General features: G+C 65.6%; 224 protein-coding genes, 3 tRNA genes and 1 pseudogene (1 of these 228 running past the window's edge). 111 read left to right on the top strand and 117 right to left on the bottom strand.

Annotation, left to right across the window (positions count from 1 at the left end):
* The first annotated feature begins 4 nt into the window (after nt 1-4).
* Genes A6F65_RS06325 through A6F65_RS12695 form a run of 3 tightly spaced genes read left to right on the top strand, consistent with a single transcriptional unit; the run spans nt 5 to nt 2,596 of the window.
* Nucleotides 5-1,327 carry a tripartite tricarboxylate transporter TctB family protein gene (locus tag A6F65_RS06325; protein ID WP_067786937.1) on the top strand — a complete coding sequence of 441 codons (1,323 nt, stop codon included), beginning with the start codon at nt 5-7 and terminating at the stop codon, nt 1,325-1,327.
* A complete protein-coding gene (locus tag A6F65_RS06320; protein WP_067786936.1) occupies nt 1,324-2,226 on the top strand; it encodes a hypothetical protein in 903 nt (300 codons plus the stop codon). The genes A6F65_RS06325 and A6F65_RS06320 overlap by 4 nt, the downstream gene beginning before the upstream one ends.
* Nucleotides 2,227-2,281: 55 nt before the next feature.
* Nucleotides 2,282-2,596: an excalibur calcium-binding domain-containing protein gene (locus tag A6F65_RS12695; protein ID WP_205631863.1), complete on the top strand. Its 315-nt coding sequence runs from the start codon at nt 2,282-2,284 to the stop codon at nt 2,594-2,596.
* Between the two features lie 3 nt (nt 2,597-2,599).
* Here the strand turns inward: A6F65_RS12695 and A6F65_RS06315 are convergent, their stop codons facing one another.
* A complete protein-coding gene (locus A6F65_RS06315) occupies nt 2,600-3,820 on the bottom strand; it encodes a trans-sulfuration enzyme family protein (RefSeq protein ID WP_067786934.1) in 1,221 nt (406 codons plus the stop codon).
* 107 nt (nt 3,821-3,927) lie between these two features.
* Between A6F65_RS06315 and A6F65_RS06310 the strand changes: the two genes are divergently transcribed.
* Entirely contained in the window at nt 3,928-5,202 is a 1,275-nt protein-coding gene (locus A6F65_RS06310; RefSeq protein WP_067786932.1) for a glycosyltransferase family 39 protein, read from the top strand.
* Between the two features lie 22 nt (nt 5,203-5,224).
* Here A6F65_RS06310 and A6F65_RS06305 read toward each other — a convergent pair whose 3' ends face one another.
* The 6 genes from A6F65_RS06305 to A6F65_RS06280 form a co-directional block, all read right to left on the bottom strand.
* On the bottom strand, nt 5,225-6,367 hold the full coding sequence (locus tag A6F65_RS06305; protein WP_067786930.1) for a glycosyltransferase family 2 protein: 1,143 nt from the start codon (nt 6,365-6,367) through the stop codon (nt 5,225-5,227).
* 65 nt (nt 6,368-6,432) lie between these two features.
* Nucleotides 6,433-7,491, bottom strand: coding sequence for a 3-isopropylmalate dehydrogenase (leuB, locus tag A6F65_RS06300; protein WP_067786928.1), 1,059 nt, complete (start codon nt 7,489-7,491; stop codon nt 6,433-6,435).
* A gap of 125 nt (nt 7,492-7,616) precedes the next feature.
* Complete coding sequence (recO, locus tag A6F65_RS06295; RefSeq protein ID WP_067786926.1) at nt 7,617-8,213, bottom strand: DNA repair protein RecO; 597 nt, start codon at nt 8,211-8,213, stop codon at nt 7,617-7,619.
* Nucleotides 8,214-8,252: 39 nt separating this feature from the next.
* The gene (locus tag A6F65_RS06290) at nt 8,253-8,504 is read right to left on the bottom strand and encodes an accessory factor UbiK family protein (RefSeq protein WP_067786924.1); all 252 of its coding nucleotides are present in this window, start codon (nt 8,502-8,504) and stop codon (nt 8,253-8,255) included.
* Nucleotides 8,505-8,533: 29 nt separating this feature from the next.
* On the bottom strand, nt 8,534-9,085 hold the full coding sequence (locus A6F65_RS06285) for a TspO/MBR family protein (protein ID WP_067786922.1): 552 nt from the start codon (nt 9,083-9,085) through the stop codon (nt 8,534-8,536).
* 85 nt (nt 9,086-9,170) lie between these two features.
* Nucleotides 9,171-9,917, bottom strand: a complete 747-nt coding sequence (locus A6F65_RS06280) for a TlyA family RNA methyltransferase (protein WP_067786918.1) — start codon at nt 9,915-9,917, stop codon at nt 9,171-9,173.
* Nucleotides 9,918-10,006: 89 nt separating this feature from the next.
* On the opposite strand from A6F65_RS06280, the gene A6F65_RS06275 reads away from it, so the two are divergent.
* Both A6F65_RS06275 and A6F65_RS06270 read left to right on the top strand, forming a co-directional pair.
* Nucleotides 10,007-10,561 (top strand): hypothetical protein, encoded by a 555-nt coding sequence (locus A6F65_RS06275; RefSeq protein WP_083989274.1) that lies wholly within the window; start codon nt 10,007-10,009, stop codon nt 10,559-10,561.
* Between the two features lie 748 nt (nt 10,562-11,309).
* On the top strand, nt 11,310-12,386 hold the full coding sequence (locus A6F65_RS06270) for a branched-chain amino acid aminotransferase (protein ID WP_067786913.1): 1,077 nt from the start codon (nt 11,310-11,312) through the stop codon (nt 12,384-12,386).
* On the opposite strand, the gene A6F65_RS06265 is transcribed toward A6F65_RS06270, so the two are convergent.
* The 5 genes from A6F65_RS06265 to A6F65_RS06245 all read right to left on the bottom strand — a co-directional run bounded on the left by A6F65_RS06265 (nt 12,383) and on the right by A6F65_RS06245 (nt 18,612).
* On the bottom strand, nt 12,383-13,021 hold the full coding sequence (locus A6F65_RS06265; RefSeq protein ID WP_067786912.1) for a glutathione S-transferase: 639 nt from the start codon (nt 13,019-13,021) through the stop codon (nt 12,383-12,385). The two genes, A6F65_RS06270 and A6F65_RS06265, sit on opposite strands and share 4 nt — an antisense overlap.
* Nucleotides 13,014-13,964, bottom strand: a complete 951-nt coding sequence (gene trhO, locus A6F65_RS06260; protein WP_067786911.1) for an oxygen-dependent tRNA uridine(34) hydroxylase TrhO — start codon at nt 13,962-13,964, stop codon at nt 13,014-13,016. The genes A6F65_RS06265 and trhO overlap by 8 nt, the downstream gene beginning before the upstream one ends.
* Before the next feature lies 1 nt (nt 13,965).
* On the bottom strand, nt 13,966-15,660 hold the full coding sequence (locus tag A6F65_RS06255; protein ID WP_205631908.1) for a dipeptidyl-peptidase 3 family protein: 1,695 nt from the start codon (nt 15,658-15,660) through the stop codon (nt 13,966-13,968).
* A gap of 83 nt (nt 15,661-15,743) precedes the next feature.
* Nucleotides 15,744-17,516: a transferrin-binding protein-like solute binding protein gene (locus A6F65_RS06250; RefSeq protein ID WP_157093075.1), complete on the bottom strand. Its 1,773-nt coding sequence runs from the start codon at nt 17,514-17,516 to the stop codon at nt 15,744-15,746.
* 82 nt (nt 17,517-17,598) lie between these two features.
* Nucleotides 17,599-18,612, bottom strand: a complete 1,014-nt coding sequence (locus tag A6F65_RS06245; RefSeq protein ID WP_067790213.1) for a DNA topoisomerase IB — start codon at nt 18,610-18,612, stop codon at nt 17,599-17,601.
* Between the two features lie 72 nt (nt 18,613-18,684).
* On the opposite strand from A6F65_RS06245, the gene yghU reads away from it, so the two are divergent.
* On the top strand, nt 18,685-19,554 hold the full coding sequence (yghU, locus tag A6F65_RS06240) for a glutathione-dependent disulfide-bond oxidoreductase (protein ID WP_067786907.1): 870 nt from the start codon (nt 18,685-18,687) through the stop codon (nt 19,552-19,554).
* 58 nt (nt 19,555-19,612) lie between these two features.
* Here yghU and acs read toward each other — a convergent pair whose 3' ends face one another.
* From acs to A6F65_RS06205, 7 genes are all read right to left on the bottom strand, one after another.
* Nucleotides 19,613-21,544: an acetate--CoA ligase gene (gene acs / locus A6F65_RS06235; RefSeq protein WP_067786905.1), complete on the bottom strand. Its 1,932-nt coding sequence runs from the start codon at nt 21,542-21,544 to the stop codon at nt 19,613-19,615.
* A gap of 133 nt (nt 21,545-21,677) precedes the next feature.
* Nucleotides 21,678-21,752, bottom strand: a tRNA-Gln gene (locus tag A6F65_RS06230).
* 52 nt (nt 21,753-21,804) lie between these two features.
* Nucleotides 21,805-22,491: a retropepsin-like aspartic protease family protein gene (locus A6F65_RS06225; protein WP_067786904.1), complete on the bottom strand. Its 687-nt coding sequence runs from the start codon at nt 22,489-22,491 to the stop codon at nt 21,805-21,807.
* Between the two features lie 68 nt (nt 22,492-22,559).
* Complete coding sequence (gene egtD, locus A6F65_RS06220) at nt 22,560-23,546, bottom strand: L-histidine N(alpha)-methyltransferase (RefSeq protein WP_067786902.1); 987 nt, start codon at nt 23,544-23,546, stop codon at nt 22,560-22,562.
* 9 nt (nt 23,547-23,555) lie between these two features.
* A complete protein-coding gene (egtB, locus tag A6F65_RS06215; RefSeq protein WP_067786900.1) occupies nt 23,556-24,893 on the bottom strand; it encodes an ergothioneine biosynthesis protein EgtB in 1,338 nt (445 codons plus the stop codon).
* A 91-nt stretch (nt 24,894-24,984) separates the two neighbouring features.
* A complete protein-coding gene (locus tag A6F65_RS06210) occupies nt 24,985-26,358 on the bottom strand; it encodes a class II 3-deoxy-7-phosphoheptulonate synthase (protein ID WP_067790210.1) in 1,374 nt (457 codons plus the stop codon).
* 135 nt (nt 26,359-26,493) lie between these two features.
* Complete coding sequence (locus A6F65_RS06205; protein WP_067786899.1) at nt 26,494-29,484, bottom strand: M16 family metallopeptidase; 2,991 nt, start codon at nt 29,482-29,484, stop codon at nt 26,494-26,496.
* A gap of 123 nt (nt 29,485-29,607) precedes the next feature.
* Here A6F65_RS06205 and A6F65_RS06200 point away from each other — a divergent pair, with 123 nt between their 5' ends.
* The 7 genes from A6F65_RS06200 to A6F65_RS06170 all read left to right on the top strand — a co-directional run bounded on the left by A6F65_RS06200 (nt 29,608) and on the right by A6F65_RS06170 (nt 33,792).
* Nucleotides 29,608-30,189 carry a NifU family protein gene (locus A6F65_RS06200; protein WP_067790207.1) on the top strand — a complete coding sequence of 194 codons (582 nt, stop codon included), beginning with the start codon at nt 29,608-29,610 and terminating at the stop codon, nt 30,187-30,189.
* Between the two features lie 43 nt (nt 30,190-30,232).
* A complete protein-coding gene (locus tag A6F65_RS06195) occupies nt 30,233-30,826 on the top strand; it encodes a malonic semialdehyde reductase (RefSeq protein WP_067786897.1) in 594 nt (197 codons plus the stop codon).
* A gap of 21 nt (nt 30,827-30,847) precedes the next feature.
* Complete coding sequence (tsaB, locus tag A6F65_RS06190; RefSeq protein WP_067786895.1) at nt 30,848-31,474, top strand: tRNA (adenosine(37)-N6)-threonylcarbamoyltransferase complex dimerization subunit type 1 TsaB; 627 nt, start codon at nt 30,848-30,850, stop codon at nt 31,472-31,474.
* Nucleotides 31,474-31,929 (top strand): GNAT family N-acetyltransferase, encoded by a 456-nt coding sequence (locus tag A6F65_RS06185; protein ID WP_067790204.1) that lies wholly within the window; start codon nt 31,474-31,476, stop codon nt 31,927-31,929. The genes tsaB and A6F65_RS06185 overlap by 1 nt, the downstream gene beginning before the upstream one ends.
* Nucleotides 31,930-32,031: 102 nt before the next feature.
* Nucleotides 32,032-32,469: a Ros/MucR family transcriptional regulator gene (locus A6F65_RS06180; protein ID WP_067786892.1), complete on the top strand. Its 438-nt coding sequence runs from the start codon at nt 32,032-32,034 to the stop codon at nt 32,467-32,469.
* Between the two features lie 130 nt (nt 32,470-32,599).
* Nucleotides 32,600-33,022, top strand: a complete 423-nt coding sequence (locus A6F65_RS06175; RefSeq protein ID WP_067790201.1) for a Fur family transcriptional regulator — start codon at nt 32,600-32,602, stop codon at nt 33,020-33,022.
* The gene (locus tag A6F65_RS06170) at nt 33,022-33,792 is read left to right on the top strand and encodes a lysophospholipid acyltransferase family protein (RefSeq protein WP_067786889.1); all 771 of its coding nucleotides are present in this window, start codon (nt 33,022-33,024) and stop codon (nt 33,790-33,792) included. The genes A6F65_RS06175 and A6F65_RS06170 overlap by 1 nt, the downstream gene beginning before the upstream one ends.
* A 21-nt stretch (nt 33,793-33,813) precedes the next feature.
* Here A6F65_RS06170 and A6F65_RS06165 read toward each other — a convergent pair whose 3' ends face one another.
* The gene (locus A6F65_RS06165; protein WP_067786887.1) at nt 33,814-34,308 is read right to left on the bottom strand and encodes a hypothetical protein; all 495 of its coding nucleotides are present in this window, start codon (nt 34,306-34,308) and stop codon (nt 33,814-33,816) included.
* An 85-nt stretch (nt 34,309-34,393) separates the two neighbouring features.
* On the opposite strand from A6F65_RS06165, the gene miaB reads away from it, so the two are divergent.
* The 7 genes from miaB to A6F65_RS06130 all read left to right on the top strand — a co-directional run bounded on the left by miaB (nt 34,394) and on the right by A6F65_RS06130 (nt 40,858).
* Nucleotides 34,394-35,749, top strand: coding sequence for a tRNA (N6-isopentenyl adenosine(37)-C2)-methylthiotransferase MiaB (gene miaB, locus A6F65_RS06160; protein ID WP_067786885.1), 1,356 nt, complete (start codon nt 34,394-34,396; stop codon nt 35,747-35,749).
* A gap of 86 nt (nt 35,750-35,835) precedes the next feature.
* Nucleotides 35,836-36,873 carry a PhoH family protein gene (locus A6F65_RS06155; protein ID WP_067786882.1) on the top strand — a complete coding sequence of 346 codons (1,038 nt, stop codon included), beginning with the start codon at nt 35,836-35,838 and terminating at the stop codon, nt 36,871-36,873.
* Nucleotides 36,870-37,391, top strand: coding sequence for a hypothetical protein (locus tag A6F65_RS06150; protein ID WP_067786880.1), 522 nt, complete (start codon nt 36,870-36,872; stop codon nt 37,389-37,391). Before A6F65_RS06155 ends, A6F65_RS06150 begins: the two co-directional genes overlap by 4 nt.
* A gap of 22 nt (nt 37,392-37,413) precedes the next feature.
* Nucleotides 37,414-37,902: an rRNA maturation RNase YbeY gene (gene ybeY / locus A6F65_RS06145; protein WP_067786878.1), complete on the top strand. Its 489-nt coding sequence runs from the start codon at nt 37,414-37,416 to the stop codon at nt 37,900-37,902.
* A gap of 21 nt (nt 37,903-37,923) precedes the next feature.
* Entirely contained in the window at nt 37,924-38,874 is a 951-nt protein-coding gene (locus A6F65_RS06140) for a hemolysin family protein (protein ID WP_067786876.1), read from the top strand.
* Nucleotides 38,875-38,983: 109 nt separating this feature from the next.
* The gene (locus A6F65_RS06135; RefSeq protein WP_067786874.1) at nt 38,984-39,871 is read left to right on the top strand and encodes a LysR substrate-binding domain-containing protein; all 888 of its coding nucleotides are present in this window, start codon (nt 38,984-38,986) and stop codon (nt 39,869-39,871) included.
* A gap of 165 nt (nt 39,872-40,036) precedes the next feature.
* On the top strand, nt 40,037-40,858 hold the full coding sequence (locus A6F65_RS06130) for an energy transducer TonB (protein ID WP_169817011.1): 822 nt from the start codon (nt 40,037-40,039) through the stop codon (nt 40,856-40,858).
* Between the two features lie 258 nt (nt 40,859-41,116).
* On the opposite strand, the gene A6F65_RS06125 is transcribed toward A6F65_RS06130, so the two are convergent.
* Nucleotides 41,117-41,578, bottom strand: a complete 462-nt coding sequence (locus tag A6F65_RS06125) for a peptidylprolyl isomerase (protein ID WP_067786869.1) — start codon at nt 41,576-41,578, stop codon at nt 41,117-41,119.
* Between the two features lie 98 nt (nt 41,579-41,676).
* On the opposite strand from A6F65_RS06125, the gene mgtE reads away from it, so the two are divergent.
* Nucleotides 41,677-43,089 carry a magnesium transporter gene (gene mgtE / locus A6F65_RS06120; RefSeq protein WP_067786867.1) on the top strand — a complete coding sequence of 471 codons (1,413 nt, stop codon included), beginning with the start codon at nt 41,677-41,679 and terminating at the stop codon, nt 43,087-43,089.
* 35 nt (nt 43,090-43,124) lie between these two features.
* Nucleotides 43,125-43,514, top strand: coding sequence for a DUF1489 family protein (locus A6F65_RS06115; protein WP_067786865.1), 390 nt, complete (start codon nt 43,125-43,127; stop codon nt 43,512-43,514).
* Nucleotide 43,515: 1 nt separating this feature from the next.
* On the opposite strand, the gene A6F65_RS06110 is transcribed toward A6F65_RS06115, so the two are convergent.
* On the bottom strand, nt 43,516-45,408 hold the full coding sequence (locus A6F65_RS06110; protein ID WP_067786863.1) for a diguanylate cyclase domain-containing protein: 1,893 nt from the start codon (nt 45,406-45,408) through the stop codon (nt 43,516-43,518).
* A gap of 92 nt (nt 45,409-45,500) precedes the next feature.
* Nucleotides 45,501-45,692, bottom strand: a pseudogene (locus tag A6F65_RS13040) (Flp family type IVb pilin); the annotation flags it as partial.
* A 196-nt stretch (nt 45,693-45,888) separates the two neighbouring features.
* Here A6F65_RS13040 and A6F65_RS06100 point away from each other — a divergent pair.
* Nucleotides 45,889-46,128, top strand: a complete 240-nt coding sequence (locus A6F65_RS06100; RefSeq protein ID WP_067786859.1) for a hypothetical protein — start codon at nt 45,889-45,891, stop codon at nt 46,126-46,128.
* A 13-nt stretch (nt 46,129-46,141) separates the two neighbouring features.
* Here A6F65_RS06100 and A6F65_RS06095 read toward each other — a convergent pair whose 3' ends face one another.
* Nucleotides 46,142-47,455, bottom strand: a complete 1,314-nt coding sequence (locus tag A6F65_RS06095; RefSeq protein WP_067786857.1) for a serine hydrolase domain-containing protein — start codon at nt 47,453-47,455, stop codon at nt 46,142-46,144.
* A gap of 99 nt (nt 47,456-47,554) precedes the next feature.
* Between A6F65_RS06095 and A6F65_RS06090 the strand changes: the two genes are divergently transcribed.
* A complete protein-coding gene (locus tag A6F65_RS06090) occupies nt 47,555-47,776 on the top strand; it encodes a hypothetical protein (protein WP_067786855.1) in 222 nt (73 codons plus the stop codon).
* Here the strand turns inward: A6F65_RS06090 and A6F65_RS06085 are convergent.
* Nucleotides 47,773-48,801 carry an A/G-specific adenine glycosylase gene (locus A6F65_RS06085; RefSeq protein ID WP_067786853.1) on the bottom strand — a complete coding sequence of 343 codons (1,029 nt, stop codon included), beginning with the start codon at nt 48,799-48,801 and terminating at the stop codon, nt 47,773-47,775. The two genes, A6F65_RS06090 and A6F65_RS06085, sit on opposite strands and share 4 nt — an antisense overlap.
* A 29-nt stretch (nt 48,802-48,830) precedes the next feature.
* Between A6F65_RS06085 and A6F65_RS06080 the strand changes: the two genes are divergently transcribed.
* From A6F65_RS06080 to smc, 4 genes are all read left to right on the top strand, one after another.
* Nucleotides 48,831-49,388, top strand: a complete 558-nt coding sequence (locus A6F65_RS06080) for a DUF721 domain-containing protein (protein WP_067790199.1) — start codon at nt 48,831-48,833, stop codon at nt 49,386-49,388.
* On the top strand, nt 49,385-50,068 hold the full coding sequence (locus A6F65_RS06075; protein WP_067786851.1) for a DsbA family protein: 684 nt from the start codon (nt 49,385-49,387) through the stop codon (nt 50,066-50,068). The genes A6F65_RS06080 and A6F65_RS06075 overlap by 4 nt, the downstream gene beginning before the upstream one ends.
* A gap of 127 nt (nt 50,069-50,195) precedes the next feature.
* The gene (locus tag A6F65_RS06070) at nt 50,196-50,990 is read left to right on the top strand and encodes a thioredoxin domain-containing protein (RefSeq protein WP_067786848.1); all 795 of its coding nucleotides are present in this window, start codon (nt 50,196-50,198) and stop codon (nt 50,988-50,990) included.
* Nucleotides 50,991-51,010: 20 nt separating this feature from the next.
* Nucleotides 51,011-54,433 (top strand): chromosome segregation protein SMC, encoded by a 3,423-nt coding sequence (gene smc, locus A6F65_RS06065; RefSeq protein WP_067786846.1) that lies wholly within the window; start codon nt 51,011-51,013, stop codon nt 54,431-54,433.
* Nucleotides 54,434-54,526: 93 nt separating this feature from the next.
* Here the strand turns inward: smc and A6F65_RS06060 are convergent, their stop codons facing one another.
* Both A6F65_RS06060 and A6F65_RS06055 read right to left on the bottom strand, forming a co-directional pair.
* A complete protein-coding gene (locus A6F65_RS06060) occupies nt 54,527-55,483 on the bottom strand; it encodes a P44/Msp2 family outer membrane protein (protein WP_067786844.1) in 957 nt (318 codons plus the stop codon).
* 177 nt (nt 55,484-55,660) lie between these two features.
* On the bottom strand, nt 55,661-56,692 hold the full coding sequence (locus A6F65_RS06055) for a bifunctional transcriptional activator/DNA repair enzyme AdaA (RefSeq protein WP_067786842.1): 1,032 nt from the start codon (nt 56,690-56,692) through the stop codon (nt 55,661-55,663).
* 135 nt (nt 56,693-56,827) lie between these two features.
* Between A6F65_RS06055 and A6F65_RS06050 the strand changes: the two genes are divergently transcribed.
* From A6F65_RS06050 to atpA, 6 genes are all read left to right on the top strand, one after another.
* Nucleotides 56,828-58,411 (top strand): S1 family peptidase, encoded by a 1,584-nt coding sequence (locus A6F65_RS06050; protein ID WP_237164901.1) that lies wholly within the window; start codon nt 56,828-56,830, stop codon nt 58,409-58,411.
* 22 nt (nt 58,412-58,433) lie between these two features.
* Nucleotides 58,434-58,985, top strand: coding sequence for a hypothetical protein (locus A6F65_RS06045; RefSeq protein WP_067786838.1), 552 nt, complete (start codon nt 58,434-58,436; stop codon nt 58,983-58,985).
* 37 nt (nt 58,986-59,022) lie between these two features.
* Nucleotides 59,023-59,607, top strand: a complete 585-nt coding sequence (locus tag A6F65_RS06040) for a hypothetical protein (RefSeq protein ID WP_157093074.1) — start codon at nt 59,023-59,025, stop codon at nt 59,605-59,607.
* Between the two features lie 5 nt (nt 59,608-59,612).
* Complete coding sequence (locus tag A6F65_RS06035; protein WP_067786834.1) at nt 59,613-60,164, top strand: hypothetical protein; 552 nt, start codon at nt 59,613-59,615, stop codon at nt 60,162-60,164.
* 159 nt (nt 60,165-60,323) lie between these two features.
* A complete protein-coding gene (locus tag A6F65_RS06030) occupies nt 60,324-60,887 on the top strand; it encodes a F0F1 ATP synthase subunit delta (RefSeq protein WP_067786832.1) in 564 nt (187 codons plus the stop codon).
* A 23-nt stretch (nt 60,888-60,910) separates the two neighbouring features.
* Nucleotides 60,911-62,440, top strand: a complete 1,530-nt coding sequence (gene atpA, locus A6F65_RS06025) for a F0F1 ATP synthase subunit alpha (protein WP_067786830.1) — start codon at nt 60,911-60,913, stop codon at nt 62,438-62,440.
* Nucleotides 62,441-62,469: 29 nt separating this feature from the next.
* Here the strand turns inward: atpA and A6F65_RS13110 are convergent, their stop codons facing one another.
* Nucleotides 62,470-62,661: a hypothetical protein gene (locus A6F65_RS13110; RefSeq protein ID WP_205631907.1), complete on the bottom strand. Its 192-nt coding sequence runs from the start codon at nt 62,659-62,661 to the stop codon at nt 62,470-62,472.
* Between the two features lies 1 nt (nt 62,662).
* Between A6F65_RS13110 and A6F65_RS06020 the strand changes: the two genes are divergently transcribed.
* Genes A6F65_RS06020 through A6F65_RS06005 form a run of 4 tightly spaced genes read left to right on the top strand, consistent with a single transcriptional unit; the run spans nt 62,663 to nt 65,457 of the window.
* Nucleotides 62,663-63,532 carry a F0F1 ATP synthase subunit gamma gene (locus A6F65_RS06020; protein WP_067790195.1) on the top strand — a complete coding sequence of 290 codons (870 nt, stop codon included), beginning with the start codon at nt 62,663-62,665 and terminating at the stop codon, nt 63,530-63,532.
* Nucleotides 63,533-63,552: 20 nt separating this feature from the next.
* Complete coding sequence (gene atpD, locus A6F65_RS06015) at nt 63,553-65,010, top strand: F0F1 ATP synthase subunit beta (protein WP_067786828.1); 1,458 nt, start codon at nt 63,553-63,555, stop codon at nt 65,008-65,010.
* A 5-nt stretch (nt 65,011-65,015) separates the two neighbouring features.
* A complete protein-coding gene (locus A6F65_RS06010) occupies nt 65,016-65,198 on the top strand; it encodes a glutathione S-transferase (RefSeq protein WP_067786827.1) in 183 nt (60 codons plus the stop codon).
* A gap of 1 nt (nt 65,199) precedes the next feature.
* Entirely contained in the window at nt 65,200-65,457 is a 258-nt protein-coding gene (locus A6F65_RS06005) for an ATP synthase F1 subunit epsilon (RefSeq protein ID WP_067786825.1), read from the top strand.
* Nucleotides 65,458-65,508: 51 nt separating this feature from the next.
* Here A6F65_RS06005 and A6F65_RS06000 read toward each other — a convergent pair whose 3' ends face one another.
* From A6F65_RS06000 to A6F65_RS05990, 3 genes are read right to left on the bottom strand one after another with little or no spacing between them, the layout of a single operon-like run.
* Nucleotides 65,509-66,642 (bottom strand): acyltransferase family protein, encoded by a 1,134-nt coding sequence (locus A6F65_RS06000; protein ID WP_067786823.1) that lies wholly within the window; start codon nt 66,640-66,642, stop codon nt 65,509-65,511.
* A 4-nt stretch (nt 66,643-66,646) separates the two neighbouring features.
* Nucleotides 66,647-67,285, bottom strand: a complete 639-nt coding sequence (locus A6F65_RS05995; RefSeq protein WP_067786821.1) for an SGNH/GDSL hydrolase family protein — start codon at nt 67,283-67,285, stop codon at nt 66,647-66,649.
* A 41-nt stretch (nt 67,286-67,326) separates the two neighbouring features.
* Nucleotides 67,327-67,650, bottom strand: coding sequence for an HNH endonuclease (locus A6F65_RS05990; RefSeq protein WP_157093072.1), 324 nt, complete (start codon nt 67,648-67,650; stop codon nt 67,327-67,329).
* 43 nt (nt 67,651-67,693) lie between these two features.
* Here A6F65_RS05990 and A6F65_RS05985 point away from each other — a divergent pair, with 43 nt between their 5' ends.
* The gene (locus A6F65_RS05985; protein WP_067786820.1) at nt 67,694-69,184 is read left to right on the top strand and encodes an ArnT family glycosyltransferase; all 1,491 of its coding nucleotides are present in this window, start codon (nt 67,694-67,696) and stop codon (nt 69,182-69,184) included.
* Here the strand turns inward: A6F65_RS05985 and A6F65_RS05980 are convergent.
* Nucleotides 69,175-70,104, bottom strand: coding sequence for a DMT family transporter (locus A6F65_RS05980; protein WP_237164900.1), 930 nt, complete (start codon nt 70,102-70,104; stop codon nt 69,175-69,177). The two genes, A6F65_RS05985 and A6F65_RS05980, sit on opposite strands and share 10 nt — an antisense overlap.
* 225 nt (nt 70,105-70,329) lie before the next feature.
* Here A6F65_RS05980 and A6F65_RS05975 point away from each other — a divergent pair, with 225 nt between their 5' ends.
* On the top strand, nt 70,330-71,868 hold the full coding sequence (locus A6F65_RS05975) for a CpaF family protein (RefSeq protein WP_205631906.1): 1,539 nt from the start codon (nt 70,330-70,332) through the stop codon (nt 71,866-71,868).
* 54 nt (nt 71,869-71,922) lie between these two features.
* Here the strand turns inward: A6F65_RS05975 and A6F65_RS05970 are convergent, their stop codons facing one another.
* Nucleotides 71,923-72,153 carry a hypothetical protein gene (locus A6F65_RS05970; protein ID WP_067786816.1) on the bottom strand — a complete coding sequence of 77 codons (231 nt, stop codon included), beginning with the start codon at nt 72,151-72,153 and terminating at the stop codon, nt 71,923-71,925.
* Nucleotides 72,154-72,273: 120 nt separating this feature from the next.
* Between A6F65_RS05970 and A6F65_RS05965 the strand changes: the two genes are divergently transcribed.
* Nucleotides 72,274-72,405, top strand: a complete 132-nt coding sequence (locus A6F65_RS05965) for an entericidin A/B family lipoprotein (RefSeq protein ID WP_067786814.1) — start codon at nt 72,274-72,276, stop codon at nt 72,403-72,405.
* 56 nt (nt 72,406-72,461) lie between these two features.
* On the opposite strand, the gene A6F65_RS05960 is transcribed toward A6F65_RS05965, so the two are convergent.
* From A6F65_RS05960 to A6F65_RS05925, 8 genes are all read right to left on the bottom strand, one after another.
* On the bottom strand, nt 72,462-73,160 hold the full coding sequence (locus A6F65_RS05960; protein ID WP_067786812.1) for an NAD(P)H-binding protein: 699 nt from the start codon (nt 73,158-73,160) through the stop codon (nt 72,462-72,464).
* A complete protein-coding gene (locus A6F65_RS05955; RefSeq protein WP_067786810.1) occupies nt 73,153-74,328 on the bottom strand; it encodes a deoxyguanosinetriphosphate triphosphohydrolase in 1,176 nt (391 codons plus the stop codon). Before A6F65_RS05955 ends, A6F65_RS05960 begins: the two co-directional genes overlap by 8 nt.
* Nucleotides 74,329-74,391: 63 nt before the next feature.
* A complete protein-coding gene (locus A6F65_RS05950; RefSeq protein WP_067786808.1) occupies nt 74,392-75,117 on the bottom strand; it encodes an aspartate/glutamate racemase family protein in 726 nt (241 codons plus the stop codon).
* A gap of 93 nt (nt 75,118-75,210) precedes the next feature.
* Nucleotides 75,211-75,552: a hypothetical protein gene (locus A6F65_RS05945; protein ID WP_067786806.1), complete on the bottom strand. Its 342-nt coding sequence runs from the start codon at nt 75,550-75,552 to the stop codon at nt 75,211-75,213.
* Between the two features lie 18 nt (nt 75,553-75,570).
* Entirely contained in the window at nt 75,571-77,085 is a 1,515-nt protein-coding gene (locus tag A6F65_RS05940; protein ID WP_083989266.1) for an NAD(P)(+) transhydrogenase (Re/Si-specific) subunit beta, read from the bottom strand.
* Nucleotides 77,085-77,369 carry an NAD(P) transhydrogenase subunit alpha part 2 gene (locus A6F65_RS05935; protein WP_067786804.1) on the bottom strand — a complete coding sequence of 95 codons (285 nt, stop codon included), beginning with the start codon at nt 77,367-77,369 and terminating at the stop codon, nt 77,085-77,087. The genes A6F65_RS05940 and A6F65_RS05935 overlap by 1 nt, the downstream gene beginning before the upstream one ends.
* A 60-nt stretch (nt 77,370-77,429) precedes the next feature.
* A complete protein-coding gene (locus A6F65_RS05930) occupies nt 77,430-77,843 on the bottom strand; it encodes a hypothetical protein (RefSeq protein WP_157093071.1) in 414 nt (137 codons plus the stop codon).
* Nucleotides 77,840-78,961, bottom strand: coding sequence for an NAD(P) transhydrogenase subunit alpha (locus A6F65_RS05925; protein ID WP_067786800.1), 1,122 nt, complete (start codon nt 78,959-78,961; stop codon nt 77,840-77,842). Before A6F65_RS05925 ends, A6F65_RS05930 begins: the two co-directional genes overlap by 4 nt.
* A 291-nt stretch (nt 78,962-79,252) precedes the next feature.
* Here A6F65_RS05925 and A6F65_RS05920 point away from each other — a divergent pair, with 291 nt between their 5' ends.
* Both A6F65_RS05920 and A6F65_RS05915 read left to right on the top strand, forming a co-directional pair.
* Nucleotides 79,253-80,674, top strand: a complete 1,422-nt coding sequence (locus A6F65_RS05920) for a sigma-54-dependent transcriptional regulator (protein WP_067786798.1) — start codon at nt 79,253-79,255, stop codon at nt 80,672-80,674.
* Nucleotides 80,675-80,693: 19 nt separating this feature from the next.
* On the top strand, nt 80,694-81,446 hold the full coding sequence (locus A6F65_RS05915; protein WP_067786796.1) for an SDR family NAD(P)-dependent oxidoreductase: 753 nt from the start codon (nt 80,694-80,696) through the stop codon (nt 81,444-81,446).
* Nucleotides 81,447-81,461: 15 nt separating this feature from the next.
* Here the strand turns inward: A6F65_RS05915 and folP are convergent, their stop codons facing one another.
* The 5 genes from folP to A6F65_RS05890 all read right to left on the bottom strand — a co-directional run bounded on the left by folP (nt 81,462) and on the right by A6F65_RS05890 (nt 86,911).
* On the bottom strand, nt 81,462-82,589 hold the full coding sequence (gene folP, locus A6F65_RS05910) for a dihydropteroate synthase (protein WP_067786794.1): 1,128 nt from the start codon (nt 82,587-82,589) through the stop codon (nt 81,462-81,464).
* A gap of 175 nt (nt 82,590-82,764) precedes the next feature.
* Nucleotides 82,765-83,907: a site-specific DNA-methyltransferase gene (locus tag A6F65_RS05905; protein WP_067790180.1), complete on the bottom strand. Its 1,143-nt coding sequence runs from the start codon at nt 83,905-83,907 to the stop codon at nt 82,765-82,767.
* A 232-nt stretch (nt 83,908-84,139) separates the two neighbouring features.
* Complete coding sequence (locus tag A6F65_RS05900) at nt 84,140-85,054, bottom strand: calcium/sodium antiporter (protein WP_067786792.1); 915 nt, start codon at nt 85,052-85,054, stop codon at nt 84,140-84,142.
* Entirely contained in the window at nt 85,051-86,229 is a 1,179-nt protein-coding gene (nhaA, locus tag A6F65_RS05895) for a Na+/H+ antiporter NhaA (RefSeq protein ID WP_067786789.1), read from the bottom strand. Before nhaA ends, A6F65_RS05900 begins: the two co-directional genes overlap by 4 nt.
* 46 nt (nt 86,230-86,275) lie before the next feature.
* Nucleotides 86,276-86,911: a ribonuclease HII gene (locus tag A6F65_RS05890; RefSeq protein ID WP_067786787.1), complete on the bottom strand. Its 636-nt coding sequence runs from the start codon at nt 86,909-86,911 to the stop codon at nt 86,276-86,278.
* Between A6F65_RS05890 and A6F65_RS05885 the strand changes: the two genes are divergently transcribed.
* From A6F65_RS05885 to A6F65_RS05865, 5 genes are all read left to right on the top strand, one after another.
* Nucleotides 86,910-88,130, top strand: coding sequence for a PQQ-dependent sugar dehydrogenase (locus tag A6F65_RS05885; RefSeq protein WP_067786785.1), 1,221 nt, complete (start codon nt 86,910-86,912; stop codon nt 88,128-88,130). The two genes, A6F65_RS05890 and A6F65_RS05885, sit on opposite strands and share 2 nt — an antisense overlap.
* 85 nt (nt 88,131-88,215) lie before the next feature.
* Complete coding sequence (locus tag A6F65_RS05880; protein WP_067786783.1) at nt 88,216-88,731, top strand: GNAT family N-acetyltransferase; 516 nt, start codon at nt 88,216-88,218, stop codon at nt 88,729-88,731.
* Nucleotides 88,732-88,792: 61 nt separating this feature from the next.
* Nucleotides 88,793-89,344 (top strand): DUF1285 domain-containing protein, encoded by a 552-nt coding sequence (locus tag A6F65_RS05875; protein WP_067786781.1) that lies wholly within the window; start codon nt 88,793-88,795, stop codon nt 89,342-89,344.
* Nucleotides 89,341-89,949 carry an NUDIX hydrolase gene (locus A6F65_RS05870; RefSeq protein WP_067786779.1) on the top strand — a complete coding sequence of 203 codons (609 nt, stop codon included), beginning with the start codon at nt 89,341-89,343 and terminating at the stop codon, nt 89,947-89,949. Before A6F65_RS05875 ends, A6F65_RS05870 begins: the two co-directional genes overlap by 4 nt.
* A gap of 10 nt (nt 89,950-89,959) precedes the next feature.
* Nucleotides 89,960-91,147 (top strand): CCA tRNA nucleotidyltransferase, encoded by a 1,188-nt coding sequence (locus tag A6F65_RS05865; RefSeq protein ID WP_067786777.1) that lies wholly within the window; start codon nt 89,960-89,962, stop codon nt 91,145-91,147.
* On the opposite strand, the gene A6F65_RS05860 is transcribed toward A6F65_RS05865, so the two are convergent.
* Together A6F65_RS05860 and parC are read right to left on the bottom strand one after the other, a co-directional pair.
* On the bottom strand, nt 91,148-92,950 hold the full coding sequence (locus A6F65_RS05860; protein ID WP_067786775.1) for a PAS domain-containing hybrid sensor histidine kinase/response regulator: 1,803 nt from the start codon (nt 92,948-92,950) through the stop codon (nt 91,148-91,150).
* 59 nt (nt 92,951-93,009) lie between these two features.
* A complete protein-coding gene (gene parC, locus A6F65_RS05855; RefSeq protein WP_067786773.1) occupies nt 93,010-95,313 on the bottom strand; it encodes a DNA topoisomerase IV subunit A in 2,304 nt (767 codons plus the stop codon).
* A 96-nt stretch (nt 95,314-95,409) separates the two neighbouring features.
* Between parC and A6F65_RS05850 the strand changes: the two genes are divergently transcribed.
* Complete coding sequence (locus tag A6F65_RS05850; RefSeq protein ID WP_067786771.1) at nt 95,410-95,955, top strand: type 1 glutamine amidotransferase domain-containing protein; 546 nt, start codon at nt 95,410-95,412, stop codon at nt 95,953-95,955.
* Nucleotides 95,956-96,045: 90 nt separating this feature from the next.
* On the opposite strand, the gene A6F65_RS05845 is transcribed toward A6F65_RS05850, so the two are convergent.
* Nucleotides 96,046-96,642 carry an outer membrane protein gene (locus A6F65_RS05845; RefSeq protein WP_067786769.1) on the bottom strand — a complete coding sequence of 199 codons (597 nt, stop codon included), beginning with the start codon at nt 96,640-96,642 and terminating at the stop codon, nt 96,046-96,048.
* A 321-nt stretch (nt 96,643-96,963) separates the two neighbouring features.
* Here A6F65_RS05845 and A6F65_RS05840 point away from each other — a divergent pair, with 321 nt between their 5' ends.
* Nucleotides 96,964-98,736 carry an autotransporter outer membrane beta-barrel domain-containing protein gene (locus tag A6F65_RS05840; protein WP_169817010.1) on the top strand — a complete coding sequence of 591 codons (1,773 nt, stop codon included), beginning with the start codon at nt 96,964-96,966 and terminating at the stop codon, nt 98,734-98,736.
* A gap of 16 nt (nt 98,737-98,752) precedes the next feature.
* Here A6F65_RS05840 and A6F65_RS05835 read toward each other — a convergent pair whose 3' ends face one another.
* From A6F65_RS05835 to A6F65_RS05825, 3 genes are read right to left on the bottom strand one after another with little or no spacing between them, the layout of a single operon-like run.
* Nucleotides 98,753-99,088 (bottom strand): 2Fe-2S iron-sulfur cluster-binding protein, encoded by a 336-nt coding sequence (locus tag A6F65_RS05835; protein ID WP_067786766.1) that lies wholly within the window; start codon nt 99,086-99,088, stop codon nt 98,753-98,755.
* On the bottom strand, nt 99,085-100,173 hold the full coding sequence (locus A6F65_RS05830) for a cysteine desulfurase family protein (protein ID WP_067786764.1): 1,089 nt from the start codon (nt 100,171-100,173) through the stop codon (nt 99,085-99,087). The genes A6F65_RS05835 and A6F65_RS05830 overlap by 4 nt, the downstream gene beginning before the upstream one ends.
* Nucleotides 100,170-101,240 (bottom strand): cysteine desulfurase family protein, encoded by a 1,071-nt coding sequence (locus A6F65_RS05825; RefSeq protein WP_067786762.1) that lies wholly within the window; start codon nt 101,238-101,240, stop codon nt 100,170-100,172. The genes A6F65_RS05830 and A6F65_RS05825 overlap by 4 nt, the downstream gene beginning before the upstream one ends.
* A gap of 123 nt (nt 101,241-101,363) precedes the next feature.
* On the opposite strand from A6F65_RS05825, the gene A6F65_RS05820 reads away from it, so the two are divergent.
* Nucleotides 101,364-102,020: an alpha/beta hydrolase gene (locus tag A6F65_RS05820; RefSeq protein ID WP_067786760.1), complete on the top strand. Its 657-nt coding sequence runs from the start codon at nt 101,364-101,366 to the stop codon at nt 102,018-102,020.
* A gap of 148 nt (nt 102,021-102,168) precedes the next feature.
* The gene (locus A6F65_RS05815; RefSeq protein WP_067786758.1) at nt 102,169-102,867 is read left to right on the top strand and encodes an energy transducer TonB; all 699 of its coding nucleotides are present in this window, start codon (nt 102,169-102,171) and stop codon (nt 102,865-102,867) included.
* 10 nt (nt 102,868-102,877) lie between these two features.
* Here the strand turns inward: A6F65_RS05815 and A6F65_RS05810 are convergent, their stop codons facing one another.
* Complete coding sequence (locus A6F65_RS05810) at nt 102,878-103,096, bottom strand: hypothetical protein (RefSeq protein WP_067786756.1); 219 nt, start codon at nt 103,094-103,096, stop codon at nt 102,878-102,880.
* Between the two features lie 82 nt (nt 103,097-103,178).
* On the opposite strand from A6F65_RS05810, the gene A6F65_RS05805 reads away from it, so the two are divergent.
* Entirely contained in the window at nt 103,179-103,574 is a 396-nt protein-coding gene (locus A6F65_RS05805) for a DUF3597 domain-containing protein (RefSeq protein WP_067786754.1), read from the top strand.
* Between the two features lie 58 nt (nt 103,575-103,632).
* Nucleotides 103,633-105,519, top strand: coding sequence for a DUF885 domain-containing protein (locus A6F65_RS05800; protein WP_067786752.1), 1,887 nt, complete (start codon nt 103,633-103,635; stop codon nt 105,517-105,519).
* A gap of 9 nt (nt 105,520-105,528) precedes the next feature.
* Here A6F65_RS05800 and A6F65_RS05795 read toward each other — a convergent pair whose 3' ends face one another.
* Nucleotides 105,529-106,467, bottom strand: coding sequence for a glycoside hydrolase family 16 protein (locus tag A6F65_RS05795; protein WP_237164899.1), 939 nt, complete (start codon nt 106,465-106,467; stop codon nt 105,529-105,531).
* Nucleotides 106,468-106,624: 157 nt separating this feature from the next.
* On the opposite strand from A6F65_RS05795, the gene A6F65_RS05790 reads away from it, so the two are divergent.
* A complete protein-coding gene (locus tag A6F65_RS05790; RefSeq protein WP_067786750.1) occupies nt 106,625-108,265 on the top strand; it encodes an FAD-dependent oxidoreductase in 1,641 nt (546 codons plus the stop codon).
* 59 nt (nt 108,266-108,324) lie between these two features.
* A complete protein-coding gene (locus tag A6F65_RS05785) occupies nt 108,325-109,266 on the top strand; it encodes a hypothetical protein (RefSeq protein ID WP_067786748.1) in 942 nt (313 codons plus the stop codon).
* Nucleotides 109,267-109,282: 16 nt separating this feature from the next.
* On the opposite strand, the gene A6F65_RS05780 is transcribed toward A6F65_RS05785, so the two are convergent.
* Both A6F65_RS05780 and A6F65_RS05775 read right to left on the bottom strand, forming a co-directional pair.
* Complete coding sequence (locus tag A6F65_RS05780; protein ID WP_067786746.1) at nt 109,283-109,849, bottom strand: DUF937 domain-containing protein; 567 nt, start codon at nt 109,847-109,849, stop codon at nt 109,283-109,285.
* Between the two features lies 1 nt (nt 109,850).
* Nucleotides 109,851-110,171, bottom strand: a complete 321-nt coding sequence (locus A6F65_RS05775; protein ID WP_067786744.1) for a hypothetical protein — start codon at nt 110,169-110,171, stop codon at nt 109,851-109,853.
* Between the two features lie 139 nt (nt 110,172-110,310).
* Between A6F65_RS05775 and A6F65_RS05770 the strand changes: the two genes are divergently transcribed.
* On the top strand, nt 110,311-111,279 hold the full coding sequence (locus tag A6F65_RS05770; RefSeq protein WP_067790173.1) for a polysaccharide deacetylase family protein: 969 nt from the start codon (nt 110,311-110,313) through the stop codon (nt 111,277-111,279).
* A 30-nt stretch (nt 111,280-111,309) separates the two neighbouring features.
* Here A6F65_RS05770 and A6F65_RS05765 read toward each other — a convergent pair whose 3' ends face one another.
* The gene (locus A6F65_RS05765) at nt 111,310-112,917 is read right to left on the bottom strand and encodes a phosphoenolpyruvate carboxykinase (protein ID WP_067786742.1); all 1,608 of its coding nucleotides are present in this window, start codon (nt 112,915-112,917) and stop codon (nt 111,310-111,312) included.
* A 154-nt stretch (nt 112,918-113,071) separates the two neighbouring features.
* Between A6F65_RS05765 and A6F65_RS05760 the strand changes: the two genes are divergently transcribed.
* The 7 genes from A6F65_RS05760 to A6F65_RS05730 all read left to right on the top strand — a co-directional run bounded on the left by A6F65_RS05760 (nt 113,072) and on the right by A6F65_RS05730 (nt 118,409).
* Nucleotides 113,072-113,836: a response regulator transcription factor gene (locus A6F65_RS05760; RefSeq protein ID WP_067786740.1), complete on the top strand. Its 765-nt coding sequence runs from the start codon at nt 113,072-113,074 to the stop codon at nt 113,834-113,836.
* Nucleotides 113,829-115,409: a sensor histidine kinase gene (locus tag A6F65_RS05755; RefSeq protein WP_067786738.1), complete on the top strand. Its 1,581-nt coding sequence runs from the start codon at nt 113,829-113,831 to the stop codon at nt 115,407-115,409. Before A6F65_RS05760 ends, A6F65_RS05755 begins: the two co-directional genes overlap by 8 nt.
* Nucleotides 115,406-115,825, top strand: coding sequence for an HPr kinase/phosphorylase (locus A6F65_RS05750; RefSeq protein ID WP_067786736.1), 420 nt, complete (start codon nt 115,406-115,408; stop codon nt 115,823-115,825). The genes A6F65_RS05755 and A6F65_RS05750 overlap by 4 nt, the downstream gene beginning before the upstream one ends.
* Nucleotides 115,826-115,879: 54 nt before the next feature.
* Entirely contained in the window at nt 115,880-116,821 is a 942-nt protein-coding gene (rapZ, locus tag A6F65_RS05745) for an RNase adapter RapZ (RefSeq protein WP_067786734.1), read from the top strand.
* Between the two features lie 72 nt (nt 116,822-116,893).
* Nucleotides 116,894-117,298, top strand: a complete 405-nt coding sequence (locus A6F65_RS05740) for a PTS sugar transporter subunit IIA (RefSeq protein WP_067786732.1) — start codon at nt 116,894-116,896, stop codon at nt 117,296-117,298.
* Nucleotides 117,298-117,573, top strand: a complete 276-nt coding sequence (locus A6F65_RS05735) for an HPr family phosphocarrier protein (protein ID WP_067786730.1) — start codon at nt 117,298-117,300, stop codon at nt 117,571-117,573. The genes A6F65_RS05740 and A6F65_RS05735 overlap by 1 nt, the downstream gene beginning before the upstream one ends.
* A gap of 35 nt (nt 117,574-117,608) precedes the next feature.
* Entirely contained in the window at nt 117,609-118,409 is an 801-nt protein-coding gene (locus A6F65_RS05730) for a TrmH family RNA methyltransferase (RefSeq protein ID WP_205631905.1), read from the top strand.
* Between the two features lie 4 nt (nt 118,410-118,413).
* On the opposite strand, the gene A6F65_RS05725 is transcribed toward A6F65_RS05730, so the two are convergent.
* Together A6F65_RS05725 and A6F65_RS05720 are read right to left on the bottom strand one after the other, a co-directional pair.
* Nucleotides 118,414-119,130 carry a hypothetical protein gene (locus A6F65_RS05725; RefSeq protein ID WP_067786727.1) on the bottom strand — a complete coding sequence of 239 codons (717 nt, stop codon included), beginning with the start codon at nt 119,128-119,130 and terminating at the stop codon, nt 118,414-118,416.
* Entirely contained in the window at nt 119,127-120,542 is a 1,416-nt protein-coding gene (locus tag A6F65_RS05720; protein WP_067786725.1) for a DNA recombination protein RmuC, read from the bottom strand. The genes A6F65_RS05725 and A6F65_RS05720 overlap by 4 nt, the downstream gene beginning before the upstream one ends.
* Before the next feature lie 91 nt (nt 120,543-120,633).
* Here A6F65_RS05720 and A6F65_RS05715 point away from each other — a divergent pair, with 91 nt between their 5' ends.
* Both A6F65_RS05715 and A6F65_RS05710 read left to right on the top strand, forming a co-directional pair.
* A complete protein-coding gene (locus tag A6F65_RS05715) occupies nt 120,634-121,032 on the top strand; it encodes a four-helix bundle copper-binding protein (RefSeq protein WP_067786723.1) in 399 nt (132 codons plus the stop codon).
* 88 nt (nt 121,033-121,120) lie between these two features.
* Nucleotides 121,121-123,196 carry a spermine/spermidine synthase domain-containing protein gene (locus A6F65_RS05710; protein WP_237164898.1) on the top strand — a complete coding sequence of 692 codons (2,076 nt, stop codon included), beginning with the start codon at nt 121,121-121,123 and terminating at the stop codon, nt 123,194-123,196.
* Between the two features lie 76 nt (nt 123,197-123,272).
* On the opposite strand, the gene def is transcribed toward A6F65_RS05710, so the two are convergent.
* Nucleotides 123,273-123,839, bottom strand: a complete 567-nt coding sequence (gene def / locus A6F65_RS05705; RefSeq protein WP_067786721.1) for a peptide deformylase — start codon at nt 123,837-123,839, stop codon at nt 123,273-123,275.
* 174 nt (nt 123,840-124,013) lie between these two features.
* Nucleotides 124,014-124,610 (bottom strand): recombination mediator RecR, encoded by a 597-nt coding sequence (gene recR / locus A6F65_RS05700; RefSeq protein WP_067786719.1) that lies wholly within the window; start codon nt 124,608-124,610, stop codon nt 124,014-124,016.
* 47 nt (nt 124,611-124,657) lie between these two features.
* On the opposite strand from recR, the gene fmt reads away from it, so the two are divergent.
* Nucleotides 124,658-125,563, top strand: coding sequence for a methionyl-tRNA formyltransferase (gene fmt, locus A6F65_RS05695; protein WP_067786717.1), 906 nt, complete (start codon nt 124,658-124,660; stop codon nt 125,561-125,563).
* A 135-nt stretch (nt 125,564-125,698) separates the two neighbouring features.
* On the top strand, nt 125,699-126,442 hold the full coding sequence (truA, locus tag A6F65_RS05690) for a tRNA pseudouridine(38-40) synthase TruA (protein ID WP_067786714.1): 744 nt from the start codon (nt 125,699-125,701) through the stop codon (nt 126,440-126,442).
* Here truA and A6F65_RS05685 read toward each other — a convergent pair.
* Nucleotides 126,439-128,574 (bottom strand): transglycosylase domain-containing protein, encoded by a 2,136-nt coding sequence (locus A6F65_RS05685; RefSeq protein WP_067786712.1) that lies wholly within the window; start codon nt 128,572-128,574, stop codon nt 126,439-126,441. The genes truA and A6F65_RS05685 overlap by 4 nt on opposite strands.
* 140 nt (nt 128,575-128,714) lie before the next feature.
* On the opposite strand from A6F65_RS05685, the gene A6F65_RS05680 reads away from it, so the two are divergent.
* Nucleotides 128,715-131,105: a putative bifunctional diguanylate cyclase/phosphodiesterase gene (locus A6F65_RS05680; protein WP_067786710.1), complete on the top strand. Its 2,391-nt coding sequence runs from the start codon at nt 128,715-128,717 to the stop codon at nt 131,103-131,105.
* Between the two features lie 6 nt (nt 131,106-131,111).
* Here A6F65_RS05680 and cobS read toward each other — a convergent pair whose 3' ends face one another.
* Nucleotides 131,112-132,101 (bottom strand): cobaltochelatase subunit CobS, encoded by a 990-nt coding sequence (cobS, locus tag A6F65_RS05675; protein ID WP_067786708.1) that lies wholly within the window; start codon nt 132,099-132,101, stop codon nt 131,112-131,114.
* Between the two features lie 140 nt (nt 132,102-132,241).
* Here cobS and A6F65_RS05670 point away from each other — a divergent pair, with 140 nt between their 5' ends.
* The gene (locus A6F65_RS05670) at nt 132,242-132,610 is read left to right on the top strand and encodes a DUF1428 domain-containing protein (protein WP_067786706.1); all 369 of its coding nucleotides are present in this window, start codon (nt 132,242-132,244) and stop codon (nt 132,608-132,610) included.
* Nucleotides 132,611-132,616: 6 nt separating this feature from the next.
* On the opposite strand, the gene A6F65_RS05665 is transcribed toward A6F65_RS05670, so the two are convergent.
* Nucleotides 132,617-133,204, bottom strand: coding sequence for a J domain-containing protein (locus A6F65_RS05665; RefSeq protein WP_067786704.1), 588 nt, complete (start codon nt 133,202-133,204; stop codon nt 132,617-132,619).
* Between the two features lie 41 nt (nt 133,205-133,245).
* Here A6F65_RS05665 and A6F65_RS05660 point away from each other — a divergent pair, with 41 nt between their 5' ends.
* From A6F65_RS05660 to A6F65_RS05640, 5 genes are all read left to right on the top strand, one after another.
* Nucleotides 133,246-133,524, top strand: coding sequence for a BolA family protein (locus A6F65_RS05660; RefSeq protein WP_067786702.1), 279 nt, complete (start codon nt 133,246-133,248; stop codon nt 133,522-133,524).
* Complete coding sequence (locus tag A6F65_RS05655) at nt 133,521-134,228, top strand: glutathione S-transferase (protein WP_067786700.1); 708 nt, start codon at nt 133,521-133,523, stop codon at nt 134,226-134,228. Before A6F65_RS05660 ends, A6F65_RS05655 begins: the two co-directional genes overlap by 4 nt.
* A gap of 13 nt (nt 134,229-134,241) precedes the next feature.
* Nucleotides 134,242-135,159, top strand: a complete 918-nt coding sequence (locus A6F65_RS05650; protein WP_067786697.1) for a pirin family protein — start codon at nt 134,242-134,244, stop codon at nt 135,157-135,159.
* A gap of 100 nt (nt 135,160-135,259) precedes the next feature.
* A complete protein-coding gene (locus A6F65_RS05645; protein ID WP_067786695.1) occupies nt 135,260-135,736 on the top strand; it encodes an FKBP-type peptidyl-prolyl cis-trans isomerase in 477 nt (158 codons plus the stop codon).
* Complete coding sequence (locus A6F65_RS05640) at nt 135,736-136,647, top strand: alpha/beta fold hydrolase (protein ID WP_067786693.1); 912 nt, start codon at nt 135,736-135,738, stop codon at nt 136,645-136,647. Before A6F65_RS05645 ends, A6F65_RS05640 begins: the two co-directional genes overlap by 1 nt.
* On the opposite strand, the gene A6F65_RS05635 is transcribed toward A6F65_RS05640, so the two are convergent.
* Nucleotides 136,644-137,732, bottom strand: coding sequence for a DUF2332 domain-containing protein (locus A6F65_RS05635; RefSeq protein ID WP_237164897.1), 1,089 nt, complete (start codon nt 137,730-137,732; stop codon nt 136,644-136,646). The genes A6F65_RS05640 and A6F65_RS05635 overlap by 4 nt on opposite strands.
* A gap of 43 nt (nt 137,733-137,775) precedes the next feature.
* On the opposite strand from A6F65_RS05635, the gene hisG reads away from it, so the two are divergent.
* From hisG to nusB, 3 genes are read left to right on the top strand one after another with little or no spacing between them, the layout of a single operon-like run.
* Nucleotides 137,776-138,444, top strand: a complete 669-nt coding sequence (gene hisG, locus A6F65_RS05630) for an ATP phosphoribosyltransferase (RefSeq protein WP_067786691.1) — start codon at nt 137,776-137,778, stop codon at nt 138,442-138,444.
* Complete coding sequence (gene hisD / locus A6F65_RS05625; RefSeq protein ID WP_067786689.1) at nt 138,444-139,733, top strand: histidinol dehydrogenase; 1,290 nt, start codon at nt 138,444-138,446, stop codon at nt 139,731-139,733. The genes hisG and hisD overlap by 1 nt, the downstream gene beginning before the upstream one ends.
* A complete protein-coding gene (gene nusB / locus A6F65_RS05620) occupies nt 139,730-140,188 on the top strand; it encodes a transcription antitermination factor NusB (protein ID WP_067786687.1) in 459 nt (152 codons plus the stop codon). The genes hisD and nusB overlap by 4 nt, the downstream gene beginning before the upstream one ends.
* Before the next feature lie 3 nt (nt 140,189-140,191).
* On the opposite strand, the gene A6F65_RS05615 is transcribed toward nusB, so the two are convergent.
* On the bottom strand, nt 140,192-141,028 hold the full coding sequence (locus A6F65_RS05615) for a S1/P1 nuclease (RefSeq protein WP_067790164.1): 837 nt from the start codon (nt 141,026-141,028) through the stop codon (nt 140,192-140,194).
* 69 nt (nt 141,029-141,097) lie between these two features.
* Here A6F65_RS05615 and thiL point away from each other — a divergent pair, with 69 nt between their 5' ends.
* Entirely contained in the window at nt 141,098-141,988 is an 891-nt protein-coding gene (gene thiL, locus A6F65_RS05610; protein WP_067790160.1) for a thiamine-phosphate kinase, read from the top strand.
* Here thiL and A6F65_RS05605 read toward each other — a convergent pair.
* Entirely contained in the window at nt 141,985-142,227 is a 243-nt protein-coding gene (locus A6F65_RS05605) for a hypothetical protein (RefSeq protein WP_067786685.1), read from the bottom strand. The two genes, thiL and A6F65_RS05605, sit on opposite strands and share 4 nt — an antisense overlap.
* Complete coding sequence (locus A6F65_RS05600; protein ID WP_237164896.1) at nt 142,224-143,201, bottom strand: fatty acid desaturase; 978 nt, start codon at nt 143,199-143,201, stop codon at nt 142,224-142,226. The genes A6F65_RS05605 and A6F65_RS05600 overlap by 4 nt, the downstream gene beginning before the upstream one ends.
* A 266-nt stretch (nt 143,202-143,467) precedes the next feature.
* Here A6F65_RS05600 and A6F65_RS05595 point away from each other — a divergent pair, with 266 nt between their 5' ends.
* The 4 genes from A6F65_RS05595 (at nt 143,468) to A6F65_RS05580 (ending at nt 148,866) form a co-directional block, all read left to right on the top strand.
* A complete protein-coding gene (locus A6F65_RS05595) occupies nt 143,468-145,627 on the top strand; it encodes a sodium-translocating pyrophosphatase (protein ID WP_067786683.1) in 2,160 nt (719 codons plus the stop codon).
* 324 nt (nt 145,628-145,951) lie between these two features.
* The gene (locus tag A6F65_RS05590) at nt 145,952-147,052 is read left to right on the top strand and encodes a GNAT family N-acetyltransferase (protein ID WP_067786681.1); all 1,101 of its coding nucleotides are present in this window, start codon (nt 145,952-145,954) and stop codon (nt 147,050-147,052) included.
* A complete protein-coding gene (locus A6F65_RS05585; protein WP_205631904.1) occupies nt 147,049-147,927 on the top strand; it encodes a cupin-like domain-containing protein in 879 nt (292 codons plus the stop codon). The genes A6F65_RS05590 and A6F65_RS05585 overlap by 4 nt, the downstream gene beginning before the upstream one ends.
* Before the next feature lie 27 nt (nt 147,928-147,954).
* A complete protein-coding gene (locus A6F65_RS05580; RefSeq protein ID WP_067786679.1) occupies nt 147,955-148,866 on the top strand; it encodes an acyl-CoA thioesterase in 912 nt (303 codons plus the stop codon).
* A gap of 21 nt (nt 148,867-148,887) precedes the next feature.
* On the opposite strand, the gene A6F65_RS05575 is transcribed toward A6F65_RS05580, so the two are convergent.
* Entirely contained in the window at nt 148,888-149,679 is a 792-nt protein-coding gene (locus A6F65_RS05575) for an energy transducer TonB (RefSeq protein ID WP_067786677.1), read from the bottom strand.
* Nucleotides 149,680-149,774: 95 nt separating this feature from the next.
* Here A6F65_RS05575 and A6F65_RS05570 point away from each other — a divergent pair, with 95 nt between their 5' ends.
* A complete protein-coding gene (locus A6F65_RS05570; protein WP_205631903.1) occupies nt 149,775-150,497 on the top strand; it encodes a CDGSH iron-sulfur domain-containing protein in 723 nt (240 codons plus the stop codon).
* Here A6F65_RS05570 and uvrC read toward each other — a convergent pair whose 3' ends face one another.
* Nucleotides 150,498-152,471, bottom strand: coding sequence for an excinuclease ABC subunit UvrC (uvrC, locus tag A6F65_RS05565; RefSeq protein ID WP_067786675.1), 1,974 nt, complete (start codon nt 152,469-152,471; stop codon nt 150,498-150,500). It abuts the gene before it with no gap.
* A 46-nt stretch (nt 152,472-152,517) separates the two neighbouring features.
* Here uvrC and A6F65_RS05560 point away from each other — a divergent pair, with 46 nt between their 5' ends.
* Nucleotides 152,518-153,708 (top strand): BaiN/RdsA family NAD(P)/FAD-dependent oxidoreductase, encoded by a 1,191-nt coding sequence (locus tag A6F65_RS05560; RefSeq protein WP_067786673.1) that lies wholly within the window; start codon nt 152,518-152,520, stop codon nt 153,706-153,708.
* Between the two features lie 120 nt (nt 153,709-153,828).
* Here the strand turns inward: A6F65_RS05560 and A6F65_RS05555 are convergent, their stop codons facing one another.
* Nucleotides 153,829-156,729 carry a porin family protein gene (locus A6F65_RS05555; RefSeq protein WP_157093069.1) on the bottom strand — a complete coding sequence of 967 codons (2,901 nt, stop codon included), beginning with the start codon at nt 156,727-156,729 and terminating at the stop codon, nt 153,829-153,831.
* A 211-nt stretch (nt 156,730-156,940) separates the two neighbouring features.
* Here A6F65_RS05555 and infA point away from each other — a divergent pair, with 211 nt between their 5' ends.
* The 5 genes from infA to A6F65_RS05530 all read left to right on the top strand — a co-directional run bounded on the left by infA (nt 156,941) and on the right by A6F65_RS05530 (nt 159,146).
* Complete coding sequence (gene infA / locus A6F65_RS05550; RefSeq protein ID WP_067786670.1) at nt 156,941-157,198, top strand: translation initiation factor IF-1; 258 nt, start codon at nt 156,941-156,943, stop codon at nt 157,196-157,198.
* Nucleotides 157,199-157,209: 11 nt separating this feature from the next.
* The gene (locus tag A6F65_RS05545; protein WP_067786668.1) at nt 157,210-157,791 is read left to right on the top strand and encodes a Maf family protein; all 582 of its coding nucleotides are present in this window, start codon (nt 157,210-157,212) and stop codon (nt 157,789-157,791) included.
* On the top strand, nt 157,784-158,758 hold the full coding sequence (locus tag A6F65_RS05540) for an Rne/Rng family ribonuclease (RefSeq protein ID WP_067786666.1): 975 nt from the start codon (nt 157,784-157,786) through the stop codon (nt 158,756-158,758). The genes A6F65_RS05545 and A6F65_RS05540 overlap by 8 nt, the downstream gene beginning before the upstream one ends.
* The gene (gene yacG / locus A6F65_RS05535) at nt 158,755-158,940 is read left to right on the top strand and encodes a DNA gyrase inhibitor YacG (protein ID WP_067786664.1); all 186 of its coding nucleotides are present in this window, start codon (nt 158,755-158,757) and stop codon (nt 158,938-158,940) included. Before A6F65_RS05540 ends, yacG begins: the two co-directional genes overlap by 4 nt.
* A 131-nt stretch (nt 158,941-159,071) precedes the next feature.
* Nucleotides 159,072-159,146 (top strand) — tRNA-Phe (locus tag A6F65_RS05530).
* A gap of 60 nt (nt 159,147-159,206) precedes the next feature.
* Here A6F65_RS05530 and A6F65_RS05525 read toward each other — a convergent pair.
* On the bottom strand, nt 159,207-160,970 hold the full coding sequence (locus A6F65_RS05525) for an autotransporter outer membrane beta-barrel domain-containing protein (protein WP_083989262.1): 1,764 nt from the start codon (nt 160,968-160,970) through the stop codon (nt 159,207-159,209).
* Nucleotides 160,971-160,999: 29 nt separating this feature from the next.
* On the bottom strand, nt 161,000-166,651 hold the full coding sequence (locus tag A6F65_RS05520) for a DUF5979 domain-containing protein (RefSeq protein WP_067786659.1): 5,652 nt from the start codon (nt 166,649-166,651) through the stop codon (nt 161,000-161,002).
* A 190-nt stretch (nt 166,652-166,841) separates the two neighbouring features.
* Here A6F65_RS05520 and A6F65_RS05515 point away from each other — a divergent pair, with 190 nt between their 5' ends.
* Complete coding sequence (locus A6F65_RS05515) at nt 166,842-168,542, top strand: sensor histidine kinase (RefSeq protein ID WP_067786657.1); 1,701 nt, start codon at nt 166,842-166,844, stop codon at nt 168,540-168,542.
* A 6-nt stretch (nt 168,543-168,548) separates the two neighbouring features.
* On the opposite strand, the gene A6F65_RS05510 is transcribed toward A6F65_RS05515, so the two are convergent.
* The 5 genes from A6F65_RS05510 to rplU all read right to left on the bottom strand — a co-directional run bounded on the left by A6F65_RS05510 (nt 168,549) and on the right by rplU (nt 172,120).
* Complete coding sequence (locus tag A6F65_RS05510; protein ID WP_083989260.1) at nt 168,549-169,220, bottom strand: response regulator; 672 nt, start codon at nt 169,218-169,220, stop codon at nt 168,549-168,551.
* Nucleotides 169,210-170,445: a hypothetical protein gene (locus A6F65_RS05505; protein WP_067786655.1), complete on the bottom strand. Its 1,236-nt coding sequence runs from the start codon at nt 170,443-170,445 to the stop codon at nt 169,210-169,212. The genes A6F65_RS05510 and A6F65_RS05505 overlap by 11 nt, the downstream gene beginning before the upstream one ends.
* Before the next feature lie 67 nt (nt 170,446-170,512).
* Complete coding sequence (locus A6F65_RS05500) at nt 170,513-171,073, bottom strand: GNAT family N-acetyltransferase (protein ID WP_083989258.1); 561 nt, start codon at nt 171,071-171,073, stop codon at nt 170,513-170,515.
* Nucleotides 171,074-171,254: 181 nt separating this feature from the next.
* The gene (rpmA, locus tag A6F65_RS05495) at nt 171,255-171,524 is read right to left on the bottom strand and encodes a 50S ribosomal protein L27 (RefSeq protein ID WP_067786651.1); all 270 of its coding nucleotides are present in this window, start codon (nt 171,522-171,524) and stop codon (nt 171,255-171,257) included.
* 26 nt (nt 171,525-171,550) lie between these two features.
* Nucleotides 171,551-172,120 (bottom strand): 50S ribosomal protein L21, encoded by a 570-nt coding sequence (rplU, locus tag A6F65_RS05490; RefSeq protein WP_067790142.1) that lies wholly within the window; start codon nt 172,118-172,120, stop codon nt 171,551-171,553.
* A gap of 211 nt (nt 172,121-172,331) precedes the next feature.
* Between rplU and A6F65_RS05485 the strand changes: the two genes are divergently transcribed.
* Nucleotides 172,332-172,808: a hypothetical protein gene (locus tag A6F65_RS05485; protein WP_067786650.1), complete on the top strand. Its 477-nt coding sequence runs from the start codon at nt 172,332-172,334 to the stop codon at nt 172,806-172,808.
* Nucleotides 172,808-173,494, top strand: a complete 687-nt coding sequence (locus A6F65_RS05480; RefSeq protein WP_067786648.1) for a Crp/Fnr family transcriptional regulator — start codon at nt 172,808-172,810, stop codon at nt 173,492-173,494. Before A6F65_RS05485 ends, A6F65_RS05480 begins: the two co-directional genes overlap by 1 nt.
* Nucleotides 173,495-173,500: 6 nt before the next feature.
* Here the strand turns inward: A6F65_RS05480 and A6F65_RS05475 are convergent, their stop codons facing one another.
* The 15 genes from A6F65_RS05475 to coxB all read right to left on the bottom strand — a co-directional run bounded on the left by A6F65_RS05475 (nt 173,501) and on the right by coxB (nt 185,157).
* On the bottom strand, nt 173,501-173,947 hold the full coding sequence (locus tag A6F65_RS05475) for a hypothetical protein (RefSeq protein ID WP_067786646.1): 447 nt from the start codon (nt 173,945-173,947) through the stop codon (nt 173,501-173,503).
* 77 nt (nt 173,948-174,024) lie between these two features.
* Nucleotides 174,025-174,483: a molybdenum cofactor biosynthesis protein MoaE gene (locus tag A6F65_RS05470; protein WP_067786644.1), complete on the bottom strand. Its 459-nt coding sequence runs from the start codon at nt 174,481-174,483 to the stop codon at nt 174,025-174,027.
* A gap of 1 nt (nt 174,484) precedes the next feature.
* Nucleotides 174,485-174,727: a MoaD/ThiS family protein gene (locus A6F65_RS05465; protein WP_067786642.1), complete on the bottom strand. Its 243-nt coding sequence runs from the start codon at nt 174,725-174,727 to the stop codon at nt 174,485-174,487.
* Between the two features lies 1 nt (nt 174,728).
* Complete coding sequence (moaA, locus tag A6F65_RS05460; RefSeq protein ID WP_067790139.1) at nt 174,729-175,727, bottom strand: GTP 3',8-cyclase MoaA; 999 nt, start codon at nt 175,725-175,727, stop codon at nt 174,729-174,731.
* Between the two features lie 14 nt (nt 175,728-175,741).
* Nucleotides 175,742-176,104 (bottom strand): Rossmann fold domain-containing protein, encoded by a 363-nt coding sequence (locus tag A6F65_RS05455; RefSeq protein WP_067786640.1) that lies wholly within the window; start codon nt 176,102-176,104, stop codon nt 175,742-175,744.
* A complete protein-coding gene (locus A6F65_RS05450) occupies nt 176,104-176,475 on the bottom strand; it encodes a dihydroneopterin aldolase (RefSeq protein ID WP_067786638.1) in 372 nt (123 codons plus the stop codon). The genes A6F65_RS05455 and A6F65_RS05450 overlap by 1 nt, the downstream gene beginning before the upstream one ends.
* Before the next feature lie 10 nt (nt 176,476-176,485).
* Nucleotides 176,486-177,376, bottom strand: a complete 891-nt coding sequence (locus A6F65_RS05445) for a class I SAM-dependent methyltransferase (protein ID WP_067786636.1) — start codon at nt 177,374-177,376, stop codon at nt 176,486-176,488.
* Nucleotides 177,376-178,776 carry a threonine synthase gene (thrC, locus tag A6F65_RS05440; RefSeq protein WP_067786634.1) on the bottom strand — a complete coding sequence of 467 codons (1,401 nt, stop codon included), beginning with the start codon at nt 178,774-178,776 and terminating at the stop codon, nt 177,376-177,378. The genes A6F65_RS05445 and thrC overlap by 1 nt, the downstream gene beginning before the upstream one ends.
* Nucleotides 178,777-178,827: 51 nt before the next feature.
* Entirely contained in the window at nt 178,828-179,436 is a 609-nt protein-coding gene (locus tag A6F65_RS05435; RefSeq protein ID WP_067786632.1) for an SURF1 family protein, read from the bottom strand.
* Between the two features lie 145 nt (nt 179,437-179,581).
* Nucleotides 179,582-180,433: a cytochrome c oxidase subunit 3 gene (locus A6F65_RS05430; RefSeq protein ID WP_067786630.1), complete on the bottom strand. Its 852-nt coding sequence runs from the start codon at nt 180,431-180,433 to the stop codon at nt 179,582-179,584.
* A 78-nt stretch (nt 180,434-180,511) separates the two neighbouring features.
* Entirely contained in the window at nt 180,512-181,081 is a 570-nt protein-coding gene (locus A6F65_RS05425; RefSeq protein ID WP_067786628.1) for a cytochrome c oxidase assembly protein, read from the bottom strand.
* 4 nt (nt 181,082-181,085) lie between these two features.
* Complete coding sequence (locus tag A6F65_RS13215; RefSeq protein WP_257784266.1) at nt 181,086-181,208, bottom strand: hypothetical protein; 123 nt, start codon at nt 181,206-181,208, stop codon at nt 181,086-181,088.
* Complete coding sequence (locus A6F65_RS05420) at nt 181,205-182,134, bottom strand: heme o synthase (protein ID WP_067790136.1); 930 nt, start codon at nt 182,132-182,134, stop codon at nt 181,205-181,207. Before A6F65_RS05420 ends, A6F65_RS13215 begins: the two co-directional genes overlap by 4 nt.
* A 130-nt stretch (nt 182,135-182,264) precedes the next feature.
* Nucleotides 182,265-183,983, bottom strand: coding sequence for a cytochrome c oxidase subunit I (ctaD, locus tag A6F65_RS05415; protein ID WP_067786626.1), 1,719 nt, complete (start codon nt 183,981-183,983; stop codon nt 182,265-182,267).
* A gap of 40 nt (nt 183,984-184,023) precedes the next feature.
* A complete protein-coding gene (gene coxB / locus A6F65_RS05410) occupies nt 184,024-185,157 on the bottom strand; it encodes a cytochrome c oxidase subunit II (RefSeq protein ID WP_083989256.1) in 1,134 nt (377 codons plus the stop codon).
* A gap of 175 nt (nt 185,158-185,332) precedes the next feature.
* Here coxB and pyrE point away from each other — a divergent pair, with 175 nt between their 5' ends.
* The 7 genes from pyrE (at nt 185,333) to ruvX (ending at nt 190,928) form a co-directional block, all read left to right on the top strand.
* On the top strand, nt 185,333-185,911 hold the full coding sequence (gene pyrE / locus A6F65_RS05405) for an orotate phosphoribosyltransferase (RefSeq protein ID WP_067786624.1): 579 nt from the start codon (nt 185,333-185,335) through the stop codon (nt 185,909-185,911).
* Nucleotides 185,908-186,663: a pyridoxine 5'-phosphate synthase gene (locus A6F65_RS05400; RefSeq protein WP_067786622.1), complete on the top strand. Its 756-nt coding sequence runs from the start codon at nt 185,908-185,910 to the stop codon at nt 186,661-186,663. The genes pyrE and A6F65_RS05400 overlap by 4 nt, the downstream gene beginning before the upstream one ends.
* 118 nt (nt 186,664-186,781) lie before the next feature.
* The gene (gene acpS, locus A6F65_RS05395) at nt 186,782-187,186 is read left to right on the top strand and encodes a holo-ACP synthase (RefSeq protein WP_067786620.1); all 405 of its coding nucleotides are present in this window, start codon (nt 186,782-186,784) and stop codon (nt 187,184-187,186) included.
* A gap of 11 nt (nt 187,187-187,197) precedes the next feature.
* A complete protein-coding gene (gene lepB, locus A6F65_RS05390) occupies nt 187,198-188,145 on the top strand; it encodes a signal peptidase I (RefSeq protein WP_083989595.1) in 948 nt (315 codons plus the stop codon).
* Nucleotides 188,142-189,257, top strand: a complete 1,116-nt coding sequence (locus tag A6F65_RS05385; protein ID WP_067786618.1) for an AI-2E family transporter — start codon at nt 188,142-188,144, stop codon at nt 189,255-189,257. The genes lepB and A6F65_RS05385 overlap by 4 nt, the downstream gene beginning before the upstream one ends.
* Nucleotides 189,247-190,464 carry a DUF3089 domain-containing protein gene (locus A6F65_RS05380; protein WP_067786616.1) on the top strand — a complete coding sequence of 406 codons (1,218 nt, stop codon included), beginning with the start codon at nt 189,247-189,249 and terminating at the stop codon, nt 190,462-190,464. Before A6F65_RS05385 ends, A6F65_RS05380 begins: the two co-directional genes overlap by 11 nt.
* On the top strand, nt 190,461-190,928 hold the full coding sequence (ruvX, locus tag A6F65_RS05375; protein ID WP_067786614.1) for a Holliday junction resolvase RuvX: 468 nt from the start codon (nt 190,461-190,463) through the stop codon (nt 190,926-190,928). The genes A6F65_RS05380 and ruvX overlap by 4 nt, the downstream gene beginning before the upstream one ends.
* On the opposite strand, the gene A6F65_RS05370 is transcribed toward ruvX, so the two are convergent.
* The 7 genes from A6F65_RS05370 to argH all read right to left on the bottom strand — a co-directional run bounded on the left by A6F65_RS05370 (nt 190,925) and on the right by argH (nt 196,704).
* A complete protein-coding gene (locus A6F65_RS05370) occupies nt 190,925-191,821 on the bottom strand; it encodes a hypothetical protein (RefSeq protein ID WP_067786612.1) in 897 nt (298 codons plus the stop codon). The two genes, ruvX and A6F65_RS05370, sit on opposite strands and share 4 nt — an antisense overlap.
* The gene (locus A6F65_RS05365; RefSeq protein ID WP_067786610.1) at nt 191,809-192,762 is read right to left on the bottom strand and encodes a hypothetical protein; all 954 of its coding nucleotides are present in this window, start codon (nt 192,760-192,762) and stop codon (nt 191,809-191,811) included. Before A6F65_RS05365 ends, A6F65_RS05370 begins: the two co-directional genes overlap by 13 nt.
* Nucleotides 192,763-192,780: 18 nt before the next feature.
* Complete coding sequence (locus A6F65_RS12865) at nt 192,781-192,930, bottom strand: hypothetical protein (protein WP_157093068.1); 150 nt, start codon at nt 192,928-192,930, stop codon at nt 192,781-192,783.
* A gap of 113 nt (nt 192,931-193,043) precedes the next feature.
* Nucleotides 193,044-193,838, bottom strand: a complete 795-nt coding sequence (locus A6F65_RS05360) for a precorrin-2 dehydrogenase/sirohydrochlorin ferrochelatase family protein (RefSeq protein WP_067786608.1) — start codon at nt 193,836-193,838, stop codon at nt 193,044-193,046.
* Entirely contained in the window at nt 193,826-195,088 is a 1,263-nt protein-coding gene (gene lysA, locus A6F65_RS05355; protein WP_067786606.1) for a diaminopimelate decarboxylase, read from the bottom strand. The genes A6F65_RS05360 and lysA overlap by 13 nt, the downstream gene beginning before the upstream one ends.
* Nucleotides 195,089-195,091: 3 nt before the next feature.
* The gene (locus A6F65_RS05350) at nt 195,092-195,331 is read right to left on the bottom strand and encodes a hypothetical protein (protein ID WP_067786604.1); all 240 of its coding nucleotides are present in this window, start codon (nt 195,329-195,331) and stop codon (nt 195,092-195,094) included.
* On the bottom strand, nt 195,331-196,704 hold the full coding sequence (gene argH, locus A6F65_RS05345) for an argininosuccinate lyase (protein WP_067790126.1): 1,374 nt from the start codon (nt 196,702-196,704) through the stop codon (nt 195,331-195,333). Before argH ends, A6F65_RS05350 begins: the two co-directional genes overlap by 1 nt.
* Nucleotides 196,705-196,720: 16 nt before the next feature.
* On the opposite strand from argH, the gene A6F65_RS05340 reads away from it, so the two are divergent.
* Nucleotides 196,721-197,311: a TlpA family protein disulfide reductase gene (locus tag A6F65_RS05340; protein ID WP_067786602.1), complete on the top strand. Its 591-nt coding sequence runs from the start codon at nt 196,721-196,723 to the stop codon at nt 197,309-197,311.
* Here the strand turns inward: A6F65_RS05340 and A6F65_RS05335 are convergent.
* Nucleotides 197,254-198,537, bottom strand: a complete 1,284-nt coding sequence (locus tag A6F65_RS05335) for an FAD-dependent oxidoreductase (protein ID WP_067786600.1) — start codon at nt 198,535-198,537, stop codon at nt 197,254-197,256. The two genes, A6F65_RS05340 and A6F65_RS05335, sit on opposite strands and share 58 nt — an antisense overlap.
* Nucleotides 198,538-198,661: 124 nt before the next feature.
* Nucleotides 198,662-198,737: transfer RNA gene (locus A6F65_RS05330), tRNA-Val, on the bottom strand.
* Between the two features lie 61 nt (nt 198,738-198,798).
* Between A6F65_RS05330 and A6F65_RS05325 the strand changes: the two genes are divergently transcribed.
* Entirely contained in the window at nt 198,799-199,788 is a 990-nt protein-coding gene (locus tag A6F65_RS05325; protein WP_067786598.1) for an asparaginase, read from the top strand.
* 12 nt (nt 199,789-199,800) lie between these two features.
* Here A6F65_RS05325 and A6F65_RS05320 read toward each other — a convergent pair whose 3' ends face one another.
* On the bottom strand, nt 199,801-200,745 hold the full coding sequence (locus A6F65_RS05320) for a winged helix DNA-binding protein (RefSeq protein WP_237164893.1): 945 nt from the start codon (nt 200,743-200,745) through the stop codon (nt 199,801-199,803).
* A 204-nt stretch (nt 200,746-200,949) separates the two neighbouring features.
* On the opposite strand from A6F65_RS05320, the gene A6F65_RS05315 reads away from it, so the two are divergent.
* Together A6F65_RS05315 and A6F65_RS05310 are read left to right on the top strand one after the other, a co-directional pair.
* Nucleotides 200,950-201,534: an RNA polymerase sigma factor gene (locus A6F65_RS05315; RefSeq protein WP_067786594.1), complete on the top strand. Its 585-nt coding sequence runs from the start codon at nt 200,950-200,952 to the stop codon at nt 201,532-201,534.
* Complete coding sequence (locus A6F65_RS05310; protein ID WP_067786591.1) at nt 201,518-201,892, top strand: DUF6768 family protein; 375 nt, start codon at nt 201,518-201,520, stop codon at nt 201,890-201,892. The genes A6F65_RS05315 and A6F65_RS05310 overlap by 17 nt, the downstream gene beginning before the upstream one ends.
* Here A6F65_RS05310 and A6F65_RS05305 read toward each other — a convergent pair.
* Nucleotides 201,889-203,178 (bottom strand): adenylosuccinate synthase, encoded by a 1,290-nt coding sequence (locus tag A6F65_RS05305; RefSeq protein ID WP_067786589.1) that lies wholly within the window; start codon nt 203,176-203,178, stop codon nt 201,889-201,891. The two genes, A6F65_RS05310 and A6F65_RS05305, sit on opposite strands and share 4 nt — an antisense overlap.
* A 131-nt stretch (nt 203,179-203,309) precedes the next feature.
* Between A6F65_RS05305 and A6F65_RS05300 the strand changes: the two genes are divergently transcribed.
* Nucleotides 203,310-204,137: an aldo/keto reductase gene (locus tag A6F65_RS05300; protein ID WP_067786587.1), complete on the top strand. Its 828-nt coding sequence runs from the start codon at nt 203,310-203,312 to the stop codon at nt 204,135-204,137.
* Between the two features lie 81 nt (nt 204,138-204,218).
* Nucleotides 204,219-205,091 carry an alpha/beta hydrolase gene (locus tag A6F65_RS05295; protein WP_067786585.1) on the top strand — a complete coding sequence of 291 codons (873 nt, stop codon included), beginning with the start codon at nt 204,219-204,221 and terminating at the stop codon, nt 205,089-205,091.
* Between the two features lie 16 nt (nt 205,092-205,107).
* Here the strand turns inward: A6F65_RS05295 and A6F65_RS05290 are convergent, their stop codons facing one another.
* From A6F65_RS05290 to A6F65_RS05275, 4 genes are all read right to left on the bottom strand, one after another.
* Nucleotides 205,108-205,485, bottom strand: coding sequence for a response regulator (locus A6F65_RS05290; RefSeq protein WP_067786583.1), 378 nt, complete (start codon nt 205,483-205,485; stop codon nt 205,108-205,110).
* Nucleotides 205,486-205,563: 78 nt separating this feature from the next.
* Nucleotides 205,564-206,676 (bottom strand): ATP phosphoribosyltransferase regulatory subunit, encoded by a 1,113-nt coding sequence (locus tag A6F65_RS05285; RefSeq protein ID WP_067786581.1) that lies wholly within the window; start codon nt 206,674-206,676, stop codon nt 205,564-205,566.
* A 40-nt stretch (nt 206,677-206,716) separates the two neighbouring features.
* Nucleotides 206,717-208,300 (bottom strand): phosphoglycerate dehydrogenase, encoded by a 1,584-nt coding sequence (serA, locus tag A6F65_RS05280; protein ID WP_067786579.1) that lies wholly within the window; start codon nt 208,298-208,300, stop codon nt 206,717-206,719.
* Between the two features lie 98 nt (nt 208,301-208,398).
* Nucleotides 208,399-209,529, bottom strand: a complete 1,131-nt coding sequence (locus tag A6F65_RS05275) for a phosphoserine transaminase (RefSeq protein ID WP_067786577.1) — start codon at nt 209,527-209,529, stop codon at nt 208,399-208,401.
* Nucleotides 209,530-209,723: 194 nt separating this feature from the next.
* On the opposite strand from A6F65_RS05275, the gene A6F65_RS05270 reads away from it, so the two are divergent.
* A complete protein-coding gene (locus A6F65_RS05270) occupies nt 209,724-210,392 on the top strand; it encodes an extensin family protein (protein WP_067786575.1) in 669 nt (222 codons plus the stop codon).
* Here the strand turns inward: A6F65_RS05270 and A6F65_RS05265 are convergent.
* The 8 genes from A6F65_RS05265 to A6F65_RS05230 all read right to left on the bottom strand — a co-directional run bounded on the left by A6F65_RS05265 (nt 210,389) and on the right by A6F65_RS05230 (nt 217,275).
* Complete coding sequence (locus tag A6F65_RS05265; protein WP_083989254.1) at nt 210,389-211,126, bottom strand: response regulator transcription factor; 738 nt, start codon at nt 211,124-211,126, stop codon at nt 210,389-210,391. The genes A6F65_RS05270 and A6F65_RS05265 overlap by 4 nt on opposite strands.
* Nucleotides 211,127-211,318: 192 nt before the next feature.
* Complete coding sequence (locus tag A6F65_RS05260) at nt 211,319-212,086, bottom strand: proteasome-type protease (RefSeq protein ID WP_067786571.1); 768 nt, start codon at nt 212,084-212,086, stop codon at nt 211,319-211,321.
* A 38-nt stretch (nt 212,087-212,124) separates the two neighbouring features.
* Nucleotides 212,125-212,943 carry a transglutaminase family protein gene (locus tag A6F65_RS05255; RefSeq protein ID WP_067786569.1) on the bottom strand — a complete coding sequence of 273 codons (819 nt, stop codon included), beginning with the start codon at nt 212,941-212,943 and terminating at the stop codon, nt 212,125-212,127.
* 14 nt (nt 212,944-212,957) lie between these two features.
* Nucleotides 212,958-213,902: an alpha-E domain-containing protein gene (locus tag A6F65_RS05250; protein WP_067786567.1), complete on the bottom strand. Its 945-nt coding sequence runs from the start codon at nt 213,900-213,902 to the stop codon at nt 212,958-212,960.
* Between the two features lie 16 nt (nt 213,903-213,918).
* Nucleotides 213,919-215,349: a circularly permuted type 2 ATP-grasp protein gene (locus A6F65_RS05245; protein ID WP_067786565.1), complete on the bottom strand. Its 1,431-nt coding sequence runs from the start codon at nt 215,347-215,349 to the stop codon at nt 213,919-213,921.
* 49 nt (nt 215,350-215,398) lie between these two features.
* Nucleotides 215,399-216,094: an esterase/lipase family protein gene (locus A6F65_RS05240; protein ID WP_083989593.1), complete on the bottom strand. Its 696-nt coding sequence runs from the start codon at nt 216,092-216,094 to the stop codon at nt 215,399-215,401.
* Nucleotides 216,095-216,205: 111 nt separating this feature from the next.
* Nucleotides 216,206-216,745 (bottom strand): DUF3617 domain-containing protein, encoded by a 540-nt coding sequence (locus A6F65_RS05235; protein WP_067786563.1) that lies wholly within the window; start codon nt 216,743-216,745, stop codon nt 216,206-216,208.
* On the bottom strand, nt 216,736-217,275 hold the full coding sequence (locus A6F65_RS05230; RefSeq protein WP_067786561.1) for a DUF3617 domain-containing protein: 540 nt from the start codon (nt 217,273-217,275) through the stop codon (nt 216,736-216,738). The genes A6F65_RS05235 and A6F65_RS05230 overlap by 10 nt, the downstream gene beginning before the upstream one ends.
* 113 nt (nt 217,276-217,388) lie before the next feature.
* Here A6F65_RS05230 and uvrB point away from each other — a divergent pair, with 113 nt between their 5' ends.
* A complete protein-coding gene (gene uvrB, locus A6F65_RS05225; protein ID WP_067786560.1) occupies nt 217,389-219,584 on the top strand; it encodes an excinuclease ABC subunit UvrB in 2,196 nt (731 codons plus the stop codon).
* A gap of 26 nt (nt 219,585-219,610) precedes the next feature.
* Nucleotides 219,611-220,168 carry a hypothetical protein gene (locus A6F65_RS05220; RefSeq protein WP_067786558.1) on the top strand — a complete coding sequence of 186 codons (558 nt, stop codon included), beginning with the start codon at nt 219,611-219,613 and terminating at the stop codon, nt 220,166-220,168.
* Here A6F65_RS05220 and A6F65_RS05215 read toward each other — a convergent pair.
* Entirely contained in the window at nt 220,141-222,222 is a 2,082-nt protein-coding gene (locus tag A6F65_RS05215; RefSeq protein WP_067790119.1) for a protein-disulfide reductase DsbD family protein, read from the bottom strand. The genes A6F65_RS05220 and A6F65_RS05215 overlap by 28 nt on opposite strands.
* A gap of 28 nt (nt 222,223-222,250) precedes the next feature.
* On the opposite strand from A6F65_RS05215, the gene A6F65_RS05210 reads away from it, so the two are divergent.
* Nucleotides 222,251-222,598: the start of an FAD-dependent monooxygenase gene (locus A6F65_RS05210; protein ID WP_083989591.1), read on the top strand. The gene runs 867 nt beyond the window's last position; the window shows 348 of its 1,215 coding nt (coding positions 1-348); its start codon is at nt 222,251-222,253; the stop codon falls past the right edge of the window.

Below are 222,598 nucleotides of genomic sequence, written 5' to 3'. Positions count from 1 at the left end.
GTATATGTTCAGTGATTTCCTGCAATTCCTGTCGTCGGCTACGGGAACCTTGATCGTGGCGGCCGTGCTGGGCGTGCTTTTCGTGATGTGGCTGTTCCGCCAGCCCACCTTTGCGCGAACGGACTTTTCGTACCGCGTGCCATTCATCGGCAAGCTGTCACGCTATTCCCGCGATTATTCGGAAACCGAGCATGGCAAATGGCTCAATTCCGAAACGCGCCTGTGTCACGATTATGCCCGCCACCTGACCGGCCTGTCGCCCGACGAATTCGAGAACCACGCAGAGTACATGCGCAAGTGTTATGACAATGGCCGCAAGCCCCTGCCCGGGCTGATGATCGCGCTGCTGATTTTCCTCGTCGTGCTTGAAGGGCTGGGCTTTTCTTACCTGCTCAGTACATGGATGGCGCTGGAAGGTAGCGAGAACACCCGCCAGCTACTGACCTTTGCGATCGTCACCGTGCTTTCGGCCGTGCTGGTGTGGACGATGCATGCGGCCGGCCACCAGCTGTATCGCACTCGCCTGTTGCGGAGTTGCTTCCAGCAATTTCAAGCATTCGGCCTCAATGAACGTGGCAAGCGCAACCAAGACCGCCGCTTCACCACGCAGATCATTTCCTTGAATCAGGACCAATCGGAAGACGACGACCAGCCGGGCCACGTCCAATGCGCCAATCGGGTGGCCAGCAATCCCGGCGACACCGGCAGCTATTCATGGCTGGTAATTGCCACGGTCTTCATCCTCGCCATCGCCGTACTTTCGACAATACTTCGTATCGAGACCCTACATTCAGAGCCGCTGGCTTTGGCCGGTACGGAAACAGAAAATCAGGCCTTGGCGCGCGAATACGCGGCCCTCTCCAGCTTCTGGATCCTGGCCACGATCTTCGTTGTCACGCAGTTCGTGGGCATGGGCCTGGGGTACAAGTATGGATTTGCAGGGCGGGAAAGCGATACCGCCTACCGCATGACCGGCGGTATGCCGGATTACGAAAGCTATTACCGCCCGATCGCGAAGCGCATGTCGATCGCGGACAGTCGGTTGGCTAACCTTCATGCAATGATGGAGCGGCGATATCCCGGGTCAATCAATTGGGACCGAGACTTCTATGAATTCGTAAAAGAAGAACGCGACCGCGGAGTGTGCGATTTGCACCACCCCGAAGAAGTTTTGGAGGCCAAGGTCAGGCGGTCGGAAAAACGCGCCGAGATCCGCAAATCCCGTCACATCATGAATGGAAGCGGGCACACGCCCCCGGAAGCGGACAGTGACCTGCCACCGCGCAGGAAAGATGACGGTCAGGACAACGAAGGAGTGCTGCAATGATCCGTCAGCACATTGCAATCGTGACCCTGGCAGCCTTCGCGCTTGTCGCTTGTGGCACCGGCCCGGGCAGCGGTGACGCGTCGGACGGCAGTGCCGCAAGCACGCAGGATATCGCAATTGCAGGAAGCGGACCGTTCGAGGACTGTTACCAACAGGCCGCATTCGGCACAGACCTCCCCGTTCCCGGTGTGGAACGCGAACTATTCGTGATTATCGACCAGACGACACCGATGCCGTCCGCTCTGGTAGAATCGCTCAGCCGCAAGGTTGCCGAATATCTCGCGGGCGGCTCGGCGAAAATCACCGTCGCCTCCTTTTCTGCCAATACGGCCAGCAATTTTGCCACTGTCAACTTTACCGGCGAAGCGCAGGGGCCGGTGGACGAAAGCAAACGCAACGACCTTAACGCGCGGAAACTGGCCCAGTTGGAAACCTGCCTGGCGCAGATGCCCGGCAAGCTGGCGGCCCGGACGGATGCGGAAATGCGCGCGCTTGTCAGTACCGATGGCGGCAGTTTCGCCAGCTCGGAGATCCTTGGCAGCCTGACAGCGCTCTCCGAAGCGGTCCTAGTGTCGCAAGCTAGGGATAAAACTGTCCTTGTAGTGTCCGACATGCTGGAACATTCCTCCACCACCAGTTTCTATGCCGACAAGTCCATCCGCGATTTTGATGTCGGTGCGGAGTTGCAGAAGGCGGTCGATCGGCGGCAGCTGGGCGACTTTGGCGGTGCGAAAGTCTATGTGATGGGTGCGGGCCTGTTGCCACCGGATTCCGACGCGGCGGCCACGCGCGATGCAGCCCAGCTCTATACGCTCAAGAATTTCTGGCAGAACTGGTTCGAGAATTCGAATGCCTCGCTCGCCGGGTTCGGCCAGCCGGAACTGATCAGTTCGCTGTAATGGACTGGGCAGCGACGCAGGCGGGCAGTTGAAAATAGGGGGTCTTTCTTTCTGTGTGGCCGGCAGCCTGCTGGCCATCGTCGCCTCTGCCCAGCCCGTCGATGCCCATCCCGGTGGCGTTAACAAGGAGGGCTGCCACAAGAACCGCAAGACGGGCGAATATCACTGCCACGGATCGCGCCGCAGCAGGCAGATCCTGGCGGCACCTGCCCGCAGATCGGACGGCAGTGTCTATTACCGCAATTGCGATGCTGTTCGGGTGGCGGGAAAAGCCCCTCTCCGCCGAGGTGATCCAGGTTATCGCGCAGGTCTCGACCGGGACAATGACGGGCTGGCCTGCGAACCCTATGGCGATCGCTACAATCGTTAGAAGTTAGAGACCGGCGGCGCCCAGCGCCTGGTCCATGTCCGCGATCACGTCGCGTGCGTCTTCTAGGCCCACATTGATGCGCAGCATGCCCTCGTGCACGCCCATCTTTGCGCGCTCTTCCTCGCCCATATTGGCGTGGGTGGTGCTGGCGGGGTGGCACATCAGTGACTTCGCATCGCCGATATTGTTGGAGATATCGACCAGCTCCAGCGCATCCAGGACGGCATGAGCCTGTTCGCGCCCGCCGGGGAGGATGAAGCTGAAAATCGGCCCGCAGGCGTCCATCTGCTTCTGCGCCAGCGCATATTGCGGGTGGCTGGGCAGGCCGGGATGCAGCATCGTGCCGCCCGCCCGGATGATCCGGTCTTCCATGCTCTGTCCCAGCGCCAGCGCATTCTCGCTCTGCCGCCGGGCGCGAAGGTCCAGCGTTTCGAGGCCCTTCAGGACCACCCAGGCATTGAAGGGCGCAAGATTGGGCCCGGTGTTGCGCTGGAAAGGCAGCAGCACCTCATTGATCCATTCCTCGCTGCCGCACACGGCGCCGGCGAGCACGCGGCCCTGCCCTTCCATCAGCTTGGTGGCGGAATAGGCGACCACGTCTGCGCCGAATTCCATCGGGCGCTGCAGGGCGGGCGAGCAGAAGGCATTGTCCACCACAGTGGTGATGCCCGCCTCCTTCGCCATGCCGCAGACGAATTCCATATCCACCAGGTCCAGCGTCGGATTGGCCGGGCTTTCGAAGAAGAACACCTTGGTTTCGGGCCGCACGGCCTTGTCCCAGGCATCATTGTCCGCGCTGTCGATCACGGTCGTCTCGATACCGAATTTCGGCAGGAGGTTATCGACCAGCCAGCGGCAGGATCCGAAGGCGGCGCGCGCGGCCACCACATGGTCGCCTGCCTGAAGCTGGCACAGCAGCGCGGTGGTCATCGCCGCCATGCCGCTTGCCTGCACGCGGCAGGCCTCTGCGCCTTCCAGCATTGCGATGCGTTCTTCCAGCATGGCCACGGTGGGGTTCTGCAGGCGCGAATAGGTCATGCCCGCATCCTCGCCCGCAAAGCGCGCGGCGGGGGTGGCGGCATCCTCGTAAGTATAGCCGCTGGTGAGGAACAGCGCCTCGCTCGTCTCGCCATGTTCGCTGCGCCACGTGCCTGCGCGCACGGCCTGCGTGGCCTTGCGCCAACCCTTGGTGACGGAGCGATCCATGCCGGTGGTTTTCTTCATGGGCACGGGCTGTAAGCTGCCCGTCGCCACGCGGCAAGCAGGCGCGCAATTGTGCCTGCGATAGAGAGGCTTGCCCGCCACCCCCACGCGCATTATCGCCACCGCCTATGGAACAGGTGAGCGAATACCGGCGTGACCCGGTCTGGTGGCATGCAGGCGTGGCGCTGATCTTCCTGGCGCTGGCAAGCGTGCGCCTGACCATCCCCAGCGCGCTGTATTTCGACGAGGTGCATTACATCCCCGCCGTGCGCGAGATGGTGGAGATGTTCCGCCCTGTGAACGAGGAGCACCCGCTGCTGGCCAAGCAGCTGCTGGCGCTGGGCGTGATCCTGTTCGGCGACAATGCGCTGGGCTGGCGGATCATGCCGCTGCTGTTCGGCACGCTGGCGATCTATGCCGGCATGCGCGCCATGTGGTTTGCGGCCATCGGCCGTTTCGCCAGCTTTGCCACGGGCATCCTGCTGGCCACCGGCTTCCCGCTGCTGGTCCATTCGCGCATCGCCATGCTGGACGTGTTCATGGTGGCCTTCCTGATGGTCGCCCTGTGGCAATGCGCCGCCGCCATGCGCCAGCCGGAAACGGGCCGCTGGCGGCTTGCCATCGCAGGCGCTGCGCTGGGCGCGGCCATGGCCAGCAAGTGGAACGCCGTGCCGATCGCCATCATGCCGGGCCTGGCCTTCCTGGCCGTGCGGCTGCGGGAAAGCGGCGCGCAGTTCCTGACCGCAAGGCGCGCTGCGCCGGTGCCGGGCATGACCCTGCTGGAGGCGGGCGTGTGGCTGGGCGCGCTGCCGCTGCTGGTCTATTTCCTCAGCTTCTGGCCGTTGACGCAGTACACGCTGTCATCGCTGCCCTGGGGCGAGGTGATCGCATACCAGTCCCGCATGATGGATTTGCAGACGCAGACCCTGCCCGGCCACACTTACCAGTCCGTCTGGTACGAATGGGTCGGCAACTGGCGAGCGATCTGGTATCTTTACGAGGAAGCGGACGGCGCGCAGCGCGGCATATTGCTGCTGGGCAATCCGCTGACCATGCTGCTGGGGCTGCCCGCGCTGGCATGGTGCGCCTGGGCCGGGTTCACGCAGCGGCGAATGGACGCGCTGGGAATTTTCATCCTCTACGCGGTCAGCATCGGGTTCTGGATCGTGGCCGCGAAATCGACGCAGTTCTATTACCATTATTTCGTGCCCAGCTGCTTCCTGCTGGCAGCACTGGCGCTGGCGCTGGCGGAGCTGCGCAATGCCGGCTGGCGCAAGACGGCCTATGGCACGCTGGTGGCGAGCGGGCTGGTGATGGCCTATTACTTCCCCATCCTCACCGCCGCCCCGCTGGAAGGCCCGATGAGCTTCCTGGACTACGCCTGGCTGGAGAGCTGGCGGTAATTCCTCCCCGTTCCGAAGAGGATTACCTGAACCGGCCCCACACGAACTTGCTCGACAGGGCGTAATTCCAGACCGAGGCAATGGCGACGCCGACGAGGGCGGCGGCCCACCAGATCACGCCCTGGTCGTTCAGCACGGTGGCGACCGCGACATTGGCGAATGCACCCACGCTGCAGGCACCGCAGAATTTCAGCCAGCCCCAGAACACGCCGTCTGCGCCGGACAGTTTCTTGTCCCGGTACGTCAGCAGGTTGTTGAGCCAGAAGTTGAAAGTCATCGCCACCATGGTGGCCACGGCCTGCGCCCAGCCGAAGGCGATGGTCTGCGGCCAGAACAGCACGGCCAGCACGGCCATGTGGACGAAGACGCCCAGCCCGCCGACCAGCCCGAACAGGACGAAGCGCGTGGGCACCCAGCGCCCGACATAGCGTTCCACCAGCCCGGCCAGGAAATCGAGGACCACGCCGTGGTCCAGCTTGCTTTCGCCTTCCAGGCGCTCGGCAAATTTCAACGGGAATTCCTTCACGGTCAGGCGCGGGCTTGCCGTCGCCAGGATATCGAGCATGATCTTGAAGCCTATACCCGAAAGGTTATCGGCCTGTTTGCGCAGCCGGTCCGTGCGCAGCATGAAATAGCCGGACATGGCATCGGTAAGTTCCGTGCCGGTCAGCTTGCGGGCCATGGCATTGGCCACGCGGCTGCCCTTTTCCCGCCCCTTGCTGGACAGGCCATCGGCATTGCCGCCTTCCGCAAAGCGGCTGGCATAGGCGAGATCCGCCTCGCCCGCCTTCAGCGATGCGAGCATGTCGGGCAGCAGCGCAGGATCGTGCTGGTGGTCGGCATCCATCACGGCAACGAAGGGCGCGGCTGTGGCGCACATTCCCTCGATCGCAGCGCTGGCCAGGCCGCGGCGGCCGATGCGCTGGATCACGCGGATGCGCGGATCGGTGCGCCCGATCTCGCGCGCCGCCTCTGCCGTACCGTCCGATGAGTTGTCATCCACGAAAACGGCTTCCCAGCCGGTAGGGCCAAGCGCCTCCTCCAGCCGCGTGACCATCGGGGCGATATTGCCCTTCTCGTTCAGCGTGGGAAGGATGATGGCGAGTTCGAGCGGTTGTACCGCTGCGTCCGCCGCGTGCTCTAGCGTGCCCTGCGTCATGTCCATGGGCTTGCGCGATATATGGTAAATATCAAGGAAAGGTTACGCTGGGGCCGTCTCCCGGCGAGCTGTCAGAGCCGCTCCGCAACGGCAATCCCGATGTCCTTTGTCCCGGCCGTCCCGCCAAGGTCCGCGCCTTTCACGCCGTCCGCCAGCGCCTGCGCCACGGCCGCTTCGACGCGCGCGGCGTCCTCCTCGCGCCCGAAGCTGTGGCGCAGCATCATGGCAGCCGACAGGATCATGGCCATGGGGTTGGCGGCGCCCTGCCCGGCGATATCGGGCGCGCTGCCATGGATCGGCTCGAACAGGCCCTTCGTACCGAACTCGGTCTGCTGCTCGCCCAGGCTGGCGCTGGCGAGCAGGCCGATGGAGCCGACGCACATGCTGGCCTGGTCGGACAAGATGTCGCCGAACAGGTTTCCGGTCACCATCACGTCGAACTGGCCGGGGTTTCGCACCAGCTGCATGGCGGCATTGTCGACATACATGTGGCTGAGCGCGACGTCAGGATATTCGGCGGAGACTTCCACCACCACATCGCGCCAGAGCTGGCTGGTTTCCAGCACATTGGCCTTATCCACGCTGCACAGCCGACCCTTGCGGCCCTGCGCCGCGCGGAAGGCGGTGTGGGCGATGCGGCGGACCTCGCTTTCGCTATAGGCCATCACGTCATAGCCTTCGCGCTGGCCACCGGGCGTGGTGCGCGTGCCCTTTTCGCCAAAATAGACATCGCCGTTCAGCTCCCGCACGATCAGCAGGTCGATGGCGCGGGCGATTTCCGGGCGCAGGGCGGACAGGTCCTCCAGCCCCGGCATGGCGGCGGCGGGGCGCAGGTTTGCAAATAGGCCGAGCTCGCTGCGCAGGCCCAGGATGGCCTGTTCGGGCCGCAGGTGCCGTTCCAGATTGTCGCATTCGGGATCGCCCACCGCGCCGAACAGCACGGCGTCGGCCGCGCGGCACATCTTAAGCGTTTCTTCGGGCAGCGGGTGGCCGTGGCGCCTGTACGCCGCCCCGCCCACATCGCCGCGCCAGAAGGTGACCTGCGGCAGGCGCAGCGCATCGAGCACTCGCACCGCTTCTTCCATGATCTCCGGCCCGATGCCGTCCCCTGCCAGAAGTGCGATCTTCATTCCCGAACTCCAAATTTCGTCATCGCGAGGCGCGTAGCGCCGCGGCGATCCATCACCGGAGGATCGAGTCCCTGACGGTCGACGATGGATTGCCGCGCGGCTTCGCCGCTCGCAATGACGGCTGCTCAGGCGATCCGCCCGAGCAATTGCCGCAATCTCTGGCGCGCGGCCATAATGTCTGCGCGGCGCTCGGCAAGCAGGTATCGGTCCAGCGGGACGGCGAGCCGGTCCATCGCTTCCAGCAGTTGTGGCAGCTCTCCTGCGGGTTTCACGCCCTCGCCATAGCCAAGCTCTCGCAGCAGCAAGATTTCATAGGCCAGCAGCGCGCCCACCCAGCCGCGGGCGGAGGGGGCATGGCATATAGCGGTGAGCAGCGCGCCCAAGGCGTCGTGCAGCGCGGGAAACTCCTGCCGCTCCGGCAGGGCGGCAGTCGTCAGCGCGCAGGCCCAGCCGATGGCGGCGGCAGGCAGTGGCTCCGTCAGGAAAGGGCCGCGGCTTTCAACGAGCTCGATCCGCGCAAAGGGCAGCTGCGTGTCGGATTTGGAACGAATGTCCGCATCCACGACGTTGCCGGGGATCACCACCGGGCGAAGCTGGCGCCCGCGCCCGCCTGCGACATAGGCCGCGACCACGCCTTCCGCTTCGGTAAGCAGCCGCGCGATCACGGCCGTTTCGCCGTGCGGGCGGGCGGCAATCAGTATGGCAGGCGCGCGCAAGTGCATCGCGCGGACGCTACGCCAGTACGGTGATATTTGGGAGGGTTACTTGCCCGCCAGCTTCGCTTCGAGCGCAGCGATCTTGGCTTCCAGCACGTCCACCTGCTCGCGGGCGTGGGCCGCCATGTCCTTCACCGCGTCGAATTCCTCGCGGCTGACGAAGTCGAAACCGCCCATGGTTTCCTTCATCTTCTCGCGCGCATTGTCGCGCGCCTCGCGCGTCATGCCGGCAAAAGTGCCCGCTGCGCTGTTGGCGAGTTTGACGAAGTCGGCGATGATGGGATTCTGGCTCTGCATGGTCGCTATGTGGCCTCTGCCCGCGCGAATTACAACTCGATCCGTTGCACCGAATTGTCCGGCTCCAGCGCGCTTGCATCCGGGTTCATCTGCCAGAATTGCCAGTTCAGCAGCGTGGCGAACAGGATCCACGCGAGGTAGGGCAGCAGCAGGTAAGCCGCCAGGCGGCGCACCTTCCAGACCAGCCAGATGGTCAGCAGCACCAGCACGTCCAGCACCACGATCACCCAGAAGGCCGTGCCGATCTCATGCGCGCCGAAGAATATCGGCGTCCAGGCGAGGTTGACGGCCAGCTGCACGATGAAGGCGATGATCGCCGGGCCGCGCCAGCGTGCGCCCCAGGCCGAACAGACCAGCGCGAAGCTGAGGCCCATCAGCAGGTAAAGCACGCTCCACACGATGCCGAACCACATGGGCGGCGGGAAGATGGCGGGCTTTTCGAGCGCCTGGAACCATGCGCTGCCCGCATCGCCTCCGAACTGGCCGGACAGGAAGCCCAGCAGCATCACCAGCGGCACGAGGAACAGGGCCCAGCGAAAGAAGCTGGCCCTCAGCTGTGCGGGGCTGGCGAGGCGGTTCATGTCTACTCCGGCTGGTGGCGGCGCGAATCGAGGTCCCGGCTATAGGCAGGCACGGTGCGAGGATGCAATGTGGCCGCCCGGGCCATCAACCGCCCATACCGTTTCGGGACGCCGAGATCAGGAATTCGACATTGCCTTCGGGCCCGGTGATGGGGCTCTGGGCGATACCATCCACCGCCCAGCCCTCGCCTTCCAGCCAGCTGCGAACCTCCCCGCACACACGCTCATGCAGCGCCGGATCGCGGACCACGCCGTTCTTGCCCACCTCCTCGCGCGCCACTTCGAATTGCGGCTTGATCAGCGCCACCAGCCGGCACTCCGGCGCTGCAAGGCGCAGCGGTACGTCCAGCACCTTGGCCAGCGAGATGAAGCTGGCATCGCACACCACCCAGTCGCAGGGCCGGTCGATATGCTCGGCCGTCAGCAGGCGGGCGGACAGCTGCTCCAGCACCGTGACGCGGTCGTCCTGCCGCAGCTTCCAGGCCAGCTGGTTCGTGCCGCTGTCAACGCAGAACACATGGGCCGCGCCCTTGCTCAGCAGCACATCGGTGAAACCGCCGGTGGAACTGCCGATATCCATCGCGATCACGCCGGCCGGGTCCAGCGCGAAATGCTCGATCGCATGGGCCAGCTTGATGCCGCCGCGGCTCACCCAGGGGTGGTCCCGCCCCTTCAGCACGATCTCCGCATCCTCGGGCACCTGCGTGCCGGGCTTGTCCACCTTCTTCGTGCCGTGGAACACCAGCCCCGCCATCACCAGCGACTGCGCGCGGGTGCGGCTTTCCGCTAGTCCGCGGGAAACGAGTAGCTGGTCTATCCGTTGCTTGGCCATGGGAATGCGCGCATAGCCTGCGCCGAAGCCCGATGAAACCGAATTGCCCCAAGATTGCCCCCAGACTGAAAATGCGACGGACCCCATCCATGAATTTCAAACGCTTGCCTGCCGCTCTTGCCATCGCATCCGCCATCGCCGTGGCGGCATGCGTCCCGCAGGCGGAGGAAGACACCGCGCCCGTCAGCACGCCTACGCCAACGCCGACGCCAGCCCCCGCGCCGCCGCAGGTGATCACGCCCACGTATGACAACTGGATGGACGCGCCGGTCACGCCCGGTGCCTGGCGCTATGCCGCCATCGATGGCGGTACGGCAGCCTTCTTCGGACAGGGCACCAGCGGCGGCGCGCTGTTCGCCATGCAGTGCCGGCTGGCGGATCGGAGCGTGATCCTGGTTCGCGACGGCGCGGCCAGCGCCCCGGTGATGATGCGGCTGCGCACCGAAACGCAGGACCGCATGCTGACCGCCCGCCCCGGCGGCACCGGCAGCAGCTTTGTCGCCACCAGCCTGGCCGCATCGGACAATCTGCTAGACGCCATGGCCTACTCCCGCGGACGATTTGCGGTGGAAGTGGAAGGCATGGCGCCGCTTTACGTCCCCGCATGGCCCGAAGTGACGCGGATCATCGAGGATTGTCGGTAGGGAGTTGTTTGACTCATGAACCCGCATCCGCGGGTTCGTCCTCGGTGCTGTTCCCTCCGCTTCGCTGCGGGCCACCTGCGGGCGGGCGGTCGCCCTTGCGGTCCGCCGGGCGCGGACCGGACTAGCACATCGCAACAGCGGCTTGGCCGGCATCGGTCGATAAAATCGACCGCAAGCGCGACCGCGCGCCCGCACCGGCCCCGCAGTGAGCGAAGCGATCGTAGGGAATAGCCGGGAGGATGCGACCACGGAGGTGGTCGCGAAAGGCAAACATAATCGCGGGGAATAAAGTTTTTACAAGCCTTGTTTTCACCTGAAATCCGACTCACATTGCATCTCGAAACTGGCGACGCACGCAGGTTTCCGCCCCCGGTGAAACGGCAGGGTGTTGGCTTTCAAGCGCGAAAGGAGGTGATCCGATGTCTCATGGTTCAGTAGCGAGGTCGGTGACGATCCACGCGGAGCATATTCGGTAACTTTCTTCGCCGAGTAAGGCTCTGTGAGCGGTTCTCACGACCGCTGACCATGCGAAGGCCAGCTTCCCGACGGGCGAAGCTGGCCTTCTCATTTTCTGGCTTTGGGGCCAGCCTCCCGACGGGCGAAGCTGGCCTTCTCATTTCGTACGGCATGAAATGCCGTGCGCCCCAGTGCAGGCTGGGGTCTCCTGCCACCAGCGCTTTGCCCATTTCAAAGATACCGAACGCACCACATCTTGCCCCCGCGCCCGCCATATCCTAACCGCGCTGCCATGCAGTTCGAACGTATTTCCCATCCCGCCCCTGTCCCCGGTAAAACGCGCGCCGAGGCGATTGCCAATCCCGGTTTCGGGACGCTGTTCACCGATCACATGGTCACCATCGACTGGTCGGAGGACAAGGAGTGGCACAATGCTCAGCTCGCCCCGCGCGGCCCGCTGACGCTCGATCCTGCGGCCTCCGTGCTGCATTACGCGCAGGAAATTTTCGAAGGGCTGAAGGCCTACAGGCTGGAAGACGGCACGATGGCGCTGTTCCGCCCGCGCGAGAACGCCGCGCGCTTCAACCGCAGCGCGGACCGGCTCGCCATGCCGAACCTGCCGGAAGATGCCTTCGTCGCCGCGCTGGAAGCGCTGGTCGATGCAGATAAGGACTGGTTCCCTACGGTCGAGGGCGGCAGCCTGTACCTGCGTCCCTTCATGATCGCGACCGAGGCCTTCCTGGGTGTGCGGCCGGCGAAGGAATACAAGTTCATCCTGATCGCCAGCCCGGCGGGCAATTACTTCAAGTCCGGCGCGCCGGCCGTCAGCATCTGGGTGTCAGACTACACCCGGGCAGCCCCCGGCGGCACGGGCGCGGCGAAATGCGGCGGCAATTACGCCGCCAGCCTGGTGCCCACGCGCGAAGCCTTCGATCGCGGGCATGACCAGGTCCTGTTCCTGGACGCAGCAGAGCACCGCTATATCGAGGAACTGGGCGGCATGAACCTGTTCTTCGTATTCGATGACGGGCGCATCCTGACCCCGCCGCTGACCGGCACGATCCTGCCCGGCATCACCCGCGATTCCATCATCGACCTCGCCCGCGAGGAGGGCCTGGACGTGGTCGAGGAGATGTACACGCTGGACCAGTGGCGCGAAGATGCGGCGAGCGGGAAGCTGCTCGAGACCTTCGCCTGCGGCACGGCTGCGGTTGTCACCCCGGTCGGCAAGGTCGCGGGCCATGACGGCGAATTCACCATCGGCAGCGGCGGCCCCGGCCAGCTGACATCGAAGCTGCGCGAGAAGCTGACCGGCATCCAGCGCGGCACCGCGGAAGACACGCGCGGCTGGGTGATGCGGCTGGGTTAGGCGCCGAGCGCCAGCGCAACCGGCTCCTGTCCCGGCTGCCATGGCTTTTCGCGCTGCATCACTGTTTTGAAAAGGGCACTGTCGAGGTGACCGGCGAGCCAATCCTGCACATGCGGCAGGTCCTGCGCGTCGAACCATGCGCGGTCGTGATTGACGAATTGGCGCACGAAGGGAAAGATCGCCACATCGGCGAGGCCGCGCTGCGGGCCGCATAGCTGGCCACCCCGGTCCGCAATTCGCAAGTCGAGATCGGACAGGAACGCCAACCCCTCTGCGCGGTGCGGCAGGGGGTCGCAGTCGTCGTAGCGGTTGGGGTATTTATAGCGGTCAAGCGCGTGCTTGAACGGGCCGTCGCAGCGGTCGACCAGCGCCGCGTTGTGGCGGTCCAGCCAGCCTTCCGGATCGCTATGCTCCAGCGCCCAGTGCATGATCTCGCGGCTTTCCTCGATCACCGTGCCATCATCCAGCACCAGCACCGGGACCGTGCCCTTTGGCGAGGCGTCCAGCATGGCCTGCGGCTTGTCCGCCAGCTTCACCTCGCGCAGCTCGCAGGCCGTGCCGCTCGCCACCAGCGCCAGTCGTGCGCGCATGGCGTAGGGGCAGCGGCGGAAGCTGTAGAGGACGCGCTCAGCCATCCTCGCCCTGCGCCTTGTCCGGCAGCACCGCACCGACATGCGCGCGGCCTTCCGCCTGCGCCTTCAGCTCCTGCCGGTGGCGCTCGCGATAGGAGGCGCGCTGCTCCTCCGTGCGTTCGGCATGGCAGGCGGCGCAGCTGACGCCTTCCTCGTAAAGCGGCGAGGCGAGGCCCTCTGCGCTCACCGGACGGCGGCAGGCGTGGCACAGCGAATGCGTGCCCTGCTCCAGGGCGTGCCCCACGGCCACGCGGCTGTCGAAGACGAAGCATTCGCCTTCCCACAGGCTTTCATCGCGCGGCACGGTCTCGAGGTATTTCAGGATGCCGCCCTTCAGGTGGAAGACCTCCTCCACACCCTCCTTAGCCAGGAAGGCGGTGGACTTCTCGCAGCGGATGCCGCCGGTGCAATACATCGCCACCTTGGGCTGCTTGCCCTGCCCCAGCAGTTCCTCCCGCCGGTCGCGAAACCAAGCGGGAAAGTCACGGAAGCTGGGCGTCTGCGGGTCGATGGCGCCGCTGAAGCTACCCACTTCCACCTCGTAGTCGTTGCGCGTGTCGATCACGATGGTGTCCGGATCGGAGATCAGCGCGTTCCAGTCCTGCGGATCGACATAGGTCCCGGCGTTGCGGGCCGGGTCCAGCTCGCCCGCGCCCATGGTCACGAGTTCGCGCTTCAGCCGCACCTTCATGCGGTGGAAGGGCATGGTCTCGGCGCGCGAGTACTTCACCTCGATATCTGCGCAATCGGGCAAGGTGCGGACGTGTGCCAGCACCGACGCAATGCCTTCGTCCGTGCCTGCAATCGTGCCGTTGATGCCCTCGCCCGCCAGCAGCAGCGTGCCGCGCACGCCATTGTCCCGGCACACGGCCAGCAGGGGCGCGCGCAGTTCTGCCGGGTCCGGGAAACGGGCAAAGCGGTATAGGGCCGCCACGCACAGGGTCATATCACAGGCTCTTCGGGTACACCGGCAGGATGTCGACCGGGATGGAGTCCATCCGCGCGATGGCATCCAGCGCCGGCTGGTCCAACACTGCATAGCGCGCGAAGAAGGCCTTCGTGCCCTCGTAATCGCCGGTTGCCTGCAACATCAGTTCCATGGTCAGCAGCTGGCCGATGGCGGTTTCCATCCGGGCGTTATCGATAACGTAACGCTGCGCCGCCGCATCGTAGGTGAACGCGCCCGCTTCCCGAAGGAAGCCATATTGCGCCGCCGCGCCTTTGCCGTGCGCCGCCTCGATCCCGAAGCGCATGGAGCGGAACAGGCCGGTGAAATAAGTGGCGAACAGCTCCGGCTTCTCATTGGCGGGCAATTCGCCGCGTTCCATCATGTAGAGGATGTTCCAGATCCCCATGACGTCCGCCTTGCTCTCCTCCAGCGCGGAATACTGGTCGCGCAGTTCGGCATTCACTGTCGTCTCGCGGCCCGCCACCATGATGGTGCCCGGCCCCAGCGAGTGGGACAGTTCGTGGAACAACGTGAAGTTCTCCATGTAGAACTTGCGCACCAGCCCCGCCTGCTGCGGCTTCAGCACCACGCCGGCCATGGGCTGCAGGATGCGATCGTATTTCGCGCCAAGCACATTGGCCAGGATCACCTTCTTCGCGCCCTTCGCCTCGCGCACCCGCTCGTCATTGGGCAGGTTGAAGGCGATGGTCTGCACGCCGGGCACATTGTCCCCGCCGCCCTGGATCTGGTCCGCCACGGCGATGGGGCTCTCGAACCCGCGCTGGAAATTCTTGTAGCGATCCTCGATCGGCAGGTTCGCTTCCATGTCGCGCAGGTAATTCTTGTATTTCGCCAGCGCGGCGGAGGCCTGCGGGTCCTTCAGCGTCACGAAGCTTTCGAACGCGGTTTTCGTGCCCATCAGCCGGTCGGTATAAACCTCGTACGGCCCGATCGCGACTTCGATGGGCGTGCCGGACAGGTCCATCCACGCCATCTCGCTCTCGAAGTAATCGTCCGTCCGGAAGCTCTCCGCACGCAGGGTCAGGAAACGCTTCAGGCTGGGATTGGTGGTGATGGCGGCGGCCTGCTCCAGCTTCTGCGCGGCAGGCTCCAGCCACTCCTTGTACTCGACCGAATAAGGCACGGCGACCAGCCGGTCCCCGTCGCGCCGCACCACGGTGTAGGGGCTGAGCAGTTCGTCCTTCTGCGCGGGGTTGGCGGCGATGTAGCCGTCCAGCTCCTCGCGCGTCATGTCGGCGGGATAGAAGCCTGCGCCCAGCGGCATCGGCTCCGCGCCCCAGAAAGGATGCAGCTCGGCGAGCGAATCCCAGCTGCCGAAATTGCGGTCGAACAATTGCAGCAGCAGCGGCTGGTCCGCGCGGCGATTGCGCGCCAGCGCCTCGCGCACCTGCGGATTGTTCGGATCGCGCTGCCGCAGGTAAATCTCGGACATGTAGCGGCTGGCATCGATCAGCAGGTTCACCACCTGCACTTCCTCCGCCGTGAGATAGGACGTGTCCGGCGCCATCTCGATCACCGCCAGCTTCGCCAGCTGCGCCTGCGGGTCGTAGCCCGCGTCCGCCATCATGTCGGTCTGCGCCTCGGCCATTTCCTCGGCGGCAGGCGCAGTCACGCACGCCGCCAGGGCGAGCGCGGGGATGGAACAGGCGAGTGCTAGCTTGGCAAGGCGCATGGGATACTCCGCTGATTTCGTTTGAAACCGATGTGGAGCAGCTACCCTGTCGCTGCGCTTAAGTCACGCTGCGAGGCGCGCGGTTAACGATCCTCCGTCGCTGCGACAATGCCCTGTACCCAGACATCTTCATCATCGACAACGTCCGGGGCAGTGAGTTGAAAACTTCCACCAAGCTCTTGTCCGATCGGACCAAACAAATATCCGTCGAAAGCGCCGACTGAAGATCCCCCCGAGTCCACCGAGCCGTAAAACTGGTTTCTTGTATCCCGTAACGCCGTATCGACAGTATATTGGCCAAGAAAAAATCGCTCACCCGAAGCATCGTCGACAATGATCACGTCAAAACTGCCATCCACATTGCCGCTTTTAAAATCGATTACAAACGATGATGTTCCAGATGCAGTAAAGTAGCGACTTGCGCTTTCGGTATTCGCTGTGCCGTAGACAATGCCCGAATAGCTCGCTGTGCCCGTTCTAGCACGTAGCAAGAAGTCCGGTGTTTTAAAGCCGTATATAAAGGCTCTACGAATTTCATATAAGCCGCCGTTGAATTCGTCCTGCATACGCATCGAACCAAAATTCATGTACGAGAGGGCGACACCACTGGGCGAGACCGCGTTGTTAAGAAACAAAACCGCGTTGCCACCGCGATCGCGTTCTATATACCTGATGATACTGCCATCCTGGGTGACTTCGGATGACGAAGCATCGAAATTCATCGGGGTAAACCACGACCAGGTGTCATCGTAGTAAATGTTACCTTCTAGATCGATGGTGAGGCTCAAGGGAGAACCGGTCGTACCGCGGTGGGGCACTCCATTCGCAAGCGCTCCGGCAAAAAGACCCTGAGCTGGCGCCAAGAAAGTTTCTTCCTCCAAGAGAGCAACCAGCGTCTGATTCACCATTGACGGGCCGTCGCGTTGCCCAATCATCGCGCCACTCACGGAACTTCCCAGTTCATCAGTTCCAGAAAAGGTAAGACCCAATTCTCCAGCATCCTCGCCGAAGAAGCTACCATCCAATTCACCGGTCAGCCCAGCGAAAGTGAAGAACCCGGAAAATGACGATGACACCGAAGAAAGTTGACCGGCAGCTGACCATGTCGCTGTGCCCACCAATTCCTCTTCTTTGACCAAGTCATATCGTTCCGCCTCGCTGCTTGCCGTGAAATAGCCGGTCGCGAGATCGACGAGGAACTCGCCCTCTCCAAAGTAACTCAACGGATTTTGCGAGCGTGATGTTCGTAATCCAATCATTGATGTGGTGTAACGCAACTGGCCGGTGCGCGGCATCGCGTCGCCCAGAGTTTCGAAACCGTACACGAAGTAGAGGATGTCGGATTCTTGAACGCCTTGTCCTCCTTGAGGAAAAACGTTCCGCTGAAATAAGCCCATTCCAACCGAGCCCCTAGGGGCGTCGGTGCGTGGCTGCTGGTTAATTAGCGTAAGGTATAAGGTCTCGTCACCATCGGTTGAACGGTAGACTACAGCGTCTTCCGATTGATTAACAATGTCACTTGCTGTGAATACGGCCCGGCCACCGAGGTCGATCGTATAGCTATCCGCTCCGGCGTCGTAGGTTATCGACGTTTGGACCTGCGCCGTCGAGCTTCCCTTTGCTTCACCGCTTGGCAAGTCGAAAGTGACCTGATGCGAACTTGCCAATGATGAAAATCTCTCGCTCGTAACGAGATTGCCAACATCGGTATTGGCGACCGGCGTGGGCGTGGGCGTGGGCGTCGGCGCAGGCGTCGAAACAACGCCGCCCCCGCCACCGCCGGGACCGCCGCCTCCTCCGCATGCGGCAAGACCGGCGCTCGCAATAAGCGCGACGAAAATTTTGGAAATTTGCAAGGCGACCCCCTTCGACAGAGGTCTATCATGCGGAAAATGGCCTGGGTTTGCAAATCAACCTGTCAGGGACAGCCGCGCGGGTTCACGCAGCCAGCAATTCCTCTGCCGCGGGGGCATCGGCCAGGAAGGCCAGGAAGCCGCGTTCCCATTCGTTGGCGTAGGGTTGCGAGCGCGGCAGGCGCAGGCTGGCGCGCCATTCTTCCTGCCGTTCGACCAGGTCGATCACGGCCGGATGGACGTAGCTCTTGCGGGTAACGGCGGGCGTGTTGCCGAGGTGGTCGGACACCTTTTCCAGGATCGCCTTGATGGTCAGCTTCTCTTCCGCCTCGCCCAGCATGCGGAAGGCCATGACGCTGGCGTGCCAGGTGCGGAAGTTCTTGGCGCTGAAGTTCGCGCCCATCGCGCTCTGCAGATAGGCATTCACATGGCTGGAATTGACGTCCTGCGGCGTGCCGTCATCGCCCACCCAGGCGAAGAGTTCTTGCCCGTTCAAATCCTGCATCAGCCTCACCACGCGGGCGAGCGAGCCGTCGGACAGCTTCACGTCGCGTTCCTTGCCGCCCTTGCCCACGAAGCGCAGGCGCAGCGTGCGGCCCGTCACCTCCGCATGGCGGTGCTGCAGCGTAGTTGCGCCGTAACTCTGGTTAGTCTTGGCGTAATGCGTGTTGCCCACGCGGATCGCGCCCAGGTCCAGCAGCTTCACCAGCGCCGCAACAGCGCGGTCGCGGCCCAGTTTCGGGCTGCGCATGTCCTTGATGACCTTCTCCCGCAAGGCAGGCAGCGCGCGTCCGAAGGCCATGCAATTGTCGAACTTCTCGCTCTCGCGCCAGGCGCGGTATTCGGGGTGGTAGCGATACTGCTTGCGGCCCTTCGCATCATAGCCCGTCGCCAGGATGTGGCCGTTGCAATCGGTGCAGAACCAAGCCCGTTCATACGCGGGCGGCAGGGCAATGGCGTTCAGGCGCTTCACCTCCGCCCGGTCCTTTATATGGGCGCCGTCCGGATCGTAATATGCCCAGCCCTTGCCCGCACCCTTGCGGGTGATGCCGGGCAGGCTGTCATCGACGAAGACCAGTTTCGGGGGCGCGGTTGCCATGATGGGCAAGAACCTTTGCATTCGCTCGGCGGTTCCCCAATTGAGATTCCACAAGCGACGAACGGAGCAAGCATGAGCCAGGACGATTACACGCCGCCCAAGGTCTGGAGCGCAGAGCAGGTGGACAGCGGCAAGTTCACCGGCGTCAACCGCCCCACCGCCGGCGCGCAGACGCAGAAGGACCTGCCACGCGGCGAGCATGGCCTGCAGCTCCATTCGCTCGCCACGCCCAACGGCCAAAAGGCCGCGATCATGCTGGAGGAACTGCTGGAGGCGGGCCATTCGGATGCCGAATACGATGCCTGGCTGGTCAACATCATGGAAGGCGACCAGTTCACCAGCGGCTTCGTGGAGATAAATCCCAACAGCAAGATCCCCGCCCTGCTGGACCTGGCCGGGCCGGAGCCGGTGCGCGTATTCGAGAGCGGCGCGATCCTGATCCATCTGGCGGAAAAGTTCGGCGCATTCCTGCCCTCGTCGGGCGCGGGCCGTGCCGAAACGCTCAGCTGGGTAATGTGGCAGATGGGCAGCGCCCCCTTCATCGGCGGCGGCTTCGGGCATTTCTACAAATACGCGCCGGTGAGCATCAAATACCCGATCGACCGCTATGCGATGGAAACGAAGCGCCTGTTTGATGTCGCAAACAACCGGCTGGCGGAAAGCGAATTCTTGGGCGGCGCGGACTATTCCATCGCCGATATCGCGACCTACCCATGGCTCAGCTATCTCTGGCACGGCGGATATGACGGGGCGGACACCTTCCTGTCGCTGCCCGAGAAGGAGCATGTCGGCCGCTGGATCGAGGCGATCGACGCCCGCCCCGCCGTCATCCGCGGGCGGATCGTGAATACGAAGGACATGCCCGAACGCCACTCCCCCGCAGACTTCGACGCGGTGGAGGATCGCAGCCTATTCTCCCCCACCCGCAAGCGGACAAGCTGAGCGACGCCAAGCCAAGCACTGATCCGCGCAGGCCGGGCGTTCTCGCTTGCGGCTGCGCCTATCGTTTTTGCCGCCCTTCGATCAAACGTTCGACCAGGCTGGGATCGGCCAGCGTGGAGGTGTCGCCCAGCGATCCGTAATCGTTCTCCGCGATCTTGCGCAGGATGCGGCGCATGATCTTGCCGGAGCGGGTCTTGGGCAGCCCATCGGTAAACTGCAGGTGGTCGGGCGAGGCGATCGGGCCGATTTCCTTGCGCACATGGCCGCGCAGTTCGGCATAGAGCTCGTCGGAGCCTTCCTCGCCCGCATTCAGCGTGACGTAGCAATAAATGCCCTGTCCCTTGATGTCGTGCGGGTAGCCGACAACCGCCGCTTCCGCGACCTTGGGATGGCCCACCAGCGCGCTTTCCACCTCGGCCGTGCCCATGCGATGGCCGGACACATTGATAACATCGTCCACCCGGCCGGTGATCCAGTAATATCCGTCCTCGTCCCGCCGGCAGCCATCGCCAGTGAAATACTTGCCCTTGTACGTGCTGAAATAGGTCTGCTCGAAGCGTTCGTGATCGCCATAGACGGTGCGCGCCTGGCCGGGCCAGCTATGCGTGATGCACAGATTGCCCTCTGCCGCGCCGTCCAGCACGCCGCCTTCGTTATCGACCAGCTGCGGCTGGATGCCGAAGAAGGGCCGGCCCGCGCTGCCCGGCTTCATATCGTGCGCACCGGGCAGCGTTGTGATCATCACGCCGCCCGTTTCGGTCTGCCACCAGGTATCGACGATGGGGCAACGTTTCTCGCCCACCACATCGAAATACCAGCGCCACGCTTCGGGATTGATCGGCTCGCCCACCGAACCCAGCAGCCGCAGGGATGACCGGTCGCGCGAGGTCACGAAATCGTCCCCTTCGCGCATCAGGGCGCGGATGGCCGTGGGTGCGGTGTAGAGGATGTTGACCTTGTGCTTTTCCACCACGTCCCAGAACCGCCCGTGATCGGGATAATTGGGCACGCCTTCGAAGATCACCTGCGCCGCGCCGTTCAGCAGCGGGCCGTATGCGACATAGCTGTGGCCGGTGATCCAGCCGATATCGGCGGTGCACCAGAACACCTCGCCCGGCTGGTAATCGAAAACATATGAAAATGTGGTCGCCGCCCACACGCCATATCCGCCCGTAGTGTGCAGCACGCCCTTGGGCTTCCCGGTCGAGCCGGAGGTGTAGAGGATGAACAGCGGGTCTTCCGCATTCATCGGCTCGCACGGGCAATCCGCATCGCTCACGGTATCGTGAAACCAATGGTCGCGCCCTTCGGTGACGGCGACATCCCCTCCAGTGTGGCGCACCACCAGCACGCCCTCGACCGCCTTGTCTGCCGGAAGCTGCGCCAGCGCCGCATCGACATTGGCCTTCAGCGGCACCCGCTTGCTGCCGCGCAGCCCCTCGTCCGCGGTGATGACGAAGCGGCTTCCGCAACCGTCGATCCGTCCGGCCAGCGCTTCGGGAGAGAAACCGCCAAAGACCACGGAATGCACCGCGCCCAGCCGCGCGCAGGCCAGCATGGCCAGCACGCCTTCCACGATCATGGGCATGTAGATGGTGACCCGCTCGCCCTTGGTCACGCCGATGGCTTTGAGCGCATTGGCCATGCGAACGGTCTCGGCATGCAGTTCGCGGTATGTCAGCGTGCGGCCGGGCGCCGCGGGATCGTCCGGCTCGAAGATCAGTGCCGTGTCATCGCCGCGCTGGGACACATGGCGGTCAACCGCATTGTGACACAGGTTGAGCCTGCCATCGGCGAACCACGCGATGTCCACGGGATCGTAAGACCACTCGCCGCCCTTCGCGGGCGCCTGCTCCCAATCAAGTCGCCCCGCCTGCTCCAGCCAGAATCCGTCGCTGTCCTCGATGGAACGGCGGTAAAGCGCCTCGTACTGATCGGCGTTGCAAAGCGTCTGCCTTGCGCTGCCGGGTCGCTGGACTGCATCGCGCATCGCACATCTCCCTAATTCGCGTGCCGGGATAGCATCGATGCCACATCGCGCGCTCTCAGACCAAGGTCTTACGCGAGATTTCCGCTCAATGGCGGGGCGAACTTCCGGTGCAGTCGGAAAAGGGAGAGAGAAGTGGCTGGGGTGGCAGGGATCGAACCTGCGAATGCCGGTACCAAAAACCGGTGCCTTACCACTTGGCTACACCCCAGCAGGTGCGCGCCCCTATAGCGGGGATTGCACGGTTGTGAAGGGGCGAATGGCTATTCGCCCACCACCAGTTCGGGCTGCGGATTGTTGGGGCGCAGGATCAGCACGCCGTCTTCCACGCCCCAGCCTTTCAGGCGGCTGAGCAGGTTCATGCCCAGCACATTTGTCGGGCCGATATTGGGCGCGATGACGGCATCCAGCCCGCGCGCCGCGACATTGCCGAAGCGCAGTTCGTCCAGCGTGGTCATCTGCGCGCTGACCTGCCCGTTGGCGGTCTGCAGGCGCACGGGGAAGCTGTTGCTGCGTGGCTCCAGCCCGGCGGCCTGCGCGGTCTCTTCGCTGATGGCGGTCAGCGTGGCGCCGGTATCCACCAGGAAGCGCGTGGGATGGCCATTGACCTCCGCCTCGATCCAGTAATGTCCGTCACGCGACAGCGGCACGCGCGTCTCGCCGCCTTCGACCACCTGTTCGGGTAGGCCGATCGAGGGCACGGCGAAGCCGGAGCTTCCATCCATGCGGCTGACCTGCAGCACAACCAGCAGCAACACGCCCACGAGCGTCAGCGTGCTGGCAAGGCGCAGCGTCTTGCCCAGCACCGGCACGCGGCGCACCACCAGCGATCCCAGCAGGCCAAGCAGCATGGCCGCCAGCGCCGCGATCAGCAGGCCCGATTGCGGGACCTCCGCGATCATCGCGGCCAGCTGGTCCCAGATTGGTTGCAGGGAGGCGGGAATGTCCATCGCGGCCAATATAGGCAGGCCCATATGAAATTGCGACAACGTCGCCGTCCGGTGCCTTCAGGGACGCGTCAGGGCGCGGCGCGCGGCGCCTCTGCCCGGGCGAGCACCACCGAATAGCGGCCTTCCGCATCCGTCCAGCGTTCTTCAGGAGTCCAGCCACCTGCCAGCAGCAGCATGTTGCCAGAACGGCGGCCGAACTTGTGGCTGTTTTCGGTGTGGATCGTCTCGCCCTCTTCCATAGTGAAAGCCTTGCCGCAAACGGAGAATTCGATTGCCTCTTCCGCCACAAGGTGCATCTCGATCCGGGCATGGAGGTCGTTCCAGCGCGCTTCGTGGCGCAGCTTGTCCACCGGGATGGTGCCATCCAGCTCCCGGTTGATGCGGCGGGCAAGGTTTCGGTTAAATTCTGCCGTCACGCCGCCCGCATCGTCATAAGCGGCAATCAGCGTCTCGCGGTCCTTCACCAGATCCATGCCGATCAGCAGCTGCGCACCTTCGCCCAGCGTGCCGCGCATGCTGCGCAGCAAATCCACCGCCGTATGGGCGATCATATTGCCAATGGTCGATCCGCTGAAGAAGCCGAGCTTGGGAAGGTCCCTCACCTCCGCCGGCAATTCCACCAGGCGGTTGAAGTCCGCCTCCACCGGATGGACCGGCAGGCCGGGGAACTTGGCGGAAAGCTCGGCGGCGGAGGCGCGCAGGAAATCCCCGCTGATGTCCAGCGGCACGTATGCCGCAGGCGCAATCGCCTGCAGCAGCAGCGGCGTCTTGACCGAAGAGCCGGAGCCGAACTCCACCACTGCGCTGCCCGGCGAGATATGGCGGGCGAAGTCGTCCCCCCGATCGCGCAGGATCTCCGTCTCCGCACGGGTCGGGTAATATTCGGGAATCTGGGTGATATCCTCGAACAGCTGCGAACCGGCATCGTCATACAGCCAGCGCGCGGGCGTGGCCTTCTGCGGCTGAGACAGTCCTGCGAGGATATCGTCGCGAAAGGCGCGGTCCACGCCGTCCTCGTCGAGCTCTACCAGTTTGAGCCCCTTCTGGTCGGTCATCGGATTTCCTTATGCGTCTTTGGCGAGCCGCAGGCCGGTGAATTGCCAGCGCTGCTGCGGGTAGAAGAAATTGCGGTAACTGGCGCGCGAATGGCCGCGCACCGTGGCGCAGCTGGCGCCTTTCAGCACCCACTGGCCGGACATGAACTTGCCATTGTATTCGCCCACCGCGCCCTCTGCGGGCTTGAAACGCGGATAGGGCAGGTAGCCCGAGCGGGTGAACTGCCAGCAATCGCCGAACAGGCCGTCCGAACCGCGCGGCATGGGGGGCGCGGCCCAGGAACTGACGGGGTCCAGCTGGTTGCCGCCTGCCGGATCGTGGGCCGGAGCGTCGTCTGCATGCTGTCCGCGCGCGACGGCTTCCCACTCGAATTCGGTCGGCAGGCGCGCGCCCACCCACGACGCGAAAGCATCCGCCTCGTAATAGCTGATATGCGTGACGGGGGCGTTAGGATCGCGTTCCTGCCAGCCGGTGTGGGTGAACTGCTCTCCATCACGCCAGTACAGCGGCGCGCGGATGTTGCAGCGCGCGATCCACGCCCATGCGTCGGACAGCCAGAGGGAGGCGGTCTCATACCCGCCATCGGCGATGAATGCGTCCCAATCGGCATTGGTGACCAGCTGCTTCGACAAAGCGAAGGGTTCCAGCAACACGCGGTGCGCCGGGCCTTCATTGTCGAAGGCGAAGCCATCGGCCTGGTGCCCGATGCGGGCGATGCCGCCAGGATGGGAATACCATCCGTCTTCAAAGGCATGAGGTGATCCCCGGCGAAGGCCGGGGTCTGTTTCCGCATGACGCTCTGTCTGCGGGAGGTCCCCGCCTGCGCGGGGACTCACATTGTCGTCCCACATAGCAGGGCCCAGCGGGTTCTTGCTGAAGGCGTGCTTGATGTCGGTCAGCAGCAATTCGATGTGCTGCTGCTCATGCGCGATGCCCAGCTCCACCAGCTCCGCATGGCGCGGGTCTTCCAGCAGCGGCTGAATCGCCGCGGTCACATGGCGGCGGTAATCCAGCACCTCGTCCAGCGACGGACGGGTGACGAGGCCGCGGCGCCCGCGTGCGATCCGATCGCCCTCCGCCTCGTAATAGGAGTTGAACAGGAAGGGGAATTTCTCATCGAACAGCGTGTAGCCCGGCGCGTGGTCGCGCAGCAGGAAGGTTTCCCAGAACCATGTGGTGTGCGCCAGGTGCCACTTTGCCGGGCTGGCATCGTCCATGGACTGGATGGTGGCATCCGCATCGCCCAGCGGCTGGACAAGCGCCTCGGTCAGCGCGCGCGTATCTGCGAAGCGCGCGGCGATACCGGCGTTTTCCCGTTCATCGCGGGCCGGACTGGCGGCTGGCATTCCCAATTCCCCTTCTGCCGCGGCCCTGATGGCAGCAGCGTCCGGGAAATGTAACCGGCGAAGCGGAAAAACTTTCCGCGCCTAACCTAGGTTAAGCGGCTTCGCGTTCCTGCGCCTGCGTTTCAAGGTTCACCATCTCCGCCAGCAGGAAGGCCAGCTCCAGCGATTGCGCAGCGTTGAGACGCGGGTCGCAATGCGTGTGATAGCGGTCGCCCAGCGCCTCGTCCGTGATGGCCACGGCCCCGCCGACGCATTCGGTCACGTCCTGCCCGGTCATTTCCACATGGATGCCGCCGGCATGGGTGCCTTCCGCGCGGTGGACGGCGAAGAAGCCCTTCACCTCGCCCAGGATACGGTCGAAGGGCCGCGTCTTGTAGCCGCTGTCGGATTTTACGACATTGCCGTGCATCGGGTCGCAGCTCCAGACCACCGGATGGCCTTCGCGCTTCACGGCGCGGACCAGCGGGGCCAGCCCGGCTTCCACCTTGTCGTGCCCGAAGCGGCTGATCAGCGTGATGCGGCCCGCCTCCCGCGCCGGGTTCAGCGTATCGAGCATCTTCAACAGCGCATCCGGCTCCAGGCTGGGACCGCACTTCATGCCGATGGGATTGCCCACACCGCGCAGGAATTCCACATGCGCGCTGCCCTCGAACCGGGTGCGGTCACCGATCCACAGGAAATGCGCGCTGGTATCGTACCAGTCGCCCGTCAGGCTGTCCTGCCGCGCCATGGCCTGCTCGTAAGGCAGCAGCAGCGCTTCATGACTGGTGTAGAATTCGGTCTGCGAAAGCTGCGGCACGCTTTCCGGGTCGATCCCGCAGGCTTCCATGAAGTCCAGCGCCTCGCCGATGCGGCTGGCGACCTGCGTGAACTTGTCCGCCCAGGGGCTGCGATCCATGAAATCGAGCGTCCAGTTATGGACCTGGCGCAGGTTCGCGTAGCCGCCGCTGGAGAAGGCGCGCAGCAGGTTCAGCGTGGCCGCCGCCTGGCTGTAAGCGCGCACCATGCGCTGCGGATCGTTACGGCGTCCGGCCGCCTCGAACTCGATGGAATTGACGTTATCGCCGAAATAGCTCGGCAGCGTCACATCGCCCTGCGTCTCCGTATCGGAGCTGCGCGGCTTGGCGAACTGGCCGGCCATGCGGCCCACCTTCACGACGGGTCGCTTGCTGGCGAAAGTCAGCACCACCGCCATCTGCAGCAGCACGCGGAAGGTGTCGCGGATGTTGTTGGGGTGGAATTCGGCGAAGCTTTCCGCGCAATCGCCGCCCTGCAGCAGGAAGGCCTTGCCTGCGGCAACCTCGCCCAACTGTTCCTTCAGCTGGCGCGCTTCACCGGCAAAGACCAGCGGCGGATACTGCGCCAGCGTGGCTTCCGCCTCGGCCAGAGCCTGCTGATCTTCATATACGGGCAGGTGACGCGCCTCACGCGATCTCCAGCCATCCGGTTGCCAATCCTGTGCCACTGCAAAAACTTCCAAAAAACCATGCAAAGATGCGGGGAAGCGCCGAATCTACGCGCCGCCCCGCCCCTTTGCAAAGGTTACATTGGTAATCGGGCTGAAAGCGCAGCTTGGTGCGCGCGGCCCATCCGGTCTCGCTCAGTCCTGCAGCGACGTGCCTTCGGGCAGGACAGCCATCTTCCAGCCTTCACCGCCGAAATACTTCTGCGCCAGCGCCTGCATTTCGGCCGGCGTGGTGCGGGTGTAGTCCGCAGCCATCGTGTCGATGCCAGTGATGAAGGCCGGTTCCTGTGTGGCGCCTTCCAGCGAGCGCAGGAAGAAGGTGTGGCCGGAACTCAGGCGGCGCAGCAATTGGCGCATGGGTTCGGTCACACGGGCAATCTCGTCCTCCGTCGGGCCGTTGGTGGCCAGGTCATTGGCGATCTTGCCCGCTTCCTCGAAGAAGACGGGGACCATCTCCGGCGGCAGGGTGGCAATCGCGATGACATAGCCCTGACCTTCCACCGTCTCGGGCCACTGGATGCCGACATTGGGCGCATAGCTTGCGCCCACACGCTCGCGCATCACTTCCAGCAGGCGGTTGCCGAAGATCTGGCTCAGCAGGTCCGTCTTGCGGCTTTCGGGCAGCTGGTCCGCCCCGGCATCGGTGGGCCAGGCAAAGACGGCGGCAGCCTCGTCACTGTCGCCTGCATGGTAAAGCACCTGCACGTCCGGCCCGGTGTCGGCAAAGCCCAGCGTGCGCTGCGCGGCAGCCGCCGGGATGGGCTCGCGCGCCGGCAATGCGCCGAAGGTCTGGCCGATGTATGCCACCGTCTTTTCGACATCGATATCGCCGAACACGATCACCTCGATCGGGCCCTGCCGCATCAACGGATCCCACACGGCTTCATAGGCCTCGGGCGTAACCGCCTCGATCTCTGCCGGATTGGCGGTGGCGAAGCGTCCGTCCTTGCCGCGCAGGTAATATTCCAGGTCGCGGTTCAGCACGCCCGCCGCGGTGGCGGCATAACGGTCGTAAGCGAGCCGCGCGGATGCCTTGGCGCGCAGGATGGGATTGGCGTCATAACGCGGGGCGGCCAGCTTGGCTGCGAACAGATACAGCTGGTCTTCAAGGTCATCCATGCGGGTGCGGGCATGCAGGCTGAAGGCCGCATCGCCGATCTCGAATTCGTAGCCGAACTTGCGGCCCGTCGCGAGCTCGTCCAGCCCGTTCTGGCTGACGTCGCCAAAGCCGGTCCCGACCATAGCAATCTCGCCGATTTCCGCGAAGGCGGCCTGGTCCCCGGTAAAAGCGCGCCAGCCGCTGCCGAAGCGGACATTGACCGTCACACGCCCAGGCTCGTTACCGCTGTTCCACACCAAGGCGCGCACGCCATTGGGGTATTCCACCTGCTCGATCTCATACACGCCGATGGACTTGCGGCTGACCGGCTGCGCGGGTTCTCCGATGGCCGGCAGGTCGGCAAAGGTAAGCGCTTTCTTGTCGCTGCGGAAATCATCGCCCTGCTCCACCGGGCGCGCCAGCGCGGCGGTGAAGACCGCATCGTCGGCCTCGGCAGGTTCGGGCGTCACAAGCACGCCGCGCACAACGGGGCTGGTAAACAGCATCTTCGTGCGGGCAAACATCTGTTCGGGGGTGAAGCGCCGTTTCGCGCCGTCCCAGATTTGCTTGGCAACCGTGGGACTGGCCACCGCCTCGCGGATGTCGACTGCGCCAACAAGCCTGTCGGCAAGGTAGGAACCAGCCTGGATATCCTCCTGCTCCACCTGGTTGATGAAGCTGATGTCGATCTCCGCAACTTCGCGGTCGATTTCGGCCTGGCTGGGCGGGCGCAGCAGGGAATCGTCGATCACAAGCTTCACATCGTCCAGCGCGGACTGCCAGTCCTCGGTCAGAGGGATCAGCACCACGAAGGTGACGTCCGCCGTGCGCGAGACGTCTTCCTGCGAGACCTCGGCGGCAAGGTAACTGCCGCCAGAGCGCGCGCGTTCTTCCAGCCGGCGGTTGATGATCGCGGTGGCGACCGCGTCCATCATCAGGCCTTCGTTATAGACCACCGTGTCCTGCACCGGCTCCCATTCGCGGAGATAGGCGTAGGTGATGCTGCGCGGCTGGCCGGGTTCCGCCACGGTGCGGGCCTTGTCCACGGGGAAGGCCGTGTCGACCTTGCGCAGCGGGGCCACGTCCATGAAATCGGGCGCGGGCGTGGGTTTGCCCGGGACGGTCCAGTCGCCGTAATTGTCCTCCACCAGCTTCGCCAGCAGCAGCGGATCGGCATCGCCGACCACCACCACCACGGTGTTTTCCGGCCGATACCAGCGCTGATGGAAAGCCTGGATGCTCTTAGCCGTCGCGCCCTGCAGCGATTCCACCGTGCCGATGGTGCTGCGGTCAGCCAGCCGCGTTCCGGCATACAGCGTCTCGCGCGTGGTGTCGTAAATGCGCCGGTCTGCCCGGCCGCTTTCGCGCCGTTCGGCCAGCACAATTGGCACGTCCAGCGCCAGGTTCTCTGGCGAGAGGACCGGTGCCTGGATCATGCCGCTCAGCAGCTTCATGCTTTCCTGCAGATTGCCCTTGCGGCCATCGGGCAGGTCCAGCTTGTAAACGGTGTGCGTGGGGCTGGTTTCGGCATTGGTATCGCTGCCGAAGCTGGCGCCCAGCCGCTGCCATGTCGGCACGGCCTCGCCCTGCCCCAGATATTTGGATTCGCGGAACAGCATGTGTTCCAGCAGGTGGGCAAAGCCCTGTTCGCCGTCACGTTCGTGCAGCGCGCCCGCATCCACCCGCACGCGGATGGATACCTGGTTGGCCGGGACGCGGTTCTTGCGCACGGCATAGCGCAGGCCATTGGGCAGCTCGCCGAACAGCCATTCCTTGTCCTGCGGCAGGTCCGAACCCTGGTACAGCCAGGGCTCTTCATTGTTGAGGTATTGCGGCTGGCGCTCCGCCCCGGCTTCGGAAAGGTCGTCGATCCGCGCGGCGTTGCGCAGAATCTGCTCCGCATTCTGGATCGCCGGTTGCCCCGCCCCCTTGGGTGCCTGGGAGGGATCCGACTGCGCCAGAAGGGCGACCGGGGCGATCAGCAGGAGGGGTGCGAAGGCGCGCTTGGCGCTGGAAAGCCATGTCATATGTCACTGTCTTAAACGGCGTTCAGGTGAAGGACCAGTGAATGTCCGATGACAAATGCAGTCTATCGCCGCCTGCATGCGGATTGCCTTGTGGCCCAGCGCGCCGCCCACTACATCGAGGGCATGTTCATCGAGACCCAGACAACGCCCAATCCGGCGACGCTCAAATTCATGCCCGGCCAGCAGGTGATGACCAGCGGCACGCGCGATTTCGCCAGTCCTGAAGAGGCGGAGGCCAGCCCGCTGGCGCAGGCCATCTTCGATACGGGCGAAGTGACCGGCGTATTCTTCGGCGGCGATTTCGTGTCCGTCACAGCCGCCCCGGGCGCGGACTGGACGGCGCTGAAGCCGCAGGTGGTGGGCATATTGCTCGACCATTTCGTCAGCCAGGCCCCGCTGTTTACCCCCGGCACGGCAGGCGGCATCGCCGTGCCGCCGGAGGATGAAGCGGACGCCATCGGGGACGATCCTGCCCATGCGGACGTCGTGGCGCAGATTAAAGAACTGCTGGAAACCCGAGTGCGCCCGGCCGTGGCCGGCGATGGCGGCGATATCCAGTACCGCGGCTTCCGCGAAGGTGTGGTGTATTTGACCATGCAGGGCGCCTGTGCCGGCTGCCCCAGCTCCTCCGCCACGCTGAAGCACGGAATCGAAGGCCTGCTGAAACACTATGTGCCCGAAGTCGTTGAGGTGAGAGCGGCCTGACCGGCCCCATCCATTCACACTACGACGACGCAGGAGCGCATCCTTGACCGATATCCTTTCCGACACCGCCCTCGACCAGCTGTTCCGCGAGGCGCGCAGCTTCAACGGCTGGCACGACAAGCCGGTGAGCGACGAGCAGATCCACGCGATCTACGAACTGTTGAAGATGGGCCCGACCAGTGCCAACCAGCAGCCGGGCCGCTTCATCTGGTGCAAGTCGCAGGAATCGCGCGACCGGCTGGCAAGCCATGCCAGCGAGGGCAACCAGGAAAAGATCAAGACCGCGCCGGTGTGCGTCATCATCGGTTACGACATCGACTTCCATGAAAACCTGCCCTGGCTGTTCCCCCACGCCGACGCAAAGAGCTGGTTCGAAGGGGACGAGGATGCGCGCAAGGAAAGCGCCTTCCGCAACTCCGTGCTGCAGGGCGCGTACCTGATGCTGGCCGCACGTGCGGTGGGGCTCGATTGCGGGCCCATGTCCGGCTTCGACCAGGATGCGGTGACGAAGGACTTCTTCGCCGACCAGCCGAAATACCGCGCCGACTGGCTGTGCTCGATCGGTCATGGCGACCGCTCCACGATCTTCGATCGCAGCCCGCGTCCGGACTTCGACAAGTTCAACACCTTGCTCTGACGGGCACGCGGAGGGGGTTTCGTGCGGACGCTGGCGATCGATTGCGCAACGCAGGCCTGCAGCGCGGCGCTGCTGGAGGGCGACGCGCTGGTAGCGGGCGATTACCGCGAGATCGGGCGCGGCCATGCGGAGCAATTGCTGCCCATGGTCGCTGGCCTGCCGGACAAGGGCCGCGCGGACCGCATCCTCGTGTCTCTCGGCCCCGGCAGCTTCACCGGCGTTCGCATCGGCCTTGCCGCCGCGCGGGCATTGGGACTGGCCTGGAAGGCGGACGTGCTGGGCTACCCCACCCTCTCGCTGGTCGCAGCCATGGCGCGCGGCGGGGACTGCCCGGGCGGTGAGGTTACCGTGTGCATGGCCGGCGGGCACGGCGAATGGTTCGTGCAGGATTTCGACCTGGCGGGCGAGCCGCTCAACGACGTCGCCTCCCTCAGCCCGCAGGACGTGGCGGCGCGGCGCAACCAGCCCTGCATCGCCGGCAACAAGGCCGCGGACCTCGCCACATTGCTGCGCAGCGAGCGCCACACGGCAACCACCCTGCTGCCCGATGCGAGGCAGGCGATGCGCCTGCCGCCGTCGTGCCTCACCACCGACCTTTCCCCCATCTATGGCCGCGCGCCGGACGCGAAGCTGCCCGGGCAGGCGTGATGGACGATCCCAACGATGCGATCATGGCCGTGATGCAGGCCGCGTTCGACCCGCAGTTTGGTGAGGCGTGGAACCGCAAGCAGGTGGCCGATGCGCTGATCCTGCCGCACACTCATCACCTGCTGGCAGCCCCGGACGGACAGCCGCCCGCCGCGCTGGAGGACACCGCCGGCTTCGTGGTCACGCGCCATGTCAGCGGGGAGGAAGAGCTGCTTCTGATCGCCGCCCATCCCGACTATCGCGGACGCGGGCTTGGCAAGGCCATGATGGCCCGCGCGCTGGAGGCGGCCCGCGCACGCGGAACGACCCGCATGTTCCTGGAAATGCGCGACGGCAATCCGGCAGAGCGCCTCTACACCGCGCATGGCTTTACCGCTGTCGGGCGGCGGCGCGCCTATTACACGCGCGGCACGTCCGGCCCGTTCGACGCGGTGACGTTCGCCCGCGAGCTGTAATACTTGCATATTTCGCACGCGCGTTGCGCGAATACTTCGCGCCTGCTAGGTGCGCGGCAATCCCATTGGGATTGTAAAGAACAAACATAGAAGGTCTGCACCATGGACAATGTCGATAACGACATGAAGGAAACCTTGATTACCCACGCGACGGACATCGTCGTGTCCTACGTTGCCAACAACAACGTCTCGGCAGACGAAGTGCCTGCCCTGCTGGAAAATGTCTTCAACAAGCTGGCTGGCCTGGGCGGTGACGGCTCTTCGCAGGAACAGCGCCCCGATCCCGCCGTCTCCGTGCGCGCATCGGTGAAGAAGGACCACATCGTCTGCCTGGAAGACGGCAAGAAGATGAAGATGCTGAAGCGTCACCTGATGACGGACCACGGCATGACGCCGGACGAATATCGCGCCCGCTGGGATTTGCCTTCGGATTACCCGATGGTCGCCCCGGACTATGCCGAAAAGCGCCGCGAACTGGCCAAGAAGATCGGCCTTGGCCGCAAGCCCGGCCAGAAGCCCGGCCGCAAGAAAAAGGCCTGAGACGGCGCCATGGCGGCACGCGGCTGCGCCCACAGCGCACGCTAAGCGTACATTGCCGCCGGGCCCCGCTTGAAAAGACGCCCCGCTTCCATCATGGATGCGGGGCGTTTTTCTTTTCCCCATGGATGGCATGCAGAACAAGATCGATCTCGAAGCCCTTTGCGCCGAACGCGGCCTGCGCATTACCGAACAGCGCAAGGTCATCGCACGCGTGCTGTCGGCCAGCGACGATCACCCGGATGTGGAGCAGCTGCACGAGCGTGCGGCCAAGATCGATCCCAAGATTTCCATCGCCACCGTCTATCGCACCGTGCGCCTGTTCGAAGAGGCGGGCATCCTGGACCGCCACGATTTCGGCGATGGCCGCGCGCGTTACGAAGCCGCGCCCGAGGCGCACCACGACCATTTGATCGACGTGGAAAGCGGCAAGGTCGTGGAATTCGTCGACCCCGAATTGGAAGCGCTTCAGAAACAGATCGCCGAGAAGCTGGGCTATCGCCTGGTGGATCACCGGATGGAACTCTACGGCGTGCGGATCGACCGCGAGGATTGATGACGCAGGCCAGCGAGACGGTGGCTGTGACAAGGGCGATCGGCCCGCTCGGCTGGGTGCTGGTGACGCTCCGGGTGGCGATGCTGGGCGTGCTGCTGATCACCTTCGCGCCCCTGCACCTTATCTGGCGCGCTCTTGGCCGCGGGCGCTTCTTCGCCAGCAACTTCCTCGGCGCAGTATCCTTCGTATGCGGCATTTCCATCCGCGAGCATGGCCGCCGCGTGCCCGGCGCGATGCAGCTGGCCAACCATGTCAGCTGGATGGACATCCCCGCCCTCGCCCGCGCCAGCGGCAGCGCCTTTGTCGCGCATGACGGGCTGGCCGCATTTCCCTTCCTGAAATGGCTGTGCGAGATGAACGATACCGTCTTCGTCGCCCGGCACAAACGCACCAGCGTGACCGAGCAGGTGGAGCAGCTGCGCGAGGCGATGCGCGGCAAGGGCACGCTGACGCTGTTTCCCGAAGGCACCACCAGCGATGGGACCGGCGTGCTGCCCTTCAAGTCCAGCCTGCTGTCCGCGCTCGACCCGCTGCCCGAAGGCATGGCGGTGCAGCCGGTGGTGCTGGAGTATGGCGGAGTGCCGGACACCGCGTGGGTGGAGGAATCCGGCCCGCAGAATTTCAAGAAGATCCTGGCCCGCACCCGCCCCGTGCAGCTGGACATTCACTTCCTGCCCGAACTTACGGGCGCGCAGGCCGCCAACCGCAAGGTGATGGCGCAGGTCGCGCAGGAAGCCATTGCCGCAAAGCTCGCCGCCGAACGCAGCTGACCGGCCTTCGGCGCATGCAGGTCAGGGAGCGCGGGTAAGTACGTAAGTGCTGGGCGATCCGGGCCCATCGAGATCGGTATAGGTCTCGGTCCGCTTGAGGGACCCGTCCTGCTGGGGGACGAATGCGAGCGAGCTGGCGTGGCTCTCACCCTCGTCCAGGCCGGTGACGTCGTGAAACGCGAATTCGATCCGACCTCCGACTTCCGGCAGGCTGGCGAGCCGCGGCTGGTTCCCCTGCGGGCAATAATGCGTCGCGATCACCCGCTCGCCATCGAGGTGGTAGACGGTCATGGAATGAAGGCCCGCGGCCGTTTCCCACCGTTCGATCATCACCGTGCCGCGCGCCGTGCTGGTGAAGACGATTTCCAGCGCATCCGTGCCCGCCACTTCCCAGCGGCCTTCCCACGATGCGATCTGCGCAAACTGGGCCTCGGCCACGGAAGGCGCGGCATCCTGTGCGATTGCTGCAGGCGAAAGGGCGATAAGCGCGAGGGCTGACAGGGCGGGTCTGATCATGCTGCTTTCTCCCGCTTCCGCGCGTGTCTTGCAAGCAGCAAGTCGATTGAACCCCGGCGCACATGCCGCTAAACCGCGCCCGCCCATGAAACCTGCGACTTCCCCCAAGACCTACCGGGTCAAGAGCTTCGGCTGCCAGATGAACGTCTATGATGGCGAGCGCATGGCCGAGATGCTGGCCGAGCAGGGCATCGCGCCTGCGCCCGAAGGCGAGGATGCGGACCTGGTGGTGCTGAACACCTGCCATATCCGCGAGAAAGCGGCGGAGAAGGTCTATTCCGACATCGGCCGCATCTCCAAGGCCGGGCGCGAGGCGGGCAAAACGCCGATGATAGCGGTCGCGGGCTGCGTGGCGCAGGCCGAAGGCGAGGAGATCATGGCGCGTGCGCCGGCCGTTTCCATGGTCGTGGGCCCGCAGGCCTATCACCGCATGCCCAGCATGATCGAAAAGGCCGCGCGCGGCGAACGGGCGACCGATACGGACATGCCCGCCGATGCGAAATTCGCCGCCCTCCCGCAGCGCCGGAAGAGCGCCCCGTCCGCCTTCCTGACCATCCAGGAAGGGTGCGACAAGTTCTGCACTTACTGCGTGGTCCCCTATACGCGCGGCGCGGAAATTTCCCGGCCTTTCAGTGCACTGGTGGACGAAGCGAAGAAGCTGGTGGAGGCCGGCGCGCGTGAGATCACGCTGCTTGGCCAGAACGTTTCCGCCTGGACCGGCGAGGACGACAAGGGCCGTACGCTGGGCATGGCGGGCCTGATCCGCGCCCTGGCCGAAGATCCGGACCTGAAGCGCATCCGCTACACCACCAGCCACCCGGCGGACATGGATGACGACCTGATCGCCACCCATGGCGAGGTGGAAAAGCTGATGCCGTACCTGCACCTGCCCGTGCAATCCGGCAGCGACCGCGTGCTCAAAGCCATGAACCGCAGCCATACGGCAGAAAGCTACCTGAAGCTGCTCGACCGTTTCCGGGCGGCGCGACCAGACCTGGCGCTCAGCGGCGATTTCATCGTCGGCTTCCCGGGCGAAACCGAGGCCGAGTTCGAAGAGACGCTGAGCCTGGTGGACGCGGTCGGCTACGCCGCCGCATTCAGTTTCAAATACTCGCCCCGCCCCGGCACCCCCGCCGCGACGATGGACGCTCAGGTCGCGCCCGAGGTGATGGACGAGCGCCTCCAGCGCCTGCAGGCCAGCCTCAACCGCGACCAGCACGCCTTCAACAAGGCCAGCGAGGGCAAGACCTGCGAAGTGCTGGTGGAACGGCGCGGCAAGCTGGAAGGCCAATGGCTGGGCAAGTCGCCCTGGCTGCAATCGGTGTTCTTCGACGGCGCTGATGCAGGCGGCATTGCCATCGGCGATATCGTGACCGCGAAACTGGCGCAGGCCGGCCCCAATTCGATCCGGGGCGAGCTGGTGGCAAACGCCGCCGCCTGACGTTTTCCGCCGTCACTTGCCGCACCGCGCTTGCCAGAGCGCGCAGGCACCTTACATTTCCGACTCGCAAGCACCGAAGGAAATGCATGGGCAAGAAACCGACCGAAGCCACCATCTCGACCGCGCTGGATCGTCCGGAAGACCGGCGCAGCATCGCGCGAAAATCCCGCGTGGAGGTGGAATTCGAGGAGCAGGCCGTGCTGGGCGCGCTGTTCGGGGAATTCGACGCCAACCTTGTGCAGATCGAGAACCGGCTGGGCGTCTATATCGGCGCGCGCGGCAACCATGTGATCATCGAAGGCGGCGAGGACGAGGTCGCCCGTGCGCGCGAAGTCCTTTCCAAGATGCACGAACGCCTGCTGACGGGGCAGGAACTGGACGCGGGCGCGATCGAATCCCTCATCGCCATGTCCACCGAACCCACGCTGGAAGGCATCATGTCGGGCAAGCCGGACAACGTGCCGCCGATCATGATCCGCACGCGGCGCAAGACCATCGTCCCCCGCAGCATCCGGCAGGGCGATTACATGCGCCAGCTGGCCAGCCGCGACGTGATCTTTGCGCTGGGCCCCGCAGGCACGGGCAAGACCTATGTCGCCGTGGCGCAGGCGGTCAGCCAGCTGATCACCGGCAGCGTGCAGCGCCTGATCCTCTCCCGCCCCGCGGTGGAGGCAGGCGAGCGGCTGGGCTTCCTGCCCGGCGACATGAAGGAGAAGGTCGATCCCTACCTTCGCCCGCTTTACGATGCGCTGTACGATTGCATGCCGCCCGAACAGGTGGACCGCCGGATTGCCAGCGGCGAGATCGAGATCGCGCCCATCGCTTTCATGCGCGGCCGCACGCTGGCGGACAGTTTCATCATACTTGACGAGGCGCAGAACACCACGCGCGAGCAGATGAAGATGTTCCTCACCCGCTTCGGCCAGAACAGCCGCATGGTGGTGTGCGGCGATCCCCGGCAGGTGGACATTCCGGGCGGCGACCGGATGTCCGGCCTTGCCGATGCGGTCGAACGCCTCGAAGGCGTGGAAGGCGTGGGCGTGACCCGCTTCCTGGCGGAAGACGTGGTGCGCCACCCGATCGTGGGCCGCATCGTGGAAGCTTATGAAGGAGAAGGGGCATGACCGTGCCAAGCATTCGCCGCCTGGTCGCCCTCGCCGCCGGTGCCGGGGCGTTGGCCCTGCCCGGCGCCGCACAGGCGGACTGGAACTGGACGCAGTGGGGCATGACGCCCGAAGCCGTGGTGGACGCCAGCGGCGGCGCCATCTCCGCCGTCGAAGACCATGCGGATTACCGCCTGTTCGGCCTGCACCATCTCGCTGCCGGTACGCAGGAAATAGGCGGCATCACTTACGAGGCCGGCTTCCTGTTCGAACCGGGGGACCGCTCCCTGAAACTGGTGAACCTCGTGCCCGACCGCGGCGACTGCGCGGAGATGGAAGTGGCTGCCAAGCGCGCAGGCGATCCCGACCGCCAGCAACGCGACAATGTCTCGCTGGAGCGTGGCACACCGCCCGTCCTGATGCGCACGCTGGAATGGGACCGGGATGATGGCGGCAAGGACCGGATGATCCTGCTCAGCGCAGAGGGGGCCGGCACGCTGTTCTGCAAGACCATGATCCTCGCGCCCGGCGTGGGCTGACCGGCAGGCCTGCGAACCGGCAATGCAACTGGACCTATCCGTGGAAGCCCCCTGGCCCGGCGACGGCTGGGAAGCGCTGGCCGCACGCGTGGCCGATGCGGCAGCGTCGCAGGCGCCGGAGCTCGCCAATTCGCGCCTGGTGGCCAGCCTGCTGTTCACATCGGACGATGAGGTGCACGCGCTGAACCGCGAATGGCGTGACCGGGACAAGCCGACCAATGTGCTGAGCTTCCCGATGCTGGAGCGCGAGGACCTGCTGGCCCTTCCTGCCGAAGGCCCACCCGAGATGCTCGGCGATATCGCGCTCGCCCATGGCGTGTGCGCGCGCGAGGCGGCAGAGAAAGGCATTGCGCTGGAGGCACACACCGCCCACCTGATCGTCCATGGCCTGCTGCATCTGGCGGGCCACGATCACGAGATTTCGGAAACCCATGCGGATGCCATGGAGTTACTGGAAATCAACACCCTTGCCCTACTCGGGCTGGCGGACCCATATGGGGACCGTACCTGACAGGAGGAATCACAAGCGGGCATGCCCGACAATTCCAGAAACGGCGATTCCGGTAACGGAGACGCGGAGAGTAGCGGCGGCCTGATAGGGGCCATCCGCAAGCTGTTCGACCCGGCGGAAGCCGACACCTCGCTGCGCGCGCAGATCGAGGAAGCCATCGACGAGCATGAAGACGAGCAGGCCAGCGGCAATGGCAACGCCGTGCTGGCGCCGGGCGATTTGTCCGCGCTGGAGCTGACCATGCTGCGCAATCTGCTGCATTTCAGCGAGCATGATGCCGACGATGTGGCGATCCCGCGCGGCGAGATCATCGCCATCGACAAGGCCGCCACCTGGCAGGAAATGATCGCGCTGTTCGCCGATAACGGCATCAGCCGCGTGCCTGTCTACGAAGGCTCGCTCGACAAGGTCATCGGCATGATGCACCTGAAGGACGTCTTTCCCTTCCTGGCCCACGGCCACCCCGCGCCAGAGGACTGGACCGTGCTGATGCGCGAGCCGCTGTATGTGCCGCAGGCGCGCGGCGCGCTGGACGTTCTGGCGGACATGCGCGCACGCCGCACGCACCTCGCCATCGTGGTGGACGAATTTTCCGGCACGGACGGCATCATCACCATCGAGGACCTGGTCGAGGAAATCGTCGGCGAGATCGAGGACGAGCATGACGAGGCACCGGTCGAGCTGATCACGCCGGTGGAAGAGGGGATGTGGGAAGCCGATGCCCGCGCCGAGCTGGACGATGTCGCCGAAATGGTCGGCGATCCGCGGCTGGCCGAGGTGGAAGAAGCGGTGGACACGCTGGGCGGCCTTGCCTTCGTGCTGGCCGAACAGGTCCCGCAGCCCGGTGCCGTGCTGGATCACCCCAGCGGCTGGAAGCTGGAAGTCATTGCGGGCGATGAAACGCATGTCACGCGCCTGCGGCTGCACGCCCCGGCCGGCGAAGGACAGGAGCAGGACGCCGACGCGGCCTGAGCCTGCCTGGTCCCGCCAAAGCCTGCTGGCCGTCGGTCCGGCGTATTTTCACGCTGCATCGCAACATGAAGCCTCGACAGCGGGGCCGGTCTGGGTAACAAACGCGCCCATGGTTCTTCGCCGCCTTCCCCCGCTCCGCGCCCTGGAGGCCTTTGTCCGGGTGGTTCGGCTGGGATCGGCACGCGCCGCTGCGGCGGAGCTCGGCCTCAGCCCATCCGCGCTCAGCCGCCGTGTGACCAATCTGGAAGAATTCGTTGGCAAGAAGCTGTTCTCCCGCTCCGGCCAGGCGATGAAGCTGACCGATGACGGGCGCGCCTTCTTCGATACCGTGCACCCGCAATTCGAGGCACTGGCGCAGGCCGTCGAATCCCAAAGCGACAGCCTGCAATTGCTGCGCCTGCGGCTGGGCGTGCTGCCGCTGTTCGGCAGCCAGCGCCTGTTTCCGGCCCTGCCCAGCCTGCGCAAGCTGCACCCCCGCCTGCATATCGACATCGACACCGGCCCGCACCTCATCGACCGCGTCGGCGATACGCTGGACGCGGCCGTCCTGCTGACTACCTCACCCGATCCGGCCCTCCACGCGGTGCAGCTGGATCACAACATGGTGCGCGCGATCTGCAACCGCGACCTTGCCGCGCAGCTGGGCCCCAACCCCACTGCCAGCGCGCTGGCGGATCAGACCTTCCTCATTCATTCCGACCTGCCGCAAAGCTTCGATGCATGGCGCCAGGCCATCGGCATGCCGCTGCTACACCCCGCAGCAGTGGACCATTACGATTCCGGCCAGCTGATACTTGAAGCTGCAAAGCAGGGCCTCGGCATCGCCATGATGCATGACGACCACTTGAAGCGCGCCAATGACAGCCGCCTGACGCAGCTGTTCCCGGACCTGGAAGTGGCCAGCCCCTATTCCTACTGGTTCGTCTGCCGCCCGCAGGACTTGGAACACCGCCCCGTGCGCCTGTTCCACGACTGGCTGGTGCAAGCGGGAATCTGACTTGAAGCATTCGCGCCGGGCGATAAGCTGGTCCCAAACAAGGGAGTAGGTCAAATCGTCGCTCGAATATTCGCTCTGGCAGTCGCCATCCTTTTACCGTTCATGTCGCAGCCCACAGGGGCGAAGGACAAGGTCCTCACCCTGCCAGCAACGTCTGCATGGAACATGCATTATGATGACGATAGCTGCGTCCTCATCAGGCAGTTCGGCGAAGGCGATGAAACCGCTTACCTCACCATGCGGCGCTACGGTCCCGGGACCAGGCTGCAGCTCGTTGTCACGTCGAAGCAGCGCCTTGGACGCCAGACCGAATTCGAATTCAAGTTCGACGCCGAGGCCGATTGGGTCGAGACCATCGGATTCGACGTCGAGGCAGAAAGCGATTTCAGCGGCGTGTTCTTCACAACCCGGCTTTTTACGATCGAGCCGCCAGAGCATTTGAAAGACTCGACCGACGTGGCCGCTATCGACGCCTTTCTCGAAAGCGTCGACACGGTGGAGGCTGAAATTGCGGCGGCATCACGCGCCGATCGCCTGCACCTTCGCAAGGCGTTCAGGCCGGAAATCATCCTTCTGACGGGCAATCTGCAGAAACCGATGGAAGCGATGCGGGCCTGCACCGATGATCTGTTGCGAAGCTGGGGCTACGATGTCGAAGAGCAGAAGTCGCTCACACGCCCGCCACGCCTCGTAAACCGCCTGGAAATTGGGAAATCCCTGGAATATCCAAAGGAAATGGAGCGGAAGGGAATTCCGGCCGTGCTGAATTTGCGGCTGGGCGTGGACGAAAACGGGAATACCTTGAGCTGCAAGCTGCAATTGCAGCTGGCTGACCCGGCCTTCGAAGCAGACACCTGCGAGCGTATCATGCAGACTGCGAAATTCGAGCCCGCACTTGATGCCGAGGGCCGTCCAGTGGCCAGCTATTACCTGCTTTCGGTCAACTTCATGTTCAATTACAAGCGCTCGTGGCAATCCAGGCTGTAGCCCCGGTCGCGGCTGGCGGCCGGCGTTCCGCCCAAGAAACCCCGTCCACCATGGCAGTCGCCCCTTTCAAGACGGGATGGTGACGTTTGGGTTTCAAGAAAGGTCTGTCGTGCTTTGGGCGCGCAGCCGCTTCCAGGGGAATGTGACTGTCATTCCGATATGGCCGACCAGCACGTAGAAGCCGACGACAATCATTATCAGAGCCTCCAGCAAGGCGGTCCCCCTCCCCATCCTCTGCGGGACGGGGAGGGAATTGCCTCAGCCAACCGTAGCCTTGGCGATCTTGCCCGGGTTGGCGGGCGGTTCGCCCTTGGGCAGGGCGTCGACATGTTCCATGCCGCTCTCGACCTGGCCCCAGACGGTGTACTGGCCGTCAAGGAAATGCGCGTCGTCGAAGCAGATGAAGAACTGGCTGTTGGCGCTGTCCGGCACCTGGGTGCGAGCCATCGAGCAGGTGCCGCGCGTGTGCGGCTCTGCGTTGAATTCGGCCTTCAGATCCGGCTTGTCGCTGCCGCCCATGCCGGTTCCGGTCGGGTCGCCGCCCTGCGCCATGAAGCCGGGGATCACGCGGTGAAACAGCACGCCGTCATAGAAGCCGTCCTTGGCCAGCTCGGTAATCCGCTCGACATGGCCGGGGGCCAGGTCCGGGCGCAGCTTGATGACGACATCGCCGCCCTTTCCGTCTCCGCAGTCGAGGGTGAGGGTCAGTGTGTCGGCCATAAGTCTTGTCTCCTGTAGAATGCCCGCCCTACATAGGGCGCTCGCCCGCAATGTCACCCGCAGCTTGCAATTACCGCTCGCGCCGATAGGGCGCAGGCATGGCCGATGACGACCTCCTCCGCGCCGACGAAGCCCGCACGCCCGAGGAGGCGGAGCAGCTGGATGACGAGAACCGGCTGAAGCCGGAATTCGTCCGCCGCGTGGAAGACGCGCTGGAAGCCGGTGACGAGGGGCTGGCTTACGAGCTAGTCGAACCGCTCCACCCCGCCGACATCGCCGACCTGTTCGAGCTGCTGGACCCGCGCGAGCGGCGCGACCTGGCCTCTGCCATTACCGACCTGATGAGCAGCGAGGTGGTGTCCGAGCTGAACGATTACGTCCGCGAGGACATGATGGAGGCGCTGCCCGCCGCCGCCGTCGCCGAAATTGCCGAGCAGCTGGAAACCGACGATGCGGTCCAGCTGATCGAGGATCTGGACGATGCCGACCAGCGCGCCGTGCTGGCGGAGATGGAGCCGGAAGACCGCGCCGCCATCGAAAGCGCGCTGTCCTATCCGGACGAGTCCGCCGGCCGCCTGATGCAGCGCGAACTGGTCAGCGTGCCCGAGCACCTGACCGTGGGCGACCTGATCGATTACCTGCGCGATAACGAGGACCTGCCGACCGAATTCTTCGAAGTCTTCGTGGTGGACCACCGCAACCACCCCGTCGGCACCTGCCTGCTGAGCTGGGTATTGCGCGCACCGCGCCACATTGCCCTGGCCGACGTGATGAAGCGCGAACAGACGCTGATCCCTGTCGAAATGGACCAGGAAGAGGTCGCCCTGCGGTTCCAGAAATACGCCCTGATCTCCGCCGCCGTGGTGGACGAGAACGGGCGACTGGTGGGCCAGCTGACGGTGGACGATATCGTCCACATCATCTCCGAAGAGGCGGGCGAGGATGCCCTGCTGATGAGCGGCGCCGGTGAAGGCGACATCAACGAGCCCTTGCGCGATGCCTATTCCGCCCGCGTGCGCTGGCTTGTGGCGAACCTTGGCACGGCGCTGGTCGCCAGCCTGATCATTGCGGCCTTCGGCGCCGCGATCGAGAAGCTGGTGGCGCTGGCCATCCTGATGCCCATCGTTGCCAGCATCGGCGGCAATGCGGGCACGCAGACCATGGCAGTGACGGTGCGCGCCATCGCCACCAACCAGCTGACCCGCAGCAATACCAAGCGCATGCTGTGGCGCGAGTTTCGCGTTGCCTTCCTGAACGGCGTGACCATCGCCGTGCTGATCGGCCTGGCCACGGCGGCCATTTTCACCCCGATGCTGGGCGTTGTGATTGCGCTGGCCATGGTCATCAATGTGGTGGTGGCAGGGCTGGCGGGCGTGATGGTCCCCGTCGCATTCGACCGGCTGGGACAGGACCCGGCCGTCGCCAGCAGCGTATTCGTGACCATGATCACGGACTCGATGGGCTTCTTCGCCTTCCTCGGCCTGGCCGTGGCAGCGGGCCTGGCAGCTTGAGACGCGCCGCCGATTGCCTATCTTGAGCGGTGACCATGCCGCTCAGCCTGACCAAGATCGCCTTCGGGGCGAAAAGCTATGACGATATCCGCGAATGGTTTGCCAACCGTCCGCGCATGGCGGTCAACACGCGTTATCGCCCCACGCGCTGGGAAGAATGCGTCGGCGGATCCTTGTTCTGGATCCATGAGCACAACATCGTCGCGCGCAGTCCGATTATCGGCTTTACCGAGCAGGACAACGGACGCTGGTTCATCGACCTGGAACCGAAGCTGATCGCCGTGCTGCCCCGCCCGAAGCGCGCACACCAGGGCTGGCGCTATCTGAAGGGCGAGCCGCCGCGCGACCTGGAAGAAGGTGAGGAACTGGGCGATATCCTTCCCGGCAAGCTGGCCAATCGCCTGCTGCGGCTTGGGCTGATCTAACTCACGCGGCGCGGGGTGCGGCCCTGCCCTGGCCCTTTTGCTGGTACATGTCCTGATCCGCGCGGCGCAGGACCGCTGCCGGGTCCTCCCCGGCGAAACTGGACATTGCGAAGCCGACGGCGGCGGAGGGCATGACCGTCGCGGCGGAGGCCCGCAGCTTCACAGGCACGGCGATTTCCTGTTCGATGCGGCTGCGCAGGCGCTGCGCGGTATCCGCATCCACCGTGCCCATGACGATCATGGCAAACTCGTCCCCGCCGAGCCGGGCACAGTGGTCATCGCTGCGCGACAGGGCCTGCAGGCGCGCCGCAGTGGCGACCAGAAGCTCGTCACCGGCGTCGTGGCCATAAGTGTCGTTGATCGCCTTGAAACCGTTCATATCGATGAAGAACACCGCATAATTGCGTCCCGTGTTCCGTGCGGCGGATAGCGCATTGTCGAAGCCGCGTCGGTTGAGGCAGCCGGTCATCTCGTCCACTTCCAGCTGCCGCTGTAGCTGCCGGGTCATCGCGTCGGTGGCTGTCCTGTCTTCAAGCACTACGACCGGCACATTGGGGTATGGCCAGTCGAGCGCGAAGCTGGCCGGCGAACCATCCGCCAGCTGCAGCGCGATCGATTGGCCGCGCTCCCCCATGCGGGGGAAGCAGGCCTGCGCGATCTCGCCATGCGGCAGGTCTGTGCGGTCGCGAGCTGCGGCGTTCATGCGCTTGATCTGCCCGTTCGCACCGAACAGCATGGCAGGCCGCTCCTGCGGTTCCAGCGCGCGCCATGCAAGCGCTTCGTCGGGGCTGAGATCGCCCTTCAGGAAGTTGGCGATCATGGGCACGATCCGCAGGCGCTGCACCAGCGTGACGTTGACCATCACTAGGAAGCAGAACAGCGCGGTGCTGGGCTGCGCCGGTGCGCCGATACTCGCCGCGATGGAGGCATTGGTGGCGAGCACGAAAAACATGATCGCGCCCATCAATAACAGCAGCTTTCGCCCGGAGGAGGCGACCAGGCCCGTGACGAAGCCGATCAGGATGGCAAACAGCTGGAGCGCGATATTGGCGCGCTCACCCCGCTGCAGGACGGTGTCATAGCCATTGCGCTGCGATTGCGCGCCCAGCAGGAAAACGGCGGCGCGGTCGCTTTCGCCAGCAATCGGCAGGAAGGTCCGCGTCGGCGCAAAGCTGCGGGAAAATGTGACGACCACCGTCTTCCCCTTCAGGTCCGCCTTCCCGTCGATGACGTCGGACATGCTGGCTCGCGGGAATTGCCAATGGGCCACGCGCAGGTCCAACCCGGCCGCCTGCGGCGTTGTGCTGCCATTGGCCAGCCATGCCGAGGGATTTGCGCCTCGCGCTCCCCCGCTCTGGCCTACTGCGCGATACCATCCGTCCGGCGCCTGCGCGATGCGCGAATCCAGCACGGTTGCGTGCTTCTGGAAGACCGGCGCGGGCAAATGCTCCGGCGTGACGCCGCTGGCCAGCGCGATCCGGTCCTTATCGAACCGCGCCAGCGCATTCGCCAGTGCTTCATCCGGCCCGGCGCTGATGGCTTCGCCAAGGTTGAAATCCAGATAGGCCCTGTCAACGCCTGCATCAGCCAGCCCGTTGACCAGCGCCGCCATGGCCGCGCGCGGAACCGGCTGCCCGCCAAAGCGCCTGGTGTCCTCAGCCGTGATCTCGACGATGGCCAGGTCCGCATCGGGCTGCACGGCCTGACTGGCCAGCAACTGGTCCGAGAAGCGGCTGTCGACCTGCTCGGCCGGCCTTACCGCGATGACAATCACGCACAGGACAAGGGCGGCCAGGATCGGCCGGTGCCATTCGCGGATCCGGGCGATAGCGTGCGCAATCCGTGAGACCGCGCAGCCAACCGCCCCCGCACCCGGAGCCGCTGTCAGGCTCAACCGGGCGGGATTGCGCCGGGCGCAGGTTCGTTTGGCGATCCGGTATTGGGTCCGCCGGACGGTGCCGGGTTCTGCGGAACAACAGGGGCCGCCATATTGCCGGATACGGTGGTGAAGGTTTGCGTCACACTTCCGCCAAGGAGGCTGAGCGCCTGCACCGATCCGATTGCGATCAAGCTGGCAATCAGCCCATATTCGATCGCAGTGGCCCCCTGCTCGCAAGCAAGCAGTCTTTCGAAGCTGGCACGAAGGTGCGCGATACCGGATTTGCGATCGTCTCTCATGCGTCTCCGGTAAGCCGCGACCGATTACGAATTCGTTCAATCGTCACGTTTAATTTTCCTTAACGCCGCGGTCACGTTTCCCTGTTTTGCGTTTTTTCTGAGTGACTTAACCCCGGTCTCACATGTTAACGATTGCGCGTTGGCGTAGCGGAACCGGCGCCCTGCCCCGCCCGTTGGTGGGGAAAGGAGAAAACACATGCCCGAACGCCAGAGCCTTCACCCCGACAATGAACTGATCGATGCGATGCAGGACCAGCCCACGCCCAGCCAGGGTAGCCGGTCCGGCGGCGAGGTGAGGACACGTGTCGGCACGCGCGGAGAACTCAACCGCGCCACCGATCCCGACAATCGCGAGCCGGTGGTGGGCAGCGACAATCCCGCGCAGGATGCGCAGAAGGGCCCGAAGACACAGGCCGCAATGAACAATCAGGGCTGATGCCCGCGGCGGATTACGCGGCTGGCGATCCCGCCGCCGCGTAGTCCGCATAGACTGCCTGCTGGAACTGGGCGTTCAGATCATACGCCTGGGCTGGCATATATTGCGTGTAGAGCGAGAAACGCAGGCCGCTGGTCAGGTTGACCAGGCCTGACGTGCCCGCCGCGCCGAACCAGCCATATTCGCCCTTCGTCGCGCCCTTGCCCACGCGGCCGCCGGCGCCGTGGCCGTAATTCGCCATGAAGCTATCCGCCGGGTCCATCGTGTCCGGAAAAAGGTCGCTTGTGCCCAGCGCCACGGCCTTCGCACTCATGACCCGCTTGCCCTCGATCGCGCCATAACCGGCGAGCATCTGCAGGAACCGGTCGTAATCGCGCGGCGTGCTGGCAAGGCCCGCGCCGCCGTATGGAAACGGCTGCCGGTCGAGATAGACCGAGTTGCCCGCCAGATCGACCGGGATGAGCGTGTCCCCGGCCAGGAAGTAATTGTCCGTCAGGCGCGGGATATCCGCTCCGGCCACCTGGAATCCCGTATCGACCATGCCGGTCGGCACGATGATCCGCTCCATCAGGAATTCGTCGAACGGCTGGCCCGAGACAACCTCTATCACGCGGCCCAGCAGGTCCAGGCTGACGCTGTAGGACCAGCGCGTGCCGGGCTGGTAAACCAGCGGCAGCTCCGCCAGCGCCTCGGCGAAAGCCTCCAGGCTGGCCGCAGGCTTTCCGCCGAAAGCCCCCGGAGGCGCGGCGCGGCTGATCGCACCCGGCACGATTCCGTTTTCCATGTAAGCCTTGGCCAGCGCGCCCTGCTGCACGATGTTGTAGCCGAAGCCTGCCGTGTGCGTCAGCAGGTGACGGATCGTGATCGGCCGCACCGCAGGCTCGAGGTTATCTTCGGTAATCGCGCCATCGTATTCGCGCTGCACCTGCATCTCGGCGAAGGCAGGAAGGATGTCCGCCAGCGGCTGGTCCAGCTGCAGCTTGCCTTCGTCCACAAGGATCATCGCAGCCATGCCCGTGACCGGCTTGGTCATGGAATAGATGCGGTAGAGCGAATTGCTGTCCGCCAGCGTATCGCGCAGCAGGCCCAGCCGTCCATGGGCGATGGATACGGGGGCGTGCTGCCCCTGCCCCATCATGGCGACCATGTTAGCCACCTTGCGCCCCTCGACATAGCCGGACAGCAGCGCATCGACCGTGGGCCAGCTCCGCATGGTGCTGGCGAAAGCAGCACGCGGCAGGGCCCCGGCAGCCAGCGCGCCCGCGCCAATGGCAGCCCCGGTGCGAAGCAGGCCGCGACGGGTGATGGGGGCGTGGCGGATGGTCATGGCAGGTGTTCTCCAGCGAATTTCGCGTATCGTTAGCGGGGCAGGCCGCCGCGCGGCAAGCATCTTGAAATTGCCTGCTGTGTTAGCCATATATAACACATGCTGAACATCGTCTCGATCCTGCTGGGGATCATCTCGCTCATCATCGTCATTCCCTCCACCATCCCGCTGCTGGGATGGGGCAACTGGTTCGCGCTGCCACTGATCGTGGCGGGCATTGCAGCCGGCGCCTTGTCCCAGAGCAATGGCGGGCGCAATTTCTGCCTGATCGTGGGCCTGATTGCGGTCGTGCGCCTGTCGCTGGGCGGCGGGTTTATCTAACGGCTTGCGAGGACGAGCCGCGCCGCCTTCGCGAACAGCGTGGGCAGGCCGGCGTCTTCGATCTCCGCGACCGGCCACCATTCGCCCTTGGGCGTGGTCGGTGCCTTGCCGGATAGCTCCTGCACAGCCAGCTCCACGGTGAAGTGGGTAAAGCCATGCGTCACCGTGCCGCGCGGATGCCACTCGCCCGCGACCGGCGGCTCTGTGCTGCCGTCGCCCTTCGCTGACCAGCCATCGTCCGGCAGTGCGCGCATGCCACCCAGCATGCCCGTGCCCTGCCGCGTCACCAGCAGCACCTTGCCGTCCCGCTCCATCCAATAAGCGCAGCCCTGCCGCACCGGTCTCGCCTTCTTTGGCGGCTTGAACGGCAAGGCTTCCGGCTCGCCTGCCGCATAGCCTGCACAATCCTCCCGCAAAGGGCAAAGCAGGCACTTCGGCGCGCGGGCCGTGCAGATGGAGGAGCCGAGATCCATCATCGCCTGCGCGAAATCGCCCGCACGCGTCTCCGGCGTGATCGTGTCCGCCGCCGCGCGGATTGCCTTGCGCGACGCCGGTAGAGGCTCGCGAATATCGAACAGGCGCGAGATGACCCGTTCCACATTCGCATCCACCACCACCGCTCGCCGCCCGAACGCGATCGCGGCGACAGCGGCTGCCGTATATGCGCCCAGCCCCGGCAATTCGCGCAGGCCCGCCTCGGTATCCGGGAAGCCGCCCCGATCCGCCACGGCGCGCGCGGCCTTCACCAGGTTCCGGGCGCGGGAATAGTATCCCAGCCCCGCCCAGGCGGCCATCACGTCCTCCTCCGGCGCGGCGGCGAGCGCCTCGACCGTTGGCCAGGTGGCGGTGAATTTCTCGAAATAGGGCTTCACTGCGGCGACAGTGGTCTGCTGCAGCATCACTTCGGACAGCCATACGCGGTACGGGTCCGCCGCCGCGTCGCTTCCGGGCGGAATGCGCCAGGGCAGGTCACGCGCATGCCGGTCATACCAGTCGAGCAATCGGGTGGCGGTGCTGGAAGTCACGCCGCGCCTATGGCATGGCCGCGCTTCCGATGGAACGCGAGACTCCTCCCAAGCCCAAACGCACCGCGAAGGCAAAGGCGCGCAAGTCGCCCAAGCCCTACGAGCGTCCGCGCGGCGGACCGGCCAAGGCCATCAGCGACATCATGCCGCAGATCGGCCGCGCCGCCTTCCGCCGCTTCGGCTTCGTGCAATCGAGCGTGGTCACGCGCTGGCCGGAAATCGTGGGCGAACGCCACGCCCGCGTCTGCGCGCCGGAGGCGATCCGCTTCCCGCCGGGCGAGAAATCCGATGGTATCCTCCAGCTGGTGGTCCTGCCCGCCCATGCGCCCATCATCCAGCATGTGATCCCGGAAATCATGGAGCGGGTGAACCGCTTCTTTGGCTACAAGGCCGTGGCGCGGGTGAAGATGCGGCAAGGTGCGGTTAAGCCGCCATCTGGTGTGGAGAAACCCAAGGCACCGCCAAGCCTGAAGCCGATCCCGATGGAACTGGGCGAAAGCCTGCGCGACATCGGCGATCCGGAACTGCGCACGGTGCTGGAATCGCTCGCCCGCAGCCTGGGTGACAAGGAAGACAAAGACCAATGAAGACTTTTGCATATGCCGCCGCAGCCGCTTTGGCTTTCACCGCCGCGCCCGCCATGGCGCAGGACTGGTACGCCGCGCAGGTGGAAACCGAAACCGGCCACCGCGTGGGCAATCCGGAAGCGGAAGTCCAGCTGGTGGAATTCATCAGCTACACCTGCCCGCATTGTGCGCATTACGCCCATGATGCGGACGCCGTGATGCAGCTGCAATATATCCCCACCGGCAAGGTGGCGGTGGAAGTGCGCCCCTTCATCCGCAATCCGGTGGACCTGGCCGCCAGCCTGCTGGCCGGCTGCGGCGATGCGGACAAATTCTTCGGCAATCACCGCGCGATCCTGTCACGGCAGGAGGTCTGGCTGCAGAAGGCGATGGACGCCAGCCCGGCGCAGACCGCGCGCTGGGGCAGTGGCAGCCTTGGCAGCCGGATGCGTGCCATTTCCAGCGACTTGGGGTTCTACGACATCATGGAGAGCCGCGGATATTCCATCAGCGAGGCGGATGCCTGCCTGTCTGACGAAACTGCAGCCCAGTCCATTATCGGCACGACGCAGGACGCGGCGGATCGCCTTGGCGTGCCGGGTACGCCCAGCTTTGCCCTGAACGGCTCACTTCTGCAGGGCGTACACACCTGGCCTGCGGTGAAGGCATCGCTGGACAAGGCATTGACGCCGGAAGACTGACGCCCCACCGAATTAACCTTCCCGAACCGAAAAACTGTGCACAAGCGGCGGCCCGAAGACTATACGCCTTGCCGCTGCCCCGTGTTGCGGTAGCCTCCCCCATTCCCTGAATCGGATTGATCGAGCCATGAACACCACCTCCTCCACCGCCCTTCGCTCCCGCATCCGCATGGCCGCCATTGGCGTGCCGTTGGCCCTGGCGCTCGCCGCATGTGGCGGATCGGACGATGCCGACGGCGCTGCTGCCGGCACCATCGCGCAGGGTGAAGTTGCCGAGGCGGTGGCCGCTCCGGAAGGTTCGCAGTGGATCGACGTCGTCTCCCGTACCGAAACGGGCGGCTGGCTGATGGGTAACCCCGATGCGCCGATCAAGCTGATCGAGTATGGCTCGCTGACCTGCGGCGCCTGCGCGGCCTTCACCGCCGAAGGGGCCGAACCGCTCAAGAGCGATTACGTGAACACGGGCCGCGTGTCGTTCGAACTGCGCAGCATGCCGCTGCACGGCGCGATCGACCTTGTGCTCACGCGGATGCTGGAATGCGCTCCGGTGGAAGCCGGCCCCGCCCTGGCAGACCAGGTGTGGCTGAACCTTCCCGAAGTCTATGGCGGCTTCCAACAGAACATGGAGGGCGCTCAGCAGGCCCTGACACTGGCCCCGGAAGAGCGGCTGGTGCAGTTTGCGGAGCGTACCGGCTTCCTTGATTTCTTCGCTGCTCGCGGGATCGGCAAGGATGCGGCGCGCACCTGTCTGGCCGATGCCGATGCAGCCGAAAACCTCGCCAACACGCTGCAAAGCGCGGCGGAGGCCGACAATATCAACAAGACACCGACCTTCCTGATCAACGGCACGCAGGTGGAAGCCTCGCGCTGGTCGGAACTTGAGCCCCTGCTGCAACGCGCCGGCGCGCGCAGCGGCGAGTAAGCGGTAAGGACCGCCCGCCGATGCAGTTCCGCAAGCTCAAGCTGACCGGCTTCAAGAGCTTCGTGGAGCCTGCGGAGCTGCGGATCGAACCGGGCCTGACGGGCGTCGTCGGCCCCAATGGCTGCGGCAAATCCAACCTGCTGGAAGCGATCCGCTGGGTCATGGGCGAAAACTCGCCCAAGTCCCTGCGATCGGGCGGGATGGAAGATGTCATCTTTGCCGGGACGGAACGCCGCCCGCCGCGCGATTTCGCCGAAGTCGTGCTGCAGGCGGTGGACAGCGAAGGCGAGGAGCTGGACGTCACCCGCCGGATCGAACGCGGCGCGGGCAGCGCTTACCGCGTGAACGGGCGGGACGTGCGGGCCAAGGACGTGGCGCTGACCTTTGCCGATGCGGCGACCGGCGCGCACTCCCCCGCCCTCGTCAGCCAGGGCAAGATCGCCCAGGTCATCGCCGCCAAGCCCACCGAACGGCGCATGATGCTGGAGGAAGCGGCCGGGATCGCGGGCCTGCATGTCCGGCGCAAGGATGCCGAGAGCAAGCTGCGCCAGACCGAGGCGAACCTCGCGCGGCTGGAAGATTTGATGGCGGGCCTCGACAGCCAGATGGCGAGCCTGCGGCGTCAGGCCAAGCAGGCCGAACGCTACAAGAAGCTGACCGACGAGATCAAAGTGGCCGAGGCCCGGCTGGTCTTCGCCCGCTGGCGCGACGCCGCCGCTGCGGCGGAGGACGCGCGCGAGGTTGCCAAATCTGCCGATGCGCGGGTGGCGGCGGCGAAAGCTGCCGCAGACGAGGCACAGAAGGCGCAGCATGGGCTCGCGGCAAAGCTGGCCGAGGCGCGCGAGGAGCTGGCTGACCGGCGCGACGATGCCAGCGCGCATGGCCACCGCATGGCGGCCCTCACCACCCAGCTGGAAGCGGCTGAGGAGCGGCTGGCCGACCTCGACCGCCAGAAAGCGCGGCTGGAGGAGGATCGCGGCGAAGCCGACCGCATGACGCGCGATGCCGCCGATGCCATGAAGCGGCTGGCCGCTGAACTCGCCGCGAACGAAAAGCAGCTCAATGCCGACGAAGCCGAACGGCCGCAGCTGGAACGCGGTGCGGAAAAGGCCGAACAGGCCGGCCGCGCGGCGGAACTGGCGCTGGCCAAGGCTACGGCAGAGCACGCCGGCGTCGAGGCCGAATGGCGCGTTGCCCAGAGCGAGGTGACGCAGGCAGAGCAGCGCCTGGAGCGGGCCGATGCGGAGCTTGCGCGGCATGCGGCAGCCAAGAGCGAACTGACTGGCGGCAGCGATCCCGAAGCGGCCGTGGCCGAGGCAAAGGCCGCCGCCGACGCTGCGGCCTCGCGGCTGGTGCGGCTGCGTGCCGATTTCGAGGCAAAGCAGGCCGAGAAGGACGACCTCGCCGAAGCGCGCGATACCGCGGCCAGCACGCTGTCTTCCGCCCGCGCCGAACTGGCCGGGGTGGAACGCGAATTCCAGGCGCTTGAGCGTGACCGCGAGGCCCGCGCCCGCCAGCAGAAGGGCAAGCACGGCCTGCCGCCCGCGCTGGACAAGGTCCGGGCAGAAGCAGGTTACGAACGCGCGCTGGCCGCGGTGCTGGGCCGCGATGCCAAGGCCGGGCTCGGCAGTCCCGATGGCGCGGTGGACGGGCGTTTCTGGACCGGCCGCGAGGCTCCATCCCGCGTTACCGGCAGCCTGGCCGACCACGTTCCCGATTGCCCGCCGCAGCTCGCCGCGCGCCTCGCGCTGGTGCATGTCGCAGATAGTGACGATGGCCGCAGGCTGGAGCCGGGCGAATGGCTGGTGACGAAGGACGGCGCCCTGCGCCGCTGGGACGGCTTCATCGCGCGCGGAGAAGGTGCGTCGGAAGCCGCGCGGCTGGAGGCGGCAAACCGCCATGCCGAACTGGCCGAGCTGGTGCCGGACCTGCGCTCCGCCGCTGCCTCCGCCGAGACCTCGCACACACAGGCGCAGGATGCGCTCTCCACGCTCCAGCGCGAGCTGGTGGCAATGGAGCGCGACGTCGGCCAGGCCGCCGAAGCCGAGCGCCATGCCCTGCGCAGCCTCGACCAGGCGGAATCCGCTCGCGAACGCCATGCCGCCCGCCTCGCCGAACTGGCCGATGCGGAGCAGGACCTCGCCGCTCGCAAGGATAGCGCCGAAAAGGAACTCGCCACCGCGAAGGAACGCCACGCCGCCTTGCCCGAACCCGAGACCGGGCGCGCGCGGCTGGACGCAGCGCAGGCCAAGCACGAGGCGGCCCGCTCCGCCCTGCAGGCCGCGACCGCCGCGCTTGCGAGCCACGACCAGTCGCTCGCCGTGGCGCGCGAACGCGTCACCGCCCAGCGCGCCGATATCGCCGGCTGGCAAGCCCGCGCGGGCGAGGCGGCGCGCAGGCTGGCCAGCATGGAGCAGCGCTTCGAGGATATCGCCGGGGAACGCGCCGTCGTGGCCGCCAAGCCGGAAGGCCTGCAGCGCGAGATCGAACAGGGCGACACCGTGCGCGCGCGCATCTCCGAGGAACTGGCGAAGGCTGAGGCCGCGATGGCCGAAGTCGAGGCCCAGGCGCGCGAGGCCGACCGCGCATTCTCTGCCGCCAACGAGGGACTGGCCGAAGCGCGCGAAGGCCGCGCCGGGGCCGCCGCCCGGGCCGAGAACGAAGAAAGCCGCCGTGAGGAGATGGCCCGCATCTCCGGCGAACGTTTCCAGTGCCCCCCTCCCCTGCTGGGCGACCGCTTCGGCTTCGACGCCGAAGAGGTGAAGAACGCCGGCCTGGAAGGCGAGGACATGGAGCGCCTGACCGCCAGCCGCGAGCGGATTGGCCCGGTCAATCTGGTCGCTGCCGACGAACTGGCGAAGATCGAAGGCGAGCACGGATCCAGCGCCGCCGAACAGGCCGAACTGGTGGAAGCGGTAAACCGCCTGCGCGGCAGCATCGGCAACCTCAATCGCGAGGGCCGCGAGCGCCTGCGCGCCGCATTCGAGGAAGTGGACGGCCACTTCCGCCGCCTGTTCACGCGCCTGTTCGAAGGCGGCAAGGCACATCTGGAACTGATCGACAGCGACGATCCGCTGGAGGCTGGCCTGGAGATCTTCGCGCAGCCGCCGGGCAAGCGCCTGCAATCGCTGAACCTGCTATCGGGCGGCGAGCAGGCCCTGACGGCCACCGCGCTGATCTTCGCGCTGTTCCTGACCAATCCGGCGCCGATCTGCGTGCTGGACGAAGTCGACGCGCCGCTGGACGACGCCAATATCGATCGCTTCTGCGACCTGCTCGATTCCATGGTTGCCGATACGAAGACCCGCTACCTGATCGTGACCCACAACGCCGTGACCATGAGCCGGATGCACCGCCTGTTCGGCGTGACCATGGTGGAAAAGGGCATCTCCCGCCTCGTCAGCGTGGATCTGGGCGAAGCGGAACTGATGGCCGCGCAGTAACGCAAGCCAGGCCTGCGACCACAGCTCACCAGATGCAAAAGAAAAGGGCGCCGCAATCGCGACGCCCTTCCCTGTTTTCAGTGATCCGATGGATCAGCCGCGTTCGCCAACGGGCGAGACTGCGGGCGGCGGAGGCACGGGGCAATCCTGTGCAACCGGGATGCGCGAGCCGTCATAGCACGTCTTCATCATCGGAGCCGGCGGGGGCGGCGGCGGGGGCGGCGGCGGGGTCGGTGCGACACGGACCGGCGGCGGCGGTGCCACCACGGGTTCCGGTTCGCCGCCAAAGCCGAAGCGCAGGCCGACGCTCACGATCTGCTGCTTGTTCTCGACATCGAGATAGCCGGGCAGCAGCTGGTTGTTGAAGCGGTTCTCATCGAAGCCGGCACGGTAGGTGTACTGGCCATACAGGTCGACATTGTCGGACACGGCGAACGCCAGACCGGCAAATGCCTGCCATGCGAAACCGTCTTCATCACCGTCGATCACGGTCACGCCGGAGGGCTGGTAGTTCACGTCGGTGAACTGGTAGCCGACACCGCCGCCGACGAACGGCTTGATGCTGCCGGCCGGGATGTCATAGGCGATGTTCAGGAACGCGCCGTAATTGCTGACATCGCCGCGTCCGTCAGCCAGCACCTGGCCCACGGTCGGGTTGGCCGCACTGGCCGCGCCGCGCGTCAGGACTGCGACATCGAGCGCATCGATATTGGTGCCGCCAACGGTCAGGCCGCTGTGCGTATCGACATCGTACTGGTTGTAGAACGGTTGCACTTCGATGCGGAAACCGTTGTCGAACTTGTAACCGACGGCGACGGAAGCTTCCCAGCCATCGTCGAATTCGGTGTTGAAGCCAACGGCCGTGCCAGCGGGAATCGCCGGGAACGTGCCGCCGACACTTGCCGGGACGGCAGTGTCGATTTCGCCGGTATTGTCGGAATCATCCGGCATAACCCAGCCGCCGCTTACGCCGACATAGGGACCGTCAGCCTGTGCGACACCGGGAACTGCCAGCGCCAGTGCAGATGCACCAATCAGAAGTTTCTTCATAATATACTCCATTCATCTCTTGTCCTGTCCCCGGAGACATGCCGAAGCATGGCGACCCGGCACCCCGAACCGGACACGGTTCCCGCCGTTTGGAGCTTCAATGAGCAGGCGCGCAGGCAGTTCCAGCTTAAGCCAGAGGGTTGCCGATTGTTGTATTTGGGTGACAGTGGCGGGGTGCTACTCGCCCGCTTCGCGGCGCAGCAATTCGGCCTTTATTTCAGTCCCATAGGCATAGCCGCCCAAGCCGCCATCGGCCGCGATCACGCGGTGGCAGGGGATCAGGACGGCGATGTTGTTCGCCCCATTGGCGCTGCCAACCGCGCGGCTTGCGCCCGGTTTTCCAAGCGCTGCCGCCTGCTGTCCGTAAGACCGCGTCTCTCCCGGCGGAATTTCCCGCAGCGCCCGCCAGCACGCCTGCTGGAACGCCGTGCCTTTCACATCGAGCGGGATATGCGCGCCCGCCGCTTCGGACGGGTCCTCGACCGCAGCAGTGATCTCCTCGAACAGCGCGCGAAAGGCCGCACCGGCTTCGCGCAGCTGCGCGTTCGGGAAACGCGCCTGCAATTCCGCCTCACCTTCGTTGAAGCTGAGACAGCACACACCCGTCTCGGTCGCGGCGACCAGCATCTCGCCCAGCGTCGTTGGAACAATCGCGTAATGGATTTCGCGGCCCTCGCCGCCATTCTTCCAGTCGCTCGGCGTCATGCCCATCTTTCCCTCCATCGCGGCATAGAAGCGGCTGGGCGCTTCATAGCCTGCATCGTAGATCGCGTCGCTCACCCGCTCCGCCCCGCCCAGCGCCTGCTTTGCACGCTCATCGCGCAGGGCGCGGAAATAGGCGGCGGGCGACATGCCCGTGGCGCGCTTGAAGATGCGCTGCAAATGGCTTGGCGAATAGCCGGTCGCCTTGCCGAGCTTCTCCAGCGATACCGTGGTTTCGGCTTCGCGGATCAGGGCAATTGCCTGCAGCACGGCTGCCTCCTCCCGGCTCTGGTCATGCGGCGCGCAGCGCTTGCAGGGGCGCAGCCCGGCCGCCTCCGCTGCCAAGGGGCCGGCATAGAATTGCACATTCTTGCGATGCGGCGTGCGCGCGGCGCAGCTGGGGCGGCAATATATGCCGGTGGAATGCACGCCGGTGACGAAGCGCCCGTCCCACGCCCGGTCGCGGCGCAGCACTGCCGCCCACATCTCGTCTGCGTCATGCTCCATCGCCGGGGATGATAGCCTTTTTGCTGCCGGAGTGCATGCCATGGCCTGTTCCTTTCGACCGCAATCTTGTGACAATCGCTGACAGGGTGCGTCCCGAAGCTTGCGCTCAAAGCGAAACAGGGCGAAAAAGCCGTCATGGACAGGGAACGGGGACGGGCTGCCGGCCGGTGGCTGGCAATGGTGCGCATCGCGCTGGCTGCGGCAATACTGGTGCTGGTGCCCTCTGCTGCCCATGCCGATCCCGCCGATATCAGCGCCGCAGCGCGCGGCGTGGTCCGCATCGTGATCGTGGAGGAGGAGAACGGCCGCCTCTTCCCGGTCAGCCACGGAACCGGCTTTGCTGTCACGCCGGAACGCATCATCACCAACGCCCATGTCGTGGCCGAAGCGCGCGACGATGCCACGCTGGCCATCGGCATCGTGCCGTCCGACGGCGGGGAGCCGGTCTATGGCCGGCTGATCGCTTACAGCCCGCGCAACGACCTGGCGCTGATCGCCACCACCGCGGACATGGACCTTCCGCCGCTGACGCTGGCCGGCAATGCCTCGGTCGACTCCGGGCCGGTCGTCTCCATCGGTTATCCCTTCAATGTCGATGCCGCGCAGGGCCTGCAGATGGCCGACTTCTTCCGCCCGCAGCCGCCGGTAAAGGCCAATGGCACGCTGTCCGGCCGCCGCCCCAGCCGCCGCTTCGACACGCTGCTGCACACCGCCAGCATCGCGCGCGGCAGCAGCGGCGGGCCGCTGGTGGACGAATGCGGACGCGTGCTGGGCGTCAATTCCTTCGGCACCAATACCGGCGGGCCGGATGCCGAGTTCTTCTTCGCCGTGTCCATGAAGGAACTGCTGCCCTTCCTGCGTGCGAACGAAATCACCCCGCGCATCAACTCCATGCCGTGCCGCAGCCTTGCCGAGCTGGAGGCCGAGGAACGCGACCGCGCAGAGGCCGCCCAGCGCAAGGCGGAAGCTGAGCAGCAGGCCAGCGCCGAGGCCGATGCCCGCCGCCGCGCTTCCATGCGCGAGGATGTGCGCTTTGCCGTCATGGCAGAGCGGGAGAACGGCATGGCGCTCGCCTTCCTGCTGCTGGTCGCGGCGCTGGGCGCGGGCGGCGTTGCCGTGTGGGGCCATGCAGCCGGCGCCAGCCGCCAGCGCGCCATAGCGGGCGGCATCGCCCTGGTGGCGCTTGCGGGCGGAGTCATCGCATGGCTCTCGCGCCCCGCTTATGCCGAGATAGACGACCGCCTGCAGGACCGGCTGCGCGAGGAAATGGCCAGCGCCAATGCCGGCGTGATCGACGAAGGCGTCGTCACAGGCGCGGCGCAGTGCCGCCTGGTGCCGGAACGCAGCCGCGTGACCGGGCAGGCCGCCGCCAGCGTGCAGTTCGACTGGGATGCAGGCTGCGTGAACGGCCGCACACAATACGGCCTGGCCGATGGCCGCTGGAGCCGGGCCTTCGTGCCGAACGAGGATGCGGTGGTATCCGTCAATTCCTACGACCCGGACACGGGGGAGTACCGCAACGATCGCTACCTGCTGGGCCGCGAAGCCATGGCCCAGGCGCGCAAGGCGCGTGGCAGCTACAAGGCCCCCGCCTGCCCGGCAGACGAAGCAAGCGCCCGTTCATTCGGTGAACGGCAGAAGGCCGTCCTGTCGCTGCTGCCGCAAAGACCCAATGAACGCGTGGTCTATGACTGCGATGTCGCAGCCTCATCCAAGTGAACCAGAACGGAATATTATCGCCATGTCTAAGCTGAACACCCTCCTGACTCTCGCCGGGTTCACCGCCAGCCTGGGCTTCGCCGCGCCCGCCGCGCAGGCGCAGGTTCCAGATGGCATGTATAAGAGCAAGGTCGGCGAATATTCGATCCAGCCGGTCGCAAGCGAGCGTCTGTGCGGTGCCATCCGCAGGTGGAATCACCCCGAATATGGCGAAATCCAGCTCATGCTGCTCGATTACGCGGACGAGGATTACCGCGTGCTCTCCCTGACCCGCGGCGTTGTGCCACAAGGGCTGGAAGTGGGCCGCGTGAACCTGGAACTGATCTTCCTCGACAATGGCGATACGCAGCTCGACCGCAGCTGGGGACAGCGCCTGTTCGGATACCAGACCCGCGAAGAGAAGGCGTTTTTCGTCTCGCAGTTCGACGGCGAGGATGATGTCGCCATTGGCGAGGACCTGGCGCAGAGCCGCGCCCTCGGCCTTTATAACGGTGATGACCTGCTGCTGGCCGTGCCGCTCGAAGGGCTGCCCGAGGCAGTCGTCCAGTTGGAAGGCTGCGTGGCCAGCCTGTGACGGTAGCCGGTCACCTTGGTCAGGAGCACCCATTCCGATGAGCACCCACCGTGGCATGATCATGGGCCCGCTTGCCCTGGCCCTTGCCGCTGCAATTCCGGCGTCGGCTTCGGCGCAGTCGGAATTCTATGCCGAGGCGCCGCCCTTCACCATCCATAGCGAACGGGAATCCCACGCCTGCTCCATGGCCAACAGCTGGCAGCACCGCGACGCGGGAACGATCATGTTGATCGTGCTGGAATCCGGCGAAGGCGAGGACGAGTTTTCCTCCATCGCCTTCACGATAGAGGAATCGCGCAAGCCAGCAGGCGAAAGCGGGACGCAGGACCTGGCGATCTATTTCCTCGACAATGACGGCGTGGAGATCGATGCCGGCTGGGGCGAACGCGAGTTCATCTACCAGCCTGATGGCGAGCTCGGGAAAGGCCACCTGTTCCTGTTCAATTTCTATGGTGACCAGAACCGGACGCAGGCCATGGCCGATATTTCCAACAGCAAGGCCGTGTCCTTTTACATGGACGGAGAACTTCTGGCGGCCATGCCGCTGGAAGGGGCCGGCCCTGCGGTTGAATTGCTGAAAGAATGCGCCGCCAACCTGACCACACCTCAAGACGGGACCTGAAGACGATGACGAAACTGCCATTCCTTGCCGCCGCCGCAATCGCCGCGGCCAGCCTCACCTTTTCGGCCCCTGCTTCGGCGGAAACCGAAATCTACAAGGCCAGCGACACCTTCTCCGTCATGCGCACGGAAGAGGACCGGACCTGCGGCATGATCCAGCTTTGGGAGACCGACCAGTTCGGCAAGCAGACGCTGATGCTGTATGACGATGCCGACCAGGAGAACGGCGATCTCGTCATGCTGTTCGTCACCAATGCCGATACGCTGCCCGAAGGGCGCGGCAGGGCCGACCTCGCCATGGATTTCGTGACCTCGGATTCCTCCGATGGCAGCGGCTCATGGGGCACACGCTCTTTCGGCACGATGAGCGCTGACGATGGCCGCCACCGGGTGATGATCATGCTGCAGGGCGAAGATCGTCGTCGCCTGCGTTCCGACATGGCGAGTTACGAGGCCGTGGGCTTCCACCATGGCGAAACCCTGCTGGCGGCATTTCCGCTCAACGGGGCAAAGGAAGGTATCGCTGCGCTCGAAGAATGCCTCGCCAGTTTCGACTGACGCACCGTCCGGCCTGCAGGCCGGTTTGAACACCCCTTCGGGTTGCACTGGTGTGAACCCGGTGCTAGGCGCGCGCCAGCCCTGCCGGGGAGCCTTTTGTGCGCCCCGGGCAAGGCAGTCGACAATTCCGTCTACTCGGACCCAAGAGGACCTTCGCGCGTGGAGCTTTCCGCCGGTATTCAGGCCAGCCTATCCGGGCGTTACGCCAGTGCTTTGTTCGATCTCGCGAGCGAGGCGGGAACCGTCACGGCCGTCGAATCGGATCTCGACAAGCTTGATGCGGCGCTGACCGAATCGGCTGACCTCAAATCCCTGATCGGCAATCCGGAAGTCAGCCGCGGCCAGCTTGGCAGCGTGATGGCCGGCATCGCCGACCACCTCGGCCTGTCCGAACTGACCCGCAATTTCCTGGGCACGCTGGCGAAGAACCGCCGCGTGTCGCAGTTGCCCGCGATCATCCGCGCCTTTTCCGCCATCGCCGCCGCCCAGCGCGGCGAAGTGACGGCCGAAGTCGCCAGCGCCCACGCGCTGACGGACAAGCAGCTGTCCGACCTGGAACAGAAACTGCGTGCCCGCGAAGGCCGCACCGTCAAGCTGAAGCCCCGCGTCGATCCCGACCTGCTGGGCGGCCTTGTCGTCACCATCGGTTCAAAGCGTATCGACAGCTCGATCCGCACCCGCCTCAACACTCTTGCACAAGCTATGAAAGCCCCCGGCGCGTAAGCGCTGGCAGCGAAAGGTAACTCATGGAAATCCGCGCCGCAGAAATCTCCAAGGTCATCAAGGACCAGATCGCCAATTTCGGCAGCGAAGCCGAAGTCAGCGAAGTGGGCTCCGTGCTTTCCGTCGGTGACGGCATCGCGCGCATCCACGGCCTCGACAATGTCCAGGCCGGCGAGATGGTCAAGTTCGCCAATGGCGTCGAAGGCATGGCGCTGAACCTGGAAGCCGACAATGTCGGCGTCGTGATCTTCGGCTCGGATGCCGAGATCAAGGAAGGCGACAACGTCAAGCGGACCGGCACCATCGTGGACGTCCCCGTCGGCAAGGGCCTGCTGGGCCGCGTGGTCGACGCGCTGGGCAACCCGATCGACGGCAAGGGCCCGCTGACGGACGTGAAGCGCGCCCGCGTGGAAGTGAAGGCACCGGGCATCATCCCGCGTGAATCCGTGTCCGAGCCCGTGCAGTCCGGCCTCAAGGCCATCGACGCGCTGGTCCCCGTTGGCCGCGGCCAGCGCGAACTGATCATCGGTGACCGCCAGACCGGCAAGTCCGCCGTGGCGATCGACACCTTCATCAACCAGAAGGATGCGCACCAGGGCGACGACGAGAAGAAGAAGCTCTACTGCATCTACGTCGCCGTGGGCCAGAAGCGCTCCACCGTCGCGCAGATCGTGCGCCAGCTGGAAGAAAACGGCGCGATGGAATACTCCATCGTCGTGGCCGCAACCGCTTCCGAGCCAGCCCCGCTTCAGTACCTGGCGCCCTACACCGGCTGCGCCATGGGCGAGTTTTTCCGTGACAACGGCATGCACGCCGTGATCGTGTATGACGACCTTTCCAAGCAGGCCGTGGCTTACCGCCAGATGTCGCTGCTGCTGCGCCGCCCGCCGGGCCGCGAAGCCTATCCGGGCGACGTGTTCTACCTGCACAGCCGCCTGCTTGAGCGTGCCGCAAAGATGAACGGCGACAATGGCGGCGGCTCGCTGACCGCCCTGCCGATCATCGAAACGCAGGCAGGCGACGTGTCGGCCTATATCCCGACCAACGTGATCTCCATCACCGACGGCCAGATCTTCCTGGAAACGGACCTGTTCTACCAGGGTATCCGCCCGGCCATCAACGTGGGCCTTTCCGTCTCCCGTGTGGGCGGCGCCGCCCAGACCAAGGCCATGAAGAAGGTGTCCGGCTCCATGAAGCTGGACCTGGCGCAGTACCGTGAAATGGCGGCCTTCGCGCAGTTCGGTTCGGACCTCGATGCCGCAACGCAGAAGCTGCTTAATCGCGGTGCCCGCCTGACCGAGCTGCTGAAGCAGCCGCAGTTCAGCCCGATGCCGTTCGAAGAGCAGACCGTGTCGATCTATGCCGGTACCAACGGCTATCTCGACAATGTGCCCGTCGACCGCGTGAATGCCTATGAAGAGCAGATGCTCAGCTTCATGCGTAACGAGCACGCCGACGTTCTGAAGGACATCCGCGAAACGCAGAAGTTCGAAGGCGACGTGAAGGACCGCACGGTTTCCGCGCTGGACGCCTTCGCCAAGCAGTTCGCGTAAGACACAACGTGCTTAATCTGCTCTTCTATCTAGGTTGTCTGCTTGTTCTTCTCAAAGGCGGGGAATTGCTCGTCGCCGCGATGAAGGAGCCTGCCGGCACAAACGCCAAGCGCCTCGGCTATTTGCTTGGCGGTTTGGGGATTGCCGGAGCGGTGTTTCTTGTCCTGGCTGGCGATCGCATCGCCGGTCTTGAACGAACAGATACAAACGAGGGTATTCAACGTGGCTAGCCTCAAGGAACTCAAGGATCGGATCGGGTCGGTTAAATCGACCCAGAAGATCACCAAGGCGAAGCAGATGGTCGCCGCGGCGAAGCTGCGCCGTGCCCAGGCCGCTGCGGAAGCCGCGCGCCCCTATGCCCTGCGCCTGTCGGACGTAATGGCCAGCATCGCGGGCAAGGTTTCGGGCGACAGCGCGCCGAAGCTGCTCGCCGGTACCGGCAATAACAAGCGCCACCTCCTGGTCGTGATCAACACGGACAAGGGGCTGTGCGGCGGCCTGAATTCCAACATCGTGAAGGAAGCCAAGCTGCAGGCCCGCGCGCTTCTGGCCGAAGGCAAGGACGTGCAGTTCTACCTCGTCGGCAAGAAGGGCCGCGCGCCGATCAAGCGCGATTATCCCGAGCGGATCGAGAAGTGGTTCGACACCTCCGAAGTCCGCCAGCCGGGGTTCGAGGAAGCGGAAGCCATCGCGACCGACCTGATCGAGCGGTTCGAGAAGGGCGAATTCGACGTCGCCCACCTAGTCTACCCGACGTTCAAGAGCGCCTTGGCGCAGGACCCGACCACCACGCAGCTGATCCCCGTGCCCGCGCCCGAAAACGCGGCCGAGACTGATGCTGTCGTCGAATACGAGCCGGGCGAGGAAGAAATCCTCGAAGAACTGCTGCCGCGCTACGTCAAGACGCAGATCTTCGGCGGCCTGCTGGAGCGTGAGGCATCCGAACAGGGCGCCTCCATGACCGCCATGGACAACGCCACGCGCAATGCCGGCGACCTGATCCAGAAGCTGACCATCCAGTACAACCGCAGCCGCCAGGCCGCGATTACCACCGAACTCATTGAAATCATTGCCGGCGCGGAAGCGCTGTAAGTAAGCCCAAGGAACCAACAATGGCCACCGCACCCGTGCTCAACCAGACCACCAACGGCACCATCGCCCAGGTCATCGGCGCCGTCGTCGACGTCGCTTTCCCCGGCGAGCTGCCGGCGATCCTGACCGCGCTGGAAACCAAGAACGGCGACAAGACGCTCGTCCTCGAAGTTGCCCAGCACCTTGGCGAGAACACCGTTCGCACCATCGCCATGGACGCGACCGAAGGCCTGACCCGCGGGCAGGAAGTGATCAACACCGGCAGCCAGATCTCCGTTCCGGTCGGCCCCAAGACGCTGGGCCGCATCATGAACGTGATCGGCGAAGCGATCGACGAGCGCGGCCCCGTGGGCGCCGAGCAGACCATGCCGATCCACGCTGATGCCCCGCTGTTCGTGGACCAGTCCACCGAAGCGGCCATCCTGGTCACCGGCATCAAGGTCATCGACCTTCTCGCCCCCTATGCGCGCGGCGGCAAGATCGGCCTGTTCGGCGGCGCCGGCGTGGGCAAGACCGTGCTGATCCAGGAACTGATCAACAACATCGCGAAGGGTCACGGCGGCGTGTCCGTGTTCGCCGGCGTGGGTGAGCGCACCCGCGAAGGTAACGACCTCTATCACGAATTCCTCGACGCGGGCGTCATCGCCAAGGATGCCGATGGCAACGCCATCTCCGAAGGCTCCAAGGTGGCGCTGGTGTTCGGCCAGATGAACGAGCCTCCCGGCGCGCGTGCCCGCGTGGCCCTGTCCGGCCTGACGATGGCGGAATACTTCCGCGATCAGGAAGGCCAGGACGTGCTGTTCTTCGTGGACAACATCTTCCGCTTCACCCAGGCCGGTTCCGAAGTGTCCGCCCTGCTCGGCCGTATTCCCTCGGCCGTGGGTTACCAGCCGACCCTGTCGACCGACATGGGCGCGCTGCAGGAGCGCATCACCTCCACCAACAAGGGCTCGATCACGTCCGTGCAGGCCATTTACGTGCCGGCCGATGACTTGACCGACCCTGCACCGGCAACCTCCTTTGCCCACCTTGACGCCACGACCACGCTGAACCGCGCGATCTCCGAGCTGGGCATCTACCCGGCCGTTGACCCGCTCGATTCCACCAGCCGCGTGCTGGAGCCGCGCGTCGTGGGCCAAGAGCACTACGAAACCGCGCGTAAGGTCCAGGAAACGCTGCAGAAGTACAAGAGCCTGCAGGACATCATTGCCATCCTGGGCATGGACGAGCTGTCCGAAGAGGACAAGCTGACCGTCGCCCGTGCGCGCAAGATCCAGAAGTTCCTGTCGCAGCCTTTCCACGTGGCCGAAGTCTTCACCGGCATCCCCGGCAAGTTCGTCTCGCTTGAAGACACCGTCGCGTCCTTCAAGGCCGTGGTGGAAGGCGAATACGACCACCTGCCGGAGCAGGCTTTCTACATGGTCGGCGGCATCGACGAAGCTGTCGAGAAGGCCAAGAAGCTGGCGGAAGACGCCTGATTGCGATGACCGGCCAACCGGACCTGAGCGACTGCGTCAACCAGACGTGTCCCTGGTCCGGAAAGCCGGTCAGCGCCGACAGCCTGACAATGTATCGCGGGTCGGTCGTCGGGTTCTGCAACACGAATTGCCGCGACAAATTTGAAACCGCCGCACGCCATTTCGATGCGGCAATCGACGGAAACTGACATGGCCCTGCATTTCGAACTCGTCACGCCGGAGAAGCTGGTTCGCAGCGAGGACGTCTACATGGTGGTCGTCCCCGGTGCGGAAGGTGAATTCGGCGTGCTGGAAGGCCACGCGCCTTTCATGTCCGTGATCCGCGACGGCGCGGTGCAGGTCTGGAAGACCGAAGGTGGCCAGCCGGAAGAGATCGCCGTGCGCGGCGGTTTTGCCGAAGTCGGCGACAGCGGCCTGACGGTCCTCGCGGAACACGTCGAAGCCTGACGCTTCCACCACTACCGATTTCAGAGAGGGCGCCCGTTGCGGCGCCCTTTTTCATGCGCGGGCCGGAGCTTCCAGCGCACGGCGCTGCGTCACGCGCATCATCCATTTGCGCACGTCGCCGCTGCGATGTTCCGTCACGCGGGCAGTCAGCGCGCAGAAGGCCAATATGGCCAGCGCATAAGCTGCGAACAGCCACGCGTTCTTGCCTGCTACCATACCGAAGGCTGACATGGCGGAGATGATCGGCCAGTGCAGGATATAGAGCGAGAAACTGCAGCCTGCGAGCCAGCGGATCGGCCCGGCCCAACGCTCCAGCAGCGCAGCCTTTGCTGCCGCGAGCGGGCGCAGCGCGACGAAACAGATGGCAACCCCGATGGCGAACAGGTTGTCCGTTATGAAATAGGTGCTGAAGTTGAAGTCCACTCCCGTTGCCTGCACGATCGGCAGAAGCAGGTTGGCAGCGGGAACTCCGAAAACGGTCGCAAACAGCATCACGAGCCATCCCAGCAGGCCCAGCGCAAGCGCGGCCTGGCGGCCCGGACGGAAATCCTTGCCGGACAGCCAAACGCCCAGCAGCCAGCTTGGCATCAGCAGCAGGACGCGCCAGCCCGCCAGCAGCGACAGCACGAGCAGCGCCGCAGCACGCAGTTTTCCGCGCAGGAAGAAGGCCGCGCCGAACAGGGCGTAGAACCACACCTCGTAAGCCAGCGACCAATAGGGCGGGTTCCATGGCGGCAGGACCACGCCCTGCGCATCGCCAAGAAACAGTATCGGCAGCAGCAGGTTTGCAGGCTCCGCCGCATCCGTCCGCACATGCTCCAGGCTCGCTTCCAGCCCCATCGATCGGGCTATGGTGAACAGTGCAAGGCCAAAGAGAAGCGCAAACAGCGACACGGGGAAAATGCGCGCAGCCCGCGCCACCGCGTACGTTCGCAGGTCCTGCGGCCGCGTGCGTACGGAATGGGAGATAACCAGCCCCGAAAGCACGAAAAAGATCAGCACCGCATTATGCTGCGCGGTTTCCGTCAACGGATAAGGTCCGGTGTAGATTTCCATCTGCACCATGTGACCGCCCAGCACGACCAGCGCCGCCAGCCCGCGGATCAGGTCCAGCAGGATCGACATTTCCGGTGTGATGAAGCGTCCCTCGCGCATGACACCCTGATGCCCCATCAAGGCGAACATTCGGTTAAAGCGGCTGCGTCAGCGCCTGGACGTACAGCTCATCGACCTCCGGCGTGAAATGCACGCCGTCGACCGTCCAGTTGTCCGGCAGCGGCGGAACGGGAAGCATCTCGACATTATCGAAGCGAGCGGCGGCCTGGCGCGCCTGCCGGTCTATCACTGCCACGAGCTGCGGATCGTAATCGCCGCCAGCCGGTTCGACGCCCAGCTCCGCCGGCCATACTTCCGCGATGTAAGTCGGGCGGTCGCCGCAAGCTTCGACAATCTCGGCGATCGCCAGCTTTTGCCTGCTCGTCGCAGGATCGGCATGCTTGGCGTCATTCACGCCCAGCGCGATGGAGACGGGCGCATCGCTGGCAAGGCAGGCCAGCTTCGCAATGCGGACGATTTGCCAGGTCTGCCCGCTGGAATATCCCATCATCAGCGCCTCGGGCCGTTCGCCAAGGTACTGGATGCGGCTGTCCCCGATAACGATGCGATCCGCAAATGGCGCCTTGGCGAGGTATTTCGCCGTGCGCGCGCTGTGGTGCGGGTCCATAGAATAGGGGGCCACCGCCCATACGGACAGCGCAGCCACGCCCACCACCAGCGCAAACACGCTCCATACGGCGACCGCGCCGATCCTTTGCCAGATGCCGGACATGCAGGCCGCTTAAGCCATGGTGCGTAAAAAGGGCGTGAACGCTACCTTGTCGGCGCGTGGAAATCGGGCGGCTTGTCCGCCACCCAGCGCACGAAACGTGCCACCGCCTCCTCCTCAAGAAGGCGCGCACGGTCTGCCCCGAAGCGGGCCAGCTGCGCATTGGTGAAGTTGCGATGGATAGTCCGGTGGCAGATGGGGTGGACCGGCACGGTCGTGCGCCCCTTCTTGGCCTTCGGCACCGTGTGATGCCACTGGATCCGCTTGCCGAAGGGCCGTCCGCAAAGCCAGCAGGCCTGCGCCTCGCCCCGGCCGGACCCTCCAACGCCGCCAGCATCGCCGCCATCGCTAAACCGGATATTAACCATCTCTATCCAAGCGTAACCACGAATTTCACAGGACGACAGGGCAATGACCACCATCACGGCTGACAGGAAGGCGCTGGCCAGCGGGTCCGCATGGCCGCGCCGCGGGCTGGCGGTGGTCGTGCTGCTGGCCGTGGTTGCCGTCGTGGTGCGCCTGCCGTTCCTGGGCGATCACAATGCCGATATCGACGAGCAGCTTTACGCCCTGATTGGCAGCCAGATGCTGGAGGGGCAGCTGCCCTTTGCCGATCTGTGGGACCGCAAGCCACTCGGCCTGTTCCTGATCTACGCGCTTGCCGCAGCCACCGGCTTGCCAGCCCCATGGTCGTACCAGCTGCTGGCCATGATCTTTATCGTGATCGGCGCATGGCTGGTGCGGCGCCTGGCGCTGCTGGTGACGGAGCATGGGACCGCGACCGGCGCTGCGGTAATCTACATCGTGCTGATGGCGATCTACGGCTCGCATTCCGCGCAGACCGAGGTGTTCCATGTCCCGGCCATGCTGGCGATGGCGCTGCTGGTATTCGACCAGTCGCGCGCCGATGCTCTGCGCCGCGCCTTCATCGCCATGCTGATCGGCGGGATCGCGCTGCAGGTGAAATATACCGTAGTCCCGCAATGCGCATTCTTCGGGGCGTGGGTGCTGTGGGGGCAGTACCGCAAGGGCCGCAGCCTGCCACAGCTGCTGGCACTCGCGGCAGGCTTTGCGCTCGCCGGCCTGCTGCCGACGATCCTTGTGGGCCTGTTCTACTTGGGCGTGGGCGAGTGGGACGCCTTCTGGTTCGCCAATTTCGTCAGCTTCTTCGACCGGCTGCCCGCCGGGGACAGCCGCTTCGTGATGGAGCAGCTGCTCTATGTCTCGCCGATGGCCGCGCTGACGCTGTTCGGCCTTTATGCAGCGCTGCGCATGCGCACGCCGGATAGCTGGGCGGCTTACCGCTTCTTCTGGCTGTTCCTCGCCGCCAGCTATGCGACGGTCTATTTCCCGTCGACCATCTACAATTACTATTTCGCGGCGCTGGTGCCGGGCAGCCTGCTCGTCGCCCTGCCCTTCCTCGACCGGCGCGGGCCCTTCAAGGTCTGGCCGCTGGTGCTGACGGGCGTGGGCTGCTTCGCGCTGACCTATTACCCCGGCCGGATCGAAGCCTCGCAAGACCACCGCGCGGCGATGGAGGATTTGACCGCAGCGATCACACCGCTTGTTGGTTCGCAGGCCGATTGCCTGTGGGTGTTCGACGGGCCGACCGCGCTGTACCAGACGACGGGAAGCTGCCTGCCCACGCGCTTCATCTATCCCGACCATCTGAACAATGCGCTGGAACGCGATGCCCTGGGCATCCGCCAGATCGACGAGGTGCGCCGCATCATGGCTGCAAAGCCGCCGGTCGTGGTCACTGCTGACCGCCCCTTTACGGCGCAGAACAAGGAAACGCTGGCCTATGTCGAGGCCGCGATGGAGCGCGATTACATGCCGCTGCGGACCGAGACGATCCATGACCGCCGCCTGACGGCCTGGATCCGCAAGGATCAGCGCTGAGTGCCTGCCGCCGGGGCAGCGCGCCCCTGCCACCACAGGAACAGCCCTGCTCCCACGATAATGGCTGCGCCCAGCCACGCCATCGCATCGGGTATCTCGTCGAAGAAGATGTAGCCCAGGATCGATGCCGCGATCAGCTGGCCATAAGTCATGGGCGCAACGGTGGAGGCCCCGGCCCGGACCGTGCCGATGAAGATCAGCCAGTGCGCGAAGCTGGCTGTCACCGCCACCACCGCGCAGCGCAGCACCACGCTCCAGTGCGGCATGTCCAGCTGCCATGCCGGATGGCCACTCAACATGCCCAGCCCCGCCGCCGCCAGCAGGAAGACGGTCGCCGTAATCGCGACATAGGCCTGCATGGCGAGTGAGCTTGCCAGGCCGGCACTGGCGCGGTTGCCGATGATCAGGATCGCCATGCCCAGCGCCGCCAACAGCGGCAGGAATGCGGCAAAGCCGATGTCCATGAAGTTGGGCCGCAGCACGATCGTCACGCCGATGAAGCCCACCACCGTGGCCACCAGCACCGCTGCCCGCATGCGTTCGCCCAGGAACAGCGCGGCCAACAGGGCCGTGATCATGGGCTGGGTGAAGGTAATGGCCGTCGCCTCTGCCAGTGGCATCAGGAAGAAGGCATTGATGATGGCCACCGTTGCCAGCGCCACGCCGAAGCCTCGCATCCATTGCAGGCGCGGGCGCGGCCAGTGCAGCAGTTCGCTACGCCCGCCGCGCGCCAGCAGGATGGCGGACAGGCCCACGGCCCCCATGGTGTACCGCAGCGCCGCAACACCGGCCGCGCCCCATTCGCCCGCCATGCTCTTAAAGATCGCATCGCCCACGGTCAGCACGGTCACCCCGGCCAGCACGTAAAGCATCCCTGCGCGGTCCGATTGCTGCATGATATCCGGATTGCCCCGCGCCATTCCTGCGATGCGGCCCGCGATAGCCTGCACGCGATATGATTACCAAGGCCGAAACCATTGCCTCTTGCGGTTTTTCGCGGAAAATGTGGTTGGCGGGCCGGGGTGGCAAGTGTCCCTTTCTGACACGGCATTAACCGCTTTTTCACCTAAATCGCTGATGACACTGATCAAACGGCATGCAGGCCAGTCCGGCCCGCGCCGGATCTTGAATCGGGGGTTCAACGGATGAGCGCATTTGGACGAAAGAACGGTGCCGGGGGAATGAAGCCCGGCTCTCGCCCGTCCTTTGGCGTGGCGCGGCCCATGCGCGGCGGATCCGGCCAGGGTTCCGGCCAAGGCTCCGGCGAGCCCGAAGGCGGCGACCAGTTCCCGCCCGTTCCTGGCGAAGGCGTGGAAGTCCCCGGCAGCGATGCGGTCAATTCCGCGCCGATGAAGGAAGATGCGATGGCGCGCCTGACGGACCGCGCCAATGCCGTTCACGAAAAGCAGGAAGTCGGCGGTTTCGAAGCCAGCGTCCACAAGATCAAGGAACAGGTGCTCCCGCGCCTGCTGGAACGCGTCGACCCCGAAGCGGCCAGCACGCTGTCCAAGGAAGAGCTGTCCGAAGAATTCCGCCCGATCATCATGGAAGTACTGGCCGAGCTGAAGGTCACGCTGAACCGGCGCGAGCAGTTCGCGCTGGAAAAGGTGCTGATCGACGAGCTGCTCGGCTTCGGCCCGCTGGAAGAGCTGCTGGGCGACCCGGACGTGTCCGACATCATGGTCAACGGCCCGGACCAGACCTATATCGAAAAAGGCGGCAAGCTGGTGGTGGCTCCCATCCGCTTCCGTGACGAACAGCACCTGTTCCAGATCGCCCAGCGTATCGTGAACCAGGTCGGCCGCCGCGTCGACCAGACCACGCCGCTGGCCGACGCCCGCCTCAAGGACGGTTCCCGTGTGAACGTGATCGTCCCGCCGCTTTCGCTGCGTGGTACGGCCATCTCCATTCGTAAGTTCTCCGAAAAGCCCATCACGCTCGACATGCTCAAGGAATTCGGTTCCATGAGCGACAAGATGTGCACCGCGCTGAAGATTGCCGGCGCCTGCCGCATGAATGTGGTCATCTCCGGCGGTACGGGTTCCGGTAAGACGACCATGCTGAACGCCCTGTCGAAGATGATCGATCCGGGCGAGCGTGTGCTGACCATCGAGGATGCGGCCGAACTCCGCCTGCAGCAGCCGCACTGGCTGCCGCTGGAAACGCGCCCGCCCAACCTCGAAGGCCAGGGTGCGATCACCATCGGCGACCTTGTGAAGAACGCCCTGCGTATGCGCCCGGACCGCATCATCCTGGGTGAGATTCGCGGCGCGGAATGTTTCGACCTTCTCGCCGCCATGAACACGGGCCACGATGGCTCGATGTGTACGCTCCACGCGAACTCTCCGCGTGAGTGCCTGGGCCGTATGGAAAACATGATCCTGATGGGCGACATCAAGATCCCGAAGGAAGCCATTTCGCGCCAGATCGCGGAATCGGTGGACCTGATCGTGCAGGTGAAGCGCCTTCGCGACGGTTCGCGCCGCACCACCAACATCACCGAGGTGATCGGGATGGAAGGCGACGTAATCGTGACGCAGGAACTGTTCGCCTTCGAATATCTCGATGAGAGCGAAGACGGCAAGATCATCGGCGAGTTCCGCTCGTCCGGCCTGCGCCCCTATACGCTGGAAAAGGCGCGGATGTTCGGCTTCGATCAGGCTTATCTGGAGGCATGCCTGTAAGGCAGGCGGCTCTCAGGCGCCTGGCGCCGCAGGCCCGTGCGAATTGGCTGAAAGCTATCCCGCCATCAGGCCGGGGATTGCCATCGACAGCAGCGAGACGCCTGTCACCGCGCACAGCACGAACAGCAGCAGCCACGGCATCCAGCCCACCTTGTCGATGTGTTTACGCCTGACCCGGCGGCGCTCCATGAACAGCGAGAAGGCGGCGAGCACGATCAGTGCCCCGCCCCACAGCGCGGCCAGCAGCGCATCGCTGGCAAATAACAGGAAGTCCGGCTGCTTCATCGCGGCGCCATATGGGTTCACTGATCGCGCGGCGCAATATGCTGCGGGGAACCTGCCCACAAACCGTTCGTTTCTCCTCCCAGTCCGGCCTTGCGCTGGCGAAACCGAGAGGAAGAGAAAATGGTTCGCAAAATCCTTAAATCATCGGCACTTGCCGCCCTGGCGCTGGCCGCCGCTGCCTGCAACACCGTGCAAGGTGTTGGCGAAGACATCGAATCCGTTGGTGAAGCCGGTGAGCGCGCCATCGACTGACGCGTCGACGCAAACCGTCACCTGAAGCGCCCGCCCGTCAAACGGCGGGCGTTTTGCTATTCGGAAGGGTGGGCCCGTTCCAGCTCGCCTGCCGCGCGGTGGATGCCGTCATTTTCCAGCACAAACCGGCCCTTGCGCTTGTCGAGGCACGCCTGCAGCGCGGCCCTAGCCACCACGCGCCCGTCGATCGAGCGATATTTGCGGTACTGGCCATGCAGGAACAGGTTGGTCAGCGGGCTGAGGATAATGCCCAGCCGTTCCAGCACGCGCCGCTCCCCGCCGCGCGGGCCGCGTAGAAGTCCAGGCCGCAGGATGGTCAGGCGGTCGAAACCGACCTTGCCGATATCGCGCTCCACCTCTCCCTTCACACGCAGGTAGAAATTGGAGGTGGCAAGGTCCGCCCCCACTGACGAAACGAGCACAAAGCGCTGCGCCCCCGCCGCCTTGGCCGCTTTCGCCACAGCCAGCACCAGGTACTGGTCCACGGCGCGAAAGGCCGCCTCGTCCTGTCCTGATTTCGCCCAGGTCGTGCCGAGCGCGCAGATGACCACATCGGGCTGCAATTGCGCGATGGCGGAGGGCCAGTTTGCCGGGTCGGCCAGCAACACCTCTATGCGCGTGCCCAGCGGCAGCCCCAGCTCCCGGCGTGACAGGGCCAGCAGGTGGAACTCGCGCAGCCGCTGCGCTTCCTCTATCGCGCGGCCGCCGACCAGCCCGGTGGCCCCGACGACCAGTAGGCGCAGCGCATCAGACATTGGACAGCCCTTGCGGCACGCGCCCGAAGGTTCGGGCATAGGCATCCATGGCGAAACGGTCCGTCATCCCGGCGATGTAATCCGCGACATGGCGGCTGCGCGCTGGCTCCTCCAGCGGCGCCGCGCCTCCCCAGTTCTCGCCCATCCTCTCCGGCTCCTGCTCGTATGCGGCGAACAATTGCGCGACCAGCGCCTGCGCCTTGTCCGCCGTGCCGTGCTGCTGCGGATGGTGGTACAGGTTTTCGTACATGAAGGCCTTCAGCTCGCGCTCCTGCGCGGCCATCTGGTCCGAAAACCGGACAAGCGGCCTGCCGGCATCGCGAACCTCCTCCACCGATCCCACATCGGCCAGCAGCGGGCGGCTGGTCTCGACAAGGTCATTGACCATCAGGCCGATCTGGCCGCGCACCAGCTCGCGCTGCTTCGCCGCCAGCGCAGCGCGCGGGAAGCGCCGCTCCACATTGCGCCACTGGTCGGCCACGAAATCCATCGCCAGCAGGGCATCCAGATCCAGGAAACCGGCGCGCAGGCCATCGTCGATATCGTGATTGTCATAGGCGATATCGTCCGCCAGCGCCGCAACCTGCGCCTCCGCCGAGGCATGGCGAGCAAGGTCCAGCGGGAAATCCGCATCCAGCGCCGCCAGCGCCCAGTTCGGCTGCGCCACCGGCCCGTTATGCTTGGCGAGGCCTTCCAGCACTTCCCAGCTGAGGTTGAGGCCGGGGTGGTCGCAATAGGGGCTGTCCAGCCGCATCAGCGTGCGCAGGCAATGCGCATTGTGGTCCCAGCCGCCCTTGCCCTGAAGCGCCGCGTCCAGCGCACCCTCCCCGGCATGGCCGAAGGGCGGGTGGCCGATATCGTGCGCCAGGCACAGCGCTTCTGTCAGGTCCTCGTCCAGCCGCAGCGCGCGGGCGACCACGCGCCCCACCTGCGCGCATTCAAGGCTGTGCGTCAGACGGACACGGTAATGGTCCCCGTCGGGCGCGACGAAGACCTGCGTCTTACCCGCCAGGCGGCGGAAGGCGATGGAATGGATGACGCGGTCCCGGTCGCGCTGGAAGGGCCCGCGCGGCCCGCGCGTCTCCCCGCGGCCATCGGCCGGGATGTCGATTGCGAATTCGCGCCCGCGGCTGTGCGCGGGATCGGCGGCATAGGGGGCGCGGTCCATGCACGGCGATTAAGCCGCGCGGCATCCAGTGACAACGGGAACAGCCGGGGAACGCAGGCAGTTTTACCGCGCCGCAGCCCCGCTTCGGTCGACTTCGGTTTCACCCAGTATCCACTGGGCCGCCTTGGCCGCGTGGATCTCCGTTGAATCGAAGATGGGCAGGACATTGGCGTCCACATCCACCACCAGTGCCAGCTCCGTGCAGGCCAGCACGATGGCCTCGGCGCCTTCCTGCTGCTTGACGGTGATGATGCTCTTCAGCGCGCGCTCGGCATCGCGGCTGGCCTTCCCGGCGATCAGTTCGTCATAAATGATATGGTCCAACTGCTCCACGATGGCCATGTCCGGCGGCATCAGGTCCACCCCGTGATTGACCAGGCGGCGGCGGAAGAAGCTTTCCGTCATTACATTGCGCGTGCCCAGGATTGCGGCGTTGCTGGTCTCTTTCGCGGCCATCGCCTCGCCCACGCAATCGGCGATGTGGATGACCGGGATGCCGACGGCTGCGGCAACCCTGTCATAGACGCGGTGCATCGAATTGGCGCCGATCACCAGCGCGCCCGCGCCGGAGCGTTCGCAATTGCGCGCCGCCTCGCACAGCACATCGGCCGCGCGGTCCCAGTCCGCATCGTCCTGCAGCCGGTACAGCTGCGCGAAGTCGAGGCTTTCGATCACCAGCGGGGCAGAGCTGTTACGCCCGGCCTTGCCCTGCACGATTTCATTGATGCGATCGTAATAGATGCGGGTCGAAACCCAGCTCATCCCGCCGATAATACCCAGCTTGCGCACGCTGTCCCCTCGAAAGCTTGCCTAAGAATGCATGAATGCCGTTTCAGGGTGAACCGCGGGTGAGCAGCTATGGTTCCACGCTTTAAACCACGATCAGCCGGCGGAGAATGCGCATGTCGCGGCCGAGGAAATAGTAACCTCCACCATTTCGGGATCGTCGATGCGGCGGATGCGCGTCATCAGCTCACCCATGGAGGCGGGGATCTGCGTTTCGCCGTCCTGCGGGCGCAGCCGTTCCAGCTTGCGCAGCTGCAGCGGCGAGAGGCGCGAGGCCATGCGCTCTCCCATGCAGGCGGCAACCGGCTGGGGCACGCCGCGCGACACCAGTTCTTCCTCGATACGCGCCGCGCCATAGTCCTCGACGCCGCCCCACAGGCGCCACGCCGCGAAGGCAATCAGGGCCAGAACGACCAGTCCGATCAGCAATTTTCGCATGCCAGCTCCTGCCGGGGGTCAATCCATCGCCTTGACGATTTCCTCGACCATCTTCTTCGCATCGGACAGCAGCATCATGGTCTGGTCCATATAGAACACGTCGTTGTCGACCCCGGCATAGCCCACGCCGCCCATGGACCGCTTGATGAAGAAGACCTGCTTGGCCTTGTCCACCTCGAACACGGGCATGCCGTAGATGGGCGATGACTTGTCGGTCTTGGCCGCCGGGTTCACCACGTCGTTCGCGCCGATGATGAAGGCGACGTCCGCCTGGGCAAATTCGCTGTTGATGTCCTCCAGCTCGAACACCTCGTCATAGGGGACGTTGGCCTCGGCCAGCAGCACGTTCATGTGGCCCGGCATGCGGCCTGCGACGGGGTGGATGGCATATTTCACCTCCACGCCCTTCTCCTTCAGCACATCGCCCATTTCGCGCAGCGCGTGCTGCGCCTGCGCCACGGCCATGCCGTAACCGGGGATGATGATGACCTTTTCGGCCTGCTGCAGCATGAAGGCCGCATCGTCCGCGCTGCCCTGCTTGTAGGGGCGCTGCTCGCGCGCCTCCCCGTCGCCGCCCGTATCGGCCGCGCCGAAGCCGCCGGCGATCACGCTGATGAAGCTGCGGTTCATGGCCCGGCACATGATGTAGGACAGGATGGCGCCCGATGCGCCAACCAGCGCACCGGTGATGATCATCGCCGTATTGCCCAGCGTGAAGCCCATCGCGGCAGCCGCCCAGCCGGAATAGGAATTCAGCATGCTGACCACCACCGGCATGTCCGCCCCGCCAATCGGGATGATCAGCAGGAAGCCGATGATGAAGGCCAGCAGGATGATAGTCGGGAACAGCCAGCCCGGCAGCGGCGTGGTGATGAAGAAGGCGAACCAGACCGAAAGGCCGATGATGGCCGCCAGCGTGCCCAGGTTGATCCAGTGCCGCGCGGGCAGGATGATCGGCGCGCCGGACATGTTGCCGTTGAGTTTCGCAAAAGCGATGACGGAACCGGAGAATGTGATCGCGCCGATTGCCGCGCCCAGTGCCATCTCGATCCGGCTGACCGGGTCGATCATGAAGCGCTCGGCAGGCCAGCCTTCCGTGCCCGGCACATTCACCAGCAGGTCGAACGCGCCCGGATTGGCATAAGCCGCGCCCGCAACCAGCACGGCAGCCAGGCCGACCAGGGAGTGGAAGGCGGCGACCAGCTGCGGCATCGCAGTCATGGCGATGCGCCGCGCGATGACGAAGCCGATGGCCCCGCCAATGGCGATGGCGGCAAGGATTTCCGGCAGGCTGGCTATGCTGTGCGTCACCAGCGTAGTGACAACGGCAATCAGCATGCCGGCCATGCCGTAACGGTTGCCCTTGCGGCTGGTGGCCGGGTTGGACAATCCGCGCAGCGCCAGGATGAAGCAGACGCCTGCGATCAGGTAAGCCAGCGCGACCCAGGGGTTCGTGCCAGTGCTGCCGCCCGATGCATATGCGGGGGAGGTGAACAGGGATGCCGCGAGTGCGACGGAGAGGAAGCGACCCATCACTTCTTCTCCTTCTTCTTGTACATCGCCAGCATCCGCTCCGTGACGGCGAAGCCGCCAAAGATGTTCACGCTCGCCAGCACCACGCCGGCCAGGCCCAGCCACTTGGCGACCGGGCTACCCGCGGCCGCAGCGGCAATCAGCGCGCCCACGATGATGACGGAGGAGATTGCGTTGGTCACCGCCATCAGCGGCGTGTGCAAGGCGGGCGTTACCGACCAGACCACGTAATAGCCGACGAAACACGCCAGTACGAATATCGACAGGATACTGATAAAGTCCAAGTCTCGTCCCTCCCCGGCCCGCGCCTGATGCCCGGTATCGGGCCAGCGCAGGCGGCCAAATCACATCATTCCGGCAAGCTCTTCCATCCGCGTCAGGCGCTGGTCCAGCACCTGCATGTTGCGATCGAGCTCTGCGATCGTTTCCGGCGTGTCGGGGCTACCGCACGTCGCCTGGTTGATCGTCCAGTAATAGGCATAGTCCGCTTCCACCGCAGCAAGATCGGTCGCCAGCGGCTTGCCATCGACCCATTCCTTCACCGCCTCGTACCGCGCCTTGGGCTCTTCATACCGCGCCTGCTGAGCGGGGTCGGTGGTGTAGGGGCAAACGGGGTTCAGCATGCCGACCACGTCGCGCGCCTCGAAGCGCATGGCCGCGCCTTCCTGCGCCTGCATGGCGGTATAGCCCGCGCCATCGGAGGAATTGCACGCTGCCAGGGCCGCGCACAGGCCTGCCATTACAATCACGCACTTCATGCATTCAGCCTTTCGTTCACGACCTTGCCGCCCTGTGTCAGGCGCACGGCATCGCCGATCTCCTCGTCGAGGATGGGCTTGCCCTGCTCCTTGTCCCAGAAGGCGGAGAGGAAGTTGTAGAGATTGCGCGAATAGAGCGCGCTGGCATCGGGAGCGAGTTCGCCCGCCGTGTTGGAGTATCCCATGATCGTGACGCCGTGCTTCACGACCGGCGTATCGGCCTGGGCGCCCTCCACATTGCCGCCCTGCACCACGGCAAGGTCATAGATGACGCTGCCGGTCTTCATACTGGCAATCTGCGCGTCGGAAATCAGGCGCGGTGCGGGCCGCCCCGGGATCAGCGCCGTGGTGATCACAATGTCCTGCTTGGCGATGTGCTCGCTCACCAGTTCGGCCTGCGCCTTCTGGTATTCTTCCGACATTTCGGTAGCATAGCCGCCGCTGCCCTCACCCTCGATCCCCGCGACATTCTCAACGAAGATCGGTTTTGCGCCCAGCGACTTTATCTGTTCCTTGGTGGCGGAGCGTACGTCCGTCGCACTAACCTGCGCGCCCAGCCGCTTCGCCGTGGCGATAGCCTGCAGGCCCGCCACGCCCACGCCCATCACGAAGACCTTTGCCGGGCTGATCGTGCCCGCCGCCGTCATCATCATCGGAAAAGCGCGGCCGTAGGTGTTCGCCGCAGCCAGCACCGCCTTGTAACCCGACAGGTTGGACTGGCTGGAAAGGACGTCCATGCTCTGCGCGCGGGTGATGCGCGGCATGAATTCCATGGAAAGCGCTTCCAGCCCGGCCTTGGCATAACCATCCACCAGATCGCGCTGGCCGAAGGGATCGAACATGGCCGCGACCATCGCGCCCTTGCTCGCGCCGGAAAGGCTGGCCGGATCGGGCGCACGCACGCCCATCACGATATCGGCGTCCTTCACCACGGCAGGGGCGCTGGCGACCGAAGCGCCAGCCGCCTCGTAATCCGCATCGGAGATGGAGGCGCCTTCGCCGGCGCCGCTTTCCACGGCGACATCCGCGCCCAGCGCGATGAATTTCTTTGCTGTTTCGGGGGTCAGGGCCACGCGGCGTTCGCCCGCAGCCGTTTCCTTCAGTACCGCGATGCGCATCCCTTGCCCCCCTTTGCTGCGATCAGGCGATCAGGATAACGACGAAGGCCGTAATCACGGCAAGCAGCGGCACAATCCATTTCAGCGAGGCAATGAAGCTGCCGTAAGTCTTGGAGGCGGCTTTCATATCGTTCGTTGACATCGGTTTCCCCGTATCCGGTAGTTGTAATCGGTAATTTTGCTGGTCCGGACCCTATCGCTCCGCGCGGCGCGGCTCAAGGCCCGTTTAATCGGACCTTTACGACTTATCCCTAACACCGGCGTTCAAGATTGCCGACAGGTGGGGACCCAATGGCCGACACGGAACAGCGTACTCTGATGCTGATCGACGATGAACCGGCGCAGAGCCGGCTCATCAGTGCGCTTGCGGGCCGCGAGGGCTGGCGCACGCATGTCGTCAGCGATTCCGAAACCGCCATCGCCACGCTTGGTACGCGGCAGGGCATGCAATTGTCCGCCATCATCCTGGACCAGTGGGTTCCGGGCGACCAAGCCTGCGAACTGATTGCGGAGCTGAAAAGCCGCCGCCCCGGCCTGCCCATCCTGATGCTAACGCAAAGTGCCAGCCCGCTGCTGGCGGTGGAAGCGATGCGCGCGGGCGCGACCGATTACCTCGTCAAGCCCGTCGCCCCGGACCGGCTGATGCAGGCGCTGCGCAATGCGACCGAGCGCGAAGCCCCGCAGGACGAGCTGACCCCGCTGACCGAGAAGATGCCGGCGGATCTCGATTTCGATTCTATGATCGGCACCGCCCCGCCTTTCCGCGATGCACTGGCCAAGGCGGCCAAGGCGGCGCGCGGGCACGGGCCGGTCCTGATCGAAGGCGAAAGCGGCACGGGCAAGGAAATGCTGGTGCGCGCCATGCACGGCGCCTCGCCCCGCTCCAAGACGGCTTTCCGCATCATCAACGTCGGCGGCGTGCCGGCCAATTCCATCGAGAGCGTGCTGTTCGGCCACGAGAAAGGCGCCTTCCCCGGCGCATTCGACCGGCAGGTGGGCGCGATCCAGAACTGCGATGGCGGCACGCTGGTGCTGGACGAGGTGGACCACCTGCCCGCAGACCTGCAGGAACGGCTCGCCACGGCAATCACCAGCAAGCTCGTCCGCCCGGTTGGCGCGAAGCATGGCTTCAAGGTCGATGTACGCTTCATCGCCGCCAGCAACCTCCCGCTGGACGATCTGGTGGCGACCGGCAATTTCCGCGAGGACCTGGCCGCAGCGCTCTCCGCCACCAAGGTGGAGCTGCCTCCGCTGCGCGCCCGCACCAGCGACATATCCTCCCTCACGCGCTTCTTCCTGGGCCAGATCGGTGAGCAGCCGGGCCTGCGCGAGCTGGGCATCACCGATGCCGCGCTGAAGCTGCTGGCCGCCTTCGACTGGCCCGGCAATGTCCGCCAGCTGCAAGCCGTGCTCTTCCGCGCCGCCGTGTTCTGCGATGGCGATGCCCTGACCACCGAGGACTTCCCGCAGCTGACCGAGATCGTCGGCGAGATGGAGGAGGTCGCGCATACCGGCGGTCATGCCGGTGTCGGGGTGGAGCTCTACACCGACGACGGCAATCTCCGCCCGCTGGAGGAGATCGAGGCCGATGTCATCCGCCTCGCCATCGGGCATTACCGTGGCCGCATGACGGAAGTCGCGCGCCGCCTCGGCATCGGGCGTTCGACCCTTTACCGCAAGCTTGGCGACCTGGGCATCGACAACGCCGCCTGAGCGCATTAGCGCGGCCTGCATGGCTAACGACTTCAAAGACACCAATTGCATCATCACCGGCGCCGCATCGGGCATCGGCCGCGCCTGCGCGGTCACGCTGGCGGAGCGGGGCGCGGCGCGCCTCATCCTGGTCGACCGGGACAAGGACGCGCTGGATGCGCTGGACCTGACCTGCGAGACCGTGCGCCACGCAGCCGATGTCTCGGACCCGGACTTCTGGGCGTCGCTCGATACCGGACCGCTGCATCACGCCGTGCTCAATGCCGGGATCGCGCATGGCCGCCCGATAGAGAAGCTGGACTTTGCCGATTGGCGCCGCGTCATGGCGGTCAACCTCGATGGCATGTTCCTCTCGCTCAAGACCGCGCTTGCTGCGATGGACCGTGGCGGCAGCGCCGTGCTGACGGCCAGCGCCACGGGTGTGAAGGCCGAGCCCGGCATCGCCGCCTATGCCGCCAGCAAGGCCGCGACGATCCAGCTGGCCCGCGTCGCCGCCAAGGAGGTCGCCCCGCGCGGCATCCGGGTGAATGCGATTGCGCCGGGCGGCGTGGACACCGCAATCTGGGACACGGCCCCCTTCTTCAAGCAGCTGGTGGAGGACCATGGCGGCGACCGCCAGGCCGCGCTGGATGCCATGGCGAGCGCCGGAACACCTTTGGGCCAGTTCGCCACGCCCGAGCTGATTGCCGCCCAGATCGCCTTCCTGCTGTCCGCAGACGCGGCCTCCATCACCGGCACTGCGCTGGTGACGGACGGCGGCTACACGCTCTAGGCCGCCGGCTCTAACTCAGTCCGGCAGGCCGCCGAAGTCGGTCAGCGCCGCATCGCGCAGGCCGCGCCACACGTTGCGCGCCTGCACCGTGGCCGCCACGTCATGCACGCGCAGCAGGTGATAGCCCGCGTCCGTGCCCTTCATGGCCAGCGCGATGGAGCCGCCGAGCCGCTCATGCGCCGGCTCCTCCCGCCCCAGCGCGCCGATCATCCGCTTGCGGCTGGCCCCCAGCAGCAGCGGGTGGCCGAGCGCGTGGAACAGCGGCAGCGCGTTGATGAGCGCAAGGTTGTCGGCCAGCGACTTGCCGAAGCCCACGCCGGGATCGAGCACGATCCGCTCCGCCGCGATGCCGGCTTCCACCGCCGCATCGCGCCGCTCCCGCAGCCAGTCGAACACGTCGAAGGCGACATTGGCGTAGTCCGCACCGTCATGCAGCTCGGCTGCGTTCTCCGTGCTGGGACCGGGTGCGTGCATCAGGATAACGGGCGCATCCACGCTGGCCGCGTAGTCAAGGCTGCGCGGGTCGTGGCGCAGGGCGGACACGTCGTTCAGCACATGCGCGCCGGCTTCCAGCGCAGCCTCCATCACGCCGGGGCGGCGCGTGTCCACGCTGATCGCCGCGCCCATGGCGCTGCACCGCTCCACCATCGGGACGACGCGCTTGATCTCGTCGCCTTCCCACACGGCAGCCGCACCCGGGCGGGTACTCTCCCCGCCGATGTCGATGATAGCCGCGCCCGCTTCCAGCATGGCACTGGCGTGCTCGGCTGCGACGTCGGGCTTGTCCATGAACTCCCCGCCGTCGCTGAAGCTGTCGGGCGTGACGTTGAGGATGCCCATGACCTGCGGCTGGTCCAGCCGGATCGTGCGCTCCCCCAGCTGCATCGGCGCGTGGACACGGCTGAGGTTGGACCATTGCAGCTCGGCTTCCGCCTGCACCGCATCGGGCAGGCGGCGAAACGCGTCTTCGATCTCCGCAGGCGTGATGACGTCGCGCTGGACGATAACGTCCTCGCGCACCAGCGTAACCGCGAACTCGCGCGCATAGGCCATGGAGCCGCCCAGCCGCAGCGCATCCCCCTCCACACCCTGCGGCGCGGAAACCAACGTGAGCGGTTGGATGTAGATACGGTCGGCACTCATCGTTCAGCCTTCCGGGTCTGAAGCTGAAAGGTGTTACAGGTGTTACACAGTCCAGGGGAAGGAAACTTCGGGTGGGTCGCGGACTTGGTCATGCAGTCTGGGTAGCGCGGGTTTCGGCAGTAGGAAACCTTGCCGGGGCGCCCTCCCAGCGGACGCCGGGATGACGCACCATTCCTCAATCCTCGATACCCAGCAGGTAAGCCTGCCGCACCGCGTCGATGGGCTTCACATCCAATCCCTTTGGACCATCCACCTCGTAATGCCAGAAGGTCCAGCCATTGCAGCTGGGCGCGTCCTGCAGGGTCTTGCCGACGTGATGGATGGAGCCGGTGAGTTTCTCGTGCTCCAGCGATCCGTCCGCGCGCACCTCGGCGAACCAGCGGCGCTTCTTGTCGAAGAGCTGGGTGCCGGGCTTCAGCAGGCCAGCTTCCACCAGCGCGCCGAAGGCGACGCGCGGGGCGGCGCGTTTGTTCTGCATCGTCTTGAGCGCGCTTTCGTCCAGCGGCAGCTCCTTGGAAATGCGCTTCAGCGCCACCTTGCGATAGCCGTCCTCGCGCTCGCAGCCGATCCATTCGCGGCCCAGCCGCTTGGCAACGGCGCCTGTCGTGCCCGTCCCGAAGAACGGGTCCAGCACCACGTCGCCCGCCTCGGTGGTGGCCAGCAGCACGCGGTACAGAAGCGCCTCGGGCTTTTGCGTCGGATGCGCCTTGTGGCCGGCATCGTCCTTCAGCCGCTCCGCCCCGCCGCAGATCGGGAAGGTCCAGTCGGAGCGCATCTGCAGCTCGTCATTCAGCGTCTTCATCGCGGTGTAATTGAAGTGGTACTTCGCCTTCTCGCCCTGCGAACACCACAGAAGCGTCTCATGCGCATTGGTGAAGCGGGTGCCGCGGAAATTGGGCATGGGGTTGGCCTTGCGCCACACGATGTCGTTCAGCACCCAGAAGCCCAGGTCCTGCAGGATCGCGCCCACGCGGTAGATATTGTGATAACTGCCGATCACCCACAGCGCGCCGTCCGGCTTCAGGACGCGCTTGCACTCCGCCAGCCACGCCTTTGTAAAGTCGTCGTAAGTCTTGAAGCTTTCGAAGCGGTCCCAGTCATCGGTCACGGCGTCGACATGGCTGCCGTCCGGCCGGTTGAGGTCGCCGCCAAGCTGGAGGTTATAGGGCGGATCGGCGAAGACCAGGTCCACGCTGGCATCGGGCAGGCTGCGCATCGCGGCCACGCAATCGCCGGGCAGGATGCGGCCCAGCGGCAGGTCCGCCTTGGCGACGCCCTGCACCTTTGCGCGGCGCGTCTTGACCTCGGCCGCGCGAATTTTCGTAACCTGTCCCACTCGATCCCTTCCCTGACTTATCCACAGGGTGGCCGCGCTGGCCTTAAGCCGTCAAGCGGCAATTCGGCCACGCGGATGCTCTAGCAGGATATGGTTAACGCGGAACGAAAGGAGTCTGCCACATCATGTTGAGTCCACGCGCCTTTCCGGGACTCGATATGTAGTGGTGTGGCCTGAAGGACTCGCTGGCGAGTGCGAAACGCGAAAGTTTCGCTCAGACCACCTGCCAGGCGATGTTGGCCAGGAACACGGCCAGGAAAATGCCGCCCAGCACGCGCCCGATCGCCTTCATCCGCCACAGGACCAGCAGCAGCACGGCCGCGCTGGCGATCAGCAGGTTGATCTGCGATCCGGCAAGGTCGGCGGGCAGCGCCTGCGGGGCAATTGTCATCGTCGCCCCGCCGATCAGGAACAGGTTGAAGATGTTGGATCCCACGACATTGCCGATGGCTAGCCCTGCCTCTCCGCGCCGCGCGGCGGCAAGCGATGCGGCGAGTTCCGGCAGCGAGGTTCCCACGGCAACCACCGTCAGGCCGATGACGGTTTCGCTGAGGCCTGCGAACTTCGCCAGCACGATAGCATTTTCGACTAGGAAATGACCGCTCGCCAGCAGAGCCGCCAGACCGCCGGCGAATAGCAGGACGGCGAGGCCGATGCGGGGGACCTTCATGTCCTCCTGCACGTCGCTGCGCGGGTGGGTGGCGCGCCAGATTATGTAAGTCACCAGCGCCACCAGCAGCAGCACGCCGACCATGCGCCCGGCAATCCCGGTCCATGCCAATACCGCCAGCATCAGCGTGGCAATCAATGCCACCACCGCATCGCGGCGGCCCAGTCCCGTCAGCGCGATGGGTGTCACCAGCGCAACCGTGCCCAGGATCAGCAGCGTGTTGGCCAGATTCGATCCGACGATATTGCCCCATGCGATGCCGGGCGAGCCGATCAGCGCAGCGTCAACGCTGGCGACCATTTCCGGCATGGATGTGGCCGCGCCCACCAGCACCAGGCCGGTGATCAGCGGGGATATGCGCAGGCGATGCGCGATGCCCACCGTGCCGCGAACCAGCAGTTCACCGCCCAGCGCCAGCCCGGCAAGGGCGGCCAGGATAATCAGGATGGTGGTGGTCATTCGCTATAAGTCTGCTTGCCGCTGCGCAGGATCAGCACGCCCGCCAGTGCGGCGATCAGCGATCCGGCCAGCACGCCCACCTTCACGGCCGCGATCTGGGCCGCATCGGCAAAGGCAAGGTTGCCGATGAACAGGCTCATGGTGAAGCCGATACCGGCGATCAGTGACAGGCCCCACACCTGCTTCCAGCCGACATGCTTGGGCAGGGTCGCAATGCCGGTCTTCACGGCGATGAAGGCAAAGCCCACGATGCCCAGCTGCTTGCCGATGATCAGGCCCAGCGCAATGCCCAGCGGCAGCGGGGCGAGCAGGCTTTCCGGACGGATATCGAACAGCGAAACACCCGCATTGGCCAGCGCAAAGATGGGCACGACCATGAAGGCGACCCACGGGTGCAGCGCATGCTCCATGCGTTCCAGCACGCTGTTACCGCGCCGGTCATACAGCGGGACGGTCATGGCCAGCGCAACGCCGGCCAGCGTGGCGTGCACGCCCGATTTCAGCACGAAATACCAGAGCACGACGCCCAGCACGATATAGGGGATGGAACGGCCGACCTTCAGCCGCCCGACCACGAACAGCGCGCCCAGCATGATGCCCGCCATCAGCAGGGCGCCGACATCGACGGACGGGGTATAGAACAGCGCGATCACGGCGATGGCGCCGATATCGTCGATCACGGCCACGGCCAGCAGCAGCGCCTTCAGCGCCACGGGCACGCGGTTGCCCAGCAGGGCCAGCACGCCCAGCGCAAAGGCGATGTCCGTTGCCGCCGGGATGGCCCAGCCATTGAGGTTTTCCGGAGTGCCGATGTTGATGGCGATGAACACGGCGGCTGGCAGCGCCATACCGCCGATGGCGGCAAACAGCGGGAGGCTCGCCTGCTTCCAGCTCGACAGCTGGCCGGTCAGCACTTCGCGCTTCACCTCCAGCCCCACCAGGAAGAAGAAGATCGCCATCAGGCCATCGTTGATCCACAGCAATGCGGGCTTGTCGATCCCGGCGCCGTTGACCGTGAGCGCGACCTGAGAGGCCAATGCTCCGAAATACTCGTCGGACAGAGGGGAATTGGCCAGGATCAGCGCCAGCACGGCAGCGATCATCAGCACGATGCCGCCCGCGCTTTCTTCCTTCAGGAAGTCCCTGAGGGACCGTGCTGCCGTGCGTACTACCATTACCCTGTTTCCCGTCTTTCCGTCGTGGGCACGCTGCCGCGCCCGGTCATATCAACATCGCCTGCGCGACCGGTGCGAAGCTGCGCCGGTGCAGCGGCGTTGGCCCCAGCGTGCGCAGCGCCTCGCGGTGGTCCGGTGTGGGGTAACCCTTGTTCCGGTCCCAGCCATAGCCGGGATAGTCCCGCGCAGCCGCCAGCATGGCCCGATCGCGCCATTCCTTGGCCAAGATACTGGCAGCCCCTATCGACGGTTCCCGCCCATCGCCGCCAACAATCGCGCGGCCCTGCCAGCGCCAGCCCTCGCAGCGCCCGGCGGGGGTCTTGTTGCCGTCCACAAGCACCTCGTGCGGATCGCGGCCCAGCGCCTCGGCCAGCCGCGCCGTGGCCAGAGTCATCGCCAGCATGGTCGCGCCAAAAATGTTGAGCCGGTCGATCTCTTCCGGCTCCACGATGCCGATGCCGAAGGCGCATGTTTCGCGGATCGCATTCTCCAGCCTCGCACGCTTCGTGGCGGAGAGCTTTTTGGAATCTCCCAGCCCCGCAGGCGGCGGGTCGCACAGCAGCACGGCGGCGGCGACCACCGGGCCAGCCAGCGGCCCGCGCCCGGCCTCGTCCACGCCCACCACCAGCGGCAAATCGGCAAGGCTGGCACAAAAGTGCGGGTCCGGCGTTCCGGACAGCATGGATAGCAAAGCACTCACAGCCACCTTTTCCCCCCTCGCCCTGATGCTGGCAAGCTGCGGAGGTGCCTCCTCCGGGGATACCGCGCCCAGTTCCACACCCGCACCGATGGGCGATGCAGGGTCGCAAATGGCGGCTGGCGAGCCGGTCAGCCTCGAGAAGGAAAGCCCCTTCTTCGTCAGCGCGCACGGCACGTACGAGGAGCCATGGTCCCTCGCCTTCGTCCCGGGCACCCCGGTGGTGGCGATGACGATGCAGCGCGGCAGCATGGCGGCCTATGACACGCGCACGGGCCGCACGATCACCATCTCCGGCGCGCCAAAGGTCGATTACGGCGGACAGGGCGGGCTTGGCGACATCGCTTTCCTGCCGTCCGAGGCATCGGACACGATCTCCAGCCGCACGATTTACCTCAGCTGGGCGGAGGCCGGTGACGGCGACACGCGCGGGGCCGTTGTGGGCCGCGGGCAGCTGGTGTGCCAGGAAGCCGATGCCTGCGCCATCCAGGGCCTGCAGGTCATCTGGCGGCAGGCCCCGAAGGTAACCGGCCGCGGCCATTATTCGCACAAGATCGCCTTCAGCCCGGACGAGCAATACATGTATGTCGCCAGCGGCGACCGGCAGAAGAAGGAGCCTGCGCAGGACCTGTCGAACACGCTGGGCACCGTCGTGCGCCTGAACCTGGACGGCACGCCCGCCGCCGCAAATCCCTTCGCCGACCGCGGCAGCCCGACGGACCAGATCTGGTCCTACGGCCATCGCAATATCCTGGGGCTCGCCTTCGATCCGCAGGGCAATCTGTGGGACCTCGAACACGGCCCCGCTGGCGGTGACGAGCTGAACCTTGTCACCCGCGCCGCGAATTACGGCTGGCCCGTCCGATCCAACGGCGACAATTACAACGGGACGAAAATCCCCAACCACACGCCGGACGATGGCTTCACCAAGCCTGTTGCCTTCTGGACCCCGGTCATCGCGCCGGGCGACATGATCTTCTACACCGGCAGCATGTTCGCCGATTGGCAGGGCGATGCGCTGATTGCCAACCTCAAGGAAAAGAACATCGTCCGGGTCGAATTGGACGGCACGAGTGCCAAGGAGACGGCGCGTTACGCCTTCCCCAATCGCCTGCGCGACATCGCCCAGGGCCCCGACGGGGCGATCTGGGTGATCGAGGATGGTGACAGGGCCCGCCTCCTGCGCGTCGAGCCGCGGAGATAACCGGTAAGGCGATAGCTGCACTGCCGCCCGGACAAGTGCAATTCGCATTGCCGCACGGGGCGCTGCCGCCTAAGCGCCGCGCCGCATGGAAGACGCTGCCACATTGATCCCGCTCGACGCGGTGGACCCCGCGCTGGTCGAGGAACTGCTCGACCAGGCCTTCGGGGCTGACCGCAAGGCACGCACGGCCTACAAAATCCGCGATGGGCTGGAGCCGCTGCCCGCGCTCAGCTTCGCCCTGCTGGATGAAGGCGAGCACCTGGCCGGCACGATCCAGGCTTGGCCGGTCGCCCTGACCGACCCTCATGCTCGCCCATTCCCGCTGGTCATGGTCGGCCCTGTCGCCGTGCTGCCGCAGCAGCAGGACAAGGGCTTCGGCCATGCGCTGATGGCGGCTCTGTTCGGCGCGCTGGACGATGCCGCCCCGCTGCCGCAGGTCCTGATCGGCGACCCGGAATATTACACGCGCTTCGGCTTTTCCGCCCAGCATACCGGCGGCTGGCGCTGCCCCGGCCCGTGGGACACGGAGCGGCTGATGGTGCGTTGCGCCAATCCGGAAGTGCTCCCGCGCGAGGGCATGCTCGGCCCGTGGGGCCGCTGAGGCGAATACACGCGCCTTCGCAACCTTCCCCGGCCCCGCCCGTTATGGCATCGGAGACACCATGCCATACGAACCCCCCGCCGACCTTGCCGGAATGTCCCTGATCGAGATCGCGCAGGCCGTGGAGTCTCGCAAGCTGCCGCCCGTCGACCAGTGGGACCCGCCCGAAACCATCGACAGCCACATGCGCATCGCAGCCGATGGCACGTGGTTCCATGATGGCAGCCCCATCCGCCGCCCAGCCATGGTGCGAGCCTTCTCGACATTGCTGGTGCGCGGCGAAGGCGGCGAACATTTCCTTATCACCCCGCAATGCCGCCAGACGATCGAGGTGGAAGATGCCGCCTTCATCGCGGTCGATGTGAAGCTGGACGATGGCGCGCTCGCCTTTCGCCTGAACACCGATGACCTTGTGGTGGCCGGGCCGGACAATCCGCTGCGCGCCGAAGGCAGCCGCGAACTGCCTGCGATCTATCTTGCCGTGCGCCACGGCTGCGAAGCGCGGCTGGACCGGTCGACATGGCTGGCACTCGCGAGCCACGCGCTGGAGACCGGCGGCGAGGCGCTGAATGTCACCAGCAACGGCGCGACCTTCTCCCTCCTGCCGCAATGAGCGCATTCTTCGAACGTGCCTCGCGCCTGTTTGCGCAGAATGCCGATGTGGGCTTCGTGGGCCTGCGCGATGACAGCGCCTTTGCCGAACAGCAGCGCCCCGCCGCCGTGCTGGTGGCGCTGACGGACCGCCCGGCTGCCGATGGCGGCCCCGGCGTCCTGCTGACACAGCGGCCCGAGACCATGGCCGCCCACCCCGGCCAGATCGCCTTTCCCGGCGGCAAGGTGGAGCCCGGCGAGGATGCCGTGGGCGCCGCCCTGCGCGAGGCGGAGGAGGAGCTTGCCATCCCCCGGCCCTCGGTCCGGCTTGTCGGCACGGCGCAAAACTTCATCACCGGATCGGGCTTCGACCTGACGCCTGTGATCGGTGTCGTCCCGGCCAATCTCGACCTGCGGCCCGAGCCCGGCGAAGTCGAAGGCTGGTTCGAGGCCCCGCTGCGCCACGTGCTGGACCCCGCCAACCAGACCGCCAAGACCGGCCTGTTCCGCGGCCATGAGCGCGAATATCTGGAGATCATGTGGGAAGGCCACCGCATCTGGGGCATCACCGCTGGTATCCTCGGCCACCTCACGCACCGGCTAGCATGGCGCGAACTCGTCGGCTAACGACCCGAGCATGCAGGACCTGGCAAAAGCAGAGTGGACGAAGCGGGATGATCTCCCGGCGCTTGTCGCTGCGCTGGGCGCGGACAACATGCGCTGGGTCGGCGGCGCAGTGCGTGACGGGCTGCTGGGCGTGCCGGTGGCCGATGTCGACGCTGCCACGAAGCTACACCCGCAAGAGGTGGTCGCGCAGCTGGATGCGGCGGGCATCAAGTCCATTCCCACCGGGATCGAGCACGGAACGGTCACCGCCATCATGCCACTCGGCCCGGTCGAGGTGACGACCCTGCGGCGCGATGTCGCGACGGATGGCCGCCGCGCCACCATCGCCTTTGCGACCGAATGGCGCGAGGATGCCGCGCGCCGCGATTTCACGATCAATGCCCTGTTCGCCCATCCCGAGACGCTGGAGATCGCGGACTATTTCGGTGGCCGAGACGACCTGTCGGCGGGCCGCGTGCGCTTCATCGGCGATGCCCGCCAGCGCATCGCGGAGGATCACCTGCGCATCCTGCGATATTACCGCTTCCAGGCCCGCTTCGGCAGCGCATTGGATGAAGAGGCGGAGGAGGCTTGCGCGGACCTCGCCGCGACAATGAAGGGGCTGAGCCGTGAGCGCGTGGCGAGCGAGCTGATGGCCCTGCTGCGCCTGCCCGATCCCGCCGAAACAACGGCGCGTATGCGGGAACGCGGCGTGCTACGGGTCATCCTGCCGGAGGCTGGCGCAGACGAACTAGCCCGGCTGCGCACCACCATCGCGGCGGAACAGCAATTCACCATCGCGCCCGATCCGGTGCGGCGACTTTCCGCCCTGCTGCCGCAGGACGCGGGGGTAGCGAAGCAGGTCGCGGCCAAGCTGCGCCTATCCAATGCGGTGAAGAAGCGGCTGGCGCTGTCCGCAAAGCCCTATGGCGGGGAAAAGCCGCGCGCGCTTGCCCATGCCGTAGGAATCGAGCCGGCGACGGACGTACTCCTGAAGGCTGGCGAAAGCCCGGCAAGCCTGCAGGGCTGGGAAAAGCCTCGCCTGCCCATCGGCGGCGGGGAAATCGTGGCCCGCGGCATTGCGGCGGGGCCAGACGTATCGCGCATATTGCAGGCGGTGGAGCGGCGCTGGGTGGCTGAGGGCTTCCCGGACCGGGCGCGCGTCATCGCCCTGCTGGACGAACAGCTTGCGGCAGAGCCGGGCCAGCCCGGCAGCTGATCAGGCGGCGGCGCTTTCGCGTTCCAGCCAGCGGGCAATTTCGCGGTTGAAGCTTTCCAGCGTCATGGGCTTGGCAAGGTGGCCCTGCATGCCTGCGGCCAGGCATTTCTCGATATCTTCGGGGAAGGCGTTAGCGGTCAGCGCCACAATCGGCAGCCGGTCCGGGCCGATGCCGCCTGTGCGCAGCGCCTCCGCCGCTTCTATCCCGTCCATCTGGGGCATCTGCAAATCCATCAGCAGCAGCGCATAGGGCGTGCCGGCGGCCTCTGCCGCCTGCGCCATGTCCACCGCCTCGCGCCCGTTCTCGGCCATGTCGAGTTCCAGCCCGATTTCCTCCGCCATTGCAGCGACCAGCATCTGGTTGATGTCGTAATCCTCTGCCAGCAGCACGCGGCCCTGCCAGTTGCCGGTGCTGGCGGATTTGGGGCCGGTGCGCTGGCTTTCCGGCTCCACCTTCGCCTTCACCAGTGGGAAGCGCAGGCTGAAGCGGCTGCCCATGCCCGGCTGGCTGGCCAGCGTGAGCGAACCCTTCATCAGGCCCGCAAGCTGGTGGCAGATGGCAAGGCCCAGGCCAGTCCCGCCGCGCTCGCTCGCAACCGGGCCATCCGCCTGCCCGAATGCGTCGAAGACCAGCTTCTGCTCCTCCTCGGCAATGCCGATGCCTGTGTCCTTTACGGCGATTTCCAGCAGGTCGCCGTCGCAATCCAGGCTTAGCGCAACAAAGCCGCTGTCGGTGAACTTAACCGCATTGTTCAGCAAGTTGTTGACCACCTGGCGCAGGCGCAACGCATCGGCGCGGATGTAGCGCGGCACGCTGTCCGCCACGGTCAGGTCCAGGTGCAGGCCTTTCTCCCGCGCAGCCGGTTCCACCAGCCGGATGGCGGAGCGCGCGAGGTGCGGCAGGTCCACATTGTCGACATGCAGCGACATCTCGCCCGCCTCGATCTTCGACAGGTCGAGGATATCGTTCAGCAGCATCATCAGCGACTTGCCGCTTTCCGCAATCAGTTCGGCATGGTGGCGCTGCTGTTCGGGCAATTCTCCGCGCAGCAGCAAGTCCGCAAAGCCCACGACGCCGTTCATGGGCGTGCGGATTTCGTGGCTCATCCGGGCAAGGAATTCGCTCTTGGCGCTGGCGGCGCGGCGGGCCTCGTCACGCGCATCGACCAGCTCGTTGCGCAGCTCCACCTCGTCGGTGCGGTCGGCAAAGATGCCGAACATGGCCGCGGGAGAGCCATCCTCGCCCATCTCAACCATCGCTATCGCCTCGGTGTGGCGCATCGCGCCATCGGCCCGGATCAGGCGCGCGCGGAAGCGATAAGATTCGCCGGTAATGCGTGACTCGTCCACCGCGCTCGTCACGATGGCGCGGTCGTCGGGGTGATAGAAATCGATCGCATCGGCCAGCGAGGGGATCTGCCCGATGGGCAGGCCATGGATGCGGTAAGTCTCGTCCGACCAGAACATGCTGTCGTCCGTCAGGTCCAGCCGCCAGTGGCCCATATGCATGGCTGCTTCCGCCAACTGCAGCAGGCGCACCTTTTCCTCCAGGTCATGCAGCGTTTCGGTGAGCCGGCCATTACGGACAGCCAGTTCCGCCACCATGCCCCGGCCATGACGGGCAAGGCGCACGTCGCGCGCGAAGAAATGGATGACGGCCATCGCCACGGCCCCCAGCGCAGCGAGGCCGAAGCCGGCAAAGCCTGCCACCAGAACCGCCAGGGCAAAGGTGACAGACACCCGCACTCGGCCGGCAAGCCGGTGCGTCTGGGCGGAAAGCGGGATGGGTTTGGGGCCGGTCATGGCCACGGCTTAGGCCCGCAAGGTCAAGGCCTTGGCACCGTGCGCCTAAGCAGAGTTCCCTAGCGGAAGGTGTTGTCCTTCGGGAAACCCTGCGGCGGCAGGCGCCCCGCGGCGCCGCGCGCGACCTTCCACTGCCAGATGTCGGTTTCCGTGCGCGTCCGGTCGCCCTTGCCGCCCATCTGCCAGCTGAGGCCATCCTCCAGCCGGAACGTCTTTGCATCGGACAGGCCGCCATCGCGGTAGCGTTGCAGCTGCACGCCCTGCCCGCGGCCCATGACGGGAAGTTCTTCGAGGTTGAAAACCACCAGCTTGCGGTTTTCGCCCACCACGGCGACATGGTCGTCCGCCTCGTCGATCGGCTGCACCACGGCAAGGCGCGCGCCGTTCTTCAGGTTCACCACCTGGCGGCCCTTACGGGTTTCGGCCAGCAGCTCGTCCGTCACGGCGGCAAAACCCTTGCCCAGCGAATTGGCGAGCAGCACCTGCCGCCCGGGTGCGTGCAGGATCATCGCCGCGATCTGCGCCTCGGCGGGAATATCCAGCGTGTTGCGCACCGGCTCGCCGAAGCCGCGCGCGCCGGGCAGTTTGTCCGCGCCCAGCGTGTAGAAACGCCCGTCATCGGCGGCGAGCAGGATCTTGTCGGTCGTCTGCGCATGCAGCGCGAAGGCCGGCCCGTCGCCGTCCTTGTACTTGAAGTCGCCGCAGCCATCCTCGCCCAGCTCCACGTGGCCCTTCGCCGCGCGGACCCAGCCCTTCTGGCTCATGATGACGGTGACCGGTTCCTTCTCGATCATCGCGTCCATGCTGAATTCCACCGTGGGGGCAGCTTCGGCAATGGTCGTGCGGCGGCGGCCCAGCGGCGTATCCGCGCCGTAATCCTTGTGCAGCGCCTTCAGGTCCTTCTTCAGGCGCGTGCGCTGGCGGGCCGGGCTGGCGAGCAGCTTTTCAAGGTCGTCCTGCTCCTTCAGCAGGTCGTCCTTCTCGCCGCGCAGCTGCATTTCCTCCAGCTTGCGCAAACTGCGCAGCCGCATGTTGAGGATCGCTTCGGCCTGCCGGTCGGTCAGGCTGAATTCGGCCATCATCACCGGCTTGGGTTCGTCCTCGGTCCGGATGATCTCGATCACGCGGTCCAGGTTGAGGAAGGCGATGATGTAGCCTTCGACCAGCTCCAGCCGCTGCGCGATCTTGTCCAGCCGGTGCTGGGTGCGCCGCTGCAGGATCTCGATCTGCGCGGTGATCCAGTTCTGCAGGACTTCCTTCAGCCCCATGACCATCGGCGTGCGGGTGGCATCCAGCACGTTGAGGTTGAGGGAGAAGCGCGTCTCCAGGTCGGTCAGCTTGTAGAGCGATTCCTTCAGCAGCTCCGGATCGACATTGCGGCTCTTGGGGATCAGGACGAGGCGGATGTCCTCGTCACTCTCGTCGCGCACGTCCTCCAGGATCGGCAGCTTCTTGTCGTTGATGGCCGCCGCGATCTGCTCGATCAGCTTGCCCTTGGGCACCTGGTAAGGGATTTCGGACACCACCAGCTGGTATCCGCCGCCCTTGATCCGTTCGATCCCGGCCTCGCGGTCCGCCGCATCCGCCGCGTCGGCTGCATAGAAGCGCCCACGCACGCGGAAGCTGCCCCGGCCCGTCTCATAAGCCTGCGAGATTGCCGCTGCGCTGTCCACGATCCGGCCGCCGGTGGCAAAGTCCGGCCCCTGGAACAGCTCCATCAGGCGGGCATGTTCGGCATGCGGATTGTCGATTAGTTCCAACGCCGCATCCACCACTTCGGCCACGTTGTGACTGGGGATGCTGGTGGCCATGCCCACCGCGATGCCGCTGGCACCATTGGCCAGCAGGTTGGGGAAGATGCCGGGGAAGATCTCCGGCTCATGCTCCTCGCCATTGTAAGTCGGGATGAAGTCGACCGTGCCTTCGTCCAGCCCTTCCATCAGAGCCATGGCGGTCTTCGTCAGGCGGCATTCGGTGTAGCGGTAGGCGGCCGCATTATCGCCGTCGATATTGCCGAAATTGCCCTGCCCTTCCACCAGCGGGTACCGCAGCGTGAACGGCTGGGCGAGGCGCACCATGGCGTCATAGACCGCCACATCGCCATGCGGGTGGTACTTGCCGATCACGTCCCCCACCACGCGGGCCGATTTCTTGAAGGCGCTGTCCGGCGAAAGCTTCATGCTCCGCATCGCCCACAGCAGGCGGCGGTGCACGGGCTTCAGCCCGTCACGCAGGTCCGGCAGGCTGCGCGCGGTGATCGTGGAGAGCGCGTAGACAAGATACCGTTCCGACAGGGCGCTGTCGAAAGGCGCGTCCACGATAGCGTCGAAGGGGTCTTTTTCGTTGTCGATCAAATCGGCCATGCGGCTCGCCCTACACCGCGCACGCCCCGTGGAACAGCGGGGAACGCACCGCTTTCAACAGCCGTTGATGCAGCAAGAACCAACAGGAGATACCCCGTGCCAAAACGCATCATGATCCTCGCCACCGACGGCTTCGAACAGTCCGAACTGGAAAAGCCCAAGGCCAACCTCGAAAGCGCCGGTTTCGAAACCGTCGTCGTCAGCATGGAAGATGGCAGCATCACCGGCTGGGATGAGAATGACTGGGGCAGCGACGTAAACGTCGACCTGACGCTGGACGAAGCCGAGGCGCAGGAATTCGACGCGCTGCTGCTGCCCGGCGGCCAGATCAACCCGGACATCCTGCGCATGCAGGACAAGGCCGTGCAGCTGGTCCGCGACTTCAACGACCAGGGCAAGCCGATCGCGGCCATCTGTCACGCGCCGTGGATGCTGGTGGAAGCCGACATCGTGAAGGGCCGGACCGTCACCAGCTGGCCCAGCCTGCGCAAGGACCTCGCCAATGCCGGCGGCAATGTCGTGGACCAGGAAGTGGCCCAGGATGGCAATCTGATCACCAGCCGCAACCCCGATGACATTCCCGCATTCAGTGAAGCGCTGATCGAAGCGGTGGAGAAGGTGGAGATTCCCGAACTCGCCTAATCGGCCCGAATCCGAATACAGAAAAGGCCCGCAATCGCGAGATTGCGGGCCTCTTCCTTGTCTTTGCAGCAAGCTGCGAAGCGCGAAGGCTTAGAACTTCACGACCGCGGCGATCACGCCCTGATGGCGCGAAAAGTCGATCGTGGCCGTCGAATTCGGCAGGGTCACGGCCTTGTAATCCGTGTAACGATATTCGGCGCGAACGGCGAACATGTCACCAACCGGATATTCCACGCCGGCGCCCAGACGGACGCCGTCGAGCGTGTCGTTGTCGGTCTCGTTCACCGTGCCGAGCTGGAAGTTGGTGCGCAGGCCTGCGTTGGAATAGCCAGCCTTGGCATAGATCAGGGCTGGGCCCGTGCGGTAGCCGACGCGCGCGCCGACATAGAGGTCGCGGGTGGCTTCGGTGGTGACGGTGTCGCCCGCGAAGAACACATCGCGCTCGACTTCCTTCACTTCGGAATCCGAAGCTTCGACCTGCAGGCCGACAACGAGGCCGCCTTCGAGGTTGAAGTCGTAACCGGCAGTGACGCCGTACATCACGTCCGTCTCGGAGCCGCCGTCCTTGACCTTGACGTTATCCGCGCCGGCCAGGACGCCGATGGAGAATTCACCGTCCTGCGCCATGGCAGGGGTGGACAGCAGGCCGCAAAGCGCGGCCAGCGCGAAAGAAACATTGGTTTTCATTGAGATTTCCCTTGATTGGAGGCGGCCCCTGTCGCGGTGCAACAGCGCCTTGCCAACCCTTTGAAAGAATAATTGTTTTTTGGCACCACTCGTGTGATAAATATGGCACTCGGCGTAGATGACGAAAGTCCCATGGCACGAGGGAAAGCGCCTGTTCCCGGCCGCCCACCGGCAACGGGATCATCGACCAAAAGCGTTCAAACGCGACAATTCCGCTTGTGGGCGGTGCGCGGGAAATGCCATTATTTCCGGCAGATCGCCCGGCCAAAAGCGCGCAGAATCGCTGCCGGGACGATCCTAGGGTCGATTGGGAGAGAAATTTTGAAGAGTAAGATTTTGCAAGCCGTCCTGTCTGCCGGGACGGCGCTGGCCGCCTTTGCTGCCGTACCCGCAGCCGCGCAGACTTCGCTGGAGCCGGTTGCCGAACGCATCATCGTATTTGGCGACAGCCTTTCCGATGGCGGGTATTTCCAGCAGTTCCTCCCCCTGCCGCCCGGTGAAGGCAGCTTCACCACCAACCCCGATCCGGTCGCGCCGGAAGTGTTTGCAGCCCTGCTGGGATACGACCTGAAGACGGCTTACCTCGGCGGCGGTACGAATTACGCCGTCGGCGGCGCGCGCATCGTGCAGCCGAACCCGCTGTCCACGCTGGCGATCCCGGTCGCCTCGCAGATCGATAATTTCGTGGCATCAGGCGGCACGTTCCGGCCGGGCGACATCGTCTATATCCAGGGCGGCGGGAACGATTACTTCAACTTCCTGGCCGGCGGCGGCATCGATCCGACACTGCTGACCGGCTCCGCCACCGCGCTTGCCGGGCAGGTGCAGCGCCTCGAAGGGCTCGGCGCGCCGCTAATCGTCACCATGTCCATCCAGTCGAACAGCCCGGGCCTGGACCTGTTCAACACGACATACAAGGCTGCGCTGGCGGCCAACGGGTCCAACGTCCTGTTCTTCGACACCGCGATGCTGTTCGACGAGATTGTGGCCGACCCCGGCGTTTTCGGGATCGTGAACACCACGGGGACGGCCTGCATCGGCTCTTCCCTGACCTGCGGCCCAGAGGACTACGTCACGCCGGACGCCAACCGCACTTACCTGCAGGCAGATGACGTGCACCCCGCTGGCATCACGCAGCAGATCCAGGGGCAGGCCATTGCCAGCCTGTTCACCGGCTTCACCCTGCCCGGCACCATCGCGATGGACGGGCAGCGCGCCATCCGCGTGCAGCGCACCCAGATCGAAGGCGCACAGCGCAACGGCGCGGCATCCTCCAGCGGCCTCTCGCTGTTCGGCAATGCGGCCTATGACCGGACGAGCGACAGCTTCCCCTCCAACTTCGAGCAGGACGCCGTCAGCGGCACGCTGGGCGTGAATTACGCCATGTCCGACACCGTCGGCTTCGGCCTCGCGGCGGGCTATCGCAGCGGCGAGGGCACGCTGACCGGGCGCGGCGATATCGGGCAGATGGACAGCGACACATGGACCATCAGCGGCTTCGCCCGCGCGGGCTTCGGGCCAGTGCGCGTGATGGCCGACGTGACTTACGGCCAGGGCGATACGCATCTGAAGCGCGACATCGCACTTGGCCCGGCCGTGCGCCGCCAGGTGTCCGACGTGGATAGCGACCTGTTCGGTGCGCAGGCATCGGTCGGCTTCGACCTGTTGTCCTCGCCCGTGCGGCTGGGCCCGGAAGTCAGCCTTTCCTACGAGCGCGTCCAGGTGGACGGCTTCACCGAAGGCGGCGATTTCTCGACCTCGCTTACGCTTGGCGAGCTGGAATACGAAAGCGTGACCGGCCGCGCCGGCTTTGTCGCATCCGCACCGCTGGATAGCGGGACCGGCTTCTTCATGCGCATGAGCTACGTCCGCGAATTCGAAGACGATCCGCTGAAGTTCACGGTTACGCCGCGCGGTGCGCCGGTGTCCTTCACCTCCAGCTATGCCAATGGCGACACGGATTATGCAGAAGTGGCCATCGGCTTGTCTGGCAGCCTCGGCGGCGTGGACCTGCGCGGCGGTGCATCGGCAGAAATGGGCCGCAAATCGCGCAGCTCGCTGAGCGCTTATCTGGGGGCGAGCGTCCCCTTCTGACCCTGGAGAATCCCCGTCAGAACAGCCGCGCGTCGTGGCTTTCGGCGGGGATTTCCACCTCCAGCCCGTCCAACTCCGGCGTCAGGTCGACCTGGCAGGACAGGCGGCTGGTGCGCCGGACATTGGCGGCCAGGTCCAGCATGTCCTCCTCCTCCTCGCTCGGCTCCGCCAGTCTGTCGAACCATTCGGCGGCGACGACCACATGGCAGGTGGAGCATGCCATCTGCCCCTCGCACGTGCCCTCCAGCGGCATGCCGGCAGCCTGTGCCACGCGCAGCAGATTGTCGCCGGGCTCCGCTATGGCGGTGTGACGGTCGCCATCGCGGCTGGTGAAATGCACGGTGATGCTCATTGCGAGTTTGCCGCCTTCAGGATTGCGCCGATGCCCTGTTCCACATCCTCGCGCGAAGTGTAGCGCCCCCAGCCCACGCGGATGGAGCTTTTCGCCGCCTTGTCGGAAAGACCGATGGCTTTGAGCACATGGCTGGTCTTGCCCGATCCGCTGGCGCAGGCGCTGCCAGCGGAGAACATTACATTGCGGCACTCGCTCATCAGCCGGGCCACATCCAGCCCCTTGCGCCGGACATTGAGGTTGCCGTGCCAGCGCGTGTCCTCATCGCCATTGAGCGCCCAATTGTCCGCGAACATGTCGCGCGCCAGCGTCCACAGCTCCTCGGCATGCTCATGGTCCTGTTCCATCCGGTCCTTCGCGACCACCGCGGCCGCGCCAAATGCAGCGCACAGCGCCGGGCTGAGCGTGCCGGAGCGCAGGCCAAGTTCCTGCAGGCCGCCGGTGATCTGCGGATCGAGCTCGATCCCGTCGCGCACCCACAGCGCGCCGATGCCCTTGGGGCCGTGGATCTTGTGCGCGGAGATGGCGATCATGTCCGCCCCCGTCACCTCCATCTTGCCGTAGCTTTGCACCGCATCGCACAGGAACAGCGCGTTGTTCTCCTTCGCCTTGCGATGCCATTCGACCGTGGGCTGGATCGTGCCGATCTCGTTATTCACCTGCATCACGCAGACGAGCCGCGTGTCCTGCGGCAAATCCTGGTTGGTGTTGCACTGCCCATTGGTGGCGACGTTCAGGACGTGACGCTTTCCAATGGCCTCCGCCGTGTCCCACACCGCCGCATGCTCGATGGCGGAGACGCTCACCGCACCGCCTTGTGCGCCCCGATGCTGCGCCGTGCCGCGCATGGCCAGGTTGATCGCCTCGCACGCATTGCCGGTGAAGATCACCCGCCCGCCCGCCGGCAGCAGCGCGCCGACCTGCTCGCGAGCAAGGTCGATCGCCGCGCCCGCCTGACGGCCCATGCGGTGCGGCGAATGCGGATTGCCGAATCCGCTGCCCTCGCTGGTGTCGAGCCATTGCAGCATGGCATCGCGCGCTTCGGGTGCGAGCGGGGTGGTGGACTGGTAATCGAGGTAGATCATGTGTTCATCTCAAGCCATGCAGCGCGGAACCGTTCCACATCCGCGGGCGTCGTGGTCCAGCCGAAGCTGGCGCGGATGGTGTTCGCCGCCACGTCCGGCTCAACACCGATGGCGTCCAGCACGTGGCTGGTCTTCATCGTCCCGCTGGAGCACGCGCTGCCCTGCGAAACCGCGAAACCCGCCATGTCGAAGCGCATGACCTGTGCCTGCGCGCTCATGCCGGGCATGGCGATGGATTGTATGTAGCCGCAGCTGTTAGCCAGCCGGTCGGAGAGCCAAGTGCCGCCCGCTTCCCGGACGCTGACAGCCAGCGACGCAATCGCCGCTTCCACACCTTCGCCCAGCCAGGGCCGTGACGCGCCAGCCTCAAGCGCGGCAACCATGCCTAATACGCCCGGCAGGTTTTCCGTCCCGCGGCGGTAACCACGCTCGTGCCCGCCGCTTGCTTCAAGCATGGCGTAATCCTTCACCAGCAATGCGCCGATGCCGATCGGGCCGCCAAACTTGTGGGCGGAGACCATGGCCATGTCACAAGGCGGCGTGGCCAGCTTGCCCGCAGCTTGCGCGCAATCGGCCAGCAGAAGGCCGCCAGCCTCGCCGACCACGGCCGCAACGCTGGCAAGATCCTGCACCGCCCCGGTTTCCGAATTGACCTGCTGCACGGCCACCAGCGGGCGCTCCCGCTGCACCGCCTCGCGCAGGTTTTCAATATCGAGCGTGCCGTCCGCGCCCACGCGCAGCCGCTCCGCATCGGGCGCCGCCTGCAGGATGCAGTCGTGCTCTACCGCGCTGACCAGCCGCGCACCGGCCTTGGCCTGCCCCAAAGCCAGCGCCGCCGCCTCACTCGCCCCGCTGGTGAATATCACCTCCCCGTCCCAGCCTAGCACCGCTTTCACCCGCTCGCGGGCATCCTCCAGCGCGCGCCTCGCCGCGCGGCCTTCGGCGTGGGGGCTGCTGGGGTTGGCCCAGATCCGAAACCCCTCCTCCATCGCGGCGCGCGCTTCGGGGCGCAGCGGGCTGGTGGCGGCGTGATCGAGGTAGATGCGGCTGGCAGGCTCTTGCGGCATGAGCCGTGCCTGCGCGGGAGAATTGCGAAATGCAAGTTTCGCACTATATAGCGCCCACCTCCCGCGTGCATTCCGACATGCGCCGCGGCCCCGGCACCACATCTAGTACAGAGCACAGCGCCCATGCCCTCCGTCATCTTTCCCGGCCCCGAAGGCCGCCTCGAAGGTCGTTTCGCCCCCGCAAAGCGCCCCCGCGCGCCCGTCGCCATGATCCTGCACCCGCACAGCCAGGGCGGCGGCACGATGAACGACCGGATCGTGCAGCGGCTGTACAAGACCTTCGTCGATCGCGGTTTCGCAACGCTGCGCTTCAACTTTCGCGGCGTGGGCCGCAGCCAGGGCAGCTTCGACAATGGCATTGGCGAGCTGTCCGATGCCGCCGCCGCGCTGGACTGGGTGCAGAGCATCCATGAAGAAGCGCAAACGACATGGGTCGCAGGCGTAAGCTTCGGCGCGCTGATTGGCATGCAGCTGCTGATGCGCCGCCCGGAAATCCGGGGCTTCATCTCCATTGCGCCGCCCGCCAACATGTATGATTTCAGCTTCCTGGCACCCTGCCCGGCCAGCGGCATCTTCATCCAGGGCCTGGCCGACACGGTCGTGCAGCCCTCCGCCACGCAGAAGCTGGTCGACAAGCTGCGCACGCAGAAGCACATCACGATCCACCATGACGAAATCCCGCGTGCCAACCACTTCTTCGAAAACGAGCAGGAAGAGCTGATGGGATCGGTTGACAAATATCTCGACTTCCGGCTCGATCCGGCCTGCGAAATCCGCTGATTTAGCCAGCAATTGCAGCGCATTGGGGCGCGTCTTGCGGCAGGCAGGGCGCGCCCTCCTTGCATCTGTCGCTGCTATATGTAATGTTACACTGTATCACAGCTCGCGCTGAAGCGGGTGTGCGAGGCGCAGACCGGGAGAGATACAGATGGCTTATATCGACCAGCAACAGGACAATTCGCGGCGGACCACGGCGGCGGTGGCGGTAATCGCCATTCATGCAGCGCTTGGTTACGCAGTGGTGAGCGGCCTCGCGATGGAGGTTATCGAACAGGTGATCGACGAAAACCCGGACGGGGTTTTGGTCCTGCCACCTCCCCCGCCCCCGCCGCCGAAAGACGAGCTCGTCGAGCCGAAGCCCGACACGCCGACCTCGCCCGAAGTGGTGGTGCCCGTCCCGCCCATTCCACTGCCCAATCCCAATCCGATGGACAGCGACATCTTCGACCCGGCGGATGTGACACCGCGCGATGTGACGCCGATCCCCCTGCCCGATCCGGGGCCGCCGATCCCGCCCGCACGGCCGGAGCCAAAGCCGCAGCCCAGCTTCGCGCCGGTGGCGGCCAAACCCCTGAATGACCAGGCCGGCTGGGTGACGACCAACGACTACCCCTCACGCGACCTGCGCGAAGGGAATGAGGGGACGGCGCGCTATTCGCTGTCCGTGACGCGCGATGGGCGCGTAGGCAATTGCAGCATCACCCGTTCCAGCGGCCATCCGGGGCTTGACCGCGCGACGTGCAAGGCCATCGAAAGGCGCGCCCGTTTCAACGCGGCGATCGACAATACCGGCGCGAAGGTGAGCGGCAATTTCACCGGCACCGTCACCTGGCGTATTCCGAAATAGGGGTGCAGGATTACTCGGACAATTCGGCGGCGCGGTCCTGCAGGTCCGCGCCGTTTTTGTCGGGGATCAGCCAGACGGCAAGGTTCGCAGCCATCACGCCCGCCAGCACCAGCATCAGCAGCGCCTGCTTGCGCGCGCGGCCATCGGCGGGATCGCGCCGCCACAGCCACACGGCCCCGACTACCAGGACGATTGCGGCCAGCATGACGAGCGAGAGGATAAGGTCCATGCTTGCGGCCCTAGCTTAAATTTCCTCTATACGAAACGATGCGCAGCGCAGTGCGTTGGTCACATGAAACAAGGAGGAACACATGGGAATTTTCAGTTCGATCAAGGATGCGATCTTCGGCAAGGAAGCCAAGGCACAGGACACAGCGCCCAACCCGTCGCCCACGCCCAGCGTGGACCCGCGTACAGGCCGCGCCATCAACCAGGATGGCAGCGTTCGCGCCGTGCAGAATGTCGACGTCGAAACCAAGCTGAGCGGCATGGACGGCGCAGACAAGCTGAACTGGCGCACCAGCATCGTCGACCTGATGAAGCTGGTCGGAATCGATTCCAGCTATGAGAACCGCAAGGAACTGGCGCAGGAACTGGGCCGCACGGATTATTCCGGCAGCGCGGAAGACAACATCTGGCTGCACAAGGCCACGATGCAGGAAATCGCCAAGAATGGCGGCCGTGTCCCGGCATCCATGACCGACTGATAACGCGCAGCTTTCGCGTGAATTGACAGGCCATGCGGCGGGGTCCAGACCCTGCCGCATGGCTTTTTCATATCCGCTTTCCGCACCGCAAATCTCCCGCCGCCAGGCCCTTGGCGGCCTTGCCGCGACCACGGCCCTGACGGCTGCCGGGCCGGCTCTGGCCTCGCCGCCACTTGCCGCCTCGGCCCCGCCCGCATTGCCGCCCGCCAGCGCAGCGCAGATCGATCCGCAGGGCGTGCTGGATGTGATCGCCCACCGCCTGTTGGCGCATGAGCCGGAACGGGCGACCGGCCTTGGCGTGGATACCGGGCGCTATGCCTGGATGCGTGGGCGGCTGGAGGACCAGTCGCAGGAAGGGCAGGACGCCTTCGCCGCCACCATGCGCGAAGACCTGACCTATATCCGCGCCATCGACACCAGCGGTTTCGATGCGGACACGCGCACCAGCTATGAAGTGGTGGAAAGCGCTTACGACACCGCGCTGGCGGGCATGGCCCTGCCCTATGGCGATATACCGGTCGGCAGCTGGCGCACCGCGCCCTATGTCGTGATCCAGAATGTCGGGACCTATCTCGACATGCCGCGCTTCCTCTCCTCCACGCATCCGCTGAAAGACGAGCGCGATGCCGCCTATTACCTCGACCGCTTGCAGCAATTGCCCTCCGTCCTAGATGGCGAACTGGGCCGCATGCGCGCCGCGCGCGGCATGGGCGTAACGCCGCCGGACTTCCTGCTGAAGAAGGCCATCGGGCAGATGGAAGCGACCATTGCGGACGCGCGCGACAAATCGGGTTCGCTGGTCAGCCCCTTGCGCGAGGTCAACATTCCCGGATCCCGCCAATGGCCAACCAATGCCTATCGCATCGTGCAGGCGGGCGTGGTGCCGGCGCTGCAGCGGCAGCTGGCGGAACTGCGCGAGCAGGCCCGCGTGGCCGGCTCCGCCCCCGGCATGTCCGCCCGGCCGAAGGGCGATGAATGGTATGCCTGGGCACTTCGCAGCAGCACCACCACCAGCCTTTCCGCCGACGACGTCCACCGGCAGGGGCTGGAGGAACTGGAAGAGCTGCACGGCCGCATGGACCCGATCCTGCGCCGCATCGGCTATACCAGCGGCACGGTGGGCGAACGGATGCAGGCCCTGTCCGCCGATCCGCGCTACAAATTTGCCGAGGGCGATCCCGGCCGCGCGGAGATCATGACCTTCATCAAAGACCGCATCGGCTGGATCAAGGCGCAGATGCCGCGCGCCTTCAACACGCTGGTGGACCCGAACCTGGAAGTTCGCCGCCTGCCGCTGGCCGAAGAACCCGGCGCGCCGGGCGCCTATGGCGGCGCGGGCAGCAAGGACGGCACCATACCCGGCCGCATGTGGATCAATCTGCGCACCACGGATCTGCACCGCAAATACGACCTGGCGGACCTGACCTATCACGAGACAATCCCCGGCCATGTGTGGGAAGGCGAATATTCCAACCGCCTGCCGCTGATCCGCTCCATCCTCGCCTTCAACGCCTTTTCCGAAGGCTGGGCGCTGTACGCCGAACAGCTGGCGGACGAGCTGGGCGCTTATGACGATTTCGAGGTTGGCCGGCTGGGCTACCTCCAGTCCCTTGCCTTCCGCGCCTGCCGCATGGTCGTAGACACTGGCCTGCACTCCAAACAGTGGAGCCGCGACAAGGCGGTCGACTTCTTCGTCACCCGCAATGGCTCCAAACGGCAGGAGGTCGAGAGCGAGGTGGATCGTTATTGCAGCTGGCCCGGCCAGGCGACCGGGTACAAGCTGGGCCACAGCGAAATCGTGCGGCAGCGCGCCCGCGCAGAGACGGAGATGGGCGAGGCCTACGACTTCAAGGCCTTCAACGACGCGGTCGTGCTGGGCGGCAATGCCCCGCTGGACGTGATGGCCAACAACGTCAGCCGCTACATCGCCACTGCGCGCGGATAGGGCCGCGCCTTACTTGCGCTGGTACACCCGCACCCAGTCCACTTCCATGAACAGCTCGCCCGCCTTCACGCGCTCGACCGTCTCGGCCGGGATGCCGTAATACGGCTTCTCGATGAAGTTGACCTTGGCCGGGTAGATCCCGCCCATGGCGAAGTTCAGGATGATGTTCTGCGGCCGGTCAAAGCGCCACTCACCATAGCGTTCGATATCGGCCTTGCTGACGCGGTAATATTCGATGTCGTCAACGGCAAAAATCAGCCCGTCCGGGGTGCGCTCCACCGAATAGGTGTGCCAGCCGGTCACATCCTGCCCTTCAGGGAAATAGTACCGCTTGATGATCGGCGTTTCGCCGGAATAGCCGGGGCCATGCATGGCGGCATTGGTCCAGCTGGGATCGCCGACATATTCCATGATGTCGGTCTCGCCGCTGTCGGGCCACTGGCCGTAACCGAGCATCCAGAAGGCGGGCCAGACGCCCACCGCATCGGGCATGCGCAGGCGGGCGGAGACCTTGCCGTAAGTCACGTCATACTTGTTCGCCGTGTCGATGCGGCCGGACACGAAATCGACCTTGCGGCCCGTCGGCGTGGTATAGCCCGGCTCCCACACCGGCTTCAGCACCAGCGCGCCGCCTTCCGCGCCATCGGGATTGGCGAAGGAGATCACGTCTGCGCGGTCGATATAAGCCTGCTGTTCGTTGTTCACGAAGAAGCGCGGCCCTTCCACATTCCAGATGCTGCGATCGAGCGTGCCTGCATCAAACTCGTCCGACCACACCAGCTCCAGCGTGCCTGCGGGGTCGGCGAAGGGGATCGGGTCATATTGCGGCATGCCCGCAGCCGGTCCGGGCCCGGGGCCACCAGAACCGGCGGATTTCGGCGGGGATGTATCGCCGCCGCAGGCGGCAAGCAGAGCGGTGGCCGCAAGCAGGCTGGAAATGCGCATCATGTCGAAACTCCCCGGGTGACGAAATTGTGAACGTTCACAATCGCGCTGGTAACTCCCAGAGTCAATCCGCGCCGCCATGCATTCGGATGCGTTGGTGACGGCGCGCGGTGGATCGCCTAGACTGGGCGCCCCTACCAGCCCCGGAGACTGACGAGACATGGAATCCCTCGCCGAAGACCTGCGCACGATGCAGCGCGTGCCGCTGGACGACGAGCATGTGGCACTGCTGCGCGACCTGGGCGAAGAGCGCGAATATGCCGCGGGCGAGACGGTGGCTGAAGTGGGCGAGCCGATGGACCGCTTCGTCTATGTGCTGGACGGCGAGATCGAGGTGGTGGATCCCTATTCGGGGGAGCGGCTGCTGGACGCATCGCTCGGCCCCACGCAGTTCATGGGCGAGATCGCCTTCCTCAATGCCGGATCGTGGTTCCTGCCGATGCGCGCGGCCCGGCCCACCCGCACGCTGGAAGTCGCCCGCCAGCCGATGCTGGACCTGATGTCGCGCGTGCCGGAGCTGTCCGACCATGTGATTAACGTGTTTGCCGCCCGGCGGCGGCGGCAGTTCGAGGCGAACAACAGCGCAGTGAAGGTGATCGGCGCGGACCGCGACCCCAAGGTCCAGGCATGCGCCAGCTTCCTCAGCCGCAACCGCATCCCCTTCCAGGCCTTCGACATGGATGCCGGCGATGAGGAGACGCTGCAGGTCTGCGATCTGTCGGGGCACGAACCGTCGGTCATCGTGGGCCAAAACGAGGTGCTGGAACACCCCAGCCCGCGCGCGCTGGCCCGCCATCTCGGCCTCGACATGGATGTCTGCCGCGAGACGCTATATGACCTGCTGATCGTGGGCGCTGGCCCCGCGGGCGTTGCCGCATCGGTCTATGCCGGAAGCGAGGGGCTGTGCGCGCTGGCGGTGGAAGATACCGCGATCGGCGGACAGGCCGGGACCAGCAGCCGGATCGAGAATTACATGGGCTTCCCCACCGGCATTTCCGGCACGGACCTGGTCTATCGCGGACAGATCCAGGCGATGAAGTTCGGCACCCGCTTTGCCATGCCGCGCCGCGTATCGGGCCTGCGCCACCGCGACGACGGCGCCTTTTGCGCCACGCTGGACGATGGCGACGAGGTATGCGCCCGCGCCGTGCTGGTGGGCACCGGCGTACAATACCGCCGCCTACCGCTGGACGGGCTGGAGGAGATGGAAGGCAGCGGTATATTCTACGCCGCCACGGAGATGGAAGCCCGATACTGCCGGGGCACGGAAGCCGTGGTGGTCGGCGGCGGCAATTCTGCCGGGCAGGCCGCCATGCACATCAGCCGCGCGGCGAAACACGTCCATCTGGTCGTGCGCGGGGACAGCCTGGCCGCATCCATGTCCAGCTACCTCTCACGCCGGCTGGAGGCGGATGATCGCATCACCATCCATTACCAAACCACGGTCACGCAGCTGCATGGCGAAGGGCGTCTGGAGGCAGTGACGATCGAGGGGCCGGACGGTCCCAAGCGGATCGACAGCCGCGCGCTGTTCATCATGATCGGCGCTGCGCCCAACACGGGCTGGCTGTCCGGCATGGCGGAGGTGGACGAGCGCGGTTTCGTGAAGACGGGCGCCGCTGTGGGCCGCGAAACACCTTACGAGACAAGCTGCGATGGCATTTACGCGGTGGGCGACGTGCGAGCCGGATCGGTCAAGCGCGTGGCCAGCGCCGTTGGCGAAGGCTCCGTCGTGGTCAGCCGGATCTGGGAATATGTCGATGCGGCGCGCGGCCATGAGGCCGAGCCCGGCGCCGAGTGAGCGGTTTTGACAATACCGGCGCGAGGCGTAACCTGATCGCGGTTTTCAGGAGTCGCACCATGCTGAACCGCCACATCACCAGTCTTTTCACCCGCATGTTCGCTGGCCTTGCTGCCGCGCTCCTGCTGCTGGCAGGCGTGGCCGCGCCCAGCCCGGCTCTTGCCACGCAAGACGGCACGCAGTGGCACGATTGGGGCAAGGTCGACCTCAGCTTCTATTACCCCGCGCTGGAAGATCTCTCGCTGTCGGACGACGTCATGCGGCTGGAGCTGAACGAGGGTCCGCTGACGAAACTTCACGGCCGCGACAGCCTGGTGATGGGACTGGCTTCCCACCTGGCGATTACCGGCGGTTACAGCGGCTTCGCTGTGGTCGACCGCGAAAAGGTTCCGCTGACCCGGCGCGTGCGCGTCGAGGGCGAGCCGGAGCGATGCTTCACCGTGCCGGTTATCAATCCCAATCCCTGGGGCGCGGCGCTGACCCGAACCGAATGCCACCCGCCGACGCCCGATTACTACAAGAGCGAGCGGACAGGCACGAATTGGCGCTACACCGTGCGTCTGCTGGCGCTGCACGAGACCGTGCCGATGGACGAGCTTGCGGCCACGAAGCTGAAGGTTCAGGGCAAACGCTATTACGATCCCGGAAAAGTCTACAGCGCCCTCGTCCCGGCACTGGGACCGGACGCGGCGCCGCTATACCGGCTCTATTCCACGCCGCAGCTGCGCGCAGGCGAGCGGATGGCAAAGGTTCAGGAAAAGCACTGGCCCGCGATCAACCTGTTCCGGCAGGAGTTCTACACCAATTACCTGTGGCAATTGAAAGACCTGCGCGAGCGCGGGCTGATGGACGGGCCGGTGGGCGAGCAATTCATCAGCAACACGGGCTTCGTGATGCTGCAATATTACGTGCCGATGGTGAACCGCTACCGCGCCAGCAAGGGCTGGGAGCCGCTGGGGCTGCTAGACCTGCTGGAGCGGAAGGACTGGATGGCGCAGTAGTCGCGGGCGCCAGTCCCTAGCGTTTCATCATGCCGGTCACGACCTGGCCGAGGATACCGCCAAGCGCGCCGCCCAGGGCTCCGCCCTGCGGCGCGGCACCGCTGCCCTGCTTTTCCTTCATCATGTAACCGATCACGGCCATGGCCAGGATCGGCAGCATCTTTTTCAGGATGTCGCTGCTGATGCCGGTCGAGCCGGCAACCTCTTCCGCCACGCCGCGGCTGACATCCTTGCTGCCGAAGATCTGGCCGAGGATATCGTTGCCTGGCGAAGTGGGCGTAGGGTCTTTCTTCAGCACGGCGTCCAGCAGGATGCCGCCCAAGCCGCCGCCCAGACCGCCGCCGAGCGCACCGCCCAAACCGCCGCCGGAGGGCTGTGTACCGCCCAGAGCGCCGCCCAGGATCTCTCCAAGGCCGCCCAGTCCGCCTGCGCCGGGAGCGCTGGTGGTCTGTCGGCCCATGCCGGCCACGATTGCCGGCAGCAGTGCGCCAGCGCCCATGCGCGCGGTCTGTTCGTCGATGTTGAGTTCACGCGCCATGCTTTCGATGACGCCGGATTGCTGCAGGACCTGCGAAAGGTTCATCCTACTTCTTCCCGAACAGGCCGCTGGCGAAACCGGCGATATCGTTCAGCGGATTTCCGTCTCCATCGCGGTCCAGCATGCTGGCGAACTTCGCCAGGCTGCCTTCGCCGCCGATCTGTTCGCGGATTTTCTCAAGCGTGCCGGCATCCATTCCGGTCTTTTCCGCAGCGACGCTGATCGTGTCGCCCGGATCGGTATGCGCTTCGCCCAGTGCGGCGACGGCCTTGGCGGCCATGTCGGGATCGATGCCCAGCTTTTCCGCCATGTTCGTCACGGTCGGGTTGCCCTGGACCTGGCCCAGTATGCTGTCGAAAAGTCCCATCGTCCTGTCTCCATGTTGTGCGAGTCGCGAACCGCAGTGTGGGCCTTTGCTTGCGAAATGTTAACGGCCAATCCGGTAAAACCGTTCCGTTATGCCAATCGCAACCGCAGGAGCCGCCGCGCCGCGCGCGACGCCGATCATGGCCCGTCTATATTTCACCATCGATACGGAATACGAATCCGGCTTCACCGCGAAGCATGGCCGGGATTCACGCGCTGCGAATTTCGACCGCGCCGTGGCCTGCCGGATGAGCGATGGCGAGGCGGGCATCTTCTACCAGATGGATGTGTTCGACCGCTGCGGCATGAAGGCCGTGTTCTTTGTCGATCCCATGCCCGCCATGCTGTGGGGCACGGGGGCCATCGCCGATATCGTGGAGCCCATCGTGACGCGCGGGCACGAGGTGCAATTGCACATGCACACCGAATGGCTGGCGCTGGCGGGCGATGCGGCCATCGTGCCGGACCGCGGCCCGAACATGAAGGATTACAGCCAGGAAGAGCAGTGCGCGCTGCTGTCCTATGGCCGGGATGTGCTGGAGGCTGCGGGTGCACCGCGCCCCAAAGTATTCCGGGCGGGCAATTACGGCGCGAATGACGATACGCTGCGGGCGCTCGCCCAGCTCGGCTTCACCCATGACAGCAGCCACGCGCCTGCCATTGCGGGCGGTGCCTGCGCCATCGATCTGGGGCCGCAACATCGCAGCCCGCTGCAGCGCGAGGGCGTGGTGGAAATCCCCGTGAGTGCCATCGGCTGCGAGGAAAGCGGCCTGCGCCACGGCCAGTTCACCGCGCTGGGCATACACGAGCTGAAGGCCATGCTGGCCTACGCAGCGGCGAGCGAGCACAAGGATATCACCCTCGTCTCGCACAGTTTCGAGCTGGTCTCGCGCAGCAAGAACCGGATCAACCCCCTGCTCTGCCGCCGGTTCGAGAAATTCTGTGAAGCCGTGCGCGACAATCCGGCGGTCGAAGCCGTGACCTACGCCCAGCATGCGCCGGACGTCCCACCGGAAGGCAGCGAGACGCCTGCCTTCCCGGCGAACCGGGTGCACAAGGCCTTGCGACTGGCCGAACAGGCCGTCTCCAACGCGCTATACGGCGGCTGAGGCTGCCCTAAAAATCGCCCCGCCCCGGCCTCAGGCGCTGGTGGGCGCTGCCTGCCGGACGCCTTCGTCCACATGCGCTTCGAACTGCGCGAAATTGTCCACGAACAGCTGCACCAGCTTATGCGCGGTCGCGTCATAGGCATCCTTGTCCGCCCAGGTGCTGCGCGGGTCGAGGATGTGCTGGTCCACGCCGGCCGCTTCCAGCGCGGGTACGCGGACGGGGACTTCGAAACCGAAATTGGGGTCCTTGCGGAACTCCACATCGGCCAGATCGCCATCCAGCGCCGCATTCAGCAGCGCGCGCGTGGCCTTGATCGGCATGCGGTGCCCGTCGCCATACTTGCCGCCAGTCCAGCCGGTGTTGACCAGCCAGCACTGCACGCCGCCGTCGGCAATCCGCTTCTTCAAAAGGTTGCCGTAGACGCTCGGATGGCGCGGCATGAAGGGCGCGCCGAAGCATGTGGAGAAGGTCGCTTCCGGTTCGGTCACGCCGATTTCCGTGCCGGCGACCTTGGCGGTGTAGCCCGACAGGAAGTGATACATCGCCTGGTCCGGCGTCAGCCGCGCGATCGGGGGCAGCACGCCGAAGGCATCGGCCGTCAGCATGATGACGTTGCTGGGCGGCGGGCCCATATTGTCTTCGCTGGTGTTCGGAATGGAGCTGAGCGGATAGGCACCGCGCGTATTCTCGGCGAGCGAATTGTCGTCAAGATCGATCTCGCCATCGGCGTCCATCACCACGTTTTCCAGCACGGTGCCGTGCATCCTGGTCGTGGCGAAGATTTCCGGTTCGGCTTCCGGGTCCAGCCGGATCATCTTGGCATAGCAGCCGCCCTCGAAATTGAAGACTGCCGTGTCGGACCAGCCATGCTCGTCATCGCCGATCAGCGTGCGGCTGGCATCGGCGGACAGCGTCGTCTTGCCCGTACCGGACAGGCCGAAGAACACCGCAGTCTTGCCATCGGGGCCGATATTGGCGCTGCAATGCATCGGCATCACGCCCTTGGGCGGCAACAGGTAATTCAGGATACCGAAGACGCTCTTCTTCATCTCGCCGGCATATTTCGTGCCGCCGATCAGGATCAGCTTCTCGGCCAGGTTCACGGCCACCACGGTCTCGCTGCGGCAACCATGGCGCGCAGGGTCGGCGCGGAAGCTGGGCAGGTCGATGATGGTGTATTCCGGCGCGAAGCCTTCCAGCTCATGCGCTTCGGGGCGGCAAAGCAGCGTGCGGATGAAAAGGTTGTGCCAGGCCAGTTCGTTGATGACCCGCACATTGACGCGGTGCTCCGGCTGGCTGCCGCCGAACAGGTCCGCGACATACAGCGTGTCCTTCTGGCCCAGCGCGGCCATGAAGTCTTCCTTCAGCGCGGCGAAGTGTTCGGGCGCCATGTCCTTGTTGACCTTGCCCCACCACACGGTGTCTTCCGTCTCGCCATCGCGGACGATGAACTTGTCATTCGCGCTGCGCCCGGTGTGCGGCCCGGTTTCGACCACCAGCGGCCCGTGCTTCGCCAGCTTGCCTTCGCCATTGGCCAGCGCGTGGTCCACCAGCGCATCGGTACCCAGGTTGGCGTGGATGGTCGCGGATGTGGCAATGCCCTGGTCCGCCAGCGAGTGGTCAAGCGTCGTCGTCATGTCTTCCTCCGAGGATCGCTGCGCCTGTCACCAATGGCCGCAGCGGAACGTGCATACGAATGCACGGCTTTTCCCGCAGCCTATAGGCAGGCCATCGCGGCACGTCAATTTTGGCGCAATTGCGTTGGCGCGGCGGAGGGGATAGGTCTTGCGAATGTCGAGCGAACCCCAAGCATCCCCGGCCGAATCCCTGCGCGAACCGCAACGCGTTATCGCGCTGGTGGACGATGACCGCAACATCCTGCTGACGCTGTCCATCGCATTGCAGGAAGAAGGCTTCCTGACGCGCGTCTATTCCGATGGTGAGACTGCGCTGAAGGCGCTGCGCGAAAATCCGCCCGACATGGCCGTGTTCGATATCAAGATGCCGAAGATGGACGGGATGGAACTGCTGGCCCAGCTGCGCGAGGAATCGGACCTTCCGGTTATCTTCCTGACCAGCAAGGACGAGGAGGAGGACGAAGCCGCCGGCCTCGCCATGGGGGCAGACGATTACATCGCCAAGCCGTTCAGCCAGCGCCTGCTGATGGCCCGCATCCGCGCCATCCTGCGCCGCACCGGCTCTCCGCTAGGCACCGGCCCCTCCCCCACCGTGGCGGCGGAGAATGGCGAAGGCGGCATCATCATGCGCGGGCGGCTGGCCATGGACCCGGCGCGTCACCGCGTGACGTGGGACGGGACGCATGTGCCGCTGACCGTGACCGAATTCCTGATCCTGGAGGCGCTGGCTCAGCGACCCGGCGTCATCAAGAGCCGCAACCAGCTGATGGATGCAGCCTATCCGGACGATGTCTTCGTGGATGACCGCACGGTGGACAGCCATATCAAGCGCCTGCGCCGCAAGTTCCGCGCTGTGGACGACAGCTTCGGTGCGATCGAAACGCTGTACGGCGCCGGATACAGCTTCACCGATGGCTGAGGACCCTTCCGCCGGAACGCGCGCGGGCAGGCTGGCAAACCCCCTTGCCGGCAAGCTGGGCCATTTGCGCGGCTTTTCCATCACCAGCCGCATCCTGGCGGTGAACATCCTGCCGCTGCTGCTGCTGGGCGGCGGCGTGTTCTACCTCGATTCCTATCGCACCCAGCTGCTGAACGAGCGGTACAAGCTGGCCCGGATCGAAGCGCAGATCACGGCCGAGGCGCTGGCCGGCGCCACGCGCGAACGGCAGGAAGCGCTGATGATCCAGATCGGCAAGGAACAGCGCATGCGCCTGCGCATGTACGATGCCGAGGGCAATCTGTGGGCCGACAGTTTCGAGCTCGATACGCCCGCCTTCACCTTCGACGATCCGGAGCGCAACGACTGGGGCGAAGAAGTTGCCACCTGGCTGGACCGCGCCGTGGACTGGGTGGTGGGCGCGGACCCTATCCCCGATTACGTGGAGCCGGCGGACACTTCCGCCGACGGCTGGCCGGAATTGCGGCGCGCGCGTGAGGAAGGGCTCTCGCAGATCCAGCTGCGCGATGCGCCGGACGGAACCCCTGTCATCAACGCGGCAGCGCCCGTGGGCCTTATCGGGGCCACATTGCTGACCACGCGCAATGCGCAGGACATCACCTTCGAGGTGCGCGAGGCGCGCTCCACCCTGCTTTCTGCGGTGCTGCTGGCGCTGCTGATCTCCACCCTGCTTTCGCTGTACATGGCGCGCACGATTGCCGTGCCGCTGCGCAGCCTGGCGGGTGCAGCCATCCGGGTGCGGCAGGGTCGCGAACGCGACGTGGAAGTCCCCCGCCTGCCGGACCGGCGCGACGAGATCGGCCTGCTGGCCCGCGCCGTGTCCGACATGACAGAGACGCTGCGCCAGCGGATCGACGCGGTGGAGCATTTCGCCGCCGACGTGGCGCATGAAATCAAGAACCCGCTCGCATCGCTGCGCAGCGCGGTGGAATCGCTGCAAAAGGTGAAGGACGATGACCTTCGCGCACAGCTGACCGAAGTCGCAGCCCACGATGTGCGGCGGATTGACCGGCTGGTGAGCGAGATTTCCGAAGCCAGCCGTATCGATGCGGAAATCAGCCGTGCCACCTTCGTCAGCGTGGACATCAATGAACTGGTCGAAAACCTGATCGAGCGGCGCGAGGCACGCGGCGAGAATTCCGGACGCGCCGTCAGCCACACGCGCAGCGGCGGCTCTGCACTCGTGCTGGGCGTGCCGCTGCGGCTGGAACGCGTGCTGGAAAACCTGCTCGACAACGCCGTGTCCTTCTCTCCCGGTGGCGGCGAGATCGAGGTGCATGTCGATGCCACGGCGGAGGATGTGACGATCACCGTCTGCGACCAGGGGCCCGGAATCCCGATGGCCGCGCGAGAGAAGGTCTTCAGCCGCTTTCATTCCAGCCGCCCGCCGGACGAGGCCTTCGGATCGCACAGTGGGCTGGGCCTCGCCATTGGTCGCACGATTGCAGAGGCGCACGAAGGCTCGCTGGCAGTAGACGACCGGCCCGATGGCGAAGTGGGCGCCTGCCTGATCCTGACCCTGCCCGCCGCGTGAGCGCGCTGCTGGCAAACGTGACCTGCGTGTCCATTGAGGGGCGCGGATTGCTGATCGAAGGCGCGCCCGGCAGCGGCAAGTCCTCTCTCGCCCTCGCCTTGATAGACCGCGGCGCGGTGCTGGTCGGCGATGACGGCGTGACGGTGGACGCAGAAAACGGCGCGCTGCTCGCCAGCCCTCCGCCCAACATCGCGGGAAAGCTCGAGATCCGGAACGTCGGGATTATCGAGATGCCCGTCACCCAGGCCCCGGTCAGCCTGGTCGTCACCCTACAGGACGATGCGCCGCGCCTGCCCGATGGCGCTGGCATGCGCCGCCTGCAAGGCGTCGAGATCCCTCACATCGCCCTTTTCGCCGCAACCCCGCACCTGCCGCTGCGCGCCGAATGGGCGCTGCGCATGCACGGCCTGCCCTGACGCGTTTCGCCAAGCGGCTTTCCTTTTACCCGCCCCGCCCCCACATATCGCCGCATGGCCCCGAACGCCCACGATTCTCAAAAACGCGTCCTGCTCGTCACCGGCATGCTGGGTGCGGGCAAGACGACAGCGCTGAAAGTGCTGGAAGACCTTGGCTGGGAAACGATCGACAATTTCCCGATCCGCCTGCTGGAGCGACTGGTGGGCGATGACGGTGCGACGCCCGACGGGGAAAGCCATCCGCTGGCCATCGGCTTCGACTGCCGCACGCGCGGCTTCGTGCCGGTTGAGATCATCGAGCAGGTCAAGACGCTGAGCGAGCGCGGCGATGTGGAGCTTTCCACGCTGTTCCTCGATTGCAACGATGTGGAACTGGCCCTGCGGTTCGACGAAACGCGCCGCCGCCACCCGCTCGCGCATGACAACCCGGTGGAAAACGGCATTGCGGCAGAGCGCGAGCTGCTGTCCCCGCTGCGCCGCTGGGCAGATGTGCTGGTGGATACATCCAAGTTCACCACCAATGACCTGAAGAACCACATTCGCGGCATCCACGGCGATGACGCGCCGCAGCCGATGACCGTGACAATCACCAGCTTCGGCTTCGCGCGCGGCATGCCTGCGGCGGCGGACCTGGTGTTCGACATGCGCTTCTTGGACAATCCGCATTGGGTCGATGACCTGCGCGAGAAGACCGGGCGCGATGCGGAGGTGGGCGAGCATATCGAGCGCGATCCCGGCTTCGGGCCCAATTTCGCGCGGATGGAAGCGCTGCTGCTGGACCTGCTGCCGCGCTATGCCGCGCAGGGCAAATCCTACTGCACCATCGCCTTTGGCTGTACCGGCGGGAGACATCGCAGCGTCTACACCGCAGAGAAGGCTGCGAAGGCCTTGCGCGATGCTGGCTTTTCGCCCACGGTCCGCCACCGCAATCTGGAATCCCGCGCCGCCGGGATCGTTGAAGGATCCCCGCTCGGCGGGGAAATGGAGAGCAAGTGAGCATGCCGGACCTTCGCCCAATTCGCGCAGCGGTTTTTCCGCCCGCCCGCTAAGGCACCGGCCCATTATCCCATGATTGGCATCGTACTCGTCACCCATGGCCGCCTGGCCGAAGAATTCGTCTCCGCAATGGAGCATGTGGTCGGCACGCAGGAGCAGGTCGCAACCGTCTGCATCGCGCCTGACGACGACATGGAGGCTAAGCGCGCCCAGATCCGCAAGTCGATCGACAAGGTGGATACAGGCTCCGGAGCCGTCCTGCTGACGGACCTGTTCGGCGGCACGCCGTCCAATCTCGCGATCTCACTGCTGGAGAAGGGCCGCACGGAAGTGATCGCCGGGATCAACCTGCCCATGCTGATCCGCCTGGCGAATGCCCGCAAGGAACTGCCCCTGGCAGAGGCTGCTCATGCCAGCCGAGAAGCGGGCCGCAATTACATCACCGTCGCGTCCGAATTCCTGGGTCAGGACGCCTGATGACCGGGTGTTCGCAGCAAGTCACCATCGTCAACCAGCGCGGGCTGCATGCGCGGGCCAGTGCCAAGTTCGTAGGCGTCGCCAGCGCCATGGACGGCTGCACCGTGCGCGTGGCGAAGGACGGTAACGAGGCGCTGGGCACCTCCATCCTGGGCCTGATGATGCTGGGCGCCGCCAAGGGCGACACCATCGAGATCGGCTGCGAGGGCGAAGCGCAGGAAGCCCGCCTGGCCGAGCTGGTCACGCTGGTCGAGGATGGCTTCGGCGAAAGCTGAGGCCGCCTGCACACAAGACGGGGGCGAGGATCGCCATGCGCCGCACCATCACCGGATTTTCCAACCCCACCGTAAAGGCCATCCGCGCGCTTCGCGACAAGAAGCATCGCCGCCGCGCCGGTCAATTCCTGGCCGAAGGGCTGCGCCTGCTGACCGATGCGCGTGAGAACGGCCATTTGCCGCGCCAGCTGGTGATGGCAACTGGCCGCGATCCGCACCCGCTGCTGGACGAGCTGGAAGCGGCCGTTTCTGCCGCCGGCGGTGAGGTGATCGAGACCAGCCGCGACATCCTTTCCAAGATTACCGGCAAGGACAATCCGCAGGCGGTGGCGGGAGTCTTCGACGAATTCGATACCTCGCTGTCGTCGCTCGACCGTTCCCGCTCCGGCATCTGGCTGGTGGCGCAGGCGCTGCGCGATCCGGGCAATATCGGCACCATGCTGCGCACCGGCGATGCCGTGGGCGCAGGCGGGCTGATCCTGATCGACGATTGTGCGGACCCCTTCGGCGTTGAGACCGTGCGCGCCAGCATGGGGGCGATCTTCACGCAGCAAATGGCGCAGGCGCGCTGGGGCGATTTCCTGGTGTGGCTGCGGCGGGCAGAAGGCCAGCTCGTCGCCGCGAGCCTGCGCGACGCCGTGCCCTATCGCGGCGCACCCTATGCCGCGCCCTGCTTCGTGCTGGTCGGTAACGAGAGCCAGGGCCTGCCCGAAGAATACGAGACCGCTTGCGACCTGCGCGTGACCATGCCGATGCGCGGGCGGGCGGACAGCCTGAATGCCGCCATGGCCGCTGCCGTCCTGTCCTACGAAGTGCTCGCCGCGCTAGACGCCTGAGCCGTCAGTCGCCCGCCACGAAACTGGTAACGGACCACTTGCCGTTCCGCTGGGAAGCCACGACGCGGTAATCGAGCAGGCTGCGCAGCATGTCCGTCCGGATGAAACCCGTGGTGCCGTCCACCGCGACGACGCGCTGGTATTCGGCATCGGCATCGAAGGCCGCCAGGCTGACCACATCCCAGGAAACAAGCGCAACCGTCTCGCCGTCCGCGGCAGGCGCATTGCGCATCGGCACATTCTCGCCAGTCACAATCACGCCATTGGCCGCCTCGACCGCGTCGATCTGCTGGTCCGCGTACCAGGGGATGGTGATGCCGCCCTGCTTGTTGGCGGAACAGCCCAGTTTCAGCAGCTGGTCCAGTTCCTCCCATAGTGCCCAGTCGTCATCGGCCAGCCGGGTCTCCAGCTCGGCCGCGCCCATGCCGCCGCCGAAGTCCAGCAGGATATCGTCCGCCACCATGGCGCGCAGGGCCGCAACGTCCCGCTCAGCCACGGCTTTTTCCAGCCGGCCGCGGAATTCGCGGCTGCCTTCGACCTGGTCGCAGGTGTCGCGCGGGGCATAGGGGCCATCGGCCATGGGAGAGGCTTCGCCCTCGCCTTCGCCCAGTACGCCTTCGGCCACCTTGCCGATTTCCTCGGCCGGTGCGGTTTCGGCCCGCTCGCATCCGGCCAGCAGCATCGCTGCCGCCGCCACGCCCATCACAACACGCATCGTCATTCTGCCGCCTCTTGCTTGTCGCGATCAATAAGCAGGTTTTCGTCCGGTTCCGCAATATCCGCATCGGTATAACGCGGCGCGCCTTCCACCAGCGGCACGTCCTCGATCTCCTTGCCGATCTCCAGCCCTTTCTCTGCCATGCGGCGACCGGAGGTCAGCACATTGCGCTCGAAACTGCCGACGAACTTGTTGTAATTGGCCACCGCCGTCTCCAGCCCGCCGCCCACGCGCTTCATATGTTCGGAGGCGACACGCAGGCGGTCATAGAGCTCCGCGCCCATCCGGCCGATTTCCTGCGCTTCGGCTGCCATCCGGTCCTGCCGCCAGACCTGAGCCACGGTGCGCGCGATGGCGACGAGGTTGGTGGGCGTGGCCAGCAGCACGCCATTCTTGAAGGCGAAATCCCACAGCTCCGGATCGGCTTCCAGCGCGGCGGCGACGAAGTGCTCACCCGGCACGAACATCACCACGTAATCTGGCGCATCGTCGAACTGGCTCTGGTAACTTTTCGCGCCCAGCGTCTGGACGTGGTTCCGCATGCTCTTGGCGTGCAGTGCCATGTGCCGCGCGCGGTCATCGTCATTGTCCGCCTCGAACGCAGCCTGGTAGGCGTTGAGCGAGACCTTGGCGTCGATCACCAGCTTCTTCTGCCCCGGCACACGGACGATGGCATCGGGCCGCAGCCGCCCGCCTTCGGTGTCGACGGATTGCTCCAGGTCGAAATCCGTATGCTCGGACAGGCCGCACTGCTCCAGCACGTTCTGCAGCGCCCGTTCCCCCCAGCGCCCGCGCGCCTTGGGGGCATTGGTCAGCGAATTGCCGAGCCGCTGCGCCTCGCGCCGCACCTCTTCCTGCCCGCGCTGCATGTTCTCGATCAGGCCGGTCAACTGGCCAAAGGCATCGACGCGCTTGGCCTCCAGCTGCTCGACCTGCGCTTCGTATTTCTTCAGCCTGTCGTCGACGGGTTTCAGCAATTCGGACAGCTTGGCCGCACTCGCCTTCTCCGAATGGCCGAAGCGTTCGCTGGCGCGGGCGAGGAACGCTTCCTGCGCCTTGCCCAGCACGGCGGCGCCGGTGTTCTCGAATTCCTTCAGCAGCTTCTCGCGGCTTTCTTCCAGCAGGCGCTTCTGCTCGGCAAAGCCGGCAGCCTGCGCCTTAAGACCGGTCAGCTCCTCGCGCGCGGCGTCCAGCTTCTGCGCCAGATCGTCCGCCCGCGCGGCCCGCTCGCTCATGGTGGCAAGCTCCGGCGCCATGCGCTCCACGCGTTCTTCCGCGCTCCGCGCCTCCTCGTCCCGCCGGGCATGGCGCTCGCGCAGTTCGGCCACCGGGCGCGATCCCACGAACCAGCCCAGCGCGCCGCCGATCAGCAGCGCGGCAGCAAAGACGATGACGGTCAGCAGTGTCGTATCCATCGCCGGAACATAGCTGGAACGGCGGCGAGCGCCAAGCCCGCCTTGGAACTATCCCCCACCCGGCTCGCTGGGAGGGGAAAGGAGATTTGCAATGTCGATCAAGGAAATGATCCAGGACCATCCCGCGGTGGGCGCCGATTACAACGAGCAGCTGGGCGAGGCGATCAAGCATGCCATGTATGGCGCAGCCATCATGAACAGCTGCGCCGATGCCTGTAATGCCGAAGACGGCGACATGCGGCGCTGCATCCGCTTGTGTTCTGATGCCTCGGACGCCTGCACGGCCTTCTACCGCATTGCTAGCCGCCGGACCGACGGCAATGTCACGGTGATCAAGTCGCTGTCCGAAGCGGTCATCATCGCCTGCAAGGTCTGCGCGGAAGAATGCGCCAAGCATGAAAATCCGCATTGCAACCGCTGCGAGCGGATGTGCCGCGAAGTGGTTGAAGACATGGTCAAGGCGCACGATGCAATGATGGAAGCCGCCTGAAGCCCCCTTGCACGACCGCCAGCCGTTAGCCGGTCATTAACCATATTGCACCACAAGCGGCCCCCTGTGGTTTACAGGGGAAATGCAAGTGGACATCGCACAAGACCGTTCAATTGACGGGGCCGGCATCGCGCAGGCGAGCGCGCCGCCGGAGTCGGCACAGGAAGACAGCGGCAATGTGGCCGTGCGCCTCGTCCTGTCGGCGGCGCTGATGTTGTTCGTGGAGCTGGCGCTGATCCGCTGGCTCGGCTCCAACGTCATCCACCTGTCCTATTTTTCCAATTTCGTCCTGCTGGGAAGCTTCCTGGGCATCGGCGCCGGTTTCCTGATTGCGCGCAAGGATTGGTCCATCTGGCCCTGGTCGCTGCCGCTGCTGACCCTGCTGACAATCGCGGTGATCCGTTACCCGATGAGCATCCAGCGCGAAGGCGCGGACATCATCTATTTCACTGCGCTTGAAATGAGCGGCCCGCCGGCCTGGCTGGCGCTGCCGCTGATTTTCCTGCTGGTGGCCGTGATCCTGGCTGGACCGGCTGAACTGGTCGGGCGCTGCTTTGCAAAGCTGCCCGCCCTGCGCGCTTATCGCTGGGACCTGATCGGTTCGCTGACCGGCATCGTGGCCTTTTCCGTCCTCGCCTTCATGCACGCGCCGTCGCTGGTGTGGGGCCTGGTCGCCGCCGCCTTGTACGTTGTGCTGAGCGAGAAACGCCGCCGGCTGGTCAGCATCGCCTGGGCCATCCCGCTGCTGGTGATCCTGTTTAACGAAAGCACCGATGAAAGCATCAGCTGGACGCCGTATTACAAGATCCAGACGCTGGAGAATGAGAACAAGACCGAAGGCCTGCTGCAGATCCGCGCCAATGGCGTGCCGCACCAGGTGATGGCCCCTGCCGATCTTCGCCGCGCGCTGGATTACAAGATCTATTTCGCGCCTTACTTGCGCCGCAATCCGGGCGAACTGGGCGATGTGCTGATCATCGGTGCGGGTTCCGGCTCCGACCTTGCGATTGCGCTGCAGAACGGCGCGCGAAGCGTGGATGCAGTCGATATCGATCCGGGCATCATGCAGATCGGAATCGACGGCAATGTCGACCGGCCTTACCAGGACCCGCGCGTCACCCGTCACATCGACGATGGCCGCGCCTTCCTGGAAGGGACGGATAAGAAGTACGACTTCATCCTGTTCGCCCTGCCGGACAGCCTGACGCTGGTGAATGGCGCCTCGCAGATCCGCCTCGAAAGTTTCCTCTTCACCGAAGAGGCGCTGGTTTCCGTGCGTGACCGGCTGAAGCCGGGCGGCACCTTCTCCATGTACAATTACTACCGCGAGGACTGGCTGATCGACCGGCTGGCCAACACCGCGGCCACGGCGTTCGGCCACGCACCCTGTGTCGATACGTTCGACGGGGCGCAGGCGGTGATCACTGCTGGTTATTCCGCAGCAGACCAGAACTGCGCCGCAACGTGGGAGCCTGTCAGCGCGCCCGAGGACATGGTCCCGGCCAATGACAATGCGCCCTTCGTGTACTTCAAGGGCGACAATTTCCCGCCGATGTACATCATCACGCTTTCGCTGATCCTGGCGGCGTCCTTCATCACCGTGCGCACGCTGGGCGGCCCGATGAAGGAAATGCGCCCCTATGCGGACCTGTTCTTCATGGGCGCGGCCTTCCTGCTGCTGCAGGCCAAGAACATCGCGACCTTCGCCCTGCTGTTCGGGACGACATGGTTCGTGAATGCCCTGGTGTTCGGCGGCGTGCTGCTGTGCGTGCTGGCGGCGGTGGAAACCACGGCCCGTTTCAAGACCCCGCCGCTGAAGTTCCTGTATGTGGCGATTGCCGCATCGCTGGCGGCGGCATGGGCGATCCCGGAGGAATGGCTGCTGGCCATGCCTTACATCCCGCGCCTTGTGGCCGCGACGCTGATCGCCTTCGTGCCGATCTACATCGCCAATGTCGCCTTCTCCAAGCGCTTCCGCGAAAGCGGTGACACGCGCTCCGCCTTTGCCGTGAACCTGCTGGGCACGATCCTCGGCGGCTGCCTGGAATATGCCGCCCTGTTCACCGGCTACAACAATTTGCTGATCGTCGTCGGCGTGCTGTACCTTGCAGCCTTCATCGCCGTGCCCAAGGTGCGCGGACATGCGGTGGCCGCGCCGGCCTGACGCGCCTCTCCCGCACAGCAGAAACAGGAAGGGCCGCCCCGATGGAGCGGCCCTTTCCTTTTGCCAGATCGGCAGGTCAGGCGACCTTGCGCAGCTTCTCCAGCTTCTTCAGCACCATCTTGCGCTTCAGGCGGCTGAGGTGGTCGATGAACAGCACGCCTTCCAGGTGGTCCATCTCGTGCTGGATGCACACCGCATCCAGGCCTTCCATCACCTCTTCGTGAGTCTTCCCGTCCAGGTCCTGCCAGCGCACGCGGCAGCGCGCGGGGCGGTCCACATCGGCATAGATGTCGGGCACGGAAAGGCAGCCTTCCTGGTAATCCTTCGTCTCCTCGCTCGGGTCCAGGATTTCGGGATTGATGAAGATGCGCGGTTCTTTCTTCGTGGGCTGGTGCGTGTGGTGCGTGCCGTCATGGTCGCACGCCTCCGGCTCGGCATCCTCGTCTTCCGGCTGAAGGTCGATCACCAGCACGCGCTTGGGCACGCCAACCTGGATCGCGGCCAGGCCAATGCCATGCGCGGCATACATTGTTTCGAACATGTCATCGACCAGCGTGCGCAGTTCGTCATCGAACTCGGTCACGGGCGTGGACACGGTCTTCAGCCGGGGGTCCGGCACTTCAAGGATTTCACGGATAGCCATGCGGGGCGATTTAGGGTGTGACGGGCGAAGCTGCAAGCTTGTGCGGGCCGCGCCCACCCCGCTTTGCTAGGCAGCAAGCTGCCAAGCGCCGCTCCCCTCCCGCACGCGGGAGGGGTTAGCGAGACTTGCTGAGCCGAAGGCGAAGATAGTCGCAGCGGGGTGGGCGAAACATGGTCACCCCACCGGCCGCCGGGCGCGCAGGGCCTGCGCCAGCGTGCCTTCGTCGAGATAGTCCAGCTCCCCGCCAACGGGCAGGCCGTGGGCAAGCTGGGTGATGCGGACAGGATATTCCTCCAGCCGCTCGGCGATGTAATGGGCGGTGGTCTGCCCCTCCAGCGTGGCGTTCATGGCCAGCACCACCTCGTCCACGCCGCCCGCCTCTACGCGGCCCAGCAGGGCGTCGATGGCAAGGTCTTCCGGCCGCACGCCGTCGAGCGCGGACAGCTTGCCGCCCAGCACGTGATACTTGCCGGGGAACAGCCGCGCGCGGTCGAGCGCCCACAGGTCGGACACATCCTCCACAACGCAGAGCTGGCGCTCGTCCCGCTTGGGATCGGCGCAGATGCCGCAGGGGCTGCGCGTGTCGACATTGCCGCAGGTGGCGCATTCCACCAGCAATTCCTTCACCGCATCCAGCGTCTGCGCCAGTTCGCCCAGCGCCGTGTCGCGCCGCTTCACCAGCCACAGCACGGCGCGGCGCGCGCTGCGCGGGCCGAGGCCGGGCAGGCGCGAAAGCGCGGCGGCGAGGTTTTCGATCTCTTGCGATGCCATCGCCCCCCAGATAGGGCGCGCACGAGCTTTTAGGAAGGGCCCGGCCAATGCGCATCGTCTTCATGGGAACGCCCGATTTTGCCGTCCCGACGCTGGCCGCGCTGGACGAGGCAGGGCACGAGATCGTGGCCGTCTATACCCAGCCGCCCCGCCCGGCGGGCCGCGGCAAGAAGGAACAGAAGAGCCCGGTCCATCTGGAAGCGGAAATCCGCCAGCTGGAGGTGCGCCATCCCGAAAGCATGAAGGATATCGCCGCGCAGGCCCGCTTCATGGAATTGGAAGCGGATATGGGCGTGGTGGCCGCTTACGGGCAGATCCTGCCCAAGACGGTGCTGGATGCGCCACAGCATGGCTGCATCAACGTGCACGCCAGCATCCTGCCGCAATGGCGCGGCGCGGCCCCGATCCAGCGGGCGATCCTGGCGGGCGATCCCGTCACCGGCATATCGATCATGCGGATGGAGGAAGGGCTCGACACCGGCCCGGTCTACGCCACCGCCCGCACGCCGATCGAGGACAAGACGGCGGGCGAATTGCATGACGAACTGGCCGAGATCGGCGCGAACCTGCTGGTCGGCACGCTGATCGATTTCCCCGCCGTCCGCCCTGTCGATCAGGATGACAAGGAGGCGACGTACGCAAAGAAGATCGCCAAGTCCGAAGCGCGGCTGGACTGGACGAAACCCGCTGTCCGGTTGGAACGCGAAGTGCGCGCCTTCGCCCCCTTCCCCGGCAGCTGGTTCGAACACGATGGCCAGCGTGTGAAGGTGCTGCGCGCCCGCGTGATCGGCGTGAACGGTGCGCCTGGCACGGTACTGGATGACCAGCTGACCGTGGCCTGCGGTAATGCCGCCCTGCGCCTGTTGGACGTGCAGCCCGCCGGCAAGGGCGTGATGAGCGCCGAGGAATATCTGCGCGGCCGCAGCGTGCCCGTGGAAACGGTGCTGCGGTGAGAATCTCTCTCCCCTTCAGGGGAGAGATACGCAGCCTTGCGAGCTCGCTCGCTAGGCGAAGTTGAGCGGGGCAGGCAGGCGCCCCCCTCTCCCAACCCTCTCCCCTGAAGGGGAGAGGGCTAATATAGGAACACCATGACCCGCTACGCCCTCACACTGGAATTCGACGGTGCGACGTTCTTTGGCCTGCAGCGGCAGGACCATGGCCCGTCCGTGCAGCAGGCGGTTGAGGAAGCGGCCCACGCCATCACCGGCGAGCAGGTGACGCTGCACAGCGCCGGGCGCACCGACAGCGGCGTGCATGCGCTGGGCATGGTCAGCCATCTCGATATCGAGAAATCCTTCGAACCCTTCCGCCTGATGGAAGGGCTGAATGCCAAGCTGCGGCCCGATCCCGTGGCCGTGATTGCCTGCGAGGTGAAGCCGGACGACTGGCATGCCCGATTCTCCTGCACCGGGCGCGCGTATGAATACCGCATCTGCAATCGCCGCGCCCCGCTAACGCTGGACCGGGGCAAGGCCTGGCAGGTCTCCCGCCACTTGGACGCCGATGCCATGCACGAGGCGGCGCAGGCGCTGGTGGGGCGGCACGATTTCACCACCTTCCGCAGCGCGCATTGCCAGGCCGCCAGCCCGGACAAGACGCTGGACCGGCTGGACGTGCGGCGCGAGGGCGAGTGGGTGATCGTGGAGGCCGCCGCGCGCAGTTTCCTGCATCACCAGGTCCGATCCATGGTCGGCTGCCTTGCGCTGGTGGGCCAGGGCCAGTGGCGCGTCCAGCAGGTGGCCGAGGCGCTGGAAGCGCGCGACCGGCAGGCGCTGGGCTACAACGCCCCGCCGGACGGGCTCTATTTCATCAAGGCTAAATATCCGGACTAATTCGCCGGGGCGGGCTGCGGCTGTGGGGGTTGCTCGGGTGCAGCGGGCGGTGTGCCGCCGATCCGCACGCCGTCCCCATCAATGATGATATCCACCGGCACATCGCCGACATCGGTGCCGATCGTCACGCCGTCCTCGCCGACATCGACCTGCACCTCGTCCTCCGGCTCCGTCACGCGGATACGGCGCGGAGCCTCGGCCGGGCGCGCTGCCGATGCCCCCAGTGCCTGCGCCATGAACTGCTTCCACAGCCGGGCAGGCAGGCCGCCGCCGGACACGCCCTTCAGCGGCGAGTTGTCGTCATTCCCGATCCAGATGCCCACGACCAGCCGGTTTTCACCCTCGCCCGCATAGCCGACAAACACCGCGTCGCGGTTGTCCTGCGTGGTGCCGGTCTTGCCGTAATTGGCGATGGACAGCATCGCCGCCTGCCCCGTGCCGCGATTGACGGCGGCGCGCAGCAATTGCTCGATGGCGTTGTGCTCCCCGCCCCACAGGCTGGTCTCGCCATTCCACATGCGCGCCCACCAGCCGTCCTCCGGCTGCGAGAAGGCGTGCGGGCGCACGGGGAAGCGGTTGCCGGCAATCCCGGCATAGGCGGCGGTCAAATCCACCAGGCTCATGGTCGCCGTGCCCAGCGCCACGCTGGGGTCGCCTTCCGCGATCTCGGCTTCGATCCCCAGCTCGCGCGCGGTCTCGATCACCTTTTCGCTGCCGACCTGCTGGTACAGGCGCACGGCGGCGACATTGCTGGACTGGGCGAAGGCGTCCTCCAGCGTGATGGTGGGCGAATAGCGCCCGCGCGCGTTCTTGGGGCGGTAACTGCCGCCGGTAATCTCCGTATTATCGATCGTGTCCCCCGGCCCCCAGCCATCGCGGATCGCGGCAAGGTATACGAAGGTCTTGAAGGTCGATCCGGGCTGGCGCTGGGCCTGCGTGGCGCGGTTGAACGGGCTCTTTGAGTAATCCTTGCCGCCGATCATGGCCACGACCTCGCCATTGGGCCGCATTGCCACCAGCGCCACCTGCGCCCCGCCAAGCGGCGCGCCCGCGACCACGCGCCGGGCGATACCCTGCAGCCGCGCATCCAGCGTGGTGGTGAGTTCCTGCCGCTGGTAGCCGCCGCCCGCCAGCGCGCGCGCTTCCGGCATGGCCCAGTCCGCGAAATAGGTGCCGGTCGGCAAGTCGTTGCGCGTGCGCACATCCACGGCGGGCACGCGCATGCCATCGGCCTTTTCCTGCGTGATGTATCCGGCCGCGACCATGCTCTGCTTCACCAGCGCGTATCTCTTGGCCGCGAGGTCCGGATTGCGCGTGGGGGCGAGCCGGCTGGGCGCCTGCAGCAGGCCTGCCAGCATCGCCGCCTGTTCCGGCAGCAGCTTTTCCGGCCTGCGATAGAAATAATGCATGCTCGCCGCGCGCAGGCCGTAGGTGTTGTCCCCGAAATAGGCGTTGGACAGGTAGCGCGAGAGGATCTCGTCCTTGTCCAGCCATGCCTCCAGCCAGAAGGCGATCAGCGCCTCCTGCGCCTTTCGGGTGATGGTCTGTTCCGGGGTCAGGAAGGTGAATTTTGCCAGCTGCTGCGTGATGGTGCTGCCGCCGCCAACCCCGGTCCAGGCGGCGCGGGCAATGCCGCGGGGGTCCACGCCCCAATGGTCGTAGAAACGGCGGTCCTCGATGGCCAGGAAGGGCTGGATCACGTGGTCCGGCAGGTCTGCCACCACCACCGGCTCGTCCACCAGCGCGCCGCTGCGGGCAATGGGCGTGCCGTCGCTGGCCAGCAGCGTCACCTGCGGTGGGGCGATCGGCTCCAGCGACTTGGACAGCGGCGCGGTCACGGCCAGCCAGCCGATGCACAGGATCAGGAAGAACAGGCCCACGGCCACGCCGCGCACCACCCAGCCGCGCTTGCGCACCGGCCAGGTGAAGAACCGCCGCCACCAGCTGCGGCGCGGCGCGTCGAACGGTTCCATCGCAGGCGGGGCATAGGGATCGTGGTACTGCGGGCGCTCGTCATCCGGCAAATAAGAGAAGTCGTCCTCGCCGAGGTCCTCATCGTCCCACCCTGGCCGCTCTGCCGGGCGGTCGCGGTCCTGCCCGCTTGTGTTCTTGCTGAAAGAGAAGAGGCCCATTCCGATAGGTGTGTTAGCGTGGCAATACAGATTTGGCGAGGCAAAAAATTCCCTGCGCCAAGTCGCTGCTTAAAAGGCACAAACCCTCTTTTAACCATTCCCCGCCTATTGCCACGCTCGAAAAAAGCAGAGGGTCGCAAATGTCGGGAAGCACATCGAAAATCGGGGCATTTGCCCGCAGGGCCCTGCAACTGGACCTGATTGATCACCGGGTCGAAGAACGCGATTCAGAATGGTGGTCACGCTGCAAGCTGAACCACACTGCGGCTTTCCCTTACCTGACATACGACACGGTCCGCTCCGTCGGCGCGCTGATCCTGTGCTACAGCTTCCTGGAAACATGGCTGATCGTTTGCCTGGCCGTGGTCTGTGTGATCCTGGGCACGGCGCAATTCATGATCGACCGCGAAGTGCGGCTGGGCCGCCATTCCAGCCAGAAGATCTACCGCGCCCTGCGCGACCTCGTGGTGGTGCGCGCCTGCGTCTGGGGCGCATTGACGGCGGTGTACATCTCCGCCGCGCCGCCAGAGTTCCTGCCTGCGCTGATCCCTGCCGCCATGCTGTTCATGCTGGTCGACGGGCTGTGCATGATCGCCATCCCGCGCCGCGCCATGGTGGCCGTCAGCATCCAGTGCGCCGGCATCGTGGTACCGCTGGCAGTGACCGCAACAGGCCCGGCGCTGCTGGGTGTGGGCGTTGCCATCAGCGGCCTGGTGTTCATGCACTGGGCGGTCTTCAACCTGAATTACATGTTCGCCACGCGCCGCCTGCGCACGCGCACACTGCGCGAGGCGAACGACACCATCCAGCTGCTGCTGAACCAGTATGACGAGGATGGCAGCGACTGGCTGATCGAATGCGACGAGGACGGCGCGATCCTGCGGCCCAATGCACGCTTCTGCAAGGCGGCAAAGCGCAGCGCCGAAGAAATGGACGGCATGCGCCTGTCCCTGCTGTTCGACGACAGCCCGCAGCGCGAGGAGCTGCGCGCCATCGGCGTGCGCGAGGAGAACTTCCGCAACCTGATCCTGCCGCTGCACATCGAAGGCGAGCAGCAATGGTGGTCGATCTCCGCCCGCCCGGTCTACAAGCCCGACGGTTCGCTGGACTGCTGGCGCGGCTTCATCGCGGACGTGACCCGCACCCGCAAGGCGGAGGAGAAGGTCACATATATGGCGCATTACGATGTGCTGACGAACCTGCCCAACCGCAGCCTGTTCAACACCACGCTGAAGCGCAGCTTCGGCCGCCGCGACGATGGCGAGCTGGCCGCCGTGCTTTACGTGGACCTGGACCACTTCAAGGCCATCAACGACACTTACGGCCATGCCAAGGGCGATGTCGTGCTGGCCGAAGCGGGTCGCCGGATCGAGCAGGCGGTGGATTCGCACGCCATGGTGGCGCGTCTCGGCGGCGATGAGTTTGCCGTGCTGATGGACCGGATCAATGACCGGTCGGAAGCCATGCGCGCGGCCGAGGCCATCGTGACCGCGATGGACGAGCCGATCGACGTGGACGGACAGCTGCTGCCCATCGGCGCAAGCGTTGGCGTGGCCTTTGGCCCGGACAACGGGACCGAGGGCGACGAGGTTCTGCGCGCCGCCGACTTGGCGCTGTACGATGCCAAGTCGCGCGGCCGCCGCGGGGCCAGCGTATTCGATCCTGCGATGCAAGACGAGGTGCAGGATCGCCGTTCCATGGAATTGGACCTGCGCGCCGCGCTGACGCGGGGCGAGCTGGAACTGCATTACCAGCCGCTGCTGGACGTGGAGAGCGGCGACATCGCTGGTTACGAGGCGCTGCTGCGCTGGAACCATCCGGAGCGCGGCTCCGTCAGCCCGGCGGTCTTCATCCCCGTAGCGGAGGAAACGGGCCAGATCATCGCCATCGGCGCATGGGTCATCCGCGAGGCGCTGCGCGAATGCGCGACCTGGCCGGAACACCTGTCCGTCTCCGTCAACCTCTCGCCGGCGCAGATGCGTGACGAAGGGTTGCTGAACACCATTGTCGGGGCGCTGGCATCCAGCCGTGTGTCATCCGACAGGCTGGAGCTGGAGATTACCGAGAACCTGCTGATGCAGGATAACGAGGACAATATCAGCCTGCTGCACAAGATCCGCGGGTTGGGCGTGAAGATCGCGCTCGACGATTTCGGCACGGGCTATTCCTCGCTAAATTACCTGCGCAGCTTCCCCTTCGACAAGATCAAGATCGACCGCTGTTTCGTCAGCGACATTGCGGACCGGGATGACAGCGATGCCATCGTGGACGCAGTGGTCAGCCTGGCAGGTAAGCTGAACATGCGCACGACTGCGGAAGGCGTGGAGAATGACGAGCAGCTGGCAAAGCTGCGCCTGACCGGCTGCACGCAGGTGCAGGGCTTCCTGTTCAGCAAGGCACGCCCCGCTGCGGAGCTGGACCATGGCGATGCCCCTCGCCCGGCCGCGCACGATGGCGGCAAGGTGACGCATATCGATCCGGCACCGCGCCAGATCACGACTGCGGCAAAGGACGGGCGGAAAGCAGGCTAAGCGGCGTCAGGCCTGCCCGACGACGCTTTCGGGCAGGTCTTCGCCGAACACGCGCTGGTAGTATTCTGCCACCAGCATGCGCTCGGCCTCGTCGCACTTGTTCAGGAAGCTGAGACGGAAGGCGAAGCCGGGATTGTCGAAGATCTCGGTGTTCTGCGCCCAGGTGATGACCGTGCGCGGGCTCATCACGGTGGAGATGTCCCCGTTCATGAAGCCCTGCCGCGTCAGGTCTGCGACCCGGATCATGTCGGCCACCAGCTTCTCGTCCAGTGAGGTCTTGGCGCCCACGATCTGCCGCTCGGTTTCCTCGGGCAGGTAATTCAGGCCCATCACGATGTTCCAGCGGTCCATCTGGCCCTGGTTGATCGCCTGCGTGCCGTGATACAGCCCGCTCGTATCGCCCAGGCCCACCGTGTTCGACGTGGCGAACAGGCGGAAATGCGGGTTCGGGCGGATCACGCGGTTCTGGTCCAGCAGCGTCAGCTTGCCCTGCTGTTCCAGCACGCGCTGGATCACGAACATCACGTCTGGGCGGCCGGCATCGTACTCGTCGAACACCAGCGCCACCGGGTGCTGCAGCGCCCAGGGCAGCAGGCCTTCGCGAAATTCCGTCACCTGCAGCCCGTCGCGCAGCACGATGGCATCGCGCCCGATCAGGTCGATGCGGCTGATATGCGCGTCCAGGTTGATGCGGATGCAGGGCCAGTTGAGGCGCGCGGCAACCTGCTCGATATGCGTGGACTTGCCCGTGCCGTGATAGCCCTGGATCATCACGCGCCGGTCATGCGCAAAGCCTGCCAGGATGGCGAGCGTCGTGTCCGGATCGAACACGTAGCTTTCATCGAGGTCGGGCACGCGGTCGTCCGCCTGGCTGAAGGCGGGGACCATCATGTCGGAATCGATCCCGAACACCTCGCGCACGCTCACCTGTTTGTCAGGCGCGGCCATGGCGGTTCCGGAGTCGGCGGCGAAGCTGTTGTCGGTCATCTCGGTCATTTCGCGCGATGCCTAGACGCCGGTGCGCCGCGCCGCAACACGCGATGCATTGCCCCGCTGCAAGCAGGGCTGCACGGCGGATTTGCGAGCAGGCCGCAAAGGGCGCACATTACGGCTGCGACCACGACAGGAGGCATGCCATGTATGTGAACGGATTCATCGCCGCCGTGCCGGAAGGCAACAGGCAGGCGTATATCGAAACGGCGCGTAAGTTCTGGGACCTGCTGAAGGATTACGGCGCGCTGGGCCAGGTCGAATGCTGGGAAGCAGATGTGAAGGACGGCCACACCACCGATTTCCGCATGGCGACCAAGGCGCAGGAGGGCGAAAAGATCGTCTTCAGCTGGGTCACATGGCCGGACAAGGTCACCGCCGATGCATCGGAGGCGAAGATGATGGAAGACCCGCGGATGCAGGATTTCGGCGATATGCCGTTCGACGGCAAGCGCATGGTCTTCGGCGGTTTCGAGCCCATGCTGGACAGCAGCGGCGCGCTGGCCCCGCAATAGCGGCGCTCAGCTCAAGGCCTCCGACCGGCGCAGCAGCTGGTAGGCTTCGACCACGCGTTGCAGGCGGCTTTCATGGCTCCGGTCCCCGCCGTTGCGATCCGGGTGGTAACGGCGCACCAGTTCCGAATAGCGGCGGCGCAGCTTCTGCCGGTCGGCGCGCGGGGTCAGGTTCATAACCGTCAGGGCATCGCGCTCCATCGGGGTGAAGCGCTGGTAATCGCCCGTGCCCCCGGCAGCCCGCCGGTGGATGTCCGCAGCCCGCCCGCCAATGGCGTCTAGCGGGTCCGCAAAGTCCGCCCAGCGCGGCATGCCATCCACGGCGGCGGTGGGCCGGAAGGCGCGCGTTTCGCTTTCCCACCCGGCGACAGGCGATTGTGCGGCCAGGATCTCGTCCGCGCTCATGCCCTCGAACCAGTCGTATCCGGCGTTAAATTCACGCACGTGCTGCAGGCAGAACCAGCGCCAGTCGCCCGGCCCGTTGAAGCCCGGTGCGCGCTGCCCTGGCGCGCGAAACTCGCCCGGATCGCGGCAGGTGGGATGTTCGCACACCCGCCCTTCGCTTTCATAGCGGCCGTGGAACCTCTCGTTACGCATAAGCCTTGTGAAATAGGTACCAGATCGCGCAAGGGAACCCCATGGCAGGACCGATACAGACAGAAATGGAAGAAACACTGCGCGCCGCTTTCGCGCCCGCGCGGCTGGATGTGATCAATGACAGCGCGGCCCATCACGGCCATTCGGGCGACGATGGCAGCGGGGAATCGCACTTCACCATCCTGATCGAGAGCGCGGCCTTCGAGGGCAAGAGCCGGCTTGAGCGCCAGCGCATGGTCAACCGCGCACTGGGCGACATCCCCGGCGAGCGGGTGCACGCCCTGGCCATCCGCGCCGCCCTGCCCGGAGAGCTGGGGTGAGCTACCAGCTATGGTACTGGCCCAGCATTCCAGGCCGCGGCGAATTCGTGCGCCTGTTCATGGAAGCATCCGGCCTGGAATACCGGGACATAGCCCGCGAGCAGGATGCCGATGCGCTGGTCGAGGACATGCATGCGCGCACGGGCTTCCGGCCCTTCGCACCGCCCTACCTCGTCGACGAGGACGTGACGATCGGCCAGACGGCGCTGATCCTGCTTTACCTGTCGGACAAGGAGGGCCTCGGCAGCGGGGACCTGGCGACCGATTTGCAGCTGTTGCAGCTGCAGCTCGACATCACGGATCTGGTGAAAGAGGTGCATGATACGCACCACCCCATCGCCAGCGGGCGCTATTACGCGGACCAGATGGATGCAGCCTACGAACGGGCCGAGAATTTCCGCGAAGACCGCCTGCCCAAGTTCCTGATCCATTTCGACAATGCGCTGGCCACCAATGGCGGGCCCTTCATGCTGGGCGAGCAGTTCACACATGTCGACACCAGCCTGTTCCAGGTGATGGAGGGGCTGGATTACGCCTTCCCCAATTACATGCGCACCATGCAGGGCAGCTGGCCGAACCTGGAGGCGCTGCAGGCAAGCGTGCCCGATATCGAAGGCGTGGCCGCCTATCTCGCCAGCGAGCGGCGCATGGAATTCAACCAGGACGGCATCTTCCGCCATTACGAGGAGCTGGACGAACAATGACGGGAGCGCAGCGATGAGTAGCGGCGACGATACGGGCATCTTGAAGACGGTGACCCCCACCACGCACGACCTCGGCAATTTCAAGGTCCGCCGCGCCGTCCCCAGCGCCGCTCAGCGCATGGTCGGGCCTTTCGTGTTCGTGGACCAATTCGGCCCCGCCCAGCTGGATATCGGCGGCGGCATGGATGTGCGCCCGCACCCGCATATCAACCTTGCCACCGTGACGTGGCTGTTCGCTGGCGAACATGGCGGCGCAATCGAGCACCGCGACAGCCTGGGCACGCGCTCCACGATCCGGCCCGGCACGGTCAACCTGATGACCGCTGGGACCGGCATCGTGCATTCCGAACGCTCTCCGCAGGACGAGCGGGCGACGGGGCCGAAGCTCTTCGGCATGCAGACATGGCTGGCCCTGCCGGATGGACGCGAGGAAATCGACCCGGCCTTCGAGGCCGTCAGCGACCTGCCTGTGCTGGAGGATGACTGCGTGAAGGCCACCGTCATCATGGGCGAATTGTGGGGCAAGCGCGCGGCGACCACGACGTATGCCGAGACGATCAACGCCGAGATCCTGCTGGGCGCGGCAGGCTCCATCCCCATCGATGCCGGAGCGGATGAGCGCGCGCTGATGCTGGTGCAGGGCGAGGCCGAAGTGGATGGCCAGCAGCTGGGCCTTTACGAGCTGACCGTGCTGAAACCGGGCGCCGCGATGACGCTGCGATCCGATACCGGCGCGCGCGTGTTCCTGCTGGGCGGCGAGGCTTTTTCCACCAAGCGCCACGTCTGGTGGAATTTCGTCAGTTCCGACCGTGACCGGATCGAACAGGCCAAGGAAGACTGGCGCGAAGGCCGCTTCCCCGAGGTGCCCGGCGACACGGAAGAATTCATTCCCCTGCCGGACGGAAAGCCAAAGACGGTCAGTTATCCCTGAACCGTCATCCCAGCGAAAGCTGGGATCTCTTTCCACCGGCGCATCGATAGCAACAGATCCCAGCTTTCGCTGGGATGACGTTTGTGGCTAAGAGAGCGCCATGAAACATCTTCTCGCTACCGCCGCCGCTCTGGCGCTCGCCCTTCCCTCCGCCGCCTCTGCCGAGCAGGCCGGTCCGTCCGATTCCGAATGGCTTATGCAGCAGCAGATCGCCTTGTCCTCGCTCAATGCAAAGGACGGGTGGAGCTGGCTGCCGGGCGGCGTCATGTGGCGGCGCGTGGCGGGCGATGGCACGGGCGCGCGTCCCACCGTGGAGGACACGGTCACCGTCCATTACCGCGGCACCTTTGTGGACGGCGAGGAGTTCGACAGCTCCTACAAGCGCGGTGAGCCAGCGCAATTCCCGCTCGGCCGGCTGATAAAGGCATGGCAGCTGGCCATTCCCATGGCCGGCGTGGGCGACACGATCGAGATCGCCGTGCCCGCCTCCATGGGTTACGGCGCGGAAGGCAAGGGCCCCATCCCCGGCGCCGCGACGCTGATGTTCACCATCGAACTGATCGACATCGCCGAATAATGCCCCTGTCCGGGGACCTCCAGCGCATCGCCCTGCCCGGCGGGACGGAGCTGGAAGTGCATGTCAGCGGGCCGCAGGATGCGCCTGCCCTGCTGTTCCTGCACGGCTTCCCGGAAAATTACCGCACCTGGCGGCACCAGATCGCGCACCTGCAAGACAGGTATCGCTGCATCGCGCCCAACCAGCGCGGCTATGGCAATTCCTCGCGTCCGGTTGGCGCGGCGAATTACCGCTTGGCGGAGCTTGTTGGCGATGTATTCGCCCTGGCGCAGGCATTGGGCATCGCCGATTTCACCATCGTCGGGCACGACTGGGGCGGCGCCGTGGCATGGGCAGCATCCATGATGGGGCAGCGAAGCGGGCTGGTGACGCGCGCCGCCATCGCCAACGCGCCCCACCCTGCCGTCTTCCAGCACCTGCTTTACACAGACCCCCGCCAGCGCGCGGCCAGCCAGTATGTCACCGCCTTTCGCGACCCGGCCATAGAGGCCGCCGTTCGTAAACAGGGGCTGGCAGAGCTGCTGCTGAGCGAGGGTGTACTGGGCCGCCTGCCGCCCTTCGATCCGGCGGAGCTGGCGATCCTGCAGGACGAATGGGGCGATGAGGACCGCGTCAGGGCCATGCTCGACTGGTACCGCGCCAGCCCGCTGGAGATCCCGCCTGTGGATGCACCGATGGGGCTGCCGGAAGGCTACGCCCCCTCCCCCTTCATCGTGCCGCTGACGATCCCCACGTTGGTGATCTGGGGCCTGAAGGACGAGGCGCTGTTGCCCGCAAACCTGGACCTGATGCCCGAATGGGTGGAGGATCTGCGGATCGAGCGAGTGCCCGGCGCAGGCCATTTCTCGCCATGGGAAGCGCCCGAAGCTGTTAATGCCGCGCTGGACGCTTTTCTTTCCAAGACCGCCTAGGCTTCGGCAGGCTCCTCTAGCCATTCCACCCATTCGCCATGCGGATGCGCTTCGGCCAGCTTCACCGGCGCTCCGCCATCGGGCCAATACCGTACGGTCAGCTCGTGCCGGAATGTCTCGCGATTGGTCTCCAGCGCCAGCCATGCCAGCGGACTGTCCGCACGCGCCGCAGCGCCTGCCGCTTCCATCGCCGCGGTAATGCGGGCCTGCGCGCTATCGGGCAGGTACTGCCACATGATCGAATGGAACAGGCAGCGCGTCGTGCCTGCCTGCGCGGGGCACGCCAGCTCCTGCTCCACGAAATCGGCGGCGTCGGCCTTTTCCAGCTGCGGCGGCATGGCGGCGGCAATGGCGATGGCCGCATCCATCCGGTGCATGCGCGCCTGCGCATCGGGCCAGACATAGCTTTTCAGTTTCAGCGCCTGCGCCGGGTCGGCCAGGTCGAGCGGCGCGATGTCGCACCCCCTCACGCCGACAATCCGGGGCGCGGCGGCAGGCGGCGAAGCGCCCCGCCATTCCGGCGCGATGGCCATGCGGGAAAGCGACGGCCCCGCCTTCACGCCGCCAAGGTCATAGGCATAGCGCGCCATCATGGTGTTGATCCCGGCACTCGCGCCGATTTCGAACAGGTCGAAATTCGGGCCAAGCCTGTCCGCCAGCCACAACAGGCCGGCCATGATGCTGGCGGACCGGCCTGCCTCATTGGTCTGCGGCGGACTGTCCAGCCACGGCAGCAGCACAGTGTCAAAGTCTTGCGCCGCCTGCGCCACCAGCCGGTCCACCGTGCCCTGGTCGCTGGCCATACCCAGATAGACCGGCTCCAGTGCAGGCGCAGTGCCGGACAGGTGCAGCCAGTGCAGGCCTCCGGCCACGCGCAGCGGCAGGGCATCGCGCAGGCTCAGGCCTGCCCAGCTGTTCATGCGCCGGGAAACGGCCGTATCCAGCTCCAGCATGGCGCGCTGTGCCCGCACGATCCGCGCGGTGATGGGGGCGCCGGCTTCCTCCGCGTGATTGGCCTGCCAGTCGATCGCCTGGCCAAGGTCAACCATGTCCATCACGCCGCTGCCGGCACTCTTTCCCGCCATTGGTATTTGCCCTTTGCCCTGCTGCAACCTACATGCGCGCGCAATGCCACAAGAACTGACCTTCGCTGTGCCCAAGGGCCGTATCCTGGACGAGGCGCTGCCCGTGATGGCGCGTGCCGGCGTCGTGCCGGAGGACGGCTTCCACGACAAGGCCAACCGCTCGCTCAGCTTCGACACCACGCGCGATGACATGCGCCTGATCCGCGTGCGCGCCTTCGATGTCGCCACCTTCGTCGCCTTCGGCGCGGCGCAGGCGGGTATCGTAGGTAGCGACGTGATCGAGGAGTTTGCCTATTCGGAGCTTTACGCCCCGGTGGACCTCGACATCGGCCACTGCCACCTCGCCGTGGCAGAACCTGCCGGCGGCGCGCCTGCAACGCCCGGCAATGCCAGCCATTACCGCGTGGCGACGAAGTATCCCAACATCACCAGCCGCTGGTTCGAGCGGCAGGGCATCCAGGCCGAATGCGTGAAGCTGAACGGCGCGATGGAGCTTGCGCCCTCGCTGGGCCTTGCGGGCCGTATCGTGGACCTCGTTTCCACCGGCACCACGCTGAAGCAGAACGGACTGGTGGAAACCGGGCATATCATGGACATTTCCGCCCGGCTGATCGTCAATCGCGCTGCCCTGAAGACCGATGCCCGCGTGGCGGAGCTGGTCGATGCCTTCCGCCGTGTCGCCGACGATGCCGCCCGCGGGGAAGCCGCCTGATGCAACGCCTGAAGCACTCCGACCCCGATTTCGAGACGCGCTTCGCCCGGCTGGTCGATGGCCGCCGCGAAAGCGACGAGGATGTAAGCCGCACCGTGGCCGACATCATTGCCCGCGTGCGCGCGCATGGCGATACCGCCCTGGCCGAATACACGATCCGCTACGACAAGTTCGCCCCGGCGAGCGAGGACGACTGGCAGATTTCCGCCGCCACCTGCGAGGCTGCCTACAAGGCGCTTGACGGCGACGTGCGCGATGCGCTGCAGCTCGCGGCGGATCGCATTCGCGCCTATCACGAGGCGCAATTGCCCGCGAACCGCGATTACACGGATGATGTCGGCGTGCGGCTGGGCGCGACATGGCGCGGCGTGGACGCGGCGGGCCTGTATGTTCCGGGCGGCCGCGCGGCCTATCCCTCCAGCATGCTGATGAACGCGATCCCGGCGAAGGTGGCGGGCGTCGAGCGGCTGGTGGTGACCACGCCCACACCGAAGGGCGAAGTGAACGACCTGGTGCTGGCCGCCGCGCATATTGCCGGCGTGGACGAGATCTGGCGCGTCGGCGGGGCACAGGCCGTGGCCGCGCTGGCCTATGGCACGGAACGGATCGCGCCGGTCGACGTGGTGGTCGGCCCCGGCAATGCCTGGGTGGCCGAAGCCAAGCGCCAGCTTTACGGCGTCGTCGGCATCGACATGGTGGCAGGCCCCAGCGAAATCCTGGTCATCGCCGATGGCGAGAACGATCCGGACTGGATCGCCGCCGACCTGCTGAGCCAGGCGGAGCATGACCCCACCAGCCAGTCCATCCTCATCACCGATGATGCGAATTTCGCCGAGCAGGTGGAAGATCGCGTGGATGTGCAATGCGCCATGCTGTCCACCAATCGCACCGCGCGCGAAAGCTGGGATGCGAATGGCGCGCTGATCGTGGTCGAGGCGCTGGAAGACGCGCTGCCGCTGGCCAATCGCCTCGCTGCCGAGCATGTCGAGCTGGCCGTGGCCGATCCCGAAGCGCTGATGAAGGGCCTGCGCCATGCGGGCAGTGTCTTCCTGGGCCGTCACACGCCCGAAGCCGTGGGCGATTACGTCGCCGGGCCGAACCACGTCCTGCCCACCGGCCGCCGCGCACGCTTTGCCAGCGGGCTTTCGGTGCTGGACTTCATGAAACGCACCAGCTTCATCGCGCTGGACGAAAAATCGCTTGCCAGCATCGGCCCCGCCGCCGTCACGCTGGCGCATCTCGAAGGGCTGCCGGCCCACGCCAAATCCGTGGAGCTACGCCTGAAATGAGCAATAAACCCAACCCACGCAGCACCGCCCGCTCCGCCGCCCGCCTCGCCGCCGTGCAGGCGCTGTACCAGCGGCACATGGAAGGCACCGCCCTGCCCAAGCTGCTGGACGAGTTTCACCAGCACCGCCTCGGCCGCGAGATCGAGGATGCGCAATATGCCGATGCCGAGGTCGCCTTCTTCGACGACCTCGTGCGCGGTGTGGACGCCCGGCTGGAGGAAATCGACACGCTGGTGGGCAGCAAGCTTGCCCAGGGCTGGACCACGGCCCGGCTGGACAAAACCATGCTGCAGATCCTGCGCGCAGGCGCTTACGAACTGCTCGCCCGCGCGGATGTGCCCAAGGCCGCCGCGATCAGCGAATATGTCGATGTCGCCAAGGCCTTCTTCGACGACCGAGAGGCGAAATTCGTCAATGGCGTGCTGGACGCCGTGGCCCGCGAAGCGCGCGGCTGAACGTCAGCACTGCGGGGCAAACACCCAGTCGAGATAGGCCGCGATGCGCACGCCTGCCTGCTGCAGGCGCATCTCCATCGTTGGCGTCCAGTCGTAATTGTACTGGTATTTCAGGACCCGCGGCGCCTCGGCGGTGCCCATCCCCTCGAACTCGCCGGTCGAGGGGTAGATGCGCATGCGCAGGTCCGCGCTTTCCTGCATCCAGGTTTCGGGGCGAGCATCCCACCATGAAATGACGTTGGCAGGCGTGGTGCGCCGCGCCAGCCGGTCGGCATATTCGCTGTAGCTCAGCTGCTGGCGCACGATCATCCCCTCGTCCCACACCCAGTGAAGGTTGGTCATCTGGTCGAACCACAGCACGACAAAATCATTGCCGCCCCGGTCCGTGCCATTGCCGACATGCAGCGGCATGTGAAGGTCGCCCACCAGGTGCACAACGAAGCGCAGCGCGCGCGCCTTGTCCGCCTGGCTGGCCTCGGGATCGCGCAGCGTGGCCGCGAACATTTCCAGCGCGGTGGCGGCATCGCCTTCTGCCGGGTGTTCCAGCATGTCGATGGTGCGACCATCGGGCAGCGTCACGTAATGCCAGGGGCTGGCGGTTTCCTGCCAGAACTGCGCGGGATTGGATCGCTGCTCGTCCGGCCAGGTGCTGGCTTCTGCAAGGCTCTCGTTGCCGATGATCTGCGTGATCTGCGCGCGGGTGTGCCCGTCGATGTTGCGCTCCGCCAGCGCGCCTGTCACACGGTGGCCGATGGGGCCCCAGGCTGCGGCGGGGGCGGCGTTAATGGCCATTGCGATGGCTGCGGCGGACAGGGCAAATGCTCGAAGGGGGCGTTTCATGGGCAGCTTTCCGAATTCGTGTTTCCTGCGCACTGCCATGCGCCAGATGAGGCTGCGATGAAAGACGCGATGGAAAATCGGACGTCTGCCGAAAAGACATTCATCGCCGCCATGCGCGCGCTCGCCAGCGGGCCTGAAGCGCGCGGGCTGATGGACGATGCCGCCGTGCTGGAACTGGGCGAGGACGCGCTGGTCCTGACCCACGACATGCTGGTCGAGGGCGTCCATGTGCTGCCGGGCAGCGATATGGCAGACGTGGCATGGAAACTTGTGGCCACCAATGTTTCCGACCTCGCAGCCAAGGGCGCGGAGCCATTGGGCGCGCTGCTCGGCCACATGCTGGGCGACGGGGACGAGGATTTTGCGCGCGGACTGTCCGAGGCGCTGGAGCATTACCGCATGCCGCTGCTGGGCGGCGATACCGTGTCCGGCGGACCGCCGCGCAGCTGGGGCATGACGGCCATCGGCCGCGCGGTGTATCGGCCCGTCCCCTGCCGCTCCGGCGCGCAGGCAGGCGATGCCCTGTGGCTGACGGGCGAACTCGGCGCGGCGATGGCGGGCTTCGAAGCGCTGCGGGACGGGACCGATGCCGACAGCACGGCCTATCGCAGGCCGATGGCGCGCCTGCCCGAAGGCCTGGCGCTGGCCCCGCTCGTCACGGCGATAATGGATGTCTCAGACGGGCTGCTGCTCGATGCCTTCCGCATGGCGGAGGCGAGCGAGGTGTCGCTGGCCATCGACCGTGCCGCGCCGCCGCTGGCCGTGGCGGAGGAGCGGCGCGATGACGCCCTGCGCTGGGGCGAGGATTACGAGCTGCTATTCACAATGCCCGCAGGCGCGGCGCCGCCCGTGCCCGCAACCCGGATCGGCAGCGTGGAGCCGCAAGGCTTCGCGCCTTTATTCCTGGATGGGCAGCCGGTGGTCAACGCCGACGGCCTCGGCTGGCAGCACGAAAGCTAGAACCAGCGCCCGCGCCACACGGTCAGCAGGCCCCAGGGCGCGCCGATCAGCAAACCGAAGACGATCCGGCTAAGGCCGAAGGGTGCATCCACGTCCCAATACGCCATCGCCTGCGCGATCAGCGGCGCGATGAAGCCCACGCCGAACAGGAACGGCATCCAGTAGAACAGCCAGCGAAAGAAGGTCTGACCCTTCGTCTCCGGCGTTACGGCGGAGGCCCGTGTCGCCCCGGCGCTCACAGCTTGCTCGTATCCACGCCGCGCTGCGCCAGGATCGGCTTCAGCGCATAATACGCGGCCTTCGTGCGGTGGTTCGGGATGTTGGGATAGAGGTGGTGGATGAGGTGCGTCTGCATCCCCATGGACAGGAAATGGCCCAGCCGGCTCTTGAAGATAAACGCCTGCTGGTACCGCTCCGTATTCCCCTCGCGCGGGTGGTGCGGCGCCCAGCTGAGATAGAAACGGATATAGCTGAGGCCCACATGGCGCGGCAGCCACCAGACCAGCGCCGCCTCCAGCGCATATCCGCTCCACGCCATGCCGAACAGCACCGCCATGAAGACCAGCTGCAGCACCATGGTTTCCTTCAGCGACCGCTCCGCTTCGGGCGTGCCCATTTCGGCCAGGATGCGCTTGTAATGGTGGATGGAGCCATCGACGCCGGGCTGGCGGTTCCACCAGGTCTTGTACCAGGCCATCGGCGCATTGGGCGCCTCGTCCGTGTAATCCGGGTCCTTCTCCGGGTCGTTGCAATGATAATGATGCTCAAGGTGCATCAGCCGCGCCATGGAGAAGGGAAAGACGATGGGGATGGTGGAAACCTGCCCCACCCATTCGTTGATCCAGCGGTTCTTCGTGCCGGCCTGCGCGATGTTGGAATGCATCGCCTCGTGACTGGTCACATAGCCGCCCGTCGCCAGGAAACATGCAATGGGGAAGGCGATCCACAGCGGCACGATATCCAGCATCGTCAGCGGGAATAGCGCAACCCACAGCGCGAAGCCGCCCCATGCCGCGACCACGTAAGGCCACATGCGCCCGCCATGGTATTGCTTGGCGATGGCAATTTCCTGCTTGCGCAGGTCCTTGCGGGTATATTCGTCGAGGTCCGATGGCGCGCGCAGCGAAATGGCGGGCGCATCGCCGGAGCGCGCGCGCCGCAGCGCCTCGCTGCCCTGCATGCCTGCCAGATCTTGTGTGTCCTGTTCGCTCACCTGCGATGCGCCCCGCTTGCCGATATTTGCCGCGCCTCTACGCGGCTCATGCTTAATCTCCCATATACCATCCAATCGCGCAAGATTCCGCGCATTTTCGATATTTGCATGGCCCGAAACGGAACGGGCGCGGCGGTGCGGGGGAGAAATGGCGGAAAGGCTTGCGAAGGCGGCAAGGGAACTATAGCCATGCTGCCACACAGAGCCCCGGTTCACGGGGCCTTTGTTTTGGGAACGCAAAAACAGATTATAGAGGGGGAGTTGTCGTGGATCTTGTCATGATCGCGATTATCCTGGGGCTGCTGGCCGTCGTGTACGGTATTTTCACCAGCCGCCAGGTACTCGGAGCCGGAGCCGGCAACGAGAAGATGCAGGAAATCGCAGGTGCCATCCAGGAAGGCGCCAAGGCTTATCTCAATCGCCAGTACACCACGATCGGTATCGTGGGCGTGGTCGTGGCCGTTCTGGTCGGGGTTTTCCTCGGCTGGCTGTCGGCCATCGGCTTCGTGATCGGCGCGGTGCTGTCCGGCGTGGCAGGCTACATCGGGATGAACATCTCGGTGAAGGCCAATGTTCGCACGGCTGCCGCTGCGCAGAGCGGGCTGCAGCAGGGCCTTACGCTGGCCTTCCGCGCAGGTGCCATCACCGGCATGTTGGTTGCAGGCCTCGCCCTGCTGGCCATCGCCGTGTTCTTCTGGGTTCTGATCAACCCGCTGGCGCATGAGCCGAACAGCCGCGAAGTGATCGATGCGCTGGTGGCGCTGGCCTTCGGTGCTTCGCTCATCTCCATCTTCGCCCGTCTGGGCGGTGGTATCTTCACCAAGGCTGCCGACGTCGGCGCCGACCTGGTCGGCAAGGTCGAGGCGGGCATCCCGGAAGACGATCCCCGCAACCCGGCCGTTATCGCGGACAATGTGGGTGACAATGTGGGCGACTGCGCCGGCATGGCTGCCGACCTGTTCGAGACCTATGTCGTGACCGTTGGCGCCACCATGGTGCTGACCGCGCTGCTGCTGTCCGGCCTTGGCGAATTGCTGCTGCCGATGATGGCGCTGCCGCTGCTGATCGGCGGTGCCTGCATCGTCACCAGCATCATCGGGACCTATGCGGTGAAGCTCTCCAAGGGCAAAACCAATGTCATGGGCGCGATGTACAAGGGCTTCGGCCTCACGGCCGTGCTGTCCGTGCCGCTGATCTGGTTCGTGATGCAGCTGGCACTGGGCGACATGTCGGCCGAAATCGGCGGCTCCAACCTCGGCGCTGTCGATGCTGGCGCGCCGCTGGCGGAAGAAGGCACGTCCTCGATCGCGCCGTTCACCGGCTGGGACCTGTTCTACAGCTCCGTCATCGGCCTGGTGCTGACCGGCGTCATCATCTGGATCACCGAGTATTACACCGGCACGGGTTTCCGTCCGGTCCGCTCGATCGCCAAGGCTTCGGAAACGGGCCACGGCACCAATGTGATCCAGGGCCTGGCCATCAGCTTGGAATCCACCGCTCTGCCGACGCTGGCCATCGTGGCCGGCATCATCGGCGCGTACCAGTTCGCTGGCCTGATGGGCATCGCCTATGCAGCCACCAGCATGCTGGCACTGGCTGGCATGGTCGTTGCGCTGGACGCTTACGGTCCGGTTACCGACAATGCGGGCGGGATCGCCGAAATGGCGGGCCTAGACGACAGCGTGCGCGAGAAGACGGACATGCTGGACGCTGTGGGCAACACCACCAAGGCCGTGACCAAGGGCTATGCCATCGGTTCCGCCGGCCTTGCCGCGCTGGTGCTGTTCGCTGCCTACACGGCCGACCTTGCCGAGTTCTTCCCGGACGTCGACGTCGATTTCTCCCTGGAGAATCCGTACGTGATCGTCGGGCTGCTGCTCGGTGCGCTGCTGCCTTACCTCTTCGGGGCGATGGGCATGACGGCCGTGGGCCGCGCAGCGGGCGACGTGGTGAAGGACGTGCGTGCGCAGTTCAAGGAAAAGCCGGGCATCATGGATTACTCCGAGAAGCCCGACTACGCCCGGACTGTGGACCTGGTGACCAAGGCCGCGATCAAGGAAATGATCGTGCCGTCCTTGCTGCCGGTGCTCGCACCCATCGTCCTCTACTTCGTGATCACAGCCATCGCAGGCCAGCAGAACGGCTTTGCCGCGCTGGGCGCCCTGCTGCTGGGCGTGATCGTGGGTGGCCTGTTCGTGGCGCTTTCCATGACCGCCGGGGGCGGCGCGTGGGATAACGCCAAGAAGTACATCGAAGACGGCAATCACGGCGGTAAGGGCTCCGAAGCCCACAAGGCTGCCGTGACGGGCGATACGGTTGGCGATCCTTACAAGGATACCGCCGGTCCGGCCGTGAACCCGATGATCAAGATCACGAACATCGTGGCCCTGTTGCTGCTGGCTGCCCTGGCGGGCGGCGCAGCCTAAAGAGAACCCCTATTCGGGGATAGCGAAGCCCCGCCGGAAGCGATTCCGGCGGGGTTTTGTTTTGCCTCGTACAATCGCACACTGAAATGACACGCTGAGAAGGCGCAGATTCCTTGCCGCGCCATTAAGCATTTCGCAGCCCTCCTGCGCTAATCCCGGCATGACCGGACACACCCGGATCACGGCGCGGGGGCACGCTTGGCGAGCAGGGCATTTCAGGGCGAACGCAAAACACCGCAAGGCGGGCATGCTTCGGCAGCTCCGGAGGCGGCTGCGGATGGGGCTGCGAATGCGGCTGCGGATGGCGCATCTGGCCTGCCGCAGATGCGGCTGCGCGCCGTGTCCTGGTACGCCTTCGACAATTCCACCGATATCGCCCGCTGGGATGCGCTGGCCGACCACGCCAGCGAGCCGAACCCTTTCTTCGAAAGCTGGTACCTCCTTCCCTCGCTGCGCGGCTTCGATCCCCGCGGCAAGGCGCAGATACTGGTGTTCGAGGTGGATGGCGAGCTCGCCGGGCTGATGCCGCTGGTCAGCGCGCTCGATTATTACACCCGTCCCGTGCCGCACCTCACCGGCTGGGCCCATGCCAACATGTTCCTCGGCGCGCCGCTGGTCGCCACCGGGCTGGAGCGTGAGTTCTGGCAGCACCTGTTCGACTGGGCCGATATGCATTGCGGTTCTGCCGCTTTCCTGCACCTCGCCGGCCTGCCGCTGGACGGTGTGCTGGCGGACGCGCTGCGCACTGCGCTGGCCGTGCAGGCACGGCCAGCCTCCCTGGCCGAGGAGGAGGAGCGCGCCCTGCTGCAATCCGACCTGACGCCGGACGAATATCTCGAAAGCGCGCTGAAGAAAAAGCGTGTGAAGGAACTCAATCGCAAGATGCGCCGCCTGCAGGACCTTGGCGAGCTGGTGGTGGAAAGCCGCGACGACGCAGAGGGCGTGGATCGCTGGGCACAGCAATTCCTCTCCCTGGAAATGGCCGGCTGGAAGGGGAAGGCTGGCTCCGCCCTCGCCTGCGCGCCGGAAACGGAGAGGATGTTTTGCGCAGCGCTGGAAGGTGCAGCCCGGCTGCGCAAGCTCCAGCGGCTCAGCCTGGTGCTGGACGGCAAGCCTGTCGCCATGCTGGCCACCTTCATCACCGCGCGCGGCGCCTTCGGCTTCAAGACGGCCTTCGACGAAAGCCTCTCACGCCTGTCGCCCGGCGTGGTGCTGCAACGCGAAAACCTCTCCCTGCTGACGCGCGGCGATGTCGACTGGTGCGACAGCTGTGCCAGCGCCGATCACCCGATGATCGACCATTTCTGGCGCGAGCGGCGCCGCATCGGCCGCATCAACATCGCCATCGGCGGCGCCGTACGGCGCAGCCTGTTCCAGCTTTTCGCCCGCGTGGAAACGGGCCAGCCAGCGGATTACGGATCATGACCGAAGCCACCCATCCCGACACGCTGCACGCAAGCGCGCTGCAGGTCTTCCCGCCCGAAACGCGCGCGCGTTTCGCCGCAAGCTATCCGGAGGTGCCGCATCGGCTTGACCACGCGCTGCGGGACCACCCGCTGCTGTCGATCGAGGCGCTGGCCCAGCTGGGCGAAGCGCTGCCAGGGGCGAGCGTGGAGTATAATCGCGGCGACCTGCCCATCGGCGTTGATGGCAAGCCGATTGCCACCGGCCTTTCCATCGGCGAGACCATCCGCCGCGTGGACACCAGCAACAGCTGGGCGGTGCTCAAGAATATCGAACAGCAGCCCGCCTATGCCGCGCTGCTGGAAAGCCTGCTGGGCGAGATCGAGAGCGAGATCACCGCGAAGACCGGCGAGATGCTGAAGACGCAGGGCTTCATCTTCGTCTCCAGCCCCGACGCGGTCACGCCCTATCACTTCGATCCGGAGCACAACATCCTGCTGCAGGTGCGCGGCAGCAAGGTGATGACCGTCTTCCCCGCCGGCGATGCCACCTATGCGCCCGACGAAACGCACGAAGGCTATCACACCGGCGGCCCGCGCGAGCTCAGCTGGCGGGACGAGCTGATGGCTGGCGGCACGCCCATTGCCCTCGCGCCCGGGCAGGCGGTGTTCGTGCCGGTGATGGCGCCGCATTTCGTGAAGAATGGCCCCGCGCCGTCCATATCGCTGTCCATCACCTGGCGCAGCGAATGGAGCTATGCCGAGGCGGATGCGCGCAGCTTCAACCAGCGCCTGCGGGCCATGGGACTTTCGCCGCGCGCGCCGGGCCGCTGGCCGGCCCAGAACCGCGCAAAGGCCTATGCGACACGCCTGCTGCGACGCGCTGGCTTGACATAAGCGGCAATTGCCTTCCCTAATGGGAAGATGAGCAAGGATACCCCCACCGCCGAATCTGCCCCGACCGGAGAGCAACTGGTCGCCGACCTGCTACGCCTGCTGACGCTGGAGCGTATAGGCGAAGACAGCTTTCTCGGCCCGCAGAAGCCCGATGGCGTGGGCCGTATCTTCGGCGGCCAGGTGGTGGCGCAGGCGCTGGTCGCGGCCGAGCATACCGTGCCCGATGGCCGCGCGCCGCACAGCCTGCACGCCAGCTTCCTGCGCGGCGGGGACGAGGACCATCCGGTCGATTACCGCGTGGAACGCCTGCTGGAAGGGCGCAGCTTCAGCCATCGCCGGGTGACCGCCACGCAGCCGGGCGGCACGATCCTGACGGCCAATATCAGCTTCCAGCGGCACGAGGAGGCGCCCAGCCACCAGGCCGCGGACATGCCGGACGTGCCGCCGCCGGAAGATCTGATGGCAGAGCACGTCCTGATCGAACGGATGCGCGAACAGCTCGCAGACAAAATACCCGCCGCCTTCCTGAACCCGCGCCCGATCGAACAACGCTCCGAAAACCTGTCCGCCTTCATCAGCACGCAGGCCAGCGAGCCGAAACAGAACGTCTGGGCCCGCACCCGCGCCGCATTGCCCGACGATCCGGCCATCCACCGCGCCGTGCTGGCCTATTACACCGATTACCGCCTGATGAGCACGGGCACGATGCCGCACGATTTCTCATTCCTGCAGGGCGGGATGGTCGCCGCCAGCCTCGATCACCAGATCTGGTTCCACGACCCGGCGCCCAAGGTCGACGACTGGCTGCTTTACGCGATGACCAGCCCGATCAGCGGCAACGCCCGCTGCCTGAACCACGGCCAGCTTTTCACCCGCGAAGGCCGCCTCGTCGCCAGCACCGCCCAGGAAGGCATGTTCCGCGAACGCAAGCGCGGTTAGGCGGCGTTGCCACCGACGGCCCTACGGCTTGGAATAGTTGACTTCTGCATCGAACTTGCCGGTCGTCGGTTCGCCTTGCGCGTCCAGCGCCGGATCGAAGCGGGAGAATTTCCTGAACCCCTCGCACGCCGCCTCGTCGAGAATTTCGTGCCCGCTGCTTTGCGTAACCACGCAGTCGGACACCTTGCCACGCGCATCTATCGTCAGTTCCATCCCGACGCGGCCGAACAAGCGATGCCTTGCGGCGCGCTTGGGATATGTCGAATATACCGGCTTGAACCAGCTTTTCACATCGCGAGGCCTGGGATCTCGCGATAGGCCTTTCGGCTCCGGGCTGGGTTCTGCATTCCCAAGCGAGTAAACCAGCGTACTCGCCCACCGCCCTTCGGTGGGTTCACCCTTTTCGTCCAGTGCAGGGTAGAACATCGCATGCCGCATCACGCTGGCACAGGCGCTTTCATCAAGGATGGCATGTCCGCTGCTCTGCGTCACATCGCACCGGAAGGGGCGCCCGTCCGGGCCGATCGCGACAGCGAATTCGACGGTACCCGTCAATGAATTGCGCAGCGCATCGACCGGGTAGTTCTCGATCAGCCGCATGGTCCAGATCCGCTGGTTGCACGGCCGGGCTTCCTGCGCGGCCGCGCCCTCTTCGTTGACGCATTCGACCGGCGGGCGCTTGTCTGCCTGCAGTTCCTCATACGGGACGTAGAGCAGCTTTCGAGGATCTCGCTCATCATCCTGTGCAACTGCCTGGGGCGCGCAGATGGCTGCCAGCAGCAAAGCGATCGGCGAAAATTTCAGCAATTTCATCGACTTTCTCTCCCCATCCCCACGGCACAATCACCAAATTCCGCACGCCGTCAACTCCATGCCGATCCAAACCGGAGGGGCCAAGGCTCATCAACATGCCGGAACCGGCCAAGCACTTCCTCGGTTACTTCACCATGGCAGACCAACCCACGATCAAGATCATCAAGGACGGCCCCTATCAGGTGAAGGGCCGCGTGCCCTTCATCGAGCAGAGCATCGCCGTCAACGAAGCGGGCGAATCCATCGAATGGGCTCAGACTGGCGAGTTCGAGGCGAAAGAGACCATGCAGCTGTGCCGCTGCGGCAAGAGCGGCAGCAAACCCTTCTGCGACGGCTCCCACACCGATGGCTTCGACGGCACCGAAGTGGCGGATCGCCGCCCCTTTGCCGAGCAGGCCAAGGTGCTGGACGGCCCGCGCTTCAAGCTGATGGACCAGGAGGACCTCTGCGCCCTCGCCCGCTTCTGCGACACGCACCAAACGGTGTGGGACGAGGTCGAGAAGACAGACGATCCTGAAGTCGCCGCCATCTTCCTCGACCAGATCAGCGACTGCGTTTCCGGCCGCCTCGTCGCCATCGACACGCAGACCGGCGAACCCGTCCTGCCCCCGCGGGACATGCGCCTCAGCACCACGCAGGACCCGGCCGAAGGCGTCTCCGGACCGCTCTATGTCGAAGGCGGGATCCGCGTCGTCTCCGCCGATGGCGAGGAATACGAAAAGCGCAGCCGCATGGCCCTATGCCGCTGCGGCAAGAGCGGGAACAAGCCGTTCTGCGATGGCAGTCATGTAAAGGCCGGGTGGTCGGACAAAGCCTAGTCACCCGCCAGCGTGGTAAAAATCGTACACCGTCTGCGCAACTGCGGCGCTGACGCCGGGTGCGCGTTGCAGGTCTTCCAGGCCGGCTGCGCGGACCTTGCTGGCCGTGCCGAAGTGCAGCAGCAGGGCGCGTTTGCGGGCCGGGCCGATGCCGGGGATTTCGTCCAGCGGTGAGGCGGTGATGGCGCGGCTGCGCTTGGCGCGGTGGGCGCCGATGACGTAGCGGTGCACCTCGTCGCGCAGGCGCTGGAGGTAGAACAGCACGGGCGAGTTCGTCGGCAGCGTTTTCTCGCGCCCGTCGGGGAAGTGGAACACCTCGCGCCCCTCGCGCCCGTGATGCGGGCCCTTTGCGATGGCGATCAGCGGCACGTCCTCGATGCCCATCTCCTCCAGCGTGTCGCGCACGGAGGACATCTGCCCCTTGCCGCCGTCGATCAGGACGAGGTCCGGCCAGACGGTCTCGTGGCTGTCCTTGCGCCCCGTCTCGCCATCCGGGTTTTCCGACAAATTGCGGAAGCGGCGCTGCATCACTTCGCGCATCATGGCGAAATCGTCATTCGACTGCGCGGTCTTGATATTGAACTTGCGATACTGGTTCTTGAGGTAGCCTTCCGGCCCCGCGACCACCATTGCGCCCACGGCCTTGGCGCCCTGGATATGGCTGTTGTCGTAAATCTCGATGCGCTGGGGGATTTCCGGCAGCTCCAGGAATTCGGCCATCTCGCGCATGATCTTCGCCTGCGTGCCGCTTTCGGCCAGCCGCCGCTCCAGCGCCTCCACCGCATTGCGCTGCGCCTGCTTCATCAGGCGCCGACGGTCGCCGCGCTGGGGCACGCTGATTTCAACCTTCCGGTCCGCCAGCTCGCAGAAGGCCTGCTCCAGCAGCTCGCGATCCGGCAGGTCGCGGTCCACCAGGATGGTGCGTGGGGGCGGCACTTCCTCGTAGAACTGCGCCAGAACGCGGCTCAGCACCTCCTCCTCGCTCACGTCCTTGATGTGGCTGGGCCAGAAGGTGCGGTGGCCCCAGTTCTGCCCGCCGCGCACGAAGAAGCCCTGAATGCCCAGCTGCCCGCCTTTGGCTGCCAGGGCGAAGACATCGGCATCGCCCATGCTGCCCGCATTGATGGCCTGCGTGCCCTGGATGAAGGTGGCCGCGCGCAGCCGGTCGCGCAGGATGGCGGCGGTCTCGAAATCGAGGTCCTCCGCCGCCTTGGCCATCTGCGTTTCGATGGTCTTTTGCACCGCGCCGGACTTGCCGCCCAGGAAGTCCTTCGCCTGCTGGACCAGTTCCTCGTAACCCGCCTCGTCGATGCGGCCCACGCATGGGGCAGAGCAGCGCTTGATCTGGTAAAGCAGGCAGGGCCGGTCGCGGCGGCTGAAGAAGCTATCGGTGCAGCTGCGCAGCAGGAACAGCTTCTGAAGCGCGTTGATGGTGGTGTTCACGCTGCCCGCGCTGGCGAAGGGGCCGTAATAGTCGCCCTTCGCCTTGCGCGCCCCGCGATGCTTCTGGATGCGCGGGAAATTGTGCCCGGCGCGCAGCAGGATGAAGGGGAAGCTTTTGTCGTCGCGCAGCAGCACATTGTAGGGCGGGCGGAAGCGCTTGATCAGCTGCGCTTCCAGCAGCAGCGCCTCCGCCTCGCTGCCCGTCACCACGATTTCCATGCTGCGCGTCTGGCTGACCATGCGCTGCAGGCGATTGGTGAGATTGTTGATCTGCGTGTAATTGGCGACGCGCGCCTTCAGGCTGCGGGCCTTGCCTACATAAAGCACATCGCCCCGCGCATCGAGCATGCGATAGACGCCGGGGCGGGGCTTCAGCGTCTTCACCGTGCCACGAATGGCAGCCACGCCCGCCTCCAGGTCCGGCTGAGCGCCCTTGGGGCCGCCGCCCTTCACCGTATAGGTCGCGCGATCCTCGTTGAAGCGGTCCGAACCGGTCGGCGTCGGGGGAGAACCTGCAGGAGAACGCGACATGCCTTGCGAGATAGGATTCCGCGCCGCTTATGGCTAGGGGGCGCTGATGTCCGATTTCGATGCGATCATCCTGGGTGGCGGGGCCGCCGGCCTGATGTGCGCCGCCATTGCCGGCCAGCGCGGTCGGCGCGTGCTTCTGCTGGAAAAGGCGGAGAAGCCCGGCAAGAAGATCCTGATTTCCGGCGGCGGACGATGCAACTTCACCAATATCGGCGCGGGGCCGGAGAATTACCTCTCCGCCAATCCGCATTTCGCCAAGAGCGCGCTGGCCCGCTACACTGCACGCGATTTCCTGGACCTGGTCGAGAAGCACGGCATCGCCTGGCACGAAAAGACGCTGGGCCAGCTGTTCTGTAACGGCAGCGCGCGGCAGATCGTGGAGATGCTGCTGGCGGAATGCGATGCCGCGGTGGATTCCGGCGGAGATGTCAGCGTACGCTGCGAGCAGGAAGTGCGCGCCGTGTCGCGCGGCGAGGATGGCACTTTCACCGTAACCACGCAGGACAGCGCCTTTACCGCGCCCGCGCTGGTCATCGCCACCGGCGGCCCGAGCATTCCCAAGATGGGCGCGAGCGATTTTGCCTATCGCATCGCGCGGCAGTTCGGACTCAAGATCGTGGAGCCGCGCCCTGCGCTCGTCCCCCTGACGCTGGGCGGGGACGAAGTGCTGTTCCGCGAGCTGTCCGGCGTCGCCACCGAAACCGTCACCACGGCAGGCAAGGGCAGCTTCCGCGAGGCTAGCCTGTTCACCCATCGCGGCCTGTCCGGCCCTGCCATCCTGCAGGCCAGCAGCTACTGGCAGGCGGGCGAGCCCATCTCCGTGACGTTCCTGCCCGACCGGCCCGCAGGCTGGCTGCTGGAGGCCAAGCGCGAGACCCCCCGCGCCACGCTGCGCGGCCTGCTGCGCGAGGCCATGCCCCAGCGGCTGGCCGATGTCCTGACCGAGCAGCTGGGTGTCCATGGTGACCTGGGCAACGCACCCGACAAGGCGCTGCGCGCGGCGGAGGAGAAGCTGGCCAACTGGCGCTTCCACCCCAACGGCACCGAGGGCTATGCAAAGGCCGAGGTGACGGCAGGCGGCATTTCCACCGCCGAACTGTCCAGCCGCACAATGAAGGCCAAGCGCGTGCCGGGCCTTTATGCGATCGGCGAGGCTGTGGACGTCACCGGCTGGCTGGGCGGCTATAACTTCCAGTGGGCCTGGGCCAGCGGCGTGGCGGCGGGCGAGGCGTTGTAATCCCCGGAGCCCGCTCACCCTGAGCTGGTGTCGCTGCGCGACAGCTTCGCTTCCGAAGGGTCCAAGCGGCACGCGCTGCGCAAGCGTCCTTCGACAGGCTCAGGAAGAGCGGATGTAGGCTCAGAACAGCTTGCGGAACTCGATCCCGACATAGCGGCCCACCGGGTCCACCCGGAAAGGTTGATACGTGATCGGCACTGCGCCAGTCCCGTCCGTCACCGTCTGGCGCGCATCGAATATGTTGTCCATCCGCACGCTGACGCGCGTCTTGTCGAGGAAGGGCGCGGATTTCATCAGGCCTTCCTGCTGGCTGAGATCGACAAACAGGCGCACGTCGAAGGTGGCGTAATCGCCGAAGAACAGGTCGTTGCTGGCCGGCAGCCCCGTACCGTCGATCCGCGAAGATCCTATGTAATTGCCATCCAGCCGAATGCCGAAGCCGCGGTAGAATATACCGCCGCGCAGTTGCAGGGTGTGGCGCGGTGTGGGGCTGCCCAGCGCATCGCCGTTCAGCAGGTCCAGCTCCGGCACGCCGGGTGCAATCTCTACGGTCCGCGAAAGCTCCCACCCGTGGGAGAGATTGGCGAACCAACGGCCGCGCCCGTCTCCGCCGCCGAACATGCCGCCACCGCGACCGCCACGCCGCGCTCCGCCGCCACCACCCGGACCGCCACGACCGCCAGCCGCCGCACCCGGAGGGCCACCGGCCATGTCCATGCTGCACACGCGCTCGCGGAACTGGGTCAGCCGGTCCATGTCTATCGTGCCATCCGGCCCGCGGAAGCGGTCGAGGATCGCCGCGACCTGTTCCGGCGGCGCTTCCATGCCTTCCGGCATCTGCCCGCCTTCGGCAGCGGCGATCACCTGCTGCAAATATTCCATGCCGTCGTCCGCGCACAGTTTCTCGCGGAATTTCATGAAGTTTTCGCGCCCCTGCGGATTGGCGGTGAAGCCGCCGCCACCGCCGCGTCCGCCAGCTCCGGCAGGGCGGCCTTCGCCGCCGCCACCACTGCCGCCCGGCCTGCCGCGCCCGGCACCCGGAGGCCCGCCCGGCCTGCCGGACGCTGCGCCAGCCTCGCCTTCCGGCTGCGGGTAAGCCTTGCCGAAGGGGCCAGACAGGATCAGGTTGGACTGGATACGGCGCGTATCCTGCCTCGCAAAACTGACGGGGCGAAAGTCGACCGCTGTCAGCGCGCCGGTGCCATCGCGCGTGACCCTGCCCGGAAAAGCGGCCTCGATGTCAGGCGTCAGCAGGGGCAAATTGCCGGATGTGCCGAAGGACGTGTTGTCGACATACTCCATGCTGAGCACGGAGCGGTCGATGCTCTCTCCCAGATCCATGTCCCAGCTCAGGCCGAACTTCCAGTCGCGCTGCGTCTGCGCGGGCAGCAGCGCGTTGCCGCCGGTGGTCGCATCCACCAGCACGGTGGTGCCATTGGTGAAATCATAGACCGCGACATTCGGCGTTACGATCGTCGGCGCGCCCAGCTGCGAGAGGCCGGGCGCGGCATCGGCGCCGAAGCGCGTGGCCGTAAGCGTCAGCCGCTCGTGCGGTTTCCACACCACGCCGGCAGACCAGTCGGTCAGCGTGCCGAAGTCCGACAGCTCGTTGATCCCGGCCGAAAAACTGAGCGAGATATCGCCAAGCGCGTCCCAGTGATCTTCCCGCACGCTGGCGATCGGCACGCCGATGTTAACCCCGGCAGACAGGTCCGTCCGCTCCAGCTCGGTCAGCAGGCCCGGATTGCGCGTGTCCTCGCTCTCGATCCGCTGGAATGACAGGCCTGCATCGAAAGTGACGCTCAGCTCGCCTGCCGGCAGGTAGGCGGGCGTACCCTGCACGGTCAGCAGGCTGGTCACGGTATCAGTCGTGGACTCGGCAACGTCGAAACCTGCATCGGCAAACGCGGGAATGGGATCGGACAGGCCAAAGGTCCCCGCCTGTGCCTGCGCCTGCAGCCCGGTCGTATCGACGCGCCGCGCGATCTCACTACGAGTGTCGGTACGCTGTGCGTTAAGCGTCGCAGTCGCCTGCCAGCCGTCGATCGGGACGTTCAGTGCCGCACCGAAAGCGTAGGAATCGGCCACCGTGCGCGACGTCAGTGGATCATCCACATTGAAAGTTCGCAATGCGGTGTTGCCGCTGCCATCGGAAAGCAGGACGCTATCGAGCCCCAGCAGGCTGCGCGTGTCTGTGCGACCGAAGGTGCCATTGAGCGACAGGCTGGAGCCGCTTTCGCCAAGCTGCGTGGACCAGTTGGCGGTAAACTCGGCGGAGCGGAATTCGCCGATCAACGTGCGGAAATCGGCCTGGTCCGGATCGCTGGCGAATGCTGCGACGCTGCCCGGCGCCTGCACGATGTCCCGCTCTGCCTCCGTCAGCCGGCTGCGGAATGCGGTATCGAGGTTAAGGTTGAGCCGGTTCGTACCGTCGATCCGCAGATACGTCAGTTCCGGATCGGTACGCACGAAGCCGCCATCCCACGGCTGTTTGTAATCCATTTCGACCGCGATGCTGGAATAGCCGTCCACCAGGATGATGTTCACGACCCGCTGGTTGGGAGAGAAGCCGTAACGCTGCGCCACCTCTTCGGTCAGCACTTCGAACGTCTTGATCGCCTCGGGCGGATAGGATCGCAGCTCGCGGAAGCTGGACACGCGCACGCCATTCACCAGGAACACGGGCTGCCCGCCGCCGCCGCGCCCACGGGAACTTGTCACCTGCGGGCCCAGCACCTCCAGCAATTCGCCCAGGGAGCCGACGCCGTAAGCCGCGATATCCTCGCTATCGAGCGAGATGATCGGTTCCTCCGGCACGTCCAGGCCGCGCGCCAGGTCCGCGATCACATAGATTTCGCCGCCATAGGGGATATCGCCGTCTATTGGCCCGGAAGGCTCGGGGGCGGGGTCCTGTGCAGGGTCGGACGGGGCTTCGGGATCGGGCTGCGCATCCTGCGCATAAGCGGGAACTGGCATCGCCAATGCGATGGCGAGAAGGCTGCTGGTATCGAGACGGAACAAAAAGGACCCTTTCCGGTACAGACGCTTCCCCCGCAACGCCGCGTGTCGCGCCCCCGTTACCCTTGTGCAAGCCGCCATTCGTAACCAAATGTCGCGCAGCAATCGACGAAGCGCAGCCAGCAGCCGCCGAAGGTTGCCGCCACTTCCCTTTTCCCCGCCGCGCCGCTAAAGGCCGCGCAGCTTCAAGCAATAGAACTGGATACCCGATTACATGGCAAAAGAAGAACTCCTCGAAATGCGTGGCAAGGTGGTGGAACTGCTGCCCAACGCCATGTTCCGTGTGGAGCTCGAAAATGGTCATGTCGTGATCGGCCACACCGCAGGCAAGATGCGCAAGAACCGCATCCGTGTGCTGACGGGTGACGAGGTGCTGTGCGAGCTGACGCCGTACGACCTGACCAAGGCGCGCATCACCTATCGCTTCATGCCGGGCCGCGGTGGCCCCGGCCCGCAATCCTCCCAGCCATAAGGGCCGGGCGCTTGGGCGCTCCGTCCCCTGAACTGCTGCTGGCATCGGCCAGCCCGCGCAGGCTGGACCTGCTGGCGCGCATCGGCATCACGCCGGATCGCGTGCTGCCCGCGGACATCGACGAAACACCAGCGCCTGCAGAGCGCCCGCGCGACTATGCGCTGCGCATGGCGTGCGAGAAGGCGCGCGCGGTCCCCGCAGATGGCGCGCATGTGCTGGCTGGCGACACGGTCGTGGCCGCCGGGCGGCGTATCCTGCCCAAGGCGGAGGACGAGGCGACAGCGCGGCGATGCCTGGCGCTGCTGTCCGGCCGCCGCCACACGGTGCTTTCGGCCATCGCGCTGCTCTCGCCCGATGGCACGCTTCGCCACCGCCTCAACGAGACAGCGGTGAAGTTCAAGCGGCTCTCCGATGCGGAAATGGACGCCTACGTCGCCAGCGGCGAATGGCACGGCAAGGCGGGCGGATATGCCATCCAAGGCCGGGCCGAGGGCCTGATCAGCTGGATCCAGGGCAGCCATTCGGGCGTGGTCGGCCTGCCGCTGTACGAGACGCGCACACTGCTGAAATCGGCGGGTTTTCTCATTGGCTGAGTGGCTGGTCGAGGAAGGGATCGGCGAGCACCGCGCCGCCCTGTTCGATGGCGACGAAATCCTAGCTGCGCGCCTGCAATGGCCCGGCTCGCTTGCCGCCGGGCAGGTCGAGGACGCGCTGCTCCTGTCCCGCCAGTCCGGCTCGGCGCGCGGGACGCTGCGCTTTGCATCGGGTGAGGAGGCGCTGGTCAGCAGCCTGCCTCGTGATGCCAGCGAAGGGTCGCAGCTGCGCGCGGAAATCCTGCGCCCGGCCATGGCGGAACGCGGACGCCACAAGCTCGCCCAGGCGCGCCCGACCGACGCCCCGCCCCGCCTCGCACCCAGCCTGCTGGAAAGCCTTCTGGCAGAAGGTCAGCAGGCGCGCATCGTACAGCGCTTCCCCGGCCGTGAGTGGGAGGAATTGTGGGGCGAGGCGTGGTCCGGCGAGATCGCCTTTGCCGGCGGCTCGCTCGCATTCTTCGATACGCCTGCGATGACGCTGGTGGATGTGGACGGCGATCTGCTGCCCGCACAGCTCGCCATGGCCGCCGTCCCTCCGCTTGCCCGCGCAATCCGCCGCTTCGACCTTGGCGGCTCCATCGGCGTGGATTTTCCCACGCTGGAGCAGAAGGCGCAGCGGCGCGAGGTGGATGCGGCGCTGGGCCGGGCGCTGGAAGGCTGGCCGCATGAACGCACCGCCATGAACGGCTTCGGCTTCGTGCAGCTCGTGGCACGCAAGCAGCGCGCTGGGCTCATGGCCCGCATTGCCCATTCGCGCCCCTCTGCAGCCGCGCGGTTCCTGCTGCGGCAGGCGGAAGGGCTGCAGGGTGCGGGCGCCGTGCAGCTGTCCTGCCATCCGGCAGTGAAATCACGCCTCAAGCCGGAGTGGCTGGAGGAGCTTGCCCGACGCACGGGCCGCGAAGTGCGGATAGAGGCTGCCCCCACCCTTGCGCTGGACGCCGGACATGCCCAGCTTGTGCCGCGATGACGACCGCCAAGACCAAGCCCTGCCCGATCTGCAAGAAGCCGCGCACGGAAGAATTCGCGCCTTTCTGCTCCAGCCGCTGCCGCGATCTCGACCTCGCGAAATGGTTCGGCGATGGCTATGCCGTACCCGGCCCCGCCGCGCGTCCGGAGGACCTTGTCGCCCCCGGTGAGGACGGCGAATAGCGCCTGCCGCAACGCCGCGACGGAATCCTTCACAAATTCACCCCGAATCCACTTGCCAAGCTTCCCGCGCTTCGCCATAGGCGGCGCTCCAAACCGCTCGCCGGTCCTTTTTGGGCCGTCGCCGCAGCGATGCCTGGGTAGCTCAGTGGTAGAGCAGACGACTGAAAATCGTCGTGTCGGTGGTTCGACTCCGCCCCCGGGCACCACTGCCCCTTTCAGGGTTCAGCGGGCCGGAAATTCTCAAATCTCCGGCAAATCCGCAGCCGTCAGAATGTGACGCCCAAGCGCAGGTGCACGCCGCTGGCGCTGTAGCCTGATATGCCGATCCCATCGTGGAAGCCGGATAGGCTGGCGCGGATGCCGCCTTCGGTCAGCAGGTCGACGCCGCCTTCCAGCCGCAGCCGCAGATCGTCGCCGCCGAAAGCTGTGGGCTGGTCCCCCCAGGCGTAGATGCCGCGTGCCTCCACCCACGGGCGCGCGTCCGTGCGATCATCCACCGGCAGGCGGTACATCAGGCGCGGGGCGAAGCTCAGCTGGCCAAGATCGGACTTCAGACCCGGGATCGTGCTGCCAAGGCTGTCGGTATAGGACTTCGCATCTTCCTGCAGCCAGTGCACCGCCGCCTCCGGCCGCAGGACCAGCCCGGTCGCGAGGTCGTAATTGCCGGTCAGGGTCCCCGCCAGCAGCAGCCGGTCCGTGTCGAATGTGTCGGTATAAGTCCCGAAGGGGCTGATCGTGTTCGCCGACTGGCCCCATGCCGCCCGCGCGTCCAAGAACAGGTCGGGCGCAAGGCGGGCGGTGATGTAGGGCCCGGCCATCCAGCCCTCCCCGCCCAGCACGCCCGTGGTGACCGCCTTGTCCATGCCGATATCGTCATACTGGCCCATCACGCCGACCAGCAGGCCGGGCGAGACCGCATAGTCCACCCCGCCGTAAATCACCGTGGCATTGCCCCCGGCGCCGGAGAAATCGAAGGTCGAGGCGTAAAGTTCCCCCCAGATATCCCAGCTGCCGCTGACGCCGTCCTGCCGTGTCGCCCCCGCAGCCGTCATGCCCGCAGAGACGGCCAGCGCGCCTGCGCCGATCGTGCCCGACAGGGGCAGCTTGTCCGATCCCGGCAGCATCACCCCGCCGACTGCCAGCCCGCCGCTGCGGCTACGCCCCTCCAACCGGTCTATCCGGCGTTGCAGGTCCGGCTGGTGGCTCAGCAGCACAGTATTGCGCTGCGCCAGGAAGCCGCCGATCTGCGCAGATGCCGTGGCGATATTGTCCTGGATGCTGATGGTGACGGTATCGGCCACGGAACTCACCGTCCCGTCATTCACAACAAGCTGGAAGACGATGGGCGTGCCCCCCGCACCGCCCGGCGCGGTGAAGCTGGGCGTGGCGCTGTTCGCATTGGTCAGGGTCACCGCGGGCCCGGAGACCTGCACCCAGCTATAGGTCAGCGCATCGTTGTCGGGATCGGTGGAAGCACTGCCATCCAGCGTGACCGTCGATCCGGGGACGACATTCGCAACGTCCGCGCCCGCATCGGCTGTCGGCGCCTGGTTGGTCGGCGGCTTGCAGCTCGCCGGGATCAGGCTGTCCGGGATCAGTATCCGGATCAGTACGGCGCCGGGCTGGAACGTGCCGGGGCTGCCGCTGACGGGGACCCCTTCCCAGACGGTCAAATATTTGGGCGAGTATGTCGCGGTCCGATCGATGAAACCCACGTATCCAAGCGATTGACCCACGGAAATGCTGCGGATCTGCTGCGGATTTGGCTGGCCGATGTTGTTCAGGCCGACCGTGCCCGACGCGTCGGTCACACCCATGTAAATTACGTCGAGCGACGAAAGCAGGTCAGGGTCGGTGGCCAGGATCGCAGGGCTGGCGCTGAACACTTCGCAGACGGGCGAGAAGGAGCCCGGATCGGAGACGATCAGGGTGGGGCTCGTGTCCGTTATGACGGCCGCGCGCGCCGGGGTGCCGGGCAGCAGGCATGCCCCCACACCGATCGCCGAGGCCAGGAGGAGTGACTTTCGCATATTCGATCAATCCCTGTTCTTGCTTGGTTTTAGCGGTCGCCGCGCTGTTCGCCTTGCGGACGATCGCCGCCGCGTGGCTGCTCGCGCCGGCCTTTCTTGCCGCCGCCAAGGATGCCGCCCACCCCGATGCGGATGCGGAAGCCCGGCTTCTTCTTCTGCTCCGGCTGCTGGGGCTGGCCGGTCTGCTGGCCCAGTTCCACGCAGCTTTCAGGCAGTGTGGCCTGCGCCGGATTGGTCAGCTTTGCGCAGTTCTGGGTGTAGACGCCCGGCGTTCCGGCAAGCCCCAGTGTCACCTCGAACCAGTGCACGTCCCCGGGGTTGAGCGTGACCACCGGAATGCTGCACGCCTGCCCGGCCACAGAGCCCGTGGCCGTGCCGCAGCTCCACCCATTGCTGGCCTGCACCGCCACCGTGGTGGGGAACACCGCACCGTTCTGGGTGCTGGAATACACATCGTCCAGCGACAGCGGCCCGGTGTAAGGCGTGGTCCCGGTGTTCGTCACCGTGATGCGGAACTTGCACTGCTTTGGGCCGAGATAATTGCAGACCACCGGGTCGGAGAGGTTCTCCTTCAGGATGCTCAGCTGCATGCCCGGCGGCTGGTTGACCACCGGCTGCGAGCCGTCGGTCTGCGCGCAGGACGGCCCTGCTGCCAAGCCGGCGGGCGACGTGATGCTGGCGCAGTTTTCCATATCACCGATGGGCGGGATGCTTTCCAGCACGACATCGAAGCTGCTGGTGTTGCCATTGGCGAACACGGGCCCGGGGTGCGTGCAAGAGGTCGCGCCACTGCTGCCCGGTGTGCAGGTCCAGCCATTGCCCCCTGCGCTGATGATGAACGTCGCTTGCCCTGCAGTCAGGAATTGCGAGATATCGTCCACGGTGAGCGGGCCGTTGTAACCACCGCCGCCGGTATGCGTGACCGTGATGCGGAATCGGCAGCTCTGCATCGCTGCGCTGCAGTTCTCCGGATCGACCAGCTCCTTCGTTATCGACAGCGTCGGCGCGGGCGGAGGCGGACCGTAGGAGGTCTGCACGCAGGATGTGTTGCTCACCAGATTGGGCGTAGCCGTCACCTCCGCGCAGTTCTCGATCGCGCCGATCGCCGCATTCGACCCCAGCACCACGTCGAAGCTGCTGGTGTTGCCGCTGGTGAAGACCGGGCCGGGATGCGTACAGGTCACCTGCCCGCCACTTCCCGAGCACACCCAGCCATTCCCGCCAGCACTGATCAGGTTGGGCGGCGTGGTAGAATTCAGGAAGCGGAAATCGTCGGTGACCGTGATCGGGCCGGTGTAATTCATCATTCCGGTGCTGGTGACCAGGATGCGGAACAGGCACGGGCCGTTGATCTGGGAAAAGTCGCAACTGATGACCCGCTTGGTCACCTCTACACCCGTGCTGGGAACACAGCTGTCCGGCCCGTTGCCGTTTGCCCCCACCAGCCGCGCACAGTTCCAGCGGGCGGAGAATCCGGGACCGTAATCGAAGCGGATATCCACGATATAGGTCTGGCCCGCCGGGATATTCACCAACGGATTGGTGCAGGTGAAGGTGCCGCTTGTGGCATCGTAAGTGCAGGTCCAGCCGGTTGAGGCCTGACCGTTGACCGTGATGGCCAGGATGCCCGGCTGGACAGTGCCGCCCAGCGCAAAGAACTGGTCCTGGAAGGTCAGCGGGCCGTTATGCGCCCCGGTGCCGGTGTTGGTGATGGTGAAGCGGAAAATGCATTCGCTCACGCCGAGCTGGCATGGCGAGGGCGTAATTTTCGTCTTCACCAGCTCCAGCGCGGGCTGGTCTTGGCTGAAGAGCGGCACGCAGTCTTCCCACGCCATGGCCGCCGCATCGGCCTCGGTCCAGGCGAGGCAGTTCTCGCCCACCGGCGCTGCAAAGCCGAAATCCAAGGTCAGTTCGATGGTGATGCTCTGGTTCGCCCCGATGAAGGCGTTGGGATTGCTGCATTCGGTCACCGCGCCGCTCGCCGTGCATATCCAGTCCGCCGGGATCGCCGACGCGCTCAGGATACCGCCCGCGCCCGCTGCGCCGCCAGTGATAACGTCCTGGAAGCTGACAAGGCCGGAGACATCGGCAGAACCGGTGTTGCTGATGGTGATGATAAAGGTGCACAGGCCCGAACCCACGGCCTTGCCGGGACATGCGCCGGGCTTCAGCGCCTTTTCCATCTCCAGCGTGCTGGTGTCCGCTTGCTCGACATAGCCGCCGACCGGCACGCACGCCTCCTTCGGCGGGCTGTAGAGCGGATCGTCCAGCACCACGCAGTTCACGCCCTCTTCGAACATGTCGAGCGTGATTTCGAAATAGCTGCTGCCCCCGGACGGAGCGAGGTCAAGCTGCGGCTCCGTGCAGGTGATGGGCGTACTCATCGCGCCTTGCTGGCAGGCCCAGTCCCAGGTGAAGGGATCGACCTGTCCAAGGTCGTAAAACGCGCCGCTGCTGTTGTTGGGGTTGGTAAAGGTGTCCGTCAGCGACACCGGGCCGCTGAACCAGCCGTCGCCCGAATTGGTGACCGTGATACGGAAGGTGCACAGCCGTGTCGTGAACATGCAGTCCGCATCCGACACCAGCTCCTTCGCGATTTCGAGATCGGGCGTACCGCCCTGCTGCGGCGCGCACTGCAGCGTGTTCACCACTTCCAGGAAATGGGGCTCCACGCTGCCGTCGATCAGGATTTCGTCGCCCAGCGGGTATTGCACGCTGTCCCAGCTGCAATCGCCGAACTGGTCGGGATCGGGCAGGTTCGTCTCTTCGATCTTGCATTCGCTGCCGATGGGCAGGCGGCCGATCGCGGAGACGGAATTGGCCGGCGTCACGAGCAGGTTCATGTTCACATCGTTGAAGCCGCTGGGCACATCGCATTCGACGTCGATGACGAATTGCGTGTTGCCCGGCAGCGTGACCCATGGCGGCGTGACGAAGCTCTTGCGCACTTCCAGCGTAGAGCGGATGGGCGTGCAGGTCGTGGCTTCCCATGTCGACGGGTTCTTCGGATACCAGCGGTTCATCTGCTCGCGCCCGTCGATGAAGAAACCTGCCTCAACATGGTTGCAGAGCTGGTCCGGCGCGAAGGGGCCGCTGAGCTGGTATGTATAGCTGATGGAGCTGCCCGCAGGCAGCGTGGTCACACCGATCAGCCGTTCGCCCTGCGAGCCCAGCGTGGTGTCGCACGGCGCCTGGCCCTGCGGCAGGCAGGGATTGGATGGCGGAACACTCAAGGATCCGAGGGGCATTGCCGCGCCGGGCGGGCCGGTCACGAAATCGTCCTCCAGGATGACGCCGGTGAAATTGCCCGGCCCGCTGGAGCCGAAATTGGATGGGAACGTCCCGACCGGGAAGTTTATGTCGCCGTCCGTACCGGGGCGATTGGGGTTGATGATGTCGATCGTATAGGTAATCGGCCCGCCCGTGGGCGGCACGACCGACGGGGATGCCGTCTTGTTGATCACGATATTGATGCAGCGCGGAAGCTCCGCCCTTACCGCATCCCACGTGTTGCCCTGCGGAGACGTCGGCCAAGGGTTGTTGGCGTTGAAATACAGCGAGCCGTCCATCAGCGCGAAGTTTTCCAGCTGCGGCGTGCCGTCGCTGAAGCAATAGGGGTCCGTCGGCGCAGGCGGGTGGACGAGGACGGCGACGTCGCAGACGAGCTGGGCATTCGCATCGAATTCCACGAATCCCGGATGGTCCATGATCCGCACACCCTGGTGCGGCCCGCCGACATAGCTGGTGGTCGCGCTGCCGGTGGCAGAGGGGACGAAATTGCGCACCCGCGTCCCGCTAGGGTCCACGCAGCTCCAGCTGTAATCGACCTTCAGGCCAGCGGCGTAAGTCGGCTGGACCAGGCGCACGGCATCCACCAGCGTTCCGATCTTGTAGACGCCCGGCTGGCCGGGGCCGCCGCTGGGCGGCGTGCTGAAGGTGATGCGGTATTTCTTCCACTTGTTGAAATCGACATGCGCCGGGTCGGTCACTTCGGTGCTGGAGGAGCCGGGCAGGCTCTCCTTGCGCACCGAGACCGCGCAGGCCGGCGGCGCAGCCATTTCGACGTCGACATATGACGCGCTGACATGGTCTGTGATCAGCAGGCCGCCACTGCCGTCATCGCGCCGCGTCTTGTGTTTCACGCGCACCCAGTTGCGCACCGTCTTGGGCCCGATCGACGGCGAATAATCGCAGGTCGGGTTGTCGAGCTTCAGGTCGACCTCGAATTCGAGATGCGGATTGGTCAGATTGCCCGCGATGTAACCGGCCATGAAATGCTGGTCGTAATAGGAGGTGAAAGGGACCACCGGACCGCCGCCGAAATAGCCCGGGTGGGAGCGGGCACATGCTGCCGGATTGTTACAGGTGATGACCCGCATGGCCGTGACCTGCGCCTCGAAATTGGGCGTACCCGGTCGGTTCTGCAGCTCGTCGCGGATCTGCATGCTCTCGACATTGATGGCCGGTGCACCCGGATTGGTCAGGCGGATTTTGAATGTCGCCGTGTCGCCCCACTGGATGACAGGGTTGCTGCCCACGGGCTGGCCGTTGATCTTGGTCAGCGTCTTCTCGATCAACAGCGGCGAAGAAGGTCCGCCGCCCCCGCCACCGCCGCCGCAATCGGGGTCCACATATTCGATGCCGGTTATCAGCGGCAGGTCGGATGCACTGTTGCCGACAGTGTCGTTGTTGTCATCATTATCGTCGCGCAGGGCCTGGGTTGAGCCCGCCAGCCCAAGGAAGGCCCGGTTGCGCACGCCTTCGCTGTCCGCCTGGCGCACGCAGCTGGCGTCGACCGGCACGGAATAGGTGACCTCATATTCGATCACCAGCTTGCCGCCGGGCTCCAGCAGAACGAGCGTACCGGGAGCCAGGCCGAAAGAGGCGAAATCCTGCCATGCAGGTGAAGACACCGGCGCATTCAGGTTGCTGGCAAGCCCGCAGCCCGCGACGCCCACGATGGTGCCGCCCTGCTCCAGCTCACACTCCACGCTGGTAGGGATGAGCGCGGCGTCCACGCCCACGCCATTGGGGAACAGCGCCAGCTGGTCGAACACCTGAAGGAATTCGCCGAGATAGACCGGCTTGTCTGTCGTGATCTCGATCCGGTAACGCGCGGTCTGCGGCCCGCCCGAAATGTTCATCGGCACCAGTGTGGGCGGCGCGATGGTCTTGGTAATTTCAAGGTCCAGGTCGAGTTCGGTATCGGGCGAGATGACCGTGTTCACGCTGGGGCTGAAGGTCTGCCCGTCCAGCGTGACCGTATTCTTGGCCACACCGCCCGCCTGCGTGAAGCTGCCATCCATCACGCAGATTGCGTCGCCGTTTGCGGGCATGGCGACGCTGAACTGCAGCGGAGGTCCGCCAGCGACAACGGTTACGGTCAGCGGTGTGCCGGAAGTGTCGCGGCACGAGACCGGCGAAGTGGCATTGGCAGGCGTGAACGCGGCGGGATAATCCTCCGTCAGCAACAGCGTGTTGGCGGCGGGCCCGTTCGCAAGTTCGAAGCGATAATGCAGCACATCGCCGATTTGCGGATTGGATGCGGTGTCGCAGGATGCCTGCGATCCGCTGCCTTCGCACAGCTGCTTGTTGGCAAGCGACTGCGCCTGCGCGGTGCCGCCCGGCAGGCCTGCCGCAAACAGGACGGAAAGAGCGAGGAAAATGGCAATCCGGCGCATCGACGCCCCCAAACATGCAATCCGGATTGCCATTCCATTCCCCCCAAGTCGTCCAGACTGCGTGATGGCAGCGCACGAACGCAAGGCCCATCCCGCAAATTGGGGGGTGGACATCCCCCATACTCTGGCGTGGGATACCGCGATGCAGATGCGCGAGCAGATAGACCCGCCGGGACTGGACTGATCCGGCATGGCCTCCAGCCAGACCCTGACAGCGAGCCGCTGGGGACGGACGCTCTCGGCAATTGCGGTGGCGCTGGCCTTCCTTGGGCTGGTTTTCGCGCTGTCACCCAGCGAACAGGGGCTCGGGCTGCAACGCATCGATCCGCGCGCGGGGGAGGTGATCAGCCCCGGCTACCCATACTACCTGCCTAACCGCGCGGAGGCGGTGGATGAGAAGATCCCGCTCAGCGACTATCAGGATAGATATTTCGGCGGCAATCTGCAGCTCCACCTCGGTGCCGGCTTCGACCGTGAAGCGCTGGAGGGGATCGCCTTCGTGCTGCCCGCCGTCGATGGCGATCCAACCCTGTTCTACAACGGCACCACGCGCGGCACGGGCGCACACCACGCATTCGGCGGGGCCGGGTTTGCGCGGCAATACCTCGTCGCCTGGCAGGATCGCCGCGGCGGGCTGAACGCCAGCAACTGGGTCGATGTCATAATCGAGAAAGAGGCAACGGGACCGGTGCGCCTGTCCGGTAGGCCCGTGTTCACTGCTCCGGCACGAACAGCGCCTGCGATTGCGACGCAGCTTCCGGCATGGGGCCAGCTCCTCCGCACAATCCTGCTGGCTGCGGCGGCGACGGGCGGTTTTTCGCTGCTGATTCTCCTTCCCATGCGCCGCTATCGGATGCTTGGCGTGGGAGTGGCTACGTGCCTGCCACTCGCAATCGTCCCGCTTCTGCGCGGGGACGTGCTGGGCTGGGACGATACACCGCTGTTGCTTGCGGCGGCCGCGGCCATCGGCGGCGCCGCGCTTGCCTGGCGGCAGGCCGGGAAGCTTGGCCCATGGCTGCATGTGCTGGCCCGCGCCGCGCTTGCGCTGGCCGTCATTGGCGCCGTTGCAACGGGGCTTTTCTGCCTCGCGCCCGGAGCCATTCCCTTCGACTGGTTTCGCATGGCAACGCTGGCCAGCCTCGGCGTGGCGCCGCTGTTGCTACTGGTTGCGCCGATCCTGGCCTTTGCCGGCATGCGCCAGCTGGTCACGGAGCTGGGCCTGCTGGCCGACGAGGCAGACCGGGCCAGCGCCATCATCGCCGAACAGGACGAGAAGCTGCATGCCCAGCTGCGCGCCAATGCGGTGATGGAGGAGCGCCAGCGCTTCGTGCGCGACATGCATGACGGTGTTGGCGGGCAATTGCTGTCGCTGCTCGCACGCCTTCGCGCGCGCCGGATCGACCTGGACGAGGTGGAGAGCGAGGTGGAAAGCGGCCTCAACGACCTGCGGCTGGTGGTCGATGCGCTCGACCGGACCGGCGCCACGCTGGAAGAGGCGCTGTCCATGTTCGAGGTGCGCGCACGCCAGCAGCTGTCCGCCGCCGGCATCGCGCTGGAATGGCACGAGGCAGGCCAGCCCGATTACGAAGCCAGCGACACGCGCCGCATCTTGGGCATTTATCGCCTGATGCAGGAGGCCACAGCCAATATCATCCGCCATTCCGGCGCAGCGACGGCCACCGTGCATGTCCGCTCGTCGGCGACAAGCGATGGCGGCGCGATCACGATTGCCGACGATGGCAGGGGCTTCGATCCGCGGGCCAATGCGCGCGGTCGCGGGCTGGCGAATATGGAAGAACGCGCGCGCCGGATGGGCGGCAAACTCAGCATCGAGACACAGCCGGGTGGCGGCACGAAAGTGACATTGTTTTTCCCACCGGCAGGCGAGTGACGCGCACTACATCTCCAGCCAGCCGTTGCGCACTGCCTCGTAGACAGCTTCGTTCTTCGAATGGACGGCCATCTTGGCATAGATAGCCTTCACATGGTCGGACACGGTGTGGACCGAGATGCCCAATGTCTCCGCCGCCTCGCGGTAGGACAGGCCCCGGCTGAACATCTGCAGCACGTCCAGCTCGCGCGAGGTCAGCACATCGGCCTCGGCCTGCGGGGCGTCCGCAGCGGCTGGCCTGGAGCGCATCAGGCTCAGCAGATGGCTCGCGGCTTGCGGGCTGATGGGGTTGCCCCCCGCCAGCACAGCGCGCACGTCCCGCAGGATCTGCTGCGGCGGCGTGTCCTTCATCAGATAGCCATTTGCGCCCATCTCGAAAGCCAGCAGCACGCTCGCCCTGTCCCCAAGCACAGTCAGGATCAAGGCGTGGCCCTGGGCGCCCGCTTCGTTTGCATCCTTCAGGTCCTGCAGGAAATCCAGCCCCGAACCGTCGGGCAGGCGGATGTCCACCAGGCACAAATCCGGCCAGCCTTCGGCCACCGCAGCGCGGGCCTCGGCCAGCGTGCCGCAGGAGAAAGCGATGGCCATGCCCGCCTCATCCCCCAGCAAACCCGAGAGGTAGCCGCGCATGTCCGCATCATCTTCCAGGATACCGATGCTGACGGGATTATCGGCCAATCACGCTCTCCGGCCGGTCCCAGCAATTGCCGTAGGGCGAATCCGCCGCCTGCACGAGGCCGCGTGTGAGCGGCGCGATGTCGGAGCGGCTCAATACGCCGAAGCCTCCCGCTTCGTGGAATGACAGGACGCGCCAGCCCTGTCCGAACTCTGCCGCGCAGAAGGCATTGGCGCGGTCGATCGTCCCGAAGCTGGCCGGCACGACGGGGGCCGACACGCGCACTTCCCCGCCCACCAGGTAATCCGCGCCCCAGTTTCCGTCGCTGCGGAAACGCTCGATTGCGGCGCCTTCCACCCGGTTGCCGTCGCGATAGCAGAAGACCGGCGAAGGTATTTCGCAGAGGTGGTCCCCGCTGTCGGCATTGCATTCGGGCTGCATCATGTCGCTCGAGCAATTGAAGAAGGAATAGTCCTCCCCGTATGGTTTCAGGCGATGTTCGCGAAAGGTCGTGCCGCGCGGCTCCTCGGGTTCGAGGCACAGGACGAAAGCGAGATAATCGATCATCGTGTCGTCCTCGATCCGCACATCCACCATGTCCGGCCGGTCGATCTTGTTGAGGTATCGGAGCAGGTCGGGCGGCGCATCTTCCCCGGCACCAACCAGGAATTCCTCCAGCCGGATGATCCGCAATCCGCTGATCGGGTTCTCGCTGTCCGGATCGTCGGGATCGTGCTGGCCGGGGCCATAGTACATGATCCCCGGTCGCAGCGATTCGGGCCATTTCGCCAGGTCGAGATCGCCGATCTGGATCTGGTCGTTCCACGCCAGCTTGGACTGGTCCCGCCCTGCAAACACCACTGCGCCGGACAGGACGCCGCGCGGCAGGTCGAAGGAATCGATCAGGTGGAGGTCCGCGCCCGGCTGGTCGTAATCGCGCAGCTGCCGGGGCCTGTTCTCGAGCCCTGCGCGGCTCCGGAAAATCGGGACCCGCGCCACTTCGGGCCGCATGACGGCGCGCTCCTCGCCAGCGGGGGAGAAGTTGTCCTCCATCCCGTGCATGACCACGAGCCGGGTCTCGCCCTGACCGCAGCTGATCCGTTCCATGGCGGCGCGCCCGGGAAAGCCGTCAGTTATGTCCGCCTGCTCCTGGTCACTGTCGCCGGGAAAGCCACCGGCCTGCCCGAGCAGGAACAGGAACACCAGGGTCACAAGGACAGCCGCCACGAGGCCGCCCACCAGCCCAGCGAGCAGCTCGCGTGTCAGCAATGCGCGAAGTCCCTGCATGCGTCCCCCAGCGCATGATACTGGCGCAGGGGCGCATCCAAGTAAACTATTGTTAGCTTACGACTTGTCAGGCGGCGACGCGGTATTCTGCATCGCCGCCTTTCGGCCCGCTTTGGTCGTCTCCCAGCTCCAGCGCGTATTCCGGCGCGGGCACGCTCTCGCCCCGCCCCAGGCTGCGGAATCGGCCGATCTTCCCGGTCGGGCGGAAACCTGCCTTCACCAGCACGCGGCCCGATGCGGGATTGTCCATCGCGTGGCGTCCGTAGAGCCGCCTGTGGCCAAGCCGCTGCGCCATGCCGAGCAGCGCGCGCAGCGCCTCGGTTGCGTAGCCGCGCCCCCAGCAATCGGGCGCGATCCAGTAGCCGACTTCGGGTGCATCCGCCGGGCCGGGCTGCAGGCCTACGCCGCCCACGATACGCCCGCCCTCTTCCGGTACGGTCAGCAGGAGGCCGGGCAGCATGGGATCGCGGTCCAGCGCGATCCAGATTTCCGCATCCGCCTGGGTATAGGGCCACGGCAGGCGCGCGAGCATGCGGGCGACCGGCTCGTGCGCGATGGCACGCGTCAGCTGCGCGGCATCCTCGGGCCAGGGGGGCCTGAGGAACAATCTTTCACTACGGTGGAACATGGTACGCCTTCCCTCTGGGGGCCGCTTTCCCTGTGCCGCGCCATGGCAGCACCGGGTTACGGCTCTGTTGCAAGGGAGACAAAAAACAAGGGAGACGGGTCGGCCCCGTCTCCCTTGGTTTAGCCGGATTGTTCCTCCGGCTGGGGCCATCCCGGTGGACGGCCCGTTATCGGCACGTCCGTTATTCGGCAGCTTCCGCCATCGCGTCGACAGAGACGTATTTGCGGCCCAGCTTGCCATCGTGGAAGCGGACGCGGCCGGCTTCCAGTGCGAACAGCGTGTGGTCCTTGCCCATGCCGACATTGCTGCCCGGATAGAACTTGGTGCCGCGCTGACGCACGATGATGTTGCCTGGAATCACTTCCTGGCTGCCGAACTTCTTCACGCCAAGGCGACGGCCGGCCGAATCGCGACCGTTGCGGGACGAACCACCTGCTTTTTTATGTGCCATCTCGAATTACTCCGTGCCTGTCCGGCTTACTTCTTGTCGGTCTTCTTGGCAGCCGCCTTCTTGGCGGGAGCCTTCTTGGCGGCGGGCTTCTTGTCCGCAGCCTTGCTGGTGGCGGCAGCCTTCTTGGGTGCAGCCTTCTTTGCCTTGGGCGCAGCCTTCGTTTCCGAAGCGTCCTTCTTGGGCGCAGCCTTCTTGGCGGGTGCCTTCTTGGCAGCTTCCTTCTTCGGCGCAGCCTTGGTGTCGTCAGCCTTCTTGGATTCCGTCTTCTCGGAGGCCTTCTTCGGCGCGGCCTTCTTGCTATCGCCAACGGACAGGATGCGCAGCAGCGTCATCTGCTGGCGGTGGCCGTTCTTGCGGCGATAGTTGTGACGGCGACGCTTCTTGAAGACGATCACCTTCTCGCTCTTCGCCTGCGCGATGATTTCGGCGGAGACCTTCACCTTGCTGGCATCGGCAATCGAATCGCCTTCGCCGGCGAGCAGGATATCGCCCAGCTCAACAGTGTCACCGGCGTCGCCCGCCAGCTTCTCCACTGCGATCTTGTCTCCTTCAGCGACGCGATACTGCTTGCCGCCCGTGCGCACGATTGCGAACATGGTGTTGTCCATCCAGGTCAAAATTTAAGTCGTCCCACCTGGCGCCCCCCTTTCGGGCGATACCGGGCAAACGACAAAGAGGCGCCACGAGGGCGCCGGAAAGAGCGCTGCCGTTAGGCCAAGCCGTGCAGGCTGTCAACGCCAATACGGGCACATTTGCGCCCAATCGTGCCGCTGGAAAGCGCTGCCCCGCCAAGCTAGGAAGCATGCCATGCGATTTCCAGTCTTCCCGCGCGTGGGCGCCGCCCTCCTGCCAGCCATCCTGCTGGCCGCTTGTGCCACTACTCCGGATGGCGACTATCCCAGCCTTGCCGTGCGCGACGGGGAACGCATGACCGGCTCCATCGCCGCGCCGCCGCCCGCGCCCCTTCCTGCCGTGCCAGCCGAGACCGTGCAGGAAGCCGATTCGCTGCTGCAGCAGGCCCGCCGAGCCCATGCCGATTTCCAGGCCGTATCGCGCCGCGTCACGCCTGCGCTCCGTTCCGGTGCCGGTCCGCGGCGCGAGGTTGCCCTGGCGGAGCTGATGGCCGCGCGCAGCAGCACGATGATCCCGCTGGCCGAGCTCGACCGCCTGTATGTCGCCGCCGCGGCAGAGGGGATGGATACCAGCGCCATCCTGCAGGCGCGCGGTGAGGCCGAATCGCTCGTGGCGCAGGAGGATGCGGTGATCGAGGCTGCGCTGCGCTGATGGCGCTGGACTGCGCCCATTGCCCCGTGCGCGAGTCCGCCGCCTGCGCCGTCCTGACAGAGGAGGAGCGCGGCGCCCTTGCCCGGGCCGGTCGCCGCCAGACTTTGCAGAAGGGTGAGACGCTGTTTGCCGCCGGCGACGATGCCGCCGGCTTTGCAACGCTGACCAGCGGCGCGCTGAAAGTGACATCCTTCGACGAGGCCGGTCAGGAACGGATCCTGGCGCTGGTCCACCCGGCAGGGTTTGTCGGGGAGATGTTCGCGCCCTTCGCCCGCCACGATGTTGTCGCACTGGCGCCCAGTGAGCTGTGCATCTTTGCCGCGCGGGATATCGAGGCCGCGATCGATGCGCATCCGGCGCTGGCCAAGGCCCTGTTGCGCCGCAGCCAGGAAGACCTTCACGCCAGCCGCCACCTGCTGGCGATCAGCAATCCTGCGGCCTCCGTGAAGTCGCGCGTCGCAGCTTTCCTTTACAGCATGGCCGAAACCGCCAGCCATTCCCCTTGCCACCCGGCAACGCAGTTTGACCTGCCCCTGACGCGCGGCGAGATGGCCGGCCTTCTGGGCACGACCATCGAAAGTGTCAGCAGGTCACTGACGGCGCTGGAGCGTGACGGGCTGGTCACGCGAAATGGCGCGCGGGGCATTTCCCTCTCGGACCCCGCGCGCCTTCTGGACGCTGCCTAGGCTGGTTCAGACCAGGGCCGCGATGGTCACCGTGACAATCGCCCAGAACAGGATGAGGACGGGCAGGATCAGCATCTGGATGCCGGCCTGAGTGGCCGTGAGGCGGCCCGTCAGCGTGTTAATGCCGTGCAGGCGGAACTGGCCCATGGTCAGCGCCTTGCTGCCCGTCTGCGGCGCGATGCGCGTCCACAGGGCCGGAACGCCGAAACCGGCAAAGATGAAGATCGCGAAGATGGCCACGGGGATCGCCATTTCGGGATTGGCAAAGCCCAGCCCCAGCACCGCGATGATGGCGAGGTAGAGGCCGACGGTGGCCGCATACATTGCCCGCGGCATCTCGAAAGTGCGGTCGGTGACGTGCGGTGCGCGCTCCACTTGCGGCAGGACCTGCGGCAGCAGTTCGTGGATGCGTGCCTTTTCGGCGATTTGCGGGCGGGTGAGTTGTTCGGCCATGGATACCTCCTGTCGTGTCCCAGCCCTTTTGGGCTGGGCCGCGTCAGAAGGCTTTGACGCACGTCAAATCGCGCGAATTATTTCCAGCGGGCCAGGTCTGCGGCGTCCTGCTCGCGCGGTTCGATCCAGTGCCAGGCGCCGCTGCGGCCGGTGCCGCGCCGTTCCCGCTTCCAGAAGAAGGCGTCGGATTTCAGATGGTCCATCGTGAAATCGACCGCTGCGATGGCATCGCGGCGATGGCGCGCGGCGGCGGCGACCAGCACGATGGGCGCGCCGGGTCGCAGCATGCCGATGCGGTGGCGGACCAGCAGCCCGTCGAGCGTCCAGCGCTGGGCGGCCCGCTCGGCAAGTGCTTCCATGCCCGGCAGGGTCAGCGGCGCGTAATGCGTCAGCTCCAGCGCCTTCACGTCGCCATCGGGGCGCACCTTGCCGACGAAACTTGCGATGGCGCCCGCTTCCGGATGCGCCTTGGCGAACAGGCCCAGCGCCTTGCCGGGCGAGAAGCCCTTTTCCAGCAGCGCGACGTCGAGCGCCACGTCAGCCGCCGCTTACCGGGGGCAGCAGCGCCACCTCCGAGCCATCCTGCGCCTGCAGGTCTTCCTTCGCGGCCAGCACCTGGCCATCCAGTGCCAGCCGGATGCGTTCGCCGGAAACTTCGGCAGCGAGATCGTCCGGCAGTGCGGCCAGCAGCCCAGCCCATTCCAGCGGGGCCGGCATTTCCAGTTCGCCGGTCCCGGCCATGTCGGCCAGCCGGCCCAGCAGGACAATACGCACGGCCATGTCAGCCGCCCGTCATGGACATGTGGCGCGGCTGCGCGGGGGCGCTTCCCTCGGCAATCGCGAAATGGTGGCGTTCGGGCTTCACCTGCATCGCCGTGTCGAGGGCGCGGGAGAGCAGAGCGTCGCTGTCTTCCGACCGCAGGGCCGCGCGCAGGTCCACCTGTTCCGATCCGCCCAGGCAGGCGAACAGCTGCCCGGTGGCGGTCACGCGCACGCGGTTGCAGGTGGCGCAGAAATTGTTCGTCAGCGGCGTGATCAGGCCCAGCCGTCCGCCAGTTTCCGCAATGTCGTAATAGCGCGCCGGGCCGCCGGTGCGGTGATCGCTGGCTGCCAGGGTGAAGCGGCGCTCCAGCTGGTCCACCACGGCCGGGATCGGCAGGTAATGGTCCGTACGATCGCCATCGACCTCGCCCAGCGGCATGGTCTCTATCAGCGTGACCTCGTGCCCCTCGCCATGCGCCCAGGCGACAAGGTCCGGGATTTGCGCCTCGTTCAGCCCCTTCAGCGCGACGGTGTTGAGCTTGACCTTCAGGCCAGCCTCGCGCGCGGCGGCAATGCCGGACAGCACTTGCGGCAGGCTGTCGCGCCGCGTCAGCCGGGCAAACAGCGCCGGGTCCAGCGTGTCGAGGGAGATGTTGATCCGCCGCACGCCGGCATCGGCCAACGCCTGCGCCTTGTCCGCCAGCTGCATGCCGTTGGTGGTCAGCGTCAGCTCGTCCAGCCCGTCCCCCAGCCGCGCACCGATGGCCTTCACCAGATCCAGCATGTCGCGCCGCACCAGCGGCTCCCCGCCGGTCAGCCGGATGCGGGTGATGCCCCGGTCGATGAAGGCCAGCGCCAGCCGGTGCAGCTCCTCCAGCGAGAGCACCTCGCTGCGCGGCAGGAAGCGCATCTTTTCCGGCATGCAATAGGTGCAGCGCAAGTCGCAGCGATCGGTAACCGAAAGCCTGAGATAGGTGATGCGGCGCCCGAAGCTGTCCACCAGCCCCTTGTCCGCCATGGTCGAGCAGCCGCTCATCGTACCAGCTGCGCCGGATTGACGGGCTGCGCACCATCTACAGCGACAATCTGCCCGGTGATGCCCGGCTGGGCCAGCAGCCATCCGGCAATCTGTGCAACCGATCCATCGCCGCCTGCATCGCGGCCGATAACACCGTTCACGCGCAGGTGCGGTGCGGCTTCACGCGCCAAGCCCTGCACCAGCGCGCGGCGCCATTCGTCATGCTCGTGCCCGGCAGGCGGGAATGTCAGCACCAGGTCCTCTCCTTGCGCAAGAGCGGCGCGGGCCGCTTCCAGGTGATCCTGCAGGAATTTTCCGGCTGCGCCTAGCGGGTTTTGCGGCAGTCCCTGCACCGGGATGATCTGCCCGCCCGCCATCAGGGGCGATCCCGCGTCAGGGTAATGCCGATGCTCTCGTTCGCTTCGGACAATGCCAGCTTCACGATCTGCACGCTAACCTGCTCCAGCCGCTCGTCCTGCAGGAACAGCGTTTCGCAGACATGGTCCGCCACAGCCTCGATCAGGTTGAAATGCAGGCCCGGCGGAAAGGCTTCGGACGCTGCAAATTTCAGGTCCATGTAATTCTTGCTGGCGGCCAGCGGTGTGTCGGGCGTGTACTTGTCCAGCACCCGCAATTTTGCACGGATGGTGAAGCGCAGGGGCTGCGGCTTGCCCGTCTCTTCCGAGTAGATGCCCGTCAGGACATCGTGATCGAAGTCCGCGATTTCGAGATACAGCGAATCGGCCATGCGCGTGTCCTTACGCCGGATTGTGCCAGCGTGCGAAGATTGCCGTGGGCAGCAGGCGTCCGTCGTCCCCATCCTCACGCACCGCAAGGTCGCCGAACTCGATCCGGCCCGGCAGGTCCGCGAACAGGTCTGCCAGCATGGTCCCCAGCGCCACCGCGCTCATGCGCACGGCATAGACGGTCAGGAACAGGAAGCGGCTGTCAGCGTCCAGCAGCTGGCGGCAATCGGCCACCAGGCCGGGCAGGCTGTCTTCCAGTCGCCATGTCTCGCCCTTAGGGCCGCGCCCGAACTTGGGCGGATCGAGGATGATACCGTCATAGCGATTGCCGCGGCGCACCTCGCGCGCGGCGAACTTGGCCGCATCGTCGACCAGCCAGCGGATCGGACGATCGTCCGTGCCAGACAGCGCGGAATTCTCGCGCGCCTGGGCCACGGACTTCTTGCTGGCATCCACATGCGTGACCGGGCCGCATTCGCTCAGCGCCAGCGTGCCCACGCCGGTATAGCCGAACAGGTTCATGGTGCGCGCATCCGGCTTGCCGCCGAGAGCGCCGCGCATCCAGTCCCACACCGGCGCCATGTCGGGGAAGAAGCCGAGGTGGCGGAAGGGCGTGCACTGCGCGTTGAAGGTGACCTCGCGCCAGCTCAGCGGCCAGCCATTTTCCGGCACGCGCCCGCTATAATGCCAGCGTCCGCCGCCATCCTCGTCACTGCCGGGGATGAACTCGCCGTCCGCCTGCCAGTCTTCGCGGCGCGGCGCCCACATGGCCTGCGGTTCGGGGCGGATGAAGCGGTGCGGGCCGTAGCGTTCCAGCTTGCGTCCATGGCCGCTGTCGACCAGCCCGTAATCGGCCCAGCCCTCGCCGGTCATGATAATGGGATCCGGGGAAAGCTGCGCCATCAGGACACTGCCGTGGCCCGCTCGGCCACATAGGCCGCCACGGCATCGTAATCGCCGGGCAGCGTGTCGTAGCGTTCTTCCCGCTCGAACAGGTCGCCCACGCGCGTGGGCAGCGCAGGCCGCTGGCCGGTGGCGCGCTCCACCGCGTCGCGGAACTTGGCCGGGTGGGCGGTGGCAAGGGTGACGACGGGGATATCCGCCGCAAGGCCGGAAGCGCGCGCGGCGTGCAGGCCGATTGCCGTGTGCGGATCGATGATTTCGCCGCATGCCTCGCTCGCCCAGCGCATCGACTCATTCATGGCAGCGGCATCGGCGCGCGCGCTGGTGAACAGGGCGGCTGCGCCCTCGCGCTGCGCATTGGTGAGCTGCATCGCGCGGGCCGCATCGAAGCCCTGCATCTGCGCCGCGAGAGCCGGCCCGTCGCGCCCGCCTTCGCAGAACAGCAGCCGCTCGAAATTGGAACTGACCTGGATATCCATGCTGGGCGCGGCCGTCGGCTCCACCGTGCCGGCGGAATAGTCGCCACTGGAAATCGCGCGGTGCAGGATGTCATTCACATTTGTGGCGACGATCAGCCGCTCTATCGGCAGGCCCATCTGCGCTGCGACATAGCCGGCAAACACGTCCCCGAAATTGCCGGTCGGCACGCTGAACGCCACCTTCCGATCCGGCCCGCCAAGCTGCAGGGCGGCAGCGAAGTAATAGACCACTTGCGCCATCAGCCGCGCCCAGTTGATGGAATTGACCGCCGCGATGTGGAAGCGGCCATTCATCGCGCCGTCGGAGAACATACGCTTCACCATGGCCTGCGCGTCGTCGAAGCTGCCTTCCAGCGCGATATTGTAGACGTTGGGGGCCTTCACCGTCGTCATCTGGCGCCGCTGCACGTCGCTGATGCGGCCTGCGGGATGCAGCATGAAGATGTCCACGCCCGCGCGCCCCGCAACGGCATCGATGGCCGCGCTGCCGGTGTCGCCGCTGGTCGCGCCCACGATGGTCAGGTGATCCTCGCGCCGGGCCAGGAAAGTCTCGAACAGCCGCCCGAGCAATTGCAGGGCGACATCCTTGAAGGCCAGCGTGGGGCCATGGAACAGCTCCAGCAGATGGTGCTGCTGGTCGAACTGGGTGAGCGGCGTGACGGCGGCGTGGGCGAAGCGGCCATAGGCGCGCTGGCACAGGCCGCGCAGCTCGTCCTCGGTCAGCGAACCTTCCACGAAGGGCAGCATGACGCGCACGGCAAGCTCGGCATAGGGCAGCCCGCGCATCGCCGCGATTTCGGCTTCGCTGAAGCGGGGCCATTCCTCCGGCACATAGAGGCCGCCATCGCTGGCCAGGCCCGCCAGCGTGACCCCTTCGAAATCGAGCGCCGGTGCGCTTCCGCGGGTGGAGACGTATTTCATCGTACGGCTGCGGTTAGCGAGGGCGGGCCATGTGGGCAAGAAAGACGCGGTTTACGCGCCCCTAGCGTCCCGCCGCCGGCGCCGCACGGCCAGCACGTAGATGATGCCCGCCGTCAGCGCGAAGAAGAACCACTGCCAGGCATATGCGGTGTGATTGTTGGGCAGGTCCGCCGGGTTCGGCGCGGCTATCGGCGCGAGGCCGGCTTGCGGTGGCTGGGCGATAAGGCGCGCCTCGCCGCTGCGGCCGGGACCGATGATACCGCCAACGGTCGCCCCGCCCGCATCGCCTTCAGGCCAGTCGGCAATTTGCGGGGAGGCGGTGTAACCGAGCACGATGTCCGCCTCGCCCCCGCCCGCCAGCGCGCAGCGGGCGATCTGGGCCAGGCCCTTCACGCCCTCGGCGGACGTGCCGGCTTCCGCATTGCGCGAGACGATCCGCTCGCACGTCACGAATGCTCGGCGATAAAGCGCGTCCTCGACGGCTTCCTCGGTGGTTGGAAACTCCGTGGGCGGCAGGCCCGATGCGGCGGCGTAGCGTTCCAGCAAATCCGCCTTCCACTCCGCGCGGCCCAGCTGCCACACGCCGAGTGCCAGCATCGTCGCGATTGCGGCGATGACCAGCACGGTGGCGAAGACGGGAATACCGGTCCGGTCGGTCATTCTTTTCCGCACGATGGGCTATGCCCACCCCGCTTCGCTAGGCAGCAAGCTGCCAAGCTTCGCTTCCCCTCCCGCATGCGGGAGGGGTTCGCGAGACTTGCCGAGCCGCAGGCGAGGTTAGTCGCAGCGGGGTGGGCAAATGGCATTAATGGAATTCGGCGCCCCAGCCGCCCCAGACGTAGACGACCACGAACAGGAACAGCCACACCACGTCAACGAAGTGCCAGTACCACGCAGCCGCTTCGAAGCCGAAGTGCTGGCGCGGGGTGAAGTGGCCCTTGTAGGTGCGAGCGAGGCAGACGATCAGGAAGATCGTACCCACGATCACGTGGAAGCCGTGGAAACCGGTCGCCATGTAGAAGGCGCTGGAATAGGTGTTGCCGCCGAAATCGAACGGTGCGTGGGCATATTCGTATGCCTGCACTGCCGAGAAGACCACGCCCAGGATGATGGTGAGCCACAGGCCCTTCTTCAGGCCTTCGCGGTCGCCATTGATCAGGCTGTGGTGCGCCCAGGTGACCGTGGTGCCGGAGCACAGCAGGATCAGCGTGTTGAGCAGCGGCAGGTCGAAGGGATTCATCACCGCCTCGATCGCCTTGGGCGGCCAGATGCCGTCCACCACTTCGGTCAGCGTGCTGGGGAACAAGGCGAAGTCGAACCACGCCCAGAACCAGCCCACGAAGAACATCACTTCGGATGCGATGAACAGGATCATCGCGTAACGCAGGTGCAACTGCACCACGGGCGTGTGATCGCCCGCTTGCGCTTCTGCCACGATATTGCTGAACCAGCTGAAGAAGCTGGCGATCAGGCCGGCAATGCCGAGGCCGACTATCAAAGGCCAGAACGTATACGTCCCAGGCTGTTCCGCTGTCGCGGGCGTGCTGTTCATGTAGAACACCATGCCGGTGGTGAACGTCAGCGCCGAGAACGACATGACCAGCGGCCAGATGTCGGGCGGAAGGATGTGATAATCGTGTGTCTTGGCACCGGCCATGATGGAACTTCCTGATGCTTGCCTGGCTTTGGAATCTGCGAGCCGCTCTAGAGCGCGGCGGCGCGATGGTCCAGAGGGTTAGCCACCCTCTTCTACGTTCTTCTGCTCCAGCGACTTGTGAAAGGTGTAGCTAAGCGTGATCTGCTCCACCCCTTCCATGTTGGGATCGTCCAGCGCGGCCGGGTCGACGTAATACAGCACCGGCATGGCCACTTCCTGGCCCGGCTGCAGCGTCTGCTCGGTGAAACAGAAGCACTGGATCTTGTTGAAATACTTGCCCGCCTGCTCCGGCTCGACATTGAAGCTGGCCGTGCCGGTGACGGGCACGTCGCTGTCGTTGCGCGCGGTATAGACGGCGATGTCGCGTTCGCCGATCTGCACCCGGTCGGTCGCCTGGCGCGGCTTGAAGGTCCACGGCATGTCGCGCGCGGTGTTCGCATCGAAGCGGATGGACATGGTCTGCCCGCCCGCGCTGCGGCCCATCTGCGCGGCCAGGTCTGCCTCGGCCAGCGTGGCGCGCTGCGTCGTGCCGCCAAATCCGGTGACACGGCAGAACATGTCGTACAGCGGGACCGCGGCATAACCGAACCCCAGCATCGCGGCCGCCACACCGGCGAAGATCAGGCCTGTCTTGGTGTTCTGGTCCATCGCGTCACCCGAACTTGGCAAAGGTGATGAAATAGAACAGCAGGACAAAGCCCGCCAACACCAGCGCAAGCGCGAGGTTGCGGCCCTTGCGGGCTTCCTTCAGGCGGGTTTCTTCATCGGGCGTCATGACAAGGCTCCTTCGGCGAGGATCAGCCGGTCCGCCACCAACATGGCGAACAGGATGAAGAGGTACAAGACCGACCAGGCGAACAACCGCTTCTCTGGCTTCATCGTGTCGTTTTCCGTGCTGCGGCGGAACGCCACCGGCAGCGAAAGCGCCAGGAAGATGCCGGACAGGAGCAGCGCGGACACGCCGTAGATCGCGCCCGTGCCGCCGATGAACCACGGCGTGGCGCTGAGCGGCAGCAACAGGACCGAATAGGCCAGGATCTGACGGCGGGTGGAGGTATCGCCCTTCACCACCGGCATCATGGGGATGCCGACCTTGGCGTAATCGGTCTTCACAAACAGGGCGAGCGCCCAGAAATGCGGCGGCGTCCACATGAAGATGATGGCAAACAGCAGCACGGGCATGGCCGTGATTTCGCCCGTCACGGCCACCCAGCCGATCAGCGGGGGGAAGGCCCCCGCCCCGCCGCCGATCACGATGTTCTGCGGCGTGCGCGGCTTCAGCCAAATAGTGTAGATGACCGCGTAATAGATGATGGAGAGCAGCAGGATCACGGCGGACAGCCAATTCACCGCCAGCCCCATGACCATCACCGATGCGCCGGACAGGACGATGCCGAAGTCGCGGGCATCGGTGCGCTGCATCCGTCCGGCAGGCAGGGGCCGCGCGGCTGTGCGCTTCATCCCCGCGTCGATATCCGCTTCCCACCACTGGTTCAGCGCGGCGGCGCCGCCAGCGCCGATGGCGATGCACAGGATAGCGGTGAAGCCGATGACGGGATTGATGCTGCCAGGGGCCGCCAGCAGGCCGCAAAGGCCGGTGAAGACCACCAGGCTCATCACGCGCGGCTTCGTCAGCGCGAAGAAATCGCGCCATTCTGCCGGTAGCGGCGCTGCATTGGTTGCGGCGGGTGCGGTCTGCATCACATGTCCTGTGCGCATCTCTGCGCTGCGTTCTCCTGTCAGAAGGGGCGCAGCCGTCGCCGGCGCGCCCCTCCCCTTGTCCGTTTGCGGCGGGCGGAGCCTGCGGTCCGCCCGGCCATGCCCGTCAATGTCAGGCCGTGGCCGGCTTGCCGCTGATGTGGTCGTCAGCCGTGTGGTGTTCCTCGATCACGGGAAGCGTTTCGAACTGGTGGAACGGCGGCGGGCTGGAAAGGCTCCATTCCAGCGTCGTCGCACCTTCGCCCCAGTAATTGCCTTCCGCCTTGCGGCCGGCAAACAGGCCATAGAACACGTTCACAAAGAAGATCACCATGCTGGCACCCATGATCACATAGCCCCACGAAGCGATCTCGTTCCAATAGGCGTAAGCGGGGGTGAAGTCCGGATAACGGCGCGGCATCCCCTGCATGCCCAGGAAGTGCATCGGGAAGAAGATCACGTTCACGCCGATGAAGAACACCCAGAAGTGCAGGTGTGCCAGGAATTCGGAGTGCCAGCGGCCGAACATCTTGGGGAACCAGTAATACCAGCCCGCGAAGATGGCGGTGACGGCGCCCAGCGACAGCACGTAGTGGAAGTGAGCGACCACGTAGTAACTGTCGTGAAGGTTGTCGTCGATGCCGCCATTGGCCAGCACAACGCCCGTCACACCGCCGACGGTGAACAGGAAGATGAAGCCCAGCGCCCAGACCATGGGCGACTTGAAGCTGATGGAACCGCCCCACATGGTGGCGATCCAGCTGAAGATCTTCACGCCGGTCGGCACCGCGATGACCATGGTGGCGGCCGTGAAGTACATCTTCGTGTTCACGTCCAGGCCCACGGTATACATGTGGTGCGCCCACACGATGAAGCCGACCACGCCGATCGCGACCATGGCGTATGCCATGCCGAGATAGCCGAACACCGGCTTGCGGCTGAAGGTCGCCACGATCTGGCTGATCATGCCGAAGCCCGGCAGGATCATGATGTACACCTCAGGGTGGCCGAAGAACCAGAACAGGTGCTGGTAAAGCACCGGATCGCCGCCGCCCGACGCGTTGAAGAACGTCGTCTGGAAGTTACGATCCGTCAGCAGCATGGTGATGGCAGCGGCCAGCACCGGCAGCGCCAGCAGCAGCAGGAAGGCGGTGACCAGCACCGACCACACGAACAGCGGCATCTTGTGCAGCGTCATGCCCGGGGCACGCATGTTGAAGATGGTGGTGATGAAGTTGATCGCGCCCATGATCGACGCCGCGCCTGCAAGGTGCAGCGCGAAGATGCCGAAGTCGACCGCCGGCCCGACGGAGCCGGTGGTGGAAAGCGGGGCATAGACCGTCCAGCCCGTACCCGCGCCCATGCCCGTGCCGCCCGGCACGAAGGCGCTGAAGATCAGCGACAGGAAGCCTGCCACCGTCAGCCAGAACGAGATGTTGTTCATGCGCGGGAACGCCATGTCCGGCGCGCCGATCATCAGCGGGACAAACCAGTTGCCGAAGCCGCCGATCATGGCGGGCATGACCATGAAGAACACCATGATCAGGCCGTGCGCCGTGATCAGCACGTTCCACATGTGGCCCTGTTCGTCGAAGGTGCCTTCGCCGCCCATGAATTCCACCATTGAGCCGAGCCACTGCAGGCCCGGTTCGGCCAGTTCAAGGCGCATCAGGCCGGAAATCGCACCGCCGACGATACCCGCGATAATCGCGAAGATCAGGTACAGCGTACCGATGTCCTTGTGGTTCGTGGACATGAACCAGCGGGCGAAAAAGCCCGGCTTGTGGTCCGCATCATGATGATCGTGATGCGCCTCGCCGTGGGCCTGGAGGGTGTCTGCGGTGGTAGCCATAATTATGTCTGACCTTGCGTCTTGAGCTTAATCGTATCGTTCAGGTGGTGGGCGAAGTGTCTTCGGTGGGCGGCAGGCCCGCACCCGGAGCATCTTCCACCGCGCTTTCGGGCTGTTGCAGCCCCGGCAGTTCCGTCTCGGTGATCGGCGCTGCATCTTCGGCAGCTTCGCCAACCGTGCCACCCGGCTGGCCGCGCACCCACGCCTCGAACTGCGCGCGCGGCACGGCTTCGATGGCGATCGGCATGTAACCGTGGCGGGCACCGCACAGCTCCATGCACTGGCCGTAATAGATGCCCGGCTCCTTGATCGTCAGCGTCTTTTCGTTGAGGCGGCCGGGAACGGCATCCATCTTGAACCAGAGCGACGGGATGGCGAAGGAGTGGATCACGTCCGCGCCGGAAATCTGCAGGCGCAGCGGCTCACCCACCGGCACGACCATGCGATTGTCCACCGCCAGCTGCGGCGGCAGGTTCTTTGCCAGCGCTTCGCCTTCATCCATCATGTTGGAGATGACTTCGAAGTCGCCATTGTCGGGATAGGTATAGCCCCAGTACCACTGGTAGCCGGTGACCTTGATCGTCAGCGCGTCTTCCGGCGGGCTCTTGTACTGCTTCGCCAGCAGGCTGATCGAAGGCACGGCGATGACCACCAGGATCAGCACGGGCACGATGGTCCAGATTACCTCGATCAGCGTGTTGTGGCTGGTCTTGGAGGGGACCGGATTTGCCTTGCGGCGATATTTGACGATCACCCACAGCAGCAGGCCAAGCACGAACAGGCTGATGAAGGTGATGATCGGCATCAGGATGATATCATGCATGAACAGCGCATCATCACCGATGTCCGTGAACTGCGGCTGGAACGTCATGGAGCCCAGCAGGTCATCCTCTGCGGAGACCGGCTGGCCCTTGATCATGTCCGGGCCGAGCGGGGTGTAGCCCGATGCGGCATCGGTGGTGACGGTCTCGCCCGTCGTGCCTTCGGCCGCCTCGACAGCGGAGATCGTCGGATCGGCAGCGTTTTCCTCTGCCGTCATCTCGATCGGATTGGGCACGCCTTCAAGCGACTGCGGATTCGCCGCCATGGCGGAAACCGGCGCGGCCAGTAGGCCGAGCGCGGCCATAATGCCGAGGAAATTCAGGTGCTTGCGGGCGATTTCGCCAAGGGTCATGGATCTTACGCTTTCCGTCTAGCAAGTGCGCACACGGGTGATGCCATCCCACTCGGGAGGGCGCTTGGCTGCGGCCTATACGCGCGCTTGCCGTGTGTCTCAAGCGGTTCTAGGAGGATTTTTCCTCGCCCCGCCGCACCCTGCGCCGCGGGCACGGCAAGACAAAGGAACAGGCGTGACGGATGAAGAGGTTCTGGCGGAGTTTCGCACCGCCGGCGCATTGCTGGAAGGCCATTTCGTGCTCTCCTCCGGACTCCATTCCAGCCACTACCTGCAGTGCGCGCGCGTGCTGATGAATGCGGAACGGGCCGGCCTGCTGGCCCGGGCGCTGTGCCAGAAAATCCCGCGCGAGGTGCGCAGCCAGGTGGACGTCGTGGTCTCGCCCGCCATGGGCGGCCTTATCATCGGCCATGAAATGGGCCGCACGCTGGAAAAGGACGCCATCTTCCTGGAACGCCCCACGGGCACGTTCGAGCTGCGCCGAGGCTTCCGTCTGGAAGAAGGCGCCAAGGTGCTGATGGTGGAAGACGTGGTCACCACCGGCCTGTCCAGCCGCGAGGCGATCGAGGCCGTGGCGCGCGAAGGCGGCGAAGTGCTGGCCGAAGTCGCCCTGGTGGACCGCAGCGGCGGCGAGGCGGACCTCGGCGTGCCCTTCTACCCGCTGATCGAGCTGCACATCCCGACCTATGCCGATGACGAGGTTCCGGAAGATCTGGCCGCCATCCCTGTGACAAAGCCCGGCAGCCGGAAGTGAGAGAGGCTCGGGAGGGCACGTTGCGCCTCGGCGTGAACATCGACCACGTCGCGACCATCCGCAATGCGCGGGGCGGCGATCATCCGGATCCGGTGCGCGCGGCGCAGATCGTGGCGCGGTGCGGGGGGGACGGGATTACCGCTCACTTGCGCGAGGACCGCAGGCATATCCGCGACGATGACCTCAAGCGCATCCAGGATGCGACGGACCTGCCGCTCAACCTGGAAATGGCGGCGACGGAGGAGATGCTGGGCATCGCGCTGCGCCATGCGCCGCATGCCGCCTGCATCGTGCCGGAAAAGCGCGAGGAGCGCACGACCGAGGGCGGGCTGGACGCGGCGGGGCAGCACAATACGCTCGTCCCCATCGTGGAGCGGCTGAAGGAGGCGGGCATCCGCGTCAGCCTGTTCATCGAGGCGAGCGAGCGCCAGCTGGACGCCGCGATCCGCCTCGGCGCGCCGGTGGTGGAATTCCACACCGGCGAATATGCCCACGCGCATCTCGACGGCGATAGGACACGGATCTCGGCCGAACTGAAGCGCATCGCGGACATGTCTGCGCTTGCCACCAAGAATGGCATCGAGCCGCATGCCGGCCACGGTCTCACCTACGAGAACGTCCAGCCCATCGCCGCCATCCCGCAGCTCGCGGAGCTCAATATCGGCCATTACCTGATCGGCGAGGCGGTGTTCCATGGGTTGGAGCCGGCCGTGCTGAAGATGCGCGAACTGATGGACGAGGCGAGAGGTTGAACACGCCCACTTTCACGTCACCCCGGCCCCCGAGCCGGGGTCCCGCTTTCTCTGCGGCGGATCGATCAAAAAGCGGGACCCCGGATCAAGTCCGGGGTGACGGCCCGGAGGGGCAGCCATGATCATCGGCCTCGGCTCTGACCTGTGCAATATCGAGCGAATCCAGAATTCTCTCGACCGCTTCGGCGAGCGGTTCGAGCAGCGCGTCTTTACCGAGACCGAACGCGCCAAGGCGGCCAAGCGCCCGTTCACCAAAGCCGGGACTTACGCCAAGCGCTTCGCCGCCAAGGAGGCTTTCTCCAAGGCCGTGGGCACGGGTTTCAAGCGCGGCGTCTTCATGTCCGATATCGGCGTGGTCAACGCCCCCAGCGGCGCGCCCACCCTCGCCCTTGCCGGAGGGGCGGCAGAGCGGCTTGCGCAAATGGTGCCGGATGGGCATGAGGCGCGCATTCATCTCACCCTCACCGACGATCATCCATGGGCCCAGGCCTTCGTGATTATCGAGGCCCATCCCCTAAAGTGAATTCGCCCGCCATGGCCGACCAGAGCCAGCCAGAATCGCCGCAACCCGCACCGCCCGGATCGCTTGATGGCGCCCACGGCAATGGCACGCCTGCGCCGGAGGACGAGACGCAGCAGATCAACTGGTGGGTGGAGCTGCGCGGCCTGGCGCTGATGCTGCTCTGCGTATTGGCCTTCCACACCTTCGTGGCCAAGCCCTTCTATATCCCCAGCGCCAGCATGACGCCGACCCTGCTGGTGGGCGACCGGCTGGTGGTGAGCAAATATCCCTATGGCTGGAGCTGGGTCTCGGCCAGCTTCCACGTGCTGCCGCGCGCGGACTGGCGGCTGAGCGCGGCGACGCCCGAATATGGCGACATCGTGATCGCCGTTCCGCCGGACCGGAAGGAAGATTACATCAAGCGCGTGGTCGCCCTGCCGGGTGACCGTGTGGCGATGATCGACGGGCGGCTGATCCTGAACGGCAAGGCCGTGAAGCGCGAGCTGGAAGCACCGGCCCGCATCCCCGTGGACCACCATCTGTGCGATGGCTCTCCCTGCCTCGAGATGTTCGACGATTACCGCGTCACGCTGGAAGACGGCACCGAGGTATATGAACCGCCAACCTACCGCGAGACGCTGCCCAATGGCGCTAGCTACCGGATCATCGACCACCGCGACATTGCGCCGGACAATTTCGCGGAGCGGACCGTGCCCGAGGGCCATGTCTTCATGCTGGGCGACAACCGCGACCATTCCGCTGACAGCCGCGTGCCCGCAGGCGAGTTTTCCGGCGGCCTTGGCGGTCCGGTGGACCTGGCCGATGTGGGTGGACGCGCGGAAATCATCACCTTTTCGCTCGACGGCAGCACTGGCTGGAACCCGGCGACATGGTGGCCAAGCTTGCGCACGGGCCGCGCTTGGAGCAGCCTGCGCCCGCCGATCCTGAATCCGCAGCGGCAGGGGGAAACACCGCAATGACCGACAAGCCTGAAGCGCAGGAAAACCATGACCACGACGGCGAAGAGCCGCTGGGCGCCTCCCCCACTTACATCGAAAGCCCGAAACTGCGCTTCGAGGCGCAAAGGGCGCTGATCTGGGTGGCTGTGGTGGGGATCGCCATGCTGGCGGTATACATCTCGCAATCGCTGCTGGTGATCTTTGGTGCGCTGGTCTTCGCGGCCATGATCGATGGCGGCGCGCGGCTGCTGGAGCGCGTCCTGCCCGTGGGGCGCATGATCCGCATCATCATCGTCCTTGCGCTGACGACTGCCTTCTTCATCTGGCTCAGCCTGTTTGCAGGCTCGCAAATATCGCAGCAGGCGGCCGAATTTCCCAGTATCGTCAACAAGCAGCTGGGGGCGACCGTCGAGTGGCTGCAGGCACGCGGCTTTGCCATCAGCACCGACAATATCGAATCCATCGCCGGCCAGCTGGTCAGCGGTGTGGGCACGGTGACCAAGGCGATTGGCGGCATCTTTGGCGGGCTTGCCACGCTGTTCCTGATCATGATCATCGGCATCTACATCGCCGTGGAGCCGCGCCTGTACGAACGCGGCGTCGAATGGATGGTCCCCAAGAAGCACCGCAGCGACCTGCTGGTCACGCTGGACGAGATGGCCTTCACCATGCGCCGCCTGATGGCAGGGCGACTGGTCGGCATGCTGTTCGAGGGGATTTTCACCTGGGCCATGCTGGCCTGGTACGGCGTGCCGATGGCGGCCTTGCTGGGAATCCTGACCGGCCTGCTGGCCTTCATCCCCAATATCGGCGCGGTAATATCGGGCGTGCTGATGGTGTTGGTCGGCTTCTCCGGCGGCACGGACATGGGGCTCTACACCATCTTCGTCTATTTCCTGGTGCAGGTGTTCGACGGGTACGTCGTTATCCCGCTCATCGCCAAGAAGACGGTTGACCTCGCCCCCGCACTGGTGCTGGGCGCGCAGCTGATCTTCGGCATCCTGTTCGGCATCCTCGGCCTGTTCCTGGCCGATCCGCTGATGGCCATGCTGAAAGTTGCGCTGGAGCGCCGCAGCGAGACGGCCGAGGAAGACGCGAAAAGCAAAACAGAAGGTCAGCTAGTTGGCACGTAAGTTCCTTTATTTCGTCGCATTCTGCATCATCGCCGCGATAGCCGGCCTGTTTGCGCTGAACCTGTTCCAGGATGACCTGACGCGCATGGCCTTTGTGCCGGACGAGGAATTCGTGGAGCAGGCCGCGCTGGAGCCGAATGCTTATGAGGGCTTCGACCTGTGGTATGCTCGCCCCGGCAAGGCGGGCGACGATATCACGCGTTACCAGCCGCAATTCGAGGAGACCGGCGAGGGCGAGGGCGACCCCGCCTCATCTGCACAGGGCCGCGCTGCAATGGGCGAGGAACCTGATGCAGGCCCAGCCTCGGACGAACTGGCCGCACCGCGCTTCGCCGTGTTCTTCGTTCACCCCACCAGCTTCATCGACCGGGACAAATGGAACGCCCCGCTCGGCGACGAGGCGACGGAAAGCCGCTCGCGCCTGATCATCAAGGCCATGGCCAGCCCGTTCAACCGGGCGGCGGAAATCTGGGCCCCGAAATATCGGCAGGCCACGGCCGGCGCCTTCCTGACGGACGAGCCGGAAGCGCAGATGGCACTGGACTCCGCTTATCGCGACGTGGAGCAGGCCTTCGATATCTTCCTGGAACAAGCGGACCCTTCGCTGCCGATCGTGCTGGCAGGCCATAGCCAGGGTGGCTGGCACATCCTGCAACTGCTGCGAGAGAAAGTGGCCGGCACGCCGGTCGAGAGCCGCATTGCCATGGTCTATCCCATCGGCTGGCCGGTTTCGGTGACTTACGACTTGCCGGCCCTGCCCCTGCCCGCCTGCGACCGCCCCGACCAGCCCGCCTGCATTTTGACATGGTCCAGCTTCGCCGAACCGGCCGATGCCGGCATGATTATGAAACGCTATTCCGCGACGCCCGGCTTCACCGGCGAGCCGCGCGGGGACAGCCCGATCCTGTGCGTCAATCCGATAACCGGCATTCGCGGCAGCGCAGCCAGCGCGGAAGAGAACCTTGGCACGCTGGTCCCGAACGAGAGCCTGACCGATGGCGCCCTCGTCCGCGCAGCCGTGCCTGCCCGCTGCGATGAGGACGGCCTCCTGCTGATCGGCGATCCGCCGGACCTTGGCCCCGGCGTGCTGCCGGGCAACAATTACCACGTCTATGACATCATGCTGTTCTGGCGGAACCTGCAGGTGGATGTGGAGCGCCGCCTGCGCGCGCGTGAAGGCAGTGCGGGCACCGCGGCGGGCGCATGATTGCAGAGATCGCGCATGAGTTTTCCGGCGCGCTGCCCGATGGCGGCGTGCTGCTGGGCCTGGACCTGGGCACCAAGACCATTGGCGTGGCGCTGTGCGATGCAGGCTGGCGCTTCGCCACGGCTGACAAGACATTGGAACGCGGCAAGTTCACCCGCGACTGCGCGAAACTGCGCGACCTGTGCGCGGCGCGCAGCGTGAAGGGCATCGTGATTGGCCTGCCCCGCAACATGGATGGCAGCGAAGGCCCCCGCGCCCAGAGCGCCCGCGCCTATGCCCGCAACCTCGATGCGCTGGGCCTGCCGATCCTGCTGTGGGACGAGCGCCTCTCCACCGCCAGCGCAGAGCGCGACCTGATCGCCCAGGACTTCAGCCGCGCCAAACGCGCCGAACGCATCGACAGCCATGCCGCCGCCGTGATCCTGCAAGGCGCGATCGATGCGATGGCAGGCGGGGTGATCTAGGCGGCAGCCATGGCTCGCCGCCGCCGGGTCGCCTCAAGAGCAATCAGCCGGCTGCCGGAGCCTTCGGCCCTGCGCCACAAATCGTCGCGCGCCTCTACATCCAGCATACCCTCCTGCGCCTCGAGCGCGGTCAGGCGCATCCTGTCGGACGGATGGCCCTTCGCGAAACTCTCCGCCAGTTCCAGCGCGTCGTCCCCGCCCAGGCCCACGGCGATGCGGATGAAGGCCTCCGACGCGCTGCGGCCCAGAACATTGGCGATCCGGTCCTGCTCCACGTCGAAGGCATATTGGTCCAGCCAGCCCTGCGCGCCGCCCGAGTGCATCACGTTGATGCTGACCGAGAGGCTATCCGGCGGCAGCTGCGCGTGGACGTCGCGGTGGGCGCGGTAATGCATCAGCTTGCCGGTTTCGAGGCGGGATCGTTCCACGAAACGCAGTCCTGCCGCCTCACCTATGGCGCCCGCCACCGCGCCGTAATCGTACTCATAGTAATCGGACCAATAGCCGGGGCCGAAATAGCCCACGGTCAGGAAATCGAAATCGTGATCGTGCGGCAGGCCGTAGACGAAGCTGGAGCCGCCGCTGGCGCGGTAGCTCGCCTCGTTTTCGCTCGGCCAGATATTGGCGCGCAGGAAGAAATCCCCGCCCGGCGGTGAGAGCATGATCACTTGCGGGCTGTAATTGCCGCCCTCGTCGCCGTTCCTTTCGCCCATCAGCTCGGCCAGCATCCGCTGGGCCAGGAAGTCGCGATTGTTGCCCAGGCGCTTCAGCCAGCGCGCGGCGTGCTGCAGGCTTTCCTCTTCACGCGGGTCGAAGCCGTGTTCGGCCAGCGCCGCAATACAATCGCCGAGTTCGCAGCTGGCGGTGTCGTGATGTTCGATTACGCGGGGCATTCCTGCGCCTCCTTCGCGGCGATCAGCGGATGGCGGGCGAGCAGCGCCGTGCGCAGGCTGTCGGCATGCTTGGCTAGTGAATCGCCGGTCCGGCGTGAGAGACTAGTCAGGGCGGCAAATCCGGTACCGCTATCCAACGCCAGCAGTTCGCGCAGCGCCTGCCAGCGAAGCTCTGCCGGGCCATCCCCAAGCGCCTGCTGCGCCATGACCGGTGCGGCGTCCGCGCGCTCCATCCGGCCCAGCAGCGCCAGCATCATTTCCTTGCGCGAGACCAACTTGCTGCCCTGCGCGCGGTGGAGCACCTCGCCGCTGGCAATATCGACCAGCGTGGTCGGGCGCGGCGCCTCGGCATCGCGCTCCAGCCGCAAGCTGATCATGCGGCGCGTTACGTCCTGCAGGACCAGCGCCTGCGCGTGGCAATCCAGTGCAAGCGACGTCCCGGTACACAGAGATGCCTCCCGCGTCGCAAGCTCGGCGCCGCGCCGCGATACGAGGCGCGCCGTGGCCTCGCCAGACAGCACCAGGTCGTGCCGCTCCCGGTCTGGAAAACTTGCGTGCGCTGCGGCCTCTCCGCCAGCCTCCCGAGCGACAAGGAACAGCCGCGCACGGCCCGATGCGGCGAGCTGGATGACCGCGCTGCCTTCGCTGCAACTGTGGCGCAGCGGAACCTGTGCCAGCGGCTGGTCGCGAAGCGCGCGGACCAATTGCGTGGTGAATCCGCCTGCCAGCGCGGCGGCGTGGCCATGATCGGTCAACACCCGCGCAAGGGCAGGGCCATCCGCAAGCGGGCGGCCCTCCCCATACGCCTTCAGGTCGGCGAGGACCGGCCGCACGGCTTCGCGCATCCGCCATTCGTCCAGCGCGGCCATTATCCGTGCCTGCGCCCGATGCTGGACCTGGCGGTCACGTTTCATGGCGGCAATCTGCGGAGCGATGTGCATGGCCGGTCCTCCTTCGCCTCAGCCGCTCGGCGGCATGATTTCGAACAGGAAGGCGGCGAGCACGACGATGGTGTCGTCATGGCCCGGTGCTTCGATCATGGATCCGAACATGCCCAGCATGTCGGGCAGGTCCGGCAGGCTGGATAGATCGATCTTCGGAAGGTTCATGGCGTTTCTCCTTGGTTGCGGCGCGACCCGTTGCCACGCACGCCAAGGAGAATGCGGATCGCCCGCAAGTCATTGAAATTACAAGATTGTTAGCAAATGGAACAGCTTGAAAATCAAGCCGAACCTTTTCTCAGCACCACCACCAGCGCCGCATCGGCGGGCGGATCGGCCGGCAATTCGCGGCGCCGCGCGTCGGCCCGGGCCCGGTCCAGCACCGCTGGCGCGATGGCAGGATCGTGCAGCACCATGTCCGCACTCCCCAGCAACCTCGCCTGCCGGAAAGTCAGGTCCTCCGGATCGTCGCTGGTAATCGTGAACTCGATCACACCGGCGGAGGCGGCATCGGGCGTGCCATCCAGCCAGTCACCCACACGGTCTGGCGCTGCCGGGTCCAGTGGATCAAGCACGCCGCCCACGCCGAGTGCGCGGTCAAGCGCCTGCCGCCGCTCGCCCGTATTGGGAAACAGTGCGCGCAGCCGCGTGCGTGACGCATGCAGCGCATTCGCCAGCCGCCCCAGCCCGGAAGGCAGGAGTGCTTCAAGCCGCAGGCGCAGCTGCTTCGCCAGACCGGCCGACGCGCCCGATGTGCCGATCGCCACCAGCACGGGATCGCGGTCCAGGATGGAAGGGGTGGTGAAGTCGCACAGCTCCGGCCGATCGACGACATTCACCAGCAGTCCGGCACAGCGCAGGCGGATGGCCGCAGCCTCGCAATCGCCGGGATCCTCCAGCGCGACGAAGGCCAGCCTTGCGCCCCGGTCTATGCCGTCCTGCGCATTGGTGATGACATCGCCGCCGGCCCGCTCCACCAGGCGCCGCTTGGGCTCCGCTTCCGCCCCGTCGCCCAGCACGATGACCGGCTGCCCGGCGATCCGGTGGAACAGGGGTAGGCTGGCTATTCCAGCCATTCGGGAACGCGCTCTGCGTCGCTTATGGTTTCCGGCGCAATGCGGTCGGCCACCACGGCCCACTGGCTGCCGTCCACCATGACCTCGGCCACGAAACCGCGCGAGTTGTAACTGCTGGCCATCGTCGCCCCGTAAGCTCCCGCGGTGCGGAACACGGCCAGCTCGCCCGATTGCAGTGCGTCGCATTCGCGGTCGCGCGCGAAGGTATCGCCCGTCTCGCAGATCGGCCCGACGATATTGGCCGTCATGCGTTCGCCGGAGGGTTCGACCGCCTCGAAATCATGCCATGCGCCGTAAAGCGCCGGGCGCGCGAGGTCGTTCATGGCCGCGTCCACGATCACGAAGGGCGGGCCGTTGCCGCCACGCTTCACGCGCACGACGCGGGTCAGCAAGACGCCAGCATTGCCGGCAATGACCCGGCCTGGCTCGAAGGTCAGGTGCACGCCCCAACCCTTCGTCACGCGGGCCACCATGGCGCCGTATTCCGCCGGGCTCGGCGGGTTCTCGCCCGCCTTGTAAGGCACGCCCAGCCCGCCGCCGAGATCGACATGGGTGACGTTGTGGCCAGCCTCGCGCAGGTTCGCCACCAGCGCGCCGACCTTCTCGAAAGCCGCTTCCAGTGGGGAAAGGTCCAGCAGCTGGCTGCCGATATGCACCGCCACGCCTCGCAGGTTCAGCCCTTCCAGCCCGGCGAGCTCGGCAAAGGCCTCCCGCGCATGGACCAGCGGGATGCCGAACTTGTTCTCCGCGCGCCCGGTGGAAATTTTCTCATGCGTCCCGGCGTCCACATCGGGATTGATCCGCAGGGTCGCCTGCGCCTCCACGCCCATCTCCGCCGCCAGCTCCGCCAGCTCGCGGCCTTCCTCTCGCGACTCGATGTTGAACTGGCCGATCCGCTTTTCCAGCCCGAGCAGCAGCTCGGCGCGCGTCTTGCCCACGCCGGAGAAAACGATATCGGCAGGCGCCATGCCCGCCGCCAGCGCGCGCATCAGTTCTCCGCCGGAAACCACATCCGCCCCGTACCCCTCGCGCTGCATCACTTTCAGTACGGCCAGGTTCGGATTGCTCTTCACGGCAAAGGCCAGGTGGACATCGCCCAGCGGCGCCAGCGCATCGCGGAACACGCGCGCGTGCCGCTCCAGCGTGGCGCGCGAATAGACGTAAACGGGCGTGCCCACCTCCTGCGCGATCACCGGCAGCGGGACATCCTCGGCATGCATGACGCCGCCGCGAAGTGCGAAATGATCCATGGGTCAGCCTTCCGGCGGCAGGTCGAAGGGATCGTCCTCCCGCTCGCCGGAGCGGGCTTCCGGCTCCACGCTGCGGGCCGGGACGGCCATCTGGTCAGGCGTCAGCAGCTCGTCCGCATCAAGCGCCTCCTCGCGCCCGTACGGGACCTTGGGCGGCGGGTAATCCTCCGGCCGCTCCAGCCCCTTCTGGTTTCCGCACGCGGCCAGCGCCAGCAGCATCATCGGCAGGACAAGTGTCCGCATCAGTCCATCCCCAATTCGCGGCGAGCCTCGGCCACGCGCGCCTTCACCTGCTGCGGCGCAGTGCCGCCATAGCTTGCCCGCGCGGCGACCGAAGCCTCCACGGACAGGGCCTCGAACACGCGCTCGTCTATCCGTGCGTCGATGTCCTGCAAATCCGCAAGCGGCAGAGCATCCAGCGCGCAGCCGCGCTCCTCCGCCAGCTTCACGGCCGCGCCGGTGATGTGGTGCGCCTCGCGAAATGGCACATCGGCAGCGGTCACCAACCAGTCGGCCAGGTCGGTCGCCGTGGCATAGCCCAGCTCTGCCGCCTCACGCATGCGGTCGGTGCGGAAGGTGGCGTCCGCGACCATGCCCGTCATCGCGGCGATACACAGGTCGAGCAGGCCTGCCGCCTCGAACACGGGCGGTTTGTCGTCCTGCATGTCCTTGGAATAGGCGAGCGGCAGGCCCTTCATCGTCACCATCAGCGCGGTGGTGCAGCCGATGATGCGCCCGGCATGGCCGCGCACCAGTTCCGCCGCATCGGGGTTCTTCTTCTGCGGCATGATGGAGCTGCCGGTGCTGAGGCTGTCGGGCATGCGCACGAAGCCGAAGGGCTGGCTGGCCCAGATGATCATCTCCTCCGCCAGGCGGCTGAGGTGGATGGCGCACTGGCTGGCGGCCTGCAGGTAATCGAGCGCGAAGTCCCTGTCGCTGACGGCATCCAGGCTGTTGCGCGTCGGTTCTCGAAAGCCCAGCGCCTGCGCTGTCATCTTGCGGTCGATGGAGAAGCCCGTGCCCGCCAGGGCAGCGCTGCCAAGCGGACATTCGTCCAGCCGCTCGGCGGCGGCGCAGAACCGCGCCCGGTCGCGCCGTACCATCTCGTAATAAGCCATCAGATGGTGGCCCAGCGTCACCGGCTGCGCAGTCTGCAAATGGGTAAAGCCGGGCATGATGGCATCGGCATGCTCGCCCGCCCGCGTCACCAGCGCGCGCTGCAGGGCCTCCAGCCCGGCATCGGCGCGGGCCAGCGCCTCACGCACCCAAAGCCGGAAGTCCGTCGCCACCTGGTCATTGCGGCTGCGCGCCGTGTGCAGGCGGCCGGCCACTGGGCCGATCAGCTCGGCAAGGCGGCTTTCGGTTGTCATGTGGATGTCCTCGAGGTCCCAGTCCTCGGGCACGCCGTCCTTCTCATACTCTGCTGCGACGCGGTCCAGCCCCTCGGCGATTGCCACCGCATCCTCAGCGCTGACGATGCCGCAAGCGCCCAGCATGGCCACATGCGCCTTGGACGCGGCGATATCCTGCCGCCACAATGCCTTGTCGAACGGGATGGAGGCATTTATCTCGCGCATGATCGCGCCCGGCCCTTCGGCAAAGCGCCCGCCCCACATCTGGTTGGAGCCTTCCATGTCCCGCTTTTCCTCGCTCACAACGGCCCTGGCCCTCGCACTGTGTCTGGGGGCCTGCGATAGTGATGGCACCGATGGCGCGCAACCGCAGGAAAACTCCGCTGCGGACAAGCAGGGCGAGGATGCTGCCATGTTGAACGGCACGCTGACGCGCGATTTTGCGGGCGACCCGATCCCGGACGTGACCGTCACCGCGCCCGACGGGACCACGCTGGCCCTGCGCGAGACGGCTGGCCAGCCCGTCCTGCTGAACCTCTGGGCGACCTGGTGCGCGCCCTGCGTCCACGAAATGCCGCTGCTGGACGAACTGGCGGGCGAGCTGGACGGGCAGGTGCGCGTCCTAACCGTGAGCGAGGACATGAAAGGCGCAGAAGCGGTCGAGCCCTTCTTTGCCGAGCGAAACCTCCCCAACCTTCCCATGTGGATGGACGAGCGCAACGACCTTGCTTTCGCCTTCGGCGGCGGGGCCAGCCTGCCGCTCACCGTGCTGTATGACGCGCAAGGCCGCGAAGTCTGGCGCGTAATGGGCGGCTACGACTGGGCGAGCGAGGATGCCCGCGCTCTGGTACTTGAGGATGCGGGCGCCTGAACGGCCTTTCGGAGCGCCGCGAAATCCGGAGCCTGCAGGCCCAGCTTCCCTAGCGGCGCACCCGCAAGCCCGCCCATCAGGCGAGCCTGTATGGCAGGCCCCGGCGGCACGCGGGACAGCGGCGCGAAGAGAAAATCGCGCAGGACCGCGGGAGCGGCGCGGGCTGACTGATACAGCGGCGTGAAAAAAGCCGTGACGGCCTGGTAAAGCTTCACGTGTCGCTGGCGCAGCTGCACGAATTGGCCGAGCGCAGCGGATAGATTCGGCCCCTCGCCGATTGCCTTTGACAGCGCCCACGCGTCCAGCAGCGCCATGTTTGCCCCCTGCCCGAGCTGCGGGCTGGCCGAGTGCCAAGCATCGCCGATATGCACCAGCCGCCCGTCGACTGGACGCGGAACGCAGCGATGGGCGTAACGGGCAAAGACCATCTGTTCGGAGTCGGTAATCTGCTCGAGCAGACCCTCACACTGCGGCCACAGGGCGCGCACTTCTTCCTTCCAGCCTTCCAACCCGGCATCCCGCCATGCCGCATGCCGATCGGCCTGCAGTGACCAGAAGAAGGCGAGTTGCCGCCGATTCGTGCCGAATGTTTGCCCGGTTGGCAGGACGCCGACCATCTCGCTCGCCATGCGATAGCGCTGTTCCAGCAGCGCGGGATCAAACGGGCCGTCCTCCGGCCAGTCCAGCGTCGTCCACAGCGCGCCGAAGGGAAGCTCCTGCCCGCATTCGGGCGCGAGCGTTGACCGCGTGCCGCTGGCGTCGATAATCAGGTCGAAAGCTGCACTTTGCGTACCGTCGTCGAAGTTGAGGCGCGCGGTCTTGCCATCATGGTCCGACCCGTTAATGCAGCGGCCAACCTCAATCTCAACGCCCGTGTTCTGCGCGGCGCTCCACAAGATGCCGAACAGGCTGGCGCGGTGGATGCCGAGGCCGAAGGCATGTTCGACCGACAGGTCGGCATAGCGGGCGTCCAGCACCTTTTCGCCCTGCGCGTTGAGGCCGTAGAGGCGCGAGACCGGCGCGCCATGCGCGACAGCCTGCTCCGCGAGCCTGAGCGCGGCAAGGACCGACAGGCCGGTCGGCTGAATCATCAAGCCGGAGCCGATGGGTCGCGGCGTCTCGAAGCGCTCGAACAGAACCGTGCGATGGCCCTGGCGGGTCAGCGCCAGCGCGGCGGCGAGCCCGGCAATACCGCATCCGGCGATGGCGATGTTCAGATTTCTCATCCCGGCCATGCATAACGCGCCGGGCGTGATCGCATGAAGCGCGGCCGTGTAGCTTGTCCACGGCGATATCGCTCGGGAGTTTCGGAGCAAGACCATCCCCCGGATGATCTTGTCTGACCGAAACTGGTGGGCGGTAACGGGTTCGAACCGCTGACCCTCTCGGTGTAAACGAGATGCTCTACCAGCTGAGCTAACCGCCCCTGCAGCGCGCTATTAGATGCAGGATGGCGCACGTCAACCCACCGCGCTAAGCGGGGCGGCATGGCACAGGGCACCATCCGCATCTTGGCAACCGGCGGCACCATCGCCGGACGGGGGCAATCTGCCACCGGTCGCGCTTATCGATCCGGGCAGATCGGAATCGAACAATTGCTGGCAGAGGCGCGCGCTGCGGGCGTGACCGGGCCGATCGAGGCGCGGCAGGTCGCCAGCCTGGGGTCGCAGGACATCGGCCCACGCGAATGGGCCGCGCTGCATGCCGAATGCCTGGCGGCAATGGCCGATGCGGATGTGCGCGGTGTGGTCATCACGCATGGCACGGACACGGCGGAGGAGACCGCATTCCTGCTGGATCTCACCCTTCCGACCACGAAGCCGGTGGTGCTCGCAGGCGCGATGCGGCCCGCCGATGCGCTGGGCAGCGACGGGATGCGCAACCTCGCCAATGCCCTCGCCATCGCCTGCGACGCCAAGGCGGCCGGGCGCGGCGTGCTGCTGGCCATGGGCGACCACGTCTTCGCCGCGCGCGACGTGCGCAAGGCCCGCACGCAGGGCACGGGCGCCTTTGCCGGTTTCCCGCGCGGGCCGGTGGGCCATGCCAGCCCGTCAGGCGTCGATTGGTTTGGGCCCGCAGGACGTACGGGTGAGGATGCACGCTTCGCCTTCCCAGAAGCCATGCCGCGCGTGGACGTGATCCACGCCCATGCAGGGATGGATGCAGGCATCGTGGACGCCGTGCTGCAAGGTGGGGCGCAGGGTTTGGTGCTGGCAGGCATGGGACAGGGCAACGCCCCCGGGCCGGTGCTGCAGGCGCTGGCGGGGGCAGCGGCGCGCGGCATGCCGGTGCTGCGTGCCAGCCGGGTGGATGAAGGCCTGGTGGAGCGGAATGTGGAAGTGGATGACGATGCGCTCGGCCTCGTCGCCGCACGCGATCTCGGCCCGGCCAAGGCGCGCATACTGCTTTGCGTGCTGATAGAGTCTGGCGTGACGCAGGCGGGCGAAATCCAGTCCGTGATCGACGGGCTGAAGTAAGCGCCTGCCGCCTCAGACCATCTGCGCGGCGGCCTTGCCCAGTTCCGCGAAATAGCGTGACATCGCATCGACCGACTTCTCCGTCAGAGTGATGAAGGCGCGGCGGCGATCGGTCTCATCCTCCACCCGTTCAAGCAGTCCGGCATCGGTCATCTGGCTGATCCAGCGCAGCGCCGTGGTGGGCGGGACGCCGCTGGCGATGCACAGGCTGGTGACGGACACGCGCGTATGCTCGACGCGCGCAGCCGTCAGGTCCAGCAGCATGTCCCAAGCCGGATCGGCGAACAGGTCCCCATCGAAAAACCGTGCGCGCAATTGGCGCTGGCGGATGATGCGGCGCACCAGACGCGGATCGGGCAGCGCCGGACGGGTTGCGCGAACCAGCCGGTCCCCTTCCTGTCCCTTGCCCTCCTCTTCCGGCCCGGAGTATTTCGGGGCCGGGCTTTCGAACCGGAACGCGCCGGACTCGCCGCTGCGCGCCTCCCGATCACCCAGCTTTTCCAGCCTTTCCGCAATCTGCCCGACCTGTTCCGTCAGGCGAAGCAGCGACAGGCGATCCTCGTCCGAAAGCTCCCGCAGCCGCAAATTGGGCACGCGGGCCAGCACGCGGCCCAGCGCAATCACGCGCTCCGCCCGCGTCGGATTGACCAGGATCTGCGGGTTCGACGTGTCGCAGCAGCCGAAGACATCCTCCAGCCCGTCCACGCTGGTCGAAATCACGAGATGCGCGCCGGACCGCGCCACTCGCTCGTCTAGCCGGGACAGGGCGGCCAGCGCCGCGCCGGAGACCTGCGGGCAATCGAGCAGCACCACTTCGCCCAGCGGGCGCGGATCGCCTTCCAGCAGCCCCGCCACCCCGCCGCACTCGCGCACGGAAAGGCCGGCCGCCGTCACATCCTCGCGGATTTGGCTGCGCACAGCATCCCGGTCCGCATAAACCGAGACGGCGAGAGTCATTCCCGCGGAATCGTTCGCGGGAGCATATGCAAAGTCAGCCTGGCTCATCTGATCTCCCCTGACCCATTTTGCGAGTCGACACGCGAACAAGATGAGAACAAAAGGCGGTCAGGTCAAGAATGTTCCGTTTCGACGGGGCCTCAACGAAGAGAAAACTGTAACGGCAGTTGAACCTTTTGCCGGTCACGGGCGACTATCCACACGATGGGAAAGCCAATCCGCCATGAAGAGACACGGCAGGCGTACGACGCCCTGCTGGTAGTGCTTGCACAGTCCGGCGATGGGCGCGCGGCGGAGCGGTTGGCCATTCGCTGGCACCCCCGGCTGCTTCGCACGGCACGCCGTTTGATCGGCGCGGACCTGGCGCAGGACGTAGCGCAGGACAGCTGGGTCGCAATCATGCGTGGCCTTGGCCGGCTTCGCGACCAGGACCGCTTTGCCCCGTGGGCCTTTGGCATTCTGCAACGACGGTGTGCCGATGCCGTGCGCACGGCCGGACGTGCCCGCGCCCGCAGTGCCGAAATGCCCGAAGACGTACCTGCCGACCAGCGCGACGAGCTGCGAAAGCTGGACCTGGCACGCGCGATGGAAAGCCTGCCGCGCGAACAGGCCCTGGCCGCCCACCTGCATTACATTGAAGGCCTTACCATCAGCGAGATCGCCGCAGTTCAGGACGTCCCGCCCGGTACGGCCAAGTCCCGCCTGTTTCATGCCCGCCGCGCCCTGAAACTGGCGCTGTTGCCAACGCAAGCCGATTCAAAGGAGAAGACCAATGTCCAAGACAGATGAAAATATTGCAGCAGCACTGGATGCCGACGACCGCGCTTTCCTGCGCAGCCTCGACGATCGAAGGGGCCTGTTCAGCCAGATGGGTGATGCCATGGCCGGCCCGCTGGGCGGATGGGCCAAGTTCATGTTCGCTATCATGTTCGTGCTGGGTGCAGGCCTGATCTATTCCATCTGGCAGCTTGTCACCGTGGCGGACACGGATGCGCGGATCCTGTGGGCCGTCGCCACGCTGGGCCTGCTGACGGCGCAAGGCTTCGCAAAGGAATGGTTCTTCAATCGCATGAACCTGCTGGCCATGCTGCGCGAGATGAAGCGCCTCCAGCTTCAGGTCGCCATGCTGGCGGAGGAGCGGGCTTAATCCGCGAAGGGATCGCGCACCAGGATGGTGTCGTCACGCTCCGGCGAGGTGGAAACGCTCGCCACGGGGCAGTCGATCAGCTCCTCGATCCGGCGGATATACTTGATCGCCTGCGCGGGAAGGTCGGCCCAGCTGCGTGCGCCGGCCGTGCTGCCTTCCCAGCCGTCCATCTCCTCGTAAACCGGCTCCAGCCGCGCTTGCTCGATGGCGCTGGATGGCAGGTAATCGATGTCTTCACCGTCGAGGCGGTAGCCGGTGCAGATCTTGATCGTCTCGAACCCGTCCAGCACGTCCACCTTGGTCAGCGCAATGCCGGTGACGCCGGAAATGGCGCAGGTCTGGCGCACCAGCGCGGCATCGAACCAGCCGCAGCGGCGCTTGCGCGCGGTGACCGTGCCGAATTCGTGGCCGCGCTCACCCAGCCGCTGGCCCACCTCGTCCTCCAGCTCGGTCGGGAAGGGGCCGCTGCCCACGCGGGTGGTGTAAGCCTTCACGATGCCGAGCACGAAGCCTGCCGCATTAGGCCCCAGCCCGCTGCCGCTGGCGACCGTGCCGCTGACCGTGTTGGAGCTGGTGACGAAGGGATAGGTGCCGTGGTCCACGTCCAGCAGCACGCCCTGCGCGCCTTCGAACAGGATCTTCGCGCCGGATTTCTTCTGCTCCACCAGCCGCTTCCACACCGGCTGCGCGAAACGGTTCACGAAGGGGGCAATCTCACGCAGCTTGGCCAGCAGAGCGGCGCGGTCGACGCCTGCCTCGCCGAAACCGGCGCGCAATGCATCGTGGTGGGCGCACAGGCGGTCGAGCTGCGGCTCCAGTTCGTCAAGGTGAGCAAGGTCGCACACACGGATGGCGCGGCGGCCGACCTTGTCCTCATAAGCCGGGCCGATCCCGCGCCCCGTCGTGCCGATCTTGCCCTTGCCGGCGGCAGCTTCGCGCATCACGTCCAGCTCTGAATGGATCGGCAGGATCAGCGGGCAATTGTCCGCGATGCCGAAATTGTCCGGCGTGATGGACACGCCCTGGCCTTCCAGCCGCTCCATTTCAGACTGCAGCGCCCACGGGTCCAGCACCACGCCATTGCCGATCAGGCTGAGCGTGCCGGTGACGATACCGCTGGGCAGCAGGCTGAGCTTGTAAGTCGTGCCGTCCACAACCAGCGTGTGGCCGGCATTGTGCCCGCCCTGGAAGCGCACGACCACGTCCGCCCGCGCGGCCAGCCAGTCCACGATCTTGCCCTTGCCCTCATCGCCCCACTGGGCACCGATCACCGTGACATTGGCCATATTCGTCGATTTCCTTGCAAGGCACCGGGATAGGCGGCGCGGTGCGTGCGTTAGTGGGGGGAAGGCGCGCTTGTCCATAGCCGAAGGGCTGCAAGCGCGCGACGAAAACGACGTACAGGGAAAGACGAGATATGAGTGACCATTCGAAGGACCAGCCAACGCTTACGCTGAATGACGGGCGGTCGATGCCGCAACTGGGCTACGGAACCTTCGAAATCCCGGACGAAGACGCCCCCGGCCTGGTCGGCACGGCGCTGGGCGTGGGATACTGGCTGGTGGACACGGCTGCGCTTTACGAAAACGAGCGCGGCGTCGGGAAGGGCATCGGCGAGTGGTCGGACATCTTCCTGACCACCAAGATCTGGAATGACGACCAGGGTTTCGACGAGGCGAAGCGGGCCTTCAGCCAGAGCCTGGAGCGGCTGGACCGCGCTTATGTCGACCTGCTGCTGATCCACTGGCCCTGCCCGGACAAGGGCAAGTTCGTGGATACGTGGAAGGCGCTGATTGCCCTGCGCGAGGAAGACACGGCCAAGAGCATCGGCGTCAGCAATTTCCGCATCACCGACCTCGAGAAGCTGGAAGCCGAAACCGGCGTGCGGCCCGCAGTGAACCAGATCGAACTGCATCCCTATTTCCAGCAGGCGGAGCTGCGCGCGGTACATGACGAGATGGGCATCGCCACGCAGTGCTGGAGCCCGCTGGGACAGGGCGATGCGCTGGACGATCCCGTGATCAAGGACATCGCCTCCGCCCACGGCGTCCAGCCGGCAGCGGTCATCCTGGCGTGGCAGATCCAGCTGGGCTGCGCGACCATCCCCAAATCGAGCAGCCGCGAGCATATGGAAGGCAATTTCAAGGCGCTGGATGTGTCGTTGACCGAGGAGGACATGGCGCGCATTGCGGAGCTGGACCGCGCCGATGGCCGGATCGGGCCCGATCCGGCGGAGCTCTGCTGAGGCGATACAAAAGCGTACAAGGCGCGACTGGCGCGCAGGGCGGCCCTTTGCCATCATGCTGGCATCGAGCCGGAGGAAGCCATGTTTCGCCCCATTCTGATCGCCGTCTTCACGCTATCGCTGCTGTGTGCCCTGCTGGTCTCGCCTGCTGGCGCGCGGCCGGAAGGTGTGCGCACCATCGCCTATGGCACGCATGAATTGCAGCAATTCGACCTGCACGCGGCGGACGACGCCGAGAGCAGTGCCGCGGTCCCGGCGGTGATCTTCGTGCATGGCGGCGGGTGGCAGCGCGGTGACAAGGCTGCGGCCAGCCACAGGGCGAAAGCCGCGCATGTCACCTCGCTGGGTTACGCCTTCATTTCGGTGAATTACCGGCTGCTCCCGGAAAGCGATGCCGAGGCGCAGGCGCAGGACGTGGCTGCAGCAATTGCCTATGTCATGGAAAATGCCGCGGCACTGGGCGTGGATGCAAGCCGCATTGTGCTGTCCGGCCACAGCGCGGGCGCGCATCTGGCGGGCCTGGTCGCCACGGACGAAAGCCTGCTTGCTCAACACGGCCATTCCCCGGCGTCGCTGGCGGGCGTGATCCTGCTGGACGGCGCGGCTTACGATGTCGAAGCGCAGATCGCGCAGGCTGACGGCAGGCGGGCAGATATGTACCACGCAGCCTTCGGCACGCAGCCGGACCGCTGGAGGGAACTGTCCCCCACCGCGCATGTCGGCGGGAAGGATGCCCCGGTATTCCTGCTGCTGCATGTCGAGCGTGCCGGCGCGGCGGCCCAGGCGAAGGCGCTGGGCGCGATGCTGGCAGCTGAGGGGCGAGATGCAGAAGTGGTGGGTGTCGCCGGACGCGGCCTGCGCGGTCACCGGGACATCAGCGCGCGTCTTGGCGAGGCGGATTATCCGGCAACGCCGATCGTTACGAACTGGCTCGCGCGCATCTTCACTGTCTGAGGGCTTCCCGCATGGCTTACGCCGCCTGCGGCAGGGCGTTCTCGATGGCTTTCAGGAATGGCTCGATAGGCACAGGCTTGGCCAGGATGGCCGATGCGCCGGCGTCGCGCACCTCGCGCTCTTCCTCGCGGCCGACATAGCCGGTGACTGCCAGCACGGGCACGCGTGCAAGCGTGGGGCGCTGCTTCAGCTTGCGGATCAGGTCGATGCCGGAAATGTGCGGCATCTGGATATCCATCACCACAAGGTCCGGCCCGAACACCGCGGCGACGTCGATCGCCGTGCGTTCGTCAGCCACCTGTTCGACCACGAAGCCATGCTCTTCCAGCACGGCGCAGAAGAAGATGCGGTTATAGAGATCGTCCTCGACGACGAGGATGCGCTGGTGTTCCATCGGCTAACGGCGGCGACCCCGCCCTGCTTTGTGCGCCCATCCCCCCGGATACGCGCCCTGGCCCCCAGGTGATTTCCCCTAATACGCTACCGGCTGCCCATCGCGCAAGACATGCGTGCAGCCCAGCGCCCGGCCCTCATCGGCGGCATCCAGCGCCGCGACGGTGCGCCAGCCCTGCCCGCGCAGCTCCTGAGCGCGCGCGGCATCGTGACCGGGCGGCAGGAACAGCGCATCGCGCGCAGGCTCGTCTGCCTTCACCGCTTCCACGAAGTCTTCGGGATAAAGCGAGAAACCGGTCGCAGCCTCGTCCGTCCCGCCAATGCGGTAGGTGCCGCCGCGTCCCAACGCGCCGCGAAGCCCGTCGACATAGATCGTGAAGCCGAACCATGTCTGGTATTCGAAGCCGTGCCGTTCGGACGGGTCCAGCGTGACGCGGGCGCGGTCGCCAAGCTGCGCGGCGATCATGCGCAATCCGTCCATCCGGCTGTCCAGAACGCCGCCTGCATCGACCTCGTCCAGCCGGCGCAGTGCGTCTTCCAGCGGCCCGGCGGCGTAGAGCAACGGCAAATACGCTTCCCCGCCAGCCTTGCGCAGCCCGGCGGCATCCTTGGCATCGAGGTTGCGGCGCACTTCCTCCACCTGAGAGGGATCGAGCGGAAGTTCCGCTTTTGCCAGCGTATCGACGAGGTCCGGCAGGGTGAAGTCGACCGAGATCCCGGTTGCCCCGACCGCTTCCAGCGAGGCGATGGCCAGCTGGACAATCTCTGCTGCGGCAGCCGCAGTGTCTGTCCCGACAAGCTCCGCACCCACCTGCAGGCTCTCGCGCCGGGGATCGAGCTGGTCGCCCTTGATGCGCGCCACCTGCCCGGCATAGCACAGCCGCAGCGGGCGCGGCGCATCGGCCAGGCCGGTTGCGGCGATCCGCCCGATCTGCACTGTCATGTCCGAACGCAGGGCCAGCGTGCGCAGGCTGGCGGGATCGGTGAAGCGGAACTGGCCGCGCGTCGCCTCCCCCGCCATGCGCTGCGCCTGCCCGGCCTCGAACTCCACCAGCGGGGGGCGGACCCGGTCATAGCCGGTGCTGTCCAGCACATGCAGGATCGACGCCTCTATCCGTGCAGCAGCGCGGGCGCTTTGCGGCAGCCGGTCTTCCAGCCCTTCGGGCAGCAGGTCGTCGATATTCTGGGTCATGGCTTGCCCGTTACGGTTTCGCGCGCGTCTTGCAAAGCATTCAGAAGCTCAATGGCTTGACGACCTTGACGCCCTGGAGCGCGCAGGCCTTCTTCACCACGTCGGCCGGGATCGCCTGGTCCACGCTCAGCAGCAGCACCGCCTCGCCGCCGGACGTACGGCGGCCAAGATGGAAGGTGCCGATGTTGATGCCATTATCGCCCAGCAGGCTGCCGATCCGGCCGATGAAGCCGGGCGCGTCCTCGTTCACGATATACAGCATGTGGCCTTCTAGCTCCGCCTCGATGCGCACGCCGAAGATTTCGACCAGGCGCGGGGCCTCGGCTCCAAACAGCGTGCCCGCGACGGACCGATCGCCGTCTTCAGTGCCCACGGTCACGCGCAGCAGGGTGTTGTAAACGCCTTCCTTCTCATGCCGGATGGAGCGGATATCGAGCCCGCGCTCCTTGGCGAGGTACGGCGCGTTGACCATGTTTACCGTGTCCGAATACTGGCGCATCAGGCCCGCGAGCACTGCACCCTCGATCGGCTTGCCGGACAGGCCAGCGGCCGCGCCCTCGCGCTCGATGGAGATGCGCGTCAGATTGCCATGCGCCAGCTGGCCCACCAGGCTGCCGAGGTTCTCGGCAAGGCCCATATAGGGGCGCAGCTTGGGCGCTTCCTCGGCGGAGAGGCTGGGCATGTTTAGCGCATTGGTGACGCCGCCATTGACCAGGTAATCGGCCATCTGCTCGGCCACCTGCAGCGCAACATTGACCTGCGCTTCGGTGGTGGAGGCGCCAAGGTGCGGCGTGCAGATGAAATTGGGCAGGCCGAACAGCGGGCTTTCCTTGGCCGGTTCGGTCTGGAACACGTCCAGCGCCGCGCCCGCCACATGGCCGCTTTCCAGCTTCTCAGCTAGCGCCGCCTCGTCGATCAGGCCGCCACGCGCGCAATTGACGATGCGCACGCCTTGCTTCGTCTTGGCGAGGTTTTCCGCGGAGAGGATATTGCGCGTCTCGTCCGTCAGCGGGGTATGCAGCGTGATGAAATCTGCGCGCGCCAGCAGAGTGTCGAGGTCCACCTTCTCCACGCCGATTTCCACCGCGCGCTCTTCGGTCAGGAACGGGTCGAACGCGATGACTTTCATCTTCAGGCCCAGCGCGCGGCTGGCGACGATGCTGCCGATATTGCCCGCGCCGATCAGGCCCAGCGTCTTGCCGGTCACCTCGATGCCCATGAAGTCCTTCTTGGGCCACTCGCCCTTCTGGGTGCGGGCATCGGCCTGCGGGATCTGGCGGGCGAGCGCCATCATCATGGCAATCGCATGTTCGGCGGTGGTGATCGAATTGCCGAACGGCGTGTTCATCACCACCACGCCCTTGCCGCTGGCATAGGGGATATCGACATTGTCGACGCCGATACCGGCGCGGCCGATGACTTTCAGATTGGTGGCGGCATCGAGGATTTCCTGCGTCACCGTGGTGGAGGACCGGATGGCGAGGCCATCATATTCACCGATGCGGGCTTTCAATTCTTCCGGCGTTTCGCCGGTAATCACATCGACATCGCAGCCGCGCTCTTCGAAGATGCGGGCGGCGTTCGGGTCCATCTTGTCGGAGATGAGGACTTTAGGTTTGGTCATGGTTGTAATCCTGGTGTGAGTCCCTGCGAAGGCAGGGATCTCTTGCAATTCATGGAGCGTGAGATGGCCTGAGACCCCGGCCTGCGCCGGGGATCACATCAAGCCTTCAGCGAGTGGAAAGCCCAATCGAACCAGGGGCCAAGCGCTTCGATATCGGCCGTATCGACGGTCGCGCCGCACCAGATGCGCAGGCCCGGCGGGGCGTCGCGGTATCCGGCGATATCGTAAGCGGCATCTTGCTGCTCCAGCAGGCCGGCGAACTTCTTGATGAAGTCCGTATCCGCGCCCTCCACCGTCAGGCAGACGCTGGTGTTGGAGCGGATGGCCGGATCGGCGCACAGGTGGCCGAGCCATTCGCGGTCCTGCACCAGCCTGTCGAGCGCCGCCGCATTGGCATCGGCCCGCGCTTTCATGGCGGAAAGGCCGCCCAGAGACTTGCCCCATTCCAGCGCGAAGATCGCATCTTCGACTGCCAGCATGCTGGGTGTGTTGATCGTCTCGCCGCGGAAGATGCCTTCGATCAGCTTGCCGCCCTTAGTCAGGCGGAAGACCTTGGGCAGCGGCCATGCGGGGGTGTAGCTTTCCAGGCGTTCCACCGCGCGCGGGCCCAGGATCAGCACGCCGTGCGCACCCTCCCCGCCCAGCACTTTCTGCCAGCTGAAGGTCAGCACATCGACCTTGTCCCAGGCGATGTCCTGCGCGAACACCGCGCTGGTGGCATCGGCAATGGCCAAGCCTTCGCGGTCGGCCGCGATCCAGTCGCCATTCGGGACTTTCACGCCGGATGTCGTGCCGTTCCAGGTGAAGACGACATCGCTCGACCAGTCGACCTGGCTAAGGTCCGGCAGCTCGCCGTAAGGCGCCTCAATCACGGTGGGATCGATCTTCAGCTGCTTTACCGCGTCGGTGACCCAGCCGGAACCGAAGCTTTCCCACGCCAGCGTGGTCACCGGGCGCGCGCCCAGCATGGTCCACATGGCCATTTCCACGGCGCCGGTATCGGAGCCGGGCACGATGCCGATCAGATGCGTGTCAGGCACTTCCAGCACGTCGCGGATCAGATCGATGCAGTACGCCAGGCGCGCCTTGCCGATCTTGGACCGGTGCGAGCGGCCGAGGCATTCGGTTTGCAATTTATCAGGGGTCCAGCCCGGCGGCTTCGCGCAGGGTCCGGATGAGAAATGCGGGCGCGCAGGCTTGCTCGCCGGCAGCGCAATTTGGTCAGTCATGTATTCTCTCCTTGCAGAGAGCACGCGCGGCGTTGGGACCGCGTGGCCCATCAGCGGCACTAATGCTGCACTGCAACGAGTCAAGCGAAGAGCGGCCAGAAGTGTTCCGTTCTTGCCCGGCTATCGTCAGGAAATCGAATGCACCCGCAGGCCGATTAGGCTGGTGTTAAGCACGAAGGTGGCAGATCGGGCGGATGCCGCGCCGCGCTATCCCTTTCCCGGCCCTGCTGGCCCTGCCCTTGCTGCTGGCGGGCTGTTCGATGCTGCCGGGCGACAGGCAGGCCCCGTCCGCCGATGTCCCGCAGGCGGGCACGCTGGCTGCGCGGCAATGCCTTTCCGCACTGTCCGACACCGGCACGCGCTTCGAGGTCCTGCCGGACCGCGAATATGGCGGCGGGTGCAGCACCGTGAATTCCGTCAGCCTGGACAGGCTGCCCGGCGATTTCTCACCTATCGCGGTCAGCAGCCTTGGCCCGGTCGTGTGCGAAGAGGCGACAGCCTTTGCCAAATGGGCACGCTTCGGTGTGGACCGCGCGGCACGCCAGCACCTTGGCACGGGCGTCGCCCGGATCGAGACGATGGGAAGCTATTCCTGCCGCAATGTCGCAGGCACCGGACGCCGCAGCGCCCATGCCACCGCGCAAGCCATCGACGTGTCAGGCTTCGTGCTTGCAGATGGCAGGCGCATATCTGTCGCAGGCGATTGGGACAGCGGAACCGCAGCGGAGCGCGCATTCCTGCGCACCGTGCATCGCAGCGCCTGCAAGCGTTTCGGGACCGTACTCGGCCCGGATTACAACGCCGCGCACCGCGATCACTTCCATGTCGAGAAGATCGGCGGCGGGCGTACCTTCTGCCGCTAGGCCTGGGGGAACTGGCGGATGACGCCGTTTTCCCGCACGACAGCACGATCCGGTCGGGGATGGCTGCCGGTCACTGGCGGTGCCGCGATATAGCGTGACGGGCGTTCTGTGGGCGTGACATCGTTCGATGCCGGGAAGTTGGCCTGCAGGTAAATGCGCACCGCTTCGGCCGCATGCCCCGCGCCCAGCTTCATCATCATGTTGGCGCGGTGGATCTCCACCGTGCGCGGACTGATGCCCAGCTCGCGGGCGATGCCCTTGTTGGAATTGCCGTCTGCCAGCAGGTCCAGCACTTCGCGTTCGCGCCCGCTCAGTTTCTCGATGCGCTGGCGGGCCTCGACCTCGCTGCGACGCGCGGCGACCTGCTCTGCGGCTTCGGATTCGACCATCGCCAGCGAGGCTTTCAGGCCTTCGCGGCTAAGCGGCAGCGTCAGGTAATCGAGCGCGCCCGCCTTGACCGCCGAAACCACCCGGCCCGGCGCTGCATCGCGCGCCATTGCCACCACCGGCAGCCATGTGCCGCAGGCGGAAAGCTTGTCCATCGTGCGCGCCATCGCCCCGCCGGTGATCCGGTCCCGCACCAGGATGATGCCATCGCGCGGTGCTGCCTCCAGCAGCTCATCCATGTCCGAATAGACTTCCGCGTGATGCCCTGCGGCAAATGCGGTGCGCGAATGCTCTGCCCGCGCCCTGCTGTCACTGTCGACGATGTGTAGCCGTGTTCGCTGTTCCATGCGGCTGAGACTGGACGAACCGGGCCTTTGCACAATCCGCCTCGGCCTCGGATTTGCATCTATAAACGGCCAGTTGGTGTCTTTTTCGCAGTGTTTCGGCACAGGGAATGTCTCCAGATCGGAGGCATCACAGTCGCCGCGAAACGTAAAATGCCTAGCAAGAGGCGCGTAGGGATTGCCGTCTAGGTAGGATCACTTACCCGCGCTGTCCGGGTCGTAGTCCTGGAAGAAGCTGTAATCGGGCAGCGAATGGAAAGCAGTGCGCAGATATTCGCCCCAATTGCGCGAGATGGCATCGAAGTAAGGATCGCCATGCTCGATGCGCCGCTCGTGCGAGGGGGCAAATTCGTCGCGACCTATCACCATCAGGTCCAGCGGCAGGCCGACGGACAGATTTGCCTTCAGTGTGGAATCGAAGCTGACCATCAGCAGCTTGACCGCATCTTCGAAACTCATGTCCCGGTCATAGCCGCGAAGGATGATGGGGCGGCCGTACTTGGTCTCGCCGATCTGGAAGAAGGGCGTGTCCTGGCTGGCTTCGATGAAATTGCCTTCCGGGTAGATCATGAAAAGTCGCGGCTCCATGCCCTTGATCTGCCCTGCCAGGATGATGGAGGCGGTGAAGCGGCCCTTGCCGCGCACGCCGTTGGTTTCCTGGGTGTGGCGCACGGTTTCACGCAGCAGCTTGCCGGTTTCGATCGCGACCTGGAACATGGTCGGCAGGTCCATCAGCGAATTGGTCCGCTCGTCCGGTGCCTTGGTCCGTTCTTCAAGCTTGCTGATGACAGCCTGCGTCGTGGCAAGGTTGCCAGCGGTCATCACCGTGATGATGCGCTCACCCGGAACGGACCAGGTGAACATCTTGCGGAATACCGAAATATTGTCGACGCCCGAGTTCGTCCGGGTGTCGCTCATCAGCACCAGCCCTTTTTCGAGCGCTATGCCCACGCAATACGTCATGTCTCAGTATTCCCTCCGGGCGCCGCAGCGCCCAATTCCTATTGCTGGGTGGCGACCTGCTGTTCGACCGCGAGGTCCACTTCCAGGTCTTCTGCAACGCCGCCGAAGCTGATTCCGGTCACCGGCGCTGCATCGCGGTAATCACGGCCCGTTGCAACGCGAACATAACGCGGATCGGGGCTGATCTGGTTGGAAATGTCGAAGCCTACCCAGCCAAGCCCCTGAACATGCGCTTCCGCCCATGCGTGGGTGGCTTCCTGCTCGATCCGGTCATTCATCATCAGGTACCCGCTGACATAGCGCGCGGGGATTTCCAGTGCGCGGGCGCAGGCGATGAAGATGTGGGCGTGGTCCTGGCAGACACCCTGACCTGCCTCGATGGCCTCTTCTGCCGTGGTCGTGACCCCGGTCCGCCCGGTCTGGTAATCCACGCGCTCGCGGATCCGGGCAGACAGATTGTGCAGCGTGCTGACCATGCCGCCCTCGCTGCGCTCGACCGATGCGATCAGCGCGCGCACGCCGTCACCGGGCCGCGTCAGGTCGGTCGCGCCGAGGAAGGCCCAGAGCGGCAGGTGCCCGGCATGCTGGCCGATCACGCCGGCCTTGTCCTCCGTGTCGACCGTGCCCTCGCAGGTGACCACGACCTTCTTCGCGCCGCCATCCACGCTGACGAGCGAGACCGTGTTGTAATTCTGGTCCTCGTAGACCAGCTCCTCGCGCGCACCTTCGTATGTCATGCGCCAGTCCAGGACTTCCTGGCCCTGCGTGGCCTTGGGCGTCAGACGCAGGCGCTGCAGGCCGTGGGCCACGGGTTCGCTGAAGCGATAAGTGGTGGAATGTCTGATGGCGAGGCGCATGGGTGTCGGGCCTCCTAAGCCGCAAACCGGTAATCGACCGCAATAGCGTCCGAAATCCGGCGATTTGTGGCGAGGAAATCCAGGATGAACTGGTGCAGGCCGCGATCGAAGATCGCATCGATATCCTGCCCGAACAGCCTCATGTCGGCCTCGCGCATCAGCGCATGGGCCTCGCGCTCCTCACCGTGGAACTTGGCCAGTTCGGACATGTTCTCGCGGATCGCACCATAGCAGAAGGCCAGGCTGCGCGGGAAACGCGAATCCAGCACCAGGAAATCGGCAATGCTCTTGGCGCTCATCTGCCCGGCATTCAGCCAGCGATAGGCGCGCTCGCCCGAAAGGGACCGCAGGACGTTGTCCCACTGTCCCGTGTCCACCGCGCTGCCGATGTAGGATAGCGACGGCAGCAGGACGTAATATTTTACGTCCAGGATGCGGGCCGTGTTGTCGGCGCGCTCTATGAACGTGCCCATGCGCGCGAAGCTGTAGATCTGGTTGCGCATCATGGAGCCATGCGTGGCACCGCGTGCGATGGTGCTCTCACGCCGGATCGCGGCAAGCACGCGGCCAAGGTCACGCTCCTCAATCCGCTCGTCCAGCAGCTCGCACAAATTCATCCAGCCTTCGTTGACCGCTTCCCAAACCTCGCGCGTCAGCGACGTGCGCGAACCGCGCGCGTTGGTGCGCGCGCGTTCGAACATGGAAAGCACGCTTTCGGAATTGCTTGATGCGCGCAGCACGAAATCGCACACGTCGATATTGGTGTAATCGCCGCCCTGCGCCTCGTAGGCGGATTTCAGACCCAGCGTGGTGACGACGCTGCGCCACTCGCGGCTCGCCGCTTCGCTCTCGCGGGTCAGGGCCATGCGCAGGCCCGCTTCCAGCAGGCGCGCCGTGTTCTCGGCCCGCTCAAGGTAGCGGAACAGCCAGAATACGCCGCTTGCAGTCCGGCCTAACATGTCGCTTCCCCCGCCATCAGTCCGCCAGCACCCAGCTGTCCTTGGTGCCGCCTCCCTGGCTTGAGTTGACCACCAGCGATCCTTCTTCCAGCGCCACGCGCGTCAGGCCGCCGGGCGTGATGTCCACGCCGTTGGGGGACACGAGCACAAACGGCCGAAGGTCGACATGGCGCGGGGCCAGCCCGCTCTTGGTGTGGATCGGGCAGGTGGAAAGCGACAGCGTCGGCTGCGCGATATAATTGTCCGGGTTCGCCTTTATCTTGGCGCGGAATTCCTCGATCTTTTCCTTCGTGGAGGCCGGGCCGACGAGCATGCCGTACCCGCCGGAGCCGTGGACTTCCTTCACGACCAGGTCCGCCAGGTTTTCCAGCACATACTTGCGGCTGTCCGGATCGGCGCAGCGATAGGTTTCGACATTGGCCAGCAGCGGTTTCTCGCCGGTGTAAAACTCGACGATCTCCGGCATGAAGGAATAGATTGCCTTGTCATCCGCCACGCCCGTGCCCGGCGCGTTGGCGATGGTGATATTGCCCGCGCGATAGACATCGAAGATGCCCGGCACGCCCAGCACGCTGTCGGTGTTGAAGGTGAGCGGATCGAGGTAATCGTCGTCCACGCGGCGATAAAGCACGTCGATCGGCTCATAACCCTGCGTGGTCCGCATCTGGACCTTGCCACCGATCACGCGAAGATCGCTGCCTTCGACCAGCTCCGCGCCCATCTGGTCCGCCAGGAAGGCGTGCTCGTAATAGGCGGAGTTGTAGATGCCTGGCGTCAGCACGGCGATGCGCGGCGTGCTGCCGGCACCTTCCGGGGCGCAAGCGGCAAGGCTCTTGGCCAGGCGGCGCGGGTAATCGGCGACCGGCTGCACATTCACCCGGCTGAACAGCTCCGGGAACATGGCCATCATCGTCTCGCGGTTTTCCAGCATGTAGGAAACGCCGCTGGGTGTGCGTGCATTGTCTTCCAGCACAAGGAAATCGTCCGGGCCTGTGCGCACCAGGTCCACGCCCACGATGTGCGTATAGACGCCGCCCGGCGGGGTCATGCCCACCATCTGCGGCAGCCATGCGGCGTTCTGGCGGAACAGGCGTTCGGGCAGGCGGCCGCTGCGGATGATTTCCTGCCGGTGATACAGGTCGTGCATGAAAGCGTTTAGCGCGCGCACCCGCTGGTCGATCCCGCGGCTGAGCTTGCGCCATTCCGCGCCGCTGACAATGCGCGGGACCATGTCGAAGGGGATCAGGCGCTCCTCGGCATCGTCCTCGCCATAGACGTTGAAGGTGATGCCTGTGCGGCGGAACACGCTCTCCGCCTCGTAATGCTTCCGGTCCATCAGCCCGTCTTCCTGTTCGGAAAGCCAGCTGTGGTAATCGGCATAGGCCGGGCGCACGTTGCCATCGGCATCGCGCATTTCATCGAAAAACTGCTGTTGTTCGCCGCTCATCACGATCCCGGAGGCCGCGGGTCCTGCCCCGCCTACATTTCCCAAAGGTTCAGCTGGCGGAGAGTTCCGAAAGAACCGTGCGAATGGCCTCCTCGCCATTGGAAAAACCGATATGGGTGCAGCGAAGCGCGATGGCGCGGTCCCGCTCACCCGGCCAGCCAGCGGCACTGCGCGGAGAAATCACGCCGTCACGCGGGCTCCACAGGGCCACGGTCTCGACCGGCGGTTTCTCGGCAGAGTTCGTCTCGATGGGCGGCTCCTCCACCGAATGCCCGGCCACCATCTGGTAAAGCCGCCAGGCGTTGTTGGCATAGGGGCTGCCGGAAAAGGGCGTGCCCATGGTGATGACCTTTTGCACTGCAGCGGGATGCCGCTTGGCCACCTCGCGCGCGAAAATGCCGCCAAGGCTCCAGCCGACCAGCACCACCGGGCGGCCATAGCGCTCCGACACCTCGCACACGCGGCGGGCGACGAAATCGAAATTCTCCGCCGTGGCGCCGAAATTGAAGCCCAGCCCCCAGCGTTTGACCGTATGGCCCGCCCGCTCCAGCTGGCGCGCGAAATGGCGCATCTTCACCGGGTGAGTAAGGAAGCCCGGGATCATGATGACGACCTGCGGATCGCTTGCAGGCTCCACCGCCATCGCCGGGCGGGACAGGCGCGCCACCGAATCCGCCACGGCGCCCAGCTCCCGCCATAGCAGCGTTGCTGCAGGCCGCGCCGCATTGCCCGGGTCCCTTGCCATGGCCAGTGCAAAGCGGCGGCCAAGGTCCTTTGGAAAGGGCGACAGCTTGCCGAAATAGCCGCTGCGTTTGTCTATCTGCGGCGATTCATCCGGGGGCGCCGCCACCTGCAGTCAGCCCTGGCCGGTGGTGCATTCACCCACCCGTTCCATGGAGATGTCGATCGTCATTTGCGCCAGCCCGCCCGGTACGGCGTCCCCGCGCTGCTCGACCTCGACCACCAAATGAGCCCGGTCCTTTGCAGAGGTGCCGGACAGGCCCATTTCCGAAACGACCCCGCCCGTCCCCTTGCAGGAGAACTGGGCCGAGAGCTCGCTGTCATTGGCGACGAAGCGGCTGGCGGCGCATTCGCCGTCCTGCAGGCTTTCGATCAGCGGGTCGAAGCCGCGCTCGGCCTCCTCTGCGGTCAGGCAGATTTCGGTCGTCTCGGGCTGAGTCGTTTCCATCCGCTCGCGCGCGGCGGCGGCCTCCTGCGGGGTCGCATTGGGAATGGCATAAGCCAGCAGGGACGTGGTGGAGCGATAGAGGCCCGGCTCCTGCTTCGTCAGTTTCGCACCCTGTGCGCGGATTTCCTCCGCATCGGGGGCGTCCGGCGCACAGCCGGGCAGCAGGATTGCAGCGCCGGCAGCCGCCAGCAAATTCGTCAGACGCATTCGCCGGTCCGCTTCGATTCCGCTTGCATGGTAATGGCTACTTCCTGGCCGCCGACGTCCTGCTTGGTCGACATGCGCATGCTGGAGCCATCTGCGGCGTACGTCCCGCTCATGGTGAAGCGGCTTTCCTCGCCGCCCTCCATCACGCAGGCCATCTGCGCATCGACATTGCCACCCGACACGTCGATCGTGGTGAAGGTGCAGTCCGCTTCGGCCAGTTCCTGCAGCATCCGCTCCGGACCCTGCGCGGCCTCATCGGGTGTCAGGCAGAACGAATTGCCCTCCTCCAACGCCTGCGCCATCACATCGCGCATCTGCGCTTCCGCTTCACCATCGACGCCGGGGAAGTCGAATTCCACCAGCGAAAGGCTGGTCTGGTACTGGCCGGGCTGCAATTCGATCTGTTCGATTTGCTCGGCAACCTCAGCCTCGTCCATCGGGGCGCTTTCGCCTGCCGGATCGGAATCGCTGCCGCATGCAGCAAGCGACAAGGCCATCACGGTGGCGGCGGCTATCTGGAAATTGCGCATGGGGTTCTCCTGTCCCGGGTCCTGTGCCGCGCACGGTAACAAGCGGGCGGCGCAATGCCAACGCCGGTCAGGCCTGCATTGTCCTTCGCGCAACCCTCTCCCATATAGGCGCGATGGCAGAACTGGTTATCAGGCGCGGGCTGGAAGAGCCCGATACGACAGGCAACTTCACACCCCACAAGCCAGCGCGCCCGGAAAAGTCGCTGCCGGGCAAACGCTTCGAACTGGTGAGCGAATACCAGCCGGCCGGTGACCAGCCCACAGCCATCGCCGAACTCGTCGCCGCCGCGCGCGAGGGGGAGCAGACGCAGACCCTGCTGGGCGTGACTGGATCGGGCAAGACCTTCACCATGGCCAAGGTGATCGAGGAATTGCAGCGCCCGGCGCTGATCCTGGCGCCGAACAAGATCCTGGCCGCGCAGCTGTATGGCGAGTTCAAGAGTTTCTTCCCGAACAACGCCGTCGAGTATTTCGTCAGCTATTACGATTACTACCAGCCGGAGGCCTACGTCCCGCGCTCCGACACCTATATCGAGAAGGAATCCAGCGTAAACGAGGCCATCGACCGGATGCGCCACTCCGCCACGCGCGCCCTGCTGGAGCGGGACGATGTGCTGATCGTGGCCTCCGTTTCGTGCCTGTACGGCATCGGCTCGGTGGAAACCTATTCCGCCATGATCTTCGACATCAAGGCGGGCGACACGGTCGACCAGCGCGAGCTGATCCGCAAGCTGGTGGCGCTGCAATACAAGCGCAACGATGCCGCCTTTGCGCGCGGCAATTTCCGCGTGCGGGGCGACAATCTGGAGCTGTTCCCCAGCCATCTGGAAGACACCGCATGGCGCATCAGCTTCTTCGGGGACGATATCGAGGAGATCGCCGAATTCGATCCCCTGACCGGCAAGAAGGGACAGGTGCTGGAGAAGGTGCGCGTCTACGCCAACAGCCACTATGTCACGCCCGGGCCCACGATGAAGCAGGCCAGCCAGGCCATCAAGTTCGAGCTGGAGGAGCGGCTGAAAGAATTGCAGGCCGAGGGCCGCCTGCTGGAAGCCCAGCGGCTGGAACAGCGCACCAACTTCGACCTGGAAATGATTGCCGCCACGGGCAGCTGCAACGGGATCGAGAATTACAGCCGCTTCCTGACCGGCCGCCTGCCGGGCGAGCCGCCGCCCACGCTGTTCGAATATCTGCCCGAAAACGCGCTGCTGTTCGTGGACGAAAGCCACCAGACCGTGCCGCAGATCGGCGCGATGTCGAAGGGCGATCACCGCCGCAAGATCACGCTGGCCGAATACGGCTTCCGCCTGCCCAGCTGCATCGATAACCGCCCGCTGCGCTTCAATGAATGGGACGCAATGCGCCCGCAGACCTTCTGCGTGTCCGCCACGCCCGGCGGCTGGGAGCTGGAGCAGACCGGCGGCGTGTTCGCCGAACAGGTCATCCGCCCGACCGGCCTGATTGACCCGCCGGTGGAGGTAAAGCCGGTCGAGGACCAGGTGCAGGACTGCATCGAGGAGGCCAAGCAGGCCGCCGCGCGCGGATATCGCACGCTGGTTACCACGCTGACCAAGCGGATGGCGGAAGACCTGACCGAATTCATGCACGAACAGGGCGTGCGCGTACGCTATATGCACTCCGATGTGGAGACGCTGGAGCGTATCGAGCTGATCCGCGACCTGCGGTTGGGCGTGTACGACGTGCTGATCGGCATCAACCTGCTGCGCGAAGGCCTGGACATACCCGAATGCGGCCTCGTCGCCATCCTGGATGCGGACAAGGAAGGCTTCCTGCGCTCCGAAACCAGCCTGATCCAGACCATCGGCCGCGCCGCGCGCAATGTGGATGGCAAGGTCATCCTCTATGCGGACCGGATCACCGGCAGCATGGAACGCGCCATGGCGGAGACCGAGCGTCGCCGCGAAAAGCAGCGCGAATACAACGAGGAACACGGCATCACGCCGACCACGATCAAGCGCGCCATCGCCGATATCGTGGCCGACACCGCATCGCGCGACGGGGTGCTGATCGAAACCGGCGATGACGAGGTCAACAACCTCGTCGGGCATAATTTGCGCGCTTATATCGAGGACCTGGAAAAGCGCATGCGCAACGCCGCCGCCAATCTGGAATTCGAGGAAGCAGGCCGCCTGCGCGACGAGATCCGCCGGCTGGAGAATGACGAGCTCGGCCTGCCGGACCAGCAGAAAAAGGCCCCGATCGTGGGCCGCAGCAACGAAGGCAAGCCGGGCACGCGCAAGACCCGCTATGGCAAGACCCGCTACAAGAAGATGGGCGGCAAGCCGTGAGGGCAGGTGCGCTTTGCCTGCTGCCATTGCTCGCGGCCTGTGGGAATGGCGGCGATCCTGCTGCTGCCAGTTCCGAAGCAGCGGCGACACCCGCGCCTTACGAAACGCCTGTCATCCCCGACCATGAGGATGCAAGCTGGACCGTGTCGCCGGACGGGCAGGCCATCGTCTTCGGGCCGGATGCCGCAACGCCGCTGCTGACGCTCGATTGCCGGTTGAAGGGCGATCCGCCGCAACTGGCGATTATCCGGCACTATCCTGCCGACCCGGACGCGAAGGCGCTGTTTCCCGTCATCGGCAATGGCACAACCTCGCGCTTTATGCTCGATGCCACGCTGACCGAGGAAGGGCGCATCTGGGAAGGCACGCTGGCGGCGGACGACCCCGCGCTGGATGTCTTCACAGGTCCGCGCCCGATCGAGGCGACGCTACCGGGCGGCGGCACCCTGCGCATCGTGGGCAGCCGCGTCCCGGGCGAATTCGTTACCTGGTGCCGCGCGGGCGGCAAGGTGATGGAGGCAGAAGCGGATGAAAGCGGCGAAGCGCCCGAAACCGATCAGGAGCCGGTCGAAGACGCGTCCTGAGCCAGATCGACCAGCATGCCCTGCGTCAGCAGCTGCGGCAATTGCTCGCCCTCGCCGCCCGCCGGGTACCACATGTATAGCGGAATGCCGGCCACGCCCTGCGCCGTCAGGAAGCGCGTGATCTCCGGATCCTCGCGCGTCCAGTCGCCGCGCAGGACGATAACACCGGCATCCTCGAAGGCGTCGCGCACGCCCTCGCGCTCCAGCGCAGCAGCCTCATTCACCTTGCAGGTCACGCACCAGTCGGCGGTGAAATAGACGAAGACGGGCTGCCCTGATGCGCGCGCCTCCGCCAGCGCCCGGGCACTGAAAGGCTCGCTGTCGAGAATGGAATCGAGCGCCCCGGTCTGATGTGTCCGCGATGCCTGCACAGCCATGACAGACGCGCCGGCCATGATCGCAATCGCAACCAGAGCCAGCAGCGCCTTCCGCATGCGCCACGCGACCAGCGCGGCCACCACCGCAGCGGCAAGGACGAGCCCGAGCCCGGCGAAGACCGGGCCGCCAATGCGCCAGCTGAGCCACAGCAGCGCCAGCGCCGTCAGCCCCATCGGGATGGCGAGCACGCGGCGGAACGTCTCCATCCACGCACCGGGCCTGGGCAACATGCGCCGCAGCGCAGGCACGAAGCCCAGCAGCAGGAAAGGCAGCGCAAGGCCGAGCCCCAGCGCGCCGAAAAGGGCCAGCGCCTGCCACCAGGGCAGGACCAGCGCAGCGCCCAGCGCAGCCGCCATGAAGGGCCCGGTGCAAGGCGTCGCCACGAACGCCGCGAGCAGGCCGGTCGCAAAAGCGCCCTGCCCGCCTCCCGGCCGCGTCAGGGAAAGCGCAGGCAGTTCATATATTCCTGCCAGGTTGGCCGTTATGGCGACGGCGAGCGCCAGCAAGGCCAGCACGATGCCGGGGGATTGCAACTGGAAGGCCCAGCCGATCTCGCTGCCGCCCGCGCGCAGGGCCAGCAGCAGCGTGCCGAGGCCGAGGCAGGCCAGCACGACGCCCGCGGTGTAAGCCAGCCCCTCGCGCTGCGCCTCAGCCTCGCTACCGCCCGCCTTGGCAAGCGACAGCGCCTTCAGGCTGAGGATCGGGAAAACGCACGGCATGACGTTTAGCAGCAACCCGCCCAGCAGCGCCCCGCCGATCAGCAGCCACAGGGGCGCGGTGAGGTCGCCGCCCGGACCAGCGATCGGAGTGCCGCCGGTGGGGACATCTCCCGGCACAGCGGTGAAGCGGAAGCCGAAATCGCCGAAGGAGAATATGCCGGTGACCTGGCCGATGTCCTGCGGCGCGCCCTTGCGCGGGATTTCGGCCACGATCGTATCGCCAACCCGGCTGAAGCGCTGCGGCGCGGCATAGTCCACAAGCTCCCCTTCCTGCACGAAGACATGCGGGGCGGCCGGGTCCATGGCTGCGGGCAGCGGGATGGCGAGCCGCAGGGCAGTCGGCGTCCAGGCAAAGCGCGCCTCGCTCGCCAGCATGGGCGGGATGGCGGCGCGCCAGCGTTCGAATTGCGCATCGGGCGTACCGGATGGGCCCACCACGGCAATCGCCCGCAGAGTGGCGCGCTGCGGCACGCACAGGCTGGCGCTGCAGGTCAGCCAGCGGCCGAAGACCTCCACCGGATAACTGCCCGGAGGCGTCCCCGGAGGAACCGAAAGCGGCACGATCAGCGCGTGCTCGCCTTCGAAGACGTGGTTCATCAGGCCGCCGGTTACGTATGTCTGCGGCACGGGGAAGGCAGGCTCGCCCGCGCTCCACCCGGCGGGCAGCGTCCAGACCAGCTCTATACCCTGCCCGGCATCGCCCGGATTGCTCCAATAGCCGTGCCAGCCTTCGTCCGGCACGAAGACGAGCGCGGCGTCCAGCGTGCCGCCGGCAGGCTGCGGATTGTCCAGCACCAGCCGGGCCGTGCCGCGGTCCACCATGTCCGCCGGGCGCCCTTCCGCTGCATCCTGCGCCATGCCGGGCGTCCACACCAGCAGCAGCATCGCGGCGGCCAGCAGGGCCAGCAGGCCCCGCGCACAAAGCGCCTGCCAAGTTGCGAACGTCCTTGCCTGCATGGTGTGCATCGCCCTAAAGCTGGCGGCCATGGCGGACAAGCGCGATCTCCTCATCATCGGCGGCGGACTGGTCGGGATGACCCTGGCCCTGACGGCCGCGAAAAAGGGTTTCTCCAGCCACGTGGTGGACCGGGCCGATCCCGCTTCGCAAATGGCCGACGGCTTCGATGGCCGCGCCAGCGCCATCTCCACGGCCAGCTGGCGCCTGTTCCGCAACATCGGCCTGGACGAAACGCTGGAGCCGAAGGGTTGCGAGATCCGCAGCATCGCGGTGACGGACGGCATGAAGCCGGGCCGCATCGACTTCACGCCCGAAGCGCATGAAGGCACGCTGGGGCGCATGTTCGCCAACCGTGTGCTGCGCCAGGCCCTGTTC

This window comes from Paraurantiacibacter namhicola, assembly GCF_001687545.1.
In the GTDB taxonomy this organism is placed as follows: Bacteria; Pseudomonadota; Alphaproteobacteria; order Sphingomonadales; family Sphingomonadaceae; genus Paraurantiacibacter; species Paraurantiacibacter namhicola.
The sequence above is the reverse complement of the archived record's forward strand: the minus strand, read 5'-3'. Positions and strand labels throughout refer to the sequence as shown.

Excerpts from the sequence above, each read along its gene's own strand:
- A6F65_RS05800 (WP_067786752.1), top strand. The coding sequence starts at position 103,633 with ATGGCTTTTTCATATCCGCTTTCCGCACCGCAAATCTCCCGCCGCCAG.
- A6F65_RS06060 (WP_067786844.1), bottom strand. The coding sequence starts at position 55,483 with ATGAAGAAACTTCTGATTGGTGCATCTGCACTGGCGCTGGCAGTTCCC.
- A6F65_RS05685 (WP_067786712.1), bottom strand. The coding sequence starts at position 128,574 with ATGGGCCTCTTCTCTTTCAGCAAGAACACAAGCGGGCAGGACCGCGAC.
- yghU (WP_067786907.1), top strand. The coding sequence starts at position 18,685 with ATGAGCCAGGACGATTACACGCCGCCCAAGGTCTGGAGCGCAGAGCAG.
- A6F65_RS05560 (WP_067786673.1), top strand. The coding sequence starts at position 152,518 with ATGTCCGATTTCGATGCGATCATCCTGGGTGGCGGGGCCGCCGGCCTG.
- A6F65_RS05435 (WP_067786632.1), bottom strand. The coding sequence starts at position 179,436 with ATGACCGACCGGACCGGTATTCCCGTCTTCGCCACCGTGCTGGTCATC.
- A6F65_RS05265 (WP_083989254.1), bottom strand. The coding sequence starts at position 211,126 with ATGGAACAGCGAACACGGCTACACATCGTCGACAGTGACAGCAGGGCG.
- A6F65_RS05445 (WP_067786636.1), bottom strand. The coding sequence starts at position 177,376 with ATGGCGCAGCTTTCCCCGGATCCCATTATCATGACCGGCGAGGGCTGG.
- A6F65_RS05990 (WP_157093072.1), bottom strand. The coding sequence starts at position 67,650 with ATGGTTAATATCCGGTTTAGCGATGGCGGCGATGCTGGCGGCGTTGGA.
- miaB (WP_067786885.1), top strand. The coding sequence starts at position 34,394 with ATGAAACCTGCGACTTCCCCCAAGACCTACCGGGTCAAGAGCTTCGGC.
- truA (WP_067786714.1), top strand. The coding sequence starts at position 125,699 with ATGACCCGCTACGCCCTCACACTGGAATTCGACGGTGCGACGTTCTTT.
- rapZ (WP_067786734.1), top strand. The coding sequence starts at position 115,880 with ATGGCCCCGAACGCCCACGATTCTCAAAAACGCGTCCTGCTCGTCACC.
- A6F65_RS05615 (WP_067790164.1), bottom strand. The coding sequence starts at position 141,028 with ATGAAACGCCCCCTTCGAGCATTTGCCCTGTCCGCCGCAGCCATCGCA.
- A6F65_RS05845 (WP_067786769.1), bottom strand. The coding sequence starts at position 96,642 with ATGAAAACCAATGTTTCTTTCGCGCTGGCCGCGCTTTGCGGCCTGCTG.
- egtB (WP_067786900.1), bottom strand. The coding sequence starts at position 24,893 with ATGCCAGCCGCCAGTCCGGCCCGCGATGAACGGGAAAACGCCGGTATC.
- A6F65_RS06245 (WP_067790213.1), bottom strand. The coding sequence starts at position 18,612 with ATGGCAACCGCGCCCCCGAAACTGGTCTTCGTCGATGACAGCCTGCCC.
- A6F65_RS05765 (WP_067786742.1), bottom strand. The coding sequence starts at position 112,917 with ATGACGACGACGCTTGACCACTCGCTGGCGGACCAGGGCATTGCCACA.
- A6F65_RS05590 (WP_067786681.1), top strand. The coding sequence starts at position 145,952 with ATGCGGCTGCGCGCCGTGTCCTGGTACGCCTTCGACAATTCCACCGAT.
- A6F65_RS05290 (WP_067786583.1), bottom strand. The coding sequence starts at position 205,485 with ATGGAACACCAGCGCATCCTCGTCGTCGAGGACGATCTCTATAACCGC.
- A6F65_RS05875 (WP_067786781.1), top strand. The coding sequence starts at position 88,793 with ATGCCATACGAACCCCCCGCCGACCTTGCCGGAATGTCCCTGATCGAG.
- A6F65_RS05420 (WP_067790136.1), bottom strand. The coding sequence starts at position 182,134 with ATGCAGACCGCACCCGCCGCAACCAATGCAGCGCCGCTACCGGCAGAA.
- A6F65_RS05430 (WP_067786630.1), bottom strand. The coding sequence starts at position 180,433 with ATGGCCGGTGCCAAGACACACGATTATCACATCCTTCCGCCCGACATC.
- A6F65_RS06310 (WP_067786932.1), top strand. The coding sequence starts at position 3,928 with ATGGAACAGGTGAGCGAATACCGGCGTGACCCGGTCTGGTGGCATGCA.
- A6F65_RS05640 (WP_067786693.1), top strand. The coding sequence starts at position 135,736 with ATGCCCCTGTCCGGGGACCTCCAGCGCATCGCCCTGCCCGGCGGGACG.
- A6F65_RS06010 (WP_067786827.1), top strand. The coding sequence starts at position 65,016 with ATGACCGGCCAACCGGACCTGAGCGACTGCGTCAACCAGACGTGTCCC.
- A6F65_RS05740 (WP_067786732.1), top strand. The coding sequence starts at position 116,894 with ATGATTGGCATCGTACTCGTCACCCATGGCCGCCTGGCCGAAGAATTC.
- A6F65_RS05755 (WP_067786738.1), top strand. The coding sequence starts at position 113,829 with ATGGCTGAGGACCCTTCCGCCGGAACGCGCGCGGGCAGGCTGGCAAAC.
- A6F65_RS05790 (WP_067786750.1), top strand. The coding sequence starts at position 106,625 with ATGGAATCCCTCGCCGAAGACCTGCGCACGATGCAGCGCGTGCCGCTG.
- A6F65_RS05735 (WP_067786730.1), top strand. The coding sequence starts at position 117,298 with ATGACCGGGTGTTCGCAGCAAGTCACCATCGTCAACCAGCGCGGGCTG.
- A6F65_RS05370 (WP_067786612.1), bottom strand. The coding sequence starts at position 191,821 with ATGCCCCGCGTAATCGAACATCACGACACCGCCAGCTGCGAACTCGGC.
- A6F65_RS05645 (WP_067786695.1), top strand. The coding sequence starts at position 135,260 with ATGAAACATCTTCTCGCTACCGCCGCCGCTCTGGCGCTCGCCCTTCCC.
- A6F65_RS05955 (WP_067786810.1), bottom strand. The coding sequence starts at position 74,328 with ATGGACCGCGCCCCCTATGCCGCCGATCCCGCGCACAGCCGCGGGCGC.
- A6F65_RS05985 (WP_067786820.1), top strand. The coding sequence starts at position 67,694 with ATGACCACCATCACGGCTGACAGGAAGGCGCTGGCCAGCGGGTCCGCA.
- A6F65_RS05215 (WP_067790119.1), bottom strand. The coding sequence starts at position 222,222 with ATGCAGGCAAGGACGTTCGCAACTTGGCAGGCGCTTTGTGCGCGGGGC.
- thrC (WP_067786634.1), bottom strand. The coding sequence starts at position 178,776 with ATGAAATACGTCTCCACCCGCGGAAGCGCACCGGCGCTCGATTTCGAA.
- A6F65_RS05915 (WP_067786796.1), top strand. The coding sequence starts at position 80,694 with ATGGCTAACGACTTCAAAGACACCAATTGCATCATCACCGGCGCCGCA.
- egtD (WP_067786902.1), bottom strand. The coding sequence starts at position 23,546 with ATGACCGACCAGAAGGGGCTCAAACTGGTAGAGCTCGACGAGGACGGC.
- A6F65_RS06005 (WP_067786825.1), top strand. The coding sequence starts at position 65,200 with ATGGCCCTGCATTTCGAACTCGTCACGCCGGAGAAGCTGGTTCGCAGC.
- A6F65_RS06180 (WP_067786892.1), top strand. The coding sequence starts at position 32,032 with ATGGACAATGTCGATAACGACATGAAGGAAACCTTGATTACCCACGCG.
- A6F65_RS05295 (WP_067786585.1), top strand. The coding sequence starts at position 204,219 with ATGTTTCGCCCCATTCTGATCGCCGTCTTCACGCTATCGCTGCTGTGT.
- nhaA (WP_067786789.1), bottom strand. The coding sequence starts at position 86,229 with ATGGTAGTACGCACGGCAGCACGGTCCCTCAGGGACTTCCTGAAGGAA.
- A6F65_RS05815 (WP_067786758.1), top strand. The coding sequence starts at position 102,169 with ATGGCTTATATCGACCAGCAACAGGACAATTCGCGGCGGACCACGGCG.
- A6F65_RS05820 (WP_067786760.1), top strand. The coding sequence starts at position 101,364 with ATGCCCTCCGTCATCTTTCCCGGCCCCGAAGGCCGCCTCGAAGGTCGT.
- coxB (WP_083989256.1), bottom strand. The coding sequence starts at position 185,157 with ATGACCCTTGGCGAAATCGCCCGCAAGCACCTGAATTTCCTCGGCATT.
- A6F65_RS06000 (WP_067786823.1), bottom strand. The coding sequence starts at position 66,642 with ATGTTCGCCTTGATGGGGCATCAGGGTGTCATGCGCGAGGGACGCTTC.
- A6F65_RS05720 (WP_067786725.1), bottom strand. The coding sequence starts at position 120,542 with ATGGATACGACACTGCTGACCGTCATCGTCTTTGCTGCCGCGCTGCTG.
- serA (WP_067786579.1), bottom strand. The coding sequence starts at position 208,300 with ATGACCAAACCTAAAGTCCTCATCTCCGACAAGATGGACCCGAACGCC.
- A6F65_RS05760 (WP_067786740.1), top strand. The coding sequence starts at position 113,072 with ATGTCGAGCGAACCCCAAGCATCCCCGGCCGAATCCCTGCGCGAACCG.
- A6F65_RS05805 (WP_067786754.1), top strand. The coding sequence starts at position 103,179 with ATGGGAATTTTCAGTTCGATCAAGGATGCGATCTTCGGCAAGGAAGCC.
- A6F65_RS05500 (WP_083989258.1), bottom strand. The coding sequence starts at position 171,073 with ATGTTCCACCGTAGTGAAAGATTGTTCCTCAGGCCCCCCTGGCCCGAG.
- ruvX (WP_067786614.1), top strand. The coding sequence starts at position 190,461 with ATGATTGCAGAGATCGCGCATGAGTTTTCCGGCGCGCTGCCCGATGGC.
- fmt (WP_067786717.1), top strand. The coding sequence starts at position 124,658 with ATGCGCATCGTCTTCATGGGAACGCCCGATTTTGCCGTCCCGACGCTG.
- A6F65_RS05245 (WP_067786565.1), bottom strand. The coding sequence starts at position 215,349 with ATGAGCGGCGAACAACAGCAGTTTTTCGATGAAATGCGCGATGCCGAT.
- yacG (WP_067786664.1), top strand. The coding sequence starts at position 158,755 with ATGACGACCGCCAAGACCAAGCCCTGCCCGATCTGCAAGAAGCCGCGC.
- A6F65_RS05515 (WP_067786657.1), top strand. The coding sequence starts at position 166,842 with ATGGCCTCCAGCCAGACCCTGACAGCGAGCCGCTGGGGACGGACGCTC.
- A6F65_RS05475 (WP_067786646.1), bottom strand. The coding sequence starts at position 173,947 with ATGGCCGAACAACTCACCCGCCCGCAAATCGCCGAAAAGGCACGCATC.
- A6F65_RS05890 (WP_067786787.1), bottom strand. The coding sequence starts at position 86,911 with ATGCTGTCCGGAACGCCGGACCCGCACTTTTGTGCCAGCCTTGCCGAT.
- A6F65_RS05505 (WP_067786655.1), bottom strand. The coding sequence starts at position 170,445 with ATGCAGGGACTTCGCGCATTGCTGACACGCGAGCTGCTCGCTGGGCTG.
- A6F65_RS05795 (WP_237164899.1), bottom strand. The coding sequence starts at position 106,467 with ATGATGCGCATTTCCAGCCTGCTTGCGGCCACCGCTCTGCTTGCCGCC.
- A6F65_RS05825 (WP_067786762.1), bottom strand. The coding sequence starts at position 101,240 with ATGCCGCAAGAGCCTGCCAGCCGCATCTACCTCGATCACGCCGCCACC.
- A6F65_RS06305 (WP_067786930.1), bottom strand. The coding sequence starts at position 6,367 with ATGGACATGACGCAGGGCACGCTAGAGCACGCGGCGGACGCAGCGGTA.
- A6F65_RS06320 (WP_067786936.1), top strand. The coding sequence starts at position 1,324 with ATGATCCGTCAGCACATTGCAATCGTGACCCTGGCAGCCTTCGCGCTT.
- argH (WP_067790126.1), bottom strand. The coding sequence starts at position 196,704 with ATGTGGGGCGGGCGCTTTGCCGAAGGGCCGGGCGCGATCATGCGCGAG.
- recO (WP_067786926.1), bottom strand. The coding sequence starts at position 8,213 with ATGCACTTGCGCGCGCCTGCCATACTGATTGCCGCCCGCCCGCACGGC.
- A6F65_RS05240 (WP_083989593.1), bottom strand. The coding sequence starts at position 216,094 with ATGGCAAGGGACCCGGGCAATGCGGCGCGGCCTGCAGCAACGCTGCTA.
- A6F65_RS06035 (WP_067786834.1), top strand. The coding sequence starts at position 59,613 with ATGACGAAACTGCCATTCCTTGCCGCCGCCGCAATCGCCGCGGCCAGC.
- A6F65_RS05485 (WP_067786650.1), top strand. The coding sequence starts at position 172,332 with ATGCGATTTCCAGTCTTCCCGCGCGTGGGCGCCGCCCTCCTGCCAGCC.
- A6F65_RS13215 (WP_257784266.1), bottom strand. The coding sequence starts at position 181,208 with ATGACGCCCGATGAAGAAACCCGCCTGAAGGAAGCCCGCAAGGGCCGC.
- A6F65_RS05715 (WP_067786723.1), top strand. The coding sequence starts at position 120,634 with ATGTCGATCAAGGAAATGATCCAGGACCATCCCGCGGTGGGCGCCGAT.
- A6F65_RS06265 (WP_067786912.1), bottom strand. The coding sequence starts at position 13,021 with ATGGCTGAGCGCGTCCTCTACAGCTTCCGCCGCTGCCCCTACGCCATG.
- A6F65_RS05255 (WP_067786569.1), bottom strand. The coding sequence starts at position 212,943 with ATGCGCCTCGCCATCAGACATTCCACCACTTATCGCTTCAGCGAACCC.
- A6F65_RS06325 (WP_067786937.1), top strand. The coding sequence starts at position 5 with ATGTTCAGTGATTTCCTGCAATTCCTGTCGTCGGCTACGGGAACCTTG.
- A6F65_RS06100 (WP_067786859.1), top strand. The coding sequence starts at position 45,889 with ATGCCCGAACGCCAGAGCCTTCACCCCGACAATGAACTGATCGATGCG.
- lysA (WP_067786606.1), bottom strand. The coding sequence starts at position 195,088 with ATGGATCATTTCGCACTTCGCGGCGGCGTCATGCATGCCGAGGATGTC.
- A6F65_RS05350 (WP_067786604.1), bottom strand. The coding sequence starts at position 195,331 with ATGCGGACACTTGTCCTGCCGATGATGCTGCTGGCGCTGGCCGCGTGC.
- hisD (WP_067786689.1), top strand. The coding sequence starts at position 138,444 with ATGCAACGCCTGAAGCACTCCGACCCCGATTTCGAGACGCGCTTCGCC.
- A6F65_RS05730 (WP_205631905.1), top strand. The coding sequence starts at position 117,609 with ATGCGCCGCACCATCACCGGATTTTCCAACCCCACCGTAAAGGCCATC.
- infA (WP_067786670.1), top strand. The coding sequence starts at position 156,941 with ATGGCAAAAGAAGAACTCCTCGAAATGCGTGGCAAGGTGGTGGAACTG.
- A6F65_RS05635 (WP_237164897.1), bottom strand. The coding sequence starts at position 137,732 with ATGGCGGGAAAGAGTGCCGGCAGCGGCGTGATGGACATGGTTGACCTT.
- A6F65_RS06115 (WP_067786865.1), top strand. The coding sequence starts at position 43,125 with ATGCCGCTCAGCCTGACCAAGATCGCCTTCGGGGCGAAAAGCTATGAC.
- A6F65_RS05960 (WP_067786812.1), bottom strand. The coding sequence starts at position 73,160 with ATGTCTGATGCGCTGCGCCTACTGGTCGTCGGGGCCACCGGGCTGGTC.
- A6F65_RS05275 (WP_067786577.1), bottom strand. The coding sequence starts at position 209,529 with ATGACTGACCAAATTGCGCTGCCGGCGAGCAAGCCTGCGCGCCCGCAT.
- acpS (WP_067786620.1), top strand. The coding sequence starts at position 186,782 with ATGATCATCGGCCTCGGCTCTGACCTGTGCAATATCGAGCGAATCCAG.
- A6F65_RS05385 (WP_067786618.1), top strand. The coding sequence starts at position 188,142 with ATGACCGACAAGCCTGAAGCGCAGGAAAACCATGACCACGACGGCGAA.
- A6F65_RS06185 (WP_067790204.1), top strand. The coding sequence starts at position 31,474 with ATGGACGATCCCAACGATGCGATCATGGCCGTGATGCAGGCCGCGTTC.
- smc (WP_067786846.1), top strand. The coding sequence starts at position 51,011 with ATGCAGTTCCGCAAGCTCAAGCTGACCGGCTTCAAGAGCTTCGTGGAG.
- A6F65_RS06255 (WP_205631908.1), bottom strand. The coding sequence starts at position 15,660 with ATGCGCCTTGCCAAGCTAGCACTCGCCTGTTCCATCCCCGCGCTCGCC.
- A6F65_RS06170 (WP_067786889.1), top strand. The coding sequence starts at position 33,022 with ATGACGCAGGCCAGCGAGACGGTGGCTGTGACAAGGGCGATCGGCCCG.
- A6F65_RS05860 (WP_067786775.1), bottom strand. The coding sequence starts at position 92,950 with ATGACCGGCCCCAAACCCATCCCGCTTTCCGCCCAGACGCACCGGCTT.
- A6F65_RS05995 (WP_067786821.1), bottom strand. The coding sequence starts at position 67,285 with ATGTCCGGCATCTGGCAAAGGATCGGCGCGGTCGCCGTATGGAGCGTG.
- A6F65_RS05865 (WP_067786777.1), top strand. The coding sequence starts at position 89,960 with ATGCAGGACCTGGCAAAAGCAGAGTGGACGAAGCGGGATGATCTCCCG.
- A6F65_RS05570 (WP_205631903.1), top strand. The coding sequence starts at position 149,775 with ATGCCGGAACCGGCCAAGCACTTCCTCGGTTACTTCACCATGGCAGAC.
- A6F65_RS06080 (WP_067790199.1), top strand. The coding sequence starts at position 48,831 with ATGGAACGCGAGACTCCTCCCAAGCCCAAACGCACCGCGAAGGCAAAG.
- A6F65_RS05660 (WP_067786702.1), top strand. The coding sequence starts at position 133,246 with ATGGCAGGACCGATACAGACAGAAATGGAAGAAACACTGCGCGCCGCT.
- A6F65_RS06125 (WP_067786869.1), bottom strand. The coding sequence starts at position 41,578 with ATGGCCGACACACTGACCCTCACCCTCGACTGCGGAGACGGAAAGGGC.
- A6F65_RS05455 (WP_067786640.1), bottom strand. The coding sequence starts at position 176,104 with ATGGCGGGCGGGCAGATCATCCCGGTGCAGGGACTGCCGCAAAACCCG.
- A6F65_RS05785 (WP_067786748.1), top strand. The coding sequence starts at position 108,325 with ATGCTGAACCGCCACATCACCAGTCTTTTCACCCGCATGTTCGCTGGC.
- thiL (WP_067790160.1), top strand. The coding sequence starts at position 141,098 with ATGGAAAATCGGACGTCTGCCGAAAAGACATTCATCGCCGCCATGCGC.
- A6F65_RS05580 (WP_067786679.1), top strand. The coding sequence starts at position 147,955 with ATGAGCAAGGATACCCCCACCGCCGAATCTGCCCCGACCGGAGAGCAA.
- rplU (WP_067790142.1), bottom strand. The coding sequence starts at position 172,120 with ATGTTCGCAATCGTGCGCACGGGCGGCAAGCAGTATCGCGTCGCTGAA.
- A6F65_RS05670 (WP_067786706.1), top strand. The coding sequence starts at position 132,242 with ATGTATGTGAACGGATTCATCGCCGCCGTGCCGGAAGGCAACAGGCAG.
- A6F65_RS05315 (WP_067786594.1), top strand. The coding sequence starts at position 200,950 with ATGGGAAAGCCAATCCGCCATGAAGAGACACGGCAGGCGTACGACGCC.
- A6F65_RS05975 (WP_205631906.1), top strand. The coding sequence starts at position 70,330 with ATGAGCGCATTTGGACGAAAGAACGGTGCCGGGGGAATGAAGCCCGGC.
- A6F65_RS06270 (WP_067786913.1), top strand. The coding sequence starts at position 11,310 with ATGCAGTTCGAACGTATTTCCCATCCCGCCCCTGTCCCCGGTAAAACG.
- atpD (WP_067786828.1), top strand. The coding sequence starts at position 63,553 with ATGGCCACCGCACCCGTGCTCAACCAGACCACCAACGGCACCATCGCC.
- A6F65_RS05770 (WP_067790173.1), top strand. The coding sequence starts at position 110,311 with ATGGCCCGTCTATATTTCACCATCGATACGGAATACGAATCCGGCTTC.
- A6F65_RS06285 (WP_067786922.1), bottom strand. The coding sequence starts at position 9,085 with ATGAACCGCCTCGCCAGCCCCGCACAGCTGAGGGCCAGCTTCTTTCGC.
- A6F65_RS05650 (WP_067786697.1), top strand. The coding sequence starts at position 134,242 with ATGAGTAGCGGCGACGATACGGGCATCTTGAAGACGGTGACCCCCACC.
- A6F65_RS05360 (WP_067786608.1), bottom strand. The coding sequence starts at position 193,838 with ATGGCTGGAATAGCCAGCCTACCCCTGTTCCACCGGATCGCCGGGCAG.
- A6F65_RS06280 (WP_067786918.1), bottom strand. The coding sequence starts at position 9,917 with ATGGCCAAGCAACGGATAGACCAGCTACTCGTTTCCCGCGGACTAGCG.
- lepB (WP_083989595.1), top strand. The coding sequence starts at position 187,198 with ATGGCCGACCAGAGCCAGCCAGAATCGCCGCAACCCGCACCGCCCGGA.
- A6F65_RS06205 (WP_067786899.1), bottom strand. The coding sequence starts at position 29,484 with ATGACATGGCTTTCCAGCGCCAAGCGCGCCTTCGCACCCCTCCTGCTG.
- A6F65_RS05725 (WP_067786727.1), bottom strand. The coding sequence starts at position 119,130 with ATGACGATGCGTGTTGTGATGGGCGTGGCGGCGGCAGCGATGCTGCTG.
- A6F65_RS05880 (WP_067786783.1), top strand. The coding sequence starts at position 88,216 with ATGGAAGACGCTGCCACATTGATCCCGCTCGACGCGGTGGACCCCGCG.
- A6F65_RS05680 (WP_067786710.1), top strand. The coding sequence starts at position 128,715 with ATGTCGGGAAGCACATCGAAAATCGGGGCATTTGCCCGCAGGGCCCTG.
- A6F65_RS12865 (WP_157093068.1), bottom strand. The coding sequence starts at position 192,930 with ATGAACCTTCCGAAGATCGATCTATCCAGCCTGCCGGACCTGCCCGAC.
- A6F65_RS06275 (WP_083989274.1), top strand. The coding sequence starts at position 10,007 with ATGAATTTCAAACGCTTGCCTGCCGCTCTTGCCATCGCATCCGCCATC.
- A6F65_RS06165 (WP_067786887.1), bottom strand. The coding sequence starts at position 34,308 with ATGATCAGACCCGCCCTGTCAGCCCTCGCGCTTATCGCCCTTTCGCCT.
- A6F65_RS05285 (WP_067786581.1), bottom strand. The coding sequence starts at position 206,676 with ATGACCCAGAATATCGACGACCTGCTGCCCGAAGGGCTGGAAGACCGG.
- A6F65_RS05775 (WP_067786744.1), bottom strand. The coding sequence starts at position 110,171 with ATGGGACTTTTCGACAGCATACTGGGCCAGGTCCAGGGCAACCCGACC.
- A6F65_RS05525 (WP_083989262.1), bottom strand. The coding sequence starts at position 160,970 with ATGCGAAAGTCACTCCTCCTGGCCTCGGCGATCGGTGTGGGGGCATGC.
- A6F65_RS05325 (WP_067786598.1), top strand. The coding sequence starts at position 198,799 with ATGGCACAGGGCACCATCCGCATCTTGGCAACCGGCGGCACCATCGCC.
- A6F65_RS05320 (WP_237164893.1), bottom strand. The coding sequence starts at position 200,745 with ATGACTCTCGCCGTCTCGGTTTATGCGGACCGGGATGCTGTGCGCAGC.
- A6F65_RS06225 (WP_067786904.1), bottom strand. The coding sequence starts at position 22,491 with ATGGACATTCCCGCCTCCCTGCAACCAATCTGGGACCAGCTGGCCGCG.
- A6F65_RS05925 (WP_067786800.1), bottom strand. The coding sequence starts at position 78,961 with ATGCGCATCGCGGTACTGAAGGAAACGGCTGCGGGCGAACGCCGCGTG.
- A6F65_RS06055 (WP_067786842.1), bottom strand. The coding sequence starts at position 56,692 with ATGGAGCATGACGCAGACGAGATGTGGGCGGCAGTGCTGCGCCGCGAC.
- A6F65_RS06315 (WP_067786934.1), bottom strand. The coding sequence starts at position 3,820 with ATGAAGAAAACCACCGGCATGGATCGCTCCGTCACCAAGGGTTGGCGC.
- A6F65_RS05230 (WP_067786561.1), bottom strand. The coding sequence starts at position 217,275 with ATGCGCAATTTCCAGATAGCCGCCGCCACCGTGATGGCCTTGTCGCTT.
- A6F65_RS06140 (WP_067786876.1), top strand. The coding sequence starts at position 37,924 with ATGCCCGACAATTCCAGAAACGGCGATTCCGGTAACGGAGACGCGGAG.
- A6F65_RS05945 (WP_067786806.1), bottom strand. The coding sequence starts at position 75,552 with ATGCGAAAATTGCTGATCGGACTGGTCGTTCTGGCCCTGATTGCCTTC.
- def (WP_067786721.1), bottom strand. The coding sequence starts at position 123,839 with ATGGCTATCCGTGAAATCCTTGAAGTGCCGGACCCCCGGCTGAAGACC.
- A6F65_RS06095 (WP_067786857.1), bottom strand. The coding sequence starts at position 47,455 with ATGACCATCCGCCACGCCCCCATCACCCGTCGCGGCCTGCTTCGCACC.
- A6F65_RS05300 (WP_067786587.1), top strand. The coding sequence starts at position 203,310 with ATGAGTGACCATTCGAAGGACCAGCCAACGCTTACGCTGAATGACGGG.
- A6F65_RS05930 (WP_157093071.1), bottom strand. The coding sequence starts at position 77,843 with ATGAAGTGCGTGATTGTAATGGCAGGCCTGTGCGCGGCCCTGGCAGCG.
- recR (WP_067786719.1), bottom strand. The coding sequence starts at position 124,610 with ATGGCATCGCAAGAGATCGAAAACCTCGCCGCCGCGCTTTCGCGCCTG.
- A6F65_RS06290 (WP_067786924.1), bottom strand. The coding sequence starts at position 8,504 with ATGCAGAGCCAGAATCCCATCATCGCCGACTTCGTCAAACTCGCCAAC.
- A6F65_RS05870 (WP_067786779.1), top strand. The coding sequence starts at position 89,341 with ATGAGCGCATTCTTCGAACGTGCCTCGCGCCTGTTTGCGCAGAATGCC.
- cobS (WP_067786708.1), bottom strand. The coding sequence starts at position 132,101 with ATGACCGAGATGACCGACAACAGCTTCGCCGCCGACTCCGGAACCGCC.
- A6F65_RS05900 (WP_067786792.1), bottom strand. The coding sequence starts at position 85,054 with ATGACCACCACCATCCTGATTATCCTGGCCGCCCTTGCCGGGCTGGCG.
- atpA (WP_067786830.1), top strand. The coding sequence starts at position 60,911 with ATGGAAATCCGCGCCGCAGAAATCTCCAAGGTCATCAAGGACCAGATC.
- A6F65_RS06200 (WP_067790207.1), top strand. The coding sequence starts at position 29,608 with ATGTTCATCGAGACCCAGACAACGCCCAATCCGGCGACGCTCAAATTC.
- A6F65_RS05980 (WP_237164900.1), bottom strand. The coding sequence starts at position 70,104 with ATGGCGCGGGGCAATCCGGATATCATGCAGCAATCGGACCGCGCAGGG.
- A6F65_RS05305 (WP_067786589.1), bottom strand. The coding sequence starts at position 203,178 with ATGGCCAATGTCACGGTGATCGGTGCCCAGTGGGGCGATGAGGGCAAG.
- A6F65_RS05520 (WP_067786659.1), bottom strand. The coding sequence starts at position 166,651 with ATGCGCCGGATTGCCATTTTCCTCGCTCTTTCCGTCCTGTTTGCGGCA.
- A6F65_RS05835 (WP_067786766.1), bottom strand. The coding sequence starts at position 99,088 with ATGAGCATCACCGTGCATTTCACCAGCCGCGATGGCGACCGTCACACC.
- A6F65_RS05585 (WP_205631904.1), top strand. The coding sequence starts at position 147,049 with ATGACCGAAGCCACCCATCCCGACACGCTGCACGCAAGCGCGCTGCAG.
- A6F65_RS05365 (WP_067786610.1), bottom strand. The coding sequence starts at position 192,762 with ATGCACATCGCTCCGCAGATTGCCGCCATGAAACGTGACCGCCAGGTC.
- uvrB (WP_067786560.1), top strand. The coding sequence starts at position 217,389 with ATGGCAGAACTGGTTATCAGGCGCGGGCTGGAAGAGCCCGATACGACA.
- A6F65_RS06175 (WP_067790201.1), top strand. The coding sequence starts at position 32,600 with ATGCAGAACAAGATCGATCTCGAAGCCCTTTGCGCCGAACGCGGCCTG.
- A6F65_RS06130 (WP_169817011.1), top strand. The coding sequence starts at position 40,037 with ATGCATTATGATGACGATAGCTGCGTCCTCATCAGGCAGTTCGGCGAA.
- leuB (WP_067786928.1), bottom strand. The coding sequence starts at position 7,491 with ATGAAGATCGCACTTCTGGCAGGGGACGGCATCGGGCCGGAGATCATG.
- A6F65_RS05335 (WP_067786600.1), bottom strand. The coding sequence starts at position 198,537 with ATGAGAAATCTGAACATCGCCATCGCCGGATGCGGTATTGCCGGGCTC.
- uvrC (WP_067786675.1), bottom strand. The coding sequence starts at position 152,471 with ATGTCGCGTTCTCCTGCAGGTTCTCCCCCGACGCCGACCGGTTCGGAC.
- A6F65_RS05575 (WP_067786677.1), bottom strand. The coding sequence starts at position 149,679 with ATGAAATTGCTGAAATTTTCGCCGATCGCTTTGCTGCTGGCAGCCATC.
- A6F65_RS06150 (WP_067786880.1), top strand. The coding sequence starts at position 36,870 with ATGACCGTGCCAAGCATTCGCCGCCTGGTCGCCCTCGCCGCCGGTGCC.
- A6F65_RS05965 (WP_067786814.1), top strand. The coding sequence starts at position 72,274 with ATGGTTCGCAAAATCCTTAAATCATCGGCACTTGCCGCCCTGGCGCTG.
- A6F65_RS05310 (WP_067786591.1), top strand. The coding sequence starts at position 201,518 with ATGTCCAAGACAGATGAAAATATTGCAGCAGCACTGGATGCCGACGAC.
- A6F65_RS06050 (WP_237164901.1), top strand. The coding sequence starts at position 56,828 with ATGGACAGGGAACGGGGACGGGCTGCCGGCCGGTGGCTGGCAATGGTG.
- A6F65_RS05885 (WP_067786785.1), top strand. The coding sequence starts at position 86,910 with ATGGATAGCAAAGCACTCACAGCCACCTTTTCCCCCCTCGCCCTGATG.
- moaA (WP_067790139.1), bottom strand. The coding sequence starts at position 175,727 with ATGGCGGACAAGGGGCTGGTGGACAGCTTCGGGCGCCGCATCACCTAT.
- rpmA (WP_067786651.1), bottom strand. The coding sequence starts at position 171,524 with ATGGCACATAAAAAAGCAGGTGGTTCGTCCCGCAACGGTCGCGATTCG.
- A6F65_RS05250 (WP_067786567.1), bottom strand. The coding sequence starts at position 213,902 with ATGTTAGGCCGGACTGCAAGCGGCGTATTCTGGCTGTTCCGCTACCTT.
- ybeY (WP_067786878.1), top strand. The coding sequence starts at position 37,414 with ATGCAACTGGACCTATCCGTGGAAGCCCCCTGGCCCGGCGACGGCTGG.
- A6F65_RS05260 (WP_067786571.1), bottom strand. The coding sequence starts at position 212,086 with ATGACGTATTGCGTGGGCATAGCGCTCGAAAAAGGGCTGGTGCTGATG.
- ctaD (WP_067786626.1), bottom strand. The coding sequence starts at position 183,983 with ATGGCTACCACCGCAGACACCCTCCAGGCCCACGGCGAGGCGCATCAC.
- mgtE (WP_067786867.1), top strand. The coding sequence starts at position 41,677 with ATGGCCGATGACGACCTCCTCCGCGCCGACGAAGCCCGCACGCCCGAG.
- acs (WP_067786905.1), bottom strand. The coding sequence starts at position 21,544 with ATGCGCGATGCAGTCCAGCGACCCGGCAGCGCAAGGCAGACGCTTTGC.
- A6F65_RS05465 (WP_067786642.1), bottom strand. The coding sequence starts at position 174,727 with ATGGCCGTGCGTATTGTCCTGCTGGGCCGGCTGGCCGACATGGCCGGG.
- hisG (WP_067786691.1), top strand. The coding sequence starts at position 137,776 with ATGCCACAAGAACTGACCTTCGCTGTGCCCAAGGGCCGTATCCTGGAC.
- A6F65_RS05940 (WP_083989266.1), bottom strand. The coding sequence starts at position 77,085 with ATGGGTCGCTTCCTCTCCGTCGCACTCGCGGCATCCCTGTTCACCTCC.
- A6F65_RS05340 (WP_067786602.1), top strand. The coding sequence starts at position 196,721 with ATGTCCCGCTTTTCCTCGCTCACAACGGCCCTGGCCCTCGCACTGTGT.
- folP (WP_067786794.1), bottom strand. The coding sequence starts at position 82,589 with ATGAGTGCCGACCGTATCTACATCCAACCGCTCACGTTGGTTTCCGCG.
- A6F65_RS05665 (WP_067786704.1), bottom strand. The coding sequence starts at position 133,204 with ATGCGTAACGAGAGGTTCCACGGCCGCTATGAAAGCGAAGGGCGGGTG.
- trhO (WP_067786911.1), bottom strand. The coding sequence starts at position 13,964 with ATGACCCTGTGCGTGGCGGCCCTATACCGCTTTGCCCGTTTCCCGGAC.
- A6F65_RS06045 (WP_067786838.1), top strand. The coding sequence starts at position 58,434 with ATGTCTAAGCTGAACACCCTCCTGACTCTCGCCGGGTTCACCGCCAGC.
- A6F65_RS06075 (WP_067786851.1), top strand. The coding sequence starts at position 49,385 with ATGAAGACTTTTGCATATGCCGCCGCAGCCGCTTTGGCTTTCACCGCC.
- A6F65_RS05450 (WP_067786638.1), bottom strand. The coding sequence starts at position 176,475 with ATGGCCGATTCGCTGTATCTCGAAATCGCGGACTTCGATCACGATGTC.
- A6F65_RS06090 (WP_067786855.1), top strand. The coding sequence starts at position 47,555 with ATGCTGAACATCGTCTCGATCCTGCTGGGGATCATCTCGCTCATCATC.
- A6F65_RS05830 (WP_067786764.1), bottom strand. The coding sequence starts at position 100,173 with ATGATCTACCTCGATTACCAGTCCACCACCCCGCTCGCACCCGAAGCG.
- parC (WP_067786773.1), bottom strand. The coding sequence starts at position 95,313 with ATGGCCGATTTGATCGACAACGAAAAAGACCCCTTCGACGCTATCGTG.
- A6F65_RS06155 (WP_067786882.1), top strand. The coding sequence starts at position 35,836 with ATGGGCAAGAAACCGACCGAAGCCACCATCTCGACCGCGCTGGATCGT.
- A6F65_RS06135 (WP_067786874.1), top strand. The coding sequence starts at position 38,984 with ATGGTTCTTCGCCGCCTTCCCCCGCTCCGCGCCCTGGAGGCCTTTGTC.
- A6F65_RS05270 (WP_067786575.1), top strand. The coding sequence starts at position 209,724 with ATGCCGCGCCGCGCTATCCCTTTCCCGGCCCTGCTGGCCCTGCCCTTG.
- A6F65_RS05970 (WP_067786816.1), bottom strand. The coding sequence starts at position 72,153 with ATGAAGCAGCCGGACTTCCTGTTATTTGCCAGCGATGCGCTGCTGGCC.
- A6F65_RS05235 (WP_067786563.1), bottom strand. The coding sequence starts at position 216,745 with ATGCGTCTGACGAATTTGCTGGCGGCTGCCGGCGCTGCAATCCTGCTG.
- A6F65_RS05920 (WP_067786798.1), top strand. The coding sequence starts at position 79,253 with ATGGCCGACACGGAACAGCGTACTCTGATGCTGATCGACGATGAACCG.
- A6F65_RS06040 (WP_157093074.1), top strand. The coding sequence starts at position 59,023 with ATGAGCACCCACCGTGGCATGATCATGGGCCCGCTTGCCCTGGCCCTT.
- A6F65_RS05780 (WP_067786746.1), bottom strand. The coding sequence starts at position 109,849 with ATGAACCTTTCGCAGGTCCTGCAGCAATCCGGCGTCATCGAAAGCATG.
- A6F65_RS05810 (WP_067786756.1), bottom strand. The coding sequence starts at position 103,096 with ATGGACCTTATCCTCTCGCTCGTCATGCTGGCCGCAATCGTCCTGGTA.
- A6F65_RS06070 (WP_067786848.1), top strand. The coding sequence starts at position 50,196 with ATGAACACCACCTCCTCCACCGCCCTTCGCTCCCGCATCCGCATGGCC.
- nusB (WP_067786687.1), top strand. The coding sequence starts at position 139,730 with ATGAGCAATAAACCCAACCCACGCAGCACCGCCCGCTCCGCCGCCCGC.
- A6F65_RS05425 (WP_067786628.1), bottom strand. The coding sequence starts at position 181,081 with ATGGACCAGAACACCAAGACAGGCCTGATCTTCGCCGGTGTGGCGGCC.
- A6F65_RS05480 (WP_067786648.1), top strand. The coding sequence starts at position 172,808 with ATGGCGCTGGACTGCGCCCATTGCCCCGTGCGCGAGTCCGCCGCCTGC.